Origin of the sequence: Pseudomonas sp. GL-B-19 (assembly GCF_019956415.1) — a bacterium.
GTDB lineage: Bacteria > Pseudomonadota > Gammaproteobacteria > Pseudomonadales > Pseudomonadaceae > Aquipseudomonas.
The window spans coordinates 171,818-393,022 of the sequence record NZ_JAHBDK010000020.1 but is presented as its reverse complement, the minus strand read 5'-3'; the positions used below and the strand labels follow the sequence as shown (position 1 = coordinate 393,022).

The 221,205-nt window shown below is 57.5% G+C and carries 196 protein-coding genes and 4 pseudogenes (1 of these 200 running past the window's edge); 120 read left to right on the top strand and 80 right to left on the bottom strand.

Annotated elements, in window-relative coordinates; genetic code table 11:
- Nucleotides 1–369: 369 nt before the first annotated feature.
- The gene (locus KGB06_RS08490) at nucleotides 370–2,067 is read left to right on the top strand and encodes a hypothetical protein (protein WP_223513867.1); all 1,698 of its coding nucleotides are present in this window, start codon (nucleotides 370–372) and stop codon (nucleotides 2,065–2,067) included.
- A gap of 481 nt (nucleotides 2,068–2,548) precedes the next feature.
- On the opposite strand, the gene KGB06_RS08485 is transcribed toward KGB06_RS08490, so the two are convergent.
- The 3 genes from KGB06_RS08485 to KGB06_RS08475 all read right to left on the bottom strand — a co-directional run bounded on the left by KGB06_RS08485 (nucleotide 2,549) and on the right by KGB06_RS08475 (nucleotide 6,811).
- A complete protein-coding gene (locus KGB06_RS08485; protein ID WP_223513864.1) occupies nucleotides 2,549–4,702 on the bottom strand; it encodes a hypothetical protein in 2,154 nt (717 codons plus the stop codon).
- The gene (locus tag KGB06_RS08480) at nucleotides 4,699–5,892 is read right to left on the bottom strand and encodes a hypothetical protein (protein ID WP_223513862.1); all 1,194 of its coding nucleotides are present in this window, start codon (nucleotides 5,890–5,892) and stop codon (nucleotides 4,699–4,701) included. Before KGB06_RS08480 ends, KGB06_RS08485 begins: the two co-directional genes overlap by 4 nt.
- A gap of 508 nt (nucleotides 5,893–6,400) precedes the next feature.
- The gene (locus KGB06_RS08475; protein ID WP_223513860.1) at nucleotides 6,401–6,811 is read right to left on the bottom strand and encodes a hypothetical protein; all 411 of its coding nucleotides are present in this window, start codon (nucleotides 6,809–6,811) and stop codon (nucleotides 6,401–6,403) included.
- A 111-nt stretch (nucleotides 6,812–6,922) separates the two neighbouring features.
- On the opposite strand from KGB06_RS08475, the gene KGB06_RS08470 reads away from it, so the two are divergent.
- A complete protein-coding gene (locus KGB06_RS08470; RefSeq protein ID WP_110750062.1) occupies nucleotides 6,923–7,192 on the top strand; it encodes a helix-turn-helix domain-containing protein in 270 nt (89 codons plus the stop codon).
- A gap of 669 nt (nucleotides 7,193–7,861) precedes the next feature.
- On the opposite strand, the gene KGB06_RS08465 is transcribed toward KGB06_RS08470, so the two are convergent.
- The 4 genes from KGB06_RS08465 to KGB06_RS08450 form a co-directional block, all read right to left on the bottom strand.
- Nucleotides 7,862–9,970 carry a hypothetical protein gene (locus KGB06_RS08465; RefSeq protein ID WP_223513858.1) on the bottom strand — a complete coding sequence of 703 codons (2,109 nt, stop codon included), beginning with the start codon at nucleotides 9,968–9,970 and terminating at the stop codon, nucleotides 7,862–7,864.
- Nucleotides 9,957–11,477 (bottom strand): tyrosine-type recombinase/integrase, encoded by a 1,521-nt coding sequence (locus KGB06_RS08460; RefSeq protein WP_223513857.1) that lies wholly within the window; start codon nucleotides 11,475–11,477, stop codon nucleotides 9,957–9,959. Before KGB06_RS08460 ends, KGB06_RS08465 begins: the two co-directional genes overlap by 14 nt.
- An 11-nt stretch (nucleotides 11,478–11,488) precedes the next feature.
- Complete coding sequence (locus tag KGB06_RS08455) at nucleotides 11,489–12,742, bottom strand: tyrosine-type recombinase/integrase (RefSeq protein ID WP_223513855.1); 1,254 nt, start codon at nucleotides 12,740–12,742, stop codon at nucleotides 11,489–11,491.
- A 221-nt stretch (nucleotides 12,743–12,963) separates the two neighbouring features.
- Entirely contained in the window at nucleotides 12,964–13,473 is a 510-nt protein-coding gene (locus KGB06_RS08450) for a cupin domain-containing protein (protein ID WP_223513853.1), read from the bottom strand.
- 398 nt (nucleotides 13,474–13,871) lie between these two features.
- Between KGB06_RS08450 and KGB06_RS08445 the strand changes: the two genes are divergently transcribed.
- Nucleotides 13,872–14,693: a DeoR/GlpR family DNA-binding transcription regulator gene (locus tag KGB06_RS08445; protein ID WP_223513851.1), complete on the top strand. Its 822-nt coding sequence runs from the start codon at nucleotides 13,872–13,874 to the stop codon at nucleotides 14,691–14,693.
- 93 nt (nucleotides 14,694–14,786) lie between these two features.
- Here KGB06_RS08445 and otnI read toward each other — a convergent pair whose 3' ends face one another.
- The 6 genes from otnI to KGB06_RS08415 all read right to left on the bottom strand — a co-directional run bounded on the left by otnI (nucleotide 14,787) and on the right by KGB06_RS08415 (nucleotide 21,872).
- On the bottom strand, nucleotides 14,787–15,569 hold the full coding sequence (otnI, locus tag KGB06_RS08440; RefSeq protein WP_223513849.1) for a 2-oxo-tetronate isomerase: 783 nt from the start codon (nucleotides 15,567–15,569) through the stop codon (nucleotides 14,787–14,789).
- Between the two features lie 21 nt (nucleotides 15,570–15,590).
- Entirely contained in the window at nucleotides 15,591–17,051 is a 1,461-nt protein-coding gene (locus KGB06_RS08435; protein WP_223513845.1) for an SLC13 family permease, read from the bottom strand.
- A gap of 187 nt (nucleotides 17,052–17,238) precedes the next feature.
- A complete protein-coding gene (locus tag KGB06_RS08430; RefSeq protein WP_223513841.1) occupies nucleotides 17,239–17,877 on the bottom strand; it encodes an aldolase in 639 nt (212 codons plus the stop codon).
- The gene (gene otnK, locus KGB06_RS08425; protein ID WP_223513838.1) at nucleotides 17,874–19,166 is read right to left on the bottom strand and encodes a 3-oxo-tetronate kinase; all 1,293 of its coding nucleotides are present in this window, start codon (nucleotides 19,164–19,166) and stop codon (nucleotides 17,874–17,876) included. The genes KGB06_RS08430 and otnK overlap by 4 nt, the downstream gene beginning before the upstream one ends.
- Before the next feature lie 10 nt (nucleotides 19,167–19,176).
- Nucleotides 19,177–20,169 carry an L-threonate dehydrogenase gene (gene ltnD, locus KGB06_RS08420; protein WP_317849368.1) on the bottom strand — a complete coding sequence of 331 codons (993 nt, stop codon included), beginning with the start codon at nucleotides 20,167–20,169 and terminating at the stop codon, nucleotides 19,177–19,179.
- Between the two features lie 422 nt (nucleotides 20,170–20,591).
- Nucleotides 20,592–21,872, bottom strand: coding sequence for a diguanylate cyclase domain-containing protein (locus KGB06_RS08415; RefSeq protein ID WP_223513832.1), 1,281 nt, complete (start codon nucleotides 21,870–21,872; stop codon nucleotides 20,592–20,594).
- Between KGB06_RS08415 and KGB06_RS08410 the strand changes: the two are divergent.
- The 8 genes and pseudogenes from KGB06_RS08410 to ppk2 form a co-directional block, all read left to right on the top strand.
- Nucleotides 21,858–21,971, top strand: a pseudogene (locus KGB06_RS08410) (RidA family protein); the annotation flags it as partial. The gene KGB06_RS08415 and the pseudogene KGB06_RS08410 sit on opposite strands and share 15 nt — an antisense overlap.
- A gap of 107 nt (nucleotides 21,972–22,078) precedes the next feature.
- Nucleotides 22,079–23,110 carry an NADPH-dependent aldehyde reductase Ahr gene (ahr, locus tag KGB06_RS08405; RefSeq protein WP_223513829.1) on the top strand — a complete coding sequence of 344 codons (1,032 nt, stop codon included), beginning with the start codon at nucleotides 22,079–22,081 and terminating at the stop codon, nucleotides 23,108–23,110.
- Between the two features lie 34 nt (nucleotides 23,111–23,144).
- Nucleotides 23,145–23,753: a trimeric intracellular cation channel family protein gene (locus KGB06_RS08400; RefSeq protein ID WP_223513827.1), complete on the top strand. Its 609-nt coding sequence runs from the start codon at nucleotides 23,145–23,147 to the stop codon at nucleotides 23,751–23,753.
- 93 nt (nucleotides 23,754–23,846) lie between these two features.
- On the top strand, nucleotides 23,847–24,143 hold the full coding sequence (locus KGB06_RS08395; RefSeq protein WP_223513824.1) for a hypothetical protein: 297 nt from the start codon (nucleotides 23,847–23,849) through the stop codon (nucleotides 24,141–24,143).
- 337 nt (nucleotides 24,144–24,480) lie between these two features.
- The gene (locus KGB06_RS08390; protein WP_223513820.1) at nucleotides 24,481–24,852 is read left to right on the top strand and encodes a DUF3302 domain-containing protein; all 372 of its coding nucleotides are present in this window, start codon (nucleotides 24,481–24,483) and stop codon (nucleotides 24,850–24,852) included.
- Between the two features lie 3 nt (nucleotides 24,853–24,855).
- A complete protein-coding gene (locus KGB06_RS08385) occupies nucleotides 24,856–25,815 on the top strand; it encodes an HlyD family secretion protein (protein ID WP_223513817.1) in 960 nt (319 codons plus the stop codon).
- A gap of 149 nt (nucleotides 25,816–25,964) precedes the next feature.
- On the top strand, nucleotides 25,965–27,692 hold the full coding sequence (locus KGB06_RS08380; RefSeq protein WP_223513814.1) for a SulP family inorganic anion transporter: 1,728 nt from the start codon (nucleotides 25,965–25,967) through the stop codon (nucleotides 27,690–27,692).
- Between the two features lie 142 nt (nucleotides 27,693–27,834).
- The gene (gene ppk2 / locus KGB06_RS08375; RefSeq protein ID WP_223513810.1) at nucleotides 27,835–28,653 is read left to right on the top strand and encodes a polyphosphate kinase 2; all 819 of its coding nucleotides are present in this window, start codon (nucleotides 27,835–27,837) and stop codon (nucleotides 28,651–28,653) included.
- A 22-nt stretch (nucleotides 28,654–28,675) separates the two neighbouring features.
- Here the strand turns inward: ppk2 and KGB06_RS08370 are convergent, their stop codons facing one another.
- Nucleotides 28,676–29,017 (bottom strand): potassium channel family protein, encoded by a 342-nt coding sequence (locus tag KGB06_RS08370; protein ID WP_223513807.1) that lies wholly within the window; start codon nucleotides 29,015–29,017, stop codon nucleotides 28,676–28,678.
- 94 nt (nucleotides 29,018–29,111) lie between these two features.
- On the opposite strand from KGB06_RS08370, the gene potE reads away from it, so the two are divergent.
- Nucleotides 29,112–30,452, top strand: coding sequence for a putrescine-ornithine antiporter (gene potE, locus KGB06_RS08365; protein ID WP_223513805.1), 1,341 nt, complete (start codon nucleotides 29,112–29,114; stop codon nucleotides 30,450–30,452).
- 48 nt (nucleotides 30,453–30,500) lie between these two features.
- Nucleotides 30,501–31,406: an amino acid ABC transporter substrate-binding protein gene (locus tag KGB06_RS08360; RefSeq protein ID WP_223513802.1), complete on the top strand. Its 906-nt coding sequence runs from the start codon at nucleotides 30,501–30,503 to the stop codon at nucleotides 31,404–31,406.
- Nucleotides 31,407–31,492: 86 nt separating this feature from the next.
- Here the strand turns inward: KGB06_RS08360 and KGB06_RS08355 are convergent, their stop codons facing one another.
- The 5 genes from KGB06_RS08355 to KGB06_RS08335 form a co-directional block, all read right to left on the bottom strand.
- Nucleotides 31,493–33,109, bottom strand: a complete 1,617-nt coding sequence (locus KGB06_RS08355) for a mechanosensitive ion channel family protein (protein ID WP_223513799.1) — start codon at nucleotides 33,107–33,109, stop codon at nucleotides 31,493–31,495.
- A gap of 343 nt (nucleotides 33,110–33,452) precedes the next feature.
- Nucleotides 33,453–33,803 carry a hypothetical protein gene (locus KGB06_RS08350; protein WP_223513796.1) on the bottom strand — a complete coding sequence of 117 codons (351 nt, stop codon included), beginning with the start codon at nucleotides 33,801–33,803 and terminating at the stop codon, nucleotides 33,453–33,455.
- A 2-nt stretch (nucleotides 33,804–33,805) separates the two neighbouring features.
- Complete coding sequence (locus tag KGB06_RS08345) at nucleotides 33,806–34,015, bottom strand: hypothetical protein (RefSeq protein WP_223513780.1); 210 nt, start codon at nucleotides 34,013–34,015, stop codon at nucleotides 33,806–33,808.
- Between the two features lie 108 nt (nucleotides 34,016–34,123).
- On the bottom strand, nucleotides 34,124–34,324 hold the full coding sequence (locus KGB06_RS08340) for a YbdD/YjiX family protein (protein ID WP_046027284.1): 201 nt from the start codon (nucleotides 34,322–34,324) through the stop codon (nucleotides 34,124–34,126).
- Nucleotides 34,314–36,374, bottom strand: coding sequence for a carbon starvation CstA family protein (locus KGB06_RS08335; protein WP_223513778.1), 2,061 nt, complete (start codon nucleotides 36,372–36,374; stop codon nucleotides 34,314–34,316). Before KGB06_RS08335 ends, KGB06_RS08340 begins: the two co-directional genes overlap by 11 nt.
- Before the next feature lie 307 nt (nucleotides 36,375–36,681).
- Here KGB06_RS08335 and KGB06_RS08330 point away from each other — a divergent pair, with 307 nt between their 5' ends.
- From KGB06_RS08330 to KGB06_RS08310, 5 genes are all read left to right on the top strand, one after another.
- On the top strand, nucleotides 36,682–38,049 hold the full coding sequence (locus KGB06_RS08330; RefSeq protein WP_223513775.1) for a cache domain-containing protein: 1,368 nt from the start codon (nucleotides 36,682–36,684) through the stop codon (nucleotides 38,047–38,049).
- A 33-nt stretch (nucleotides 38,050–38,082) separates the two neighbouring features.
- Entirely contained in the window at nucleotides 38,083–38,715 is a 633-nt protein-coding gene (locus KGB06_RS08325; RefSeq protein ID WP_223513772.1) for a response regulator, read from the top strand.
- A 78-nt stretch (nucleotides 38,716–38,793) separates the two neighbouring features.
- The gene (locus tag KGB06_RS08320) at nucleotides 38,794–40,341 is read left to right on the top strand and encodes an efflux transporter outer membrane subunit (RefSeq protein ID WP_223513769.1); all 1,548 of its coding nucleotides are present in this window, start codon (nucleotides 38,794–38,796) and stop codon (nucleotides 40,339–40,341) included.
- Nucleotides 40,342–40,343: 2 nt separating this feature from the next.
- Nucleotides 40,344–41,471, top strand: a complete 1,128-nt coding sequence (locus KGB06_RS08315; protein ID WP_223513765.1) for an HlyD family secretion protein — start codon at nucleotides 40,344–40,346, stop codon at nucleotides 41,469–41,471.
- Entirely contained in the window at nucleotides 41,461–42,489 is a 1,029-nt protein-coding gene (locus KGB06_RS08310; protein WP_223513762.1) for a DUF2955 domain-containing protein, read from the top strand. The genes KGB06_RS08315 and KGB06_RS08310 overlap by 11 nt, the downstream gene beginning before the upstream one ends.
- Here the strand turns inward: KGB06_RS08310 and KGB06_RS08305 are convergent.
- Nucleotides 42,474–42,929 (bottom strand): YMGG-like glycine zipper-containing protein, encoded by a 456-nt coding sequence (locus KGB06_RS08305; protein WP_223513760.1) that lies wholly within the window; start codon nucleotides 42,927–42,929, stop codon nucleotides 42,474–42,476. The genes KGB06_RS08310 and KGB06_RS08305 overlap by 16 nt on opposite strands.
- 201 nt (nucleotides 42,930–43,130) lie before the next feature.
- Here KGB06_RS08305 and KGB06_RS08300 point away from each other — a divergent pair, with 201 nt between their 5' ends.
- A complete protein-coding gene (locus KGB06_RS08300) occupies nucleotides 43,131–45,515 on the top strand; it encodes a DUF3772 domain-containing protein (protein ID WP_223513758.1) in 2,385 nt (794 codons plus the stop codon).
- Between the two features lie 233 nt (nucleotides 45,516–45,748).
- Here KGB06_RS08300 and KGB06_RS08295 read toward each other — a convergent pair whose 3' ends face one another.
- The 3 genes from KGB06_RS08295 to KGB06_RS08285 all read right to left on the bottom strand — a co-directional run bounded on the left by KGB06_RS08295 (nucleotide 45,749) and on the right by KGB06_RS08285 (nucleotide 49,187).
- Nucleotides 45,749–46,792, bottom strand: coding sequence for an alpha-xenorhabdolysin family binary toxin subunit B (locus tag KGB06_RS08295; protein WP_223513756.1), 1,044 nt, complete (start codon nucleotides 46,790–46,792; stop codon nucleotides 45,749–45,751).
- A gap of 28 nt (nucleotides 46,793–46,820) precedes the next feature.
- The gene (locus tag KGB06_RS08290) at nucleotides 46,821–48,020 is read right to left on the bottom strand and encodes an alpha-xenorhabdolysin family binary toxin subunit A (RefSeq protein ID WP_223513754.1); all 1,200 of its coding nucleotides are present in this window, start codon (nucleotides 48,018–48,020) and stop codon (nucleotides 46,821–46,823) included.
- 258 nt (nucleotides 48,021–48,278) lie between these two features.
- A complete protein-coding gene (locus KGB06_RS08285; protein ID WP_223513753.1) occupies nucleotides 48,279–49,187 on the bottom strand; it encodes a helix-turn-helix domain-containing protein in 909 nt (302 codons plus the stop codon).
- Nucleotides 49,188–49,348: 161 nt separating this feature from the next.
- Between KGB06_RS08285 and KGB06_RS08280 the strand changes: the two genes are divergently transcribed.
- The 4 genes from KGB06_RS08280 (at nucleotide 49,349) to KGB06_RS08265 (ending at nucleotide 55,188) form a co-directional block, all read left to right on the top strand.
- On the top strand, nucleotides 49,349–50,707 hold the full coding sequence (locus tag KGB06_RS08280) for a glutamine synthetase family protein (RefSeq protein WP_223513751.1): 1,359 nt from the start codon (nucleotides 49,349–49,351) through the stop codon (nucleotides 50,705–50,707).
- Between the two features lie 158 nt (nucleotides 50,708–50,865).
- On the top strand, nucleotides 50,866–51,954 hold the full coding sequence (locus KGB06_RS08275) for a polyamine ABC transporter substrate-binding protein (RefSeq protein WP_223513750.1): 1,089 nt from the start codon (nucleotides 50,866–50,868) through the stop codon (nucleotides 51,952–51,954).
- The gene (locus KGB06_RS08270) at nucleotides 51,951–53,252 is read left to right on the top strand and encodes an NAD(P)/FAD-dependent oxidoreductase (RefSeq protein WP_223513748.1); all 1,302 of its coding nucleotides are present in this window, start codon (nucleotides 51,951–51,953) and stop codon (nucleotides 53,250–53,252) included. Before KGB06_RS08275 ends, KGB06_RS08270 begins: the two co-directional genes overlap by 4 nt.
- Nucleotides 53,253–53,622: 370 nt before the next feature.
- On the top strand, nucleotides 53,623–55,188 hold the full coding sequence (locus tag KGB06_RS08265; protein ID WP_223513746.1) for a methyl-accepting chemotaxis protein: 1,566 nt from the start codon (nucleotides 53,623–53,625) through the stop codon (nucleotides 55,186–55,188).
- A gap of 36 nt (nucleotides 55,189–55,224) precedes the next feature.
- Here the strand turns inward: KGB06_RS08265 and KGB06_RS08260 are convergent, their stop codons facing one another.
- The 3 genes from KGB06_RS08260 to nspC form a co-directional block, all read right to left on the bottom strand.
- Nucleotides 55,225–58,131: an EAL domain-containing protein gene (locus tag KGB06_RS08260; RefSeq protein ID WP_223513743.1), complete on the bottom strand. Its 2,907-nt coding sequence runs from the start codon at nucleotides 58,129–58,131 to the stop codon at nucleotides 55,225–55,227.
- A 200-nt stretch (nucleotides 58,132–58,331) separates the two neighbouring features.
- The gene (locus KGB06_RS08255; protein ID WP_223513740.1) at nucleotides 58,332–59,576 is read right to left on the bottom strand and encodes a saccharopine dehydrogenase family protein; all 1,245 of its coding nucleotides are present in this window, start codon (nucleotides 59,574–59,576) and stop codon (nucleotides 58,332–58,334) included.
- A 26-nt stretch (nucleotides 59,577–59,602) separates the two neighbouring features.
- On the bottom strand, nucleotides 59,603–60,700 hold the full coding sequence (nspC, locus tag KGB06_RS08250; protein ID WP_223513738.1) for a carboxynorspermidine decarboxylase: 1,098 nt from the start codon (nucleotides 60,698–60,700) through the stop codon (nucleotides 59,603–59,605).
- A gap of 266 nt (nucleotides 60,701–60,966) precedes the next feature.
- On the opposite strand from nspC, the gene gltS reads away from it, so the two are divergent.
- Together gltS and KGB06_RS08240 are read left to right on the top strand one after the other, a co-directional pair.
- A complete protein-coding gene (gene gltS / locus KGB06_RS08245) occupies nucleotides 60,967–62,181 on the top strand; it encodes a sodium/glutamate symporter (protein ID WP_223513736.1) in 1,215 nt (404 codons plus the stop codon).
- Between the two features lie 194 nt (nucleotides 62,182–62,375).
- The gene (locus KGB06_RS08240) at nucleotides 62,376–62,834 is read left to right on the top strand and encodes a response regulator (RefSeq protein WP_223513733.1); all 459 of its coding nucleotides are present in this window, start codon (nucleotides 62,376–62,378) and stop codon (nucleotides 62,832–62,834) included.
- 17 nt (nucleotides 62,835–62,851) lie between these two features.
- Here KGB06_RS08240 and KGB06_RS08235 read toward each other — a convergent pair whose 3' ends face one another.
- Entirely contained in the window at nucleotides 62,852–63,808 is a 957-nt protein-coding gene (locus tag KGB06_RS08235; protein WP_223513729.1) for a threonine dehydratase, read from the bottom strand.
- A gap of 96 nt (nucleotides 63,809–63,904) precedes the next feature.
- Between KGB06_RS08235 and KGB06_RS08230 the strand changes: the two genes are divergently transcribed.
- Complete coding sequence (locus KGB06_RS08230) at nucleotides 63,905–64,720, top strand: helix-turn-helix transcriptional regulator (RefSeq protein WP_223513915.1); 816 nt, start codon at nucleotides 63,905–63,907, stop codon at nucleotides 64,718–64,720.
- 49 nt (nucleotides 64,721–64,769) lie between these two features.
- Nucleotides 64,770–65,204 carry a VOC family protein gene (locus KGB06_RS08225; RefSeq protein ID WP_223513726.1) on the top strand — a complete coding sequence of 145 codons (435 nt, stop codon included), beginning with the start codon at nucleotides 64,770–64,772 and terminating at the stop codon, nucleotides 65,202–65,204.
- A gap of 154 nt (nucleotides 65,205–65,358) precedes the next feature.
- On the opposite strand, the gene KGB06_RS08220 is transcribed toward KGB06_RS08225, so the two are convergent.
- Nucleotides 65,359–66,750 (bottom strand): MFS transporter, encoded by a 1,392-nt coding sequence (locus tag KGB06_RS08220; protein ID WP_223513723.1) that lies wholly within the window; start codon nucleotides 66,748–66,750, stop codon nucleotides 65,359–65,361.
- A gap of 644 nt (nucleotides 66,751–67,394) precedes the next feature.
- Nucleotides 67,395–67,784 carry a hypothetical protein gene (locus tag KGB06_RS30060; RefSeq protein WP_411741839.1) on the bottom strand — a complete coding sequence of 130 codons (390 nt, stop codon included), beginning with the start codon at nucleotides 67,782–67,784 and terminating at the stop codon, nucleotides 67,395–67,397.
- A 736-nt stretch (nucleotides 67,785–68,520) separates the two neighbouring features.
- Between KGB06_RS30060 and KGB06_RS08210 the strand changes: the two genes are divergently transcribed.
- Nucleotides 68,521–69,693: a DUF2252 domain-containing protein gene (locus KGB06_RS08210; protein WP_317849367.1), complete on the top strand. Its 1,173-nt coding sequence runs from the start codon at nucleotides 68,521–68,523 to the stop codon at nucleotides 69,691–69,693.
- Between the two features lie 35 nt (nucleotides 69,694–69,728).
- A complete protein-coding gene (locus tag KGB06_RS08205) occupies nucleotides 69,729–70,400 on the top strand; it encodes a class I SAM-dependent methyltransferase (RefSeq protein ID WP_223513912.1) in 672 nt (223 codons plus the stop codon).
- A gap of 15 nt (nucleotides 70,401–70,415) precedes the next feature.
- Here KGB06_RS08205 and KGB06_RS08200 read toward each other — a convergent pair whose 3' ends face one another.
- Nucleotides 70,416–71,969 carry a phospholipase D-like domain-containing protein gene (locus KGB06_RS08200; protein ID WP_411741838.1) on the bottom strand — a complete coding sequence of 518 codons (1,554 nt, stop codon included), beginning with the start codon at nucleotides 71,967–71,969 and terminating at the stop codon, nucleotides 70,416–70,418.
- 336 nt (nucleotides 71,970–72,305) lie between these two features.
- Between KGB06_RS08200 and KGB06_RS08195 the strand changes: the two genes are divergently transcribed.
- From KGB06_RS08195 to KGB06_RS08180, 4 genes are all read left to right on the top strand, one after another.
- Nucleotides 72,306–73,070, top strand: coding sequence for a hypothetical protein (locus tag KGB06_RS08195; protein WP_223513714.1), 765 nt, complete (start codon nucleotides 72,306–72,308; stop codon nucleotides 73,068–73,070).
- Between the two features lie 27 nt (nucleotides 73,071–73,097).
- Nucleotides 73,098–73,535 (top strand): hypothetical protein, encoded by a 438-nt coding sequence (locus tag KGB06_RS08190; protein WP_223513711.1) that lies wholly within the window; start codon nucleotides 73,098–73,100, stop codon nucleotides 73,533–73,535.
- A 107-nt stretch (nucleotides 73,536–73,642) separates the two neighbouring features.
- A complete protein-coding gene (locus KGB06_RS08185; protein ID WP_223513709.1) occupies nucleotides 73,643–74,308 on the top strand; it encodes a response regulator in 666 nt (221 codons plus the stop codon).
- Nucleotides 74,284–75,639 carry an ATP-binding protein gene (locus KGB06_RS08180; RefSeq protein WP_223513707.1) on the top strand — a complete coding sequence of 452 codons (1,356 nt, stop codon included), beginning with the start codon at nucleotides 74,284–74,286 and terminating at the stop codon, nucleotides 75,637–75,639. The genes KGB06_RS08185 and KGB06_RS08180 overlap by 25 nt, the downstream gene beginning before the upstream one ends.
- Nucleotides 75,640–75,642: 3 nt before the next feature.
- Here the strand turns inward: KGB06_RS08180 and KGB06_RS08175 are convergent, their stop codons facing one another.
- The 5 genes from KGB06_RS08175 to KGB06_RS08155 form a co-directional block, all read right to left on the bottom strand.
- Nucleotides 75,643–76,260, bottom strand: a complete 618-nt coding sequence (locus KGB06_RS08175) for a dihydrofolate reductase family protein (RefSeq protein WP_223513705.1) — start codon at nucleotides 76,258–76,260, stop codon at nucleotides 75,643–75,645.
- Nucleotides 76,261–76,402: 142 nt separating this feature from the next.
- On the bottom strand, nucleotides 76,403–77,872 hold the full coding sequence (locus KGB06_RS08170) for an efflux transporter outer membrane subunit (RefSeq protein WP_223513703.1): 1,470 nt from the start codon (nucleotides 77,870–77,872) through the stop codon (nucleotides 76,403–76,405).
- Complete coding sequence (locus tag KGB06_RS08165) at nucleotides 77,869–79,914, bottom strand: FUSC family protein (protein ID WP_223513700.1); 2,046 nt, start codon at nucleotides 79,912–79,914, stop codon at nucleotides 77,869–77,871. Before KGB06_RS08165 ends, KGB06_RS08170 begins: the two co-directional genes overlap by 4 nt.
- Nucleotides 79,911–80,963, bottom strand: a complete 1,053-nt coding sequence (gene mdtN, locus KGB06_RS08160; protein WP_223513697.1) for a multidrug transporter subunit MdtN — start codon at nucleotides 80,961–80,963, stop codon at nucleotides 79,911–79,913. Before mdtN ends, KGB06_RS08165 begins: the two co-directional genes overlap by 4 nt.
- 16 nt (nucleotides 80,964–80,979) lie before the next feature.
- Nucleotides 80,980–81,261 (bottom strand): YtcA family lipoprotein, encoded by a 282-nt coding sequence (locus KGB06_RS08155; RefSeq protein WP_223513694.1) that lies wholly within the window; start codon nucleotides 81,259–81,261, stop codon nucleotides 80,980–80,982.
- Between the two features lie 243 nt (nucleotides 81,262–81,504).
- Between KGB06_RS08155 and KGB06_RS08150 the strand changes: the two genes are divergently transcribed.
- From KGB06_RS08150 to KGB06_RS08105, 10 genes are all read left to right on the top strand, one after another.
- Entirely contained in the window at nucleotides 81,505–82,101 is a 597-nt protein-coding gene (locus tag KGB06_RS08150) for a paraquat-inducible protein A (RefSeq protein ID WP_223513692.1), read from the top strand.
- Entirely contained in the window at nucleotides 82,098–82,754 is a 657-nt protein-coding gene (locus KGB06_RS08145; RefSeq protein ID WP_223513689.1) for a paraquat-inducible protein A, read from the top strand. Before KGB06_RS08150 ends, KGB06_RS08145 begins: the two co-directional genes overlap by 4 nt.
- Complete coding sequence (locus tag KGB06_RS08140; RefSeq protein ID WP_223513686.1) at nucleotides 82,735–84,396, top strand: intermembrane transport protein PqiB; 1,662 nt, start codon at nucleotides 82,735–82,737, stop codon at nucleotides 84,394–84,396. The genes KGB06_RS08145 and KGB06_RS08140 overlap by 20 nt, the downstream gene beginning before the upstream one ends.
- A gap of 29 nt (nucleotides 84,397–84,425) precedes the next feature.
- Nucleotides 84,426–84,986: a membrane integrity-associated transporter subunit PqiC gene (locus KGB06_RS08135; protein ID WP_223513905.1), complete on the top strand. Its 561-nt coding sequence runs from the start codon at nucleotides 84,426–84,428 to the stop codon at nucleotides 84,984–84,986.
- A gap of 247 nt (nucleotides 84,987–85,233) precedes the next feature.
- On the top strand, nucleotides 85,234–85,857 hold the full coding sequence (locus KGB06_RS08130; protein WP_223513902.1) for a histidine phosphatase family protein: 624 nt from the start codon (nucleotides 85,234–85,236) through the stop codon (nucleotides 85,855–85,857).
- A gap of 117 nt (nucleotides 85,858–85,974) precedes the next feature.
- A complete protein-coding gene (gene arnT, locus KGB06_RS08125; protein WP_223513683.1) occupies nucleotides 85,975–87,723 on the top strand; it encodes a lipid IV(A) 4-amino-4-deoxy-L-arabinosyltransferase in 1,749 nt (582 codons plus the stop codon).
- Complete coding sequence (locus KGB06_RS08120; protein ID WP_223513681.1) at nucleotides 87,720–89,261, top strand: ArnT family glycosyltransferase; 1,542 nt, start codon at nucleotides 87,720–87,722, stop codon at nucleotides 89,259–89,261. Before arnT (KGB06_RS08125) ends, KGB06_RS08120 begins: the two co-directional genes overlap by 4 nt.
- Before the next feature lie 385 nt (nucleotides 89,262–89,646).
- Nucleotides 89,647–90,660, top strand: coding sequence for an iron ABC transporter substrate-binding protein (locus tag KGB06_RS08115; protein WP_223513679.1), 1,014 nt, complete (start codon nucleotides 89,647–89,649; stop codon nucleotides 90,658–90,660).
- 3 nt (nucleotides 90,661–90,663) lie between these two features.
- Nucleotides 90,664–92,262: an ABC transporter permease gene (locus KGB06_RS08110; protein WP_223513677.1), complete on the top strand. Its 1,599-nt coding sequence runs from the start codon at nucleotides 90,664–90,666 to the stop codon at nucleotides 92,260–92,262.
- Nucleotides 92,259–93,329, top strand: coding sequence for an ABC transporter ATP-binding protein (locus tag KGB06_RS08105; protein ID WP_223513675.1), 1,071 nt, complete (start codon nucleotides 92,259–92,261; stop codon nucleotides 93,327–93,329). Before KGB06_RS08110 ends, KGB06_RS08105 begins: the two co-directional genes overlap by 4 nt.
- A gap of 2 nt (nucleotides 93,330–93,331) precedes the next feature.
- Here the strand turns inward: KGB06_RS08105 and xerC are convergent, their stop codons facing one another.
- Nucleotides 93,332–94,270: a tyrosine recombinase XerC gene (gene xerC, locus KGB06_RS08100; RefSeq protein WP_317849360.1), complete on the bottom strand. Its 939-nt coding sequence runs from the start codon at nucleotides 94,268–94,270 to the stop codon at nucleotides 93,332–93,334.
- A gap of 385 nt (nucleotides 94,271–94,655) precedes the next feature.
- Between xerC and arnB the strand changes: the two genes are divergently transcribed.
- The 11 genes from arnB to KGB06_RS08045 all read left to right on the top strand — a co-directional run bounded on the left by arnB (nucleotide 94,656) and on the right by KGB06_RS08045 (nucleotide 106,367).
- Nucleotides 94,656–95,804 (top strand): UDP-4-amino-4-deoxy-L-arabinose aminotransferase, encoded by a 1,149-nt coding sequence (arnB, locus tag KGB06_RS08095; protein WP_223513673.1) that lies wholly within the window; start codon nucleotides 94,656–94,658, stop codon nucleotides 95,802–95,804.
- The gene (gene arnC / locus KGB06_RS08090; RefSeq protein ID WP_223513671.1) at nucleotides 95,801–96,820 is read left to right on the top strand and encodes an undecaprenyl-phosphate 4-deoxy-4-formamido-L-arabinose transferase; all 1,020 of its coding nucleotides are present in this window, start codon (nucleotides 95,801–95,803) and stop codon (nucleotides 96,818–96,820) included. Before arnB ends, arnC begins: the two co-directional genes overlap by 4 nt.
- Nucleotides 96,817–98,808 carry a bifunctional UDP-4-amino-4-deoxy-L-arabinose formyltransferase/UDP-glucuronic acid oxidase ArnA gene (arnA, locus tag KGB06_RS08085; RefSeq protein WP_223513670.1) on the top strand — a complete coding sequence of 664 codons (1,992 nt, stop codon included), beginning with the start codon at nucleotides 96,817–96,819 and terminating at the stop codon, nucleotides 98,806–98,808. The genes arnC and arnA overlap by 4 nt, the downstream gene beginning before the upstream one ends.
- A complete protein-coding gene (arnD, locus tag KGB06_RS08080) occupies nucleotides 98,808–99,692 on the top strand; it encodes a 4-deoxy-4-formamido-L-arabinose-phosphoundecaprenol deformylase (RefSeq protein ID WP_223513667.1) in 885 nt (294 codons plus the stop codon). The genes arnA and arnD overlap by 1 nt, the downstream gene beginning before the upstream one ends.
- Complete coding sequence (arnT, locus tag KGB06_RS08075; protein ID WP_223513664.1) at nucleotides 99,689–101,335, top strand: lipid IV(A) 4-amino-4-deoxy-L-arabinosyltransferase; 1,647 nt, start codon at nucleotides 99,689–99,691, stop codon at nucleotides 101,333–101,335. The genes arnD and arnT (KGB06_RS08075) overlap by 4 nt, the downstream gene beginning before the upstream one ends.
- Entirely contained in the window at nucleotides 101,332–101,676 is a 345-nt protein-coding gene (gene arnE / locus KGB06_RS08070) for a 4-amino-4-deoxy-L-arabinose-phosphoundecaprenol flippase subunit ArnE (protein ID WP_223513661.1), read from the top strand. The genes arnT (KGB06_RS08075) and arnE overlap by 4 nt, the downstream gene beginning before the upstream one ends.
- A complete protein-coding gene (gene arnF / locus KGB06_RS08065) occupies nucleotides 101,673–102,074 on the top strand; it encodes a 4-amino-4-deoxy-L-arabinose-phosphoundecaprenol flippase subunit ArnF (protein ID WP_223513658.1) in 402 nt (133 codons plus the stop codon). Before arnE ends, arnF begins: the two co-directional genes overlap by 4 nt.
- Nucleotides 102,071–103,450, top strand: a complete 1,380-nt coding sequence (locus tag KGB06_RS08060) for a UDP-glucose dehydrogenase family protein (protein ID WP_411741837.1) — start codon at nucleotides 102,071–102,073, stop codon at nucleotides 103,448–103,450. The genes arnF and KGB06_RS08060 overlap by 4 nt, the downstream gene beginning before the upstream one ends.
- Nucleotides 103,451–103,503: 53 nt before the next feature.
- A complete protein-coding gene (locus KGB06_RS08055) occupies nucleotides 103,504–105,039 on the top strand; it encodes an ArnT family glycosyltransferase (RefSeq protein ID WP_223513897.1) in 1,536 nt (511 codons plus the stop codon).
- A 117-nt stretch (nucleotides 105,040–105,156) separates the two neighbouring features.
- Nucleotides 105,157–105,651: an Hcp family type VI secretion system effector gene (locus tag KGB06_RS08050; protein ID WP_223513655.1), complete on the top strand. Its 495-nt coding sequence runs from the start codon at nucleotides 105,157–105,159 to the stop codon at nucleotides 105,649–105,651.
- Nucleotides 105,639–106,367: a DUF4225 domain-containing protein gene (locus KGB06_RS08045; RefSeq protein ID WP_223513651.1), complete on the top strand. Its 729-nt coding sequence runs from the start codon at nucleotides 105,639–105,641 to the stop codon at nucleotides 106,365–106,367. The genes KGB06_RS08050 and KGB06_RS08045 overlap by 13 nt, the downstream gene beginning before the upstream one ends.
- A gap of 398 nt (nucleotides 106,368–106,765) precedes the next feature.
- Here KGB06_RS08045 and KGB06_RS08040 read toward each other — a convergent pair whose 3' ends face one another.
- Nucleotides 106,766–107,731: a LysR family transcriptional regulator gene (locus KGB06_RS08040; RefSeq protein ID WP_223513648.1), complete on the bottom strand. Its 966-nt coding sequence runs from the start codon at nucleotides 107,729–107,731 to the stop codon at nucleotides 106,766–106,768.
- 308 nt (nucleotides 107,732–108,039) lie between these two features.
- Between KGB06_RS08040 and argH the strand changes: the two genes are divergently transcribed.
- The 9 genes from argH to KGB06_RS07995 all read left to right on the top strand — a co-directional run bounded on the left by argH (nucleotide 108,040) and on the right by KGB06_RS07995 (nucleotide 117,629).
- A complete protein-coding gene (gene argH / locus KGB06_RS08035) occupies nucleotides 108,040–109,467 on the top strand; it encodes an argininosuccinate lyase (RefSeq protein WP_223513646.1) in 1,428 nt (475 codons plus the stop codon).
- Between the two features lie 151 nt (nucleotides 109,468–109,618).
- On the top strand, nucleotides 109,619–110,497 hold the full coding sequence (locus KGB06_RS08030) for an amino acid ABC transporter permease (protein ID WP_223513644.1): 879 nt from the start codon (nucleotides 109,619–109,621) through the stop codon (nucleotides 110,495–110,497).
- Between the two features lie 10 nt (nucleotides 110,498–110,507).
- The gene (locus tag KGB06_RS08025; RefSeq protein ID WP_223513642.1) at nucleotides 110,508–111,272 is read left to right on the top strand and encodes an amino acid ABC transporter ATP-binding protein; all 765 of its coding nucleotides are present in this window, start codon (nucleotides 110,508–110,510) and stop codon (nucleotides 111,270–111,272) included.
- 53 nt (nucleotides 111,273–111,325) lie between these two features.
- Nucleotides 111,326–112,150, top strand: coding sequence for an ABC transporter substrate-binding protein (locus KGB06_RS08020; RefSeq protein WP_223513639.1), 825 nt, complete (start codon nucleotides 111,326–111,328; stop codon nucleotides 112,148–112,150).
- Between the two features lie 190 nt (nucleotides 112,151–112,340).
- Nucleotides 112,341–113,189: a polysaccharide deacetylase family protein gene (locus tag KGB06_RS08015; RefSeq protein WP_223513637.1), complete on the top strand. Its 849-nt coding sequence runs from the start codon at nucleotides 112,341–112,343 to the stop codon at nucleotides 113,187–113,189.
- Nucleotides 113,182–114,069, top strand: coding sequence for a polysaccharide deacetylase family protein (locus tag KGB06_RS08010; RefSeq protein WP_223513634.1), 888 nt, complete (start codon nucleotides 113,182–113,184; stop codon nucleotides 114,067–114,069). Before KGB06_RS08015 ends, KGB06_RS08010 begins: the two co-directional genes overlap by 8 nt.
- Nucleotides 114,066–115,415 carry an MmgE/PrpD family protein gene (locus tag KGB06_RS08005; protein ID WP_223513632.1) on the top strand — a complete coding sequence of 450 codons (1,350 nt, stop codon included), beginning with the start codon at nucleotides 114,066–114,068 and terminating at the stop codon, nucleotides 115,413–115,415. Before KGB06_RS08010 ends, KGB06_RS08005 begins: the two co-directional genes overlap by 4 nt.
- 166 nt (nucleotides 115,416–115,581) lie before the next feature.
- Nucleotides 115,582–116,760: an MFS transporter gene (locus KGB06_RS08000; RefSeq protein ID WP_223513630.1), complete on the top strand. Its 1,179-nt coding sequence runs from the start codon at nucleotides 115,582–115,584 to the stop codon at nucleotides 116,758–116,760.
- Between the two features lie 161 nt (nucleotides 116,761–116,921).
- Entirely contained in the window at nucleotides 116,922–117,629 is a 708-nt protein-coding gene (locus KGB06_RS07995; RefSeq protein WP_223513627.1) for an HPP family protein, read from the top strand.
- Nucleotides 117,630–117,748: 119 nt separating this feature from the next.
- Here the strand turns inward: KGB06_RS07995 and astA are convergent, their stop codons facing one another.
- From astA to KGB06_RS07960, 7 genes are all read right to left on the bottom strand, one after another.
- Entirely contained in the window at nucleotides 117,749–118,783 is a 1,035-nt protein-coding gene (gene astA, locus KGB06_RS07990) for an arginine N-succinyltransferase (protein ID WP_223513623.1), read from the bottom strand.
- Nucleotides 118,780–119,718, bottom strand: coding sequence for a citrulline utilization hydrolase CtlX (gene ctlX / locus KGB06_RS07985; protein WP_223513620.1), 939 nt, complete (start codon nucleotides 119,716–119,718; stop codon nucleotides 118,780–118,782). The genes astA and ctlX overlap by 4 nt, the downstream gene beginning before the upstream one ends.
- A 475-nt stretch (nucleotides 119,719–120,193) precedes the next feature.
- A complete protein-coding gene (locus KGB06_RS07980; RefSeq protein ID WP_223513617.1) occupies nucleotides 120,194–120,673 on the bottom strand; it encodes an Lrp/AsnC family transcriptional regulator in 480 nt (159 codons plus the stop codon).
- A 12-nt stretch (nucleotides 120,674–120,685) separates the two neighbouring features.
- Nucleotides 120,686–121,447: an ABC transporter ATP-binding protein gene (locus tag KGB06_RS07975; RefSeq protein WP_223513615.1), complete on the bottom strand. Its 762-nt coding sequence runs from the start codon at nucleotides 121,445–121,447 to the stop codon at nucleotides 120,686–120,688.
- Between the two features lie 62 nt (nucleotides 121,448–121,509).
- Nucleotides 121,510–122,220 carry an ABC transporter permease gene (locus KGB06_RS07970; RefSeq protein WP_223513612.1) on the bottom strand — a complete coding sequence of 237 codons (711 nt, stop codon included), beginning with the start codon at nucleotides 122,218–122,220 and terminating at the stop codon, nucleotides 121,510–121,512.
- A complete protein-coding gene (locus tag KGB06_RS07965) occupies nucleotides 122,217–122,942 on the bottom strand; it encodes an ABC transporter permease (protein ID WP_223513609.1) in 726 nt (241 codons plus the stop codon). The genes KGB06_RS07970 and KGB06_RS07965 overlap by 4 nt, the downstream gene beginning before the upstream one ends.
- Nucleotides 122,943–123,004: 62 nt before the next feature.
- Entirely contained in the window at nucleotides 123,005–123,784 is a 780-nt protein-coding gene (locus KGB06_RS07960; protein ID WP_223513605.1) for a transporter substrate-binding domain-containing protein, read from the bottom strand.
- Between the two features lie 490 nt (nucleotides 123,785–124,274).
- Between KGB06_RS07960 and KGB06_RS07955 the strand changes: the two genes are divergently transcribed.
- Both KGB06_RS07955 and KGB06_RS07950 read left to right on the top strand, forming a co-directional pair.
- Nucleotides 124,275–125,381 (top strand): enoyl-CoA hydratase/isomerase family protein, encoded by a 1,107-nt coding sequence (locus KGB06_RS07955; RefSeq protein ID WP_223513603.1) that lies wholly within the window; start codon nucleotides 124,275–124,277, stop codon nucleotides 125,379–125,381.
- Between the two features lie 3 nt (nucleotides 125,382–125,384).
- Nucleotides 125,385–126,536, top strand: a complete 1,152-nt coding sequence (locus KGB06_RS07950; RefSeq protein WP_223513600.1) for an acyl-CoA dehydrogenase family protein — start codon at nucleotides 125,385–125,387, stop codon at nucleotides 126,534–126,536.
- 98 nt (nucleotides 126,537–126,634) lie between these two features.
- On the opposite strand, the gene KGB06_RS07945 is transcribed toward KGB06_RS07950, so the two are convergent.
- The 6 genes from KGB06_RS07945 to KGB06_RS07920 form a co-directional block, all read right to left on the bottom strand.
- Nucleotides 126,635–127,408, bottom strand: a complete 774-nt coding sequence (locus KGB06_RS07945) for an enoyl-CoA hydratase (RefSeq protein ID WP_223513596.1) — start codon at nucleotides 127,406–127,408, stop codon at nucleotides 126,635–126,637.
- Between the two features lie 14 nt (nucleotides 127,409–127,422).
- A complete protein-coding gene (locus KGB06_RS07940) occupies nucleotides 127,423–128,550 on the bottom strand; it encodes an acyl-CoA dehydrogenase (protein ID WP_150779819.1) in 1,128 nt (375 codons plus the stop codon).
- 86 nt (nucleotides 128,551–128,636) lie between these two features.
- Nucleotides 128,637–129,830 carry an acetyl-CoA C-acyltransferase gene (locus KGB06_RS07935; RefSeq protein WP_223513593.1) on the bottom strand — a complete coding sequence of 398 codons (1,194 nt, stop codon included), beginning with the start codon at nucleotides 129,828–129,830 and terminating at the stop codon, nucleotides 128,637–128,639.
- Between the two features lie 11 nt (nucleotides 129,831–129,841).
- Nucleotides 129,842–130,603 (bottom strand): SDR family NAD(P)-dependent oxidoreductase, encoded by a 762-nt coding sequence (locus KGB06_RS07930; protein WP_223513590.1) that lies wholly within the window; start codon nucleotides 130,601–130,603, stop codon nucleotides 129,842–129,844.
- Between the two features lie 16 nt (nucleotides 130,604–130,619).
- Nucleotides 130,620–132,284, bottom strand: coding sequence for an AMP-binding protein (locus KGB06_RS07925; RefSeq protein WP_223513588.1), 1,665 nt, complete (start codon nucleotides 132,282–132,284; stop codon nucleotides 130,620–130,622).
- Nucleotides 132,285–132,562: 278 nt separating this feature from the next.
- Nucleotides 132,563–133,579, bottom strand: coding sequence for an AraC family transcriptional regulator (locus KGB06_RS07920; protein WP_223513894.1), 1,017 nt, complete (start codon nucleotides 133,577–133,579; stop codon nucleotides 132,563–132,565).
- 219 nt (nucleotides 133,580–133,798) lie between these two features.
- Between KGB06_RS07920 and KGB06_RS07915 the strand changes: the two genes are divergently transcribed.
- The gene (locus KGB06_RS07915; protein WP_223513587.1) at nucleotides 133,799–135,016 is read left to right on the top strand and encodes an MFS transporter; all 1,218 of its coding nucleotides are present in this window, start codon (nucleotides 133,799–133,801) and stop codon (nucleotides 135,014–135,016) included.
- Here KGB06_RS07915 and pssA read toward each other — a convergent pair.
- Nucleotides 134,973–136,316 carry a CDP-diacylglycerol--serine O-phosphatidyltransferase gene (gene pssA, locus KGB06_RS07910; RefSeq protein ID WP_223513586.1) on the bottom strand — a complete coding sequence of 448 codons (1,344 nt, stop codon included), beginning with the start codon at nucleotides 136,314–136,316 and terminating at the stop codon, nucleotides 134,973–134,975. The two genes, KGB06_RS07915 and pssA, sit on opposite strands and share 44 nt — an antisense overlap.
- A gap of 214 nt (nucleotides 136,317–136,530) precedes the next feature.
- On the opposite strand from pssA, the gene KGB06_RS07905 reads away from it, so the two are divergent.
- The 3 genes from KGB06_RS07905 (at nucleotide 136,531) to KGB06_RS07895 (ending at nucleotide 138,628) form a co-directional block, all read left to right on the top strand.
- Nucleotides 136,531–137,094: a TetR/AcrR family transcriptional regulator gene (locus KGB06_RS07905; protein ID WP_223513585.1), complete on the top strand. Its 564-nt coding sequence runs from the start codon at nucleotides 136,531–136,533 to the stop codon at nucleotides 137,092–137,094.
- Between the two features lie 56 nt (nucleotides 137,095–137,150).
- Nucleotides 137,151–137,627, top strand: a complete 477-nt coding sequence (locus KGB06_RS07900; RefSeq protein WP_223513584.1) for a DUF1348 family protein — start codon at nucleotides 137,151–137,153, stop codon at nucleotides 137,625–137,627.
- 221 nt (nucleotides 137,628–137,848) lie between these two features.
- Nucleotides 137,849–138,628: a TSUP family transporter gene (locus tag KGB06_RS07895; protein ID WP_223513583.1), complete on the top strand. Its 780-nt coding sequence runs from the start codon at nucleotides 137,849–137,851 to the stop codon at nucleotides 138,626–138,628.
- Here the strand turns inward: KGB06_RS07895 and nudC are convergent.
- Nucleotides 138,596–139,426 carry an NAD(+) diphosphatase gene (gene nudC, locus KGB06_RS07890; RefSeq protein WP_223513582.1) on the bottom strand — a complete coding sequence of 277 codons (831 nt, stop codon included), beginning with the start codon at nucleotides 139,424–139,426 and terminating at the stop codon, nucleotides 138,596–138,598. The two genes, KGB06_RS07895 and nudC, sit on opposite strands and share 33 nt — an antisense overlap.
- 6 nt (nucleotides 139,427–139,432) lie before the next feature.
- Entirely contained in the window at nucleotides 139,433–140,245 is an 813-nt protein-coding gene (locus KGB06_RS07885) for a crotonase/enoyl-CoA hydratase family protein (RefSeq protein WP_223513580.1), read from the bottom strand.
- 395 nt (nucleotides 140,246–140,640) lie between these two features.
- Between KGB06_RS07885 and KGB06_RS07880 the strand changes: the two genes are divergently transcribed.
- The 3 genes from KGB06_RS07880 to KGB06_RS07870 are packed head-to-tail and all read left to right on the top strand — an operon-like array spanning nucleotide 140,641 to nucleotide 142,499.
- Entirely contained in the window at nucleotides 140,641–141,183 is a 543-nt protein-coding gene (locus KGB06_RS07880) for a tetratricopeptide repeat protein (protein WP_223513578.1), read from the top strand.
- A 54-nt stretch (nucleotides 141,184–141,237) separates the two neighbouring features.
- Nucleotides 141,238–141,735: an RNA polymerase sigma factor gene (locus KGB06_RS07875; RefSeq protein ID WP_223513891.1), complete on the top strand. Its 498-nt coding sequence runs from the start codon at nucleotides 141,238–141,240 to the stop codon at nucleotides 141,733–141,735.
- A complete protein-coding gene (locus tag KGB06_RS07870; protein ID WP_223513577.1) occupies nucleotides 141,732–142,499 on the top strand; it encodes an anti-sigma factor family protein in 768 nt (255 codons plus the stop codon). Before KGB06_RS07875 ends, KGB06_RS07870 begins: the two co-directional genes overlap by 4 nt.
- 158 nt (nucleotides 142,500–142,657) lie before the next feature.
- On the opposite strand, the gene KGB06_RS07865 is transcribed toward KGB06_RS07870, so the two are convergent.
- Complete coding sequence (locus KGB06_RS07865) at nucleotides 142,658–143,959, bottom strand: ATP-binding protein (protein ID WP_223513575.1); 1,302 nt, start codon at nucleotides 143,957–143,959, stop codon at nucleotides 142,658–142,660.
- A 4-nt stretch (nucleotides 143,960–143,963) separates the two neighbouring features.
- Nucleotides 143,964–144,665 (bottom strand): response regulator transcription factor, encoded by a 702-nt coding sequence (locus KGB06_RS07860; protein ID WP_223513572.1) that lies wholly within the window; start codon nucleotides 144,663–144,665, stop codon nucleotides 143,964–143,966.
- Between the two features lie 305 nt (nucleotides 144,666–144,970).
- On the opposite strand from KGB06_RS07860, the gene KGB06_RS07855 reads away from it, so the two are divergent.
- The 5 genes from KGB06_RS07855 to KGB06_RS07835 all read left to right on the top strand — a co-directional run bounded on the left by KGB06_RS07855 (nucleotide 144,971) and on the right by KGB06_RS07835 (nucleotide 151,890).
- Nucleotides 144,971–146,128, top strand: coding sequence for an efflux RND transporter periplasmic adaptor subunit (locus tag KGB06_RS07855; RefSeq protein ID WP_223513569.1), 1,158 nt, complete (start codon nucleotides 144,971–144,973; stop codon nucleotides 146,126–146,128).
- A 15-nt stretch (nucleotides 146,129–146,143) separates the two neighbouring features.
- Nucleotides 146,144–149,242, top strand: coding sequence for an efflux RND transporter permease subunit (locus tag KGB06_RS07850; RefSeq protein WP_223513566.1), 3,099 nt, complete (start codon nucleotides 146,144–146,146; stop codon nucleotides 149,240–149,242).
- Between the two features lie 206 nt (nucleotides 149,243–149,448).
- Nucleotides 149,449–150,087, top strand: coding sequence for a DUF1345 domain-containing protein (locus tag KGB06_RS07845; protein WP_223513551.1), 639 nt, complete (start codon nucleotides 149,449–149,451; stop codon nucleotides 150,085–150,087).
- A 139-nt stretch (nucleotides 150,088–150,226) separates the two neighbouring features.
- Nucleotides 150,227–151,102 carry a hypothetical protein gene (locus tag KGB06_RS07840; protein ID WP_223513549.1) on the top strand — a complete coding sequence of 292 codons (876 nt, stop codon included), beginning with the start codon at nucleotides 150,227–150,229 and terminating at the stop codon, nucleotides 151,100–151,102.
- A 287-nt stretch (nucleotides 151,103–151,389) separates the two neighbouring features.
- Nucleotides 151,390–151,890 carry a hypothetical protein gene (locus KGB06_RS07835; protein WP_223513546.1) on the top strand — a complete coding sequence of 167 codons (501 nt, stop codon included), beginning with the start codon at nucleotides 151,390–151,392 and terminating at the stop codon, nucleotides 151,888–151,890.
- 73 nt (nucleotides 151,891–151,963) lie between these two features.
- On the opposite strand, the gene KGB06_RS07830 is transcribed toward KGB06_RS07835, so the two are convergent.
- From KGB06_RS07830 to KGB06_RS07820, 3 genes are all read right to left on the bottom strand, one after another.
- The gene (locus KGB06_RS07830) at nucleotides 151,964–154,213 is read right to left on the bottom strand and encodes an autotransporter outer membrane beta-barrel domain-containing protein (RefSeq protein WP_223513543.1); all 2,250 of its coding nucleotides are present in this window, start codon (nucleotides 154,211–154,213) and stop codon (nucleotides 151,964–151,966) included.
- Nucleotides 154,214–154,440: 227 nt separating this feature from the next.
- A complete protein-coding gene (locus KGB06_RS07825) occupies nucleotides 154,441–156,435 on the bottom strand; it encodes a hypothetical protein (RefSeq protein ID WP_223513540.1) in 1,995 nt (664 codons plus the stop codon).
- A gap of 92 nt (nucleotides 156,436–156,527) precedes the next feature.
- Nucleotides 156,528–157,346, bottom strand: coding sequence for a hypothetical protein (locus KGB06_RS07820; RefSeq protein WP_223513537.1), 819 nt, complete (start codon nucleotides 157,344–157,346; stop codon nucleotides 156,528–156,530).
- A 230-nt stretch (nucleotides 157,347–157,576) separates the two neighbouring features.
- On the opposite strand from KGB06_RS07820, the gene KGB06_RS07815 reads away from it, so the two are divergent.
- The 5 genes from KGB06_RS07815 to KGB06_RS07795 all read left to right on the top strand — a co-directional run bounded on the left by KGB06_RS07815 (nucleotide 157,577) and on the right by KGB06_RS07795 (nucleotide 162,894).
- Nucleotides 157,577–158,602: a LacI family DNA-binding transcriptional regulator gene (locus KGB06_RS07815; protein WP_223513535.1), complete on the top strand. Its 1,026-nt coding sequence runs from the start codon at nucleotides 157,577–157,579 to the stop codon at nucleotides 158,600–158,602.
- 171 nt (nucleotides 158,603–158,773) lie between these two features.
- Complete coding sequence (locus KGB06_RS07810; protein ID WP_223513532.1) at nucleotides 158,774–159,556, top strand: sugar phosphate isomerase/epimerase family protein; 783 nt, start codon at nucleotides 158,774–158,776, stop codon at nucleotides 159,554–159,556.
- Entirely contained in the window at nucleotides 159,549–160,526 is a 978-nt protein-coding gene (locus tag KGB06_RS07805; RefSeq protein WP_223513529.1) for a sugar kinase, read from the top strand. Before KGB06_RS07810 ends, KGB06_RS07805 begins: the two co-directional genes overlap by 8 nt.
- Nucleotides 160,527–160,596: 70 nt before the next feature.
- On the top strand, nucleotides 160,597–161,895 hold the full coding sequence (locus KGB06_RS07800; protein ID WP_223513526.1) for an MFS transporter: 1,299 nt from the start codon (nucleotides 160,597–160,599) through the stop codon (nucleotides 161,893–161,895).
- A gap of 21 nt (nucleotides 161,896–161,916) precedes the next feature.
- Nucleotides 161,917–162,894 (top strand): 2-hydroxyacid dehydrogenase, encoded by a 978-nt coding sequence (locus KGB06_RS07795; protein ID WP_223513513.1) that lies wholly within the window; start codon nucleotides 161,917–161,919, stop codon nucleotides 162,892–162,894.
- 127 nt (nucleotides 162,895–163,021) lie between these two features.
- Here the strand turns inward: KGB06_RS07795 and KGB06_RS07790 are convergent, their stop codons facing one another.
- From KGB06_RS07790 to KGB06_RS07780, 3 genes are all read right to left on the bottom strand, one after another.
- Nucleotides 163,022–164,209 (bottom strand): pyridoxal phosphate-dependent aminotransferase, encoded by a 1,188-nt coding sequence (locus tag KGB06_RS07790; protein WP_223513511.1) that lies wholly within the window; start codon nucleotides 164,207–164,209, stop codon nucleotides 163,022–163,024.
- A gap of 180 nt (nucleotides 164,210–164,389) precedes the next feature.
- Nucleotides 164,390–165,526: a glycerate kinase gene (locus KGB06_RS07785; protein ID WP_223513509.1), complete on the bottom strand. Its 1,137-nt coding sequence runs from the start codon at nucleotides 165,524–165,526 to the stop codon at nucleotides 164,390–164,392.
- 288 nt (nucleotides 165,527–165,814) lie between these two features.
- The gene (locus KGB06_RS07780) at nucleotides 165,815–166,927 is read right to left on the bottom strand and encodes a sugar diacid recognition domain-containing protein (protein ID WP_223513506.1); all 1,113 of its coding nucleotides are present in this window, start codon (nucleotides 166,925–166,927) and stop codon (nucleotides 165,815–165,817) included.
- 168 nt (nucleotides 166,928–167,095) lie between these two features.
- On the opposite strand from KGB06_RS07780, the gene KGB06_RS07775 reads away from it, so the two are divergent.
- Nucleotides 167,096–168,406 (top strand): MFS transporter, encoded by a 1,311-nt coding sequence (locus KGB06_RS07775; protein WP_223513503.1) that lies wholly within the window; start codon nucleotides 167,096–167,098, stop codon nucleotides 168,404–168,406.
- Nucleotides 168,407–168,549: 143 nt separating this feature from the next.
- On the opposite strand, the gene KGB06_RS07770 is transcribed toward KGB06_RS07775, so the two are convergent.
- On the bottom strand, nucleotides 168,550–168,909 hold the full coding sequence (locus KGB06_RS07770) for a DUF6124 family protein (RefSeq protein ID WP_223513499.1): 360 nt from the start codon (nucleotides 168,907–168,909) through the stop codon (nucleotides 168,550–168,552).
- Nucleotides 168,910–169,408: 499 nt separating this feature from the next.
- A complete protein-coding gene (locus KGB06_RS07765; RefSeq protein WP_223513496.1) occupies nucleotides 169,409–171,364 on the bottom strand; it encodes an Ig-like domain-containing protein in 1,956 nt (651 codons plus the stop codon).
- A gap of 237 nt (nucleotides 171,365–171,601) precedes the next feature.
- Here KGB06_RS07765 and KGB06_RS07760 point away from each other — a divergent pair, with 237 nt between their 5' ends.
- On the top strand, nucleotides 171,602–172,615 hold the full coding sequence (locus KGB06_RS07760; protein ID WP_223513494.1) for an aldo/keto reductase: 1,014 nt from the start codon (nucleotides 171,602–171,604) through the stop codon (nucleotides 172,613–172,615).
- Between the two features lie 194 nt (nucleotides 172,616–172,809).
- Nucleotides 172,810–173,691, top strand: a complete 882-nt coding sequence (rarD, locus tag KGB06_RS07755; RefSeq protein ID WP_223513491.1) for an EamA family transporter RarD — start codon at nucleotides 172,810–172,812, stop codon at nucleotides 173,689–173,691.
- 127 nt (nucleotides 173,692–173,818) lie between these two features.
- On the opposite strand, the gene hppD is transcribed toward rarD, so the two are convergent.
- Both hppD and KGB06_RS07745 read right to left on the bottom strand, forming a co-directional pair.
- Nucleotides 173,819–174,895, bottom strand: a complete 1,077-nt coding sequence (hppD, locus tag KGB06_RS07750) for a 4-hydroxyphenylpyruvate dioxygenase (protein ID WP_223513488.1) — start codon at nucleotides 174,893–174,895, stop codon at nucleotides 173,819–173,821.
- Nucleotides 174,896–175,157: 262 nt separating this feature from the next.
- On the bottom strand, nucleotides 175,158–176,096 hold the full coding sequence (locus tag KGB06_RS07745; protein ID WP_223513485.1) for a DMT family transporter: 939 nt from the start codon (nucleotides 176,094–176,096) through the stop codon (nucleotides 175,158–175,160).
- Nucleotides 176,097–176,173: 77 nt separating this feature from the next.
- On the opposite strand from KGB06_RS07745, the gene KGB06_RS07740 reads away from it, so the two are divergent.
- The 3 genes from KGB06_RS07740 (at nucleotide 176,174) to KGB06_RS07730 (ending at nucleotide 179,296) form a co-directional block, all read left to right on the top strand.
- Nucleotides 176,174–177,046: a LysR family transcriptional regulator gene (locus tag KGB06_RS07740; RefSeq protein WP_223513483.1), complete on the top strand. Its 873-nt coding sequence runs from the start codon at nucleotides 176,174–176,176 to the stop codon at nucleotides 177,044–177,046.
- A 115-nt stretch (nucleotides 177,047–177,161) separates the two neighbouring features.
- Nucleotides 177,162–178,697 carry a cyclic diguanylate phosphodiesterase gene (locus KGB06_RS07735; protein WP_223513481.1) on the top strand — a complete coding sequence of 512 codons (1,536 nt, stop codon included), beginning with the start codon at nucleotides 177,162–177,164 and terminating at the stop codon, nucleotides 178,695–178,697.
- 233 nt (nucleotides 178,698–178,930) lie between these two features.
- Nucleotides 178,931–179,296, top strand: coding sequence for a histone-like nucleoid-structuring protein, MvaT/MvaU family (locus KGB06_RS07730; RefSeq protein ID WP_223513479.1), 366 nt, complete (start codon nucleotides 178,931–178,933; stop codon nucleotides 179,294–179,296).
- Between the two features lie 178 nt (nucleotides 179,297–179,474).
- Here the strand turns inward: KGB06_RS07730 and KGB06_RS07725 are convergent, their stop codons facing one another.
- Entirely contained in the window at nucleotides 179,475–179,999 is a 525-nt protein-coding gene (locus KGB06_RS07725) for a DUF4946 domain-containing protein (protein ID WP_223513890.1), read from the bottom strand.
- Between the two features lie 145 nt (nucleotides 180,000–180,144).
- Between KGB06_RS07725 and gloA the strand changes: the two genes are divergently transcribed.
- Complete coding sequence (gene gloA, locus KGB06_RS07720) at nucleotides 180,145–180,666, top strand: lactoylglutathione lyase (RefSeq protein WP_223513477.1); 522 nt, start codon at nucleotides 180,145–180,147, stop codon at nucleotides 180,664–180,666.
- Nucleotides 180,667–180,843: 177 nt separating this feature from the next.
- Here the strand turns inward: gloA and ahpF are convergent, their stop codons facing one another.
- The 3 genes from ahpF to KGB06_RS07705 all read right to left on the bottom strand — a co-directional run bounded on the left by ahpF (nucleotide 180,844) and on the right by KGB06_RS07705 (nucleotide 184,206).
- The gene (ahpF, locus tag KGB06_RS07715) at nucleotides 180,844–182,409 is read right to left on the bottom strand and encodes an alkyl hydroperoxide reductase subunit F (RefSeq protein ID WP_223513474.1); all 1,566 of its coding nucleotides are present in this window, start codon (nucleotides 182,407–182,409) and stop codon (nucleotides 180,844–180,846) included.
- Between the two features lie 144 nt (nucleotides 182,410–182,553).
- On the bottom strand, nucleotides 182,554–183,117 hold the full coding sequence (gene ahpC / locus KGB06_RS07710) for an alkyl hydroperoxide reductase subunit C (RefSeq protein ID WP_223513471.1): 564 nt from the start codon (nucleotides 183,115–183,117) through the stop codon (nucleotides 182,554–182,556).
- Nucleotides 183,118–183,267: 150 nt separating this feature from the next.
- The gene (locus KGB06_RS07705; protein WP_223513468.1) at nucleotides 183,268–184,206 is read right to left on the bottom strand and encodes a site-specific integrase; all 939 of its coding nucleotides are present in this window, start codon (nucleotides 184,204–184,206) and stop codon (nucleotides 183,268–183,270) included.
- Nucleotides 184,207–184,384: 178 nt separating this feature from the next.
- On the opposite strand from KGB06_RS07705, the gene KGB06_RS07700 reads away from it, so the two are divergent.
- The gene (locus KGB06_RS07700) at nucleotides 184,385–185,395 is read left to right on the top strand and encodes a DNA-binding protein (RefSeq protein ID WP_223513464.1); all 1,011 of its coding nucleotides are present in this window, start codon (nucleotides 184,385–184,387) and stop codon (nucleotides 185,393–185,395) included.
- Here the strand turns inward: KGB06_RS07700 and gorA are convergent.
- Nucleotides 185,392–186,750 (bottom strand): glutathione-disulfide reductase, encoded by a 1,359-nt coding sequence (gene gorA / locus KGB06_RS07695; protein ID WP_223513461.1) that lies wholly within the window; start codon nucleotides 186,748–186,750, stop codon nucleotides 185,392–185,394. The two genes, KGB06_RS07700 and gorA, sit on opposite strands and share 4 nt — an antisense overlap.
- Before the next feature lie 132 nt (nucleotides 186,751–186,882).
- A complete protein-coding gene (gene galU / locus KGB06_RS07690; protein ID WP_008155104.1) occupies nucleotides 186,883–187,722 on the bottom strand; it encodes a UTP--glucose-1-phosphate uridylyltransferase GalU in 840 nt (279 codons plus the stop codon).
- A 282-nt stretch (nucleotides 187,723–188,004) separates the two neighbouring features.
- Between galU and KGB06_RS07685 the strand changes: the two genes are divergently transcribed.
- Nucleotides 188,005–188,193 carry a hypothetical protein gene (locus KGB06_RS07685; protein ID WP_223513458.1) on the top strand — a complete coding sequence of 63 codons (189 nt, stop codon included), beginning with the start codon at nucleotides 188,005–188,007 and terminating at the stop codon, nucleotides 188,191–188,193.
- A 139-nt stretch (nucleotides 188,194–188,332) separates the two neighbouring features.
- Complete coding sequence (locus KGB06_RS07680) at nucleotides 188,333–188,614, top strand: hypothetical protein (protein ID WP_223513455.1); 282 nt, start codon at nucleotides 188,333–188,335, stop codon at nucleotides 188,612–188,614.
- A gap of 10 nt (nucleotides 188,615–188,624) precedes the next feature.
- Here the strand turns inward: KGB06_RS07680 and KGB06_RS07675 are convergent, their stop codons facing one another.
- Both KGB06_RS07675 and KGB06_RS07670 read right to left on the bottom strand, forming a co-directional pair.
- Nucleotides 188,625–188,855, bottom strand: a complete 231-nt coding sequence (locus KGB06_RS07675) for a hypothetical protein (RefSeq protein ID WP_223513452.1) — start codon at nucleotides 188,853–188,855, stop codon at nucleotides 188,625–188,627.
- Nucleotides 188,856–188,927: 72 nt separating this feature from the next.
- Nucleotides 188,928–189,284 (bottom strand): hypothetical protein, encoded by a 357-nt coding sequence (locus KGB06_RS07670; protein ID WP_223513450.1) that lies wholly within the window; start codon nucleotides 189,282–189,284, stop codon nucleotides 188,928–188,930.
- A gap of 212 nt (nucleotides 189,285–189,496) precedes the next feature.
- On the opposite strand from KGB06_RS07670, the gene KGB06_RS07665 reads away from it, so the two are divergent.
- The 5 genes from KGB06_RS07665 to ada all read left to right on the top strand — a co-directional run bounded on the left by KGB06_RS07665 (nucleotide 189,497) and on the right by ada (nucleotide 192,623).
- A complete protein-coding gene (locus tag KGB06_RS07665; RefSeq protein WP_007946189.1) occupies nucleotides 189,497–189,799 on the top strand; it encodes a DUF1883 domain-containing protein in 303 nt (100 codons plus the stop codon).
- Nucleotides 189,800–189,834: 35 nt separating this feature from the next.
- Complete coding sequence (locus KGB06_RS07660; RefSeq protein ID WP_223513448.1) at nucleotides 189,835–190,005, top strand: hypothetical protein; 171 nt, start codon at nucleotides 189,835–189,837, stop codon at nucleotides 190,003–190,005.
- A 128-nt stretch (nucleotides 190,006–190,133) separates the two neighbouring features.
- Nucleotides 190,134–190,802, top strand: a complete 669-nt coding sequence (locus KGB06_RS07655; RefSeq protein ID WP_223513447.1) for a 2OG-Fe(II) oxygenase — start codon at nucleotides 190,134–190,136, stop codon at nucleotides 190,800–190,802.
- Nucleotides 190,803–190,805: 3 nt separating this feature from the next.
- Entirely contained in the window at nucleotides 190,806–191,471 is a 666-nt protein-coding gene (gene alkB / locus KGB06_RS07650; RefSeq protein ID WP_223513445.1) for a DNA oxidative demethylase AlkB, read from the top strand.
- A gap of 87 nt (nucleotides 191,472–191,558) precedes the next feature.
- Nucleotides 191,559–192,623, top strand: coding sequence for a bifunctional DNA-binding transcriptional regulator/O6-methylguanine-DNA methyltransferase Ada (gene ada, locus KGB06_RS07645; protein ID WP_223513443.1), 1,065 nt, complete (start codon nucleotides 191,559–191,561; stop codon nucleotides 192,621–192,623).
- Here the strand turns inward: ada and KGB06_RS07640 are convergent, their stop codons facing one another.
- The gene (locus KGB06_RS07640) at nucleotides 192,624–193,607 is read right to left on the bottom strand and encodes an MDR family oxidoreductase (RefSeq protein WP_223513440.1); all 984 of its coding nucleotides are present in this window, start codon (nucleotides 193,605–193,607) and stop codon (nucleotides 192,624–192,626) included.
- A gap of 187 nt (nucleotides 193,608–193,794) precedes the next feature.
- On the opposite strand from KGB06_RS07640, the gene KGB06_RS07635 reads away from it, so the two are divergent.
- The 7 genes and pseudogenes from KGB06_RS07635 (at nucleotide 193,795) to KGB06_RS07605 (ending at nucleotide 199,481) form a co-directional block, all read left to right on the top strand.
- Complete coding sequence (locus KGB06_RS07635) at nucleotides 193,795–194,859, top strand: NAD(P)H-dependent flavin oxidoreductase (RefSeq protein WP_223513437.1); 1,065 nt, start codon at nucleotides 193,795–193,797, stop codon at nucleotides 194,857–194,859.
- Nucleotides 194,860–195,138: 279 nt separating this feature from the next.
- A complete protein-coding gene (gene modA / locus KGB06_RS07630) occupies nucleotides 195,139–195,906 on the top strand; it encodes a molybdate ABC transporter substrate-binding protein (protein ID WP_223513435.1) in 768 nt (255 codons plus the stop codon).
- The gene (gene modB, locus KGB06_RS07625) at nucleotides 195,907–196,587 is read left to right on the top strand and encodes a molybdate ABC transporter permease subunit (RefSeq protein WP_223513432.1); all 681 of its coding nucleotides are present in this window, start codon (nucleotides 195,907–195,909) and stop codon (nucleotides 196,585–196,587) included.
- A 3-nt stretch (nucleotides 196,588–196,590) separates the two neighbouring features.
- Nucleotides 196,591–197,670: a molybdenum ABC transporter ATP-binding protein gene (gene modC / locus KGB06_RS07620; RefSeq protein ID WP_223513424.1), complete on the top strand. Its 1,080-nt coding sequence runs from the start codon at nucleotides 196,591–196,593 to the stop codon at nucleotides 197,668–197,670.
- A gap of 85 nt (nucleotides 197,671–197,755) precedes the next feature.
- Nucleotides 197,756–198,190, top strand: a pseudogene (locus KGB06_RS07615) (DNA topoisomerase IB); the annotation flags it as partial.
- 390 nt (nucleotides 198,191–198,580) lie between these two features.
- Entirely contained in the window at nucleotides 198,581–198,811 is a 231-nt protein-coding gene (locus tag KGB06_RS07610; protein WP_007946177.1) for a hypothetical protein, read from the top strand.
- A 385-nt stretch (nucleotides 198,812–199,196) separates the two neighbouring features.
- Nucleotides 199,197–199,481 carry a hypothetical protein gene (locus tag KGB06_RS07605; RefSeq protein WP_223513421.1) on the top strand — a complete coding sequence of 95 codons (285 nt, stop codon included), beginning with the start codon at nucleotides 199,197–199,199 and terminating at the stop codon, nucleotides 199,479–199,481.
- Nucleotides 199,482–199,486: 5 nt separating this feature from the next.
- Here the strand turns inward: KGB06_RS07605 and KGB06_RS07600 are convergent, their stop codons facing one another.
- Complete coding sequence (locus KGB06_RS07600) at nucleotides 199,487–200,173, bottom strand: TetR/AcrR family transcriptional regulator (RefSeq protein ID WP_411741836.1); 687 nt, start codon at nucleotides 200,171–200,173, stop codon at nucleotides 199,487–199,489.
- Nucleotides 200,174–200,351: 178 nt separating this feature from the next.
- Here KGB06_RS07600 and KGB06_RS07595 point away from each other — a divergent pair, with 178 nt between their 5' ends.
- The 11 genes from KGB06_RS07595 to KGB06_RS07545 all read left to right on the top strand — a co-directional run bounded on the left by KGB06_RS07595 (nucleotide 200,352) and on the right by KGB06_RS07545 (nucleotide 209,530).
- Nucleotides 200,352–201,212 (top strand): NAD(P)H-binding protein, encoded by an 861-nt coding sequence (locus KGB06_RS07595; RefSeq protein WP_223513887.1) that lies wholly within the window; start codon nucleotides 200,352–200,354, stop codon nucleotides 201,210–201,212.
- 292 nt (nucleotides 201,213–201,504) lie between these two features.
- Complete coding sequence (locus KGB06_RS07590; protein ID WP_223513415.1) at nucleotides 201,505–203,289, top strand: DUF1538 domain-containing protein; 1,785 nt, start codon at nucleotides 201,505–201,507, stop codon at nucleotides 203,287–203,289.
- Nucleotides 203,286–203,648 carry a P-II family nitrogen regulator gene (locus tag KGB06_RS07585; protein ID WP_223513412.1) on the top strand — a complete coding sequence of 121 codons (363 nt, stop codon included), beginning with the start codon at nucleotides 203,286–203,288 and terminating at the stop codon, nucleotides 203,646–203,648. The genes KGB06_RS07590 and KGB06_RS07585 overlap by 4 nt, the downstream gene beginning before the upstream one ends.
- Nucleotides 203,645–204,037, top strand: a complete 393-nt coding sequence (locus tag KGB06_RS07580) for a hypothetical protein (RefSeq protein WP_223513409.1) — start codon at nucleotides 203,645–203,647, stop codon at nucleotides 204,035–204,037. Before KGB06_RS07585 ends, KGB06_RS07580 begins: the two co-directional genes overlap by 4 nt.
- A gap of 312 nt (nucleotides 204,038–204,349) precedes the next feature.
- A complete protein-coding gene (locus KGB06_RS07575; RefSeq protein WP_223513406.1) occupies nucleotides 204,350–204,820 on the top strand; it encodes an SgcJ/EcaC family oxidoreductase in 471 nt (156 codons plus the stop codon).
- 211 nt (nucleotides 204,821–205,031) lie between these two features.
- Nucleotides 205,032–205,904, top strand: coding sequence for a GNAT family N-acetyltransferase (locus tag KGB06_RS07570; protein ID WP_317849356.1), 873 nt, complete (start codon nucleotides 205,032–205,034; stop codon nucleotides 205,902–205,904).
- Nucleotides 205,904–206,797 carry a polysaccharide deacetylase family protein gene (locus KGB06_RS07565; RefSeq protein WP_223513400.1) on the top strand — a complete coding sequence of 298 codons (894 nt, stop codon included), beginning with the start codon at nucleotides 205,904–205,906 and terminating at the stop codon, nucleotides 206,795–206,797. The genes KGB06_RS07570 and KGB06_RS07565 overlap by 1 nt, the downstream gene beginning before the upstream one ends.
- A 354-nt stretch (nucleotides 206,798–207,151) precedes the next feature.
- Nucleotides 207,152–208,024, top strand: a complete 873-nt coding sequence (locus tag KGB06_RS07560; RefSeq protein WP_223513883.1) for a TauD/TfdA dioxygenase family protein — start codon at nucleotides 207,152–207,154, stop codon at nucleotides 208,022–208,024.
- 107 nt (nucleotides 208,025–208,131) lie between these two features.
- Complete coding sequence (locus KGB06_RS07555; protein ID WP_223513379.1) at nucleotides 208,132–208,611, top strand: 2,4'-dihydroxyacetophenone dioxygenase family protein; 480 nt, start codon at nucleotides 208,132–208,134, stop codon at nucleotides 208,609–208,611.
- Between the two features lie 185 nt (nucleotides 208,612–208,796).
- Entirely contained in the window at nucleotides 208,797–209,048 is a 252-nt protein-coding gene (locus KGB06_RS07550) for an AMP-binding protein (RefSeq protein WP_317849355.1), read from the top strand.
- Nucleotides 209,048–209,530, top strand: a complete 483-nt coding sequence (locus KGB06_RS07545) for an AMP-binding enzyme (RefSeq protein ID WP_317849353.1) — start codon at nucleotides 209,048–209,050, stop codon at nucleotides 209,528–209,530. Before KGB06_RS07550 ends, KGB06_RS07545 begins: the two co-directional genes overlap by 1 nt.
- Nucleotides 209,531–209,629: 99 nt before the next feature.
- Here KGB06_RS07545 and KGB06_RS07540 read toward each other — a convergent pair whose 3' ends face one another.
- The gene (locus KGB06_RS07540; protein ID WP_223513376.1) at nucleotides 209,630–210,712 is read right to left on the bottom strand and encodes an alpha/beta hydrolase; all 1,083 of its coding nucleotides are present in this window, start codon (nucleotides 210,710–210,712) and stop codon (nucleotides 209,630–209,632) included.
- A 108-nt stretch (nucleotides 210,713–210,820) separates the two neighbouring features.
- Between KGB06_RS07540 and KGB06_RS07535 the strand changes: the two genes are divergently transcribed.
- Together KGB06_RS07535 and KGB06_RS07530 are read left to right on the top strand one after the other, a co-directional pair.
- A complete protein-coding gene (locus tag KGB06_RS07535) occupies nucleotides 210,821–211,846 on the top strand; it encodes an AraC family transcriptional regulator (protein ID WP_223513374.1) in 1,026 nt (341 codons plus the stop codon).
- 353 nt (nucleotides 211,847–212,199) lie between these two features.
- Nucleotides 212,200–213,063 carry a TauD/TfdA dioxygenase family protein gene (locus tag KGB06_RS07530; protein WP_223513370.1) on the top strand — a complete coding sequence of 288 codons (864 nt, stop codon included), beginning with the start codon at nucleotides 212,200–212,202 and terminating at the stop codon, nucleotides 213,061–213,063.
- 57 nt (nucleotides 213,064–213,120) lie between these two features.
- On the opposite strand, the pseudogene KGB06_RS07525 reads toward KGB06_RS07530, so the two are convergent.
- Nucleotides 213,121–213,339: pseudogene (locus tag KGB06_RS07525) on the bottom strand (DNA adenine methylase); the annotation flags it as partial.
- A gap of 116 nt (nucleotides 213,340–213,455) precedes the next feature.
- On the opposite strand from KGB06_RS07525, the gene KGB06_RS07520 reads away from it, so the two are divergent.
- The 3 genes from KGB06_RS07520 to KGB06_RS07510 all read left to right on the top strand — a co-directional run bounded on the left by KGB06_RS07520 (nucleotide 213,456) and on the right by KGB06_RS07510 (nucleotide 217,503).
- Complete coding sequence (locus tag KGB06_RS07520; RefSeq protein ID WP_223513368.1) at nucleotides 213,456–213,899, top strand: hypothetical protein; 444 nt, start codon at nucleotides 213,456–213,458, stop codon at nucleotides 213,897–213,899.
- Nucleotides 213,900–214,525: 626 nt separating this feature from the next.
- Nucleotides 214,526–215,341, top strand: a complete 816-nt coding sequence (locus KGB06_RS07515; protein WP_223513879.1) for a transporter — start codon at nucleotides 214,526–214,528, stop codon at nucleotides 215,339–215,341.
- A gap of 446 nt (nucleotides 215,342–215,787) precedes the next feature.
- Nucleotides 215,788–217,503: an arylsulfatase gene (locus tag KGB06_RS07510; protein WP_223513366.1), complete on the top strand. Its 1,716-nt coding sequence runs from the start codon at nucleotides 215,788–215,790 to the stop codon at nucleotides 217,501–217,503.
- Between the two features lie 176 nt (nucleotides 217,504–217,679).
- On the opposite strand, the pseudogene KGB06_RS07505 reads toward KGB06_RS07510, so the two are convergent.
- From KGB06_RS07505 to KGB06_RS07495, 3 genes and pseudogenes are all read right to left on the bottom strand, one after another.
- Nucleotides 217,680–218,045 (bottom strand): annotated as a pseudogene (locus KGB06_RS07505) (IS5/IS1182 family transposase); the annotation flags it as partial.
- Nucleotides 218,046–218,309: 264 nt separating this feature from the next.
- Nucleotides 218,310–219,800, bottom strand: coding sequence for an aldehyde dehydrogenase (locus KGB06_RS07500; RefSeq protein ID WP_223513363.1), 1,491 nt, complete (start codon nucleotides 219,798–219,800; stop codon nucleotides 218,310–218,312).
- A gap of 148 nt (nucleotides 219,801–219,948) precedes the next feature.
- On the bottom strand, nucleotides 219,949–221,205 hold the 3' portion of the coding sequence (locus KGB06_RS07495) for an APC family permease (RefSeq protein ID WP_223513361.1). 123 nt of this gene lie beyond the right edge of the window; the window shows 1,257 of its 1,380 coding nt (coding positions 124–1,380); the start codon falls outside the window, past its right edge; the stop codon is at nucleotides 219,949–219,951.

The following is a 221,205-nucleotide window of genomic DNA, read 5'->3' as shown; positions in this document are numbered from 1 at the left end:
AAAGATCGGTGACAGGTGTGAGGCATTCAAGGTACCGGACAATGCTTGGGTGAACGGATCGACGTGGATCTGCAATTCCGGGTATCAAAAGATCGGTGACAGGTGTGAGGCATTCAAGGTACCGGACAATGCTTGGGTGAACGGATCGACGTGGATCTGCAATTCCGGGTATCAAAAGGTCGGTGACAAATGCACTTCCGCTCTCGAGTAGTAGTTTATGCCCCAGGCCTCCTGGGTGTACGGAATGACAATTCGATACCGCTAGAAAACGGATGATATCGATGACCGGGAGCATGAGAATTGTCGGCCCCAGACTACGTGCAGCGCAGCCAGAGCCACATAAACACTATACCTAGAGCAGTCAAATCTATGACACCACCAATGTCCGGCGCAGCGAAAAACCAACGCCAGCGAAGTTTGCACAAGTCTCATCTTCAGCAGAATCCATTTGCACTGCTCGGTGTTACCACTAGGGATGACCGGCGGCGCATCGTTGAGCTGGCAGAGGAGAAGTCGCTAGAGCTAGACCATGATGCTTGCCAAAAAGCGCGATCAGACCTGACCAGCCCGAGAATGAGGTTAAGCGCTGAAATGGCTTGGCTGCCGGGCGTTTCGCCGAGAAAGGCTTCGCAGCTGGTGACGACGCTGCATGAGGACCCGATGTCAATTCGAAAGGAGTCGGGTCTGCCGACTCTCGCTCATCTGAATCTCCTTGCGGCCGCTTTTGAAGCGGTGGATGGCAACGACTCAGCAGGTGATGTCGCTGAGTTTATTCAGGAAATGGCGTGCCTAGTTGACGATTTGTCGGTGGACCAGGTCTTCCGCGATATCAACGAAGATCGTTCAGTGTCTAGTTTTCCTGAGGTTATGGGTATCGATCAGGTCGAGGCGGAGCTGTCAGAGCGGAAGCGTTACTACCGCAACGCTATCAAGGATGCCCTGAATAGGCTTCCACCAGCGACTCTTGTCGATGTGATGACTGTGGCGGTCAATAGCATTACCTGCGGAGGAGAGAGACATGCACCGGAACTGTTAGACGATTTAGTGGATAGTTATGCTGTGGAAACGCAGGACTTTCTTCAGAAAGAGGCTGAGAACGCACAAAAATTGATCAAGGCAGCTAGAGACTCAGCCAAGTCAGGTGAGAGCGTCGTAAAGCCTATTGTGGACAAGCTTGAAGCGGTTGCACGTAACTGGGACAAAGTTGCACAGCCGATTCAGTTGAGCGCTAAGGCCAGGGGGATTGATCACGAGCCGAGTCACCAGATTGCGTACTCCATCCGCAGTCTTGCGATCGACCTGTTTAACGAGCATGACATGCTTACTCAATCGCAGAGACTTTTCGCACTGATACTAGAACTCTTCGCCGAATCGCCAGAACTCGCTGAGCGGGTTGAACAGGACTCGGATGCTCTTGCCGAGATTCTGCAGCGCCGTAACGAGTCTGCCGCAATTGATCCGATTCGCACTCTGTGTGAAAGCGCCATCAATAGTATTGGACGTAATCCTCGGGCTGCGAATAGCGAGGGGCTTCGCCTGCTCAATGAGGGGCGGAAGTTGTTGGAGGATGCGCCCATTAAGGCGAACTCTCCGACCTACTTAGAGGCGCAGGACATACTTGCGATTGCACTAATGCAATGCGCAGTGGCTTACGGCAATGAGACTTCAAAGTGGGAACCATGTGTTTCGTTGCTGGAGAATGCACTGAAACTTGCAACGGAAGTGAAGCTTCGTCAGAGGCTCAGCGAGAACCTAGTTATAGTCAAGGCCAATCATGCCAGCTTCGGTGATCTTGAACCTGTTGAGAATGCGCCATCCCTGAGAACGATAAACGGTGTCGGTGTCACACTTTATGGAAGTGCGGACAAGAACCCTTCTAATGGTTCCTATATGGCGACGTATTACTTCGTCCTCTTCTTTATTCCAATTTTCCCAATTGCTCGATATCGAGTAATTCCAACCGGTGGAGGCTTTCGTTTTTTGGGCAAGGGGCGGCTACGCACGTTCGACAAGTGGCACATAGCAATTTCGCTTGGTTTGATTGTACTGATGTTCGCCAACGGATGAAGGGGAGACAGTTGGAGCGCATTAGCGATGTCCGACCACCATGTACAGTTTTAAGATACGATTGCGCGGCTGACGGAGCCAATTAATGAACATTTTACTTAGCCTTGGATGAGGTAGGGTAACCACACAGTGTGGGTTGGGCAGACGCTTTCACAACATCGCCTTAGTTTTCAGTAGTTGGCTCGTTCCCAGTGAACGCAGGGTCGCTCTGCAGCTTGTGCAGAACGTCCTGGTAAAGGTGTGAACGTTTGTGCCCCTGCTGCTTGGCAACTTCGGTTTTGACCAAAAGCGGCCACTCGACTAGCTCGAAAAGAATGCGTCATATATCTTCATTAAGCTCTGATGGGGGAGAGACAAAATGTCGACACGCCTCCATAGGCTGATTAACATCCGCCCACGACCACCACACGCTATAGCGTTTCATTCACTGCAGGAGTAGCAATACATCAATGAAGTATTGCTACTGAATTTGAACTAGTATTTAGTCCCTAGAAATTTTATCCAGTAGAAAGTCCATATCTGCTGACCCTGATCCGGCGGCAAATTTTTTACATAATTTTTTGGTATCTCCCGCCGTCAGGCGTAATGCACCAATCCACATTGCTACTAAGAATTCCAAGGCGGCTTCACCCTGCTCCACGGCATGGCTCTCTATAATAGAAATAATCACACCTAACATTTTACGACTAAAATCATCGCTAACTGAGTAATCAAGCTCAGTAGGATTTGCTGAACGAAGTAGAGCCGCTTGGATCACGCCATCGTTGTAGCGATCAAAACACGCTGGACTGATAACCGTTGCATGATAGAAGTTATCAAGGCCGTCTTTTCCGACTTTACATCTCAAGTCGTGTATCAATGCCTGAATAGTCCAATAGACATCAGCCTGGGTTGCTTTATCCGTATCCAAGTCTAGTTCGTGCCAAAATGCAAATGTTGGGCGTAGCGTAAGCAATTTCCCGTTAGTAGCAGGAAGGAATAAATTGTCATGCCTGGCGCCGTAGGAGCTTAATCTTTGCGCAAGAAGCTCGGGTAGCGCCTCTGAGTCTCCAAGTGGATCATCCCCTCCAATTTCCATCAAGTTGTCATGCTCGATATCCCAAGAGGTTTTGCTATTTTCCGTCACACGAGGCATAGGAACTTTCTGGAGGATTACGACTTCATGTCCGCCTTGCTGTAGGTCCTTCTGAACTTGTTCGAGCGAGGCGGAGTCCGAAAGTTTAGAAAATCCTACAAAGTACAATATCGATGCGGTAGGCTGCATTTTTCTAAGTCGCCTTGACATATCCAGCAGCTTTCCGCCAGACGTTATTGCACCTGCAACAACAACTACAGAGCCTACATTTGTCAACTGATTTGGGCGAAGTTCGGATACAGAACACCACTCGACTTTTCCGGCTGCGGTGCCAACTTGAGATCGTATGGCGTCAGCAAATGCCTTCGACCCCGAGTCATCCAATGACACGACAAGCTCAACGTCAACTGCAAAATTTTTCCTAACTTTTCGCTCAAAAATCTTTCTAAAATCAGGGGACGGCTCGCTTAAAACACGCTCAATATCAATGTAGTAAAGCTCTTTAAATTCTGACGAGGGGCTGGAAGACTGAGACCAGCAAAGAATATTTTTTGTCGCAAACTCTTTGAAAAAACTTGCACGATCCTTATTAAAGTCTGCCCTTTTGATCATTAACTGTTCATTGGTGGGGGTTTCCGGCAAAAACTGATCACCCACTATCCTAATTAAGCGAGATCCTCTCTTGCACAAAGGACAATCGTTCGCACGGTATGAATATTCATTGCCAGTTAAAGCGCCAGTTATATTGAAGAGCCCGTTTATTCCACTCGGAAGCGAACTGTAGAATATATTCGTTACAGTGTCAGCTAGGAAACCGCTATTTTTCATGAGCTTTTCCGCCAGCCCTCCGCTCGTGGTAGCAGAAATTAAAACAAGGCTTTCAGCACCCGCTATAAAATCATAATCCTTGTTGAAGACTGCATAAGACTCAAAACTCTCAATTAACGGAAGTGTCGTACCAAACTTCCCTGACATGCTCAACGCTTGGATAACCAAATAAGATATTGACGAAGTGTCAACGTAAATCCGCTTAAGCCCAACTGAAAAGAACGGCAGCAAGCCGATAGCGAGAAATGATACTTCAACGCTTGAAACCAAGAGATTTGATGCGCGTATGAACGCATTGCAGTGATCCCCTGACGGCTTTAAAAAATGATAATTTGACTGTGATGTAATCAGTCCACGTCGACGTTGAAAAATATCAATCACACCAGACTGGAGTATCTCCCTTTCAAGATCTACTGATATTAAAGTTGAATCAGCGTTAAGGGCAATTTTACCTTCGCAAGAAAAATATAAACATATCAATTTCTCTTCAGCATCACCAACGAAGGATTCGATTTCCTCCTTCAGTGCTATATCGATAGCCAACTCAGAAAGCGAGTCCCGCTGACTCTCTGAAGCTAATACATACACATGCGCAGGCACTAAATTTTGTTCGACATCAGCCTTCACCACCTTTGCAACAACATCACTAGAAACTTCTCCAGAGAAAAATAGAAGGAGGCTTTTACGGATATCATCTGACTGTTTAAATCGAAAAGAAAAGCATCCGTTCATTCACTCATCTCCAAAGGAATTAGAAAGGTAACTGCGACACCTGATACCGGAGCCATCTCAGTCCTTGCGCCCCTTTCTAGTGTTTCCCAATCTTCAAACTCACAGAGGTCTTCGCTATGAAATGGGTTATTAATGAAGTCCCGAAATAGTGAAAGTCTACCGCTACGCACCCTCATGAAAGCTTTTAGCTTGGTAAGTCGCTCCATTACTACTGGCAAACCATGGCCCTTCGAACTTTTTCCAGATGAGGTCTGTCGGAACGTGAAACACTTCTTGAATATTTCGTATTCTGCGTCCAAGCCTGACAGCCCCGTTTCTGACTCTATCTGTGGCTGATCGGCGCGCCATCTTCCTTCATATCCAAGGCCTGAATCCACAACGCTTATCTCAATAAACTTTCTTCGTTCTAATGGTAGCTCTTCGATAGCCGCCGAAAAATAATTGCTCATCGCTCCGCTTGCTGCTGCCCTAGCATCCACGATTGACGCGCTCAGATTGACACCGTTTGTGTATATCACACGCATACCCGGTTTAAGCCATGTATCCTTTTCGACACTTCGACTTCCATGTTCATGGGTATTCAAAAACAACTCGTAAAATGCCCTGCCTAAATAATCGCTTTCCTCATCATTAAGGGGCTCAGCTCCTCCCACAAGGTTAGTCGACTTACCAACCATTGCTGATATCACAGATCTAAATTGGAGTTGCCCCCTGACGGTTGGTTTTTTGTCATGACTATGAAGATAAAAATTCCGATCAAAACCCTTAGTACTGTGATCTACTAATGCAAACCAGCATAACCCACCTCGTTGCTGCCCAAATTTTGTTTTCCCTTGCTGCTCAATGACATCGCGAGCGGAACGATTAACTGACGGACGAAGATCCTCTAGACCACCCTCTACATAGATATTCTTAGCAAGCATAGAGAGACAGAACTTATGCGGCCTACTCAATAGCTCACCAACCCTCTCCGAAATCTCTGCTCCTGTAGCCTTTATGTAAACATTCCGACTACTGCTGCAACGACCCCAAGTGTTAATCGCTTGAATTGCCGCTGCATAACTTCCAAAAGCAATATTTTTAGTGCCTTCCGGTATCAGAATATCTTCCACAGAATCAGCTTTTGCAAGTTGAGTCAGAAACTCCTCGCAACTTTCTATCGATAAGCTCGTCGGAAAATCAAAATTCATTTACCCCTCCATTAGCCTAAATATCTAACTCCCAATTTTTTGGGATTCACTCCGGCCATAACCACCTACTGCTGGCCGAGCCTCCAACACGTACACCCCCTCTACGTGTAAACGTTCCTGCGAACTGCGCCCCTTCTGTCGTCGAAAGATAGCACTCCTGAGATATTTTTCGTCCATCGCTTTTTACCCAAGACCCACAAATCTTGTATCTAACGATTATTGAGTCAGAGGACAGATGCATCGTTAAAATCACTCGCAGGCAATTGCCGCCGGCCGAGAATGGCAACAACGGCCAGAAACGGAGCGGATTGTGCGTCCGCTTTTGATCTTTTTATGCCTGTTACGAAGGGCTGTTTCTGGCCGTCGGCATCCCGCGGTTGAATCCACACGCAAAAGCTGGATGGCTGTCTGTCCTGAAGGACTGAAAACGACCCAAGCGGCGAATCCGTCCGGTCAACCGGGCGAGCTAATGCCTCAGGCGCGCGACGAGCAAACTTAATGGCGTAAATCAAGAGCAGAGCGAGATCACCACTCTGCTGAGGTTACCTTGCTCGACTTCCAGTCCAGGGTCACATGAGTTGTTGTAAACCGTGCCCTCTTTGACCTTGAATTGGTAGTGACGGACCGTGCCCTTTGACTTTGGAACGTATGCTATTTCTGTAAGCTGCTCCATTAGCCATCTCTCTTTCCCATTCATGGCAGGCGGTGTGGCGAGGAGAATTGACTCGATTGCCGTACCAGCTGACTTGGACAAACTCAGATCTTCCAATGTTTGGACGTCGGAAACCATGAGCATGTGTCGCGATGTGGAATCGCCACCGCATTTGAGGACCGTGACATAAAACCAAGGTAACGGAATGATCTGCTCCACGCACGACCACAGCTGGAGATCCGGCTCCAGCTGGGAAGAAAAGATCATTACGTCTCGCCGATAGGTTCTAAACATAAAAAAACCCCAAAATGAACACTATAGATTGTAGCTCTATAGAGTGCATAAAAGGCCTTATCTTTCCATTTGCGAGTAAAGCAAATGGAAGTAAAACAAGCGTTCGGGTTAGCGCTTCGCGCCTTGCGTATCAGCAGAGGATTAACGCAGGAGGATTTTGCTTTAGTCAGCAGCCGTACGTTCTTGAGCTCGTTGGAGAGAGGTATCAAAGGTGCGACCATAGAGAAGGTCGACGAGCTGGCGGGCACAATCGGGGTGCATCCGGTATCCGTCATCGTCGCCTGCTACCTCAAGAAAGACCCAGACATTAAACTGGAAGATCTCCTTGAGCAGGTCCGCAGCGATCTCAGGTAGTACGCAACTCTCATGTGGGGCTTTGACTTACCGAGGCCAGTTCGCAGCGCCGAGGTCTTCGACGTGATCGAGCTGCTGGTCTCCTAATCCACAATACTGGGAAGCGGCTGTTCACCAAACGCTAGAAATCAGTCGGTCCGGAATCGGAAGATTTTGCCTCACCTCCAGTGCTGCCCATAGCTGCCTGACACATTCAAATACTCGGTCAAACCTGGGTGGCCTTGTCAGTCAAGCCCGTGCAGAGCAAACGTGAGTAATCATCTGCTCATCTTTTTCGTAACGGCTCCATTACGTCTTCGACATCCAACCCTTTCAATAGACACTTATGCACGATCACAGACAGCGCTTCGTAGAGCCTATCGCGCTGTGTAATCAAGGTGGCATTTTCCGCCTGTAGATGAGCAATGCGCTCTTAGAAACTTCTCCGCCGGCGGGCACCGTCCGGATCTATCCCGCTTTCCTTCAGTTGTGCGATACGGGCGGACTCGATCCGCCGACCACGATCACCTACTAAGGTCGCGCGGCTTGTCAGACCCAATCGACGATGCACTTCGGCGCGTGAGATCGGCGCGAGCTCCAAACCCAAGCTAACCATTTGGGCGAGGAGGGCGTCGATTGCCTCGTCCAACGTGCCGCCCCTCAACGTCTGTCGTCGCGTCATGGTCGCCCCTAGTCATCTGAAACCGAACTGTGTCGTTTGTCCGTGTCCGCAACCGTCATTGGATGCCCATTTGGAAACACGCGTTGCACACCTGCATTGGTGTCGCGTGCGAGGACGGATTTTAAATTGTTGAGTTTGTCCTCCTGGTCCGCCAGCCATACATCGCTGCCTGCCTCTCCGGCGCCGGCATCGCGCATGATAGTAATTGCGGTCGTAAGACTCTCGGCTTGTTTCTCAAGGTTGGCCCGTTCCGATGGAGTGCCCATCAGATGGAGATGCGAGCAGCCATTCCAGCACTGAAGATGCTTAGGGCAGGGCGCTTGGGAGAAATCGTGAATGCAACCTCCGAAGGGTGTCACATGCAGCGCCGTGGCGTGTACGGCAAGAAATGCTTCTGCCGTTGTCGTGCCTTTATCTGACAGCAGAGCATGGTAACTGTCGGTCAACGCGCCCTGAATGCGCTTATCTCTTATGCCGGTATGTAGAAAGTCGATACGCTCGTGATGGCTATTGAACGCCAAGAACTCCTGATGGGCAGCGGTGTTCTCTTCAATGCTCGTATGCTGGTAATAGACATTCTGGTCGAGGCGTTTTCGCCCCAGGGCCAACGCTTGCTGAACGTCGCTCATGCCGGTCAGATGGTAAATAGTGTTCCGCCAGTGTCGAGGTTGGTGGCTTGTTAGCCTAATCGGAGCTCCATCAGACTCGGTCAATGACCGACGCGAAAAAATGGACGGATACTTTTCATCATTACCCAACGCGCGATTGATATCCACGAGGGTTACCCGACGCGGGATTGCCCGAAACACATTTGCTTCCCGCCCACCGAGGCGGAATTGACCATCAAACGCGATGGCTAATGTTTCGCTGGTTTTTAGGACAACACAGAGCTTACCTCCAACATTTTCAGTAAGCGCTGCATGGCCGCGAAGTTTGGGAACGAGAAAACGCTCAATATCACCGGCCAAGTATCTGCGTTTGATCGCTTTAGACTGATGCTTAGTCTCGACGTGGGGGTGAACTCCGTTTCGGGAAAGATACACAGAGAGATTCCTAAGGGTCTCTCGGTTCTCGCTAAACCCGAGCCAATCTAGAACCTCAATCTCCGACATTGCTGTTTGTGGTGTGTAGTTCCAGAGACGCCCTGGATGGGCTTCTTGCCACCTAGCGAGCTCTCGCTGCTCTTGGGTCAGCATCTTCAATCGTTCGACCGCACGCCTGGCTAAAGGAACGTCGCTTTCTGCGAACCAATGAACACGGGATTGAAATTGCTTTTCCGCAAAGTACCTGATCCCGCATTCGACTATGGGTTTACCATTGGCATCTACAACTACCTTTCCTGCCGTCCCTTTGATCGGCCTTTCGACCCAACAGTCATAGGGAATTACTGTTACCTCATTACCCCGTTGCCCAGTCGCGATCAACAAATCGATCACACGCAGCAAAATTTCTTCGCCCTCACTGATCGGGTGGTTCGAGCAAAAGGCGTAGGCTTCCATCGCCTCACGAGAAGGCAACCTGTCATCAGATTTACGCTGTCTTACCGCACGATCAGGATCGTGCAATGAAATATAATCGTGACGACGTTTTTCTGGTTTTGCATCATGCTCAAAGTGGATGGCGGTCTCGGTTAATTGCAGATTATCAATCGTATCCGCAACTACTTGAAGATGAGAGATCGCGTCGTAGAGATTCTTGTAGCCACTGTCGTGGAGAAACCCTACGACGCGGTCGAAATCGACTCGCGTCAACAGTGTGGGGTCGGATACACCGCGCTCAAATAACGGGTTGTACAACCGCCGGACGGCAATATTGTATGCCGCCGCCATCGAAAACTTCAGGTTCCGGGTGCGTTGCAGATACACAATCAAGGCCTTGCTAAAATCTTGGAAAGTGAAGGGGAGTGGCCCCTTAGGCGGGGCGGGATAGCCTGTCTTCTCGAGGGCTTGCCGATGCGTTTCGAAGGTAAGAGCATGTTGGTTATCCCGTTGTGGTAACCAACTTCCGACGTCCCACACCGGTGACGCCCACGGTGTTGAAATTGGCAACGACTGAAAAAACGCCTGCTCCTGTGTAATAAAGCCCTCGAGGCTCTGCCTTGCCCTAGACAGCGTCATCTGCGGCATCCTCCGAGTGCTGCCGGCAGCGTTCGATGGTAGCGCTTACCGCCAGGATGGTTGTCTGATGCTGGGCGAGGGGCCGGTTGTGAATTAGGTCACCGGCTTGTTCTGCCATATCAATGAACCGTTGAGCCTCCCGTTGCAGCGCCTCCTTCACCTGCTCATGGCGGCCGTCAGCAAAGGGGTGAAACTTCTTGCAGGTGTAGCAGGCGTAGACGGGATTGTAGGGGCAGTGCGTATGAGCTGGCAGGGCACAGGCACCGATGTCCCCGATGTACTGCGTATCGATTACGCCGCGGATGGCTCTTTCTGCGACTGTATTTCGGCGCTGGACGATTTCCCCGGTTAATAAACTACGCATAATGCGCTGATAGGAAGGGCTTTTACCGAGTGCTTTCTCTTTAATCCGGGCAATGTTGGGGGTTGCCGTTACGTAAGCACGCGCCGCAACCGTGCTGTTGTGGCCGAGCAGCTCGGCAAGAATGTCTGCCGGAGTACCCTGATCCGCCAAACCTTGCCCGAGGTGATGACGCAACAACATGGTTACCTGGTTCGGCTTGTCTATCCCAGCTTCACGTAGCTCGTGTTTGAGGCCCACAATGATTTCGGTTACAGACAGGCGCCTTCCACGAGGACTGACAAATAATGGTTCACAGTCGTTACCAAATCGGCGTTGAATTTCTGAAATGTGCCGTGAGATTTTTTCACCCAACCGCGTGGTTATTTTGCGGGGCCGTCGCTCAGGTCTGCGCTGACCGACCTTTTTGGCCATGGGTAACCACAGTGTGTAATACGTTTCATGATCAGCGCTTTCGATGAACTCAAAATCCGCAATATCAAGCGAATGGAATTGAATCGAGCGCGGGCCTAATTCGAAACTTAAGTGGAGCATCATGTTGAGCTGAGCTTCACTCCAGTCTTTGGTCTGGATACCGCGCTCAATTCGCTGCAGTAGCCGGATCTCTTCATCAAGGGCTAAACCGGACTGGGATAGAAATATACGTTCGTACGGATCAAGGCGGCTCGTCTTGATTTCTTTAAGTGCTAGATATGTTTCTTTATCAAAGCCCAATATTCCTCGATTAAGGGCCCAGCGATAAAACGTTCTAAAAAAAATAGTGCTCTCGCGAAATTTCGCCCAAGTACTTATGGTCGTGACCACCTCTTGTCGCGTCCAAGGAAACTTGGCTGAGATATCGCTTTCAGCTAGTCGTCCGAACACCCCGGATGCTTTGAATGCCGTTACAGGTGCATACTTTTCCAGTGCATAGGCCACGAACGCTTTGGCGATTTGCATGAGGTTCGGATTCAGGTGGAGCGCATCCCAATCTATTTTCATAGCCGTTCCGCCGTCGTACCACGTCCAAACGCTCAATCGAGTATCGACGTACCTTGGCTGGTCATTAGTGCGAGTTCGAATGGCAACCTGAGCCGGGCCCTTGAATACGTAAGCCGGCAAAGAGGAGGAGGGTGCAGCGTGTTCTTGATCGGCTGATTTGGTCAAGGCGAACCTCCTTAACTGTCAAGTCGGCTCCAGGCTGCCGAGGCACGCTGGGCATTGTGGCGGTTGGCCGACTCGGCTAGATAACGACTTGCATAACGGCGTGGCATCGTCGAAGTGTCAGACCAGCCGCAGACTCGTCGGAGTTCGTCCGTGGCCCGCTCGAGGTCATACCCACGCTTCTCGACCAGGTAAGCTAAAAACCGGTCGGCAAAGGTGTGTCGAAAGTCATGCGCGGAAAGTGTAGGCAACAATCCCGGATGAGCCAGTTCAACGGTCAGAAACAGTCGATCAAGGACGTTAGACAACGCGCGGATCGACAACGGACGACCTCGGTCAGAGATGAACAAATAGCGGTACAGCAATTTCATTGGTCTGCCGTTACGTATGGGGCGCCGATCGCCCTGGATATAGTGCTCGTAGACCTCATACAACTGTGCGGAGATACCTACTGTCCGTCCGTGGGTTTTCAGCGCAGGCTCTTCAGCGCGCGGGTCGCCTGGGTCATGTTCGCGGTCATTGATGCTGACATAGGCATGCTGAGAACCCTGATTGATATCCGTGGTGTAGAGCTTCAGAAGCTCTCCGCGACGGATACCGGTCTCCAGCAGCAATTCAATCATTAGCCAATTGCGCAACTGCAATCGTTCCGGAAACGGATTCTCCGCAGCGCCCGGGCGAATCAGTGTGCGAATGATCTGGAGTTGCGTATCTGTCAGGCTGCGGTAACGAGTGCGGTCGGGACGAACATTGATGATATGGCTCTCAAAGCGTCGTTCAATGACGTCGGCGACATCTGCAAATACCACCTCGATGTTAGCCAGGGTGGTTGAGTTTTGACGGGCGCGCGGGATGTAACGGGTGACACACCAGGACAGGTATTGCTTCAGCAATCGCAGGTACTGGTCACGAGTACGCGGATCGACATGCGGAAAAGGTGCCGTTGCAGCTGTGCCGATTCGGGCGACCAGATTATCGGCCTGACGGCCGCTTTGGAGCCAGATGGCGTAACCATCCAACAAGGCGAGAATCGCCTCAAAGTGACACGCCAAGATGGCCTCATCGATATCCAGATCTCGGCTGTTGGCATAGGTGTAGAAAGCCTGGATCGCACGCAGGTGCGCTGCGGCGGTGTTGTATGCACGATGCCTGAGCTTGAGCTGGACGTAGATGAATGGGACTAGCTTGGGCAATGGCGCCGCCTGACCATCCTGCACAAGCAGCGGTACCCGCTGACCAGAAGAGTAACGGCACTGAATCAGCTTCATCGGCAGCCACCTCATTCAATGACGCGCCATGAACACGAAGTACATGGCCCGTTGAGAGAGTGGACGGCAGAACCGGGTTTGTCGAATCAGTGCCTTAAGAGCCTCATGAACATTTCTAACATAGCATCTGGTTTAACATAATATACATTACACGTAACAACGTATTTCAAGATTGGCCCGGTTGCACGCAGACTTCACAGCGCTCAATACCTTCTAAGCCCTTATCCGCGCGTGAGCTTTTCAACCATCACCGAATGCTCAGGAAAACACTCACTGAGTTTTTGTCTATCACCCAATTGCATATCCGCGTAATCAAACCCTGGCGACACTGCTTCGCTGATCAGACCGAATCCTGCCGATCCCTCCGTAAGCCGCGAAGCTTTCCAAACACCGCCAGGTACATGCAGCTGTAAACATTCTCCCGCGATAACATTGCTGCCCATCATGACGGCCTCCAATGTGCCGTCCGGGAAAATCAGCGAGTACTCAATGGCATCGCCTAAATGATAGTAATGAACGATGTCGGACTGGTTTAGATGGAAATGGCCAACGGGAGAATCTTTCGTTAACAGATAGTAAATCGACGTCATCCGGTAACGCTGCCCACCAGTCGTCGTGACCATGCTTTGATTATCCGACTGATATGTTCTGCGGTAGTAGCCGCCTTCCAAATGGGGCTCCAGGTCGAGCGTTGCGACCAGTTCTTTAATGCTGGGTGTTTTCAACGCCATCCCGACAACCTCTATCCAGTCATATCGAAGCATTTATCATCATGTTTGCAGCATTTAGCTACATAGCTCAACTAAACATATATTTAGTCGAGCTAAGCTCAGACCGACCTCGATCATATTCGACTGATGTGTTTGAGGAAACGGCCACTCTCCTTCTAATCTTGGTTCGTCCCTGCCTGGCCCTCATCCGTGATGCTGCGGACTCTGAAATGCGCCGCGCTGAAAACTTCTGAACAACTTCCTTGTAGAGCGATCAGACGCCGTGCCCCCCCTACAGTCACCCTCCTCCCTACAAGCCTTTATCGAACTCGCTGCTCGTCGACACTACTGATTAAGCAGTAGATTCGCTACCATGTGGGTTATACGAAACCTGAAGCTTTACCCCTTTGGAGCACCCAATGCCTAGTCAAAAGGACATCGCAGCCGTCAGCGCCGCACCGGTGATTCCTGACCAGCGTCGAGAGCTGATTTTGCGGCAGCTACGCAAGCACCAGGTGCTGAGCGTTCACCAGTTGATGGAGATGTTCGACTGTTCGCACATGACTGTACGGCGCGATATCGCCCTGCTTGAGCAGGAAGGACGTGCCTATTCGGTCACCGGCGGAGTACGTATTGCCAGCCAGCTGCACAGCGAACCCAGCCATCAACTCAAGGCGGTGGTCGAGTTGCCGCAAAAGCAAGCCATGGCGAAGCTCGCTGCCCGATTACTGCGTCCGGATATGACGATATATCTGGATGCCGGTACTAGCACGCTGGAGATCGTACCGTACATAAAAGCACTGTCTGGCATGACCGTAGTGACCAACGATTTTGGCGTGGTGCAGTCCTTGCTGGACGCGCCGCAGGTGACGGTGATCCACACGGGTGGACAGCTTGATCACTCCAATCATTCCTGTGTCGGCGGACTCGCCGTTGCTACCTTGCGTCAGGTCGTGACGGACATCGCTTTCATCTCCACCAGTTCCTGGGATCTACGTCGCGGTATCACGACTCCTTCTGCATTGAAGGTCGAGGTCAAGCAAGTGGCGATGCAGTCGGCGTCGCAGGTGGTACTGGTTGCCAGTAGCTCCAAGTACGGCACATTCAGCATGTACAAGATCGCGGGGCTTGAGCAGTTCGACATCATCATCAGTGACGATGCCCTGGCTTCGGCTGCGGCAGATGGGATTCGCAAACAAGGTGTCGAATTAGTGTTGCCCGCAGATCAGAAACAGACCTGAAAGTGACCTAAAAAAGAAGGGCTCCGGTATCGACCGGAGCCTCCCCCGCTAACATTGCCTCCAGGCAACGCAGCGGCAATTAAACATCGAAGGTCAGAGCGCCTTCCAGTCCCGCAACCACTGCAGCCCCGCCGAAGTATCACCCTTGGGACGGTACTCGCAGCCGACCCAGCCGTCGTAGCCAAACTGATCCATCAGGTCAAACAAGTAGGGATAGTTGAGTTCCCCCAGGTTTGGCTCATGACGATCAGGCACACCGGCGATCTGAATGTGGCCGATACCGTCAAAGTCACGACGAAGCTTGGTGGCCAAATCCCCTTCCACGATCTGACAGTGATAGCAGTCGAATTGCACTTTCAGATTACTCGCGCCGACTTCCTTGCAGATAGCCTGTGCCTGATCCTGACGATTGAGGAAAAACCCCGGCATGTCGCGTGTATTGATCGGTTCCAGTAACACCGTGATGCCAGCCTGACTCGCCTTGGCCGCCGCGTAGGCGAGGTTTTCCAGATACACGGCATGGTGACGCTGGCGGTCGTTTTCCGACGGCAACAAGCCGGCCATCACATGGATACGCGTGTTCCCAAGGACCTCGGCGTATTCCAGCGCGCGGTCGAAGCCCGAACGAAACTCAACTTCGCGGCCAGGTAACGTCGCAACGCCTCTCTCCCCCGCCGCCCAGTCACCGGGCGGCGCGTTGAACAGCGCCTGTACCAGTCTGTTGTCGCTCAGCCGCTGCTTGAGCTCCTGCGCGCTGTAGTCGTAAGGAAACAGATATTCCACCGCTTCGAAACCGTCGGCCGCCGCCGCCGCGAAGCGATCCAGAAACTGATGTTCCGGGTAAAGCATACTGAGGTTGGCAGCAAAACGAGGCATGTTAACTCCTTGAAAAATGGGTCAGACAAAAGGCCAGATCAACAGCGTGATGCAAAAGCCGAGCGTTCCGAGCAAGGTAGTGATCACCGTCCAGGTGCGCAAACCGTCAGCGACGTTCAATCCGGCCAGTTTGGTGAAAATCCAGTAACCGGCATCGTTGATGTGCGACATGGCCAGCCCGCCACCACCCATGGCAAGACAGAGCAGTGCCATATGATTGGGGGTCAGGTTAAGGGTGGCGATCAGTGGGCTGATGATACCCGCTGTGGTGACCAAGGCGACTGTGGTGGAGCCCTGCACTGCGCGCAGCAACATGGTCAGTAGAAAACCCAGAGCCAGCACTGGCAACCCGGTGGTACGTAACAGATCAGAAACCACCGCACCTATGCCGGTGTCCACCAGCACCTTGCCGAACACTCCACCGGCACCGGCAATCAGGATCACCATGGCCACGCCGGGCAACGCGGAACCGATGACATCGGACACTTGAGTGCGGCTCCAGCCACGACGGGTACCGAGCAACCAGGCACACAGCAAAGTGTCCAGTAACAGCGCCACCAGCGGTGCACCGAGCACGGTCATCACCGCGCGAAGTGTCGATTCGGGCGGCAGTAGCGAGTTGGATAGCGTGCCCAAGAGAATCAGGATGATCGGCAACAGGATCAGACTTGAGAGCAGAGCGAAACCGGGTGGCGGTGCGGGCGGAAGTTTGGCAACAATACTGCTGGTGGATTCCTCAAGTCCCATATGAGCCACTGCAGCAGCGGCTTTTTCGGTGTTGGTCCCATTACCGTTCGTCCACGCCAACAGGTCTTCATTGGTCACATGAGGGCCATAGACTTCAGCACGGATATCATCGGTCATCGGATAAAAACGACGAGTCATGCGCCCCGCCACTCGGTAGCCGACGTAGCACAGGAATGCTGTCATCGGCAGGCCGAACATCAGCACTCGACCGAGGTCGGCACCCAATTGACTCGCAGCAGCCACGGCACCCGGATGGGGTGGTAAGAAGGCATGCACGGTGAGCAGAGCCGCACACATCGGCAAGGCAAACATCAGCAACGGCTTACGCGCTCTACGAGCGACACCATAGGCCAGCGGCATGAGGATGATCACGCCAACCTCGAAGAACACCGGCACACCGATGATAAAACCGGCAACCGTCAGCGCCAATGGCGTACGGCGATTACCAAAGCGCTCGATCAAGGTCTTTGCCAAGGACTCGGCACCGCCGGACAGCTCGATGATCCGTCCGATCATCGCGCCTAGAGCGATGATGATCGCGATGTGACCGAGGGTCTTGCCCATCCCGCCTTCAATGGTCGCAACCAGATCAGCCGGCTTCACCCCGGCGACCAACGCCACCAGAATACTCACCAGCATCAAGGCCACGAACGGCTGAAACTTGTACTTGAGCACCAGGAACAGCAGGAGCGCGATCCCTACCCCGGCGGTGGCCATCAGAATGAGCGGGCTCATACCAGATGCCCTCCACGCCGTACAACGGAGACGCTGTTGCCACTGAAAATATAAGAAGTGCGGTCAGGGTGTGTCATACAGGTAAGTCCTATTGTTATTGTTTTTCAGGCAAGCCGATTTCCACAGGAGTCGTACTGCATCCCCGGGCATAGCCTGCGTTAGCGGTGTATCGAGTGAGTCCGGCGACCTACCAATGGACGCCGAAAGCATCTCGTAACTCGTCCAGAGCGGACTGATCCAAAGGCTCGGGGCGCGGGTTGCTCATCAACCACAGTCGTGCGGTTTCTTCGAGTTCTTCCAGGGCGTAACTGGCCTTGGACACGGTGCTTTCCCAGACCACCGGCCCGAGACGTTCGAGCATCACGCCACGCACACTGTTGGCGAGTTGCGCGACTTGCTCGGCCACCTTGGGGGAGCCAGGCCGCTGATAACCAATCAATGGAATGTGCCCGACCTTCATCACTTGGTAAGGCGTCAACGGTGGCAGAATGTCATTCGGCTGCCAGACACCGGCCAGGGTCAACGCCACCAAATGAGTGGAATGGGTATGCACCACGCCACCGACTCCCGGATTGCGATCGTAGACCTGACGATGCAGGGCCAAGGTCTTGGACGGCTTGTCGCCAGAGACCCACTCCCCCGCCAGGTTGACCTTGGCGATGGCGGTCGGGTCGAGGCGGCCGAGGCAGACATCGGTGGGCGTGATCAACCAGCCATCGTCGAGACGGGCACTGATGTTGCCAGCGCTGCCCACGGTATAGCCGCGCTGATATAGGCTGCGACCGACGTCGCAAATTTCTTCGCGCAGGGCATTTTCATCGCTCATTTCGCATCTCCGGCCAGTTGTTTGAGTGCCTTGTCGAAGAAGTCCCGGCAACCGAAGTTGCCCGATTTGAGTGCCAGCGCCAAAGGCTCGTCCGTACTGCTGACGGTCGCTGGTACGCCCGGATCGATCTGTGCGCCGATTTGCAGCAGTTGCACCCCCAACGCCTGAACCACGGCGCCCGAAGTTTCCCCGCCAGCGATCACGAAGCGACGCACTCCATTTTGCCGCAGCCCTTTTGCAATTTCGCCAAAGGCGCGTTCCACCAGACTGCCTGCTTGTTCGACACCCAACTTCTGTTGCACAGCCTTGACGTCATCCGGCGAACTGGTGGCGTAGATCAGCACGGTCTGTTCATTGTCCTTGGCGAAAGCCAAGGCTTGCGCAACGACCGGTTCGCCGGCAGCCAACGCCAATGGGTCAATCCGCAAGGCAGGCCGACCGGACTCAAGCCACGCCGCAACCTGCCCATTAGTAGCGACAGAGGCGCTGCCGGCCAGAACCACTTCGCCACCTGACACAGCAGGCAATGAAGAGGCATCAAAATCCCGTAGTTTGCCGGCACGGCGGAAGTTTTCCGGCAGACCCAAAGCCAAACCTGAACCACCGGTCAGCAAGGGCAGATCGGCACAGGCAGTACCGAGGGTGTAGAGATCCTGATCACACAGCGCATCGGCGATGGCCATGCCGATACCTTGCGCTCGCAGTTCGGCGAACTTTTCCCGCACTTTCTCTGGGCCTTGCGCGATGCTGTCGTAGCGTAGCAATCCGACTTTCAGACTGGTTTGGGATTGCAGAACCCGTACCAGATTGGCATCGGTCATGGGCGTCAGGGGGTGATGCTGCATACCTGACTCGTTGAGCAATTGATCCTGCACAAACAAGTGCCCGCGAAAAATGGTTCGACCGTTTTCCGGGAATGCCGGACAAGCCAACGTGAAATCACTGTTCAATGCTTTGAGCAACGCCTCGCTGACAGGGCCGATGTTGCCAGCCGCCGTCGAGTCGAAGGTTGAGCAATACTTGAAGAAAATCTGTTCGCAGCCTTGCGCCCGCAACCAGTTCAACGCAGCCAGAGATTCTGCGACGGCATCAGTGCTGGGCGTGGTGCGAGACTTCAGCGCGATAACGATCGCATCTGCATCGAGCCCTGCTGCCACTTCGGTGCCGGGAATACCAATACTCTGCACCGTGCGCATGCCGCCGCGCACCAGCATATTGGCGAGATCCGTGGCGCCGGTGAAGTCATCGGCGATGCAGCCCAACAAAGGGCGCGCAGTGGAAAGAGTCATGGAGCGGTCCTCAAACAGATTCAGGCTTGGCAGTCGGTAGTTCTATGCCCGGGAAAATCTTGATCACTGCCGAGTCATCTTCGCGTCCGAAGCCGGCACTGGACGCCTGCATGAACATCTGGTGCGCAGTGGCTGACAAGGGCAACGGGAATTTGCTGGCCCGGGCGGTATCGAGCACCAGACCCAGATCCTTGACGAAAATATCGACAGCGGACAAAGGCGTGTAATCAGCCTTGAGAATGTGCGGCACACGGTTCTCAAACATCCATGAATTACCCGCGCTGTGGGTGATCACTTCATACAACGCATCGGCATCGACCCCTTCGCGCAACCCCAATGCCATGGCTTCAGCAGAGGCGGCAATGTGCACACCCGCGAGCAACTGATTGATGATTTTGACCTTGGAACCCAAGCCATGAACGTCTCCCAGGCGATAGACCTTGCCGGCCATGCCCGCCAGGATTGCATCCGCTTTGGCATAGGCTGGAGCCGGGCCGGAGGTCATCATGGTCATCTCGCCGGCCGCCGCTTTGGCGGCTCCACCGGAGATTGGCGCATCCAGATACAGCAGACCTTTGTCGGCCAGGCGTTGCCCAAGATCTACGGCATAGGTCGGAGCCACAGTGGCACATCCAATCACCAGGCTCTCAGGACGTAACGCCGCAACCGCGCCGCCTTCACCAAACAACACCGTTTCAGTCTGTTCGGCATTGACCACCACCGTAATGATCACATCGCACTCACCCGCCATCTGCGCGGGTGAGGTGCATGCAACAGCTCCCTCGCTGGCGAACTGTTGCGTGACTGCTTCACGCACATCACAGGCGTGCACATTGAAGCCGCTACGCAATAACGAGCGGGCAATGCCCAGTCCCATAGCGCCAAGACCGATAACGCCGACATTTTTATTGTTCATGGGGTGCTCCTGAGAAAAGCAGCGGTTGTATCCGCGCCAGAAAGGCGCAGGTGACTGTCCGCGTTTTTGAGAGGTTGATGCCGGGATCGATTGTGACTGACATGTCTGCCCCTTGAATGGGCGGGAGTAAATCTGTGGGCGCCTTGTCGAACATCGTCACAATCCTGTTTTGTATTGTTTTCAGGTTGTCATTCGGGTCGAGTAGATAATCCACCAATGAACGGATTGTGTGAAGTGTTTTTTTCTAAATAACATTTTTTAACATCGATAGAGATGCGTGGTCGCACGCTCACCCTACAGAGATCCTTGCTACTTTGACGATGCGCTCTTCCCGGCAGGGAGACAGGGAGGACATAAAAAAACCCCGGCAGGGAGGACCTCCGGGGTTTTGCTTTTTCTTTTGGCCAGACATCGGCCTGGCTGCGGCTCACAATTGGACCAACACATGATTGAAACCGATCGGGATTTACATCGCTTACACATGGCCTTGGGCTAAAAACTTTTTGCCCTCAAACCTCTCCAGAGACCGCACGACACTCAGTCAACGCAACGCCCTTGCGTCCTAGTTGCTTGACGCCATACATGGCCTGATCCGCCGCCTTGAGCAAGGTATCCAGACTCTGGCCATGCAGGGGGCACAGCGAAACGCCGATACTGCACGAGAGGGTCAGCTCTCCTGCGCTTGTTGCAACCGGTTGCGCAATGGCTTCCAGCATTCTCTCAGCTCTGTTTTCAGCACATTCCGTATCGGTGAAATTCGCAATCAGAACCACAAATTCATCGCCACCGTAGCGAGCGACGGTGTCACACGAACGAGTGCTCTGAAGCATGCGTTTGGCGACCGCCCGAAGCACCTGGTCGCCGACCTCGTGGCCGTACTGGTCGTTGATTTCCTTGAAGTGATCCAGGTCGATCAACAGCACAGCAAACGGAACGCCGTATACGTTCCAATCGGAGAAGGTCTGTTCAAAACGATCGGCGAAGAGATAGCGATTAGGCAATTGGGTGAGCACGTCATGGGTGGCAAGATAAGCCGAGCGTTTGTGCTCGAGCTCTGCCCTTTCCAGGGCCTTGAAATGCCGAATCAATACCAACGGCATTAGCACGAGAGCTCCTGCCAGAACCGCGAGGATTATCACTGTTTGCGCAGTCAGCGCATCTCCTAAGCGCAACTGACGCTCAAACGACAATGTCATGGGTTGTGAAGCACTGCTGATCTCGACCCGCTCAGCCAGACGCGCAAAGAATAGGCGATCCAGGAAGCCGGCTTCTTCGGTCTGCGTTGAAAACACATCGCTTTCAGATCCTGCGGTGGTTTTCAGGACTGCGCTGATGTGAACCAGGGGATCAACGTTCGCCTGACTCACCGCATCCATTAACGAGCCTGTCTTGAGTAATAGCAAAGACACCATCGTGCTACCGAAAAAATTCGGCCGTGCGTTTTCTCGCGCTTGTTCAGGGCGGCTGACTGACTGCATCAGAATGTAAGCGTTGCCCCCCTCATACATCGAGAAAACCGGGGATACGACGGGCTTCAGATTATTTTGGGTTCGAGCCAATGCGTAGGTGCGGCGTAACAGGTCTTCAAAAGCAGCCTGCTCAGCGATGGGGACCGCCCTCGCCGCCTCAAGCATATAAATGTGGGGATAGGCAGATAAAACGGCTGCCGCATAACGAGCGGCTGCTTGCGTATCACTCTGGTCAACGGCCTGAAGAAATGCCGAGAACCCGGCCAACACCGCTTCATTGGTATCAAGTTGATTGCGCACAATGGGGGTAACGCGTTTCACCCGACGTTAACCGCCGTCGGCGTGACATGGCTCGATGGTTTCCAGTTCGAGATCAAGGTGATCCCCAAGCTTACCGACTCTACGACGGGCCAATCCTGATAGCGGCTTGCCCCATTCATCAGCATCCGAGACAACGGCAAGCGCCCCGCTACACTTCCTTATCTGCGCCGCGCCTCCCTAGCGGCTTCCTGATCTGGAGGGACTCCATGAGCGACAGCACCGAACTCACGACATTCACCGGTTGGGCCGCAACGACGGCCGGCGCGCCACTGGAGCGTCACAGCTATGATCCCGGTCCATTGGGCAGTGAAGAAGTGGAAGTCGCCGTGGAATATTGCGGCGTTTGCCATTCCGACCAGTCGATGATCGATAACGAATGGGGTATCAGCCAGTACCCGTTTATCCCCGGTCACGAAGTGGTTGGCCGTATTGTCCGCGTGGGCCCGCAGGTCCGTGGTCTCGAAGTGGGACAAAGGGTAGGCATTGGCTGGTTGAAGGGCAGCTGCATGCATTGTTCTTCCTGCATCGAGGGCTCCCACCAGCTCTGCAACACGGCCAAACCCACCATCATTGGAAGTAACGGAGGCTTTGCCGACAGGTTGCGTTCGCACTGGGCCTGGGCACTACCGATTCCGGACGGACTCGACCCCTCCATGGCCGGACCTTTGTTCTGCGCCGGCTCGACGGTGTTCAACCCGCTGGTGGAATTCGACGTCAAGCCGACTGACCGGGTCGGCGTGGTGGGCATCGGTGGCCTGGGTCACCTGGCCCTGCGCTTCCTTAATGCCTGGGGCTGCGAAGTCACGGCCTTTACCTCGTCACTGAACAAGCAGGATGAAGCCAAGCGCCTTGGTGCGCACAACGTCATCGCCTCGACCGACAGTAACGCCGTGAAATCCATTGCCGGCACCCTGGATTTTCTTCTGGTCTGCGCCAGCGCCGACCTCGATTGGCCAGCCATGCTCGCCACTTTGCGCGGCAAGGGGCGCCTGCATTTTGTCGGCGTCGTGCCCAGTGCCATTCCGGTGCACGTGTTCGATCTGATTCCCAGACAAAAGAGCCTGTCCGGCTCACCGGTGGGCTCACCCAGTAACACGGCAACCATGCTGGAGTTCTGCGCACGTCATCAGATCCTGCCGCAGGTCGAACTGTTTCCCATGAGCCGGGTGAACGACGCGATCGATCATCTGCGCAGCGGCAAGGCGCGTTACCGCGTCGTGCTGGACGCCAGTAAATGACCGACTGGCACCGAAATACGTGACGGAGTAACGGATGCTTTATTTTCAGCAAATGTTGGGCACCGCCGTGTTTGCCATTACCGGGGTGCTGGCTATCCAGAAGGCGGGGGTCGATGTGTTCGGAGCCGTGGTACTTGGCATCATCACCGCTATCGGTGGGGGCACCATCCGCGACCTGTTGCTCGATCAACCGATTTTCTGGATTGCCGACTTCAACTACATTTGGGTCGCGCTGATTGCCGGACTGCTGGCTTTCTTTCTCACCAAGCGATTCCAGCAACGCTATCGGTTGTTGCTGTACCTCGATGGTTTTGCGGCCGCACTGTTCGCAATAGTCGCTACCGAGAAAGTGCTGGGGTTTCATCTTGCTGCACCTTTCGCCGTGATGATGGGCGTGCTGACCAGTATTGGTGGCGGTATCGCGCGTGACGTGCTGGCAGGGAGAGTCTCGTTGTTGATGTCACGTGAGATCTACGCCACGCCGATCCTGCTCGGGTGCACCCTCTATGTCTTGTTGCGTGATGTATTCCCGACAATCCAGATCGCCGGCTGGATTGCCTTGATATTCACCTCGGGCTTGAGATTTCTCGCAATTTACAAAGAGTTGCAAATGCCGGCGATTCTCTCCACCAGGCAGGGTTAAGGTGCACGGCCCTTATCTGGACGCCTGCTATAGTCAGGCAGAGTGGAAAGGCAATCGTTGCTGGTAAAAAACAATCTATTCTGGAGTTTGGTTATGCGAATCATTGCGCCCCTTGTGTGCACATTTCTGTTCTCCCTGGCTTTGCCATCGCTGTCCTTTGCCGCTGCAAATTGCGAAAACGCGGGCAGTGCAAATGCCGCCAAAAACTGTGTGAAATATAACAACAATCAAAATGGCAATGCCGGCAAAGGTAATTGCAATGGGAATGGCAATTGCGGCGACAAAGCCAAGGACAAGGCCAAAGACTATGATGATGATCACGCGGTCAATTGCATGGACATCAATAACCTCACCCTGCGCCGTCAATGCCTTGATAAGCGCAGAGATTGAATGACGAATGCCGTGAGTGCGGTTCTCCCGGCGAACGAATCTGTTCGCCCTTGCCCTGCAGCCTCACCACAAACCCCAGGTTGGCGCTGTTCCAAAGTGCTCCACGGCCTTCACGGCAAAGCACTGACGGTGGCAGAAAACGACCTAGATCACAGCGGCAATTAGGGGGATCCTCTCGCTCGCCCGCAGGTTCTGTCACAGGCTGGGAGTCAGGGTAAGCCTGCGTTGGCTGAAAATTGAATTGCCGGAGTTGTTATGCGTTGTTTTGAACTGATTTTTCATAAAAACCGTGACTACACTGAGCCGAGTACATCGCTTGTGCCAGGAGGGGGCGGTCATGCTTGATTACTTCGCGTTAGGCCTATTGTTCTTTGTCGGTCTGGTCCTGTTCTACGGGATCATCGCGCTACACGACATTCCTTATGAAATTTCCGTACACCGCAATCACCCGCATCAGGACGCTATCCATGCAACCGGTTGGGTCAGTTTGTTCACCCTGCATGCGCTTTGGCCATTTCTATGGATCTGGGCGATGGCGTACCGGGAAGACCGGGGCTGGGGATTTGGTGATGGCAAGTCACCGCAAGTTCATGTCGCTCATCTGGAGCAGCAGGTTGCCGACCTGCAAAGTCGTATAGAACGGCTGGAAGGGGCTGCCGGCACCGCACGGGACAAACCCGCGTCAGACAATCGCGGTGAGGGAATCTAAGCCATGGATCTTCTGCTCGTTTTAACCTATGCGGCCATCTGTACCGCCATCTTCAAGATTTTCCGCATACCGCTGAACAAATGGACGGTGCCTACCGCCGTGCTCGGCGGGATCCTGATCGTGGGGGCAATGATCTTCACGATGAACTACAACCATCCGTACTCCGAGGTTGCTCGCTCTTACTTCGTCTCCGTGCCGGTGATTCCGGTGGTCAGTGGCATCGTGATCGACGTGCCGGTCAAGGGTAACGAGCCGCTCGAAAAAGGCGATGTGCTGTTTCGTATCGACCCTGCCCCGTTCGAGTACCGGGTCAGGTCCATCAAGGCACAGCTGGTTTCGGCAAAAGCTGATCGCGCCCGCATCACTGAGCTGATCAAGCGCAACTTCGGCACCCAACGTGAACTGGACGTCGTCATTGCTCGATCCGACGACTTGCAGGCCCAATTGGATAATGCTCAGTATGAGCTGGACAACTCCACCGTTCGCGCGCCTAGCAAAGGCTTCGTGACCCATGTTTCCTTGCGTCCTGGCATGATGGCCACCAAGTTACCTTTGCGTCCCAGCATGGTGTTCATCCCGGAAGAGGGGCATTACTTTGCCGCGTGGATGCGTCAAAACAGCCTGTTGCGCCTGTCGGTCGACGATGAAGCGGAAGTGGCCTTCGACGGCATTCCCGGCAAAGTGTTCTCGGGACGGGTTGCAAGCGTCATCGGCGTCATCGCAGAGGGACAAGTACAGCCCTCCGGAACGTTGATCGGCTACACCGGCTCACCGCCGGCAGGCCGGGTACCGGTCATAATTGAAATCACCGACCCTGCCTATGCCCAATATAGCCATCAGATGCCCGGCGGCGCCTATGGGCAGGCGGCGCTCTACAGTCAGCACTTTCACCATATCGCCATGATGCGCAAAATTCTGCTGCGCATGGCTGCCTGGATGAACTACATCTTTCCATTCCATTAAGAAACGGCTGACGCCCTCTGCAATAGGGGGCGTCACCCCTCCTCTGTCTGCCCCCGGACTGACTATATTTTTAGTTTCAGTGACTACACGCCACCGTTCAGGTGACGCGTGGTCAGTTGAATTGTGCGTAAAAGGAGTTGAAGCACCTCATGAGTCAACAACGTAGCAATCTGGAAGATCAGCTTTCAGGACTACCCCCCCGACGGGTCGTGAGCCGCCTGCTACCGGAGTGGATGGGTCACTATCGACGAGCCTGGTTCAAAGGCGATGTCATCGCGGGGCTGACCGCCGCGGCCGTGGTCATTCCCAAGGCACTGGCGTACGCCACCATTGCAGGCCTGCCGGTGCAGGTTGGTCTCTACACCGTATTGGTACCGATGGCGATCTACGCCGTGCTCGGCAGTTCACGCCCGCTCAGCGTCAGTACCACCACAACGCTTGCCATCCTGGTCGCCTCCGCACTGGGGCAGATCAGCCCGTCCGGCGATACGGCGACTCTGTTAGTTGCCTCGGCCACATTGGCCTTTATGGTTGGCGCCATACTGGTCGTGGCAGGAATGATGCGCCTCGGTTTTGTTGCCAATTTCATTTCAGAACCGGTGCTGGTGGGTTTCAAAGCCGGCATCGGGATTGTCATCGTGCTCGACCAGCTCCCCAAGTTGCTGGGCATCCACTTCGAAAAAGGCGGTTTTTTGCACAACGTGCTCGCCACCTTTCAGGGGATGGGGCACGCCTCATTGCCGACCGTGGCAGTCGGTGTGTTCATGGTGCTGATTCTGATCGGCATGAAGCACTTTACCCCGCGATTGCCGGCGCCGCTGATTGCGGTAGCGCTCGGCATCGTCGGCATGAGTGTGCTCAATCTGGAGCAATTGGGTGTGTCGGCCGTGGGGATTGTTCCCATCGGATTGCCCGCGTTGACGCTACCCGATTGGTCGATAGTGTCCGAACTCTGGCCGTTGGCCATGGGCATTGCGCTCATGAGTTTTACCGAAACCATCGCGGCGGGACGAGCATTTGCCCGCAGTGATGAACCGGCACTGCAACCCAACCGTGAGTTGGTGGCGACAGGCCTTGCAAACCTGGGTGGTGCGTTTCTTGGAGCCATGGCCGCCGGGGGTGGGACCACCCAAACGGCCGTCAATCGCCTGGCAGGTGCGCAATCGCAACTGGCAGGGTTGATCACTGCCGGGCTGGCACTGGGGACGTGCCTGCTGATCGCACCGTTCATTGGTTTGATGCCCAATGCCACGCTCGCCGCCGTGGTAATTGTGTATTCGATAGGCCTGATCCAGCCTTCGGAATTTCGCGACATTCTATCGGTGCGCCGCACCGAATTTATCTGGGCGATTGTGGCAATGGTCGGGGTCATGTTGCTCGGCACGCTGCAGGGTATTGTCGTGGCGATCATTGTGTCGTTGCTGGCGCTGGCCTACCAGGTCTCGGACCCGCCCGTGCACATACTGGGGCGCAAACCCGGCACCAACATCTATCGCCCGCCATCCGTCGAGACTGACAACGATGAGCACTTTGAGGGGCTGTTGCTACTGCGGCCTGAAGGTCGCATCTTCTTTGCCAATGCCGAACGTCTGGGGTCGAAAATCCGGACGATGATTGTGGAGGCGGAGCCCAGCGTTGTGATTCTCGATTTGCGCAGTGTTTTCGATCTGGAATACACCGCATTGAAAATGCTCACGGCGGCGGAACAGCGCTTGCGAGAAAAGGGCATCTCGTTGTGGCTGGTGGGCATGAGCCCAAGCGTTTCCACGATGGTTATCCATGCGCCGCTGGGCCACGCACTGGGCAACAGACGAATGTTCCTAAATCTGGAGCAGGCCGTTGCGCATTATCAGAGGCAGCACCGATATCAACAATGATTTTCACACGCGGCCCGGCAGGCGGGTGACTTGCGTCATCTTGCCCTTGGGAAATTGAACTACCCTTTACTCGCAAGTCGTAGCGGTAATTGCCAGCCGGTACGCACCGTATTCAAAGCCACCCTGAGGTTGAAGTATTACGATGAAAAAACATGATCGTGAAATAGCCGACTCCGCGGACAAAAAAGCCGACGGGCTGAGCCGCAAAGACTACGAAGCCCAGCTGAAGACCCTGCACGTCGAGATGGTCAAATTGCAGCAGTGGGTTGTTGCCACGGGGGCCAAGGTGGTGGTGGTTTTCGAAGGCCGCGATGGCGCTGGCAAGGGCGGCACCATCAAGGCGCTGACCGATCGCGTCAGCCCTCGGGTGTTTCGTGTGGTGGCCTTGCCGGCACCGTCCGAGCGAGAAAAAAGCCAGATGTACCTGCAGCGCTACATGCCGCACTTTCCGGCGGCCGGTGAGGTCGTGATCTTCGACCGCAGCTGGTACAACCGCGCGGGCGTCGAGCGGGTCATGGGGTTTTGCGACGAGAAGCAGGTGAACAGCTTTTTGGCGGTGACGCCGATGTTCGAACGTCTTATGGTCCACTCCGGCGTGCTGCTGTTCAAGTACTGGCTGGAAGTCAGCCCGCAAGAGCAGTCCCGGCGGCTCAAGGAACGCATCACCGACGGGCGCAAGATCTGGAAACTGTCGCCAATGGACATCAAATCCTACAACCGCTGGGACGACTACACCCGCGCCCGAGACGATATGTTCGAAGCCACCGACAGCGAATGGGCGCCCTGGTATGTCGCCCGCTCCGAAGACAAGAAATCCGTACGGCTGAACGTGCTGACTCACTTGCTGGAGAACATTCCCTACAAAAAAATCAAGCAAGAAAAAATTGTTCTGCCCAAACGTAAAATCGGTGGCTACAAGGCCGCCAACTACCCGTTCAAATACATCGCTGAACCCTACTGAGGGTTCAGCGCGATGCGACGGCCTATTCCTCTGCTTGGGCCGCTCGCGTGGTCTCTTCGATAGCCCTGATACTGATTGCCGCAAAGATAGCCGTCATCAGCACGCCGTTGAAACCGAGCGCAACTGAAAGGATACGCGCGAGGGTCGTTTTCGGTACCAGGTCGCCGTATCCGATGGTCAAGCCGGTCACGAATCCGAAGTAGATGCCGTCAAACGGCCCCCACCCTTCCAGTTGGCCGATGATGATTCCGAACAGCACAATCGTAAACAACAGGATGGAGAAAATCGGCCAGACAACAAGGAAGTAAAACCACACGGTTTTGTAAAACTCTCTGCGGACGTGCTTTGCAAAAGAACGTTTCATGTCATGAGTTTCCTGAGGTTTACGTTGGCGACAGTTGATTGCGTGGGTACCGACACCTGACAGCTTGGCACAAGTGTGAAAAAAGGAGATTTCGATGGCCGACTCAAGCAAAAAAATGAGCCTCGTGGGGCTCACCACATTGGTGATGGTCAACATGATGGGGTCGGGCATCATCATGCTGCCGACGAGCATGGCTCAACTCGGGGCCATTTCATTGTTGTCATGGATCGTCACGGCCGTGGGCTCCATGGCGATTGCTTACTGCTTTTCGCAGTGCGGCATTTACTGTCAGCGCTCAGGCGGATTGTCCGCCTACACCGAAGAGGCGCATGGCAAATCAGGATTCTTCCTCTGTTCCTATCTGTACATCCTGTCGCTGGCCATTGCCAACGTCGCCGTCGCCATCTCCGCCGTGGGTTACATGACCTCGTTCCTGCCTTGGCTGGGTAGCGGCGCAATTCCCCTGTTCATCGGTACGGTGGGCCTGCTGTGGTTAACCACCGTGGCCAACTTCGGCGGCCCCGGCATCACCGGCAAGATCGGGGCAATTACCGTCTGGGGAGTGATCATCCCGGTAGCGGGCCTGAGCATTATTGGCTGGTTCTGGTTCAAGTCTGATGTCCTGCTTTCCGCCTGGAACCCGAACAACCTCACCAACTCCGAAGCGATCAGCAAGGCAATTCCGCTGACCCTCTGGGCTTTTCTGGGCATGGAGTCCGCGGCCCAAGCCTCCGATGCGGTGGAGAATCCCAAGCGCACCGTACCGCTCGCCTGCCTGTTCGGCACACTGGGCGCGGCCGTGGTCTATGTGCTGTCGACGACCGTCATCCAGGGCATCATCCCCAATGCCGAACTGGCCAACGCTTCGGCGCCCTTCGCACTTGTCTACGCGCAAATGTTCAACCCCATGGTTGGCAATATCATCATGGCGCTGGCAGTGATGGCGTGTGTCGGGTCGCTGTTGGGGTGGCAGTTCACGCTGGCGCAAACGGCGAAGATGACGGCCGACCAAGGGATGTTTCCGAAACTGTTCAGCAAGGTCAACGCCCGCAATGCCCCCCTCATGGGCATGCTCGCCTGTGGTGTGTTGCAGACACTGATGGCCTTGTCGACCATTTCACCCAATGCCAGCGCCCAGTTTGGCAAACTGGTCAATCTTGCCGCCGTGACCAACCTGATCCCCTATGTGACGGCGCTTACCGGGCTGCTGGTCATGATGTACAAGGCCTCGGTGCCGCCGAAGGTCTACCTGCGTAATACCCCGGCGCTGCTGATCGCGGTCGCCTATTCGTTGTACGCCCTACATGCCTGTGGCAAGGACGCCGTGTTCGGCGGCGCCCTTGTCCTGGTGTTCGGCTACCCGCTCTACGGCGTGCTCGCCAAGCGCTTTGCCGTTGTGTCGGCAACCGCTCAAGCCAAGGCCGACAATCCATAGGCGTGGTTTTCTGGACAGCACTGATATCTGCACACGGGGAATCGGGACATGAACGTACAACGAACCAAAACCACCGCACGCCTGTTTGCCTGCCTGCTGCTGATGGTGCCGCTTTTGGCCGGTGCCAACACCCTTGAACGCGTGCGTTCGAGCAATACGTTGACCCTCGGCTACCTGCCGGATTTCGCCCCTTTCAGCTTCAAAGAAGGTGACAAGGTCCAGGGGTATGCGATCGGTCTTTGCGAAAAAATCGCCGACAAGGTCAAGGCCGAGCTGGGGTTGCCTGATTTACAGGTGCGTTACCAGGCCGTCGCCGCCGCTGATGAGATCAGTGCCGTCAGTTCGAGTAAGGTCGACATCCTCTGCACGCCGACACCGCGGACACTTGAGCGACGCAAGTCAGTGAGCTACTCGGTGCCGATTTACACGGCCGGCCTTTCGGTGGTGGTGCACCAGGATGCCCCGGCACCGCTGCTGGATGTGCTCAACGGCAAAGTCGCCCATACCGGACCGACCTGGCGTGCAACCGTCAACCATGGACTGACCAACCAGACCTATGTCACCACGAAAGGCGGCGTGACCGAGGCGTGGATACGCCAGCAGATGCGCTTGCTCGGCGTGGTCGCCACATTGATCACGGTCGACACCACCGCCGCTGGCCTGGAATTGGTCGCCGAAGGTAAAGCGGATGCCATGTTCAGCGAACGGATGCTGCTCAGGAACCTCCTCGACAGCCATTACCCCACCGGCAATCTGCTCCTGTTGCAACGAATTTTCGAGTACGCCCCGACGGCCATGGCGGTGCAGCGTGAAGATGAAGACTTCCGTCTGCTGGTCGACACCACGCTGAGTGAAATGTACCGATCCGGCGAGATTGAACAGGCGTACGACAAGTACCTGGAAGGCGCCAGCGAAACGACCAGAAAGCTGTTCAAGGTCTATGCACTGCCATAGCGTCCACCCGCACCAGCAACTCCAGCCCTCGGTGATGCCTCGACCCCGAATGTAAAAAGGGTTTGCCGTCACAATGTCCAGCGGTATCAACGCTCCTTCGGTTCTTGCGCCGGCGCCGTAAACCACTTGTCTCTGGGCACCCATTTTTCATCCTTGGGATCGCCCAAATAGTGCGGCGACATGATCTGTACGCCGTGTTCGTTGAACACATCCTGAATGTTGGCGTGCAGCATACTCAGCAAAACGGCGCGCGGCCGAGGCTGACTGGGAATGGCCTGGGCCACCAGGCGATACTCGGGATAAAAATCCGACAACGCGGTTTGAAACACCTGCGCCGGCGGTACTTCGAGGACGCCAGGGGTGCGTCTGGCCGCTTCCAGCAACATGGCCTCGACCTGCCGCCAAGGCGTGTCGTAACCGATGGTGACGACGGTATCGACCACATAGCCTGGGCCTTGTACGGTTCGCGAGTAGTTCTTGGTGACCGTGCCGGTGATCATCGAATTGGGCAGCGTCAACACTTCGCCCAAACCGGTGCGAATACGCGTGGTGAACATGCCCAGCTCCGTCACTGTGCCTTCGTACTCGCCGATACGCACGAACTCACCGGGACGTATCGTGCGAGTGTACGTCAGGATCAACCCGGCGGCGGCCTGGCCGACTACGCTGGAAGCGCCCAGAGAAATCATCAGACCGATCAGTACCGATAAGCCTTTAAAAGCATCGGTGCCGGCGCCCGGTAAATAGGGATAGGCCATGGCCAGGGCAAACAACCAGATCGCCAGCGATGTCAGGCGCTGAGTGGGTTGCAGGGTTTCGGCGTTCAGCCAACTGAGTGTGCCGGGGGCGGCCATGCGTCGCAGAATCCGGCGACTGAACGCGGTTGCACCCCGTGCGATGAAAAAGATGGCCAGCGCAACGCCCATACCGGGTATGGCACCGACGATCCCTTGCAGCAAATAGTCGGCAACTTCCAGCAGGTAATTGTTGAGGCTTTCGCCCCATGGTCGGGTATAGGGGAAACGCGACAGGACAAACCCAAGCCACTCATACGTGAGCAGCAACACGATGGCCCAGCGCAACGCCTCCAGCAGACGGGTGACCAGCGGGTACAAGTAATTGGCGTCGACCAGTTGGACACGCCCTACTTTCAACGCCTGGGTATGCCGATCCATCAGCTCGGGCAGTTTCATCATCATGCGTCGCCGCAGATACGCCATGCCCCAGAGCAATGCCCCATAGATGACTGTAGCCAATGCCCCCGCGGCCGCGGCCCGCAGTATCAAGCGCAGGCTGCGTGCTTCCTGGGTTTCAGCCACCACCTGACGCAGCTTTGCGGCCGCACTGTAGGCAGCATCCTGCACTGAGGTGAACTCCACGTTGTCGACATCGTGGGGGGAAACGATAAAGGCACGCCGGGTTCCTAATAGCACCAGGTAACTGTTCTGGATCGGGTCGACGGTCACGTTCAGATCGTCCACTTCCTCCAGCGCTTCGCTGATCACCGCTTTGGCACGCTTGACCCGCGTCGCCGGCGCTTCGCCGAGCAGCGTCGCGCGAAACACCATAATGCTGCGATTGGCTACTTTCAGTTCAACGGCAGAAGCAGAATCGACCGCTGTTGATACGTCTTCAGCCCATAGGAGCACCGACCAGAACATCCCGAATACAGCCATCAAAATCGCGAGCCGACTGCTGCGCATGTGTCATTCCCTTACTTCACAAAATTCAGGACGGAGGTTCGTACCGCAGCGTAGTTCACCGATGAACGGTTGTCAGATTTCGGCGGATGGCCGTTGTTGTGCTCGACTGCGAGCATAAAAAAACCAGCCTCATCGGCCGGTTTTTTTAGGTGCTCATCAGGCAATCAACAGCAACGCGTCTGTCCGTTTCCTCCCCCGTAACGGGCTTCCTGGAGTTCCCTGAAGAACACTTCTCAGGATGCGGACCTAGCCCGTGCAGCCATGGGTCGGCACCTGACCAACAGCGCGAACGGCTGCGCGATTCCCGAGAAGAGGCGCAGACGCAGCGCTGATGCTCAACTCATTACTCTTTGACGTCGAACACAAGTTTTTCGGATTCCATTTCGTTGCCGAAATCTTTGATTATGTAAGACACAGTGGCAGTAGCGTTTAGGCCCAGATCGCCCTCAAAAACGCTTTTCGGAATATGGACAGAGAGGGCTCTATTCAGATCATCAATTGTTAATGTGGTCAGATATTCCCAAGATTTGCCGTAGGAGGGCTTAACAATAAACTCGACTTGCCGACCTACCGCCCCGTTCTCGTAGTAAGGAACCATTCCGTGAGCGTCTGTACCTAGTTTCGAGACATAGAGAGTTCCACTAACTGCCTCCATCACACGGGGCCTAATTAGTTCAACCGCTTGCCTGTTCATGCCTAAATCCTTCTGTTGGTATATAAAACTGTTTGATAAACACCCTTTTGAAGCAGCATTTTTTGTGAAGTCGGTTTATTTGACTCCGGAGCAATTAAGGCTTCACACGCAGATGGCTGGCTACTGTCAGAAATTACAGTTTCGACGAACGGTGGTTTTTCAGCTCCTGCCTGCACAGGGATGGTGATGGTCGACCCGCCGACTGCTGGCATGGCTTATCACGTTTCATTCGGTGGGCGTAAAAGTTCATCCGATGGATCACGTGAACAATAAAAAACCCGGCCTCACACAGGCCGGGTTTTTTATTTACTCAAAGGCAATCAACAGCAGCGCGTCTGTCCGTTCCCTCCCCCGTAACGGGCTTCCTGGCGTTCCCTGAAGAACACTTCGTAGCTCATCACCGGTTTGTCCGGGTGCTTATTCTGCATGTGCTCGACGTAGGTGTCGTAATCCGGCATGCCGACCATCAGGCGCGCGGCCTGACCGAGGTATTTACCGAGGCGACTCAGGTCATTGAACATGCGGAATGGCCTGGAATGGCGCTTCTTTATCCGTGCGTTCTTTGGTACCCCAGGCGGCGATACCGACCTTGAGGGCAAAGAACAGAATGCTGAAGACCACGAACAGAAACAGCGCCGTCAGCGTTGCGTTGGTGTAGGCGTTGTAGATCACATGCTGCATCTGATCAATGCTCTTCGCTGGCGCCAGCACCTGACCGTTGGCCAGTGCATCGCTGTACTTCTTGGCCAGGGCCAGGAAACCAATGGCCGGGTTGGCGTCGAACAGTTTGATGAAGCCCGCGGTCACGGTGCAGATCAGCAGCCAGACTGCCGGCAGCATGGTGACCCACACATAACGCTGGCGCTTCATCTTGATCAGCACAACGGTCGCCAACATCAGCGCGATACCGGCCAACATCTGGTTGGAGATGCCGAACAGTGGCCACAAGGTGTTGATGCCGCCCAATGGGTCGATTACGCCTTGATAGAGCAAGTAACCCCACATCGCCACGCAACCGGCGGTGGCGATCAGGTTCGCGGTCCAGGAATCGGTGCGCTTCAGTGCCGGCACGAAGGAGCCGAGCAAATCCTGGAGCATGAAACGACCGGCACGGGTGCCGGCATCAACGGCTGTCAGGATGAACAGCGCTTCAAACAGGATCGCGAAGTGGTACCAGAACGCCATGGTGTTTTCACCCGGCAAGACGTGGTGCAGGATCTGCGCGATACCGACTGCCAGGGTCGGCGCGCCGCCGGCACGGGCCAGGATAGTGGTTTCGCCGATGTCTTTGGCCACCGCTTGCAGGGCTTCCGGGGTAATGGCAAAGCCCCAGCTGCTGACGGTTTGAGCGACCGAAACAGCATCAGCGCCGACAAGCGCCGCCGGGCTGTTCATCGCAAAGTACACGCCTGGCTCGATCACCGAGGCGGCAACCATGGCCATGATGGCGACGAACGATTCCATCAACATGCCACCGTAACCGATGTAACGGGCATGACCTTCACTGGCCAACAGCTTCGGCGTGGTGCCGGAAGCAATCAGCGCATGGAAACCCGAGACCGCGCCACAGGCGATGGTGATGAACAGGAACGGGAACAAGCCACCTTTCCACACCGGACCCGTACCGTCGATGAACTGGGTCAGCGCCGGCATTTTCAGATCGGGCATGGTCACCAGAATGCCGATGGCCAAGGCGACGATGGTACCGATTTTCAGGAACGTCGACAGGTAGTCACGCGGGGCTAGAATCAGCCATACCGGAAGTACCGCTGCGACAAAACCGTAGCCAATCAACATCCAGGTGATCTGAATCCCGGTGAAGGTGAAGGCCTTGGCCCAGACCGGGTCAGCAGCAATCTGCCCACCGAGCCAGATCGAACCCAGCAGCAACAGCACGCCGACCACAGAGATTTCACCGATGCGGCCCGGGCGGATGTAACGCATGTAGATGCCCATGAACATCGCAATCGGGATGGTCGCCATCACCGTGAAAATGCCCCATGGGCTCTCGGCCAAGGCCTTGACCACGATCAGCGCCAGCACCGCGAGGATGATGATCATGATCAGGAAGCAGCCAAACAGCGCGATGGTGCCGGGGATGCGGCCCATTTCTTCACGGACCATGTCGCCCAGGGAACGACCGTTACGGCGAGTCGACATGAACAGGACCATGAAGTCCTGAACGGCCCCCGCCAGCACGACGCCGGCGATCAGCCACAGCGTACCGGGCAGGTAGCCCATTTGCGCTGCCAACACCGGCCCGACCAGAGGCCCTGCGCCGGCAATGGCCGCGAAGTGGTGACCGAACAGTACGTGTTTATTGGTCGGCACGTAGTCCAGGCCATCGTTATTGATGACCGCGGGCGTGGCACGATTGGGGTCCAGTTGCATCACCTTGGTGGCGATGAACAGGCTGTAATAGCGGTAGGCAACGAGGTAGATGGCGACGGCTGCGACTACGATCCAGAGGGCGTTTATCGCTTCGCCGCGGCGCAGGGCCACGACACTTAGCGCAAACGCTCCCAGAACAGCCACGGCAAACCAGGCGAGGTGTTTAGCCAGACGGGGCATAGCGTGTCTCCTGCCGACAGCCAGTGGACTGCGGCGGTAATTTTTATAATTGTGTCCGCGGTGCGGAGCTGGCCCAATATCCCCGCAAGCCGTCTACAAATAAATCCGCGTTACTACGTACGCGCGGTCTACGTAGTTCTACGTAGGCGGAGTTGATCCCCTGTGGGAGCGAGACCGGCTTGCCGGCGAAGGCGGTGAATCAGACGACATGGATGTTGAATGACAGATGGCATTCGCGAGCAGGCTCGCTCCCACAGGTTTTGGCCTATGATGCCGGGCCTTTGCTTTCCCTCGGTCAGGAGCCAGGATGCAGCTCAAACACAAAATCGTCGCGCTCGGGATTCTGCCGCTGGTGTTGGCCATCGCGGTGATCTGCGCGCTGGTGATTTCGCTCAACCGACAACTGGGCGATCAACAGGCGCAGCTGATCGAAGACAGTATCCTGGCCAGCAAGCGTGCTGAACTCAAGAACTACGTCGAAATGGCGCAAAGCCTGATCGCGCCGCTGTACGACGACGGCCACGGTGACGCGCACGCCCAGCAACAAGTCCTGGAAGAATTGCGCAAGCTCAGCTTCGGCATCAATGGCTACTTCTTCGTCTATGACCGCGAAGGCCGCAGCCTGATGCACGCGCGCCAGACCGAACTGGTGGGCAAGTACCTGTGGGACATGAAAGACCCACATGGCTTGCCGGTGATTCAGGCACTGCTCAAAAGTGCGCAATCAGGCGAAGGCTTTCAACGCTATGCCTGGAACAAACCCTCCTCCGGCCAGGTAACCGACAAGCTCGCCTACGTGGTGATGCTGGACCATTGGGGCTGGATGCTCGGCACCGGCATATACCTTGAGGACGTTGAACGCGCCACCCAACAGGCGCGTGACGAAGTGGCTCAGGGCATCCGCAAAACCATGCTGGCGATTGCTGTCGTGGCGCTTGTGGCCGTGCTGTTTGTGTTTGCCAGCGGCATGACGCTGAACGTCAGTGAGCATCGCCTGGCGGATAAAAAGCTGCAGCGCCTGACGCAGCGTATCGTCAGCTTGCAAGAAGAAGAGCGTTCACGGGTGTCCCGCGAGTTGCACGACGGCATTAGCCAGTTGCTGGTGTCGATCAAGTTTCGCTTCGAACTGGCCAGCCATCTGCTGGAAAATGAACAAGGACATGACAAAGGGTTGAGCACGTTGAAGGACGCCACCGAACGCCTGGGCGAAGCCATTGGCGAGGTCCGCAGCCTCTCGCACGACCTGCGTTCTTCGTTGCTCGACACCTTGGGCCTGCCAGCGGCGATCGGCCAACTCGCTGCCGAATTCGAGCAACGCAGCGGTCTCAAAGTGACGTATGACGACAATGAATTCGACTGTCACCTGGTCGATGGCGCGGCGGTCGCGCTGTTCCGGATTGTGCAAGAAGGCCTGACCAATATCGAACGCCACGCTCAAGCCAAAAACGTTTCCATTACCCTGCACGGCGCTGAAGAATCAGTACGACTGAGCGTGGTGGATGACGGTATCGGTTTCAACGTCGCCCAGGTCGAACGTCGCCATGCGGGCATTGGCCTGCGTAACATCCGTGAACGTGTCGAGCATTTTGGCGGACGTTTCGAGCTGATATCGATGCCTGGCAGAAGTGAACTGGACGTGCAACTGCCAATGAAAGCGCCCGCAGCGAAACGCTGACTTACCCCTTTACAACAAGAGTGAACACCCGCGATGAACCTGCCCTACCCGATCCGCGTCGCCCTGGTCGACGATCACTCCCTGGTCCGTGACGGGATCAAAGCGCTGTTGGCGGTCATGGCACCCCTGGAAGTGGTGGGCGAAGCCGAAAGTGGTGCGCAGGCGATCGAGATGGTCGGGCGCTGCCAGCCGGATTTGTTGCTGGTCGACATCAGCTTGCGCGACATGAACGGCCTGGAACTGACGCGCGTGTTACGCAGCCAGTACCCGTCGCTGAAGGTGCTGGTGTTGAGTATGTACGACAACTACGAATACGTGAGCGAGTCTGTTCGTGCGGGCGCCAGCGGCTACGTGCTGAAAAATTCTCCGTCGCGGGAAATCATTGCGGCCATCGAAGCCATTGCCAGCGGCGGCACGTTCTACAGCGCCGAAATCGCCCAGCGGTTGATCGCCGATAAAAGTACGGACAACGAGCTGACACCGCGCGAGAGCCAAGTGTTGTACAAAATGGCGCAGGGCCTGAACAACAAGGAAATGGCCCGAGAACTGGACATCAGCGTGCGGACGGTCGAGACCCATCGTCTGAGCATCCGCCGCAAACTCAATATCGACAAACCCGCGGCACTGGTCAAATACGCGATCGATCATGGAATTATTTCGCGGTAATAAAATAAAACGTCGACCGCTCGACAATACTCTCGGACGTCTATGCTCCAGTAATCTTTCTTGGCTGGACACAGCGCAATGCCTTCAGGTCTATACCTTAAGTTGCAGCCAGGCCGTCTCTTTCTGCTGGGATCGCTGGCCCTGAGCGGTTGTATTCAGCTGGGACCGAACTTCCAGCCGCCGGCTGAGGAGTGGATCAAGACATGGGACACCCCTGCCCTCGAGCAATCCAGCCAACGCGGGCCTAATCCGGATCTGCGGCAGTGGTGGCAAATCTTCCACGACCCGGTTCTCAACAAACTGATTGCACAAGCGGATGCTTACAACTCCAGCCTTAAAATTGCCGGTTTGCGCGTCATGGAGTCCCGCGCCCAACTGGGCATTACGCAAGCCGGGCTGTACCCGCAATTTCAGCAAGTCAGCACTGACAATTTGTACATTGACCGTCACCAATATGGTGGCAACAATCCGCAGGACACCAATTTGTGGCAACACAGTGCCGCGTTTGATATCGCCTGGGAGCTCGACTTCTGGGGGCGTTTCAGTCGCGCCATCGAGTCGGCCGATGCAGCTTATTTTTCCTCCCAGGCCAACTATGAAGACGTCCTGGTATTGGTGCGTTCCCAGGTGGCGGACACCTATTATTTGTTGCGCACCACAGACGCCCGTTTGCGTGTCGCGCGTGAAAACGCCGCTCAGCAAAAGCGCAATTTCGAGATCACCGAAAAACTGTTCAACAGCGGGCAGGATGCCGAACTCGATCTGCAACAGGCCAAAACCCAATACTTGGGCACGTTGGCCACTATTCCCGCCCTCCTGGACCAGTTGCAACGCACGCGTAATGCCTTGGCCGTGCTGATCGGGCAACCGCCTGGCAGCCTGCCACAGGTGATCGATAACGACACCCTGGTCCCGCTGGTCGATCGCGCCGTGCTGCAAGATGTACCGTCCAACCTGCTGCTGCGCCGGCCTGACGTACGCGCCGCCGAACTCAACGTCGCCGCCCAAGGTGCGCTGGTCGGCGTGGCCGAAACCGATTTCTATCCGTCGCTGACGCTGCTCGGCAGCATTGTCTGGTCGGCGGACTCTCTCAATGGCACATCCAGCAGCCTGGACCTGATCGGTGGTCCCAGTCTGCGCTGGAATGTATTCGATCACGGGCAGATCGCCAACAACGTGCGCGTCCAGGACGCGCGGTTGCAGCAGTTAATCGAAGCCTACCGCGATAAAGTTCGCCAGGCCGCTCGCGAAGCCGATGATGCGGCCAACGGCCTGATCCAGTCACTGGAGAGCGAACGCATCCTGCGCGAAGCCGGAGGGGCTGCCGAACGTTCGCTGGTGCTGGCCAGCGTGCAATTCCGGGAAGGTTACGCCGACTTCCAGCGGGTGCTGGACGCTCAACGCGCGTTGCTCGATCAACAGGACAATTACCTGCTCGCACGCGGCAATGCGGTCAGTAATGTCATCGCCCTCTACAAGGCCTTGGGCGGTGGTTGGTACTCCGCCCAGCCGTATGTGGACTCGGCCACCCGCCAGGTGATGGAAGAACGCACAGACTGGGGCAACATGCTTGACGATCCCGCCGCCGCACTGCCCGCTTACCCGCTGCCAGACCAAGGAAAATAGCCATGAGTGAAGCCTCGCAGCCCTCCCCCGATGCCTCCGAACCGGTAGCGGCCGATCCGGTGAAAAAAGGCATCAAGTGGGTGTTGATACTGATCATCCTGAGCCTGGTCTGGTACTTGTTGGCCGACCGGTTCACGCCGTATACGCAACAAGCGCGTGTGGGCGCATTCGTCATTCCGGTGGCGTCGGAAGTCGCGGGCAAGGTGATCCGGGTGAACGTACACAACAATCAGACCGTCAAGGCCGGCGAGGTGCTCTTTGAGGTGGACCCGGCGCCCTATCAGATTGCCGTCGATCGCGCCCGCGCCGACCTTGAGACAGCACGCCGGCAATTAGGGGCCAGCACCGCGGGGATTGCCTCGGCGCAAGCGGCATTGCGCGTCGCCCAGGCCAATGAAACCAAGGCACGTCAGGAGAATCAGCGCCTCGAAGGGTTGTACCGTGAAGACCCGGGGACCATCTCCGTGCGCGTGCTCGAAATGTCACGCACCACCCGCGATGCGGCAGTCAGTCAAACCGCAGCTGCCCGCGCCGAAGTAGAACGTGCCAAGGAAACGGAAGGCGGCGGCGAAGACGTCAACGCAAAGTTGCGTAGCGCCGCCACTGCCCTGTCAAAAGCCGAACTGGACCTGGCCAACACGCAAACACGAGCGCGTTCGGCAGGCCTGATCACCGACCTGCGCACCGATGTCGGGCAATTCGCCTCGGCTGGCGGCCCGGTCATGACCCTGATCACCATTCAGGACATATGGATCACTGCTGACATGACCGAGAACAACCTCGGTCATATCAAGCCCGAAACACCGGTGTCCATTGTGCTCGATTCGATGCCGGGTGAAGTCTTCGACGGCCACGTACGCAGTGTCGGTTATGGCATCAGCGTCGGACAGCCGGCCCCACCCGGCACCTTGCCCGGCATACAAAACAGTCGGGACTGGCTGCGACCCGCCCAACGCTTCCCGGTGATCATCGAGTTTTCCCAGGAGTCTAAGAGCGCGCTGCTTGGCAGTGGTGGCATTCGTGCCGGTGGCCAGGCTGAAGTCATGGCCTTCCCCTCGGAAGGCAATCTGCTCAACCCGCTTGGCCGGGCCTATTTAGGCCTGATGAGCTGGCTGTCTTATGCCTACTAAACGTTCCCCTCGGGAGCAACGTGCCTTACGGCTGGCCAGTGGCACGGCACTGTGCCTGGCCATCAGTTTCGGCCTGGCTTTGCCAATACCGTTTCTCGCTCCCGTGCTGTGCCTGATACTCCTGGCCTCGGTCAATCGCCCGTTGCCCTTCAAGGCGGCGATCGTTCTCGCACTGGTCGCGATGCTGACCACTGGTATCGGCCTGCTCTTGATCCCGATCCTGCGTTACTACCCGTTGACCGGCGTGCTGCTGGTCACTGTCAGCCTGTTCATGGTCTTCCGGTGGGGGCTCAGTGGCGGCAATAACCTGATCGTGACCTTGCTGGTGATGGGCCTGACCATGATCTCGTCGGCAGGCGTTGCCGAGTTCGACGCGGCGGCAATGGTCATTGGGGCGCTGGTCAAGGGTTTGTTAATGGCAGTGATGGTGATTGCGATCAGTCATTGGCTTTTCCCCGAGCCTGCCAATGCGCCGGCGCCGCCCGCTGCCCCACCGCCGGTGGGCGAAGAAGCCAGTCGGATTGCGTTGCGTGCAACCTTGATTGTCTTGCCGACGTTCCTGCTGGCAATGATCGACCCGGCGAGCTATCTGCCGATTATCCTGAAGGCGGTCGGCCTGGGTCAGCAATGCAACACGACCAGCGCCCGCAATGCCGGTCGCGAGTTGGTCGGCGCCACCTTGCTCGGCGGCTTGTTGGCCATTGTGTTCTGGTGCGCACTGAGCCTGTTTGTGCACCTGTGGATGTTCTTCCTGTGGACGCTGCTGTTTGGCCTGATACTGGCGCGCAAGCTGTATGCGCTGAGCCCGAGCCGATTTGGCCAGGGGTTATGGCTCAACACCTTTATCACGTTGATCATCCTGCTGGGCCAGTCAGTGCAGGACAGCGCTTTGGGCAAAGACGTCTACACAGCCTTCGCCGTGCGCATGGGGCTGTTTATGGCGGTCACGCTGTATGCCTGCGTGATGGTCCGACTGCTTGACCGGCAACCTCAGGCACAAACTCAGGGCGTAACCTGATACCCCTTCCCTTGCAGGCAACTGGTGTAGGCCGTCGAGGTAGTGGCAGCGCTGGTTTTTTCATCAGCCCGGCGTTCCTGGCGCTGACGCGAGCCACCGACCACGACACCTGCCGCCGCCGCCCCTTTAGCTTGATTCTGCCGATACTCCTGCTTCACTTCGTCGTTGGCGCCCTCGTAAAACTCGTCATGCTGACGCCCGCGTGCGTCGGCTGCGACGGCCCCTGCCGCAGCGCCGACCGCAGCCCCACGCATTCTTCCCCCGGAAGGAGAAGTGTCAGTCGAAGCCGCCTGACTGGCTGCCACGCTATGGCATTCGTTGATGTCCAACTGGGTTTGTTGCGAACTCTGGCCTTTGGTCGGCACCACGGTTTCAGCCCAGCCTTGGGCAGATGACACCGATAACGCAACGCACAGGCTGATGGAAGACAACTTATGCATGATGACCTCCTGCGCGACACCCCGTGAGCCGTTGCCCACCGATCCCGCGGTTGATTAAGCATTTAGAAGTGTAGATCAACCATCACCAGCCTCAGGACCACTAATGTCGGCGGCGCCTCGTCAACATGAAACTTTTCGATCGTTTTGTCCTGATGACCTAACCTCATAGGCTGAGTGACCAAAAACGGAGCGAGCACGCCTATGCGTCATACATTGATGTCAGTGTTTTTCGTCGCGCTCGCGCTGCTGGTACAAAGTGGCGCAGCGCTGTCCGCTGCTGAACCGACGCCGTCTTCAATCATTGCCTCAGAAGCTCCGCCAGTTGTGGTGTCCCGTAGTGAACTGCAAGACCTGCAAATGCGGCTGGACCTGATTAAACAACAGGTTTCAGTGGCCAATAACGTCACCCTGATGGTCGGCCTGCAAGATTCCGTTCAGGTGTTTATCAAGGACGTGGACACCCTACAGTCATCGCTGCTACCCGAACAAAAACAATTACAAGCTCAACTTGATGTGTTGAGCGGCCCCGTCTCTCTCGGCGATGTCGCGGTAGAGAAATCGGACATCACCACGCAGAGGACCGATATTTCCGAGCAAAAGAAAACGATCGACGCCACCTTGAAAAACCTGGCGGCCTTAAGAGCCAGCGCCGTCGAACTGCTGACTCAAATTGCCGCCATTCGGCGCAGCCTGCTGGAAAGCGAAGTCACGCTACGTAGCGGCAGCATCCTTGCACGGGATTTTTGGGAGCCGTTGATCAATCCGCTGATGGAAGATCGCCTGCGCCTCAAAGATTTCATTGAACAGACCAATAAAGTCGTCGCGGCCGCCTGGCAACCCGGCGAACGTCTGTCTTCGGGCCTGCTGATAGTGCTGGCCGTGGCCATCTGGATCTGGGGCCGTAGAGTGGCTGATCAGGGGCTGACCTGGATTTGCATACATCGCCTGCCTGTAGGGCGATTGCGTCGAAGCGCGCTGGCGCTGGCGTCGGTATTTGCCACCGTGTTGACCACTGCCTTTGCGTTGCATTTGGTGTTTTATGCGCTCACGCGACAACAGCCGTTGTCGCCCATGATGCAGACCTTCGCCGAGGAGTTCGAAAAACTCGTTTATACCTGTGTCCTGATCACCGGGTTGAGCCGGGCAATGCTGGCGAACCAGCACCCCTCCTGGCGGCTGCCGGATATCGCCGACTCCGTCGCCGAGGCGATGAAGCCCTTCCCCAAAATACTGGCCGGTACCCTGCTGGCATTAGTAACGGTGGCGCAAATCACCAATGTCACGGGCATGAGCGGCCCCGCCGTGCTGTTGGGACGAGGCTTGATCGCACTGGTGGTCACGGCGCTGCTCATCCTGTTGTTCCGCCGTGCCAGTCACGCTCAAAGAGAGGTGGTGGCCGCCGGTGATGCCTCTGAAGAGAGCAGCACCCTGGCCGGTCTGATTTACTCCGGCACAATCATCGCGCTGATTACCTCCATCTTCGCCCTGTTGATCGGCTACGTCTCCCTGGCAAGGTTCATCACCTACGAAATGGTCTGGGCATTCATCGTCCTGTCCGGCTTCTACATCCTGATTCAGTTGCTCAAAGACTGTTGCGAATACTTGTTTTCACCCAAGAGCCCCAGCGGCAAGGCGATGAAACAACTGCTGGGGATCGGCGATGTGCGGCTTGAGCAAGCCGAGATCCTCTTGGCCGGGGCCGGTCGTGCGGCGTTGTTACTGTTGGCCGTCATTTCACTGTTTGTCGGTGGCGTTGGCACGACGCTCGGGCAACTGGTCACCCAGGCGCTGTCCATTCTCGGCGGCGACGGCTTGCGCAAACTGAACATCATCCCGGGTCACTTATTCAATGCAATCCTGGCCCTGTTTATTGGTGTCTACCTGATTCGGGCGCTTTGCCGCTGGCTTGATGACGAGTTCCTGCCGAAAACCAACATGGACCCTGGCATGTGTGCCTCGCTGAGCACACTGTTCGCCAACGTCGGCTACATTTTGGTGATTCTGCTGACGCTGTCATCGTTGGGCATCGAATGGACGAACCTGGCGTGGATCGTCAGTGCCCTGTCGGTCGGTATCGGTTTTGGTTTGCAGGAGATCGTCAAGAATTTCGTCTCCGGCCTGATCTTGCTGACCGAGCGTCCGGTCAAGGTGGGCGATTTGGTCAGCATCAGCGGCGTCGAAGGTGATATCCGCCGCATCAACGTCAGAGCCACGGAAATACAACTCAGCGACCGCTCGATTGTCATCGTCCCCAACTCCCAGCTGATCTCGCAAAACCTGCGTAACGTGACCCTGGGCGGCAGTGCGCAAGGGGTCGCGACATTGGAGCTGGTGTTCCCGCTGGACATTGACCCGGAGCAGGTAAAAGACTTGCTGTACGACTGCTACCAGGAGAACGAAAACATCCTCGATAAACCGGCGGCGTTTGTGCGATTCAGCAAACTCAGCCCGGACGGCATCATCTTGACCATCACCGGTTACGTCAGCAGCCCGAGAATTGTCGGCGTCACCAAAAGCGACCTGCTGTTCGAGATATTGAAGCGTCTGGGTGCGGCAGGCATTGCACTGGCCAAACCGGGAACCTAGTCCTGAAGGACGAAGCCCGGTGTTCACCGTAATACTGTTCATTTAAGGAGCGACACAATTCTGTAGCAGCTGGCGCAGCCTGCGTCCGACTGCGTAGCAGTCGTAAATCCTGAACGCGCGGATTTCCTGAAACACCGCATCGTTTGATTTCACGACTGCTACGCAGTCGGACGCAGGCTTCGCCAGCTGCTACAAGGTTCGCCCGGTATTCACCGGGCTTCTTTTGGGCAGGTCTAGTGGATCAGCGTGCTGTTGTAGTCTCCCTCCAATCCCTCCAGATGACTTTTGTATCGACTCAGCAATCGCGACAGTGCGGCCTGGCTGTACTCAAGATTCTTCAAGGTTTCGAGGTGTATTGAAAAGCTTCGCCACACCCCTGAAACCCTGAGGATTTCTTCACCGGCTATTCGGCGCCGGCGACTGATTTCCACAACGGCAGTGATATCAGACAGCACATTTTCCGCACCCCGAAGTTCATGGTTGAGCCCCTCTATGCGCCGGGCAATCGTTTGAATCTCCAGTTCAAGATTGCTTCGTGAAGTTGCGAGCTGACTGTACTTGATGTCGTCGCAAACAACCCCCAGCACCTTACGCACCCGTTCAATGCCCTGTTTGACGGCCTCTTTTTTCGGGTTTTCCATGTCCAGGCTGTTTAAGGCTTCGCCGTCCGGAATGTAGTTCTTGTACATGTCCGTCAAATTGAATTCGCGAATCACGTCCTGCGCTTTGACCAGTGCATCACGCTGTTCCGTACACGTCGCTTTGTTGAGGTTGTGATCATTGAGCTGGGCCAGAACCCTGGCCTTTCGTGCGCGTGCCACTTCGAGTGGTCCATCCGCGCGTTCACCGATTTCGATTTTGTAAAGGCTATGCACGGCGCTCTCCAGGAGCCTGGACCGAGCGACAAATTTCGCCTCGATTCTGTCCAGCATCTCCGCGATATTGCCTTTGACGTTAAACAGTTCGTCAGTCACCAACGCGCGATCCTGCGACGTCAGATCATGGCGTTCCAAGGCGCCGTTCAATTCATCAAGAACGTCAAACCATTGCTGGACCGACGCATTGTTCAATGCGGTCAGCAACACCGGAAAGGATTCGCGCAGGGTGGTGTCGAGGTTATTCAAATACGCAACCACCTGTTGCGCCCGTTCTTGCAGCACGTCCGGTCGGTCGCTGCGAAAGCTCGCCAGCCTGGACACGTCGCGAAGGGTTTTAATTATGTTGGTTACATCAATGACCGGAATAACCGGGGCGTCGATTGGCGTCACATTGCTCATGGCCATAGTCCTTTTGTCCGGTGGGCAATCAGTTGTAGGTTTTTTTGTATTCTTCAAGGGCTTCATTGAAAGTCGCCACCAGCTCACTGGCGCTATTTTTGACGTCACGCCACGGATCGATCACCTGCGCGAATTCGACCACAAACGAGGTCAGGCGCAAGGCGTTGTTGATGCGACCAAACTGTTCGGCCGACGCGTCGATCTTGCTCAGTATGGTTTGCCACATCGTGTTCAGGATGTTCAGGGCCGCTTCCGCGCCGGCCATGCGAATGCCGATATCGCCAAAGTTCGACAGGGAGCTCTCTATGACACTTTGCAAATTCTCTTTGCCGCTGACGGCCAACTCCAGCTCATCAATCTCGGTCTTCAATGCATTGCGTTCTTTGCGCGCGGTTTCCGCTTTGGGGCCAAATATCGAACCTGAAATCGGCCAGAAAATCGGCAGACCACCCGAGAAAGACATGCCGACGTAATAGTCGTAGTCCTTGTCGAGTTGGACAACTCTGGCCTTCTTTTCTCGAAGGGCTTCTTTGCTGCTGGTGATGGACTGGAGCAAACTGTTTCGCTCCATCAAGTCGTATTTGCTCTTCACTTCGGACTGCAACCCGAAGACGCGTTTGCCGCTCACCAGTTCTCCGCCCGACAGCTCGATCTTGAAGTTGGACAGGCGATCTTTCAGCTCTTTCGTTGCCCCTTGCTGGCGTTTGATATCGACCTTCATCAGCTCGATGATCTCCGTCACGGCTGACGCCACCTCACTGTCATCTGAGGTATAGCGGATACCTTCCAGATCATTGTTGCTCATCTGACTCAGCGTGGTTCTGACGCGGTCCATGATCGGCATTTCCTTGATGACGGAAATGATTTCACTGCCACTGCTGACGATGTTGTTGGCCGCGCAATTCAAATCGATACTTTGCTGGACGATCCTGTGTTCCACCGCATCCCAACTGGCGGCGTGAATCCTGATTTTCTTGAACAACACCTGAATGTCGCTGGGTTCCAGCCCGGCGATGTCTACCTGGCTGTACTTGAGACAGGACTCCACTTCCGGTAACTCGCCAGGCAGCGCGAGGCCTTGCTTTACGTACTGCTTTATTTTGATTACGTCTTCTTTGGTAAATACACCAGCGTTGCGAGCGACGCCGGGAAACTCCCCTGAAATAAGCTGGAGTACCGCTTTTGGAAGGTCATTACTACTTTGTGATTCAATCAACAGCACAGTCATTGGGTTTGCCTCAGTTCATTCAAGTCGATACACGACTTGTATCGACGAGCAGAAACCTAGATGACGATTGCATTGAGCTCAAATAACTAAACGCAACAGACAAACATTTGCAAGCTGTTGATTAAAAAGCAAATATCGCAAAATCCTGTTCTCCCTGAAACATCGAGCTACAGTTGCAGGAAGTGGACTACAGGCAAGAACTACAAAAACCTGACAACCCACTACATCAATAACAAGTTCGCCAATTTATTAGTTGAATCAGCGCTGACTGGCGCGCTTGAGTGTTTCACTCGGCAACTCTTTGAACAACGCCTGATAGCTGCTGGAAAACCGCCCCAAATGCCAGAACGACGCATTCATCGCGACTTGCGCAACGGTGGTCTCGTTGGGCGTGCAGCTGAGCAATTCACGGCGGGCACTGTTGAGCCTTCGCAGGCGCAGCCAATGGGTCGGTGTCATCCCGGTGAAGGCCTTGAAGGCCTGCTGCAGCTGGCGCAGAGACACCCCGGCAACCTGGGAAAGCTCCAGCAAGTTGAGGGTTTCTTCCGGGGAGTCGGCAGCCCACTCACCGATGCGTTTCATGATCGTGCGCGCTTCGGTACGACGCTGTAAGCCGCCTCGGTCGAGGCAAACAGACGCGTTGTCGAGGATATACAAACAGTCCTCCAGCAACTGCTGCGTCAAGGCTTCTTTGCTCGGTGGGTCTAGCGTTTCTCCCAGCCGAGTCAGCGTGCCGCTCAACCAGCGGCTGAACAACGCGTTCTGCCCCGAGTTCAGCGGCGACATGAACAACCCTTCCAACTGCGCCACGTTCAAACCCTGGCGCTGAACGAACTCCGGACCGAACACCACGGCGATTTCCTGGTAGTTCTCGGGGGTGATCCAGATGTTGCGGCTTTCGCCATTGAGCAGGTACAGCGCGTTGTCGCTGCGATCGAAACAGAACGCCAGCGACCCTTGCGGCGCGCTGAAATTCTGCTCGACCCGGGTGTTCATCTGCTCTTCGTAGATCTCCACGCCCTGCAAGTCCAGATAGCGCACACGCCCGGCGAAATGCCCTGGCGACATCTGTTGATAGTGCTGGACCCAACCCGGTGTGGCGCGGATTTGCTCGGCGACATCTTCGGTGTTGAACGCTTGAACCTGTATCGGACTGGACGCTGACATGGGTGACCCTACGCACTCGTTTGGTGCGTTTTGGTGCTGCTTAAAGTGGATAGATGGAACCGCAAGGCTCGACCAAGATAGTCGTCAACGCGTCTCAGGGGAAGAGTGCGGTGGATGAAACCGCCCTCCCCGACGTTAATAAAACCAATAACGAGGTCTTTATGAATGTCCCTTTCGATCAGCTGTTCACTTGGCTGAAAGATCACAAGATTACCGAAGTCGAGTGTGTGGTCAGCGACTTGACCGGCATTGCACGCGGCAAGATTGCACCTACTAATAAGTTCCTGCATGAGCGAGGCATGCGCCTGCCGGAAAGTGTGCTTTTGCAAACGGTAACCGGGGACTTTGTCGACGACGACATCTACTACGACCTGCTCGACCCGGCCGACATCGACATGATCTGCAAGCCAGACCCTGACGCGGTCTACGTGATTCCATGGGCCATCGAGCCGACCGCTATCGTCATCCACGACACCTTCGACAAGTTCGGCAACCCGATTGAATTGTCGCCGCGCAACGTGCTGAAAAAAGTGCTGCAGTTGTACACGGACAAAGGCTGGCGGCCGATTGTTGCGCCGGAAATGGAGTTCTACCTGACCCAGCGTTGCGAAGACCCGGACTTGCCACTGAAAGCGCCGATGGGGCGTTCGGGCCGTGCGGAAAGCGGTCGTCAGTCGTTTTCCATCGACGCCGCCAACGAATTCGATCCCCTGTTCGAAGACGTCTACGACTGGTGCGAACTTCAAGGTCTGGACCTCGACACTTTGATCCATGAAGACGGCCCGGCGCAGATGGAAATCAACTTCCGTCACGGCGATGCGTTGGACCTGGCTGACCAGATCACCGTGTTCAAGCGTACCCTGCGTGAGGCCGCGCTCAAGCACAACGTCGCGGCGACGTTCATGGCCAAGCCGATTGGCGATGAGCCCGGCAGCGCCATGCACATCCACCAGAGCGTGGTCGACATCGCCACCGGCCAGCCGATCTTCGCCAACGCCGATGGCAGCATGAGCGAACTGTTCCTGCACCACATCGGTGGCCTGCAAAAGTACATTCCCAAAGTGCTGCCGATGTTCGCGCCCAACGTGAACTCGTTCCGCCGCTTCCTGCCGGACACCTCGGCGCCGGTCAACGTCGAATGGGGCGAAGAAAATCGTACCGTCGGCCTGCGGGTACCGACTTCGTCGCCTGATGCCATGCGTGTGGAAAACCGCTTGCCGGGTGCCGACGCCAACCCGTACCTGGCGATTGCCGCCAGCTTGCTGTGCGGTTACCTGGGCATGGTCGAGCGCATCGAACCGAGCGCAGCGGTGCAAGGGCGCGCCTATGAACGTCGCAACCTGCGCTTGCCGATCACCATCGAAGACGCGCTGACGCAGATGGAAGAATGCGCCACCGTCGAGCGTTATCTGGGCAGCAAGTTTGTCCGCGGTTATGTCGCGGTCAAGCGTGCCGAGCACGAGAACTTCAAGCGGGTGATCAGCTCCTGGGAGCGGGAATTCCTGATGATGAGTGTCTAGTCCGTTAAGGCCCTATCGCGAGCAGGCTCACTCCCACACTTTAAATGCATTCCAAATCTGAAATGCATTCCCCTGTGGGAGCGAGCCTGCTCGCGAAAGCGGCCTCCAGAACACCAAAGAAACACCGGAAGAATCCAATAATTAGAAGAGGTGTCGATATGCGTCTATTGAAATCCGCAGTCCCGCTCGCGCTGGCGATCATGTGCAGTGCCGGTGCGCAGGCTCAGCCACAGGTCAGCGTCTATAACTGGACCGATTACATCGGCGAAACCACCCTCGCCGACTTCCAGGCCAAAAGCGGGATCAAGGTGATCTACGACGTCTTCGATTCCAACGAAACCCTGGAGGGCAAACTGCTCGCGGGCCGCACCGGCTACGACGTGGTGGTGCCGTCCAACCACTTCCTCGCTCGTCAGGTGAAGGCCGGCGCATTCCTGAAACTGGACCGCGAGCAATTGCCGAACTTCAAAAATCTCGACCCGAAACTGTTGGCGCTGCTGGAAAAAAACGACCCGCAAAACGCGCACTCGGTCCCTTACCTGTGGGGCACCAACGGCATCGGCTATAACGTCGACAAGGTCAAGCAAGTGCTGGGCGTCGATCACATCGATTCCTGGGCCGTGCTGTTTGAACCGGAAAACATCAAGAAGCTCAGCCAGTGCGGCGTGTCGATGATGGACTCGGCGGATGAAGTATTTCCGGCGATGCTCAATTACATGGGCATGGACCCGCGCAGCGAAAACCCCGAAGACTTCAAAAAGGCCGAAGCCAAGCTGCTGGCCATCCGCCCTTACATCACCTACTTCCACTCCTCCAAATACGTTTCGGACCTGGCCAATGGCGATATTTGCGTGGCCTTCGGCTACTCGGGTGACGTGTTCCAGGCCGCCAACCGGGCCAAGGAAGCCAAGAACGGCGTGAACATCGCCTATGCCATTCCCAAGGAAGGCAGCAACCTGTGGTTCGACTTGCTGGCCGTTCCCGCAGACGCGAGCAATCCCAAAGAAGCCTACGCCTTCATCAACTACCTGCTGGACCCGCAAGTGATTGCCAAGGTCAGCGCTTCGGTTGGTTACGCCAACCCGAACCCGCCCGCCAAGGAATTCATGGACGCGGAACTGGTGAACAATCCTGAGGTGTACCCATCGCAGGCCGTCCTCGACAAACTCTACATTTCGACCACCCCGCCCCAGGCGATCATGCGTTTGATGACCCGTTCCTGGAGCAAAGTGAAGTCCAACAAATGAATCAATACACCAACGAACACACGCAGTCCTACTATGCCGCGTCGGCTAACGGACTGAAGCCGCGCCCCACGTTGAGCGCGGACCTGGTGGCCGATGTCTGCGTGATCGGCGGCGGCTTCACCGGGATCAACACCGCCATCGAACTGGCGCAGCGCGGGCTCTCGGTGATTGTGCTGGAGGCACGGCGGATTGGCTGGGGCGCCAGCGGACGCAACGGGGGCCAATTGATTCGCGGCATCGGCCACGACGTCAGCGGGTTTGCCAAACATGTCGGTGCCGAAGGTGTGCGCTATCTGGAACGTGCCGGAATCGAATCGGTGCAAGTGGTGGGCAACCGGATCCGCGAACACGGCATCGATTGCGACCTGCGCTGGGGCTTCTGCGAACTGGCCAACACCCCGGCGCAGTTCGCCGGGCTGAAGGCTGAGCACGCTGAACTGATCGAGTCGGGTTACGCCCATGAAACGCGCCTGTTCGAACCCGGGGAGATCCGCGAGCACGTGGTGAACTCCGGTGTGTATGCCGGTGGCTTGGTGGACATGGGCTCGGGGCATTTGCATCCGCTAAACCTGGTCCTCGGCGAAGCGAACGTCGCGCAATCCCTGGGGGTGCAGATCTTTGAGCAGAGCCCGGTGCTGGAGTTGATCCATGGCAGCACCGTGCAGGTACGGTGTGCCGGCGGCACGGTGCGCGCCGGCAGTCTGGTGCTGGCCTGCAACGCGCATCTGGAGGAACTCGAACCCAAGCTAAGCGGCAAGGTGCTCCCGGCGGGCAGCTACATCATCGCCACCGAGCCCTTGTCGGAGGACGCTGCCTCGCAACTGATCCCGCATAATGTCGCGCTGTGCGATCAGAAAGTCGGCCTGGATTACTACCGGCTCTCGGCGGACCGCCGCTTGCTGTTTGGCGGTGCCTGCCATTACTCCGGGCGCGATCCGGCTGACATCGCCGCCTATATGCGTCCGCAGATGCTCAAGGTGTTCCCGCAATTGTCCAATGTGCGGATCGACTACCAATGGGGCGGCATGATCGGCATCTCCGCCAATCGCTTCCCCCAGGTCGGTCGCTTGAGCCAGCACCCGAACGTGTTCTACGCCCAGGGCTACTCCGGCCACGGCCTGAACGTCACCCATTGGTGCGCCAAACTGTTGGGCGAAGCCATTCACGCCGGGCACAGCCAAGGCTTCGACATGTTCAGCGCCGTGCCGCACATGACTTTCCCCGGCGGCCGGGCCCTGCGTTCGCCACTGCTTGCGCTGGGTATGCTCTGGTACCGGATGCGCGAAATATTGGGTTGATGGCGTTTATCTGAACGCTTCTGCGAGGGGGCTTGCCTCTCGCCCCGATCAATCTGCCGAGTCGCCTCCTGCCAGTTTCGGTTGGCAGGTGTCGCCCCGGCATCAGGCAATACCCGATAACGTCGCCCCTCCCCCCGTTCAAGCCTGGTCAAGGCATCCCCATCACCCTCAACTTTATTCATGAGTGGCAACGAATTTGTCATTGAATGAAAAGGGTTTGTCGTCGAATGAATGGTCCCCCTCCGAAAAATGGGCGTAGAAGTCAGCAGCAGGTACTGCTGGATGATGCCGTTGCGCCATAGCTCCGATTTAAAAGCTCCGATTTACATGCCTCAAATCCTAATAATAATCCGAATAAGGATCGCGTTTTATGCGTGTGAACTTGCCCGTCACCGAGCATGAAAGAGTATTTCCCGCCGAACAACGATTGATCTCCACCACCGATCTGGATAGCCGAATCACTTACTGCAATGACGCGTTCGTTGCCATCAGTGGTTTCACTTACGACGAATTGATCGGCCAGCCGCATAACATGGTTCGGCACCCCGATATGCCACCTGGGGTATTCATTCATATGTGGCACACCATCAAGCAAGGCAAACCCTGGATGGGTATTGTGAAAAATCGCTCGAAAAACGGTGATTTCTATTGGGTCAGTGCCTACGTCACGCCCATCTATGAAAACGGACGCATGAGTGGTTACGAGTCGGTTCGCTCGGTGCCCAGCCGCGACCAGGTCCGTCGGGCAACTGCACTCTATGCAAGGATGCGAGCCGGCAAGCCGATCGTTGCGTTGAGCGCGCGGATTTTCCGGCCACTGCAACACGCTTGGCCATTACTGATGGCAGGCGGGGCTTCACTGCTGGGTTATCAGTGGCTACCAAAAACAGCGGCACAGGGAGCCTTGGTGGCGAGCCTGAGTATTGCCTGGTACCTGATCGAGTCCCGACATCGCCGGGCCATCGAACGCACCCTGGCCGAGCATCCGAAAGCATTTTCCGATCCGTTGGTAGCGCTCACGTTTAGCGACAACTACGGCCCCCAAGGCCGGCTGGATATGGCCATGCTCAGTGAGGAATCTCGCTTGCAGACAGCCTTGAGCAGGCTTGTCGATGCCGGGGTCAATGTAAAGGCCAAGGCGGCACAGTCCTCCGAACTTTCCGGTTCGCAAGCCCAGTCACTTGACCGCCAGCGCAGTGAAACGGACCAGTCTGCCGCAGCCATCGCACAGATGGCGGCAACGAATCAGGAAGTGACTCAAAACGTAATCACTACTGCGCATGCTGCGTCCGAAGCCGACCAGTTGACCAGGGAAGGAAGTGAACTGGCCCGGCAAAGTCTGCACGCCATGGAAGCCATGAATGAGGCCGTCAACGAAATCGGCCAAGCGGTCAACGCACTGGCGAGCGAGACGCAATCAATCGGCAGCGTCGTGGATGTCATCACCTCGATTGCCGAACAGACCAACTTGCTGGCGCTCAATGCGGCAATCGAGGCGGCTCGGGCAGGTGAGCAAGGTCGAGGTTTTGCAGTGGTGGCCGACGAGGTGCGCTCACTGGCACAACGCACCCGCACCTCCACCGAGCAGATCCACGGCATCATCGCTTCGCTGAATAGCGGTGCCGATCGCGCAGTATCAACCGCCAGTAAGGGTGAGCAGATTTCCCGCGACAGCATGCAGCGTGTCGAGGCGGTGCAGTCGGCTCTGGTCAGCATCAGTGAAGCCGTCAGCCGGATCACCGACATGAGCCAGCAAATGGCGTCGGCTTCAGAAGAGCAAAGTCACGTGACTGAAGATATCAATCAACAGATCACGCGGATTGCCCAGTTGTGTGACCACAGTGCCGGACAGGCTAAGCAAGGCGCCGCGATTAGCCAGGACCTTGAAGAAATGGCCGAGTATCTGCACAGCCTGGCCGAGCGTTTTAACCGGTAGCCGTAAGTTCCAGTTGAAGACCTACAGGGAAGTGGGTCAGCCACCTACAGGGACGATCAGCGAACTCGCCAACAACGCCTCCAACCCCATCGGTTTGGCAAAATAGTAACCCTGGGCCTGTCCAGCGCCCATTTCGCGCAGCAAGTCCAGTGTCGCTTCATCCTCGACGCCTTCAGCCACCACACTCAGGTCCAGCGATTCGGCCATCCGCACAATTGCCCGGACGATTGCGCGACTGCGAGCGCTGGTGGTCAGTTCGAGGATGAACGACTTGTCGATTTTCAAGCCGCTGAAACGGTATTGATGCACATAGCTCAGGGATGAAAACCCTGCACCGAAGTCATCGAGCACCACCGACATGCCGTTATCGGCCAGTTGCTGCATGGTCAGTCGGGCAATCGCTGGCTCCGCCACCAGCGCGCCTTCGGTCAACTCCAGGCAGATTCGCGACGGCGCGACCCCGTGCCGCTCCAACAGTGCAAGCACATCACTGGCGAAGTCCGGGCGCGTCATGCTGTAGCTGGAGCAATTGACGTGCACCGCAGGCCAATTGGCATGCTGGGGCTGCGCGAGGATCGCCGCAACGCTGGTGAGCATGTACAAGTCCAGTCGACCGATCAGGCGCAAACCCTCGACATCCGGCAAAAACTCGCCTGGCGCGATCACCCGGCCGCCCGGCTGATGCCAACGGATCAGCGCCTCAAGGGCCAACAATTCGCCGCTTTCGACGCTGACAATCGGCTGGAAATACGGCAGCAGTTCGTCAGTGCGTTTCAGCGCATTGCGCAAGGCCCCTTCTCGCTCCACCTGGTCCGAAACTTCACGGCGCACTTCCTGGTTGAACACCGCGTAGCTGTCGCGCCCGGCACTCTTGACCCGGTACATCGCTGCATCGGCATCGCGCAGCAAGTCGGCTGGCTCGTGATGGAACTGACTGTCGGCACTGACAATACCGATGCTGCAGGACGAAAAAACTTCATGGCCATTGATGAAAAACGGCAGGTCAAACGCCACCAGGATTCGTTCGGCGATTTCGATCAGCACTTCCAGCGGCGCTTCGGGCGCCAGCACCGAAAACTCATCGCCCCCCAGGCGCGCCAGCATGTCGGTCTCGCGCAGACAACCGCGTAACCGGTGGGCGGCCTGCATCAGCAGCAGGTCACCAAAATGGTGGCCGAGGCTGTCGTTGACCATCTTGAAACGGTCGAGGTCGATGAACATCACCGCCAGGTGCCCGCCTTCGCTGCCGAACCGCGACCAGGCCTGGCTGAGGCGTTGTTGCAGATAGGTACGATTCGGTAGCCCGGTCAGCGAGTCGTGGGAGTTTTCGTGTTGCAACTTGGCATTGGCGTGATCGAGTTCGCGGGTGCGGTTCTGCACCCGCGCTTCCAGTTTGAGGTTGGCGGCATGGATCGCTTCGGCGGCCGTGCGTCGCGACAGCGCGGTGTCGATGTGCCGCGACACGAATGTCAGCAGTTCCTGGTCTCGCAGGGTGTACTGCACCTGTGAGGTATAGCTTTGCACCGCAAGCACGCCACGCACCACATCGCCATCGAACAATGGAATGCCCAGCCAGGAGTGGGATCGGACAGACTCATTGGCCAGTTCGATTTCACCGTGCGCAGCCAGTCGTTCAGCCTCGCCGGCGTCAATCAGGCAAGGTCGACGCTGACGGATAACGTACTCAGTCAAGCCCCGGCATCCACGCCGTGCCGGCGGGCAGGTGATCTGCCGCTCATCAACATAATACGGAAAGGTCACTTCACTGATCGCATCGTCGAACAGCGCAATGTAGAAGTTCTTCGCGAACAGCAGATCACCGACGATGCCATGCAAGGTTTGAAACAACTCAGCCATGTCGCCAGGCTGGCTCGACAGTTCAGCAATCTGGAACAGCGCGCTCTGCAAATGTTCGGCGCGCTCTCGGTCTGCCACTTCCTGGCGCAATGCGTCGTTGAGTGCCGAAAGCTCCAGGGTGCGACGCATCACCGTCTCTTCCAGGTCCTCGCGGTGCAGAATCCGGTCCAGCGCCATGGCCACGTGGCGCGCCACCACCAGAAACAACGCGCGGTCTTCAGCGCTGTAGGTACGAGAAACGTCGTAGACCTGCATGGCAAGCATGCCAAACACATCATCCGAGGCATTTTTCAACGGTGCGCCCATCCAGAACTCTGGACGATCACCCACGCAGTAGAAACGGTTCTCGGCCTGAGCCGCGAGAATACCGGCGGCGTCGATCAGCAACGGTTGGCCGGTGGTCAATACCTGGCCGGTCAAGGACAGGTGCGAAGGGTCAAGGTATTCGTAGTGCTGGGACTCCACGGCATCAACGTCGATGATGTCGACGTAATACGGGTAATCAATCTTGCCACTGCGCGGGTCATACAGCGCGAGATAGAAGTTCTCGGCGTCGATCAGGCTGGCCAGTAGCCGGTGAACCCCCACCAGAAACACTGACCGGTCGCGGGTCGAACTGGCCAGGTAGGTAATTTCATACAGCACACGCTGAGTAATCTGCGCACGGGCAAGGGTATTGGTCTGTAGCTGAATGCCCAGGTGCCGGGCAAACTCGGCGAGCGCCGGTTCCGCGGCATCGTTGGCTGGCGCCAGTAGCCAACCCAGCTCACTTTCGCCTCTACCGGTCGGCCAGCGGTGCAAGCGCAAGCTCAGGCAAAAGGCTTCAAACTGCTCATTCGCAACGCTTGACGGCCACTGCACCTGCGGGTCGCCCTGCCCGACCCAATGCATTTGTTCACCAGCGCGGTAAACCGCCCACGCAGTGGTGTGAGCCCAGCTGCGCGCTGAGTCCAGCAATTGTTCGATAGTGTCCTCGTTGCCGGCGTAAGTCATGCCGACAGTATCCGAGTTCCCTTTCAGTTGAGTTGCGACAACGTCGCAATCGTTCGATTGCCGCGGGGAGTCGGTCAATGGACGAACACTCATCAGCGCTCCCTGAGCCAAAAAGCTGGCGATACTTACTGTATTGTTAGCAATGTGTCGGTGTGCTTCCCGTTTATAGTGAATACGAATTTTTTTCAATGGTTTTATTCGTTTTACGAGATCGCACAAACAAAAACGCCGCTCAAAGAGCGGCGTTTTTGCGTTTAGAGCGGCAAACGAGATTCACCTGGATATTTGGCGCCTCAGGCGTTGCCGTTCCAGGGACGGTCTCCATTCTCGTCTTTGATGCGGGTCGGCAGGCCCATCACATCCAGCGCCTTGAGGAACGGTTCAGCCGGCAGCTCTTCGACGTTGGCCATACGTTGCACATCCCACTCGCCGCGGGCGACCAGCAGAGCAGCAGCCACGGGTGGCACGCCTGCGGTATAGGAAATGCCCTGGCTGTCAGTTTCGGCGTAGGCGTCTTCATGGTCGGCCACGTTGTAGATGAACACCTCGCGCGGCTGGCCATCCTTGGTGCCCTTGACCAGATCGCCGATGCAGGTCTTGCCGGTGTAGCCAGGCGCCAGCGAGCTCGGATCAGGGAGCACGGCCTTGACCACTTTCAGCGGAACGACTTCCAGGCCTTCGGCCGTCTTGACCGGTTGCTCGGAGAGCAGGCCGAGGTTGCGCAGCACAGTGAACACATTGATGTAGTGCTCGCCGAAGCTCATCCAGAAACGCACGTTGGGCACGCCCAGGTTCTTCGACAGAGAGTGCACTTCATCGTGGCCGGTCAGGTACAGGTTCTGCGCCCCGACGACCGGCAGGTCGTCAGTGCGTTTGACTTCGAACATGGTGTTGCTGGTCCACTGGCTGTTCTGCCAGCTCCACACCTGTCCGGTGAACTCGCGGAAATTGATTTCCGGGTCGAAATTGGTGGCGAAATATTTGCCATGGGAACCGGCGTTGACGTCGAGAATGTCGATCGAATCAATGCGGTCGAAATACTGTTGTTGGGCCAGTGCTGCATAGGCGTTGACCACACCCGGGTCGAAACCCACACCGAGAATGGCAGTGATGTTCTTCTCTTTGCACTCTTCGAGGTGGTTCCACTCGTAGTTGCCATACCAGGGCGGCGTCTCGCAGATTTTGCCCGGTTCTTCGTGAATGGCGGTGTCCAGGTAGGCCGCGCCGGTATCGATGCAGGCTCGCAGCACCGACATGTTGAGGAAAGCGGAACCGACGTTGATGACGATCTGCGATTCGGTTTCGCGGATCAGCGCCTTGGTCGCCTCAATATCCATAGCGTTCAGCGAGAACGCCTTGATTTCGGCGGGCTGCTTGAGGCTGCCCTTGGACTTGACGCTGTCGATGATGGCCTGACATTTGGAGATGTTGCGCGACGCGATAGCAATACGACCGAGTTCGTCGTTGTGCTGCGCGCACTTGTGGGCCACCACCTTGGCGACACCTCCTGCACCAATGATAAGTACGTTTTTCTTCAATTTTTTTATATCTCCTTTCTGCCAGCTTACGAGAGGCTGGACAGGTAGTCGTTGAAACCAAACTCACGAACCACCTCGACACTACCGTCGAGTTGTTTCACTACGATGGACGGCATTTTCAGGCCGTTGAACCAGTTCTTCTTGACCATGGTGTAACCCGCTGCGTCGATGAACGACAGCCGATCCCCGATGGCCAACGGACGATCGAATTGATATTCACCGAAAATATCTCCGGCCAGGCAGGATTTTCCGCACACCATGTAGGTGTGTTCGCCTTCGCTCGGCGCCAGCTTGGCATTCAGGCGATAGATCAGCAGATCGAGCATGTGGGCTTCGATGGAGCTGTCAACGACCGCCAGGTGCTTGCCGTTGTAGAGGGTGTCGAGCACAGTGACTTCCAGCGACGCGCTCTGAGTGATGGCCGCTTCACCCGGTTCCAGGTAGACCTGCACGCCGTATTTTTGCGAGAAGGCCTTGAGGCGAGCGCAGAACGAATCCAGCTCGTAGTCGTCACCGGTGAAGTGGATGCCGCCGCCGAGGCTGACCCACTCGACCTTGTGCAGCAAATGACCGAATCGCTCTTCAATGGTGCACAGCATCTGGTCGAACAGGTCGAAGTCAGCGTTCTCGCAGTTGTTGTGGAACATGAAACCAGAGATCTGTTCGATGACCTGCTCGATCTTCAACGGGTCCCACTCGCCCAGACGGCTGAACGGCCGCGCCGGGTCGGCCAGCAGGTAATCCGAGCTGCTCACCTGCGGATTGACCCGCAGACCGCGCACCTTGCCTGCTGAAGCTTCAGTGTAGCGCTGCAATTGGCTGATGGAGTTGAAGATGATCTTGTCGCAGTTCTCGAGCATCTCTTCGATTTCGTCGTCGGCCCAGGCCACGCTGTAGGCGTGGGTCTCGCCCGCGAACTTCTGTCGACCGAGCTTGAGCTCGTAAAGCGACGACGACGTGGTGCCGTCCATATATTGCTGCATCAGGTCGAACACCGACCAGGTGGCGAAGCACTTGAGTGCCAGAAGCGCTTTGGCCCCGGACTGTTCGCGCACATAGGCAATCTTCTGCATGTTCGCCAGCAGCTTTTGTTTATCGATAAGGTAGTACGGCGTTTTGATCATTTCGAGGCGCCTCCGGCAAGGCCAGCCAAAAAAAGGATGCGCATTGTGCCTTCACTGGCGATATATCGAAAGTACAGAAAGTGCTCGCGATGCGAAGCACGGCTCACTTGAAACCCGTAAATATCAGATATTTATCGAGTGAATGGGGGGCTGGAGGAAGGTTTTAACCTTCCTGCTATGCTCCATCCACCGTTTATTGACACAGCTCAAAACACTGAACGGCCAAATCGTGATAATGAATTTTTCAGATTTCAGGTAGGCTTTGAATGACGCCCCAGCTCTTTTCGGTTCACGGTCTCGTGAGTTTTACCCTTGCCATCCTCCTGCTTTTCCTCGGCAAAACCCTTGTTCATCGCAACGCCCTACTCCGTCAATACTGTATTCCCGAATCGGTCGTCGGCGGCTTCGTCTGTGCGGCAGTGACGTCCCTGCTTTACTTCGGTCTTAATATCCAGGTCGAATTCGATCTGCAAATTCGCGACACCTTGCTGCTCTATTTCTTTGCCGGCATTGGCTTGAAATCGGACATGCGCCAACTGCTCAAGGGTGGGCGCCCGCTGCTGATCCTGCTGGTACTCGCCGGGGTGTTCATTATCCTGCAAAACGCGCTGGGCATGGGTGTGGCCGAAGCATTCGGACTCGATCCCAAGGCCGGTTTGATGGTGGGCTCCATTTCCCTCACCGGTGGGGCGGGCACCACCCTGGCCTGGGCACCGCTGTTCATCGAAAAGCTGGGCATCAATAACGCGCATGAACTGGGCATGGCCAGCAACACCGTCGGCCTGATTGCCGCTTGCGTGATCGGTGGTCCAATCGCCAACCGACTGATACGTCGCTATCGACTAAAGACTTCCGGGGATGCGGCGCTGGAAGTCGGCATTTTCGAGGATCAACCGAGCAAGCCACTGGACTACTACGACGTGCTCTGGGCGTGGATGTGGCTCAACCTGACCCTGATGGTCGGCTATGGGCTCAACCTGCTGTTGGTCGATGCTGGCATCACCCTGCCAAAATTCGTCAGTTGCCTGTTTGCGGGCATCGTCATTCACCACATCGTTCTCGCATTGGTGGGTGATCAGCGGCTGAAATCCTGGAGCGGCGCCAGCCTGGGTCTGTCGCTGATCTCCGATATTTGTCTGGGCATGTTTTTGACCATGGCGCTGATGGGGCTTCAGTTATGGCAGCTGAGTGGCGTGTTGCTGTTCATTGTGTGCGCCTTGACCCTGCAAATCCTGCTGACGGTGCTCTATACGTATTTTGTGGTCTTCCGCTTTATGGGGCGCGATTACGAAGCCAGCGTGATTGCTTCCGGGTTCGGCGGGATTGCCCTCGGCTCCACTGCGACGGCCATCGTCAACATGACGACCGTGACCCAAAAGTACGGTGCCGCTCACCAGGCGTTCCTGATCGTGCCGCTGGTGTGTGGCTTTTTCATCGACCTGGTCAATGCCGTGATCATCGGTATGTTCAGTGGAATCTAGCGACCGCCTCCCACGTTGATCACGGATTTCAGCGTTTTTCAGCGTTCTGAGGGGTACAAATCAGGCCATTTCAGAGCAATTTTGTTGACGCAATGCGTTACTGGGGGCGCAGGTTGGAGGAGACAGACCTGCCCCCAAGCCTGTTTAGACTGCCGGCATACAGGGTTTCATTGGCTCATAAATGGTTGGAAATGATGTTCGATCACGATCTTTTGACTGCCGCTGAGCGCGAGGCAATCAATGCCGCAATGCAGGAGCCAGGGCTATTGGCTCAAAAAGTCTTGATCGTCGAGGATGACCCTTGCACTCGCGAGATGTTGGCCGAAATTCTTCAAATCAATGGCATCTTCTGCCTTGAGGCTAGAAGTGCAGCTGATGCCATGCGTTCGTTGAGCATCGACAGTTCAATCGGATTGGTCATTACTGATTTGCGTATGCACCCGCTCAATGGCCTGGAGTTGATTTCAAAAATCCGCGAGTCGGAGTGGGCCGACCTGCCCATTGTGATCATTTCTGGAGATGCTGGAGTTCGAGATGCCATCGAGGCAATGCGCTTGAGTGTCGTGGACTTTCTACTAAAGCCGATCGATCCGGATGAACTGATCACCCTGGTTCAACTTCAACTGGGACTCAGGCCAGACGAATGTCCTTAGCCAGCATTGGCGGTCACTCACTCAATTACTCTTGCATACACCGATTGATCAACATTCCCGCCGGATAGAATCACACCTACCCGTCTTCCCGCCATTGTTTCACGCTCCTGAATAAGCGCTGCCAAGGCCGCCGCACCGGCCCCTTCAGCGAGGTTGTGGGTGTCGGTGTAAAACACACGCATTGCCTGGGCAATCTGCTCCTCGCTGACGGAGACGATTCGTGCGGCAGCCGCGCCGTAGATGGCAAAGGCGGCGGGAACCGGTTTACGCACGGCAAGGCCGTCAGCGAAGGTATCCGCCGTAGCGGTTTCAAGGATTTCTCCCGCTTCAAACGATATCTTGGCTGCCGCTGCCTCACTGGACACCACGCCCACCACGTGGGTTTTCAGGCCCAGCGCGTCCCGGGCGGCGATCACCCCACAAATCCCCGATCCACAGCCAATCGGCACATAGACGGTATCCAGATCCGGCGCGGCCTTGAACAGCTCCAGCGCATAAGTGGCCACGCCTTTGACCAACTCGACATGGAACGGCGGAACCAAATAGAGGCCATGCACTTGCGCCAGACGAACGGCCTCTTCACGGGCCTCATCAAAATCGCGGCCAAACTCGACTACTTCGCCACCAAAGCCACGCATGGCATTGTTCTTTTCAACCGAATTACCTTCCGGCACTACAATCAACGCCTTCAGACCCAGCGCGCCGGCTGCCAGCGCCAGGCTCTGACCATGGTTGCCGCGGGTAGCGGTGACAATACCCTTGACGTCTGGGTGCGCGCGTTTGAGCCAGTGCATGAAAGTAATGCCGCCGCGAACCTTGAAAGCACCGGTAGGTGTATGGTTTTCGTGCTTGACCCACACAGTGCAACCCAACCGCTCGGCCAGCAGGGGCCACGCGTACTGGGCGGTGGCAGGCATTACTTGGTAAACGTGGCGAGCCGCTTGTTCGATATCGTCGCGGGTCAGTCGGTGCATGAGTCGTCTCCCTGAGGTTTTGCCCAGTCTAGACACGAGCGCATCACGCGGGCTTTCAGAAAACTGACCTGACTTTTGCGCCCCCTCTTTATTACTATGGTGTTTATGAGCCATCGAAACCGCCTCCTGCCCCCGCTCCTGCCTGAACCGATCCGTCGGGTCGAGGCCGGGCCATGGGCGATCGAGTTGCTACCCGGCGCCGCTTACGCGACCCGATATGTAGCAAGCCAGGCGACGATTGGCTTTGCCTTCGATAGCCAGCGAGGTCTGCACGCCATCGGCAGTGACCGAGTGCATCCCTTCGACGCCACGCCCAACGGCTTGGCATTCGTCCCCGCCGGTTGTGACGTGTTGTCCGAGTCACCCAAGGGCGGTGAATACCTGCGGGTCATGCGCACCGACGGCGTTGCGTTGGCAGGCGACCGTGCATTCAACAATCGCATTGATCAACAGGCCATTACCCTGGCGCTGCGCATGCGCGCCGCGCTGTTACACGCCTCAGTGGAAGACGATTGGGAGGCCTGGGCACTCGCATTGGCGGAACGGGCGCAGGACAACGAAGCGTTATCGGCGCCACCCCTAGGCTCTATAACCGGTAGCAGGATGCGTCTACTCGACGAGTTCATCGATGCAGGCCTCGACGGCCAGTTGGGAATACAGGCGATGGCAGGGTTACTTGGATTGTCCGAAGGCTATTTCATTCGAGCATTCAAGAACGCGACGGGCAAAAGCCCGCACAGTTACCTGATCGACCGACGCCTCGCCAAGGCCCGCGCACTGATGCGTGATTCGACAGCCAGGCTGGCGGAAATCGCCCAGACCTGCGGCTTTAACTCCCAGGCGCACATGGCGACCACGTTCAGGCAACGTCTTGGCGTGAGTCCGGCACAGCTGCGAATACCCATCAGATAAAACACAAATCCCCAAATGCGCGACACCGTTGAAAGAGGGACCGAAGGACATGACAGTCAAGCGAATGGACAACGTCCTGATAGTTGTCGACGATCTCGAAGCGGTGAAAGCGTTCTTTATCGAATTGGGCCTTGAGCTTGAGGGCCAAACAACGGTTGAAGGGCCTTCTGTCGGGAGCCTCATAGGGCTTGGAGACGTCCGAGCCACCCTCGCGATGCTGCGGACTCCCGATGGGCAGGGAATTGAACTGGACAAATTCCACACGCCAAATGCAGTCAGATTTGGGCCCGTGGAAGCGCCAGTGAACGCTTTGGGTCTTCGTCGCATCATGTTTGCCGTTGATGACATCGATGCTGTCGTTGCGCGGATGCAGGCCCATGGCGCAGAACTCATTGGCCAGACGCAGTACGAGAAATCGTACCGGCTCGCCTATATTCGTGGGCCTGAGGGCATCATCGTCGGACTTGCCGAGCAACTTGGCTAAGGGCGGCTCGCTCGCGCACGATAACCTCCACACAATCGCTTCAGATCCAACATCAATGGATTCCCTATCACGAAGTTTGAACGGGGTAAAAAGGATTCGACGCTGACACGGTGTTGAGGCGCAAGCGCTCAACACCTGAAGGCCTGTCTTTTTCTTATGCTCGCTGCAATACCGACTCACCTGCCTTCGGTGGCAGTCTCAAGTTGTCCAGCAATGCGATCCCCGCAATCAAGGCAACACAAAGGAACGTCAGCTGAAAGTCGGCTGTATTGGCGAGCTCAGTGTTGCCATGGATGCTCATGGAGAAACGTAGCAGCAACGCGCCCGTGGCAACCCCCATCGCCATGCTCAGTTGGAAGAACATACTGAACAAGGTTGAAGCATCGCTCATCTGCTCCTTGGGGACATCGGCAAAACCCAGCGTGTTGAACGCGGTGAACTGCATGGATCGTGACAAGCCACCGACAAACAGAATGAACAAAATCAGCACTCGGCTCATGTGCTCATCCAGCAACGCACAGGCCGCGATCGCCAGTACGCCGAGGATGCCGTTGAACATTAGCACCGGGCGAAACCCCCAACGTTGCATCACCCGCGTGGTGAACGGCTTCATGGCCAGATTGCCGGCAAAGACGGCCAACACCAGTAGCCCCGCATCCAGCGCAGAAAGCCCGAAGGCGAGTTGAAACATCAGCGGCAGGAGAAACGGCAAGGTGCTGATGGCGATCCGAAAAATCGAGCCACCCAATAGGCAGACACTGAAGGTACGGATTCCCAAAACACCCAGCGCCAGTAACGGTTGCGCATGTCGACGCAGATGTCGCCAGGCAATAACACCGAGTATCACGCCTGCACCACTGAGTGACAGTGCTGGCAACAGATTGGCATGACTTTGCCCCAGCATCTCTACGCCGAACAGCAGCGCAGCGCTGGCGCCGCCGGCGAGCAGAAAACCACTGAAATCGAATCGCCGGGCAACAATGTGGTCTTGCCTGGGAATCAATACCAGCGCGGCAATCAAGGCCAGCACGCCTAGCGGAAGATTGAGGTAGAAAATCCACGGCCAGGACGCGTGGGTGACGATGAAACCGCCCAAGGGAGGCCCGAGTATCGGTGCGACCAGACCGGGCCAGGTAATAAAAGAGATCGCCCGCACGAGGTCTTTCTTCTCGGTGGTGCGAAGTACTGCCAAGCGCCCTACCGGTACCATCATCGCTCCGCTGATGCCCTGCAGCACGCGCGCGACAACAAAGGTTTCCAGGCTATCACTCAACCCACACATCAGCGAAGACAGGCTGAACAGCACAATCGCCGAACTGAATATAAGACGTGAGCCGAAGCGATCAGCCAACCAGCCGCTGATGGGGATGAACACCGCAACCGAGAGCATGTAGACGCTCATACCAATGCTCACATCCACCGCTGGCACACCAAACGTCCTGGCCATGACCGGCAGCGCAGTGGCGATCACCGTAGCGTCGAGGTTCTCCATAAAGAAGGTGACCGCTACCAACAGGGCAATCAATGTTGAGCGGCGTTGAGACATCGGTCATCCCTGTTTAGCTACGACAATGCTCGATACTTTACTATCGAATGAGGGGTACAACACCAGACGTACAGCGTTTAGCTAATGCCGATCAGTTAAGCCGTAATGCGACCTGTAGCAGCTGGCTAAGCCTGCGTCCGGCTGCGCAGCAGTCGTAAAACCTGAGTTTGCTGTCTTCCTGACACACCGTTTCGTCTGATATCACGACTGCTGCGCAGCCGGACGCAGGCTTCGCCAGCTGCTACGTATCGCGTGCTGCCGCCATCCTCGTCGGTGTTTCGGACCGTTCGGGTCGATTTTGAAAAAAAAAGTCGCAAACCCGGTGATTCTCCAAGGCTTGCGACTCTTTGCCGATACGTCCCTCAAGCTTGAGGGACGCTTTCTACTGATATACCTGCCGTGTTCATGGCGGAACTTGCAGGCTTATTTTTGTACCTCAGCCACGTCCCTGTCCGGCGCGTCTGGAGCGTCTGGGGCGTCCTCCATAGCCCCTCTAGCTGCGCGCGCCTGACCTTTGGCAGCGTCTCTGTTCGCATCCGCAGCAGCCCTCGCCGCATCTCTGGTGGCATTTGCGTTTGCCTTGGCGGCGTCCCTGGCCGCATCTGCGGCAGCCCTCGCAGCATCTCTGGTTGCATCTGCGCCCGCTACACCTGCAGCTTTTGCAGCATCCCTGGCTGCATCCGCATCAGCTCGGGCCGCATCTCTAGCTGCATCTGCAGCAGCTTTGGCATTATCTCGGGCTGCGTCTGCATCGTTTCTGGCAGCGTCCCTGGCTGCATCTGCGGCATCGTCAGCGTCGTTGTCATGCGCATTGCCTGGGCCTCTGTTCCCGGCAATACCGCCATGGTCAGCGTCATGGTCAGCGTCATGACCAGCAGCATGATCACCACCTTCTCCATGGCCGCTGCTACCGTGACCGCCTCCTGAGCCTCCGCCGTCGCCACCGTGACCACTGCCTCCGGAACCTCCACTGCCGGAGCCACCACCGTGACCACCACTGCCTCCACCTCCGCCGCTGCTGCCATCTTTGGCATATACGCTGGAGAAACTACCGATGTAATCGGGTACCAGGACAGTCGATGCCGACAGGACACCGCCAATTGCGAGCGCCAATAAACATTTTTTGAGCAGCATGATGCACCTCCGCTTGGCGTTGCGTTGTCATCTCCGTATCGAACGCAATCACCAGTGAGTTCCCGGCCACCCATTGGAGCGGCCAGCTAACCGGCGCGGTCATAAATCTGCAGCATTAACGAGCAACTGCGGTTCCGCACGTTCCTTCAGAGCCAGTTAGCATCGATGAGTGGGAAAGTATTCCCTCATTTTTTATAGATAAGTGCTGTCCGCTCAAGTTCAACGTAATCACACGCTCAATGCAGCACCCAAGATCAGAACTGCTACGCTTGAATCATCAGCTTTGGCGCTTTTTAGCCTACTGGCGCACGTGTTCTCTGTGACTGATGGAACAGTCGAATTACCCGATCCTGTGCCCAAGCGAGTCAAATTTCGTTGAGCAAAGGAGTGGACATGGCCCCCCGCAAAAACAGGTTTGCCAACAGCAAGGCAGGGCAATCGGAAGACAACGGGGACGAGCGAGTCTTTCACTCGCGCAAGGAGCGTCTGTACGAAGGTGAGCTATTACGCGAGCGTCTGCCGCATGCAGTTCACGCCCAATGGAAACCCGCACGCAAACACCGTGACCCGATCAAACTCCTCGAAGAGTCCAACCGCTATCGACTGCCTGATCTGGTACCTGTGCGCTTCGGTCGCATGTTGCGCAGTCCATTCACCTTTTTACGCGGTTCTGCGGGTTTGATGGCGCATGACCTGGCCACTCTCCCGACCACCGGCATTCAGGTGCAGGCCTGTGGAGATTGTCACCTGATGAACTTCGGGTTGTTTGCGACACCTGAGCGCAATCTGATTTTTGACATTAACGATTTCGACGAAACACTCCCCGCCCCCTGGGAATGGGATGTAAAACGCCTGGCGATCAGTTTTGCCGTGGCCGCGCGCGATAACCGCCTCAACGATAAAAGTGCACAGGGCATAGCCGTCGAATGCGTGCGTGCTTACCGCGTGTACCTGCGCAAATTTTCGAAGATGAACCCGATGGATGTCTGGTATGACCGCCTGGATGCGCAAGCGATCATTGATATGTCGCCCAATGCTGAAATCAAGAAAATCCGCGAACAATTGGTCGCAAAGGCCAAGATGCGCGTTGGTGATTACCTCTATCCCAAGATCAGCGGCGAAGTCGGAGGGCGACGGCGTCTGATCGATCAACCCCCCATACTTTTTCATGTGTATGAGAAGGGCTTTGCACGGAGCGTCCATTTGGCGCTGCAAGATTATCGATTGTCGCTGCCCCATGAACGGCGCGTGCTCTTCGATCGCTACCGTCTCGAAGACATTGCCGTCAAAGCGGTGGGCATCGGCAGTGTCGGTACCTATTGTTTCGTCGGTCTGTTCTTTTCCGCGGAAAACCACCCTTTGCTCCTGCAATTCAAGGAAGCCTGTCCTTCGGTACTGGCACCCTATGCAGGCAAGAGCGACTACGAGAACCAGGGGCAGCGTGTGGTCACGGGGCAACGTCTGATGCAGTCATCCAGCGACATCTTCTTGGGCTGGACACGCGGCCAAAACGGCCGGTACTACTTTGTACGTCAGTTGCGAGACATGAAAATGTCGGCGCCCATCGAAGGCGTATCTGCTGCACGCATGAAGATGTACGCCGAGTGTTGCGGTCTTACCTTGGCCCGTGCCCACGCCAAATCAGGAGATGCAGCGCTCATTAGTGGTTACCTGGGCAAGACAGACTCCTTCGACCAGGCTATCGGAAAATTTGCCATCGCTTATGCCGATCAGAATGCACAGGACCATGCAGCGCTGGTGGCCGCCGAAAAATCAGGGCGAATCAATGCGTTGAGAGAAGAAGAGTGATGAAGCCGATCCAACTGACGCCTCCGGACATCGATATGCCCACCCCCGAATTCGTTCTTCTCAAAAGTTGGAAGCACAACGCCCAATCCTGGATCGAAGCCATCCGCACCGGCGCCATCGAAAGCCGTCTGAAAGTCACCGACCAGGCCATCCTGTTGGCAGTTATAGGCCGCCAGCCCGAGAACGTGCTCGACCTCGGCTGCGGCGAGGGCTGGTTGTTGCGAGCGCTGGCTGAACGGGGCATCACGGCGATCGGTGTGGACGGTGATCCGACACTGGTAAAAGCGGCGCGGGCAGCGGGTTCTTCACCGGTCCATCTGGCGAGCTATGAAGCGTTGGTGGAAGCGAAGGTGAACGTCGGCTGCGACTACGACCTGATCTGCGCCAACTTCGCACTGTTGCACCAGGACATCATCCCCCTGCTCGCCGCCATGAACGCGCTGCTCGTCCCTGGCGGCACGCTGGTGATCCAGACGCTGCATCCGTGGACCGCAGCGGCGGGCGACTATCAGGATGGCTGGCGGGAAGAGACCTTCGCCGGGTTCGAGGGGCTGTGGCAACCCATGCCGTGGTACTTTCGCACCTTGTCCAGTTGGCTGAATGCGCTGGATATGGGCGGCTTTCGCCTGGTCGGCTTGCAAGAGCCGCAGCATCCGCAAAGTCCTGTGCCGCAGTCGCTGCTGCTGGTGGCCGAGCAACGGGGGTGAGAGCCGGGCTTCAATCTAGAGCATTTTCTCCAGGCCGATCTTGTCACTGAGCCAGGCCTTGAAGCTGCGCCATTTGCCACCGGGTTCCTCATGCAAGGTATACCGGCGGCCGTCGTCTTCGGCGATCCAGACAATTTCGCCGTTTTCCAGCCGGGCCTGGTAACTCACGGCTGGTGCCATGCCCTCAAGCGCCAGGTCGCGCATGTAGCCGGCCAATTCAGGGCTGTCGACCAGCACCCCGACTTCAGTGTTCCAAAACACTGAACGCGGGTCGAAATTGAAGGAGCCGATGAACACCTTCTGCTTGTCCAGGATCATGGCCTTGGTGTGCAAGCTGGAGTCCGAGCCACCACTGAAGCCACGGAAAGAACCGCCACTGGGATCGTCCTGCTGGCGCCGCAGTTCATAGAGCTTCACCCCATGTTCGAGCAGGGTCTTGCGGTAAGGCGCATAGCCGCCATGCACCGCCGGTACATCGGTGGCTTCCAGTGAGTTGGTCAACAGGCGCACATCAACACCGGCATCGGCACGACCGATGAGATAGCTCATTCCCGGCTTTTGCGGGACGAAATAGGCCGAGATCAGGATGAACTCCTTACTGACGCCGTCGAGCGCAGGTCGCAGTTGTGTGGCCATCAATAGAGAGCGGGCCGGTTCGTCGTCAGCCAGTACCTTGCTCGGGGCGTCCCACATCGCCTGGCTATGGGCCCAGATCAGCTGTTTGCGCCATAAATTGAGTTGTGGTTGAGCCCGGTAGGTCATGAGGTGGTCGTACAAGGCCTTGTTCTCGGTACTTGCAATCTGGAGCGATTGTTCGAGGCGTTGGCGACTCTTTAGCAAGTCTTCAGCGGTTGGCTTGTTGAGCACCAAGTCACTGATTGGCTGGCTCAGGGAACTATTCCAGTACTGATCGAAGCTGTGGCCCAACTGCTCGGCGACCGGGCCGATGCACAGCAGGTCCATGTCGGTGAAATTGAGATCGGGCTTGGCGTCGAAATATTCATCCCCCAGGTTGCGTCCGCCGACGATGGCCGCACTGTTGTCGGCCACCCACAGTTTGTTGTGCATGCGCCGGTGCTGTTGGGAAAGATTAAGCAGACGGCCCATGGTTCGGGTCACCAGGGTGCTGCGCCCCAGATGCAGAGGGTTGAAGACGCGGATATAGATGTTCGGATGCACGGCCAGGGTAGCGATGACTTCTTCCTGGCCGTCGCTGGCCGTGTCATCGAGCAAGATGCGTATCCGTACGCCGCGATCGGCTGCCAACAACAATTCACGCACCAGTGCTCGGGTGCTGAGACCGTTATGTACGATGTAGTACTGCAGATCGACGCTTTTCTGCGCGTTGCGGATCAACTCGGCGCGCGCCCGGAACGCTTCACTGCTGTTAGGCAACAGGCGAAAACCCGAACGCCCCTCATGCGGCGCGGCCTGCGCCTGAATGGAGCGCCCGAATGACGAATCGCTGGCGGGTAATGTCTCGCTGAAGTCGTGGGGTAAGGGCGTAGTGACGCAGCCGGCAACCAGCAGTGTGAGCAACAGTGCGGGGAAGAACCAGGAGATGGACAAGGGGCTCGTCCTCAACCTTAACGGGTGTATTTTCGACCTCGGAAGCCAGCCGGTACTTGCCGACTGAAGAGAACATGTAACCCACGGCAATCTGCACAACCTACTCCAGTAAAGCCCGGTTCAAGCAGTCTGTCGAAATTTACCGGCAGTACCAGCCTCCGGACCAGGCTGCGCAAGTAATAGGAAGCGTCCCAAAATCCGCTGTAATGCCTTCAACGAGCTACCCGGCAAAAGAAGTGCGGCAATCGCATTGCCTTCCCTCAGTCTCAGCTAAGTTTCGCTACGTATCTTCTCCCCTGCGCAAGTTCAGCGCCGCTCAGGAGAGGCTACCCGCAGATGAATCCCGAAAAAGCCGGATGGCTCAACAAAGTACCCGAGGTGACACTGTCATTTTGGGTGATCAAGATTTTGTCCACGACCGTGGGTGAAACTGGAGCAGACTTTCTGGCGGTAGATGCCGGTTTCGGTGCCGGCTGGACCAGCATCGGCATGGCCGTCTTGCTGGCGCTCGCATTGTGCTTTCAACTGCGCACCAAGGCTTACTCGCCCTGGATCTACTGGTTGACCGTCGTGTTGGTGAGCATCGTCGGGACACAGATCACCGACATCATGACCGACATGCTCGACATCAGCCTGTACACCAGCACGGCGGTCTTTTTCGTTCTGCTGGCGATCAACTTCATGGTCTGGTACCGGGCGGAGCACAACCTGTCGATCCGCGAAATCATCACCCCGCGACGGGAGCTTTTTTACTGGACGACCGTGCTTTTCACCTTTGCCCTCGGCACTGCCGCGGGCGACCTGGCCACCGAAGCTCTGGGCCTGGGTTTCACTCTCGGCGCCGTAATTTTCGGTGCGCTGATCGCCACGACTCTGGTGGTCTGGCGCATGGGCGGCAATGTGGTGTGGACCTTCTGGATCGCCTACATCCTTACCCGCCCGTTTGGTGCATCCCTCGGCGACTTGCTGACCCAGGCCAAAACCTACGGCGGCCTCGGCATGGGCGCAGCCTGGACCAGCGCTATCTTCCTGTGCGTCATTGTGCTTTTGGTCGCGGCCGCGCAAATCAGCGTTGGCAACCGTAAAACCGTCTCTCAGTAACCTTTCAAAGGCCATCAAGGATTAGTCATGCGTCCACTTCAAAAAGCCATTCGCCACATTGCTATCGTCTCGTCGATTTTTTTACTCAGCGTCGCCGCCGGATGCTCGAAACCTGCCGACAAACCCGGCGCTGGCGCGCCGACGACTTCGGTGAGCGCGTCCGCCCAGTCCGGTTCAAAACTGGGCGATCTGTCCGAGTTCCGCGCTATTGCCACCGATGTCGCCGCGCTCGTCGATAAAAACGATCTTTCCGCGGCGAAAACCCGCATCAAGGATCTGGAAACGTCTTGGGACTCTGCCGAAGCAGGCATCAAACCCCGCGCTGCCAGTGACTGGCATGTTCTGGACAAAGCGATTGACCGGGCACTCGATGCCCTGCGCGCGAGCACGCCGAAGCAGGCCGATTGCAAGGCAGCGATGGATGATCTGTTGAAAACCTTCGATTCCATGAAGGGCCAGCAGTGACCAACAGCCGTACATTGCGCTGATCCGGCGGCGGACAAACACCGGCTCAGGTGCTTCAATACAGGCGCGACGGTCATGCCCGCCGCGCTTTTTTTTTGGAGCCGTACATGCGGATATTGCTGGTCGAAGATGACCCGATGATTGGTGATGCCATCCAGGGTGCGCTGAACGATGCGAGCTACGCCACTGACTGGGTGAAAAACGGACTCACCGCCCTTGCGGCACTGGAAACTCATGCTTATGACTTGGTACTGCTGGATCTCGGATTGCCCGGCAAAGACGGGCTCGATGTGCTTGATGTCATACGCGGCCGTAACAACCCCGTACCGCTGCTGATCATCACTGCAAGGGAGGGTCTCGATGATCGCCTGCGCGGCCTCGACGGCGGTGCTGACGATTTCCTGCTAAAGCCCTTCGCCATGGCAGAACTGCTGGCCCGCATGCGCGCCGTGCTACGCCGTAAAGGCGGCAGCGCCCAATCACTGCTGGATAACGGCGTGGTGTCACTGGATCTGGTCTCCAAACAAGCCACCACCGCCGACACCCCCGATGTTCAGCTTTCCAGCCGTGAATTCGCCCTGTTGCAGGCCCTGTTGATCCGGCCTGGCGCCATACTTTCTCGCAGCGAACTTGAGGACCGAATTTACGGTTGGGGCAATGAAGTGGAAAGCAACGCGGTGGAATTTTTGATTCACGCACTGCGGCGCAAATTGGGGAGCCATGTCATCAAAAACGTCAGGGGAATGGGATGGATGGTTTCAAAAAGCACTTGAGCGAATCGATACAGGTACGGCTTTCTATAACGCTGTCGCTGGCCATCCTGATCGTGGCGGCGCTCGCCGGTGTTTTCGCGTTCGTCTCCGCGCTGAACGAGGCACACGAAATGCAGGATGAGACCCTGCGTCAAGTGGCCGTTCTTTTTGAGCGGCAGCAGATGACCCTGCGTTACCCCGCGGGTGAGCAGATCGTTGGCGACGACGAAGAATCCAGGGTCATCGTGCAATACCTGACCGACAGCAGCAAAGCGACTGGCTCCGACGACGCAACAATACCGCTACCGTTCCCCACAACGCTGGCTGATGGCTTGTCGACCATAAACATCGCTGGCGAAAACTTTCGCGTGCTGATCCGAACCACGTTACGTGGTGAACGCATCGTAATCGCCCAAGAGGCCGACGTGCGCGACAAAGAGGCACGCGAGAGCGCCTGGCGCAGTCTGTTGCCGTTTCTCATTTTGTTTCCGGTGCTGTTGCTGGTGGTGGGGGATCTGGTGCGCAAACTTTTCCGCCCCATCGCGACCCTCTCGGACGAAATCGATCAGCGCGATAAACAGGTAATGCACCCAATAGATGAAACCCACCTGCCGACCGAGATCCGTCCTTTCGTCGTGGCGATCAATCGTTTACTGGCGCGCGTCGCGCAGTCCATGGACACCCAACGTCGCTTCATCGCCGACGCAGCCCACGAACTGCGCTCCCCAATGACAGCCCTATCACTACAAGCCGAGCGACTGTCCGCCACAGAAATGCCGGCGCCGGCCTATGAACGTTTGTTGCCATTGTCCCGGGGAATAGAACGCAGCAGAAAACTGATTGATCAACTGCTGGCCTTGGCAGCCGCACAATCGAGCCCGGATCAATCACAGGCATCAGTTTCAGTCCATGAAGTTTATCGACAGGTACTAGAAGACCTACTGCCGCTGGCAGAGCGCAAGCGCATCGATATCGGTGTTGAAGGAATCGAAGATGTACAGGTCAACATCAACGAAATGGATCTGTTAATCCTGGTCAAGAATCTGGTGGATAACGCTATCCGTTATACCCCCGTTGACGGACGAGTCGACCTGACAATCGAGTTGGCGCCAGAAACAGTGATTCTTCAAGTCAAGGACTCTGGCCCAGGTATCAGCGCAGAAGAACAGATATTGGTATTCAATCCGTTCTACCGCAGTTTGGGAACCGATGAAACAGGCTCCGGGCTGGGTTTATCCATCGTCAAGGCGATAGCCGATCGCACGGGGGCGCACATCCGATTGAGTTTTTCAGATGAGCTGAACCAGAGCGGGTTATGTGTTTCGGTCTGCTTAAAAAGAGCTAAACCATGAGGCTTATTCAAACGCCCCTGTGCGCACCTCGCCCTGGCTGACATAGCGGGCGATCAGCACACCACCTGGCGTGCTGATCGAATGCGCCAGCGTGAACGCCAACGCTTGTGCAGTGTCGTCGAACAAGCGCTTGCCGCGGCCCAGCACCACGGGAAAAATCATAAGCCTGAGCTCGTCCACCAACCCGGCGGCAAGCAGTTGGCGCACCAGATCGCCACTGCCCTGCGTCAAGAGATCATCGCCGTCCTCGTGCTTGAGCGCGCGTATCGCATCGGCCAGATTTCCCTGCAAAGCATGACTGTTGTGCCAATCGAGCGTATCGGGGTGATGCGTAGCGACGTGCTTGGGCACGTTGTTGAACAGATCAGCAATGGCGTGGCTTTTTGAATCGGCCTGTCTGTGCGGCCAGTAAGCGGCAAAGATGTCGTAGGTACGCCGCCCCAGCAGCAACTCGAACGGCTTCGCGAACAGGTCCTGTATGGCCTGGCCGGAGACGTTGTCGACGTAGGGCACGATCCAGCCACCCAAGCGGAATCCGCCGCTGGTGTCTTCATCAGTCCCGCCGGGCGCTTGCATAACACCATCCAGACTCATGAATGCCGCAACGATGAGCTTGCGCATAGTCTTCTTCTCCCAGTGAGTACTCGTACAGGGAAAGCCTGGGGTCACAGTAACCCGACAGCCTCATTCCATGATGGATAGTCGAACAAGCCGATGCGAAATCGACAGCGCGATGCACGGATCACACCTGACTATCCGAACACTACATTCGGCTCGCTTCACTCATGGATGTGGAAGGATTGGAGTGATAACCACCGCCTAACGCCTTGATCAGCGCCACCTCGCTTTCCAGGCGCTGCCCCTGCAACAAGGCCAGGCTGCTCTGCTCGGCCAACAGCGGCAGGTTCGCTTCCAATGCCACGACCCGACCTAACAGGCCGCGTTGATAATGCGCCTCGGCACTGTCACGGTTGAACAGAAAATTACCGATTCGAGCTTGCTGTAACCTCTCCTCTGCGTCCAACCCTTGCAACTTGCTTCCGGCTACGGCGACGTCACGAACGGCGTCAAGCACCGCTTGGTTGTACTGCTGCACGAGGGTGTTGCTCAGGCTTTGGGTGTTTGCCAGTTCGGCATTCAGGCGACCGCCATCAAAGATTGGCAGGGTCACGCCCGGGATCAGATTGATTTGTCGACTGTCGTGGTCCCACAGGTCCCCCATGTGCAAGGCGTCGGCACCGAAGAACGCCTTGATGTCAAAACTCGGATAAAAGGCTGCCTTGGCCGCATCGATATTTGAATAAGACGACTGCACCAGCCAGCGCATGGCCTGCAAATCCGGACGTCGCGCCAGCAATTCGTAACCCAGGCTTTGCGGCACGCCATAGGCATGTTCCGGCAGTGTTCTCGGCTTCAATGGCAGCGAGACCTCAGCGCTGACGCCGAGCAATGCTCGCATGGCCTCGCGCAGTTGCTGCGTCTGGCTGCGCAAAGAGGCAATCTGACGATCGATCAATGCCTGGTTGCTCAGTGCCAGTTGCTTCTGCGGCTGCGCCTCCAGACCACGCTCAATGAGCGCTTGATGCGCGGCCACCACTTCGGCGGCAATGGTCGACATTTGTTCAAGGTTGGCCAGCAGTTGCTGAGCCGTCTGGATCTGGAAATACAGTAGGCTAACGCCGCTGGACACTTCCAGTTCGACCCAGGCCGCTTCAGCCTGCCGCGCGTTACGCACACCCAAAGCCGCGTCTACTTGCGCACGCTGGCGCCCCCAGAGATCGAGTTGGTACGTGCCGCCGAGTCCCACTATGCCCTCGGTGTACCAGGGGCCAGTGAGGCCGAGTTGCGGTTCGTTTCGCGCAAAGGGACCGAGAAAGCCGTTGGCGGAGACGTGCTGGCGGTTGACCAGCCCGACCAGCTCGACTTGCACGCCGGTCAGGGATTTCACCGAGGCTGCCTGGGCGCGGGCCTGATCAATATGACTGCGAGCAATGGCGATGCCCGGAGCCTGATCGAAGGCCATGTCGATCAACTGGTTGAGCTGCGGGTCCTGATAGCGTGCCCACCAACGCGCCTCGGGCCAACCTTCGCGGGCCAGGTGCAGGTCATCCGAAAGCCGAATACTGGCCGGGTTGCGCTGCGGCACCAGCTCGCCCTCTTCGCGAATCAGTGCGCATCCGCCGAATATCAGGCTGATGCCGAGCAACGCGCACAAACGAGCACCGGCGTTCATGAGCGCTGCTCCGCCAGGGTCCTCGTTTCGAATGACTGCCAATCCGGTAGGGAATCAAACTGACGACGCAGCTCCTGCAGCTCGAGTAACACCGCGTCACCGTCCGGTTCCTCTTCAATTGGCGGATCGAATGGCGGCAAGGCATCCAGCGCAACCGCCGGATCCAGCATGTGTGCCGCGTAGCTGACCAGCCATGCCCCCAATTGCGCCTGATGCTGGTCCAGCCAGGCCCGCAGCGACATCGGCAGTTCGGCGTTGAGTGCCGCACGGTTGCGCTGTAACTGGCCAGTCAACAAAAGGGTCTGCCGTGCCTTGGCCAGCAGCGTCTGCGTGAACAGGGTCAGTTCTTCGTGCTCACCCTGTTGCCAACCAGGCTCCAGCGCGACCCGGGCGAGCATAGCCTCGCATTCAGCCAGTTGACCCCAACTGCGCAAACTCGATTCGTGCAAAGTTTGCGTCGATGCACTGGACGCGAGTGCTCGCAATAATCCGGCGTGGCTCTGCAGGATTGCGCTCAGGCGCCGACGCAAACTGTCACCCTCACTTTCCGGCCACAGCAGAGCATGCACCAGTGTGCTGACCAGAACACCGAGAATAATACCCACCAGACGGTCACGGATCTCGGTGAGATTGGTCGTCGGTCCGAACTGTTCGAGCAAGGCCAGTGCGAAACAAAACATGATCTGCAAACCCGCATAGCTGATGCGCTCAGAACCTGCCGCAACCCAGGCGCCGAGACCGATCACCGGCAGGCTCATGATCAATAAGCCGACCAAACTATCGATGCCCGGAATGACAAAGACCATGCACAGCAGTGCCAACGCACTCCCCAGCAGACAACCGCCAATGCGCAACACGCCTTTTTGGGTCGAGGCGCCGAGGCTGGGCAAGGCGATGATCACGCAGGTCAGCATCACGGTGTGGATACCCGGCCAGTCCACCGCGTTGTAGAACACATAGCAAAACAGCGTAGCCAGCCAGGTTTTTAAGGCAAAAAACAGGTAATTGGGATTACTGAAGGCATCGCTTGCCAATAGCGGTTCCTTCACCGGCGTGTTGCTGGCCGGGATCTCACGCTCGCTCACGGCCAGGGTGCGCAATGCGTCGCGCATCTCCTCCAGCGCTGGAGGCATCAGCGGTCGCGCCAATGCCGTGCTGCGCAACAACAGCGCCGCAATGGGGTCAACCTCGATGGCCTTGGCCAGCGCCGCGCAATCCTGGCGTAACGCCGCCAGCGCCTCGATATCAGAGACGGCGCCGTTCAAGGACGCGGCAGCGGCATGCAACCGGCTTACACAGATGATCACCGCCAAATGCTGCACCTCATGCGCGCGATAGCCAGCATCACGCATGCTCGCAAACTTCAGCAGTTTGTGCAGGCCGAGCACGCCCTGCTGCACGTCAGTCGCGCTGATCACAGGAATCTTCGCCCGCCCCTCCTCCAACGCGAACAGACACGCCTCGACCTTCGCCAACTGCCGCCGCATTGCCTCGCGCAATAGCTGCTGCGGTTCTTGTGGCAACAGCAACGTATTGACCAGCAGGGTGACCAGCGTCGGATAAACCACGGCCATCCATACCCACAGACAACCCCGTAACAGCAACTCGGGCTGCGCAACGAGATCCACCAGGCTCTGGACGTAAATAGTGACGATAGCGACCACGAAAAACAGCGGGCCAAGGCGCGTGGCGCGCATGCCGAACAGGCTGACAAGAAAGACCGCACTGGCACAAAGGATGCGCAGCAGCGGATAGCCATAAGTGAACTTGAGCAGAAGGATTGCAATACCGATGGCAAGCGTCGCGCTGACGATGAACAGGATGCCGGCCATCCTTGTCAGTACCACGTTGGTCTGGCTGACGAAGAACACCATGATCAGTGACAGTGCCAGCAGCGGCACTTCAAGACTCATCGAAAGAATGATGACCAGCGTACACGCCAGCAGATTGCGCAGTAATGCGTTGCTGCGCCCGGGAAAGGCCGCCAACTCCACGACCAGAAAGCGCCAGAGCCGCTCAAACCGGCCATCTACAATAGTCATTGCCGCTTACCTTCGCTGTTATCGGTGTGGATCACGGCCACCGCCGATGCACCGATACGGAACAACTCCGGGTCGGGCTGATCGACTCGAATGCGCACCGGAAAACGTTGGGCCACCCGCACCCAGTTGATGGTTCGCGCGACTTTGGGCAGTCCACTGACTTGAGCGCCGCCATCGTCAGGAAAAACGCCAAAGCCTATGGAGTCGACGGTACCGCTGAATGCACGCCCGCTGTCGCTCATCAGATAGAGCGTACTGCGGTTGCCGGTATGGATGTTGTGCAGTTCGGTCTCGCGAAAGTTCGCTACTACGTACCAGTGCCGCGTATCGATCAGACTGAACAACGGATGCCCGGCGGCTGCAAACTGGCCGTCGGAGGTCGTCAGACCGACGATTCGGCCGTCGAAGGGCGCGCGCATGACACTGTGTTCCAGATCCAGCTCGGCGCGGGCTATTTGCGCCTGGATCACTGCGCGTTTGGCCACTAACGCATCAACCCCACTGACGGCAGAGGCGGCTTGTTTGACCTGTAGCTGGGCGGCGTTTAATTCGGCTCGGGCGCTCTTGGCGGCGGTGCGCGCCTGGTCCACCTGCTCCTCAGACACGTAGCCGCGTGATAGCAGCGGTTCGATCCGGCGCAGGGTGTCCGCGGTCTGGGCCGCCGTCGCTCTGGCCCGTTCGATGCTGGCTTGTACGGCATCAGAGTTGAATTGCTGGGCATCGACCTGGCGTTGGCTGAGGATGATTTCCTGGTTCAGCGCTTGCATCGACGCTTGAGTCTGGTCGAGGACGTCCTGATAGGGACGTGCATCAATGCGCAGGAGTACATCCCCTTGCTTCACCTGCTGGTTTTCGTGCACCGGTAGCTCGACGATGCTGCCGCTCACCTCGGGGGTGACGCTGATGGTATCGGCGTAGGCATAGGCGTCATCGGTGCGTGGCGCATTGTCGAGCCGCCAGACCACCCCTATCAGCAGGACCAACGTCAGCCCCAGCAGCACCAGTACCAGAACGCGCCGGGGCAGCGGCTTTACAGCTTTTTCGCTCATGGTCGGCGACTCCCGGTCAGGACTGGAAGAACAGCAGCCAGGCGCTCAAGGCGAAGAGCGCAGTCAGCATGGGATAAAACAGCGCTGGGGGCGCCAGCCAGGCACTGTAGCCGAGCCGAGCCAGCAATTTATTGATAATCAGGACAAGCAGCGTAGCGCCGAGAATGCAGAACAACCAGTCAGGGAAAAACGCTCCCAGCACGGGCACCGAAGACGCATTGGAACAGGCGGATAGCGCCAGCGACAGCAGAACAATGCCGCCGTGCCAGCGACTCGTCTTCTTTCCCTTATGGCTCATCGAGGCTTCTCCACCGCAGGAAAACACGAGTATTAACAGACGACGAACAACGGCCTCAGTAGTGTACGTCGCTTGGTCATTTCATGGTCGTGTCTTGGGCGCGAGCGTTCTTTATAGCTCACAAAGATGGGAGTTTCATTGCTACACTGCGCCACCGTTTCGACTTTCGATTTGCTCAATTGCAAGGCACTTCTATATTGAGGGGGTGCTCTGAACTTCCTGCCTCTTGTTGAGCCTTGGCCCATGGCAAATACTGATCAATTGATCATCTGCGAGCACTGCGACTGTGTGTATGAAAAAGTCACGCTCGTTGAACACCAGAAAACCCTGTGTACGTGCTGCGGCGCCGTGCTGCAGCGCTATAACCGCATGACGGTGGAGCAACGACTTGCGTTGACCTTCGCGGCCTTGATGCTATGGATTTTCGCCAACCTGTATCCCGTCATGACCATCAGCCTGAAAGGCGTTAGAAACAGCGCAACACTGTGGGATTCGGTATTGGCCTTGAGCCTTGGGCCGATCACCTTCATCGCGTTGGTCGCTGCGATCGCGATGATCCTCGCGCCGATTTTCCAACTCTTGCTGCTGATCTGGGTCCTGGGTTTCGCCCTCACGCACCGACGTTCGCCCGGGTTTAAATTCTGCATGCGCTGGCTGGAAGCCCTTCGGCCCTGGAGCATGCTGGAAGTCTGCTTTCTGGCGGCGATGGTCGCGGTCATCAAACTCGCCGGATTTCTCGACGTGCTGCCGGGCATCGGCCTGTTTGCCCTGGCCGTGCTCAGCCTGATGATGATCCGCATCGCCGGGCGCGATATCCGTGAATTATGGGACATTTTATGAACATGCCCCCGGTCGCCAGCGATCTCAACCTGTGCCTGTGTCATACCTGCGGCATGACTTGCGACATGACCGATAATCCGCACGAATGCGAGCGCTGTGGCGCTCCTTTGCATCGGCGTAAAACCAATTCGCTGGCCCGCACGTGGGCCTTTATGTTCACGGCCCTGGCGTTTTACGTCCCGGCCAATCTGTTGCCGGTCATGAACACCCAGATGCTCGGCAACGGCGCCGACAGCACGATCATGAGCGGTGTACTGGAATTCTGGGCGGCCGGCGCCTGGGACATCGCGCTGATCATTTTTATCGCCAGCATCGCGGTGCCGGGTATCAAGTTCGTAGCCCTTACGTTTTTACTGGTGTCCGTGCATCGCGACAGCCTCTGGGCGCGCAAGGAGCGGTCGCAGTTGTACCGCGTCGTCGAGGTCATCGGTTACTGGTCAATGCTCGACGTGATCGTGGTGGCACTGGTGGCCTCACTGGTGAAGTTCAAAGCCCTGGCCGACATCGAACCGCGCGCGGGTATTCTGTTTTTTGGTTTGGTGGTGGTGTTCACCATGCTGTCGGCGATGAGTTTCGACCCGCGCCTGATTTGGGATAAAACACGGGGAAACCCACAAAACGAGGAGGTCATGGATGAAGTCGCAAGCCACTGAAGGTCCACAAGCCCCCGGCCAGGCCCCAGTCAAGACTGGTCGTAGCGTCTCGCTGGTCTGGATCGTCCCAATTGTTGCGGTATTGGTGGGTATATCACTGGTGGTCCACAGCATTTTGCAGGAAGGCCCGACCATCACCGTCATGTTCAAGACCGGTGATGGCCTGACAGCCAACAAGACCGAGGTCAAATACCGCAGTGTAGTTATCGGCCAGGTTTCGGACGTGGAGTTGAGCAGCGACCAGAAGAGTGTCAACGCCACGATCAAACTGACCAAACAGGCCGAAGGTTTCACCCGTTCAGACTCGCAGTTCTGGGTCGTGCGTCCGCGCATCGGTGCCGGTGGGGTTTCGGGGATTGATACGTTGCTGTCCGGGGATTACATCGGCGCTGATATCGGTCAGGCCAATGACCGCGCGAAAAACTTCAAGGGCCTGGAAATCCCGCCGGCCATCACTTATGGCGAACCGGGCAAGCGTTTCACCTTGCACACAGAGGACCTGGGGTCGCTGGACGTCGGTTCGCCGGTGTATTACCGCAAGATTCCGGTCGGTCAGGTGGTGGCCTATGCGCTGGACCCGGATGGCAAAGGGGTGAACATCGACCTGTTCATCCATGCGCCCAATGACCAATACGTCACTGAAAACACCCGATTCTGGAATGCCAGCGGTGTGGACGTGAGCATCGATGCCAACGGTGTTGATGTCAAAACTGAATCGTTGTCCTCCTTGCTGGTGGGCGGTATTGCCTTCCGTGCACCGGAATACAACCCCAACGACAAACCTGCCCCCGAAGAGTATGCCTACGAGCTGTTTGAGGATCAGCAAAGCGCCCTCGCCCCGCCCAATGGCAAGGCGCAATTCCTGGCCTTGCGTTTCGATCAGGCCATGCGTGGGTTGAAGGTCGATGCGCCGGTGGAATTCCTGGGCATCGAAATCGGCAAGGTAGTGTCGGTCAATCTGGATTTCGACGAGAAAAAACGCAGTTTTCCGGTCAATGTCGGCATCGTGATCTACCCGCAGCGTCTAGGTCAGGCCCACACCAAGATGATCAAGGCGCTCAATCATGACCCCAATGACGAAGCCGCTGGCGTTCGGATGATTGGCTCCTTCATCGAAAACGGCCTGCGTGCTCAGGCCCGCACTGGCAACCTGTTGACCGGTCAGTTGTACATCGCCCTGGACTTCTACCCTAAAGCAGACAAAGTGGCCTTCGATGCGACCGCGCGCCCGGTCATGATCCCAACGGTTCCGGGCAGCCTCGAACAATTGCAGGAAAAACTCGAATCCATGGTCGACAAGGTCAACAAACTGCCGATCGAGCGCATTGCCGGCAACCTCGACAGCAACCTGGTGGAAGTGCGCAAAGGGCTGGTCAAATTCAACAGCAAGACACTGCCCGGCGTCGATACTGCCCTGTCGGACGTCAGCAAGACCTTGCTGTCGGCCAACTCGACCCTGCAATCGGCCAACGCCACCATTACCGAGGGTTCGCCATCACGGGAGAAGCTCGGGCAGACTCTGGAAGAGCTGGAAAGCGCGGCGCGATCATTGCGTGGACTGGCGGATTACCTGATCCGGCATCCGGAGTCACTGATTCGTGGTCGACCGAAAAACGCCTCGGCACAGGACCTGAATCAATGACCGCGCAGCAGAAGAAAGGAGCAACATGTATGGCTTTTTCGCCGAAGCTCACCTTGGTCGCTGCGCTCCTGCTGCTCGCGGCCTGCCGCAGTGAACCTGTTCACTACCACACCCTGATGCCACCACACACAGTTGGTGCAACGCACAGTAACGTTGTGGTCATCGAGATTGAGAGCCTCAGTGTACCGGCGCAAGTCGACCGGCCACAGGTGGTTATTCGCCAAGGCAACAGCGGCCTGGTGCTGCTTGAATCCGAATGGTGGGGGGCATCGCTGGGAGAGGAGTTCCGCAGTGCCCTGGTGGATCAATTGGCCAACCTCAACCCCCAGCGCAAGCTGTCGCTGCGCATCGATGTACTGCGTTTTGATTCCTTTCCCGGGCAATACGGGCTGATTGATGTGACTTGGCGCTTGCGCGCCGCCAATGAAGTCAATGGCGCGTCTATCACCTGTCGTAGCATCCTGCAAACGCCTTCGGGGGGGAGCATCGAAGATCTGGCCCTGGCCCAGCAAAATAACGTCAAGCGCCTGGCTGCGCTGATCGGCCAGGCGGCCAAGGGGACACAACAAAGTTGCCCGCCCCCTGCCTGACGCCACTTCTTGCGCGCCCCGGTATTGTTCAGCGGTGCCACTGCGACCACTGAACAATATCGTATGGTGTTTTTATTTCGACAGCCCTGCGTTTCAAAGAACTTGGTAAAAGGCAAGGGTTTTCAATAACCAGGTAAGTATGCCTGCCATCCTGCTGCGCAATTTTTTCACATTCGTTTCACTCCTCCGCTACCTGTACATCTCTAGTGTTGCCCGCATCTTTCCCACAATAGATAACGAACGAAACATGACTTCGCGCAGAGTAAAACTGGCATCGCTGATCGCAACCGTGGTGGCTGTCATAGTGGTCACAGGCTTTGTCTTGTGGACCAAATCGCCCACCCACCTGGCCAACGCAAATCCCTCCGCCAAGGCAGAACTGTTGAAAGACTGGCAGGCTGGCGAAGTGGTAGCGCTGGTTCGTCACGCCGAGCGGTGCGACCAATCCAGTAACCCTTGCCTGGGGCCGGCCGATGGTATTACCCGGTTCGGCAACGAGTCTTCCACTGCGGTAGGCCAGCACTTTATGCGCCTGGGCATGGCGCAGACCGACGTGTTGAGCAGCCCGGCAACGCGGACAGTACAAACGTCGCACGCCATGTTCGGCACAGACCCGGTGAGTCAGGAATGGCTGGTCACTTGTGGCAAAACACTGCGCAACGATGTGGTGGCGCACAAACAAGCCCATCGTAATCTGGTACTGGTCTCTCACAGTGGCTGCATTGGCGACTTTTTAGCCGATACCGGTTTCCCGCACGCGGCAAAGAGTGAATATGGCAGTTCACTGTTCTTGCGCATTGACACTAACGGGCAACTCCAGGTGCTGGGCATTGTTAATCCCGAAGACTGGAACGCTTTGCAGGGAAAATAAACAACCGCTACTTGCCAACCGTAAACAGTAGCCGTCGACTCAATTTGAGTTGGCGCATTGCCCATTGAACTTCGCCACCCACGCTACCCTCTCGCGGTATTTCGCCAAGGACGAGTCATGACTTTACATCAGCCATTGCCCTTTTCTGCGGGTCAGTTATCTCGCACTCCTGCGCCTGTCGAACGCTGGATCGTGCCCGGCCTGCTGTTGGCGTTTGTTGTCTTCTACCTCCTGCCGCTGATGACACACGGGTTGTGGATCCCCGATGAAACCCGCTACGGCCAGATCAGCCAGGAAATGCTTCTGAGCGGCAACTGGGTCGCGCCGCACTTCATGGGCATTCGTTACTTCGAAAAGCCTATTGCCGGCTACTGGATGATCGCCATCGGTCAGGCTGTCTTTGGCGATAACCTGTTTGGTGTGCGGATTGCCTCGGCGCTGAGTACCGGGCTGAGTGTCTGGTTGACCTACCTGATCGCCCGCAGGCTTTGGAACGACCCGCGCAAAAGCGCTGCCTGCGCGTTGCTGTACATGAGTTTCGGGCTGATTGCCGGTCAAGCCGGTTACGCCAACCTCGATCCGCAATTCACCCTCTGGGTGAACCTGAGCCTGGTCGCGCTCTGGTTTGCCATCGACAGTCATACCCCTCGAAGCAAAGCAGGCGCCTGGGTGCTGCTGGGTTTTGCCTGTGGCATGGGTTTTATGACCAAAGGCTTTCTGGCCTGGTTGTTGCCGGTATTGATCGCCCTGCCCTATATGTTTTGGCAACGGCGAATGGGTGAACTGGTGCGTTATGGTGCATTGGCCGTGCTGGTTGCGGTGGTGGTGTGCTTGCCATGGGTGCTCGCCATTCACCACCGGGAACCGGACTTCTGGCGCTTTTTCTTCTGGAACGAACACGTCCGCCGGTTCGCCGCCGATGATGCACAGCATGCGCGGCCATGGTGGTTCTATCTGCCCTTGCTGGTTGTGTCGAGCCTGCCATGGGCTGCGTTGCTACCGGCCACGTTCATCGACGCCTGGAAGCATAAACGCCAGCCTGTCATCGGTTTCCTGCTGCTTTGGCTGCTGTTGCCACTGGCCTTCTTCAGTTTGAGCAGTGGCAAATTACCGACCTACATCATGCCGTGCCTGTTGCCGCTGGCCCTGTTGATGGGGCACACGGTCATGGAGCTCTTGAGTCAAGGGCGAACCCGGTCGCTTCGCATCAATGCCGCGATCAACACCACCGTGGGCGCGATTGCCCTGATCGCCCTGCTCTATCTGCAGATCTCCAGGAAAATCTACGAAAACACCGAGATGTTGAGCTTGTCCCTGGTGTTTATCGTGTTGCTCGGCTGGATCATTACCAACTCATTACAAGTCCTGCGCCCATTGATTTTTTGGGCGATGCCGGCCCTTGGCATATGGATACTGGTTGCGTTGTTGCCGGCCGCCATGCCGGCACAGATCGTCAACAGCAAAATGCCGGACCAGTTCATTGCCGAGCACCTTGATGCATTGGGCGAAACCAGCTCATTGCTCAGTAACGATCTCGGTGCAGCCTCCGCGTTTTCATGGCGTTTGAAGCGCCCGCAAGTCGATCTGTTCAATACCATCGGCGAGCTGAAATACGGTCTCGGCGACCCCGCCATGGCCTCGCGCAAAGTGACCATGGACAACGTCGGGGAGTGGATGACAGAGGCGCGTAAAAAAGGCGCGGTCGGTGTGGTGATGCGGGTCAACAATGTCGCGGAAACCGAGGAGGTCGAGCGGTTGCCTGTCGATGGCAAACGCTATCAGCGCGGCAATCTGCAGATTCTGATTTTTCCGCAAACCGGCCCTGACAGTGTTTCGCCAAAAGTACCGACTGGAAACCCGTCATGAAATTCTGGGCCAGTGACAGGGGCAGGTTAACGCTCTTGCTGGCCACGGCAGCGCTGATGCTGTTGTTGGGGCTGGGCACCCGGGAATTATGGGGAGCGGAAACACGCTGGGCCAACATCGCCTTACAAATGCTGCAAAGCGGTGACTATTTTGATCCCTACCTCAAGGGCGCGGCCTACTATGACAAACCCCTGCCCTCCTATTGGTTGATCACCGCCTCGGCCTGGTTGACAGGCGGTCTGGACCACTGGTCATTGCGTCTCTCGTCGGTGATTGCGGCGTGGCTGAGCGTGTGGCTGGTGTACTTGATCGGCGAACGACTGTATCGCAAAGGCACCGGTTTGATTGCCGGCTGGATGCTGGCGACCACCTTCTATTTTGTCTTCTGGGCACGAGTTGCCACGGCTGACATTCTCACGGTGTGTGGCGTACTGGCAGCGGTGTGGTGGTACTGGCGCGGGCCCGAAGACACACGGTTCAGCCGCTACCTGGTGTTTTGTCTGCTGCTGTCCCTGACCTCACTGTTCAAAGGTTTGATCGGCTTGATATTGCCGGGGTTATTGCTGTTGCCTCATCTGGTGCAGGAGGGGCGCTGGAAACGCCACCTCAATTGGCGGCTGTGTGCAGCCCTGTCGGTTGCCGGTGTTTTCTACATGACACCGTTCATGTTGTCGCATGTGTATGGCACACCGACCTATGGCGAAAGTGGCCTGGGTTTGGTGTTGCGCGAGAATGTCGTCCGGTTCTTCCAGCCGTTCGATAACATCGGGCCGATTTACACCTACTTGCTTTACCTCCCCGTCTACACCTTGCCGTGGGCGCCGTGCTGGTTGTTGGCGTTGTGGGTCGCTGCGCGCAACTGGCGCAGTGTCGAACCCAATACACGCTGGCTGATCTGGGGGCTGGGGCTGCTGATGCTGTTTTTCACCTCCAGCGGCAGTCGACGCAGCTACTACGTATTGCCCCTCGTGCCCTTCGCCCAGTTACTGGGGGCTTGGTGGATCACCCGGCGCATGGCCGAAGGCAACAAGGTCAGCACGTTTGGCGGTCGCGGGTTGAAGATTGGTTTCGGGGTGAGTGCAGCCGTACTGATGGCCGTGCTCGGCGTGCTGTACCCCTGGACCAACATTGGTGGCGGCGTGGTGCATTTTGGTGAAACGGTCAAGCTTGAGGCCATCAAACGCGCACCTTTGAGTCACTGGCGCTTGGTCATGATCGACGTCGACAACAAAGTGCCGATGTACCTGCAAACCGGGGGCGCACCGTTCTATTACGTGCAGCAATCCGACGATTTTCCTCGCACCGGCAACACCACAGCGCTGATGAACTGGCTGGACCACACCAGCGGTCAACACTGGGATCCGAAACGCACTATCGTTATCGCGCAATACCACAAGGGCGATGCGCTGCCGCTGAACTACCTGAGTGCCGACCATCAGGTCATCACCACTACGCCCACCAACGGTGAACGGATGTTTCACTCCCGTGAAAACCAAAGCGTGGCGTTTATTCCGCAGTCGTCCCCAACGCAGAATTGAATCGGACGGCCCAATTTCCAGACGCCCCCTGGATCACGATACTATCCTTTCGCCACTATTCAGATTTGAGCAACCGCCCGCAACAATGGGGGTCGGTTGCTCAAACCTTGGTACACGGAAAAAAATCCTGCTGGTAGACAAACCCGACGTTGTGCTCGAATGCCTGCGCTGATCGATGACTTCCGTTAACATCAGATCCGTCGGGCAAGTAGCTGAGGGACTGCTAATCTGAATGAAAATGACATGTATTAACGGTTTCTTTGACGTTTTTTTCTCATTTTACGTTCTACATTCCCTGCGACTCAAAACATGCAAATGATTCGCATTGATTTGCTAGCGAATCGGTGTGCATGACTACTAAAAAGAACAGGAGCTGCCCCCCCTAATGACGCCCTCCATCCCTTCGTTCCTCAAAACAGCATTGCTGACCACTGCACTGCTGGCCGCCGGACATGTCTATGCCGCTGATACCGACGGTATCGTGGTCTACAACGCCCAACACGAGAGCCTGACCAAGGCCTGGGTCGAGGGGTTCACCAAGGAAACCGGGATCAAAGTCACCCTGCGTAACGGCGACGACACCGAGATGGGCAATCAGATCGTGCAGGAAGGCGCCGCTTCCCCCGCCGATGTATTCCTGACCGAGAACTCCCCGGCCATGGTGCTGGTGGACAACGCGGGCCTGCTTGCACCCGTAGCGCCGACTACCCTGGAGCAAGTGGACGCGGCTTATCGTCCGGCGCATGGCAAATGGGTCGGGATCGCTGCGCGCTCCACCGTGTTCGTCTACAACCCGAGCAAACTGCCTGAAGCTGATCTGCCAAAATCGTTGATGGACCTGGCCGGGCCAAACTGGAAAGGCCGTTGGGGCGCATCGCCCGCCGGTGCCGACTTCCAGGCCATCGTCGCCGCCGTGCTCGAACTCAAGGGCGAAGCAGCGACCCTCGAATGGCTCAAAGGGATGAAAGCCAACTACACGGCCTACCGTGGCAACAGCGCCGTCCTTAAAGCAGTCAACGCGGGCCAGGTCGACAGCGGCGTGATTTACCACTATTACAGTTACGGCGACCAAGCCAAGACCGGTGAAAACAGCAAAAACACCGCCCTGTACTACTTCAAACACAAAGACCCGGGCGCTTTTGTCAGCGTTTCCGGTGGCGGCGTTCTGGCCTCCAGCAAACACAAGGAAGACGCTCAGGCGCTACTGAAGTGGATCACCAGCAAGGAAGGCCAGAAAGTCCTGGAAACCGGCAAATCGTTTGAATACGCCGTGGGCAAGAACGCACCCTCCAACCCTAAACTGGTGCCTTTGCAGCAGCTCGACGCGCCGACAGTCGATGCCTCAAAACTCGACAGTAAAAAAGCCGTGGAGCTGATGACTCAGGCGGGACTGCTCTAATTGATGCCTGAAACCTTGCCAGGGGGTGTCGCCACGGCGATACCCGCAAACTTGCGACGACGCTCCCGGGGTGTTTTCGCAGGTCGCGGCGGCGTGTGGGTGATCGGTCTGTCCGTACTGGTCTCGCTCCTGTCGCTGTTGCCGATTGCCTTCGTGATCGGCGTGTCGATCCAGACAGGCTGGGCGGCCATTGTGCCGCTGGTCTTTCGACCTCGTGTCGCTGAATTACTGATCAACACCGTGTTGCTGGTGCTGATCACCATTCCGTTGTGCGTCATGCTCGGCCTGGCGCTGGCCTGGCTGACAGAGCGCACCAACCTTCCAGGCCGACGCTGGTGGTCACTGTTGGCGACGGCGCCACTGGCCGTGCCGGCCTTTGTTCACAGCTATGCGTGGGTGAGCCTGGTGCCATCGATTCACGGGTTGCCTGCTGGCGTCCTGGTCTCGGTCATTGCCTATTTCCCGTTCCTGTACCTTCCGATTGCGGCCACTCTGCGCCGGCTTGACCCGGCTATTGAAGACGTTGGCGAATCAATGGGGCTCAAGCCGTGGGCGGTTTTTTTCCGTGTGGTACTGCCGCAACTGCGCCTGGCCATTTGCGGCGGAGCGTTGTTGGTGGGCCTGCATTTGCTGGCTGAATATGGCCTGTACGCGATGATCCGTTTCGACACCTTTACCACGGCGATCTTCGACCAGTTCAAATCCACCTTCAACGGCCCTGCCGCCAATATGCTGGCCAGTGTGTTGGCCCTGTGTTGCCTGGCGATGCTGACCACCGAGTCCGCCGCTCGCGGCACGGCGCGTTACGCCAGGGTCGGGTCGGGAAGCGCTCGCACGCAACGGGTTGTGCGCCTGGACTGGCAGGCAAAAATGCTCGGCCTGCTGCTGCAAGCCTTCACCTGCGCATTGGCGCTGGGTGTGCCGTTGATCACCTTGGGCAAGTGGCTGATCGCGGGCGGCACACAGGTCTGGCAACTGGACGAACTGATGCCGGCGCTGCAACAGACACTGCAGCTCGGCGCGGCAGGTGCAGTCCTGACCACCTGCGCCGCGATCCCGATTGCCTGGCTATCGATTCGCTCTCCCGGCCGGTTACAGCGGGTACTGGAAAGCTGCAACTACATCACCAGTTCGTTGCCTGGGATTGTCGTCGCCCTGGCCCTGGTAACGTTCACCATCCATTTTGCCCGACCGATTTACCAGACCACGATCACCGTGCTGCTGGCGTATCTGCTGATGTTCTTGCCCCGTGCCCTGGTGAGTTTACGGGCGGGAATTGCCCAGGCACCGGTGGAACTGGAAAATATCGCACGCAGTCTCGGCCGCTCGCCGGGGCGGGCCTTGTGGCTGATTACTCTGCGCCTGGCCGCGCCGGGGGCTGCCGCCGGGGCTGCGCTGGTGTTTCTGGCGATCACCAACGAGCTCACCGCCACACTGTTGCTCGCGCCCAATGGTACGCGCACCCTGGCCACCGGTTTCTGGGCCATGACCAGCGAAATCGACTATGCCGCTGCCGCCCCCTATGCCCTGTTGATGATCCTGCTGTCGCTTCCGTTAACCGGACTTCTTTATCACCAATCCAAACGAACGGCTGGCCGATGAACGCTCTCGAACTGCATGCCATATCCAAGTCTTACGGCGACCAAAAGGCGCTGGAGAGCATCAACCTGTCGGTGCCCGCTGGTAGCCGGACGGTGATTGTCGGCCCATCCGGCTCGGGTAAAACGACGTTATTACGGATGATCGCCGGCTTCGAATTCCCGGACTCCGGCCGTCTTTCACTCAATGGCCAGACGCTCGTCGACGCCACTCACGAGGTGCCGGCGCATCAGCGCCTGATTGGCTACGTTCCCCAGGACGGCGCCCTGTTCCCGCACATGACCGTGGCTGCCAATATCGGTTTCGGACTTTCGGTCAAGGGCGGCGAAAAAAACCATCGTGTCGCTGAGCTGATGGACAGCGTGGCCCTGGATGCAAGCATGGCCCACCGTTGGCCCCATGAACTCTCCGGCGGCCAGCAACAGCGGGTGGCGCTGGCGCGGGCGTTGGCGCAACAGCCGCGCTTGATGCTGCTGGACGAGCCGTTTTCCGCCCTTGATACCGGCCTTCGAGGCGCCATGCGCAAAATGGTCGCCCGACTGCTGTCCGATGCGGGTGTCACCACCATCCTGGTCACCCATGATCAGAGCGAAGCCCTGTCGTTTGCCGATCAACTGGCAGTGATGCGCGGCGGTCGGCTCGTGCAGTCAGGCCATCCACTGGATCTGTACCGCTACCCCGACGACGAACAAACCGCGCTGTTTCTCGGGGATGCCGTGGTCATGCCCGCCAAAATCGAAGCTGGCTGGGCGCATTGCGACCTCGGCCGGATACCGGTGAACAACCACCGCAACAACCATTCGGCGCAGATCATGCTGCGCCCCGAGCAATTACAACTCGTCAGCATCCAGCCGAGCCCCACCGAAATGTCCGGGTGCCGCGCTGTAGTGACTGAACGCGACTTCAGCGGCAACACCTGCACATTGACCGTGGAATTACAGGCACCCACTCGCGGCGAACAGTCCGGCCGGTCATTAACGGTACGCAGTTCGGGCATGTATGCGCCCCCTGCCGGCAGCGCGGTCCACGTCTCAACCATCGGCCATGCTCACGTGTTCAGCGGGTCATAACGTTAAAGGTCAAAGCGGTCCACTGCGCGGCGCCGCTCATTGTCATCGCGCACATCGTAATTGGCGGTTGTCTGAATATTGCTGTGATGCGCCAGTTTCTGCGCGATCGACAAATCGTGCTCTTCGATGACGCGGGTGATGAACGAACGGCGAAAATCGTGCGGCATGATCTTCACCCCGACTTCGGCACCGCGCTGGCGCGCAATGTAATAGATCGCATGTTTGGTCACTCGATCGCGGGTGATATGGCTGCCACGACGGATGCGGTTGAACAGAAACGGGTCGTCCACCTCGCCTTCCTTGAGCTGTGATCGACGAAACGCCAGCCAGGCCTCCAGTTTGGCCAAGGCCCAGGCCGGCGCGTACTTGATCAATTGCTTGTTGCCCTTGGCCGTGACCCGCAGACTGCGCTCGGCAAAATCGACCTGTGACAGGTCCAGGTTCACCGACTCGGACTTGCGCATCCCCGAACCGTACAAAATCCCGATGATCGCCGCGTCGCGTAATCCTTGTGGTCGTGGATCGGCGGCACACACCGCCATCAACTCCTGAATTAGCGTGCGCCGCAAGTTACGCCCCTGGGACAAACGGGTGCCGGCAATCCCTTTGACCGAGCGCATTTTCAGCAGATGATCCTGACTGATCAAGCTCATGCGCCACGCCTCATTCATCACCCCGCGTACCGCATTCACGTACAGCGAAGAGGTGTTGGGCGCGTAGCCGTCTTCGCGTAACGCAGCGACCAGCGCAATGACATTTTCTGGCTGAAGTTGATGCCAAGGGATTTCCTCGACATTCATGTCGTCGAAGCCCAAACGGTCCGCGGCATCCTGCAAAACATAACGCATGGTCAGCTGACTGGAAGGTGCGAGCCGGGCCAGGTACAAAGTCAACGGATTGGTCGTTGAAGCAACGGGATGGGTAACAGGTAAGTCAATCAAACGAGACGGCCTTGAGTAAAAACATTGCAGTAATACAACTAAGGATTGAAAACATCCCTCATGTAAAGCGAAGACTTCTGAAGGACTTTTCTTATAAAGTCGCGATGAGCGGCAAGAGTCTGAACAGCGCCTGTATAACCCTCGGATAAACGATTTGCCGACCGGTTTTTCATGTTCCTTTCACGAAATAGAGCTTACCCTCAATGAGCCGCGACGGTCCCTCACAAGCCTCCAACGTGCCGACCGGAACAGAAAAAGTCAATTGATGCGATTTGTCACACTTTTTGTGTAACCGATTGAAGCAGCTTATTTTTTATCGACTACGCTTGCCTTGGATCCAATACATCCGGTAACAATGTACGTTCAATTCCAGCCCGAGGTGCCCATGAGTCAGGCGTTTCTCCCCTTCTCCCGTCCCAGTATCGGCGATGAAGAAATTGCAGCGGTAGAGCAAGTATTGCGCTCCGGCTGGATCACCACCGGGCCAAAAAACCAGCAACTGGAAGAGCAGTTCGCCAACTATGTCGGGTGTCGGCACGCCGTTGCACTTTCTTCGGCCACCGGTGGTATGCATATTACGTTGCTGGCATTGGGCATTGGCCCGGGCGACGAAGTCATTACCCCTTCGCAGACGTGGGTGTCCACGGCCAACATGATCTGCCTGCTGGGCGCCACCCCGGTGTTCGTCGACGTTGACCGCGACACACTGATGAGCGATCTCGCAAGCATCGAGGCGGCCATCACCCCGCGTACCAAAGCCATCATTCCAGTGCACTACGCCGGCGCCGCCTTCGACCTCGACCCGCTCTATGCGCTCGCCGACAAACACGGCATTCCTGTGATCGAAGACGCTGCCCACGCCGCCGGCACCTTCTACAAAGGTCGTCACGTCGGCAACAAAGGCACGGCGATCTTCTCGTTCCACGCCATCAAAAACATGACCTGCGCCGAAGGCGCGATGTTCGTCAGCGACGATGAAGCGCTGGCCGGCCGGGTGCGCATGCTCAAGTTTCACGGCCTCGGCGTCGACGCCTACGACCGCATGACCCACGGCCGCAAGCCTCAGGCGCAAGTGATGGAACCGGGTTTCAAATACAACCTGGCCGACGTCAATGCCGCCATCGCCCTGGTGCAACTGGAGCGTCTGGACGACATCAACGCCAAACGCACCGAGCTGGCGCGAACGTACCTGCAACGCCTGGAAGGCTCTGCCGTGCAACCGCTGGCGGTGCCAACCTATCCGCAACAACACGCCTGGCACCTGTTCATCCTGCGCATCGACGCCGAGCGCTGCGGCTTGGACCGTGAAGCCTTCATGAGGGGCTTGCAAGAACAGAACATCGGCACCGGCATCCACTTTATAGCCACGCACCTGCACACGTATTATCGTCAGCGTTTCCCGAACATTTACCTGCCCAACACCGAATGGAATTCGGCACGGCTGTGTTCGATTCCCTTGTTCCCGGACATGACCACCGATGATGTCAATCGTGTGGTCGATGCCATTGAAAATGTTATGGACAGATCTCAGTGAAACCTTACCCAATCCGTTGCGTATCGGTTGTTATCCCGGTCTACAACGAACAAGACAGCCTGCCCGAGTTGCTTCGGCGTACCGAAGCGTCGTGCCAGCAGTTGCACCATGAATACGAAATCGTCCTGGTGGACGACGGCAGCCGAGACAATTCGGCGCAAATCCTCGAAGAGGCCGCCAGTCGCGAGGGCAGCCCGGTGGTCGCGGTAATACTCAACCGCAACTATGGCCAACACGCGGCAATCATGGCCGGTTTCGAACACTGCAAAGGTGATGTCGTCATCACCCTCGATGCCGACCTGCAAAACCCGCCCGAAGAAATTCCGCGACTGGTTGCCCAGGCAGAACTCGGTTATGACGTGGTCGCCACGGTGCGCAACAACCGTCAGGACTCCGCGCTGCGTCGCTGGCCGTCGAAGCTGATCAACCTGGCCGTTCAGCGCTCGACGGGCGTTGCCATGAGCGATTACGGCTGCATGTTGCGCGCTTACCGCCGCACCATCGTCGACGCGATGCTGGCCTGCCGCGAACGCAGCACCTTCATCCCGATCCTGGCCAACAGTTTTGCCCGGCACACCACCGAAATCCCGGTATTGCATGCCGAGCGTGAACACGGTGAATCCAAGTACAGCCCCATGCGCCTGGTCAACCTGATGTTCGACCTGATCACCTGCATGACCACCACGCCTTTGCGGCTGCTGAGCATCGTCGGTTTCGCCATGGCCGGTCTGGGCGTGCTGTTCGCGTTCGCGTTGATTATCTTGCGCCTGGCGTTCGGCGCTGAGTGGGCCGGCGACGGTTCGTTCGTGCTGTTCGCCGTGCTGTTCGTCTTCACCGGAGGGCAATTCATCGGCATGGGTCTGTTGGGCGAGTACCTGGGGCGCATGTACAGCGACGTCCGCGCCCGTCCCCGCTTCTTTGTCGAAAAAGTTTTGCGTAGCCAACCCGCCGCGCCCGCTCCCGTTGTCACCGTTGACGGCCTTACTTCCACTTCTTCCGATCAGGTTCTCTCATGAGCGTAAAAGCTGTTGTCTTCGCCTACCACGATATTGGTTGTGCCGGTATCGAATCCCTGCTCGCGTCCGGCTTTGAAATTGCCGCCGTGTTTACGCATGCCGATGATCCGAAAGAAAACACCTTTTACGGTTCCGTTGCGCAGTTGTGTGCCCAAAAAGGCATCCCGGTGCATGCTCCTGAAGATGCCAACCATCCGCTGTGGATCGAGCGCATCGCCAAACTCAACCCCGATTACCTGTTCTCGTTCTACTACCGCCACCTGTTGAGTGAACCGCTGCTGGCCACCGCCCGCAACGGCGCGTTCAACCTGCACGGCTCGTTGCTGCCACGCTACCGTGGCCGCGCGCCAGCCAATTGGGTGCTGGTGAACGGTGAAACTGAAAGCGGCGTGACCCTGCACCGTATGGTCAAGCGTGCCGACGCCGGTGCGATCATCGCCCAGCAAGCGGTTGCCATCGAGCGCAGCGACACCGCGCTGACCCTGCATGGCAAACTGCGCGTGGCCGCCTCCGACCTGTTGCGCGACACCCTGCCCGCCTTGCTGCAAGGCAAAGTCACCGAAACGGCTCAGGACGAATCCAAAGCCACGGTGTTTGGTCGCCGCACTGCGGCCGACGGCAAACTGCTCTGGAAGAAGTCAGCGGAAGAACTGTTCAACCTGGTCCGCGCCGTGACCCAGCCGTATCCGGGCGCGTTCTGCGATGTGGGCGAGCACAAGCTGATTGTCTGGAGCGCCGAAGTTGCCAAGGGCAATGAAGGCTTGGCACCAGGCCGAGTGATCAGCGTCGACCCACTGCGCATCGCTTGCGGCGAAGACTCGCTGGTGATCACCGCCGGTCAGCGTAACGACAACGGTCTGTACCTGAGCGGCCCGCAACTGGCCAACGAGTTGGGCCTGGTCGACGGTTCCGTCCTGCGCGGCGCCGAATCCGGGCGTAAGCCACGCCGCACCCGTGTACTGATCCTCGGCGTCAACGGCTTCATCGGCAATCACTTGTCCGAGCGCCTGCTGCGCGACGACCAGTATGAGGTTTACGGCCTGGACATCGGTTCGGACGCCATCGACCGCCTGCGCAGCCATCCGAACTTCCATTTCGTCGAAGGCGATATCAGCATTCACTCCGAGTGGATCGAATATCACATCAAGAAGTGCGACGTAGTCCTGCCGCTGGTGGCAATTGCCACGCCGATTGAATACACGCGCAACCCGCTGCGCGTGTTCGAGCTGGATTTCGAAGAAAACCTGAAACTGGTTCGCTACTGCGTCAAATACAACAAGCGCGTGATCTTCCCGTCGACCTCGGAAGTCTATGGCATGTGCCAGGACCAGAACTTCGACGAAGACACCTCCAACCTCGTCGTCGGCCCGATCAACAAGCAACGCTGGATCTACTCGATCTCCAAGCAATTGCTCGACCGGGTCATCTGGGCCTACGGCCAGAAAGGCCTGAACTTCACCCTGTTCCGCCCTTTCAACTGGATGGGCCCACGCCTGGACCGTCTGGACTCGGCGCGTATCGGCAGCTCCCGGGCTATCACCCAGTTGATCCTGAACCTGGTGGAAGGCACACCGATTCGCCTGTTCGATGGCGGCGAGCAAAAGCGCTGCTTTACCGACATTGCTGACGGCGTAGAAGCCCTGGCGCGAATCATCGACAACGAAAATGACGCCTGCAACGGTCAGATTATCAACATCGGCAACCCGGAGAACGAAGCGAGCATTCGTCAGTTGGGCGAAGAACTGCTGCGTCAGTTCGAAGCTCACCCGCTGCGCGACAACTTCCCACCGTTCGCCGGTTTCCGCGACGTAGAAAGCAAAGCGTTCTACGGCACCGGCTACCAGGACGTGTCCCACCGCAAACCAAGCATCGCCAACGCCAAGCGTCTGCTGGACTGGACGCCAACCGTGGAGATGAGCGAGACCATTGGCAACACGCTGGATTTCTTCTTGCGCGAGGCCATGCTCGAAATCGCGGATAAGCGTTGATGCAGGCAGGCCTTCGAATCGATGTCGACACCTACCGAGGCACCCGTGAGGGGGTGCCTCGGCTGCTGGAAATCCTCGACGAGGCGCAGGTCAAGGCGACGTTCTTCTTCAGCGTCGGGCCGGACAACATGGGGCGCCACTTGTGGCGCCTGATCCGCCCGCAGTTTCTCTGGAAAATGCTCCGTTCCAACGCTGCCGGGCTGTACGGCTGGGACATTTTGCTGGCCGGCACCGCCTGGCCAGGCAAACCGATTGGCCGGGACCTGGGGCATTTGATGCGCCAGGCTCAGGCCGCGGGGCATGAGGTCGGTCTGCACGCCTGGGATCACCATGGCTGGCAGGCCAACGCCGGACGCTGGAGCGACGCACAGCTGATCGAGCAGATCCGCCAGGGCGTCGACACGCTCAGCGACATCCTCGGGCAAAAGGTCGACTGTTCGGCCGCTGCCGGTTGGCGCGCGGACGAACGTGTGATCGAAGCCAAAGAAGCGTTCGGCTTTCGCTACAACAGCGATTGCCGTGGGCGCAGCCTGTTTCAACCGACTCTGGCAGGCGGTGGTTTAGGTGCACCACAAATACCGGTGGATCTGCCGACCTTCGATGAGGTGGTCGGTCCAACTGTCGCAGCCGAGGACTTCAACGCGTTCATTCTTGAGCGCTTTTCCCCCGAAAAACTCAACGTCTACACCATTCATGCTGAAGTAGAAGGGATTCTGATGGCCAACGATTTCCGTCAGCTGCTGGCCGATGCACGCCAGCGTGACATTCATTTCCAGCCCTTGGGCGATCTGCTGCCCGACGCCCCCAACACCTTGCCCTCAGGACGTGTCGTACGCGGCGCGCTTGAAGGCCGCGAAGGCTGGTTGGGAGTGCAAGGAGCATGAGCAAACGCTGGGCACTACCCCTCCTGCTGGTCTTGTTCGTCCTCGCCTATCTGCTGCCGCTGGGCACCCATGGTTTGTGGATTCCGGACGAAACCCGCTACGCGCAGATCAGTCAGCACATGCTCCTGAGCGGCAACTGGGTGTCGCCGCACTTCATGAGCGTGCGCTACTTTGAAAAACCGGCGGCAGGTTACTGGATGATCGCTGCAAGCCAGGCCGTGTTCGGTCAGAACTTGTTTGGGGTGCGGTTTGCCTCGGCCCTGAGCCTGGGCCTGAGTGTATTGCTGTGCTTCCTGATCGCCCGCCGGTTGTGGAACGACCCGCGCAAGAGTTTTGCCTGCGCGCTGCTCTACATGAGTTTCAGCGTCATCGCCGCACAGGCCGGTTATGCCAACCTTGATCCGCAGTTCACCTTTTGGGTCAACCTGAGCGTGGTCGGTTTGTGGTTTGCCCTGGACAGCGTCGGTCGTCAGCGCCTTTTCGGCTGGGCAGTACTGGGACTGGCCTGCGGCATGGGCTTCATGACCAAGGGTTTTCTCGCCTGGTTGCTGCCGGTACTGGTCGCCCTGCCCTACATGATCTGGCAAAAACGCTGGAAAGAACTGCTGATCTACGGCCCCGTGGCAATTGTCGTGGCCATCGCGGTGAGCCTGCCGTGGGTGTTGGCGGTTCACTCGCAAGAGCCCGATTACTGGCGGTTCTTCTTCTGGCACGAGCACATTCGCCGCTTTGCCGGTGACGACGCTCAGCATGAAGAGCCGTGGTGGTACTACCTGCCGCTGCTAGTCGCTTTCAGTATGCCGTGGGTGGCGTTGTTGCCGTCGGCACTGAAACAAGCCTGGCAAACCCGACGCCAGGCCAGTATCGGCTTCCTGCTGCTGTGGATGGTGATGCCACTGGTATTTTTCAGCATCAGCAAAGGCAAATTACCGAGTTACATCCTGCCGTGCCTGCTGCCATTGGCCTTGCTCTTGGGTCATGCACTGGCTGATCGACTGAAGCTGGAACAGGGCCGGGTACTGGGGATCAACGGTTTGCTCAACCTGGTGCTGGGCCTGGTTGTCCTGATTGCCCTGGTCTACCTGCAACTGAAAAAACCGCTGTACGACCATGAACTGCACAACCTGGTGCTGGTGTTCATTGGCTTGATCGGCTGGATCATGGCCAACCTGCTGCAAGCCTTCAGGCCGTTGCAATGCTGGGCCGCCCCGGCGTTCGGCAGTCTGCTGCTGATCGGTTTGATTCCCGCCGGCCTGCCCAATTCGGTGGTCGCCAACAAGACACCCGACCAATTCATCCTCCATCACATGGATGAGTTGTCGCAAACCGGCAAACTGCTGAGCAACGATCTCGGCGCCGCTTCGGCTCTGGCCTGGCGCATGAAGCACCCGGATGTGTTCCTTTACAGCTCGGTAGGCGAATTGAAATACGGTCTTGCCTATCCTGATTCGGCTCAGCAGCTAGTCACCGTCGGCCAGGTTGAGCTGTGGATGCAAAACGCCCGCCGCAATGGCTCCGTCGGTGTGGTCATGCGGGTCAAGGGTGAGCAAGAGTTGCAGGAACTCGATCGGTTGCCCAAGGACGGTAAACGCTATGAACAGGGCAATCTGGTGATTCTGATTTTCCCTCAGGTGGCGCCATGAGCCTGCTACTGGTTCTGGTCGCGTGTCTGTTGACGTGCCTGGGTCAGATCGCTCAGAAATTCGCCGTAGAGAGCTGGCGCGACCAGGCTTCGGGATGGTCCGAAAAACTGCGCTCGCCCTGGCTGTGGCTGGCGCTTGCCGCGCTGGGAACGGGTTTGCTGGTCTGGCTGCTGGTCTTGCAGCGACTTGAAGTCGGCATTGCCTACCCGATGCTGAGTCTGAATTTTGTGCTGGTCACACTGGTCGCCCGTTTTGTCTTCCATGAAACGATCGACCGCCAACACTGGTTGGGTGTGGCACTGGTGATCGGTGGCGTGGTTCTGCTGGGGCAACACGCATGAGCCTGCGTCGCGGAATTACCTTCGCCATGGGCAGTGTGCTGCTGGTCAGCGCCGCACAGTTGGGCATGCGCTGGAGCATGACGCGCCTGCCCTCACCGGACCACTGGTTAACAGCCAGCATCGACCCGGTCGCGATAGTGGTCGTGCTCAGCGCCATTATCGCCTACGCCCTTTCGATGCTTTGCTGGCTGGCCGCCCTTCGCGACCTGCCGCTGGGGCGGGCCTATTCGCTGTTGAGCATCAGCTACGCGCTGGTGTACCTGCTGGCCGCCAGCCTGCCACTGTTTAACGAAACGTTCAGTCTTTCAAAAACCCTCGGGGTGGCGTTGGTCATGCTCGGGGTCATCATCATCAACTCTCGTTCAGTTCGTGCGACCGAACTCAGGGATGCGTCATGAAAATCAGTGTATTTGGTAGCGGTTATGTGGGCCTGGTCCAGGCAGCTGTCCTGGCTGAAGTCGGTCACGATGTGATCTGCATGGATATTGACGAGAAGAAAGTCGAATTGCTGCAACAAGGCCACGTGAGCATTTTCGAGCCGGGGCTTGCCAGCCTGGTGCGCGAAAGCCTGGAAGCCAAACGACTGCAATTCACCAGCGACGAAAAAATGGCCGTGCAGCATGGCCAGGTCCTGTTTATTGCAGTGGGCACCCCCTCCCGAGACGACGGCTCGGCGGACCTGAGCTACGTGATGTCGGTCGGCGATGCCGTGGCACGCCATCGTGAACAACCGGTCATTCTGGTGGAGAAATCCACGGTGCCGGTGGGTACGGGTGACGCGTTGCGCGCCCATATCGACAAATGCCTGACGAAGGCCGGCCGCGTGCTGCAGTTCGATATCGTCTCCAACCCCGAGTTTCTGAAAGAAGGCTCGGCTGTCGCCGACTGCCGCCGCCCGGACCGGATCATCATTGGCTGTGAACGTGACGAAGTCCGCGAAGTGATGCGCGACCTCTATGCGCCGTTCAACCGCAACCACGACCGCGTGATGTTCATGGACCTGCGCAGCGCCGAGCTGACCAAATACGCCGCCAACTGCATGCTGGCCACCAAGATCAGCTTCATAAACCAGATCGCCGAGCTGGCCGAGCACTTGGGCGCCGACATCGAATCGGTACGCCTGGGCATCGGCGCCGACTCCCGTATCGGTTACCACTTCATCTACCCCGGCTGCGGTTATGGCGGCTCGTGTTTCCCCAAAGACATGCGCGCACTGATTCACAGCGCCCAGGAAGCGCACTGCTCCAGCGACCTGCTGCAAGCAGTGGAAGCAATCAACGAGCGCCAGAAACACAAGCTGTTCGAGCGGATCAAAGCGTTCTACCGTGGCGACCTGCGCGGCAAGACCTTTGCCGTCTGGGGCCTGGCGTTCAAACCCAATACCGATGACATGCGCGATGCGCCGAGCAGGGTCCTGCTGGAGTCGCTGTGGGCTGCCGGGGCCAACGTGCGAGCGTACGATCCGGAAGCCATGCAGGAAACCCAGCGCCTGTACCCTGACGAGTCGAAACTGATGCTGATGGGCACACCGGAATCCGTCCTGTCGGGCGCCGACGCCTTGATCGTCTGCACCGAGTGGCAGCAGTTCAAAGCGCCGGATTTCGACCTGATCCAGCAGCGTCTGAACGCGCCGGTGATTTTCGACGGGCGTAACCTGTACGACGCCGAACGCCTTGAACGCAGCGGTTTCAAGTACTTCCCGATGGGCCGTGGTGAGTCGCGCAACCTGCCGATTCCGCATCAGCAATGGCCCGCTGATTCGGTCGTCGCTTGATCCCATCATCATCGACCCGACAGCACTCCCTGGGCGTCGGGTTACTGGCACTGATTCTGTTCAGTGCCGGGGTTTACCAGCAGGCGGCCATCGGATTCGACTCGCGATTCGTGATGTTCGCCCAGGAAATGCTGCGTAACGGGCCATCGGTGTTTCCAACCACCTATGGCCAACCCTACGCCGATTATTCGGCGGTCTCGACGCTGTTCATCTGGGTGCTGTCCCTGCCATTCGGGCAGGTCAACACCCTCAGTGCCTGGTTGCCAAGCGCGCTGGCCGGTGCGGTGATTGTCACGTTGATGTACCGCTTGGTGGCGCCCTACTCGCAACGCTGGGCGCTGCTCAGCATCGCCTTGATGCTGATGACGAACACGTTCATCACCGAAGCCCGCGCCGTGTCCCAGGACCTGATACTCGCGGCGGTCGCGTTTTCGGTGTTTTACCTGGGTTACGCCGCCGACCATTTCGCGGCACGGCGCCGTTGGTGGCTGATCTTTGCACTGTTGATCCTTGGCTTCGGGGTTCGCGGACCGATTGGGCTGGTGGTGCCGACGGGCATCCTGTGCAGCTACTTCTTGCTCAATCGCCAATGGCGCCACGTGTTCGGTTTCGGCCTGGCAGCAGCGGCGCTGTTGGCGCTGTGTGTCGGCGCACTGTTATGGCTGGCCGATACCGATGGCGGCCCGGCCTTCATGCAGGACGTGGTGCGCATGCAGTTCATGGGCCGCATGGACGGTAGCGAAGGCGCCAGTGACGTGCTGTATTACTTCACCAGCTCGATGGGCAACTATGCGCTCGCCTATCCGCTGGCCTTGCTGGTGTTGGCGGCGGTCGCGTTGACAAAGCCGCGGCAGGCAGGTCCGGCATGGCGCCTGTTGCAGTACTGCGTGGCGGCCGGGTTGATTGTGATGATCGGGTTGTCGATTCCACAGGCGAAAAAGGCCCGCTATCTACTGCCGATGTTGCCGATGGCAGCAATCATCGCGGCGTATCCGTTCCAGGTGGCGCAAGGTCGGTTGTTTGCCGCGTTACGCGGGTTGATGCAGGGGTTATGGCTGCTGATCCCGATACTCATGATCGTTGGATTGGTGGTCGCTCAGAGCCGGTTTCCCGAGCAACTGACGTCGATCCGCTCGATCGTGATCCTGCTCGGTGCGTTGCAAGTCATCGCTCTTGCCACGCTGTTCAAGCCCCGTTGGCGCGCACAGACCTTGGCTTTTTGCGCGGTGCTGGCGGTGTGGTCTGTGTACATGAGCGTGTTCGAACCGGTTGAGCGTCGGCTCTATGACACCCGCACATTCAGCCTTGCCGTCTATGAGCAGGTTCAGGAAGCGCCGGCGCCGCTGGTGTTGCACGGGATGGGCAAAGACGCCAAGGCCATCAAGTTCATGATCAACATCCCGCATGACTTGCAGCCGCTGTTTACCGACTCAATTGCGGAACTGCAAAGTCTCTCCGGACCTGCGTGGTTGATGATGGACCTGAACGCTTACAACGCCTTGCAGGGTACTCCCTTGGGTAACTTGCAGCCGGTGTTGAGCGGGCGTTTCGACAAGAACGATTTCGTGTTGCTGCACTTAGTGCAGTAACGCGGCAACGCCCTACGTAAAACACTCTCGTCCCACCGAAAACTCGGAAACCTCCTACATCCCCCCCCGAGACATTTTCAATAAGGTGCCCCTCCGACGAAAAGGAGCGGCACCCCTATGGCCAATCACGGCTACATGACCATCACAGGCAATACCCAAGGACTGATCTCGGCGGGCTGTTCCACTCAAGCATCCATTGGCAATAAATGTCAGACAGGACATACAGACGAAATCATGGTGCTGTCCTATAGCCACAACATGGCCAATATAGGCAACATCAATAAGCCTACACACAGCCCCCTCGTCATCACAAAGAACGTCGACAAGTCCTCTCCGCTACTCGCTCAAGCGCTATCAACCAGAGAAGAAATAAGCTGCGCAATAAACTTCTATCGAATTTCTTCGTTTGGTCTTCAGGAGAAATTCTTCAGCATTGAAATCGAAGGCGGCATTATTGCCAACCTGACACTCGATATGCCCCATGTTGTTTTACAAAACGACGTCGAGCCCCAAGAGCACGTGGCTATTCGTTACCGCGAAATTACCTGGAGACACCATCTCGCGGGCACCAGCGGGCACGGGTCGTGGGGGAACAGTGAATGGGACAGTTGAGGGAGCGCTGCGAAGAAAGTAGTTGCGATTACTGGGCCGTCAGCACAGCGGCAGCTAACTTGACCCAACAAGCCTGCACGTTGGGCGCCCGTTATATCAATGACGGGACGCTGCGCCTGCAATTCAATCGCGAGGTGTCTTACTACGCGAGGGGGATTGTGAATGATGTGGCGCAGGGACGGCAGAGCGCTGATCAGGGATTGAAAGAGATAAAGAACGAACAGAATAGTTTGCTTAGCCAGGCATCGGAGATTGCACAGAAAGGTGTCGGATTAATTGCAGGAGCACTTCAATTCGCAACAGGTGCCGGGATTTGCTACGGGTCGGCGGGTACGTTATGTCTGCTCGCTGGCACACCGATGATGTTGCATGGAACCAACAACATGTATGAAAACGGTAAAAATCTATGGGAAGGACGTTCAGATGTACAGGGACCTGTCAGGAAAAGCTATCAGATGATTGCAAAAATAATTGGCCATGGTGACGCTGAAGGAAACATGATGTACGGGACTGGTGAATTGGCAATGTCTGCATTTGGATTGGCCAGACTAGTTCTAAAGCCCGACTCTTGGCGTTTATTTAGATACGTACGCACTGATTATGTTCGAGCATATAAAACTACACCCATTCCCGTTATTATTCTGGAAAGAACCGCCGACACCATAACGATAAACGGGATGCTGGATCAGCAGAGAAACAACAAGCACTCCAATTAATATGTTATGCGAGACCTGTATGAAAAAAATATTTTCAGATGCGCGAATGTATTTGTTTGCCCTTGGGTGCGCCGGGTTTCATACAGTATGGATCTCATTGTTAATAAATTATTTTTTTGAGATGGATATCTTCGCGGCTAGAACAGTGGTGATTATATGTTTTATTTCCGTATCAAGCTACTGCATAAAAATCATACCTAAAGAGCTTCGAAAACTTGAAAAAAAATAAAGTCTTATTCAAAAACCTCAGGAGGCACTGCAAGAAAAACCAAAACAACAAAAGATACTCAGCACATCGGTATTATGCCAATAAATAAAATCAATTTCCTCACGACACTCCAGGACTCCGATGCGCTATCTAAAATTATTCTGATATAGAAGTTCAATGTATCTGATTCTCAAACCGGCGCCTTCAAATCCACACCCAACGCCTGCGCAAAAGCTTTTACCAACGGACTGCGTACAGTGTTATGGCGCAAGATCAAATGGAACGGCGTATCGAAGTGGATCGATGCCGGGCACAACGCACGTAGTTGTCCTTGGGCGACCATCGCCGCAGCGTAATGACGGGGCAGAAAACCGAGAAAACGCCCGGTCTTGATCAGCAATGCTACGGCTTCGACCTGGGTCGCCGAGGCGGAAAAGCTGTCGTACGCGGCGAATTTGAGCTTATCGCGGTGGATCGCGTAGCGGTGGTTGACCCACTCGAATTGCTTGAGCACCTCCCCGCCAAGCTGTTCGTCGGGCACTTCAAACAAGGGATGACCGACGGCGCAGTAGGCTTCCGAACGCTCCTCGTACAGGGCAAAGTAATCGAACTCTTCTCTCCGTTGGTACACCGGCACGATGCCCGCCACCAGACGGCCTTCCACCACGCCTCTTTCCACCTCATCCAGTTGCGAGGCTTGAAGTTGGAAACGCACCTTCGGTGACTCTTCATTAATCCGTTTTAGCGCGGCAACTAATGGAGAACTTTGATCGGTCAGAGTGTTATCAATAACCCCCACGCCAAGATCACCAACCAGTTCATTTTGCGCTGAACTAAGCCTGTCTCTAAAGTTATCGACCGAGGCAAACAAGTCGATCGACGCCTGATACACCAAACTGCCTTCTTCGGTCAGATGAAAGCCTTCTCGACCCCGAGTACACAGGCGCATGCCAATGCGGATTTCCAGGTCGGAGATCTGTTTGCTGATAGCGGCCAGCCCCACGTTCAGCTCATTTTGCGCCGCACTAAAGCCCCCGGCCTCGACCACCGCCTTGAATACTTTGAGCAGTTTGAAGTCCAGCCCACTGAGGGCCAGCGGCGCCCGTTGCAGCGGTTTTGGCGGCGGGTTTCCGGAATTGGAAAGTGGGGTTTCCATAATGCTTATTTACCTCTGGCGCCGTATTCAACAACCTGTGTCCAACAACAAAAATAGTGCCGGTAAATAATAATGACCACAGAAAACCAGGCTTGGCAACCGCCAATAAATTCCGTACTTCAGTGCCAACTCACTGATGACAAACGACTAAAAGCTGACACTTCGATCAGCTCTCGTGACTTCGCAACTGCGCTTATCCCCTGCCCTTGAATTATTGATTAGGCCGAACCTCGCCCGAATGATTTTCGACGCGTGTTCCGGGCCCGGCATACCGATTTCAGTTCGCTTTACCGACGAGGAAAACAACAATGTCTCAAACCACCGACCGTCTCTGGGGTGCTCGCTTCAAAAGCGGCCCCTCCGAAGCCCTCGCGGCCCTGTCCCGTTGCCCTGAGCGCTACTTTCGCCTCACCCCTTACGACCTCGCCGGTTCCAAGGCGCATGCCCGTGAACTGCAACGTGCCGGGCTGCTGGACGAGCAAGAAACCCTAACCATGCTTGAAGCGCTGGAGCGCATCGGTGATGACTTCCGCGCCGGCCGCATTGCACCGACGCTAGACGATGAAGACGTCCACACCTTCATCGAGCGCCTGCTGACCGAACGCCTCGGTGCCTTGGGTGGCAAGCTGCGCGCCGGCCGCTCGCGCAACGACCAGACCGCCAACGACCTGCGCCTGTTCCTGCGTGATAACGTCCGCACCCTGGCCGTCGAAGTGCTGGCCCTGCAACAGGCACTGGTCGATCAGGCCGAGCAACACATTGAAAGCATCTGCCCTGGTTTCACTCACCTGCAACAAGCGCAGCCGATCGTCTTCGCTCACCACTTGCTGGCCCACGCCCAATCGATGCTGCGTGACGTGCAACGCCTGGTGGATTGGGACGTGCGCACCTCACTGTCGCCACTCGGCGCCGCCGCCATGGCCGGTTCCGCCATCGCTCGGCTGCCGCAGCAGTCGGCCAGGGAAATGGGCTACAGCGGCGTCTGCGAAAACTCCATCGACGCCGTCGCCAGCCGCGATCACGTTGCCGAGTTCCTGTTTATTGCGAGCATGCTCGGGATCAACATTTCCCGCCTCGCCGAAGAATTCTGCCTGTGGTCATCGCGGCAATTCCGCTGGGTCGCTTTGGACGATGCCTACGCCACCGGCAGTTCGATCATGCCGCAGAAGAAAAACCCGGACATCGCCGAACTGGCCCGGGGCAAGGCAGGGCGTTTGATCGGTAACCTGACCGGCCTGCTCTCCACGCTGAAATCGTTGCCGCTGTCATACAACCGCGACTTGAGCGAAGACAAAAACGGCGTGCTCGACAGCGTCGACACATTGTTGCTGGTATTGCCAGCCATGGCCGGGATGGTCGCGACCATGAAGGTCAACGTCGAAGAATTGCGACGACAGGCACCGCTCGGCTTCACTCTCGCTACCGAAGTCGCTGACTGGCTGGCGATGCGCGGCGTACCGTTTAAGGAAGCGCATGAGATTACCGGCGCGCTGGTCCAGGCTTGCGAGAAACACGACATCGAATTGTGGGAAGCCTCGCCGGCGCTGCTGGCCGAGATCGACCCGCGCCTGACGCCTGAAGTGCGTGACAGCCTGACGCTGGAAGCCGCCATCGCCGCACGCAGTGGCTGGGGCGGCACCGCGCCGCAACAGGTACGCGAGCAGATCGGCCGCCTGAAAACCGCCCTCGCCGCGCAGCACGAATGGACCGAGAACTATCAAGGTTTCCGGCTCTGATCGACAACGAAAAACCTGTAGGAGCCGAGCTTGCTCGCGATAGCGGTCTGACATTCAGCACTGATGTTGTCTGACACACAGCCATCGCGAGCAAGCTCGGCTCCTACGGGGATTGTGCTTGACCTGATACACCAGCGTACGGAGAAACAACATGAGCCAGACCCAGGCAGAACGACTCCAGTCGGAGCGCAAACTGGCAGAAAACCAGTTCGACATCACTCAGTACCAGCATGTGCCACGGCGTTATTACGGGCGGATTTTCTTTGCCACCGTCATCGTCATCGCCATTCTCGCTCTGGTGCGGGCCTTTGCCGAAGGCAAGATCGAATGGTCGTACATCGGCCAGTTCCTGACGTCCCAAGCGATCATGTGGGGCTTGCTCAACACCATCGTCATGGCCGTGCTGGCGATGGCGCTGGGCATTATTTTCGGGGTGATCACCGCCGTCATGCGCATGTCGGCCAACCCGATCCTGCGCTACGTGGCAGTGACTTACACCTGGCTGTTTCGCGGCACGCCGCTGATCCTGCAGCTGCTGTTGTGGTTCAACCTGGCGTTGATTTTCCCCACCATCGGCATCCCCGGCCTGTTCGAAATGGACACCGTGAGCCTGATGACGCCGTTCGCGGCCGCCCTGCTCGGCTTGAGCATCAACCAGGGCGCCTACACCGCTGAAGTGGTGCGCGCCGGACTGCTGTCGGTGGACACCGGTCAATACGAAGCCGCCAAGTCGATCGGTATGCCGCGCCTGCAAGCACTGCGCCGAATCATTCTGCCGCAGGCCATGCGCATCATCATTCCGCCGGTCGGTAACGAGTTCATCGGCATGGTGAAAATGACCTCCCTGGCGAGCGTTATCCAGTACTCGGAACTGCTCTACAACGCCCAGAACATCTACTACGCCAACGCCCGCGTGATGGAGCTGCTGATCGTCGCCGGTATCTGGTACCTGGCCACGGTCACCGTGCTCTCCTTTGGTCAAAGCCGTCTGGAGCGTCGTTTCGCTCGCGGCGCCGGCAAGCGTTCTTGAGGAACCCCACATGAGAAGCATCGTCAAGGCCGTGAGCCTCAACAAGTACTACGACCATTTCCACGCGCTCAAGGACATCAACATCGAGGTCGAGCAAGGCGAAGTGCTGTGCATCATCGGCCCGTCCGGCTCCGGCAAAAGTACCTTGCTGCGTTGCGTCAACCAACTGGAAAAAATCGACAAGGGCGGCCTGTGGGTCGACGGCGAACTGGTGGGTTACCGGATCGTCGGCAACAAACTGCATGAACTCAACGAGTCGCAAATTGCCCGTCAACGCCTGGCCACCGGCATGGTGTTCCAGCGTTTCAACCTGTTCCCGCACATGACTGTGCTGCAAAACATCATCGAAGGGCCGTGCCAGGTGCTCAAGCGTTCGCCCAAAGAGGCGCACGAAGAAGCCGTGGAACTGCTCGCCCGCGTCGGCTTGGCCGACAAACGCAACAGTTACCCGATCGAGCTTTCGGGGGGGCAGCAACAACGCGTGGCCATTGCCCGTGCCCTGGCCATGCGCCCCAAACTGATGCTGTTCGATGAACCCACTTCGGCACTCGACCCGGAACTGGTCGGTGAGGTGCTGTCGGTCATGCGCGATCTGGCGCAAACCGGCATGACCATGATCGTCGTCACCCATGAACTGGGCTTCGCTCGCGAGGTTTCCAACCGCATGGTGTTCATGGACGAAGGACAGATCGTGGAGGCTGGAAGCCCCGAAGAAATACTAATAAGTCCGCAAAACCCGCGCACCCAAAGCTTCATTTCTGCCGTTCGAACCTAAGCGCCAGTCTCAGAAACCAAGAGCTGCGTAACAACACTCATAAGAGAACGACCATGAAGAACTTCGTTATTCCAGCAGTACTCGCAAGCGTTATGGCCTCAGGCTTCACCGTGGCGGCCGAATTGCCGGCCAGCATCAAGGAAAAGGGCGAGATCGTGGTAGCGATCATGCCGAACTACCCGCCAATGGATTTCAAAGACCCTGCCACCAACACCCTCACCGGCCTCGACTATGACTTGGGCAATGCCCTGGCCGAGCGTCTGGGCGTGAAGATCAAATGGCAGGAAACCGGTTTCGAACAAATGATCAACGCGCTGACTACCGACCGCGTGGACATGGTGATGTCCGGCATGACCGACACCGCCGAGCGTCAGGCCAGCGTGACCTTCGTTGACTACTTCACCAGCGGTCCACAGTTCTACACCTTGCAGAAGAACAAGGACTTCAACGAAATCACCGACCTGTGCGGCAAGAAAGTCGGCACCAGCCGCCGCACCACGTTCCCGGCGGAAATCGCCGAGTGGAGCAAAACCAACTGCGAAGCAGCCGGCAAGCCTGCGATCAATGTGATCGGCACCGAAGGTTCGGCCGATGCCCGCGCGCAACTGCGTCAGAGCCGTATTGACGCGGCGATGCAGGGCAGCGAGACCCTGCCGTACCTCAAGACTCAGGAAAAGGACATGTACAAAACCCTGGGCCTGCCGATTTCCGTGCAGTTCACCGGGTTGGGCGTGAGCAAGAAAAAGCCTGAGTTGAGTGAATCGGTGAAGGTTGCGTTGCAGAGCATGATTGATGACGGCAGCTACCAGACCATTTTGAAGAAATGGGACCTGGAACTGGGCGCGATCAAGACGGTGACCATCAACGCCGGCAAATAACACGCTGATCTGTAGCAGCTGCCGAGCCTGCGAGGCTGCGTTCGAGGACGAAGTCCTCGCAAATCCAATGCACGCGGTTTGCCTGAAGGACCGCGTTGCCTGTTTTACGACGGCTACGCCGCCGGACGCAGCCTCGCAGGCTCGACAGCTGCTACGGGTGTTTCAACCTTAATTTTGCGGAGTGCCACTGATGTCCTCCTCGCTGCAACCCACCTGGCCAGACCAGCACAAAGCCTGCCTCGCCCTGGCCTTCGACCTCGACGGCCCGACTGGCGATGCCATGCTCAACGGCTCGATCTGGCACAAGCCCGAGTACTTCGGTTTCGGCGGTTACGGCCCTTACCGGGCACTGCCGCGAATCCTCGATGTGCTCGACGAGTACCGGATCCCGACCACGTTCTTCGTTCCGGCCTGGGTGGTAGAGAACTGGCCGAAACAGTGCCGGGCGATTGTCGAGCGCGGGCATGAGGTGGCTTACCACGGCTACAAACACGAATCCTTTTACGCCTTGTCGCTGGACCAGCAAAAGGACGTTATGAAGAAATCCCGCGAGGTGTTCTGGAAGCACCTGGCCATCCGCGCCGAAGGCTTCCGCACTCCCTCCGGCGATTGGCGCGCCGAGACCCCGGCGATGCTGGTTGAAGCCGGCGTGACCTATTCCAGCAGCATGCGCGGCGATGACCGGCCGTATCTGGTGAAAGTGCCCGGCCACGACACGCCACTGGTGGAAATCCCCGGTCGCTGGGAAATGGACGATTACGCCTCCCTCGCCTACACCCGCGCCCCGGACTTCCCTTGCGGCCTGGATCGCACCGCCAGCTATGAGCTGACGCTCGACAACTGGTGTCGCGAATACGATGGCGCGATGAACGAAGGCCTGTGCCTGACCACCCTGTTCCACCCCAAGATCACCGGTAAACCGGGGCGAATCCTGTTACTGGAAAAACTCTTCGAACACATGCGCCAGCGCGATGACGTGTGGTTCGCCACGTGCCGCGATGTCGCCCAGTGGTGGCTGAAGGAGCATCACCATGGCTGATTCCACTGTCTGGCCCAAAAGCAAGCGCTGCGCCGTTGTGTTGACCGTTGATTACAACGACATCCACGGCATTCTGACTCAGGCGCCTGAAGTAGCCGGGCGCGACAAGACGCTGTCCGTCTGGCGTTATGGCACTCAACGCGGTGTCGAGCGTTTGCTTGGTTTATTCCAGGAATTGGGGGTGACCAGCAGCTGGTGCATTCCGGGTATCGTCGCCGAGGAAAACCCCGATCACATCCGCGCGATTCAGGCAGGCGGGCATGAAATCGCCTGCTCAGGCTATCGCCATCAGAACTACGACACGCTCGATCTCGCCCAACAGAGCGCCGAGATTGCCAAAGGTTGCGCGGCGCTGATGGCGCTGACTGGCCAGCGCCCAACGGGATTTCGCATCCCGGCCGGCAACGGTGCGCCGGGTTTCATCGAGGCATTGAGGGATCATGGCATTCGCTGGTCCTCGTCGTGGCGTGGCGATGACTTGCCGTTCGCGCACCCGACCGCGCCCGACATCATTGAACTGCCGTTGCACTATGAAATGGAAGACGAGCCCTACTTCGCCTTCAACCTCAGCCCCGCCGTGCCCCCCGCACAATCACGGATCGCTTCTTACAGCCACACCCTGGGCAACCTGCAAATGGATTTCGCCGGATTCCACCGGTTTGGTCTGTGCTACGTGCTGCGGTTGCACCCGGAGATCATTGCCACGCCGGGACGAATCGGTGTGCTGCGCGAATTGCTTGAGGGCATTCAGCAGCACGATGACGTGTGGATCGCCACGGCCGGTGAGGTCGCACAATGGTGGGCTGACTCGGCACAGGCAGTGACCGAGGACCACCCGGCCTGCGTGTATGAGCGCCATTATCGGGACTACTTGATATGACCGAACGCATGCATCGACTGGCGCAGTTTTGCGTCGATACACGCTATGAGGACTTGCCACCGGCCTTGGTGGCGCAAGCCAAACGGCACATCCTCGATACCTTCGGTGCGACGTTGGCCGGTTCTATCAGTGACGTGGCGAAACTGGCACAGCACGTATTCGCGGGTGAAACCGGCGAAACCCTGGTCTGGGGCACTGGACAGCGGGTCGGGGCTATTCAGGCGGCCATGCTCAACGGAGTCGCTGCCCATGCCCTGGAACTGGACGACACCGGTGGCTGTGACCATTCCGGCGCGGTGGTGCTGCCGGCAGTCATGGCGGCAGTATCGATGTCGCCAACCCCTGTGAGCGGCCGCGAACTGATCACCGCCGTGGTCATTGGCTACGAAGTCGGCCGTCGGGTGCTCGAAGCCTGCGGCGGTTATTCGGCGCACAACGGCGCGGGGTGGCATTCCACCGCAACGTGCGGTGTCTTCGGCGCCGCTGCGGCGAGCGCACGGATTCTGCGCCTGGATATTCAGCAAACGTTATCGGCGCTGGGCATCGCCGGCAGTTTCAGTGGCGGGTTGTGGGCTTTTATCCACGACGGTTCTCACAGCAAAAAACTGCACAGTGGCCGAGCCGCTGAAGGTGGATTGCTGGCGACGCGGTTTGCCCAACAAGGCATCAGCGGGCCGACGATGTTGTTCGATGACGTCTGGGGCGGTTTTCTGAAAACCCTCGCCGGTGTGACGTCTCAACCAGAGGCGCTGGATGCAGATCTCGGCGTCGTCTGGAAACTCGCCCGCTGCTCGATCAAGCCTTACGCCTCTTGCCGGGGAACACATTCAGCCATCGACGCATTGGGGCTGTTGCTGGATCAATTGCAGGTTGAAGTCGATCAAGTGGAAGACATTCATGTTTCGCTGTGCGAGTTTCTTCAAAATATGTGCGGTGGCCAGGAGGTGAGCACACTGGCGGCGGCGCAGATGAGCTTGCCGTATGCCCTGGCTGCACGCTTGGTTCACGGTCATTGCCGGCTGCAAGCGTATGACGAGACACAGCGTAACGATCCGCGCATCGCGCACTGGATGTCGCGCATTTGCCTTGAAGTGGACCCGCAGTTGTCAGAGGATGGCGAGCCCGTCGTCAGCTTGCGAACCGTGGACGGTCGGCAGGCGAGCCTGTGTGTTCAATTGCCGCTGGGTGCACCGGGCAATCCGCTGAGTGATGCGGCGCTGGAACAGAAATTTTTCAGTCTGGCTGGGCGGGTGATGTCGCAGGAGCAGGCGACAGAGTTGCTTGGGCAGTTGTGGCGGCTGGATGAGATGGAATCGGTTCGTTCGCTGGATCGGTGGCTGGGTTGATCAAGGTGTTGAATCGGCTGACGCCATCGCGAGCAGGCTCACTCCCACCATTGGAATGCGTCCCCCTGTGGGAGCGACGGTGCGACAATTCGACCTGCTCGCGATTGGCCGCAACTCGGTCCCTCGGCGAACACTACAGTAACTAAATAAGGACATTTGCCCCCCCGTGGTTACTTACTCGCTCGTTATCCGCCGGTTGATGATCGTGTCCCTGACAATTGTCGTCAGCCGCGCCATCACCAGCCCGCTGCTCACGCTGTTCCTGAGCAACAAACTCGGCCTCAACCAACAGGACGTCGGTCTGCTGCTGGGTATCGCGGTATTCATCGCGACCCTGCTCGCGCTTTACGGCGGCTACATCATCGACCGCCTCGAAAAGCGCCGCCTGCTGATCCTCGCCATGCTCTCAAGTGCCATCGGCTTTGTATTGCTGACGTTCGCCGAAAACCTCTACCTGACCACCGCCACACTGGTGATTACCGAAACCGCCTCCGCGCTGTTCCTGATCGGATCGAAGGCGATCCTCAGCGAAAACCTGCCCATGGGCCAGCGCGCCAAGGCCTTTTCGCTGCGCTACACCTTGACCAACATCGGCTATGCCACCGGGCCGATGCTCGGCGTGGTGATTGCCGGCGTGTACCCGATTGCGCCGTTTTTGATTGCCGGCGGCATCGCGTTTTTCAGCATCTTCCTGATGATCGGGATTCCCAAGGACTCGGCCCCGGCACCCGCCATCGGTCAGCCCCAGAGCTTTCTCAAAACGCTGACCACCCTGAAAAACGACCGCACATTGATCATGTTCACCTGTGGTTGCCTGCTCAGTACCGTGGTGCACGGCCGGTTCACCCTGTACCTTTCGCAATACCTTCTGGTGACCCACGACTCCAAACGGGCCCTGGACACCATGGCCGCCCTGCTCGCATGCAACGCCATCAGCGTGATCCTGCTGCAATACCAGATCGGCCGGTTTCTCAAGCGAGAACAACTGCGCTATTGGATCGCCGGCGGCACCAGCCTGTTTATCGTCGGATTAATCGGCTTCAGCCTGGCCGATAGCCTGGTGTCGTGGTGTGTGGCCATGTTCATCTTCACCCTCGGCGAGATGATCATTTACCCCGCCGAATTCCTCTTCGTCGACACCCTGGCCCCGGAAGAACTACGCGGCAGCTATTACGGTGCACAGAACCTCGCAGCGCTCGGCGGCGCACTGAGCCCGGTGATCTGCGGCTTCCTGCTGATGCACACGCCCGCGCCCACGATGTTCTATGCCCTGAGCACACTGACCGCGATGGGTGGTTTCCTCTGTTTCATGAGCGGACGGCGGGTCGCCATACTGCAAAATTAATGCACTGAAGCTTCATTAATATGAATTTGTAAGAGTCTGGAATCAACGGCACACTGTGCCCCGTTCCTCCCCCAATAGTTGGAACAACTTCAAGGGCTTTCTGGGTATCCCAGCCAAGCCTTTTTTTTTGCTCAAGTTTTTGCCTACGGATCGATTTCATCATGCTCGCTCGCTGGTTGCCTGCCGCCATTAACACCCGACCTTCCGAATGGAGCCGCGCCGCCATCGGCATGGCGCTTGGGACGATGCTCAGCGTCTGGGTTTGCGGGCAAGTGTTTGGCATCGATGTGGCACTGCACCTGATCGGTCCACTGGGCGCTTCGGCGGTGTTGCTGTTCGCCGTGTCCTCCGGCGCCCTCGCCCAGCCGTGGTCGATTCTTGGCGGCTATCTGAGCGCCGGGGTGATTTCGCTGCTGGTCGCCCACGTGCTTGGACGAACCCTCGGCAGTGCCTGTCTGGCGGCGGGCATGGCGCTGATTCTGATGTGCTGGCTGCGTTGCCTGCATCCACCAGCCGGCGCTTTGGCGTTGACGCTGGTGTTGGCCGACCCGGCCACCATCGCCATGGACTGGAAAGCCCTCGGCCCGGTGATGCTCGGCGCCTCAGCGATGCTGCTCAGCGCCCTGGCCTACAACAACCTGACGCGCATCCGCTACCCGAAACGCGCCAGCGAACCGGTGGCCGTGATACCCGCCGACCACCCGCCCATCGACAACCAGGCGATCACCGCCCAGGACCTGAAACTGGCGTTGGCAGACATGGAAGCGTTCTTCGACGTCACCCCTGAAGACCTCGAACAACTGATTCATGCCAGTGAATTGCACGCCAAGCGGCGCAGTATCAGCGAAGTACTCAGAAACAGAATCTGACGAATCCTTGTGGGAGCGAGCCTGCTCGCGAAAGCGTACGACTATTCAACATCGAAGTTGGCTGTCACTCCGCTTTCGCGAGCAGGCTCGCTCCCACAGGTTCGGTGCAGGTTAAAAAATCAGGCCGCTGACAATTGCCGCACTGGCACCGCCAGGCTCACCGCACGCACCGACGCACCCGCACTCAGACCCAGGGTTTTCGCCGTCTGCGCATCCACAATCAACGTACCCGCCGCCACTCGCGCCGGTGCCGCCGTAATCCGGCACTCGGCAAATTGGCGGTTATGAATCAGATAAGTCGCAGCCTGCTCTCCCGGGGTGCCGATGCTCAATTGCAGCACCTGGCTGTCACGCACCGCACGGATATCCCCGGTGGCGCATTCGATCAGCGGTCCACCGTCGAAGATGTCGATGTAGTCGCGATGCTCGAAACCTTCAGCCTTGAGCATGCCCAGCGCCGGTTCGGTGTTGGGATGCACCCGGCCGATCGCCGTTCGTGCCGCCTCGGGTAGCAAGCAGGTCGGCAGCGGAAACTTGGGCATCAGTTCGGCAATGAATGTCTTGTTGCCAAGGCCCGTGAGGTAGTCGGCATCAGCGAAGTCCATCTTGAAGAAGTGCCGCCCCAGGCCTTCCCAAAATGGTGATACACCGTCTTCGTCCGAGTAGCCGCGCATCTCGGCGATGACCTTGTCGCCGAAGTGCTGGCGAAACTCCGCCAGAAACAGGAACCGCGCCTTGGACAGCAACCGGCCGTTCAGCCCGCTTCGGTGATCGGCATGCAAGAACAGCGAACACAACTCCGAATGGCCGGTCATGTCGTTGCCCAGGAACAAGGTCGGCAGTTGCTGATTGATCCCGAGATTTTTCGAGGCGGCGACAAACAGACCCAGCCGATAGTTGTACCAGGGCTCACGCAGGCCGACGGCACCGGCCAGCGCACAAATGCCGATGGCTTCGTGCTGGTCGTTCTCCAGCACAAACAGATAGTCGGCATCGGCCCGTTCGGCCTTGCCCGAGAAGGTTTTCGCGGCCCATTCCAGACGCTGGCGCAAACGCGTCGCATCGGCGGGTAAAGTGGTCAAGCCGGTACCGGCGCTATGGGCCAGGGCCAGCAGTGCCGGCAAGTCTGCGGGTGTGGCGGGACGCACGATCATTGCAGTTGCTCCTTGGCAGCAAAGTGTTTGGGCAGGAAGACTTCGGCCAGCATGCAGCGAGCGCTGCCACCGCCAATGCGTTCAATGGTGTCGATATTCACCGGCAGCGGTGTGGTGTGGGTTTCGATCAAGCGGCGCTGGCCGGCATCCAGCGATTGCCAGGCCGTGCGCGACATCACCAGCACGGGTTCGCCCGCGGTGTTGTGAACTTCCAGCATGTTGCCGGCGAAGGATTCCAGCTGCGCCCAGTTCAGGGCGATGACTTGCTTGCCGCTGTCTTCCAGCCGTTTATGCAAGGCCTGGCGCTCGCCGGGTTGTGTGACAGACTCAAGGCAAGCCACGGCCAGCCGCGTGCCGACACTCATCATCACGTTGGTGTGGTAAATCGCGACACCCTGGCGGTCAACCGCGTTGAAAGCGCAGAGTTCATACCCCAGATGATCGACCAACTGATCCAGCGCACGCGCATGGGTGCGCGTGGAATAACCGGCGTAGCAAATCCGTTGCTGACGATCCAGCACCATGCTGCCGGTGCCTTCCAGGAACACTTCCTGCTGTTCGAGGCTGGAAAGGTCCAGCATCTGCTCCACCCGATACTCGTCACGCAACCAATCGAGTACCCCTTTGTCCCGTTCCAGCCGGCGGTTATGGCCCTGCATCGGGTACAGCACCAACGTGCCGTCCGGGTGGCTGCTCCACCAGTTGTTTGGGAAGATCGAGTCCGGGGTATGCGGCGCTTCGCGATCGTTGTGAACCACGACTTCGACGCCATGCTCACGCAACGCGGCGACGTAGCCATCGAACTCTTGCAGGGCTTTGAGCTGGACATCCTCCGACATCGCTGCCGGACGCTGGAAACGGTTGTTCGCCGCCGTGTCCTGATTAAAGGAGAAACGTGTCGGGCGAATCATCAAAACGGTATTGGTGGTTTGCATGGGCACGGCTTCAATGAGGGTTGAGAGGGACTCATTGTCTGTTTCGGCGCGCGGAAAACCCGGTTGATAAGGGGGTGCGGGATGATGAAAACGGCTGAAGATTCACGATCCACCAGCCGATTCTGTAGCAGCTGCCGAGCCTGCGAGGCTGCGTTCGGCGACGAAGTCGTCGTAAACCCTGTGCACTCGGTTTTACTGAAACATCGCGTCGCCTGATTTCACGACCGCTGCGCGGCCGAACGCAGCCTCGCAGGCTCGGCAGCTGCTACAACGATCGTGGGCGGCTTTATTCCATCGTGGTCTTGACCATCTGTAGCAGCTGCCGAGCACCGCGAGGCTGCGTTCGGCGACGAAGTCGTCGTAAACCCTGTGCACTCGGTTTTACTGAAACATCGCGCCGCCTGATTTCACGACCGCTGCGCGGCCGAACGCAGCCTCGCAGGCTCGGCAGCTGCTACAACGATCGTGGGCGGCTTTATTCCATCGTGGTCTTGACCATCGCCAGTTCCGGATGGCTCACCAACTTGTCGATGTGCAAATCCGGATCGTCAAACCAGACTTCGGTCAGCACCCGGTAATGCTCCATGTCCCGGCAACGCATGCGCAGGCTGTAGTCGAACGCGCCGCTGATCAAGCGGCACTCCAGCACCTGCGGGCAGGCACGGACTTTGGCCTCGAACGCCTTTTGCGCCGCCCGCCCGCTCTGGTTCGACAGCGCCACCAACACCAGCAACGATAAGCCGGGCGTTAGTTTCTTCTCATCGAGAATCGCGCCGTAACCACGGATAACCCCGAGCTGCTCGAGCTTGCGCACCCGTTCCAGGCAGGGCCTGGGCGTCAGGTGAACGCGCTCGGAAAGCTTTTGATAAGTGATGCGCCCGTCATGGCGCAACACCTCGATGATTGCCTGATCGATACGATCAAGCACGATCGACAGATCGCGGATTTCCGACATGTACTTCTTGCCTCACTTCAAACGACCCGATAGGAATTGCTGTAAACGTTCACTCTTGGGCTGATCGAGCATCGTTGCATCACCCTGCTCCTCAACCCGTCCCTGATGCAAGAACAACACTTGGCTGGACACTTGCCTGGCGAAGCCCATTTCGTGGGTCACCATCAACATCGTGCGGCCTTCTTCGGCCAGCGCCTGAATCACCTTCAACACCTCGCCCACCAGTTCCGGATCGAGTGCCGAGGTCGGTTCGTCAAACAGAAGAATCTCCGGTTCCACGGCCAATGCCCGGGCAATCGCGACACGCTGTTGCTGCCCGCCAGACAGAAATGCCGGGTATTGATCGGCGACCCGTTGCGGCAAGCCGACCTTGTCCAGATAGGCCCGCGCGCTGTCTTCGGCAGCCTTGCGACTCACCCCCAGCACCCGACACGGCGCCAATACGATGTTCTCCAGCACCGTCAGGTGACTCCACAGGTTGAAGTGCTGAAACACCATCGCCAACCGCGTGCGCAAACGCTGCAACTGCGCCGGATGTGCGACGCGCATGCCGCCGGCGCCCTGGCGCGTGATGATGCGCTCGCCGTCCAGTTCGATGGCGCCTTCGTCCGCGCGCTCCAGAAAGTTGATGCAGCGCAGCATGGTGCTCTTACCCGATCCGCTGGCGCCGATCATGCTCACCACGTCCCCTGCCCGTGCATTCAACGAGACGCCCTTGAGCACTTCATTGTCACCAAAACGTTTATACAGATTTTCAACCGTGAGTTTGTACATGCGGAAAACTCCTGCAGCCGCGCCGGTCTCGACGTGGCTCTGCTCTGTTCTGGAGGGAAGAATTAGTGAGCCGGACCGAGGAAACTCAGCCAGCGTTTCTCCGCCAGCCGGAATGCCCCGACCAGGCCGAAAGACAGCGTGAGGTACAGCAGACCGGCAATGCCGAAGGCCTGAAAGGTCATGAAGGTCGCGGCATTGGCATCCCGGGCGACTTTGAGGATGTCCGGAATGGTGGCGGTGAACGCCACCGACGTCGCGTGCAACATCAGGATCACTTCGTTGCTGTAATACGGCAGCGCCCGACGTAGCGCCGAAGGCAGGATCAACTGCACATACAGGCGCCATCCGCTCAGGCCATAGGCGTGGGCGGCCTCGATTTCACCGTAGGGAATGCTGCGAATCGCCCCGGCGAAGATTTCGACGGTATAGGCACAGGTGTTCAGGGTGAACGCGAGCAACGTGCAGTTCATTGCGTCGCGAAAGAACGCTTCGAGCAGCGGTTGCGAACGTACCACCGCGATACCGTAGATACCGCTGTAGCAAATCAGCAACTGGATATACAGCGGCGTACCGCGAAACACATAGGTGAACAACTGCACCGGCCAGCGTAGCGCGCCCCATCGCGAAACCCGCAGGATCGCCAGGGGCAGCGACAGGAAGAACCCCATCACGATGCTCGCCACCAGCAACCACAAGGTCATGGCCAGGCCGGTCAGTGTGTCGCCGTCGGTGAACAGGAAGGGTTTCCAGTATTCGGCAATTAATTCGATCATCGCGCCATCCCCCGCACGCCTTGGTTATAGCGCCGCTCCAACACGCGCAAGACGTAGTTCGAAGCACTGGTGATCAGCAAATACAACGCCGCTGCCAGCAGCAAAAAGTCGAGCATGTTGAACGTGCTCTTACCGGCCTCCTGCGCCACTTTGACCAGGTCCGACAAACCAATGATCGATACCAAAGCCGTGGCCTTGAGCAACACCAGCCAGTTGTTGCCCAGGCTCGGCAATGCGAAGCGCATCATTTGCGGGAACACCACAAAGCGAAAGCGCTGCCAGCGATTCAAGCCAAAACACGCGGCAGCTTCCTGCTGACCGCGTGGCACGCTCAAAATCGCCCCGCGAAAGGTCTCGGTGAAATACGCACCGTAGATGAAACCGAGGGTGACGATGCCCGCCACGAACGGATCAATTTCCATGTAGGGCCAGCCCATGGCCTCGGTCAGGCTGCTCAGCCAGCCTTGCAAGCTGTAGAAAATCAGCAGCATCAGCACCAGATCCGGCACACCGCGAATCAGCGTCGTGTAAAAGGTCGCCGGCAGGTTCAACAGCTTCAGCGGCGACAACTTCGCCGCCGCACCGAGCAACCCCAGCGCCATGCTCACCAGCAAAGAGAGCGCCGCCAGTTTGAGGGTGACCCAGGTGCCATGCAGCAACAACGGGCCATAGCCTTGCAGGGCCGAGAGATCGACCCCGATCAGATTCAGGAAGGAATTCACGCCAGTCACCTGTCTTGAGGCGCCCCAATGGTCACTGCAACACAGCGACCGGGGCGCGAGGATCAGTTGTTGTAGAGGTCCAGATCGCCGAAGTGTTTCTGCTGGATCTGCGCGTAGATGCCCTTGTCATGCAGGGCCTTGATGGCGGCATTGAGCATGCCTTTGAGTTCTTCGTTGTCCTTGCGCACACCAATGGCGATTTCCGACGGCACCAGGGGGTCGCTGATGCCTTCGCTGTTCTGGAAGTCTGCGCCCTGAGGCGATATCAGGAAGCTCATCTGCGCTTGCAGCTTGTCCTGAATCGACGCATCGAGACGGCCGTAAACCAGGTCGGCGTACACCTGGTCCTGATTCTGATAAGCGCGCAGCTTCACGCCACCCGGCCCCAGTTTGGCCTTGGCGTAGGTTTCCTGAATCGTGCCCTGCATGTAACCGATGGTCTTGCCGCGCAGGGACTCGACGTTGGGCTGCAACCCGGAGTCTTTGCGGGTGACGATGGCGGTCGGCCCGGCATACAGGCGATCGGTGAAGTCGATCTGTTTTTTGCGTGTATCGGTGACGGTCATCGAGGACTCGATCGCATCAAATTTGCCGGCCTTGAGGCCCGGGATCAGCCCGTCAAAATCATTGCTGACCCACACGCACGTCAACTTCAGCTCGACACAGATCGCATTGCCCAGGTCCACGCCAAACCCTTGCACACCGCCATCCGCGGTGGTGGATTCAAAAGGTGGGTAGCTTGGGTTGACGCCGAAGCGCAGCTCTTTCCATTCCTTGGCGCTGGCGCCAGTGGAGCAGCACAGCAACGCAAGTGCCGGCAAGGTCAGCCATTTGATGTTCATCTTCTTGAGTCCCGGATTATTTGGAGTTATCGCGGCCTGGCGCTGGCGCCGAACCACACTTTTTGACAGGGGCAGAGAGTCGATGCGGTATTCACCGCAGCCGTATTTGTTGTTGTTATCGACCGGTCGAGCCAGTCGTCGGGGTGCAGCCGCTTCAAGCGCAGCGCAGTTGTGCTTGAAACGGACCGCCAGAATGCCAATTGCCGGGACGGCGCAGGTGTCGTAAGGCCCGGTCCAGACAGCTCAACTGCGCTGAACGCAGGCGTTTCACAGCCGATTCTGTCGTCGGTCATCGAAGAAGCCTTCGACAGCTTCTATAGGTCCAGGCCGGCGCCGCCGAAGGCTGCGAACCTTCGAGCAGCCTTAAGGCAAAAACGCAGACAGAACCTGCATATATCCGGGTTGTACATCACAAATTTGCACTGGTACGATCCAGCATCGCTCGCGCGCGAGCATCTCTATAAAGAACAATAAAAGCAGGGAGTTAGTGATGACTGCTCAGGTTTTATCGAAGGGGACTTCGTCCATGGACGCCACGCAAAACGAAGTGCTGGCCGAGGTTCGCAACCACATCGGTCACCTGACCCTCAACCGCCCCGCCGGCCTTAACGCCTTGACCCTGGACATGGTGCGCAACCTGCAACGTCAGCTGGACGCCTGGGCTCAGGATTCTCAGGTGCATGCTGTGGTGTTACGCGGTGCCGGCGAGAAAGCCTTCTGTGCCGGTGGCGATATTCGCTCGCTGTATGACAGCTACAAAAGCGGCGACACACTGCACCAGGATTTCTTTGTCGAGGAATACGCCCTCGACCTGACGATTCACCACTACCGTAAACCTGTACTCGCCTTGATGGACGGCTTCGTGCTGGGCGGCGGTATGGGCCTGGTGCAAGGCGCGGATTTGCGGGTGGTCACCGAAAAAAGCCGTCTGGCGATGCCGGAAGTTGGCATCGGTTACTTCCCGGACGTCGGCGGCAGCTATTTCCTGCCACGCATCCCCGGCGAATTGGGGATGTACCTCGGCGTCAGCGGCGTACAGATTCGCGCAGCCGATGCGCTGTATTGCGGGCTTGCCGACTGGTATCTGGACAGTAAAAAGCTGGCCACGCTTGACGAGAAGCTCGATCAGCTCGAATGGCACGACACGCCGCTCAAAGACCTCCAGGGCTTGCTGTCTAAACTCGCGGTACAGCAACTGCCCGATGCACCGTTAGAAGCATTGCGCCCGGCCATCGACCACTTCTTCGCCTTGCCCGATGTGCCGAGTATTGTTGAGCAACTGCGTGAAGTGACGATTGCTGATAGCCGTGAGTGGGCGGTCACCACCGCCGACTTGCTGCAAAGCCGTTCGCCCCTGGCCATGGGTGTGACCCTGGAAATGCTCCGTCGCGGTCGGCACTTGGATCTGGAGGATTGCTTCGCCCTTGAGCTGCACCTGGACCGTCAGTGGTTCGAGCGCGGCGACCTGATCGAAGGCGTGCGCGCCTTGCTGATCGACAAAGACAAGAGCCCGCGCTGGAATCCGCCGACCTTGCAGGCGCTGGACGCCGAGCACGTCGCGAGTTTCTTCACCGGCCTTGATGAAAGCGGGAACTGAGCCATGCACGATATCGAATTGAGTGAAGAGCAAGTCATGATCCGCGACATGGCCCGGGATTTTGCCCGTGGCGAGATCGCGCCCCACGCACAAGCCTGGGAAAAGGCTGGCTGGATCGACGACGGTCTGGTGGCGAAGATGGGTGAGCTGGGCCTGCTGGGCATGGTGGTGCCTGAAGAATGGGGCGGCACCTATGTCGACTACGTCGCCTACGCGCTGGCGGTGGAAGAGATTTCAGCGGGCGACGGTGCTACCGGTGCGCTGATGAGCATCCACAACTCCGTCGGATGCGGCCCCGTTTTGAACTATGGCACTGAAGAACAAAAACAGACCTGGCTGCCGGATCTCGCCAGCGGCCAGGCCATCGGCTGCTTCTGCCTGACCGAACCGCAAGCGGGTTCCGAAGCGCACAACCTGCGCACTCGCGCCGAACTGCGCGACGGCCAGTGGGTGATCAACGGAGCCAAGCAATTTGTCAGCAACGGCAAACGGGCGAAACTGGCGATTGTGTTTGCCGTGACCGATCCGGACCTGGGCAAGCGCGGTATATCGGCGTTTCTGGTGCCGACCGACACCGCCGGTTTTATCGTGGATCGCACCGAACACAAGATGGGCATCCGCGCCTCCGACACCTGCGCAGTGACGCTGAACAACTGCACGATTCCCGAAGCCAACCTGCTAGGTGAACGTGGCAAAGGCCTGGCCATCGCCCTGTCCAACCTCGAAGGCGGCCGCATCGGCATCGCCGCGCAAGCGTTGGGCATTGCCCGTGCGGCGTTCGAAGCAGCGCTGGCTTATTCACGGGATCGGGTGCAGTTCGGCAAAACGATCAATGAACACCAGAGCATCGCCAATATGCTCGCCGACATGCACATGCAGTTGAACGCCGCGCGATTGCTCATCCTGCACGCGGCACGCCTGCGCACAGCCGGCAAACCCTGCCTGTCGGAAGCATCACAGGCCAAACTATTCGCCTCGGAAATAGCCGAGAAGGTGTGCTCGTCCGCGATTCAGATTCATGGCGGTTATGGGTATCTGGAAGACTATCCGGTGGAGAAGTACTACCGGGATGCGCGGATCACGCAGATTTACGAAGGGTCGAGCGAGATTCAACGAATGGTGATCGCCCGCGAACTCAAAAACTATCTGGTTTGAAGCCTTAAAAGCTTCGCGAGCAAGCTCGGCTCCTACAGGATTGCGTATAACCTGTGGGAGCCGGGCTTGCCCGCGATGGCGTCAGCAAGAACGCTACATTACTTACCGACGAACTCCGCCTCACGCTTGGCAATAAACGCCGCCATCCCTTCCTTCTGATCCTGCGTCGCAAACGCCGCATGGAACACCCGACGCTCAAAGCGCACGCCTTCGGACAGGCTCACTTCAAATGCGCGGTTGACGCTTTCCTTGACCATCATCGCAATCGGCAGCGACTTCTTCGCGATCAACGCCGCGACTTTCAGCGCTTCGTCCAACAGTTCATCCGCCGGGACGATCCGCGCGACGATTCCGCAGCGCTCCGCTTCCACGGCATCGATCAAACGCCCGCTCAGACACATTTCCATGGCCTTGGCCTTGCCCACGGCGCGGGTCAGGCGCTGGGTGCCGCCCATGCCCGGCAGCACGCCGAGGTTGATTTCCGGCTGGCCGAATTTGGCGTTGTCGCCAGCCAGGATGAAGTCGCACATCAGTGCCAGTTCACAACCACCGCCCAGGGCAAAACCGTTGACCGCCGCGATGATCGGCTTGCGGCGGTTGGCCACGCGGTCGCTGTCGCTGAACAAGTCGTCGATGTAGATTTGCGGATAGGTCAGCTCGGCCATTTCCTTGATGTCGGCACCGGCGGCGAAGGCTTTTTTCGAGCCGGTCAGCACGATGCAGCCGATGTTCGAGTCGGCTTCCAGTCCATCGAGGGCGTGGTTCAGTTCGCTGACGATCTGCGCATTCAATGCGTTCAGCGCTTGCGGGCGGTTCAAGGTAATCAGGCCGACGCGACCCTGGATTTCCAGCAAAATCGTTTCGTAACTCACAGATGGACTCCTTCTTATAAATTGCGCGAGATAACCATGCGTTGAATATCGCTGGTGCCTTCGTAGATCTGGCAGACCCGCACGTCGCGGTAGATCCGCTCCAGCGGGAAGTCGTTGAGGTAACCGTAACCGCCGAGGGTTTGCAACGCCGAAGAACAGACCTTTTCGGCCATTTCCGAGGCGAACAGTTTGGCCATGGACGCTTCGACCAGTGCCGGTTTACCGCTGTCCCTCAATGCCGCCGCGTAATGCACCATCTGCCGGGCCACGGCGATTTGCGTGGCCATATCGGCCAGACGGAATGCAACCGCCTGGTGTTCGATGATCGGCTTGCCAAAACTCTCGCGCTCACGGGCGTAATCGCGGGCCGCTTCGAAGGCGGCGCGGGCCATGCCCACCGATTGCGAAGCGATGCCGACGCGGCCGCCTTCGAGGTTGGCCAAGGCAATTCGGTAACCTTCGCCCTCCTCGCCCAGACGGTTTGCGACCGGGACTTTCACGTCTTCAAACAGAATCTGGCAGGTGTCGGACGCGTGCTGACCGAGTTTGTCTTCGACTCGGGCGACTTTGTAGCCTGGCGAATCGGTCGGCACGATCAGCGCGGTGATGCCACGTTTGCCGGCGCTCGGGTCAGTGACAGCGAATACAATCACCACCCCGGCGTTCTGCCCGGAGGTAATGAACTGCTTGCAGCCATTGAGCACGTAGTGATCGCCTTCCAGACGCGCGCGGGTTTTCAAGCCGCTGGCGTCGGAACCGGCTTGCGGTTCGGTCAAGGCAAAGGCGCCCAGCATCGCTCCGCTGGCCAAGGGCTTGAGGAAGCGCTCTTTCTGGTCGTCGTTGCCGTAGTGGAGGATCGGCACGCAACCGACCGAGTTATGCACGCTCATGATGGTCGAGCACGCGCCGTCACCGGCGGCGATTTCTTCCAGCGCCATGGCGTAGGCTAGGTATCCGGTGTCGCAACCACCCCACTGCTCCGGCACCAACATGCCGAAGAAGCCCAGCGCGGCCATTTCACCGATGGCTTCCTTGGGGAAGCGGTGCTCGCGATCCCACTCGGCGGCGAACGGTTTCAGCCGTTCCTGGGCAAACTGCCGGGCCGCTTCGCTGATCTGCAGTTGTTCGTCATTGGGAATCATGCCAAATCCTTAAAAATAAGCCCTGTAGGAGCCGAGCTTGCTCGCGATGGCGATCTCAAGGCCCCCATCGCCGGCAAGCCGTGCTCCTACAAGAGGCATTCAACGGCCATGGCCGTGGCTTCGCCGCCGCCGATGCAGATTGCTGCAACGCCGCGTTTCAGGCCTTTCTGGCGCAGGGCAGAGAGCAAGGTTACGAGAATCCGCGCACCAGACGCACCGATCGGGTGGCCCAAGGCGCACGCGCCGCCGTGAACGTTGACCTTCTCGTGGGGGATTTCCAGTTTGGCCATGGTCACCAGACTGACCACAGCGAAAGCTTCGTTCACTTCGAACAGATCGACCTGGTCCAGCGACCAGCCGGTTTTCTTCATCAGCTTTTTGATCGCGCCCACCGGTGCCACCGGGAACAAGCCCGGGGTGTCAGCAAACGCTGCGTGCCCGTGAATCACTGCCAGCGGTTTCAGCCCTTGTTTCTCGGCTTCGGAACGGCGCATCAACACCAGTGCCGCCGCGCCATCGGAGATCGAGCTGGAGTTCGCCGCTGTCACCGTGCCGCCGTCGCGGAACGCCGGTTTCAACGAAGTAATCTTGTCCAGCTTGGCTTTCGGCGGCTGTTCGTCATTGCTGATCATCACCTGTTCTTTACCGACCATGACCGACACCGGGACGATCTCGGCATTGAAGCTGCCGTCCTTGATCGCCTGCTGCGCGCGGGTGGTCGAAGCGATGGCAAACGTGTCTTGAGCTTCGCGGGTGAAGCCGTTGGTTTCGGCGCAATCCTCGGCAAAGGTGCCCATCAGGCGCCCCTTGTCGTAGGCATCTTCCAGGCCGTCGAGGAACATGTGATCGAGCACACGACCGTGGCCCATGCGATAGCCGCTACGCGCGCGGTCCTGCAGATAAGGCGCGTTGGACATGCTTTCCATGCCCCCCGCCACCACCACGTCGGCGCTGCCGGCCACCAACATGTCGTGGGCCAGAATCGCCGCTTCCATGCCCGAACCGCACATCTTGTTCAGCGTGGTGCAACGGGTCGACTTATCCAGCCCGGCCCCTAGCGCTGCCTGACGTGCCGGTGCCTGGCCGAGGCCGGCGGACAGTACGCAGCCGAACAGCACTTCTTCGACCGACTCGGCTTTGATGCCGGCGCGTTCGACCGCCGCGCGGATCGCTGCTGCGCCGAGTTGCGGCGCAGTCAGACTTTTCAGTTCGCCCTGAAAACCGCCCATGGGGGTACGGACGGCGCTGACGATAACGATGGGATCGTTGGCAATTGTCATGACAAATCTCCTTACTTGGCGGCCATGCGCAAGGCACCGTCGAGACGGATCACCTCGCCATTGAGCATGCTGTTTTCAATGATATGCCGGACCAGCGCGGCGTACTCGCCCGGTTTGCCCAGGCGCGGCGGGAATGGCACGCCAGCGGCCAGCGAATCGCGGACTTCCTGCGTCATGCCGGCCATCATCGGCGTTTCGAAAATGCCCGGAGCGATGGTCATCACACGGATGCCAAAGCGCGCCAGTTCACGGGCGGCGGGCAAGGTCAGGCTGACAATGGCACCTTTGGAGGCGGCATAAGCAGCCTGGCCGATCTGGCCGTCGTAGGCGGCAGCCGAAGCGGTGTTGATGATCACGCCGCGCTCGCCGTCGGCATCCGGCTCGGTTTCAGCAATGGCAGCAGACGCCAGGCGCAGCATGTTGAAGCTGCCGATCAGGTTGACGTTGATCACCTGGCTGAAACTGGCCAAAGCATGTGGGCCGTTTTTGCCGAGGATTTTCTCGCCACGCACGATACCGGCGCAATTGACCAGCCCATTCAGGCCGCCAAAGGCTTTGACCGTCGCCTGCACCGCCGCTTCGGCAGCCGCTTCGTTGCTGATGTCCGCGACCACGCTTTGCGCGCCCAGACGCTGGGCCTGCGCCGCAACGGCCTCGGCATTCATGTCCACCAGCATCACTTTGGCGCCGGCTGCGACCAGCATTTCAGCCGTTGCAGCACCCAGACCGGAAGCACCGCCGGTGACGAGAAAAACCTTGTTTTCGATCTGCATCATTGTTTCCTTGGATTCAAGCTGAAACGTTCTTTGCCGCGGCCTCTTGAGCCTTGGCGATTTCCTGGTTGCGCAAGATAAAGCGCTGCAATTTGCCGCTTGGGGTTTTCGGCAATTCGCTGACAAATTCAATTTCACGGGGATAGGAATGCGCCGCCAGACGCTTGCGCACATGTTGGCGCAACTCTTCGGCCAGCTCCGGCGTGGCGCGGTATTGCTCGCAAATCACGACGAAGGCCTTGACCAGTTCGGTGCGCTCCGGATCGGGTTTGCCAACCACAGCCGCCTCGATCACGGCCGGATGTTCGATCAACGCACTTTCCACGTCGAATGGGCCGACGCGGTAGCCGGATGTGGTGATCACGTCATCACTGCGACCGACGAAGCTGATGCTGCCGTCCGGGTTCCACTCCACGGTGTCACCACTTAAATAATAGTCGCCGACGAACGCTTTGGTCGGTGCGCCTTCGTAGCCGTTGAACCAGCACATTGGCGACTGTGTGCGGTCGATGGCCAGAATGCCTGGCTGGCCGACGCCAAGTTCTTTGTATTGGTCGTCCAGCACCACGATGCGGTGGCCAGGTGAAGCAAAACCGGCGGCGCCGACATGGACCGGATGCTCCAGTGCGTGGTGGTTGCACAGGACCATGCCCAGTTCGGTCTGGCCGTAGTGGTCGTGGATGACCACACCAAGATTGTCGGCAAACCAGCGGATCACTTCCGGGTTAAGCGGCTCGCCGGCGCTGCTGACGATGCGCAGCTTGCCCTTGATCGATTTGGCGAACTCGTCGCCGCCAGCGATCAGCAGACGGTAAGCCGTCGGTGAACCGGTAAGGTTGGTGATCCCATATTTGTTGATCACCCGGCAGGTGCTTTCGAGGGTGAACGGACCATCGTAAAAGGTGATCGGATGCCCCATCGCCATCGGCCCGGTGACGCCGAAATAGATGCCGTAGGCCCAGCCCGGATCGGCAACGTTCCAGAACGCGTCTTCGGGGCGCAAATCCACGGCGTCGCGGGTGTAGCTCTGGAACGCGACGATGGCTTTGAGCGGCACCGACAACGCTTTCGACGGGCCGGTGGTGCCCGAGGTGAACATCAGCAGGAACGGGTCTTCGCCGGTCAGCAGCACCGGTTCGCAATCTGGGGAATAATTGGCCAGCTCGGCCCAGAAGCTGTAATCGCCACGGACGATACCTTGGCCTTTTGCACCGCCGACGGTGACGATGGTCGGGCAGTCGGCCACTTCAGCGAGTTTCGAGCGATTGACCGCGTCGGTCACCACGACTTTGGCAGCCGAGCTGCCGAGGCGGTGTTCGATGGCTTTCGGGCCAAAAGCGGTAAACAGCGGCTGATACACCGCACCGATGCGCCAGGTGGCAAACACGGTGATCAATAATTCGATGTTACGTGGCAGGAGACCGGCGACCTTGTCGCCCTTCTTCACCCCTTGGGCCAGCAGGAAATTGGCAAAGCGCGCGGCTTTGTCCTGCAAGTCGCTGAAGGTGTACGTGGCGCTGGCGCCGTCGCGACCTTCCCAGAACAGCGCGATGCGCCCTGGCAAAGCATGTCGGTCGCAACACTCGACACAGGCGTTGAGGGCTTGCAGGGAACCGCTGAGCGCGGCGTCGACGGTGTGCTGATAATTGAACTGTGATGAAGCAGACAGATAATCGCGCATTGCCAGAATCCCTTTGTATTTTTATTAGGCTGGGGGAACCGTAAAAAACCAGAGAAATACTCGCTCCGTGGGCAGTACAGGGCAATGGTCAAAGTTATCAAGTTGCTTGACTGGTTTGGCCAAGGTTTGAAGGATGTGTCGCCTGGACGGATGCCATCGCTGGCAAGCCAGGCTCCTACAGAGGATTTTGGTGTGGCTTAGGGAGTGTTCAAACCACAACCCCCTGTAGGAGCCTGGCTTGCCAGCGATGGCGTCGGCACAAGCACGACAACGGAGGATCAGTGAGCTTCGTTCAGAATCAAACTCCGGTAATGCCCCGGATTAGACCCCGACCACTTGCGAAACGCCTTGTAGAACGAACTGGCATCAGCAAACCCCAACCGCGTGGCGATCTCGGCAAAGCTGATATTCGGCTCCGCCAGCCAGACAATGGCCAGTTCCTTGCGCACGCTGTCCTTGAGCCCTTGATAGGTCTGCCCTTCCTCCGCCAGGCGCCGGCGTAAGGTCGAGGCCGACATGCACAGTTGCTGCGCCAGCGGCTCGGTTTCCGGCCACTGTGCGGCGGGGAGTTGCCGCAAATCGTGTTTGATCCGGCTTGCCAGGCTCTCTGGATCACGGTACTTGACCAGAATATTGGCCGGTGCATGGGCCAGAAAGCGCTTGAGTTCTTCAGCGCTGCGCTTGATCGGCAAATCCAGGCAGTCGGCCGAGAAAATCATCCGGGTGCGCGGCCGGTCAAAGCGCAGGTTCTCGGAGAACATCACCTGATAGTCATCGCAAAAATCCGGCTCTGCGCAGCGTAATTCTACGGCCAGAATCGGTATCCGCCGTCCAGCCAGCCAGCAGGCAACGCCATGAACGATCATCCAATAGGTGAAATAGGTGAAGGCGCGGCGCGGGTCCTGGTCGTCTTCCAGCAGCACGATTTCGGCCAGGCTTTGTTGGCGAACCAGCAGCGCGGGCATGTGTTCAAGCATTAACGACAGAAAGCTCAGGCCTGACGTCAGCCCGGCGCCAAGGCTCGGCTGGACCATCGAACAGCGGCACAGAAACTCCAGGCTGCCGGACTTGAGCTTGCGCGGGTCCATGCCAAAAAACTCGTCGTCGCCGCGCCGGGCCAGTAAGCGCCAGAGCCGCGCATACGCGGTGGCCGGGACGCGGGCATTGGCGTTTTGCAGCAGCGCTGGTTCGATACCGACCTTGTTCAACACCTCTTCGGTGGCCTGGCCGGGGGCACAACTCTGCAGCAGCGCTTCGCGCACCAGTTGAATGGAGATGGTGTCTTTTTCCGACATTGAGCGCGGTGAGCCTTGTTGTTTTTTGAGTGCGGGCATCTTACCGCACGCAGCTCCCTGTAGGAGATCCGCTGTGGGCCAAAACCCCTGTAGGAGCGGCGGTGCGACGATTCGACTTGCCCGCGATGGCATTATCACTGCCACAGATACTTCTCCTGCTTGTACATAACCCGCGCTACCATCCCCCGCAAACTATAAAAGCTCACGGAAGACTCACCCATGACCACCCCCGCCTTCGACCTGCGCCCCTTAATGGTTGCCAACATGGCCTGCTCCATGTCGATGATGGCGTTCGTCTCGCTGATCGGCCCGATTGCCCGGGTACTGGGCCTTGCCACCTGGCAGGCCGGTGCGGCGGTGACGGTGTCCGGGGTGATCTGGATGCTGCTCGCCCGCCCTTGGGGCCAGGCCAGTGACCGCTATGGTCGGCGACGTATTCTATTGATCGCCACAGCTGGCTTCACCCTCGCCTATTGGGCCTTGTGCCTGTTCATCGACGCGTCCTTGCGCTTACTGCCGTCGGCACTGCTGGGGTTTATCGGCTTGATGATCGGGCGCGGATTGATCGGCGTGTTCTACGCAGCGATCCCAGTGGGTGGCAACGCATTGATTGCTGACAACATCGAACCGCAACACCGTGCCAAAGCCATGGCGGCTTTGGGCGCCGCCAACGCCTGCGGCCTGGTGATCGGGCCGGCCATCGCCGCGTTGCTGTCGCGTTTCAGTTTGAGCCTGCCGTTCTATGCCATGGCCGTCCTGCCGTTGCTGGCCTTTCTGGTGTTGCGCTTCAAGCTCAAGGGCCAGGAACTGCACCTGCGGCAAGCACCGCGCAAGGTGCGCCTGAACGACCCACGCCTGCGCCGGCCTATGGCGGTCGCATTTGTGGCGATGCTGTGTGTGTCGATCGCGCAGATCACCGTCGGTTTCTTCGCCCTGGACCGACTCGGCATGAGCCCGGCCGACGCCGCGCAAACGGCGGGCATTGCGCTGACCATGGTCGGTTTTGCATTGATTTTTGCGCAATTGGTGGTGCGACGTCTCGAATGGCCGCCGCTGCGGTTGATCCGCGCCGGTGCGCTGGTGGCATCCGTGGGATTTGCCGGCAGCATCCTTGCGAATACCGCTTGGGGGTTGTGGCTGTGCTTTTTCGTTTCGGCGGGCGGGATGGGGCTGGTTTTTCCTTCATTCGCCGCACTGGCAGCGAATGCCGTGGACGCCTCGGAGCAAGGCGCGACCGCAGGCTCCATTGGCGCGGCGCAAGGGTTTGGCGTGGTCATCGGGCCCTTGGCGGCCACGTTGATCTATGACCTCGAACCACGCCTGCCCTACCTGGTGGCCGCCGCGCTGCTGCTATTGGTGGCCCTGTGGCCAAAGCCCCCGGCAGCGTTAAGCGTTACAGAATCCGATAGAGCAAACGCTCAATCCGCACCCGACTGACGCGCGTAAGGAACTTGGCCACGGCCGGCGGGTAGTCCAGCAGCGTTTCGAGGTCCTGGTAACGCTCGATGCGGCTGGTGTTCTGGAAAATTTCGACCAGTTCGGCCTTGCGTGGCTCAAGCAATTCGCCCTTCGGGTCATCGATCAGCAGCGCGTTTTCCAAATCAAGACGGAAGGCCCGCGGGTTGAGGTTGTTGCCGGTCAGCAAGGTATAGCGCTGGTCGATCCACATACCTTTGAGGTGATAGGTGTTGTCGCCATCACGCCACAAATGCAGGTTCAGTTTGCCGCTGTCGATGCTGTGCTGATGCTTTTTGGCAAAGCGTCGCAGGCTGATCTCGTACAGATACGGCAGCGCTGCGATCACCTTGAACGGCTCGCTCGGCGGGATGTAGAAATCGTTGGCGGTTTTGTCGCCGACCACAATGTCGACCTTCACGCCCCGACCCAGCGCCCGGTTGATTTCCCGGGTCACTGCCAACGGCAGGTTGAAGTACGGCGTGCAGATGGTCAGTTGGTGCTGGGCACTGGCGATCAACTCGCAAATCACCCGGTTCAATGGATTGTTCTTGCCAACTCCAAGCAACGGGCTAACCGACAAACCGCCCTTCAGCGTGGTGCCCGCCGTGGTGTCGTACGTCGCGTGCTTGAGTCGGCTACGCAAGTCGCCGATGTCGTGGCGCAGGCTACGGGTGGTCGGCAGGTTCGGCAAATCGAGACGGTGCACGGCTTTGGACGCAATGAAACCGTGCTGGATCAGATGCTGCATAGAATTGGCCAGCGCCTGGTTCTGCAGTACGTGATATCGGTCGAATCGGTATTTATCGAATTTGTGCAGGTAAACGTTGTTCAGGCTCGCACCGCTGTAAATCACGCAATCATCGATCACGAAGCCCTTCAAATGCAGCACGCCGAACAGTTCGCGCGTTTGCACCGGTACGCCATACACCGGCACTTCACTTGCACGGGTGCGGGTCGCTTCCTGATACCACGCCGAGTTGCCGGGTTGCTTGCCGGCACCAATCAGACCGCGCTGGGCGCGCAGCCAGTCCACCACCACGACTACGTCCAGTTCCGGACGCGCGAGTTTGGCGGCGTGCAAGGCATCGAGAATTTCCTGGCCGGCCTCATCCTGTTGCAGATACAGCGCGACGATATAGATGCGGTGCGTGGCCTGGGCGATTTTCTCCAGCAGGCAACGACGAAACTCGGCAGCGCCGGAAAGGATGGTGACGGCATCGGCGGTCAGCGGAAAACTGCGCAGTTTGGGCAGCAGAGAGCGTTTGAAAAGCGACGGCATAGGGCTCGCAGTGGGTCGAATCCAGAGAATTCATGAGCTTACACCATGGATCGGTTCGGGTCTTCCGGTGTTGTTGAGGGCCCCTTCGCGAGCAGGCTCGCTCCCACATTTGAAATGCGATCCCCTGTGGGAGCGAGCCTGCTCGCGATGGCGGCATTCCAGGCGATAAAATTTTAGATTGACCAAGGAGAACGATCGTTCTACTGTTCGTCACATGAACAAATTAACCAGCAACGACACACGCGACATCATTCTGGATGTCACCGAAAAGTTGATCTACAAAAGTGGCATCGCGGCCACCGGCATGGACCTTCTGGTGAAAACCGCTGGCGTCTCCAGAAAAAGTATTTACCGCTACTTCGCCAACAAGGAAGAACTGACTGTCGCGGCCCTGCAACGCCGCGATGTGCGCTGGATGCACTGGTACAAGAACGCCGTCGATCAGGCTGAAACACCCGCCGACCGGCTGCTCAACCTGTTTACCGTGCTCAAGGGCTGGTTCACCTCGGAAGGCTTCCGCGGTTGCGCCTTCATCAACACCAGCGGCGAAACCGGCGACCCGCAAGACCCGGTTCGCCTGGTCGCCAAAGAACACAAACAAAAGCTGCTCGACTACGTGCGCGAGCTCTGCACCGAACATGGCGCTACCGACCCGGACACGCTGGCCAAACAGCTGCTGATCCTGATCGACGGTGCCATTACCGTGGCGCTTGTCATGGGTGATCACAGTGCTGCCGATAATGCGCAATGCATGGCGCGAAAGTTATTGGACTTGTAACACTTCATATAAGCCCGACAACGTGTTTGAACTTTAATTTTACTGGGAGACTATACATGTCTAACGCTGAAGTTCGTCCTCCATTACCGCCCTTCACCCGTGAATCGGCCATCGAAAAAGTTCGCTTGGCCGAAGACGGCTGGAACTCTCGCGACCCGGAACGCGTGTCGCTGGCTTACACCCTGGACACCAAATGGCGTAACCGCGCCGAGTTCGCAAACAACCGTGAAGAAGCCAAAGGTTTCCTGACCCGCAAATGGGCCAAGGAACTGGATTATCGCTTGATCAAGGAACTCTGGGCCTTCACCGGCAACCGAATCGCTGTGCGTTATGCCTATGAATGGCACGACGACTCGGGCAACTGGTTCCGCTCCTACGGCAACGAAAACTGGGAGTTCGACGAGAACGGACTAATGGCCAATCGGTTTGCCAGCATCAACGACCTGCCGATCAAGGAAAGCGAGCGCAAATACCACTGGCCGCTGGGGCGCCGGCCGGATGATCACCCAGGGCTGTCTGACCTCGGTCTATAGGATCCTGTAGGAGCCGGGCTTGCCCGCGATGGCGGTACCACATTCAACACTTCAGTTGCTTGTGACATCGCCATCGCGGGCAAGCCCGGCTCCTACAGGGATTCGGGTGAGGCATAGATCCAATGTGGGATCCAGACGGGTCGCCGCAGAAGTCGGATCTAGGTAAGATACCGGCCCTTCCCCGCAGCCCTTTCCTGCACCCCGCCGAATAAGCCGATTCCATGCCTTTCGAACTCAGCGTTGACCTCACCACTTTGGCCATTCTGGCCGTTGTTGCCTTTATTGCCGGTTTCATCGACGCGATTGCCGGGGGTGGCGGTCTGCTGACCACCCCGGCACTGCTGACCGCCGGCCTGCCGCCGCATCTGGTGCTGGGCACCAACAAGTTGAGTTCGACCTTCGGCTCGGCCACCGCCAGTTTTACCTTCTACCGTCGCAAGCTGTTCCATCCCCGGCAGTGGGTGCACGCCATCGTCGGCACACTGATCGGCGCATTAACCGGCGCCGTGGTCGCGCATTACTTGCCGGCCGAGTGGCTGAACAAAATGCTCCCGGTGATCGTCTTCGCCTGCGGCGTGTATCTGTTGTTCGGCGGCACACCCAAGGCACCGCTGGACAGCGATGCACCGATCAAGAAAAAGTGGCAATCGACCCAAGGTTTCAGCCTCGGTTTCTACGACGGCGTGGCCGGTCCCGGCACGGGTGCGTTCTGGACCGTCAGCAGCCTGCTGATGTACCCCATCGATCTGGTGAAGGCCAGCGGCGTGGCGCGCAGCATGAACTTCGTCAGCAACATTGCGGCGCTGTCGGTGTTTGTGTTTTCCGGGCAGGTGGACTGGATCATCGGCCTGAGCATGGGCCTGTCGGTGATGGTCGGTGCGTTCTTCGGGGCTCGCACCGCCATCAGTGGCGGCGCGAAGTTCATTCGACCGGTGTTCATCACCGTGGTGCTGGGCTTGACCGTACGCTTAGCCTGGCAGCACTGGTTCAGCGTGGCCTAAGCGCCGCGCCACATAGACATCAATCAGGTAACGGGCAATCGAGCGCGATGCCGGCAACGGCGGCAGCGCGTGAACGTTGAACCACTGGGCGTCTTCGATTTCGTCTTCCTGACAGACAATCTCGCCACCGGCGTACTCGGCATGGAAACCCAGCATCATCGAATGCGGGAACGGCCAGCACTGGCTGCCCAGATACTGGATGTTCTTGACCTCGATCTGCACTTCCTCGCGAACCTCGCGAATCAGGCAGTCCTCTGCCGACTCACCCGGTTCGGCAAACCCGGCCAGCGTGCTGTAGACCCCACTGACGAAACGCGGCGAACGGGCCAGCAACACTTCATCGCCACGGGTCACCAGCACGATCATGCTCGGCGAAATGCGCGGGTAATAGCGCAAATCACACGGTTCGCAGTACATCGCCCGCTCACGCGGAACTTGCGTTGCCGCCTGACCGCAGTTGCCACAAAAGCGATGCTCACGGTACCAGGTGCCAATCTGCGCGGCGTAACCAAGCACCTTGTACACCGTGTGATCGCCTTCAAGCATGAACGCCCGCAGACCTTTCCAGTTGCAACCCGCAACGTCGCTGGAACTGCGCAGTTCCAGCAGATAGACCGCCTCTCCGTCCAGATGGCCAATGCCATGCTCGGCGAGAATCGACAGGTCCTGACGCTTGAGCCATTCGCGCGGAAACAGTGCGCCATTGTCATCGAACAGGAAGCCTTCCGGGCTGCGGGCCACGGCCCAGCCGCCGGGTTGATCAGTGTCCAGTACTGCGGTGGTCCAGCGTGAAGTCATTTTTAATCAATCCAGAAATTCGGGTTTCTGTTTGCTCATATGGGCAGCCATGGCCACGCGCAAGTCAGTGGATTGCAGCATGGCGGCGTTCCAGGTGGCGACGTATTCGAGGCCGTCATCGATGCGATGGTCGCGCATGTAACTGATCATCTCTTTGGTACCGGTGACCGCAATCGGTGACTTGCTGGCGATTTGCCAGGCAATGCTCATGACGCCATCCAGCAGGCTGGCGCTGTCGCTGTAGACGCGATTGACCAGGCCGATGTTGCGCGCTTCGTCGGCGCCAAAGGTGCGACCAGTGTAAGCCAGTTCACGCAGCATGCCGTCACCGATGATGCGCGGCAAGCGTTGCAACGTACCGACGTCGGCCGCCATGCCGATGTCGATTTCCTTGATGGAGAATTGCGCGTCTTCGGCGGCGTAACGCATGTCACACGCGGCGATCAGATCAATCGCCCCACCCAGGCAATAGCCCTGAATCGCGGCCAGTACCGGTTTTCGGCAATTATCGACAGCGTTGAAGGAGGCTTGCAGGGCGAGGATCTTGCGGCGCAGCAGGCGCGCGTTGCGACCGACATCCTTGCCCAGTTCATTGGCTACGCCGGCCAGCATCATCAGGTCGATGCCGGAGGAGAAATGCTTGCCGGCGCCGCTGAGGACTACCACGCGAACTTCGTCGGTGTCGTCGACCCACTGGAAAATCTCGATGATCTCGCTCCAGAACGCGGCGTTCATCGAGTTGATCTTTTCCGGGCGGTTGATCTGCACATGGGCGATGTTGTCGGCGAGTTCGACGGTGAACGCAGTGTACTGAGACATGCAGTGATCCTTTTACCGGGCAAAAAATGAGGCCCGGACTATAACAAGGCATGGGTGGGGGGAGTAAGGCAGTGGTTCGGCCAAAAACGGGACTCGGCAGAGTTTTGTGGTGCCTGGGTCGGCCCTTTCGCGAGCAGGCTCGCTCCTACAGGGGATTTGTGTGGGAGCGAGCCTGCTCGCGAAGGCCACACCGCCGATTTAACCGCCCTTCACCCCACAAACGCCAACGAAGGCACCGGGATAATAATGCTGTCGAACATAGCGCCAGGGTTTGCGTTTTCCTTGCAAAAATCGCCAGATAGAAATGAATAATTGTTCTCACTGCGGTGTTCTTATTACATGACCCAAAACGATCGTGGTTTTAACCGAAACCCGTAACCCTTGGAGCCTTGCCCATGAACGCGCGCTTTGTTGTTTTCACCGCCCCGCTGCTGCTTGCCGGTTGTCTGACGGCTGCGCTGACCAGTTCGCTGGCCGTGGCCCATGGCGACGATGACGCGCCCGCCAAACCCAACTGCCCTAAAGGTCAGGTCTTCGACTCCAGATCGCAAAAATGCCTCAAACAAACCAGCAGTCTGGTGCCGGACGACGACCGCACCAATTACGCCTATCGTCTGGCCAAGGACGGTCGTTACGAAGAAGCCTTGGCCCTGCTCGATACGCTAAAAGAACCAAATACTGCCAAAGCCTTGAACTATCGCGGTTACGCCACGCGTAAACTGGGGCGCACCGACGAAGGCATCGGTTACTACCTGCAATCGGTCAAACTCGACCCGCGGTATGCGAAAGTACGCGAATACCTCGGCGAAGCGTATGTGATCAAAGGACGGCTGGACCTGGCTCAAGAACAGTTGCAGCACATCAAATCGATCTGCGGCAGCACCTGCGAGGAATACCAGGACCTGGCCGAAGCCATTAACGATTCATCGAAAACCTGACACCTAGTACAGACGGAGGTCGCCATCGCCAGCGATCAAACAATCAGGGCCGAACTGGGCCAGCATTTAGCGCGTTTGTGGCGCTATGGCTTGTTGTTGTCCCGGCAACGACATGTGGCCGAAGACCTGGTGCAGTCGACCTGCGTGCGGGCGCTTGAACGTGCCGGGCAGTTTGACCCCGAGACGCGCATGGACCGCTGGCTGCTGAGCATTCTGCATTCGATCTGGCTCAACGAAGTACGCTCCCGACGGGTACGCCAGGGTCAGGGATTGGTGGATGCCGAAAGCCAGTTGTCGTTTGACGGCGAGCACGCGGCGCAAACCCATGTGCGCGCGGCTCAAGTGATCCGGCGAGTGGACGCGTTGCCCGAAACCCAACGCGAAACGGTGTACCTGGCGTACGTCGAAGGTTTGTCGTACCGCGAAGTCGCCGAGGTGCTGCAAGTGCCTATTGGCACGGTCATGAGCCGGCTGGCCGCTGCACGGGTAAAACTGGCCGAATATCCACCGCTGCATGCCGTACCGAACCCTTTCACGGGAGAACGTCGATGAACGATCGCGCCACACCCTCAGACGAGCAACTCGTGGCCTATCTCGACGACCAACTCGATGTCGAACAACGCACTCGCATCGACACGGCCCTCGCCGAAGACTCGACGCTCAACCTGCGCCTGCAATGGCTGGCCCGCAGCAGCCTGCCGTTCAAGGAGGCTTATGCCGAAATGGGCCAACAGGCGCCCCGGGACCGATTGCAGCTCATGCTCGACAGATTACCGTCCCCTGAGCGCCCGTCGATGAATCGCCGCTGGTTTCTCGCGGCCGCGGCCAGTCTGGTGGTCGGCAGCGTGGTGGCGGACCGTTTGTTCCTCAGTTGGCAATCGAGCCAACAAAAGCCCAATTGGCGCGGGCTGGTGGCGGATTACATGTCGCTCTACGTGCCCGAAACCCTGGAGCACTTACCCAGCGATGAATCCACGCAAAGGGCGCAACTGCAAGTCATCGACACGCGCCTGGGCCTGAACCTGTCGCCGGCAAAACTGCTACTGCCACGGTCCGAATTCCGGCGCGCTCAAATCCTTGAATACGAGGGTGTGCCCATTGCGCAGATAACCTACCTCGACCCGGTGCATGGCCCGATTGCGCTGTGTGCGACCCGCTCCAACAGCGGCAGTCGACACTTCGCCCGCGAACGCCGGCATGGCATGAACGTCGTGTACTGGGCAGACATGGAACACGCCTGGATGCTGATCGGACACAACCCGGCGTCGGAGCTGGAGGACATGGCGAAATTGTTGCGAACCCGGTTTAGCACGTAGCCTGTAGCAGCTGCCGAGCCCGCGAGGCTGCGTTCGAGGACGTAGTCCTCGCGAATCGGGGTTGTGTGGTTTTTCTGAAATAACCGGTTGCCTGATTTTACGAGGACTGTGTCCTCGAACGCAGCCTCGCGGGCTCGGCAGCTGCTACAAAGAAGGCGTCAGGTTTGAGTGGGCAACCACAAACGGAACCGTGCGCCGCCCAGAGGCGACGGTTCGACTGTCAGTGTGCCACCTTGCGCTTCCAGCGCCCGACGGCTGATCGCCAGTCCCAGGCCAAAACCACCCGTCGCTCGATCCCGACTGCGATCCAGCCGATAAAACGGTTCGAAGATCCGCTCCCGCTCATCATCCGGAATGCCGATCCCATCGTCATCCACCCATATCTCACAGCCCTTCGCGCACACTTGCACACTAATCTGAATGCGTTTTTCGCAATAGCGCATGGCATTGCGCAGCAGGTTTTGAATCGCGCGGGCGGTCAGGCGCGGGTCAAGCGTGAAGCGTTCGAGTTGGCCGTGAAGCCGCACGTCCATCACGACGTGCGGCGACTCCAGTTCTTCATCAACGCTCCCCAGGATGCTGTCGATAAACTCATCCAGCGACACTTCAATCTGTTCCGGCAACTGTGCCGGGTTTTGCAGGCGGCTGTAGGACAGCAACTCCAGGACCAACTCATCGAGTTCGCGGATGTGCGCGACCAACGCTTGCAAGCGCTCGCGGCTGGCCGTGGGCAAATCGTCGGACAGTGCCAGGGCCAGGCCGAAGTCCAGACGGGTCAGCGGCGTGCGCAGTTCGTGGGACACCGCATTGAGCAAGTCGCGCTGCTGGTTCAGCAGGTTTTCGATGTCGCCGGCCATGGTGTCGAAGACGTTGGCCAGGCTGCCGATGTTGGAGTGTCGGGAAATCTGCGTGCGCTCGCTCAAGAGGCCTTTGCCGAAACGTTCGGCGGTGCGCTTGAGGCGTTCCAGATCGCGCCAGTGTGGGCGCAGCCACAGCAGCAGGCACGCGAGCATGGTCGCACCGATCAGCACGTTGATGCTCCAGTACAACAGGCTGACGTCCATTGGGTCCGGCGGCACAACCATTTGTACGACCAATTGCTCGTTCAGCGGCGCCACGGCCAGGGTGCGCCAGCCCCAGTCGCCGATGCGCACCACGTTCTCGCCTCGCTGCAGGCTTTCGCGCTCGAACAGGGTGAAATCGGGATCGTCATTGCGCGTCAACACGATGTGTAGCGGGGCGAAATCCTTGTCCATCTCGACCGCCATTGCCGGCCATTGCGCTTCGGGCACGGCGTGGAATTGTTTGACGATGAGGGTTTGCAAGCCGCGCGAATAGTCGAGGTTGTAGGTGACGAAGCGCTCATGGAAAACCTTGATCACCAGGTCTGGCACCAGATAAATCGCCGCGCTGAACGAAACGATGGTCACCAGGTACAGGCGAAACAGAATCCTGAACATCGTCTCAGCATTCCCACTCTGAACGGCTGAACAGGTAACCCTTGCCCCACACGGTCTTGATCTTGCGCGCCTCGCCCGCGTTGTCGTCGAATTTGCGCCGCAACTTGGAAATCGCCACATCCACCGAGCGGTCGGTGCCGTTGAACTCGATGCCGCGCAGGCGTTGCAGGATCTGGTCGCGGCTCAGCACTTCGCCGGCATGACGAGCCAGCACCACTAAAAGGTTGTACTCGCCGCTGGACAGCTCGACCAGTTGCTCGCGCCAGGTCACGGTGCGCTCGGACAGGTCGATGCACAGGTTGCCCATGAGGATACGGTCGTTGACGGCCTGCAGCTCGCCAAGGCTGCTGCGGCGCAACAGCGTGCGTACGCGGGCCAGCAAAACACGGGGCTCGCAGGGCTTGGTGACGTAATCATCGGCGCCCATTTCCAGGCCCAGGACTTGATCGTGGCTGTCGTCGCGGGCGGTGAGCATCAGGATCGGCAGCGTGGCCGAATCTGCGCGCAGCAAGCGGCAGACTTGCAGACCGTCGAGGCCCGGCAGCATCAGGTCGAGGATCACCAGGTCCGGGGGATTGACCCGCGCGCGCTCACGCACGTGGTCGCCACGGCTGATCACGCTGACTGAATAGCCGTTGCGTTCCAGGTAGCTGGCGATCAGTTCGGAGAGCGCGGTGTCGTCTTCGACCAAGAGGATGTTGGGCATGGGTGTTTCCAGAAAGTGCAGTGGCGACTGATAGTCCGCTTTCGCCGGCAAGCCGGTCTCGCTCCCACAAGGGATTTGGTGTGAACACAGATTCTGTGAACAGCCCCAATCACCTGTGGGAGCGAGACCGGCTTGCCGGCGAAAGCGGCCTGACCGTCGCAAAAAGTTTCAAGCTGCGAAGGATATACGCCCTCACCCCCGCCTGAGCAAAACCCTTACACAATTTCACACAGCACCAACAAAGCTTCACCGCTACCCTCGTCGGCTCCCCGTAGGATGCGGGGGGTCAATATTGGGGTATTTCCATGTCAAAGAATCTGCTTGCCGCGTTCGGCCTGCTTGCACTGGTGCTGACGCTGAGCGCCTGTGACAAGTCCTCCAACGCCGAAGAACAGGCACCGCTGGCCACCGTGCGTATCGAAACCATCGAAGCCCGGCCTCTGTCGATCACCAGCGAACTCAGCGGGCGGATTGCTGCGCCACGGATGGCCGAAGTCCGCGCCCGTGTCGCCGGCGTCGTGCTGCAACGCACCTTCAATGAAGGCAGCGATGTGAAAAAAGGCGACGTGCTGTTCCGTATCGATCCGGCCCCGTTCAAGGCTGACCTGGACAGCGCCGAAGCCGCGTTGCGCAAAGCCGAGGCCAATGCGTTCCAGGCCCGTCTGCAAGAGCAGCGTTATGCCCAGTTGATCGAAGGCAACGCCATCAGCGGCCAGGATTACGACAACGCCCGTGCCAACGTGCGGCAAACCGCAGCGGATGTCGCCGCCAACAAAGCGGCCGTGGAGCGGGCGAAACTCAACCTCGGTTACGCCACGGTCACCGCGCCGATTTCCGGGCGCGTCGGCCGTGCACTGGTGACCGAAGGCGCGCTGGTCGGGCAGAACGAAACCACGCCACTGGCGCTGATTCAGCAGCTCAACCCCATTCATGCCGACCTGACCCAGTCGACCCGCGAACTCAACGACCTGCGCCGGGCCTTCCGCTCCGGCCAGTTGCAGCAAGTCGGTCAGGGTCAAGCCAAAGCCACGTTGATCCAGGACGACGGCAGCCTCTACCCGCTACCGGGCAAGCTGCTGTTCACCGACATTACCGTGGACCCCGGCACTGGCCAGATCATCCTGCGCAGCGAGTTCCCCAACCCGGACCTCGACTTGCTACCCGGCAGTTTCGTCCGTGTACGCCTCGAGCAAGCGGTGAACCAGCAAGGCATCAGCGTGCCGCAACGGGCGATCCAGCGTGACAGCGCCGGTATTGCGCAAGTGTTGCTGCTCGACGCCGAGGAGCGCGTTGGCTTGCAACCGGTTGAACTGGGCGCGGTGCAGGACGATCGCTGGATCGTCACCGGCGGTCTCAAGCCTGGCGACCGCATTGTCATCGAAGGCCTGCAACACGCACGCCCCGGTGAGCAGGTCCAGATCGACAGTACCCCTCTTCCACTTGCCCAGGTTTCTGGTCAGTAAGCAGGACGCTTTTTTATGCCGCAGTTCTTTATTGATCGCCCGGTATTTGCCTGGGTGGTTGCCTTGTTCATCCTGCTGGCCGGCGCACTGGCCATTCCGCAGTTACCGGTGGCGCAGTACCCCGACGTCGCGCCGCCGCAAATCGAAATTTACGCCGTGTACCCTGGCGCTTCGGCGCAGACCGTGGACGAGAGCGTGGTCAGCCTGATCGAGGAAGAACTCAACGGTGCCGATCATTTGCTGTACTTCGAGTCGCAAAGCAGCCTTGGCAGCGCCACCATCAAGGCCACGTTCCAACCGGGCACTGACCCGGAAATGGCTCAGGTCGATGTGCAAAACCGCCTCAAGGTGGTGGAGTCGCGGCTGCCGCAAGCGGTCATTCAGCAAGGCCTGCAAGTAGAAAAAGTCTCCGCCGGCTTCCTGCTATTGGTCACCCTCACCTCCAGCGACGGCAAGCTCGACGACGTGGCGCTCAGCGATTACCTGGCGCGCAACGTGATGAACGAGATCAAGCGCCTGGACGGCGTCGGCAAGGCGCAGTTGTATGGTGCCGAACGGGCCATGCGCATCTGGATCGACCCGCAGAAGCTGATCGGTTTCAACCTGACCCCGGCCGACGTCAACGCGGCCATTGTCGCGCAAAACGCCCAGGTGTCCGCTGGCAGCATCGGCGACCTGCCGACCCGCACCACACAGGAAATCACCGCGACCATTTTGGTGAAGGGCCAGTTGTCGACGCCGCAAGAATTTGCTGACATCGTCCTCAAGGCCAGCCCCGATGGCTCTACCGTGCGCATCGGCGATGTCGCACGGGTCGAGATCGGCAGCCAGGAATACAATTTCTCTACCCGCCTGAACGGCAAACCGTCGACCGCTGTCAGCGTGCAACTGGCGCCGGGGGCCAATGCCCTGAGCACCGCCACGCTGGTGCGCGCGAAGATGGACGAACTGTCGCTCTACTTCCCGGCCGGCGTGGAATACAAGATCCCTTACGACACCTCGCCCTTCGTCAAGGTCTCGATCACCAAAGTGGTTTACACCCTTGGCGAGGCGATGCTGTTGGTGTTTGCGGTGATGTTTCTGTTCCTGCAAAACATCCGATATACGCTGATCCCGACGCTGGTGGTGCCGGTGGCGCTGATGGGTACGTTCGCGACCATGTTGGCGCTGGGGTTCTCGATCAACGTGCTGACCATGTTCGGTATGGTACTGGCCATCGGTATTCTGGTGGACGACGCCATTGTGGTGGTGGAGAACGTCGAGCGCATCATGGCCACCGAAGGCCTGTCGCCCAAGGAGGCGACGCGCAAGGCCATGAAGCAGATCACCGGAGCGATCATCGGCATCACGCTGGTACTGGTGGCGGTGTTTATTCCGATGGCGTTCATGCAAGGTTCGGTCGGGGTGATTTACCGGCAGTTCTCGTTGTCCATGGCCACCTCGATCCTGTTCTCCGCGTTTCTTGCGCTGACGTTGACCCCGGCGTTGTGCGCGACACTGCTGAAGCCGATTGCCAAGGGTGAGCATCACGAGAAAAGCGGTTTTTTCGGCTGGTTCAATCGGGGTTTTGACCGTTTGACCGAACGCTATCAAGGCTGGGTCGCCTTCGCACTGAAACGCAGCGGGCGTTACCTGCTGATCTATGGCGTGCTGCTGATCGGTCTGGCTGTGTGTTTCAGTCGCCTACCCTCCTCGTTCCTGCCGGTCGAGGACCAGGGTTACACCATCACCGACATTCAACTGCCACCGGGCGCGAGCAAGAACCGGACAGTACAGGTGGTTGAGCAGATTGAAGCGCACAACGCCACGGAACCGGGCATTGGCGACAGCACCATCATTCTTGGCTTCAGTTTTTCCGGCAGCGGGCAGAACGCTGCGCTGGCTTTTGCCACACTCAAGGACTGGTCTGAACGCGACAGTGACGATTCAGCGAGTTCGATTGCCGACCGGGCCAACGCCGCGCTGAGTCAGATCAAGGACGCCGTGGTTTTCTCCGTTCTGCCACCGCCGGTTGACGGCCTCGGCACTTCCAGCGGGTTCGAGTTCCGCTTGCAGGACCGTGGCGGCCTCGGCCATGCCACGCTGATGCAGGCACGCAGTGAACTGCTCGCCGCTGCCGAGAAAAGCCCGATCCTGATGAACGTGCGTGAAAGTGCTTTGGCCGAAGCGCCGCAAGTGCAACTGGAAGTCGACCGCAAGCAAGCCAATGCGCTGGGCGTGTCCTTTGCCGACATCGGTAATGCGCTGTCCACCGCCGTCGGTTCGGCTTACATCAACGACTTTCCCAATCAGGGGCGCATGCAGCGGGTGGTGGTGCAGGCCGAAGGCGATCAACGCAGCCAGGTGGCCGATCTGTTGAAGATGCACGTGCGCAACAACGCCGGAAAAATGGTGCCCTTGTCGGCTTTCGTCCAGGCCAAATGGACCCAGGGCCCGGCGCAACTGACCCGCTACAACGGTTACCCCGCCATCGCCATTTCCGGCGAACCGTCACCGGGCCACAGTACCGGCGAAGCCATGGCGGAAATCGAGCGACTGGTTGCACTGGGCCCGGCGGGATTGGGTCAGGAATGGACCGGGTTGTCTTTGCAGGAACGCTTGTCCGGCAGTCAGGCGCCGATTCTGCTCGGGCTGTCGTTGCTGATCGTGTTCCTGTGCCTGGCGGCGCTGTATGAGAGCTGGTCGATTCCGACCTCGGTGCTGCTGGTGGTGCCGCTGGGTGTGCTCGGCGCGGTATTGGCCGTGACCCTTCGCGGGATGCCCAACGACGTGTTCTTCAAGGTCGGGCTGATCACCATCATCGGCCTGTCGGCGAAGAACGCGATCCTGATCATTGAATTCGCCAAGAGCCTGTATGACGAAGGTCATGATCTGATCGATGCAACACTGCAAGCCGCGCGCTTGCGACTGCGGCCGATTGTGATGACGTCGCTGGCGTTTATCCTCGGCGTGGTGCCATTGGCAATTGCCACCGGGGCCAGCTCGGCGAGTCAGCAAGCGATTGGTACGGGGGTGATTGGCGGGATGATCACGGCGACGCTGGCGGTGGTGTTTGTGCCGGTGTTTTTTGTGGTGGTGATGAAGTTGGTGCGCAAGCGCCATAAAACCACCTGACCAACAACATTTCCCCTGTCGGAGCGGCGGTGCGGCGATCCGACTTGCCCGCGAAGAGGCCATAACATTCAACATCACTGTTGGCTGTTATACCGCCATCGCGAGCAGGCTCGCTCCCACAGTGTTTTGCATCGGCTTCAGGGTTGTGGTCACAACCGACTGCACTGGGCTAAGGTATTTGCAAAGCCCTGACGCATCGAGCCTCCATGCCCTTCCTCGCCCGCACCCACCCTCGCCTGTCTGCCGCCACCATCCTGGGGGTGGCGACAAGCATTCTGGTGCCTGCCGATACAGTCGTTGGTAAAATTCTCGTCGGCTGGAATGTCGGGGTCTGGACTTATTTGATCCTGATGCTGTGGCTCGCAGTCCGCGCCAAGGCGCCAGATGTGAAGCGCATCGCCGAGATCGAAGACGAAAACGCCGGGCTGGTCCTGTTGGTGGTGTGCATCGCAGCGCTTGCCAGCCTGGCCACCATCACCTACGAACTGGCTGGCAGCACAGACCTGGACACCACTCGCAAGTGGCTGCATTACGGATTTACCGCACTAAGCGTCATCGGTTCGTGGCTGCTGATCGGGGTGATTTTCAGCGTGCACTACGCCCGTTTGTTTTACACGTGGGACGGCAAAGACTTGGCGTTACGCTTTGCGGAGGGGCTGGACAACCCTGATTACTGGGACTTCCTGTACTTCTCGTTCACCATCGGCGTCGCGGTGCAGACCTCGGATGTCAGCGTGGCAACGCGGGAGATGCGCAAAATTGTGCTGGCGCAGTCGCTGATCGGCTTTGTGTTCAATACGGCGATTCTCGGGTTTTCGATCAACATCGCTGCGGGGCTTTTCTGATGATTGATTTCGAAGCGCGATAGCAGACCATTCCTTTATACCTGTCATCTTTGACAGTTTCGCAGCGATTGCGCCTGGCATAGTTTTGGGCAGGCAGGAAACCTTTTCCTGCCGGATCCATTAGCCAAGGAGCAACATCATGCTTTCTACTAAACCTGATGAGTCGAAACATTCAACAACCGGTACGTTTACTGCCAGTACCGATGTCGATGGCCATTTCGTTGGCGATCCCCTGGAAATGCAGTTTTACAAAGACCAGGACAAAGGCCTTTGGTATTTGGGGGCAACTCAACGGCCTGCCTCCCAGCCACACGCGTTCAAAGGCATTGACCTGTATGTACCAGGCGACATTCCCGGGGACGGCCAAACCAGCACCTATCAGATGAAAGCATCTGATCTGGCTACAGCAAGGTATTGGCGTTACGTAGACGGCGGCCATAGCCCGTATACGTCGGTTGAAGGAACGCTCACGGTGGCTTATTTCGCTATCGAGCAAAGAATGAAAGGCTCTTTCCGTTGCACTGCGAGTTTCGGAAGTGAAACCATCACTATCACCGATGCGAACTTTGACTTGACTGGCATCACGAATGCTAAACATATCCTCCCGCGGACTAAACAAGGTCAACTCACCGCGACCTTGACAGGTGGTATCAGCCAGAAATTCGTGTCTGATTCCATAAATGTCAAACACGTCAATCAAGAACTGGCACTCACTGCGGATCAGTCCGTTTGGGAACCGCTCCCACCCAGGCAGCACCGTATCACCCTCTTCATCAAGGACGGCGTAAAAGCAGGGCGGTACAGTTTCGCCGAGGACAAAGCACTTATCCGCGCCGCTTACGTCACACCCAATCAGTCTTCCGAGGTTTTTACAGCGATCAGTGGGGAGCTGTACCTCGCATCCGACCCTACCGACAAGCATCTTGAAGGCCGTCTTTCGTTCGACACCGAAGGCGTAGGCGATCCCGATAAAAAGGTTTCCGTAAAAGAAGGCACGTTTCGTTGGCTTGTTTAACTATCCATCGGTGCCATCCCTTGATAGACCCGCTGCTGGCATGGTGTCGAAATCTCAATCGGTCCATGGGGTTACTCCTGGCATGTTCTGTGTGGCTAAGTGTATGGTTCGGCTAATAAAAGGGTTATGCCGCTACTTAAACTGCAATACAAAACACACTGGCACGCCGCTGTAAACTGTCATGTTTGACAGTTTACAGCGGCGTCCAATAAGCGCTTTTATACGCTATCCCGGAATCTGCCTTTAATAGCGGGATATCTATTGTCATGACTGTGGAGAACGCATAAATGAAGATGAATACACCAACAACCAGGCAGGCAGTAATGGCCGGGACCTGTGTCGGAACGATTAACACTAGTGACGTGTATGAAGCAGGTCTGGTTGAGCTATACGAGCGCACCTACCCACCTCTTCATAATGACGCTTACGTCATGTTTGCCCGGCAGCGCACCACGACACCGCCTCACACGACAAAGGAAATCACGCTGTCCTTTTCCAAGGAACAGCCCAACGGCACCTACGACGCGGCATCAAATTCACACATTGTCCGCATCACTTTTGCTGACTATAGCGTCCCGGACAAACCGGTTATTTACACCCAAAACGGGGGAACGGCCGAATTGAAATACGATGTCACCACCGGTGTTTTTTCCGGAACACTAACGAGCGTTGTTGTTGAAAACCACGACGATGACGTGGACAAAACACTAACATTAGACATGACGTTTTCAGCTAACAAGAATACTGCAATGTCCAGTCGTTCTCGCACACGATCCATCGCTGCGTAGACTTTTCAAACAACCAGGATAAAAAAAAGGAAGCCGAAGCTTCCTTTTTTATTTCATCAGCAAACTGGATTATTTAAAACTCATATTGAACGCCAACGCTTCCCCCGTAAGGCTGCTCGAAATTTTTACCGTTGCTGTAGTCGAAGTCAACATGCATATGTAATTTTTTGGTCACAGCCACAGCAACCCCTGTACCTAGCTCGGCACGAGAACCGGACAAATCATTATTAAACACGTTGTTGTTAACCTGAACCTCATTGTTTTTGGAAAACTCGTGAGCCCATGCTGCCCGCAGGTAGGGCTGAATCATAGCGCCATTCTTCAACTCGATATTTCGCCCAGCGGTCACGCCGACCTTACCGATAAAGGAACGGGTACGATCACCTTCGGCCTGTAAATCGTTATCCAGGGAATAGTTCTTGCCTTCAATGACCACCGCAGACCATTGGGTGAAGGGTTCAAGGAAGTTTCCGTTGGCGAAGGTTATATGTTTCCCGACCTCCACCGAACCACCCAGCCCCGTATTGTCATAGTCGCCTTTGGCTCGGGTGCCATCGCTCAAACTGACTTTCGCTTCATTGCGAAAACGATTGACCTTCAGGACACCGTCGAAATAGAGACCGGTTACTGGATCAATCCAGGTCAAATAGGTACCCAGATAGTAGCTCTGCACATCTCCCGAGGTGCCGGCGTCCAGGTTCAGGTCGGATTTGCTTTGCCCCGCCATCACGCCTATCAGCCAATGACCGTCCCCGATGGGTAACGGTGCGTCTGCGCCCAATGTGAAACCTTGCTGGGTTTGCTGATAACCGACACCCGAGCCATCGGCGATATTGTACTTGTTGCCATACGTACGACCCCAAGCGCCCGCGCTACCACTTCTGTATCGCAGTTCCCCCATGCGGGAGCGTAAAGATGTCAGCTCGCCTAACCAAACCGTTGAGGCGGTATTGAAGAGTGCGAGCACCGAGCGCGCGCCCGGGCTGACCGTCCGGGTAGTCGGATCGAGGATCCAGTCATTACCACTTTTCGCCAGCCCATAGGAAAAGGCCCCCAGGTCGACTGCACCATTGAACAAAGAGAATCGGGCATCACCACCGGCGGTTTCGACCACACGAATAGGCTGGCCAGCTGCCGGGTCCACACCGCTGCTGGAAATCAGCAACTCATGGTTCCCACTGGCATTTCCCGACACAACCAGCCGATCGGTCTGCCCGGTGGCGAAATCTGTGCCCATCACAAACCGGCCATCGCCCGAGAGGTTGGTGACATTCAATTGATAGAACGCGTTATCCGCACCGAAAACAACAGAACCGCCATTATTGAGAATCAGATTTTCAACCTGGCTGTTATCCACCAACACCCATTTGGATCTGTCGTTAATGGTTGCACTGGCCACGTTTTCCAATCGACCTGTTAACACCGAATCATTTTGCAGCGTCAGCCGAGTCGTACTGTTCTGGTCAGACACGATATTGCCGGACAAGGTGCTGCCATTGACCACCATGGTTGTGTCGGCACCGCCTCTTACATCCAGCAAGGTGTCGTTTCCTGCAATTAACCGTGAGTTGTTAAGCGTGATGGCAGCTGTGGACGTAGAGGCATTGGCGAAATCCACCAGAATTGCCGGACCGCTTGTTCCCTGGACAGTCGTGTTTGTAAGGTTGAGTACAGCGGGTTGGACCTCATTTGGGTCAAGTCCGATGAGTACACCGTTTTGCCCACCGACAATGGTGCTGTTGGTCGCGTTTGCGTGCCCACTCTGCAACTGCAACCCATAACTGGTCGCGCCGGTCCCCTGAATGGTGGAATCGGTGACATCAAGTGTACTGAAAGCACTGACCAACGCGCCGCCCAATACGCCGCTGATGGTGCTGTTACCGGTCACGACAGCGGTTGAGCCCGTCTGAGTGGCAGAGTTTCTAACGACCTGCAACCCGAGTCGGTTACCGTTAACCGTGCTGTTATCGATTACAGCATTACTATTGCTCAACAGCACCGCGGCAAGACCGCCAACACCCGTTACGGTTGCGCCTTTCAAGTTGACGCTCGAGCCATTATTGGCAGAAATCTGTTGCGTGACACCGCCGGGATTTACGTTAAGTGTTGAATTATTAGAGGTGATGCCTAATGTTTTGGCATTGACCGTCAGCGTGGCATTTTGGCTCAGGGACCAGGTTTCCGGTGTGCCGCCATTGACTGTTTCGTTTCCTCCAACGACAGGCGCCGCCGTTGAAAACGAAGTAAACAGTGCCAATAACGAAGGGCACAGTAATACTCGCCGCGACGGTTGCTTGAGAATGGATGAAGATTTGCCTCGCATAATTTACACCTACCTTGATATAGCACTTGGCTGGCGCACTCGAACACGAGCAAGCCTGCTTTTTGAGGGTCGCTAGGCTATCTGGACGCTGCACAAAGTTCTGTAGGATTAATCCTTTTTTTTACGCGGGTAAAATCGCTCCACATGTAGGCTAAGTACAGATTAGTATTACGGTATAATAATGCGGCAGGCGTTATAGCCTGCCGCATTGTTGTAACACCAAGATTTCAGGGTAAAGGGTCCACCTCTTCGCAATACTGCAACTCACTGTTTGTTAAAAATACGCGATGGGTCGCAGGTAGAGATTCTGGTGTATCAGCACCTCCGTCGCGGGTAATGGAATAGGTAAGCACTCCATCCACACCATGCAATGGTCTGAAGTGGGTCAAATAAGTACCTATTTCAATAACTACGCCTTCATCAGGAAACTCGCCATCTATGTCATGCGTAGCGGTAGTTTCAATGGGTGTCGGGGGGGTATCGGAGGTTTCTCCTTTCCACGTCAACGTAATGGTTTCTTTATCCACAGTGAATTTGTTTTTAGAAATACGTACTTGCAGGTTTCGCCTGGAGTTACCGTCCCCTCCAGATCCAAAGTTCAAGGTAGAACAGCCAATAAGCTTTGCCGGCCCTGCCAACTTTAATACTTCAGGCTTGGCCATTTCGATTGGGAATTCTTCAACAATGATATCTTTTGTACGAGAGCGGGTTGGGTTATTACCGGTTACTGTAAACAACACATAGCGTAAAACCTTGGTTCCGCTTTGCTGAGCAAGCACAGTCTGCCATGGAAGGTCGACGCTCAGCGTTGTGCCTTCCTGGTCCGTCGTTAACGGAATGGTCGCGCCAACCTTGATATCATCATAAAAAACATCTATCAGCCACCCTTCCTCTGTAGGGGGGGTTGCGAAGAGTTTAATCGAGACCTTGATGCCGTTATCACCATAATCCTCTTCCAATATTTCATCATCATTGCCTTTTGTGGTTTTAAGCGTCGGAGGATCAAGGCCAATCAGAATCGGATCAGGACCAATATATGAAATATCAACTTTTATATTTTTAAAATTCGTGGCAATTTCGCCTTTGCCAGTGCGAAACATTTTATAGCTAACTTTCGTTGTCTCCTCCCCATCGGTGTTGCCATAATCACTTTTTATATCATCGTACGGAATAGTAAAGGTCAGCTCCGTGCTAGTCCCGACCTCTTGCTCTGGACTAATTTGTTGTTCGCCCCAATAGATAACAATAGAGTCTTTAGGCGCACTAGGCTTGGGCACCTGAACTACGACTGTTGTCATTTGGCTGTCGGCGAGATCAATTAAATCATCGCCACCAACACCATTCGCCAGGGGAATAACTGGCGGAAGTACCGTCGATGGATCAATTCCCGGCAAAAACACAACATTCCGCGTGCTGGCATTTGATCTTTTGCCTTTGTTACCAGCAAGATCGGTCACTACATAGACAAGCGAATTACTACCCTCATCCCCGTTCCGGAATACATCAGTGGGGATCTTCACTTCAAGGGATACGGGCAATACTCCCTCAAACACTGGCTCATCACGCTCCGTATCAGGCGCTACCCCCCAGAAAAATTTCACCCTGTCTGTTGCATGGTAATTACCGTAAGTAGCCGCTTTGACGGGGACTCCATCTTGATACTTGGCGAGAGAATCCTCATCGATCGGGACAGTCGGCCCCAGATCTGCAGGCCACGTAGGCGCGGCTGGCGTTAGGTTTGTGCCTGAAACTTTTATTTTATATGGAGCAGTTTTATCCACCGCGAAAGTGGTGATAAGCGAATCCCCATTATTCGTGCCGCCAGCCCAATAAACATACTGCAACTCATATTCGGTTGGGGGTTCTTCCTTAGTTTCTTCTATTAGAAAACCTACCGGAATTAAAAGTGGTAATGGCCATTGCCGACCAGAAATATCGTCATCAAGCGCTATAAACTCCTGAAGCTCAACCCAATCAGGAGCATCCTTCACACGGATAAACAGCTGTATGAGGTCTCCTGCAGCTTCAGCCGTTGGCTTTGGAATGGTGTACTCCAACGGCGCTACCAAATGTTCTATTGGTATCCGTAAATCAGGCAACAGCGTTTGTTGTGTAATGGTAGACGCTGGTGGGGGATCCGCAAGCAAACCTTCAACTCTGGAATTTTGTTGTCGCAGGAATGCTGCTCGTGTCCGATTGCCAAGTTCAACCTTTGCGTTCATTTATATAATCTCCTTCTATCAGCATCGATAGCGCAACGAACCAGGCAATGAGCCGTCGACTCCGTGCGCAACTATTCACTCTACTTCGACATTCACTTATGCTTGCGTGAACCAGGTCCACATAGACCATTACCCGCTATAACCCTGTCTACTCTCACCAGCCCTGGAATCGACTGCCCTAGCTTTTTGCTGCCGCGATACATGATGTAATTGACTACGGCGGAAGCGTTATTCTCCATAGGCTTTATATGCACATCATAGGGCTCAACCAGCACCACAAACCCTTCCTTGACATCTTGATCACTTATAGCAACGCGCTTGATTTTTTTATAAGCCCGCCGAAACTGGATACTGCTACCATTCAGGCTCGCATAAGCACGCCATACAATTTCACACCGATCTCCCACTTCAAACCCCTTGAGCGGTGGAATTTTTACTTTAATTCCATCCCACATTGGCGGATCAGTCTGGCAATTGATATATCCCCAACCGTTCGCGTCGGGAAAACCGACCTCAGGAAGGTCCTTAATGATTGGCGAATGATCGACGGTCAGTGTTCGATGAAAAGACTTGGCCGGATTATCAGCGGTATTAAGTTGTTCATACCACAAATTACCGGGGCCGTTAATTTTCAAATACTCCGGCCCGATATGGATAATGAACTCTGGCTTTATATCTGGCGGATAATAAGTATTTTCAATCTTTACTTGGGGCTGGCCAGGTTGTTCAAAAAAAACACGCAGGATGTCCCGTTCTCCGTCCTCTTTGGCGGGGTTATCCCAAAGCGGAACAACTACATCAATCCCCAGGGCCAGTAACTCAAAAGGGATGTGTCCCGCCGGATCAACGTCAGGATCGGCGACGCCAATTACTTTCGGCGGATCGTAAGTAAGCGGTTGGCGGGAAGGCATCTAACAAATCCTCATCGGGCCGTAGCGCATTGTTCGTCGGGTAGGTGTCATGGGTTAAGTAAATTAAGCGCCGCGTGAGCAAGGCTGGCTACTGTCATATCTGACAGGTGAAGCCACCGTTCGTCGGAACACGCCCTCATCTCCCTACATTTGCGACTTGACGCATCCGTGGGAATGTTGTTTTCTGAAACCGGTTTCACAACCACCACCAATAATAAGGTTCAACCACCGTGACAGACTTCTCCGCCGCCCAGCGCAGCCGCGTCACCATGCTCGACGTCGCCGAACACGCCGGCGTCTCCAAGGCCAGCGTTTCGCGCTTCATCGGCGACGACCGCGCCCTGCTCTCCGATGCCACTGCCCTTCGCATCGAGCAGTCAATTGCCGAACTCGGCTATCGCCCGAACCAGATGGCCCGCGGTCTGAAACGCGGGCGTACCCGCCTGATCGGCATGCTGGTGGCCGATATCCGTAACCCTTATTCGATTGCCGTAATGCACGGGGTGGAAACCGCTTGCCGTCAACACGGCTACAGCCTGGTGGTGTGCAACACCGACCGCGATGACGAGCAGGAACGTCAGCACCTGGCGTTGCTGCGCTCATACAACATCGAAGGTTTGATCGTGAACACCCTGGGTCATCACCGCGACGAGCTGCGCGTGCTGCACCGCGAAATGCCGATGGTGCTGGTGGATCGCAAGGTCGAACAGTTGGAGAGCGACCTGGTCGGGCTGGACAACCCGGCGGCGGTGGATATGGCGCTGGCCCATTTGCAGGAACGCGGTTATCGCGATGTGCTGATGGTGACCGAACCGCTTGACGGCACCAGCGCGCGGATCGAGCGGGTGAGCAGTTTCAAGGCGCAGATCGCGCAGCGCCCGGCATTCAAAGGTGCGGTGATCGAGACGGGCAGTGAGCTGACCACGCAGTTGAAAACATTCTTGAACACTCCCGGCCCGGGCCCGAAAGCCTTGTTCTGTGCCAATGGCATTGCCGCGCTGGCCAGCACTCATTCGCTGCGTGAATTGCAATGCAATCTGTTTGCGGACGTGGGGCTGATCGCATTGGATGATCTGGATTGGTATCCGTTGGTGGGCAGCGGGATTACCGCGCTTGCTCAGCCGACGGAAGACATTGGTGCGAGCGCGTTTGAGTGTTTGCTCAAGCGGTTGCGCGGGGATGTCGGGGCGGTGCGGACCCTGGATTTTTCGGCGCGGTTGATTGTGCGGGGGTCGACCCTTGGGAATCTTCAGTGAATTTTACGGCCTCTTCGCGGGCAAGTCGAATCGTCGCACCGCCGCTCCTACAGTTGAATGCATAACAATGTAGGAGCGGGCTTGCCCGCGAAGAGGCCCTGAAGAACACCACATCATTCAGCTAGCCATTTTTTTGAACAAAAATGAAACCGGTTTCAGAGGTATAAAACAATGAATAAACCACCCGTTTCCATCAGCCTGTCCAGCTACGGCGCGGACCTCGTGCGCCAACGCGGCCAAGGCAGTTTTATCGACATATTGGCCGCTGCCGGTGCCACGCAAATTGAATGGCGCGAAGAGTTGCTGACGGATGAAAACCCGCTGCAACTGGCTGACGACAGCCGATCCCAAGATCTGGAATGCATCTACTCCGCCCCGATGGAACTGTGGCTGGCCGGTCAGTCCAAACCCAATCCCGAACTGTTCACCACGCTTGAGCGTGCCCAAACGTTCGGCGCCAAATGGCTGAAAGTGTCCCTGGGTTACTTCACCGACAACAATGATCTGCAGGCATTGAGCCGCGTCCTTGCTCAGAGCCCGGTGCAGTTGCTGGTGGAAAACGACCAGACCTTGCACGGCGGCCGAATCGAACCGTTTCAACGCTTCTTCGGCGAGGTCGAGCAACAACGGTTGCCAATCAAAATGACCTTCGACATCGGCAACTGGCAATGGCAAGACCAGTCCGCCGCCAGCGCCGCACGGCTGCTCGGTCGGCATGTCGGTTACGTGCACTGCAAAGCGGTGACACGCCGTGCCGACGGCAAGCTGGTCGCGATCGCGCCGACGCCCAGCGACGTGCAACTGTGGGAACAACTGTTGCGCCACATGACCCAAGGCGTTATGCGGGCGGCGGAATACCCGCTGCAAGGCGATGACCTGGTGCAATTGACCCGCGAGCACGTCGCCACCCTCGCCCACCTTGGTCAACACCGGTTGGAGAGTGCGCATGTCTGAGTTCGATATCCTGTCGTTCGGCGAGACCATGGCGATGTTTGTCGCCGAGCAAAGCGGTGATCTGGCCGACGTCGGCCAGTTCCACAAACGTATTGCCGGGGCGGACAGCAACGTAGCGATTGGCCTTTCACGACTTGGATTCAACGTGGCGTGGTTGAGCCGGGTGGGCGCCGATTCGTTGGGGCGGTTTGTCGTAGACACGCTGCGCAAAGAAGGTCTGGATTGCAGCCATATCGCCATCGACCCGGCGCACCCGACCGGGTTTCAGCTCAAGTCCCGCACTGACGATGGCAGCGATCCGGCGGTTGAATATTTCCGTCGCGGTTCGGCGGCCAGTCATTTGTCGGTGCAGTCGATTACCCCGCAACTTCTCAATGCCCGGCACTTGCACGCCACCGGCATTCCGCCAGCGTTGTCTGCGTCTGCTCGGGAGATGTCTGTCGAACTGATGACGCGCATGCGCCATGCCGGGCGCAGTGTGTCGTTCGACCCGAACCTGCGCCCAAGTCTATGGGCCAGCGAGCGGTTGATGATCACCGAGGTAAACCGCCTCGCCGCCCTCGCCCATTGGGTGCTGCCGGGGTTGAGTGAAGGTCGCTTGCTGACCGGTTTTGAAGACCCGGCGGATATTGCGGCGTTTTACCTTGATCTCGGTGCTGAAGCGGTGGCGATCAAGCTGGGCCCGCAGGGCGCGTATTACCGCACACCTGTAGATCAGGGATTTGTCGCCGGTGTGCCGGTGGCAACCGTGGTCGATACGGTCGGCGCTGGTGATGGTTTTGCCGTCGGCATGATCAGCGCGCTGCTGGAAAACCAAACCGTTGCCGATGCGGTGCGGCGGGCCAACTGGATTGGTAGCCGTGCGGTGCGGAGTCGGGGGGATATGGAGGGTTTGCCGACCCGGTTCGAAATGTCCGCTGAATTTGAGGGCGTCAATCGCCAGCAAGCTCTGCTCCTACAGGACCTGTAGGAGCTTGCAGTCACTAAAGATTTAAACCGTTACCTGCTGCGACAAAAACAACAAGCTCAGGAGCACCATCATGAAAACAGCTTCACTCCCCACCCGCCGCTGGTGGTACATCATGCCCATCGTGTTCATCACCTATAGCCTGGCGTATCTAGATCGCGCCAACTACGGGTTCGCCGCTGCCTCGGGCATGGCCGCCGACCTGATGATCACGCCCGGCCTGTCGTCGATGCTCGGCGCGCTGTTCTTTCTCGGTTACTTTTTCTTTCAGGTGCCGGGCGCGATTTATGCGCAGAAGCACAGCGTCAAGAAGCTGATTTTCGTCAGCCTGATTCTCTGGGGCGGCCTCGCGACGCTGACCGGGATCGTCTCCAACGCCTACTGGCTAATCGTCATCCGCTTCATGCTCGGCGTGGTCGAAGCCGCGGTCATGCCGGCGATGCTGATCTATCTGTGTCACTGGTTTACCCGTGCCGAACGCTCGCGCGCCAACACCTTCCTGATCCTCGGCAACCCGGTGACCATGCTCTGGATGTCGGTGGTGTCGGGTTATCTGGTGCAGCATTTCAGCTGGCGCTGGATGTTCATCATCGAAGGGTTGCCGGCGGTACTCTGGGCGTTTATCTGGTGGCGGCTGGCCGATGACCGTCCGGCACAAGCCACGTGGCTCAGCGATCAAGAGAAGCAGGACCTGGAAAGCGCCCTCGCCGCCGAACAGGTCGGCATCAAAGCGGTGAAGAACTACGCCGAAGCCTTTCGCTCGCCGAAAGTGATCATCCTCGCCTTGCAGTTTTTCTGCTGGAGCATTGGGGTTTACGGTTTCGTGTTGTGGCTGCCGTCGATCCTCAAGGCCGGCGCGCAGATGGACATGATCGAGGCGGGTTGGCTGTCGGCGTTGCCGTATCTGGCCGCCGTGATTGGCATGCTGCTGGTGTCCTGGGGCTCGGACAAATTGCAGAAGCGCAAACGCTTCGTCTGGCCGCCGCTGCTGATCGCCTCCATCGCGTTCTACGGCTCTTACGCGTTGGGCGCCGAACATTTCTGGTGGTCCTACACCCTGCTGGTGATTGCCGGCGCCTGCATGTATGCGCCTTACGGGCCGTTTTTCGCGATCATCCCGGAGATTCTTCCGGCCAATGTCGCCGGGGGCGCCATGGCGCTAATCAACAGCATGGGCGCGCTGGGTTCGTTTGGCGGCTCATATCTGGTGGGCTACTTGAACAGCAGCACCGGATCGCCGGGCGCTTCGTATTTGCTGATGAGCGGCGCGTTGATGCTCTCGGTAGTGCTGACGATTTTCCTCAAGCCCGGTGCCAGTGACCGGGTTGTGGAAAAGGCAGCTGCGCAACGTCCAGCGACTGCTCACCCTTGAATTGAAATTGAGAACATGACGATGAAAAAGCAGGTTGTGCTGTACAAGAAACTCTCGCCGCTGCTCATGGCTCGCCTGCATGAGCACACCGAGGTGACGCTGATCGACAACCTCAACCCGGAGGGCCTCGCGCAATTGCGTGAGGCCCTGCCCCGCGCCCACGGCTTGCTCGGGGCGAGTCTGAAACTGGACGCGGAGTTGTTGGACCTTGCGCCGAATCTCGAAGCCATCGCCAGCGTCTCCGTCGGCGTCGACAACTACGACATCGATTACCTCACCGAGCGCCGCATCCTGCTCAGCAACACCCCCGACGTGCTGACTGAAACGACCGCGGACACCGGTTTCGCACTGATTCTGGCGACCGCCCGGCGTGTGGTGGAACTGGCGAACATGGTTCGCAGCGGCCAGTGGAAACGCAACATCGGCCCGGCGCATTTCGGCACCGATGTGCATGGCAAGACGCTGGGCATCATCGGCATGGGACGCATCGGCGAAGCCTTGGCGCAGCGCGGGCATTTCGGGTTTGGCATGCCGGTGATCTATCACAGCCATTCGGCGAAACCGGCGGTGGAACAGCGTTTCAATGCGCAGTACAGAAGCCTGCCGGAGTTGTTGCAGCAGGCGGATTTCATTTGCCTGACCTTACCGCTGACGGCTGAAACCGAAGGGTTGATCGGCGCTGAAGAGTTCGCCTTGATGCGCCCGGAGAGCATTTTCATCAACATTTCCCGGGGCAAGGTGGTGGACGAAGCGGCGCTGATCGAAGCATTGCGCGCGGGGCAGATTCGGGGTGCGGGGCTGGATGTGTTTGAGCGTGAGCCGCTGGACCCGGATTCACCGCTGTTGACGTTGAACAACGTGGTGGCGACGCCGCACATGGGGTCGGCGACGCATGAGACGCGAGAGGCGATGGCCACGTGCGCGGTGGATAATTTGCTGATGGCGTTGGCTGGAAAGCGGCCGAAGAATTTGGTGAATGCATCGGCGTGGCAAGGCTGAGTTAATCAGCGTTTGTTAATCCGCCTTCGCTAGCAGGCTCGCTCCCACACTGGACCTGTGGCGTTCACAAAATCCAATGTGGGAGCGAGCCTGCTCGCGAAAGGGCCATCAAACTCAGCGCAAATTTTCAGGCCCGGCGCGCATCGAGAAGATCCGCCGCACATAACGCGATTCTTCGACACGCATCCGCCAGTTGCACCTGATCCACCACCAACCCTATCCGGATATGCCCCGCCGCGCTCGGCCCGAACGCCTCCCCCGCCAGCACTGATACGCCATAGCCCTCCAGCAACCGCTCGGCAAACCCCTGGGCACCCAGCCCGGTCTGGCGTACATCAACCATCACAAACATCCCGCCATCTGGCCGGACAGGCCTGATGCCGGGACAACCGCTCAACCGCGCGCACACCAGATCCCGGCGCTGGCGATATTCCTCGCGCATCAACGCCACTTCCGGCAGGTTTTGATCCAGCGCCAATTGCGCCGCGTTCTGAATGAAGTCCGGAATCCCGAACAGCATGCACAACGACAGATTTACCAGATGCTCGGCCATGGCTTTCGGGCCAATCACCCAGCCGACCCGCCAACCGCTCATGGCGTGGGACTTGGACAAGCTGTTGATGGTCGCCGTGCGCTCGGCCATGCCCGGCAGACTCGCCGGGCTGGTGTGCTCGCCCTCGAACAACAGGTCGCTGTAGACCTCATCGCTGATCAGCCACAGGTCATGGCGCAGGCACAATTCGGCGAGCGCTTGCCAAGTGTGTAGCGGCAAACTGGCGCCGGACGGATTGTTCGGACTGTTGAGCAGGATGACCCGGGTTCTCGGGGTAATCAGTGCCGCGACATCCGCCGGATCGACACGAAAGCCGTTCTCCGGACGCACCGCGACCGGCACCACTTTGGCGGCGCAGGCGCCGAACACGCCCTCATAGGTCACGTACATCGGCTCGGCGACGATCACTTCATCGCCCGGATCGAGCAGGCATTGCGCGACCGAGTACACCGCGCATTGCGCCCCCGGAAACACAATGACATGGTCAGCGTCCACGCCCTGACCACTGCGCTGGCGATGGCGCCGCGCAATGCTGCTGCGCAACCCTCGACTGCCGCGCACCTCCGGGTAATGGGTGTCGCCGGCCTGCAAGCTGTCGATGGCGGCCTGGACAATGGGTTGTGGCGTGTCGAAGTCTGGATCACCAATCGACAGCAGCAAGACATCGACACCCTGCTCGCGCATTTCCAGCGCTCGGTCATGAATCTGCCAGGCTGCCGCTCCGTCTCCGGCAATTCGTTTGGTCAAGGCTGAATAGCGCATGTGATTCTCCTGTCGTGCGCGGACTCCCAGCCATCACCCTATCTCAAATCACGAAACGCGCCACCCTGGCATTCAAATCCACTGCCAGACGCGACAGTTCATGGGCGGCGGTTTAAATCCTGCGACTGCTGCGCAGTCGGACGCAGCCTCGCAGGCTCGGCAGCTGCTACGAGTTTTGCGTCAGGCTTTGGCGATTCGCCAGACCCGTGCGATGTCACTGGCGCGATCACGCAACAATCGTGGCGCTTCAGCGCACGCCTGTTCCAGCGTCATCGGCCCGCTCGCCAAGGCAAACGCGGCATCGATGCCGTGTTCGTACAACGCCTGATAACCCTCGCCCAAGGTGCCGGCGATCACGATCACCGGCACGCCGTGCTGCCAGGCAATGCGCGCCACGCCGAACGGCGTCTTGCCACGCAAGGTCTGGGCATCGAATCGCCCTTCGCCAGTGATCACCAGGTCAGCACCCTGCACCGCTTCCGCCAAACCGACCAGTTCGGCAACCACTTCCACGCCAGCCTGAAATTGCGCGCCGAGAAATGCCTTCGCGGCAAAACCCAGACCGCCCGCCGCGCCGCTGCCCGGTTCATCCTTTACGTCGTGACCCAACGCATGGGCGCACAGATCGGCAAAGTGCCCAAGCGCGTTATCCAGTTGCTGCACTTGCTCGGGCAATGCGCCTTTTTGTGGACCGAAAATGGCTGAAGCGCCGTGAGGCCCGCAAAGTGGATTGTTAACGTCGGCAGCGATGTCGAAGCGCACCTCGGCCAGACGTGGGTCGAAGTCACTGAGATCGATGCGATCCAGTTGCGCCAACGCCAAACCGCCCGGCGCCACGGTTTGCCCCTGCGCATCCAGCAATTTGATGCCCAGTGCCTGCATCGCCCCGGCGCCGCCATCGTTGGTAGCGCTGCCGCCAATCGCCAGAATCACCCGTTGCGCCCCGGCGTCGAGGGCCGCGCGAATCAGTTCGCCGGTACCGAAGGTGCTGCTGACGCATGCATCGCGCTTGCCCGGCGGCACCAATTGCAAGCCACTGGCCTCGGCCATTTCGATGATCGCGGTGTGGTTGTGCGGCAGCCAACCCCATGCGGCATTGACCGTAGCACCGAGCGGACCGCGCACATTGGTGCGGCGCAATTCGCCCTCACACGCCGCCAGAATCGACTCGACCGTGCCTTCGCCGCCGTCGGCCATCGGGCACTTGAGCAGTTGCGCATCAGGCCAGACGTCTGCAAAACCTAGCGCAATAGCGTCGGCTACGCCTTGGGCGCTGAGGCTGTCCTTGAACGAATCGGGGGCGATGACGATTTTCATGCGAATTCTCCAGTTCCAATGCGTTCCATGCTGCCATTAGCCCCGGACAATAACGCCAGTCCGCTGCACAAGGGGGCATGGCGTTTATTGTTCATTTTCACAAAATCCTACCGACCTACACACTTGTTGTAGCAGCTGCCGAGCCCGCGAGGTTGCGTTCGGCGGCGAAGCCGTCGTAACCCCGGCAAGCACAATTTCCCTGACACACCGCAGTGCATTATTTTACGACTGCTGCGCAGCCGAACGCAGCCTCGCGGGCTCGGCAGCTGCTACGGGACGGGTGTTCGGTCAGTCTGATTGCGGCAGGAGTTGGACGCCAAGATAGAGCGCAAGCATCCCATCCAGCTTGAGTGGATCAACCCCACTCAGCTCGGCAATCCGCTCCATCCGATACCGCAAGCTGTTGCGATGAATCCCCAGCGCATCGGCACACGCCTGGCTCTGCCCATCGTGATCACACCAACTGCGCAAGGTCGCCAACAGTTGGCCGTTGCCGTCCTTGGCGATGACTTTGCGCAGCGGTTTAAGCAATTCGTCCAGCGCATCGTCGTTGCGATGCCGCCAGAGCATCACCGGTAATCGGTAACGGGTGAGCGTCAGCAAGCGCGAACGCGGCAACACATCGCGCCCATATGCCAGCAAGTCGCCGACACGGCGGTAGCAGCGCCGCAGCCCCGACAATCCCTCGGCCTGCCCGCCCACGGCAATGCGCAAAATGTTCCAGCCGAGGCCGTCGAGTTTTTCCAGCAGCCGTTCATTTTCGATAGTTTGCGAGGCCGGCCGGCACCACAGCAAGGACGACTTAGCGGAACTCACGCACCAACTGTCCGGGTAACGCGAGGTCAGCCAGGTACTCAGCGCTTCAACGGTTTGCGCCGGGCCGTGTTCCATGCCCAACTCAAACAGATACGGCACTCGCGTCATCTGCGGCTTGAGCCCCAACTGCTGCGCTTCGTCGAGCAATCGTGGCGAATCCCCCGCCTCGCTCAGCAGCAACGCCAGCAGATCATCGCAACGCTGGCGCCGCCATTGCTGCTCGGCCTGTTGATTGCGCTGGCCGACCAGCATCTCCGCGGTCATTCGCACCAACTCTGCATAGGTGCGCAACTGCTCGGGTTCGCCGGTAATGCCAAGCACACCAATCAAGCGCCCATCGAGCAGCAGCGGCAGGTTAATTCCCGGCTGTACGCCTTTGAGATGAATCGCCGTCTGCGCGTCGATCTCCACCACCCGACCGTTGGCCAGCACCAGTTGCGCGCCTTCATGGCGGGTGTTGATGCGCTCTGGCTCGCCGCTGCCGAGAATCAACCCCTGACTGTCCATGACGTTGACGTTGTAGGGCAGGATGGCCATCGCCCGGTCGACAATGTCCTGGGCCAGGTCGTGATCGAGTTCGAACATTACGGGGGTCCTTGAAAACGAGGTGGGACGGGTTGTTCACCCGCACAGGCCTGGGTCTAAAACCCTGTGCTCAGGCACAAAGACAACAAGCAGGAGCGTGGCTGAGACTCTCTGGGCGATCAACGTTACCCTTGCATCGCAAAAAATCATAATAAAGAGAGAGCCGCCATGTCACAGAGCGCCGCCGCTACCCAGGCCATCGTTGACGAGAAAAACGCCGTCTACAAGCGCATTACCCTGCGTTTGATCCCCTTCATCTTCATCTGCTACCTGTTCAACTACCTCGACCGGGTGAACGTTGGATTTGCCAAGCTGCAGATGCTCGACGCACTGAAATTCAGCGAAACCGTGTACGGCCTCGGTGCCGGGATCTTCTTTATCGGCTACGTGCTGTGCGGCGTGCCGAGCAACCTGGCCCTGACCAAGTTCGGCCCGCGACGCTGGATCGCGTTGATGATGATCGTCTGGGGTTCGCTCTCGACCTGCCTGTTGTTCGTCACCACCCCGACCGAGTTCTACACCTTGCGCCTGTTCACCGGTGCGGCGGAAGCCGGGTTCTTCCCGGGCGTGGTGCTGTATCTCTCGCAGTGGTTCCCGACCTTCCGCCGTGGCCGCATCATGGCGCTGTTCATGTCGGCGATTCCGGTGTCCGGCCTGCTCGGCAGCCCGTTTTCCGGCTGGATCCTCAATCACTTTGGCGCAGGCCAGGCGGGTCTGGCGGGTTGGCAATGGATGTTTTTGTTGCAAGGCATTCCGACCGTCATCCTTGGTGCCCTCGCCTATTTCCTGCTGAGCGATAGCTATGCCAACGCCAAATGGCTGACCCCGTTTGAGCGCTCGGTGCTGGAAGAGGATCACGCTGAAGACCTGGCCAACAAGCCGAAAACCACCACCGACTCGCTGTTGGCGGTGTTCAAGAACCCGGCGATCTGGGCGTTCGGCCTGATCTACTTCTGCATCCAGAGTGGCGTGTACGCGATCAACTTCTGGCTGCCGTCGATCATCAAGAACCTGGGCTTCAGTGATAACCTGGTGATCGGTTGGTTGAGTGCGATCCCGTACTTGCTGGCGGCGGTGTTCATGTTGATGGTCGGCCGCTCGGCAGACCTGCGCAAAGAACGCCGCTGGCATTTGGTGGTGCCGATGCTGATGGGCGCGGTGGGTCTGCTGATCGCGGTGAACTTTGCGACGACGCCGGCCATTGCGATTCTCGGCCTGACCATCGCCACCATGGGCGCCCTTACCGGTTTGCCAATGTTCTGGCCGGTGCCGACGGCGCTGCTGAGCGCGGGTGCGGCGGCGGGTGGTTTGGCGTTGATCAACTCCATGGGGCAGATGGCGGGTTTCCTTAGCCCTTACCTTGTGGGTTGGGTCAAGGACAGCACCGGTTCGACCGATGCGGCGTTGTATTTGCTGGCGGGCGTGATTGTGTGTGGCAGCTTGCTGGCGTTGCGCATGACGCGGACGTTACGGGTGTAATTTAGCCGCTGCCCCTGATCGTTCCCCCGCTCCGCGTGGGAATGCAGCCCCGGACGCTCCGCGTCCCTCTTCAAAGCTGGGACGCAGAGCGTCCCTTGAGGCATTCCCACGCGGAGCGGGGGAACGATCACTTTGAGGCCGGTTTAGCCGTGCGGGTCGACGTTATCCAGCATCCGGTTCACCGCCAATTCACCCAGCATGACGGAATGTTGAATGCCCAGCAGGGTGTGGCGCTGTGTACCGTTCAGTTGCCCCGCGAAATCACTCAACATCACACTCGCTGACGCCAACGACTCACAGGCGTTGACCAGCAGGGTTTCGTTGTCGGTGTCGGGGCCGACGAAGTAGATGGTGCTGGGTTTGCGGGGAGTGTCTTTGGGGATGACCGGTTTGAGGTAGTAATCGAGGGCGCGGTCGGCGGCGTTGTTGAGTTTTTTGGGATCGGTGGATTCGTAAGGGGAAACGTCGTCGGGTTCTGGTGGGTTGGGTGTAATTTTGAACATAGATGATGCTCCAGGTAAGACATTAAGGAGCCATCACCCTCGCTACCAAACGATGGGTGGCGGCCATACGCAGGTTGGTAGACCGGTTACCTGGTGCAAGACCCGGCGCATCCGAGGATGCCCTGCGCATGACCGCCATAAATACAGAGGACGAAATGAATCTCTGCATTATGTGCATGTAGCGACAGGTAACCGGGCTACCAAACCCGATCGCTGTTTTTCAGCGACGAGCAAACGATAGAGCCCAGGCCCAAGGCGCACAAGCCAGCGGATTCTGGCGCAGTCGTAGGCAACGGCGCAAGGTTATGTAGCCTCCAACCCCACCCAACCTGAGCACTTAAACATTGCCGTTTATTACCACCACTCCTACACAGGCTCCACCATTGAGCTGATATTCCGATTGCTCCCGGCAACGGACAAATAGATCCGTCCCCTTAGATTCCTTCAGACAGTGAGGGCATCAAAAATCGGTGGGTACTTCAGACCTTCCCTAGGTGGCTTAAAACGGTACCAGACACCATGACTCCCATCGATGATTAGTCGTTGTTCCTATGAATCCAAAATTAGTATTCATGTAGGTTCCGAATCTTCCTCGTACTTCACAGGTCCAGATATTTGTCGAGCGCGGTACGATATATACCCGCAGAATATCTCTTACAAACGAACTGTTATTCGTACTAAATCCATCCAGCGAGAGCATCCAGCTCTCGGCCTCGATAAAACCGAGCAGCTCACCACTGATCTGCAACCGATGAACATTGGTGACTGCCACCAGATAAGTCAGTGTCGTACCCTCGTGGTCTGTTACATAAATAGTGGCCACCCCGTTTTTCAAGCCAGTCACTTTTCCTGTCGCTGTCACGGGAGCGGTGGACGGATCAGACGACGCATACTCGTAACGTGGAACTCCTCCGACAGGGATACGGGTGGCGGTGTTACCCACCGAGTCCTCTCCAGTCTTCGGCCATTGCGGAATCTTGACCGAGAACCCGTTCAAGTTCATTTGAGTACGGTCGATAGAGAAAGCCAGCCGCTCAACGGCCCAAGGCTCAGAGACAAGCAGCTCACCGTTTTTTTCGCGCGCGGTGAAACTATGCGGCCCCACAGCAATGGGGATTAACGTGCTCTGCCATTTATAGTTCGTGCCCGTTGAAACTTCCTGTATGAACGTCTCACCATCGAAAATCACCAAGGTAGCGCCTGCAAGCGCAGAGCCCATCAACATGACTTTATTGTCAGAAACATCTCCGCCATTTTCTAGTTCACCACCCGCCGAATTTTTTACCGACGTAATCACCGGTGCCAAAATAACTCGCGCCCTGGCGGCTTTGGATTTTGCAATAACCGCCCCGCCTCGAATTTGTTCATACGTCACCTTCACTTGGCTATCCGCAATGACCTTGGCGTTGGGGATCATCAACTTGTAGGTGAAGGGAATCCGGCTAACTGTCGTTTCGACGCTGTGCTCTACCGCTGTTCCCCCTGCGTAAGGGGTCGCGATGTATTTCACGCGAATGGTGTCCTCGACGCTCCATACCGGTGAGAACGCGTGTACCTGCACGGTCAGGTCTTTGCTACCCAGTTTGTTGAGGTCGATGGTGTCCGGCACGTCGTTGGGGTCATCCGGGTCTTCGGCAACATCGGGCGCGACTAAACGTATGCCGTTCAGATCAACCTCTACCAACGTTGATGCCGACCATGGCGCATCCGGGTCTGCGCCGTTTCCTATCTGATCGTAAACCGTAAAGTTAAAAACGAACTGTGGATGATCGCCGGCACGTTCGAAAACGGCCTTGTCGAGCGTGAGGCAAATTCTGGTCGGTTCCGTGGTAGGAGCGGAGGGTGCTTCATTGGCTGTCACATCGCGGTAAACGTCTTGACCATTGCAGTTCAACCGAATTCTGTCGTAGGGCCGGCAATAAGGATAAGCAAAACAAACATGCACGCCCTGCGCCGCACGGTCTGCGTCTATACCGTCCTCCAGCACATCTTGAGGCAAGATCAGCTTTAGTTCGGAGTGTCCGTCGTCACCGTGGATACGGTCCTCAATGCCGGGACGGATATCGTTGTACAAGATCCCGAGCGGTGGTTCTGAAGTGCCCTCATTGTCGCTGCCTCGGATTACGCTATAGGTCAGTGTGTTGATGAAGCCAGGGGGATCGGCCTTCAATTTGTTTTTCGGGATATACAGCGTGACGGCATCATCTGTGGACTGCGTTTGTGCGCTGGCAATGTTCAGTTCGCCGTTCAAATGGATGAAAACTTTATCCAGCGGCGCTTGATTCAAGTAAGGATCAACTCTCACTTTCGCCCCCATGGGTGTCAGCTCATAAAAATTGATGGCCAAACCACAATCCGCACCCGCAACTGACTTGTTGCTGTCTACTAGATCCGGTGGAAACAGCACTAATACAGCATTCTCGGGGCCCCCTTCATCAAGTTGTTCTGTGCTCATCACAATTCTCCGGCTACGAATGACAATGGCGGCCTTTTCCAAACCATTGGGTTGCATCAAATCTGATTAACCACCCTGCGCCTACTGTCATATCTGACAGTAGCGACAAGCGGTTAGACGCTGCCGCCCGCGGTCGCTCGGCGCAACATCGCAAGCTGCCCGCTAACAAATCGGATTGCCCCGCGCAGGGGTTCTGGTATTTGATTGAGCCTTTCCCACTCGTAAAAGGATTTCCTCATGAGCTATCGCACACTGGGTCATTCGGGTTTACAGGTCTCTACCCTGACCCTGGGCACCATGATGTTCGGCGAACAGACCAGCACCGAAGATTCCCTGCGGATCATCGACAAGGCCTGGGACCAGGGCATCAATTTCATAGACACCGCCGACGTTTATACCGGCGGTCGTTCTGAGGAAATCGTCGGCGAGGCGATTGCCGGCAATCGCCACGAATGGGTGTTGGCGACCAAGGTCGGCTTCGGTCCGGTGGACGGGGTGCCGAATCGTAGCGGCCTGAGCCGCAAGCACATCTTTAATGGCATCGAGGCCAGCCTGACGCGTTTGGGCACCGACTACCTCGACATCTATTACCTGCACCGCGAAGATCACAACACGCCGCTGGAAGTGACCGTGTCGGCGATGGGCGATTTGATTCGTCAGGGCAAGGTTCGTTATTGGGGCTTGTCGAACTACCGTGGCTGGCGCATCGCCGAGGTGATTCGGGTGGCCGATCAACTGGGCGTAGACCGGCCGGTGATCAGTCAGCCGCTGTACAACATCGTCAACCGTCAGGCGGAAACCGAGCAGATGACGGCGGCGCAAAATTACGGGCTGGGCGTGGTGCCTTACAGCCCGTTGGCGCGGGGTGTGCTCAGCGGTAAATACGCGCCGGACGTGAAGCCGGACGCCAACAGCCGTGCCGGGCGTGCAGACAAACGCATTCTGGAAACCGAATGGCGGGTTGAATCGTTGCGCATTGCCCAGCAAATCCAGCAGTACACCCAGGAGCGTGGCGTGGGGATTGTCGAGTTTGCGATTGCCTGGGTGTTGAACAACAGCGCCATCACTTCAGCCATTGTCGGGCCGCGTACCGAGGAACAGTGGGACGCCTATACCAAGGCGCAAGCGGTGAAGATTACGGCTGAGGACGAGGCGTTTATTGATTCGCTGGTGGTGCCTGGGCATTCGTCGACACCGGGGTTTAATGATGTGAGCCATTTTGTGTCAGGTCGTAAACCGCGCAATACCTGAAGAAACACAATCCACTGTGGGAGCATGGCTTGCCCGCGATGCAGGCACCCCGGTGCATCAGATAGACCGAGTAGATGCCATCGCGGGCAAGCCATGCTCCTACATTCGATCGGTGTTTATCGATCGGACAATATTTGATACGAAAACCACGTATCCTCTGCGCCCCGTTTCACGTTCAACCTCGCGAGGGCAGTTTGTCTAAAGGTATCGCTTTATCGGTTTCGGCCTCGGTGCTGTTTGCCGTCATGTATTACTACACGTCGTTGCTCACACCCCTGAGCGGCGTGGAAATTTTCGGCTGGCGGATGTTGTTGACCGTGCCCTGCATGACCGTGTTCATGGTGGTGTCCGGGGAATGGACGCGGGTGATCGACATTGTTCGGCGCGCCACCGCGCATCCGAAACTGATCGCCGCCCTGATCGCCTCTTCGGCCCTGCTCGGTGTGCAACTCTGGCTGTTCATGTGGGCGCCGCTCAACGGCTACAGCCTGGACGTGTCGCTCGGGTATTTCCTGCTGCCGCTGACGATGGTGCTGACCGGGCGAATCGCCTATGGCGAGCGTCTGTCCTATCTGCAAAAAATCGCTGTGCTTTTCGCCTGCCTCGGCGTGGCCAATGAGGTGTATCAGGTCGGTGGCTTTTCCTGGGCGACCTTGCTGGTGTGCATCGGCTACCCCACCTATTTCGTGCTGCGCAAACGGCTTGCCACGGACAATCTTGGCGGGCTATGGCTGGACATGGCATTGACGCTGCCGCTGGCCTTCTGGTTCGTTCAGAGTGGTGTGCAGGGGTTCGGCGTGTTCGATCAACACCCGTGGCTGTCGCTGTTGATCCCGATTCTCGGGGTGCTCAGCGCTTCGGCGTTGGTGATCTACATCATCGCCAGCCGGTTGTTGCCATTCAGCCTTTTCGGGTTGTTGAGTTATGTCGAGCCGGTGTTGTTGCTGGGCGTGGCATTGCTGCTGGGGGAAAGCATCAAGCCTGGGGAATGGTTGACTTATATTCCGATCTGGTTGGCGGTGGTGGTATTGGTGTTTGAAGGCTTCAAACACCTGATGCGGCACCGCCGACCTTAAGCCAAACACAAAACAAATGTGGGAGTGAGCCTGCTCGCGATAGCTATCTGTCAGTCAACATTGATGTTGAATTTGAAGACGCCATCGCGAGCAGGCTCGCTCCCACAGTTATTGGCGGTGAAGCGGATTAATCGGTGGCGAGTACGCCACGACGAACCTGGTCACGTTCGATCGACTCAAACAGTGCCTTGAAGTTGCCTTCGCCGAAGCCATCGTCGCCTTTACGCTGGATGAATTCGAAGAACACTGGCCCCATCAGGGTTTCCGAGAAGATCTGCAGCAGCAGACGCTTGTCACCCGACTCGGACGAACCGTCCAGCAGAATCCCGCGTGCTTGCAGTTGATCAACCGGCTCGCCGTGGTTCGGCAAACGGCCTTCGAGCATTTCGTAATAGGTTTCCGGTGGCGCGGTCATGAAGCGCATGCCGATGCTTTTCAGGTGGTCCCAGGTCTTGATCAAGTCTTCGCTGAGGAAGGCCACGTGCTGGATGCCTTCACCGTTGAACTGCATCAGGAACTCTTCGATCTGCCCGGCGCCCTTGGACGATTCTTCGTTCAGCGGGATGCGGATCATGCCGTCCGGCGCGGTCATGGCCTTGGAGGTCAGGCCGGTGTATTCGCCCTTGATGTCGAAGTAGCGAATTTCGCGGAAGTTGAACAGCTTCTCGTAGAAGTTGGCCCAGTAGGCCATGCGCCCGCGATACACGTTGTGGGTCAGGTGGTCGATGATTTTCAGACCGGCGCCGACCGGGTTACGGTCCACGCCTTCGATGAACACGAAGTCGATGTCATAGATCGAGCTGCCTTCACCGAAACGGTCGATCAGGTACAGCGGCGCGCCGCCAATGCCTTTGATCGCCGGCAGGTGCAGTTCCATCGGGCCGGTTTCGATGTGGATCGGCTGGGCGCCGAGCTCCAGCGCGCGCTTGTAGGCGAGCTGCGAATCCTTGACGCGGAACGCCATGCCGCACACCGACGGGCCATGTTCGGCCGCGAAGTACGAAGCGACGCTGTTGGGTTCGTTGTTGAGGATCAGGTTGATCGCGCCCTGGCGATACAGGTGCACGTCTTTGGAGCGGTGGGTCGCGACCTTGGTGAAGCCCATGATCTGGAAGATCGGCTCCAGGGTGTTCGGGGTCGGCGATGCGAATTCGATGAATTCAAAGCCCATCAAGCCCATTGGATTTTCGTATAAATCTGCCATTTTGGCGCCTCATCATGCTTTTAGAATTAACGGCTGAAATTAGCCAATGTTAGTTGCTAGCAATGCTGAGACCGGCGGGTGGCGCACAGGAGATGCCCCGCACGCTGCGGGCGAGGAAGTCACCGTAGATCAATTGAAACCCAAAACTCTTCATTGTCGACCCAAGGCTCTTGCGGGCGAGGCTTCTGCTGCCAGAAGACGTTTATTATTGTATGCGTAACCCGATTCTACACAGCGTAAAACGGTTTGTCCGCCTTCTGTATCAAATCCCCTTTTTCCCTACTCGTGCAAGGGGTTTGTTGCAGAGGAAAATCCCCGACAGAATCAGCACACCACCAAGGCACATCGCCGGCGTCAACGACTCACCCAGCAACAGTGCGCCGAGGATGACGGCGGTCAGCGGATTCAAGGCAATGAACACGCCTGAGCGCGTCGCACCGATCTGGCGGATGCCATCGTAATAACCAATGTAGGCCAGCGCCGAGCCCAATACCCCGAGGTACAGCAGGCTCAACCATTGTTGCGGACCGAGGCTGATCAGCGCGCTGACACTCAGTTCGCCGCGCACGGCACTGGTCACCCAGAGCATCACTGTGCCCAGCAGAATCGAATACGTCACCGTCTGCACGGGTCCCAACGACTGATTCAGCTCTTTGGAAAACAGCGAGTAAATCCCCCAGCCAAGCACGCAGCCGAAAATCAGCAGGTCACCGATCCAGGCATCGACATTTCCGACCAACGACTGGGGATTACGACTGACAATCACCACACTCGCCCCGGCAATACAGATCGCGATACCGAAGACCTTCGCCCGGCTCAAGCGCTCCTTGAACAGCCACCACGAGGCGAGGCCGATCACGGCCGGGTTCAGCGCAACGATCAACGACGCTCGCGAAGCATTGATGTAATGCAGCCCATAAAAGAAGCACAGGTTGTAAAAGAAAATCCCGAAGAACCCCAGCAGCGCCAGTTGCAGCCATTGCCGCAGGTTGGGCCGGGACAAAGGGACTCGCGCCAGCAGGAGAAACAGCAACAGCGCCGCGCTGGCCAGCAAGAACCTGAGACTGGCAGCGAACAACGGGCTGAGGGCGTCGGCCAGGAAACGCCCTGCCACGAACGTGCCGCCCCAGATCATGGTGACGGCGGCGAGTTTCAGATACACCGGGGTATCTGATGTTGCTGGTTGGACAAAGATCGTCATAAGAGCGCAAAACCCGGCTGAGGCAGATGACGTATCATTCGACTAATGACAGATCATCGTAAAATGAGTAAATACTCATGACCCTGACACAACTCGAGATTTTCTCGCTGGTCGCCGAACTGCGCGGCTTTACAGCGGCCGCCAATCGCTTGGGGATTTCCCAATCAGCGGTTTCTCACGCGCTCAAGTCGCTGGAACAGGAACTCGGCGTCGAACTGCTGCGCCGGCATCAGTCCCAGGTCGAACTGAGCGACATCGGCCATCAACTGTTACTGCGCGCCCGGGCAATGCTCGGCCTCGCCAACACCTTGCGCCAGGAAGCCGCCGATGCACGCGGGATGAAACGTGGCACGCTGCGCATCGGCTCGTTTGGCCCGACCTCGTCGATCAGGCTGTTACCGCTGATCCTGCAACACTACCGCGCAGCTCACCCCGGTATTGAAGTCCACATTGACGAAGGGCCCGACCGCCAAGTGATTCAATGGCTTGAAGAGCGGCGAATAGACATCGGCTTTGTGGTGCTGCCCGAAGAGCGCTTCGACACCTTTGCGCTGATTGAAGATCAGATGGTTGCACTGCTTCCCGCTGATCACGCGCTAGCGGGGCGTGACAGTCTGAGCTTGAGCGACTTGTGCAGCGACCCATTCGTGCTGACCGAAGCCGGGTCTTCGGAGCTGGTCTCACGCCTGTTCAGCACCGCCCGTCTGACACCGAACATCCGCTACCGCTGCTCACAATTGATCAGCACGCTGGACACGGTGGGCCGCGGTGATGCGCTGACTGTCGTCGCAGAAAGCTCGCTGCCTGACGACGACAATCGCCGATATGTGAAAAAACCACTGTCGCCCGCCGTCATTCGCCAGGTCGGGCTGGCGGTGCTTGACCAGCGCCAGTCGTCACCCGCCACGTTAGCCTTCGTTAAATTGGCCACCGGCTTGAACGCCCGTTGAGCGGCATAAGTGCCCAGGGCCGACTATCATGGCCACTACCTGAACTCTTTTTGGGAGGCGTGTTGTCGTCCTGCCAGCATTTGAGAGCCGTGTTTTTTCGTGAGAGGTTTCGCGAATGCCGTTGACTGCCAAAAGCCGTCGCCCGATGCACACCCGTATTATTGTGACTCTTCTGTGTGGGCTACTCCCGGTGATATTGGGCTGCGTCATTCTCTATATGCAGGCTGGACGGGCTCTCAAGCAAAGCAACCGGCTGACCGCAGACGAAGCCCTGCGCCAATTCGAACTGATGCTCGACAATACGGCCCAGTCCGCACGCGAATTGCTGCCGCTGGCCGGCCAAAATTGCAACGACGTCAAGCTGGCCCTGCGCGAACAGGTCACGCGCCGCCCGTTTGTGCGCTCCGCCAGTCTGGTATGGGACGACACCATTTATTGCAACTCTTTGTTCGGCGAGGTCCAGGAGAAGATCACTGCCGGCGACTATGCACAAGGCAGGCTGCTGCTCATGAGTGGCAACCCGGTCACCCCCGATACGGCGGTGCTGGTGTACCGCCTGAGCGAGGGCAAACAGGGCGCGCTGACGATCCTGGACGGTTACCACTTAAGTACCGTGCTGCGCCTGATTGGTCGCAACACATTGCTGCTACTGCGAGTTGGCCCGAACTGGTTGTCCGCCGACGGCAAAGTCCATGGAGGCGCCCTGCCCGCCTTGCCCGTGGCCGAAAGGGAACGTTCTTCCTCGCGCTATGCCTTTACCGTCGCCGCCGGCTTCCCCGAGGGCGAAACCTGGCGCTACATGGCCAGCGAATACCCGCCGCTGTTCAGCCTGCTGATTTTTTTTGGTGTGGTGTCGGGCGCCATTGGGCACTTCCTGCAAGAACGCTCATGGTCGCCTACTCGCGAAATGCAGCGCGCCCTGGCTGCGCAAGAGTTTGTCCCATATTTTCAGCCGGTCGTGCATGGCGATACAAAGAAGTGGATTGGCACCGAAGTGTTGATGCGCTGGAAACACCCGAAGGAAGGCCTGGTACGCCCTGAAATGTTCATCCCGTTTGCCGAAGATTCCGGACTGATCGTACCCATGACCCGTTCACTGATGCGACAGGCCGCGCAATGGCTGGGCCCTGTTTCTTCCTCGTTCAGTGAACCCTTTCACATCGGCATCAACATCACCGCCAATCACTGCAACGACCTCAAACTGGTGAAAGACTGTCGTGAGTTTCTCAGCGCCTTCGCACCCGGCTCCATCAACCTGGTACTGGAACTCACCGAGCGCGAACTGATCAAGCCGAGCGACGTTACGCTTCAGTTGTTTGAACAGCTTCATGCGCTTGGCGTGATGATCGCGATTGACGACTTTGGTACCGGGCACTCCAGTCTGGGTTATCTGCGTCAGTTCAATGTTGACTTCCTGAAAATCGACCAGAGCTTTGTTGCCATGATCGGCATCGACGCCCTTTCGCGGCACATTCTGGACACGATCATCGAGCTCTCAGCCAAGCTCGATCTGGGGATCGTCGCCGAAGGTGTGGAAACCCAAGAACAAAGTGACTATCTGAGCGCCCACGGCGTGAACTTCCTGCAAGGTTATCTGTACGGTCGACCGATGCCCGGCGCAGAATTCGTTAACGCATTAACCCACCATTAACTAGTGACTTTAAGCGACGGGACATCGACAACCCGCACCAAATTGAAACCAAAGACTTCTGTTGTTACATGAAGAAAAAGTCAGGATTTACTCTTGGCCAATTAACTACTACAATTTTTCATGCCTGAGCAAAATTGGCAGGTGAGCCACTATCACCGAGTCGCTTCAAGGCTCTTGGCTTATAGCTTTGTTTGCGGTTGGTATCAGCCAAACACACTATTGGAGTAAAGATATTGTCCAGACTCGCTGAATTTCGTGCAGCTGAAAAGGCCCTTCAGGAACAGCTCAAGCAGCTGGAATCGCTGAAGAATGATGCCGGGCTCAAGAAAGAAATCGAATTCGAAGAAAAGCTCCAGGGGCTGATGAAAACCTACGGCAAGAGCCTGCGTGACATCATCGCCATTCTCGATCCGAACCCGGCAAAATCCGGTCTGCAACAAGCAAAAACGCCTAAAACCCGCCGTGCTCGCGTGGTCAAGGTCTATCAGAACCCGCACACGGGTGAACTGATTGAAACCAAGGGTGGCAACCACCGCGGCCTGAAAGCCTGGAAGGAACAATACGGTGCATCCACTGTTGATTCCTGGCTGCGCAGCTAACAGCTAGCGGTTATAAAAAAGCCCTGCCAATGCAGGGCTTTTTTTATGGATACCCTCTAAATGCAACGATTGGAGGAGGATCAACTCGCAACTTGCCGATTAACTTAGTGTTTAGTGCCTTGGGGTATCTAAAAATGTCGGAACCCGGCCAAATCCGCCGCCACGTAAAATCCCGGCACTAAAGTTTCAAGCTGTTACGGACCGCTTCAATTTCTACCTGACTTTCCTTATAAGCCTCGGCCTGCCCCGCGTACGAAAGAACATAGGCGTTATCGGCATCCACCGCCGCAACCAATGTTTGCGACAGCACATGTCGTCCGTTCTGGGTAATGGTGCAGGTAGTTTCCAGGGCCGACAGGCGGCTCAGTGTCGCTGGATGAATCTTGTTACAGACACTTTGATAGCCGCTTTTAAAGAAGTCCTTTTGCACCGCTTTGCGCATTTCCAGCAGCACGCCCTGCACATCCACCTGGTGACCGCTCTCCACCTGAGTCATGGTCAATTCCATGACCATCACCGGCGTGCCGCTTTGATCGTTTTTGACCGCGCGCTGGCGGGACACTTTAGCGCCAGCATCTTCCTGCGCGAGGGCTTCGACTTCCCAGCCACTTGGCCATGTCACCTGTGGCGCCTCTGCATGAGCGCTGGCAACCGCTAACATGATGCCAAGCATGACGAACATCGATTTACAAAATCGAACCATTGCAATAAGCACTCACGAATTGAACCGTAAAGTCTGAGCCTCGCCCGCCTGTCAGGCAATAGCTGACGGTTTGGGTTTGGTGATGTCTGAGGCCTTGCGTATCATTGTCCGCATTCGTTAGCCCCACTTATTTTCCGGAGGGCCCATGAGCCTGCACGAATTGAACACTTTCCCAGGTGTCACCGCCCAACCTGATACCGCGACCCAGAAGTTCGTCTTCAACCACACCATGCTTCGGGTCAAGGACATCACCAAGTCCCTGGATTTCTACACACGCATCCTCGGTTTCACCCTGGTGGAAAAACGCGATTTCCCTGAAGCGGAATTCAGCCTGTATTTCCTGGCCCTGGTCGACAAAAACCAGATCCCGGCCGACGCTGCTGCTCGCACCGAGTGGATGAAGTCGATCCCCGGCATTCTCGAACTGACCCACAACCATGGCACCGAGAACGATCCGGACTTCGTCTACCATAACGGCAATACCGACCCGCGCGGCTTCGGTCATATCTGCATTTCCGTGCCGGACATCCGCGCGGCGTGCGAGCGTTTTGAAGCACTGGGGTGTGATTTCCAGAAGCGCTTGAATGACGGGCGCATGAAGAGCCTGGCCTTCATCAAGGACCCGGATGCGTACTGGGTTGAGATCATCCAGCCCGCGCCGCTTTAACCCCTGGTATATACCCCCCTGTGGGAGCGAGCCTGCTCGCGAATGCGGTGTATCAGCCAACATCTTTGTTGAATGACACGTCGCTTTCGCGAGCAGGCTCGCTCCCACACTGGGATTTGTGAGGCAGAAAAAAACCCCATGATCACTCATGGGGTTTTGTGTTTTCAGCGTCGGTGTTTACGCCGGGGCCGAGGTCCGGATCAGGTGATCGAACGCGCTCAGGGAAGCCTTCGCACCCTCGCCCACGGCGATCACGATCTGCTTGTACGGCACGGTGGTCACGTCGCCGGCAGCGAACACGCCCGGTATCGAGGTTTCACCGCGAGTATCAACAATGATCTCGCCACGAGGCGACAGCTCGATGGTGCCCTTGAGCCAATCGGTGTTGGGCAGCAAACCGATCTGCACGAAGATGCCTTCGAGGTTGATCGTGTTGAACTCACCTGAATCACGGTCTTTGTAGACCAGACCTGTCACCTTCTGGCCATCACCTTTCACTTCACTGGTCAATGCGCTGGTGATGACGCTGACGTTAGGCAGGCTGAACAACTTGCGTTGCAATACGGCATCGGCGCGCAGCTTGCTGTCGAATTCCAGCAACGTGACGTGGCTGACGATACCGGCCAGATCGATCGCCGCTTCAACGCCGGAGTTACCGCCGCCGATCACCGCCACACGCTTGCCCTTGAACAGCGGACCGTCGCAGTGTGGACAGAAACATACGCCCTTGGCTTTGTATTGCTGTTCGCCCGGCACACCCATTTCACGCCAGCGCGCACCAGTGGCAAGAATCAGCGCCTTGGTTTTCAGCGTGGCGCCGCTTTCGAACCGAACCTCATGCAACTCGCCCGGATTCTTCGCTGGAATCAGCGCGGTGGCCCGTTGCAGGTTCATGATATCGACGTCGTATTGCTTGACGTGTTCTTCGAGGGCACTGGCCAGTTTCGGCCCTTCGGTTTCCTGCACGGAGATGAAGTTTTCGATGGCCATGGTGTCAAGTACCTGCCCTCCAAAACGTTCCGCGGCCACGCCAGTGCGAATACCTTTACGTGCCGCATAGATGGCCGCCGCAGCACCGGCCGGGCCACCACCGACGACCAGCACGTCAAAGGCGTCCTTGGCGCTGAGCTTCTCGGCTTGACGCTCGATGCCACCGGTGTCGAGCTTGGCGAGGATTTCTTCCAGGCCCATGCGCCCCTGACCGAAATTCACACCATTCAGGTAGATGCTTGGCACCGCCATGACCTGGCGTTCATCGACTTCAGCCTGGAACAGCGCACCGTCGATAGCGACGTGGCGGATGTTCGGGTTCAATACGGCCATCAAGTTCAGTGCCTGGACGACGTCCGGGCAGTTCTGGCAGGACAGCGAGAAGTACGTCTCGAAGCTGAACTCGCCTTTAAGTGAGCGAATCTGTTCGATCACTTCAGCACTGGCCTTCGAAGGATGTCCACCGACTTGCAGCAGAGCCAACACTAACGAAGTGAATTCGTGGCCCATCGGGATGCCGGCGAAACGCAGGCTGATGTCGGCTCCCGGGCGATTGATCGAAAACGATGGCTTGCGTGCATCGTCACCGTTATCGAGCAAGGTAATTTGCGTGGAAAGACTGGAAACGTCTTTCAACAGTTCAAGCATTTCCTGGGATTTCGCACCGTCGTCGAGGGAGGCAACGATCTCTATCGGTTGGGTGACCCGTTCCAGGTACGACTTCAACTGGGCTTTAAGATTGGCGTCCAACATACGAGCGATTTCCTTTCTTCTGTTTCGGGTTTCTTAAAAAGCAGACATAAAAAAACGCCCGAGCGAATCTCGCCCGGGCGTTTTTGAGGGCGGTTGCAGCTTACTTAGGTGCGGAAACCCGTCCTGATGATGCGATCCACAGACTTAGATCTTGCCGACCAGGTCCAGGGACGGAGCCAGAGTGGCCTCGCCTTCTTTCCACTTGGCTGGGCAAACCTGGCCTGGGTGAGCAGCGACGTACTGGGCAGCCTTGATTTTGCGCAGCAGTTCGGAAGCGTCACGACCAACGCCGCCATCGTTCAGTTCAACGATTTTGATCTGGCCTTCAGGGTTGATCACGAAGGTGCCACGGTCAGCCAGACCTGCTTCTTCGATCAGCACGTCGAAGTTGCGGGAGATAGCGTGAGTCGGGTCGCCGATCATGGTGTACTGGATTTTGCCAATGGCTGGCGAAGTGTTGTGCCAGGCAGCGTGGGCAAAGTGGGTATCGGTGGAAACGCTGTAGATCTCGACGCCCAGTTTCTGGAACGCGTCGTAGTTGTCAGCCAGGTCTTCCAGTTCAGTCGGGCAAACGAAGGTGAAGTCAGCCGGGTAGAAGAAAACCACAGACCACTTGCCTTTCAGATCAGCGTCCGACACGTGTACGAAGTCGCCATTTTTGTAAGCGGTAGCTTTGAACGGTTTAACTTGGCTGTTGATGATAGGCATCGGTGACTCTCCGTCAGGGTTGAAAAGTTTGGTTAACAAGTTGATGGGGTGAATCCTACCGACTCGATCCCTGAAAGACTCATTGGCAAACCTCATGCTGCTGATTTGTTTTCGCTATTAACCGACGGTATTAATAGAAGAAAACGTGATCTACAGCGCCAACGGCTTTTCGGCGAGTCGGGCCATGCCGAGAAACGGGCTGGCTTCAACATAGCGCATGGCGGACTTCATATCCTTCCAGCCCACGTAACTCATCAACGACTTCAAGTCCCAACCGCTTTGATGAGCCCAACTGGCAAACCCGCGTCGCAAGGAGTGACTGGTGTAGTGCTCGGCGGGAATGCCGGCACGCTCCAGCGCCTGGCGCAGTAGCGGGATGACACTGTTGGCGTGCAAGCCCTCCTCGCTCAAGTGGCCCCAGCGGTCGATGCCTCGAAAAACCGGCCCGCGAACCAGTGCAGCTTCGGTGATCCACTGAATGTAGGCATTCACCGGGCAAAGGCGCTGCAAGGCCGGGGTCTGGTAGGTCTTGCCAAGATTCTCGCGGTCACTCTTGGTTCGCGGCAAATAGAGCGTGATACCGGAACTGGCGATCGCCTGAACGTGTTCGATTTGAACACGGCACAACTCATCACTACGAAACCCGCGCCAGAATCCCAAGAGGATCAGCGCCATGTCGCGCCGAGCCCGCAGGAGTGCGGGTTGATCCTGCTGCGCCTTGGCCACTGTCGCTTCCTGTTCCAGCCAGGCAACCACCTGCTCCAGATGCTGGAGCTGCAAAGGTTCAGCCTGTTTCTCCTGGGCCGGGTGCAACGCGCGAATGCCTTTGAAGACCTTGCGTACCACCGGCGCCTTGGTTGGATCGGGAAACCCTTGGCTGTTGTGCCACTGCGCCAGCGCCGACAAGCGCAACTTCAGCGTGTTGATCGATAACTCCCCCGCATATGCCACCAGATAGCGCGCGACGCTGTCGGCAGTCGCAGGCAGAAACCCGCCCCAACTGACTTCGAAATGCTCAATGGCCGCCCGGTAGCTGCGGCGGGTGTTGTCGCGCGTGGCGGCCTGTAGGTAACGATCCAGCTCAGTCATCGGCTCAACTCTCTAAAACGTACCGCGTTGGCGGGTGCAATCGCGCCGTGTAGCTCATCACACGGGGTAATACCAGTATATCCCGCATGACAAACTGACATCATTTATCTTTATCTTTTCGATGGTACACTGCGCACCTTAGTGGCATGTACCACAGTACGTAATCGTAGGAGAACTCATGGCTCGTGGCGGCGTAAATAAAGCAGTGGTGCAAGCGGCACGGTTGGCGATCCTCGCCCGCGGCGAAAATCCAAGCATCGATGCAGTACGGATCGAAATGGGCAACACGGGTTCGAAAACCACGATCCATCGCTATCTGAAGGAGCTGGACGACGGCAGAGAACGCGCCGAGCCCGCGCCAGAACCTATCGATGACGAGCTGGCGGGACTGGTTTCACGCCTGGCTCAACGCCTTAAGGAGAAGGCCCAGGAACCCATCGACCAGGCTCGTGAGCAGTTCGATCAGCTGCGCAAAGCGCTGGAAAGCCAACTGACAGACGCACAGAAAACCAACACCGAATTGCATCAGCAGTACGAGATGCAAAGCCTGGCGCTGACACAGGAATCAGAGTCACTTCAAGAAACCCGCTCGATGTTGCAGACCGAGCAGACCCGCAACGCCGGGCTGAGTCAGGCGTTGGCCGGCTTCGAATTACGCCTGCAGGACAAGGACGAGCAGATCCGCTCTCTGGAAGAAAAGCACCTGCATGCGCGCGAGGCCTTGGAGCACTACCGCAATGCCGTCAAGGAGCAGCGCGAGCAGGAACAAAGCCGCCACGAAAGCCAGGTGCAGCAGATTCAAATGGAGTTGCGTCAGGCGCAGCAAAGCGCAATGGTTCGCCAGGACGAGATCACTCAACTGCACCGCGACAATGAGCGTTTGTTCACCGAAAACCGGGGCGCCCAGAGAGAGCTGAGCCTGTTGCAGGATCAACTCAAGCAAACCAATAGCCGACAGGACCAATTGCTGGAACAGGTCCATCGCATCGACAGCGAGCGCACCCTCCTCCAGGAACGCTTGCGCGTCGCACTGTTGGAAAGTCAGTCGCTGAAGCAGCGTGTCGACGAGCAGTCGCAGATAAACAAAGTGCTGGAAATCGAACTGCTCAAGACTCAGGCGAGCCTGGATGAAAGCGTGCGCCTGGCGGCCGTCGTTGCGACAACGCCAGACGCAGCCAAGGACGATTAACCTGCGACGGGCGAGCGCATGGTGACGAACTCTTCGGCGGCCGTCGGGTGCACACCAATGGTTTCGTCGAAGTCGCGCTTGGTCGCCCCAGCCTTCAAGGCAATGGCCAGCCCCTGCACGATCTCGCCGGCATCCGGCCCGACCATGTGACAGCCAAGAACCTTGTCGGTCTTGGCATCTACCACCAGCTTCATCAGCGTGCGCTCCTGGCATTCAGTCAGGGTCAGCTTCATCGGGCGGAAACGGCTTTCGTAGATCACCACCTCGTGGCCGGCTTCGCGGGCGTCTTCCTCGCTCAAGCCAACGGTGCCGATGTTCGGCAGGCTGAACACGGCGGTCGGGATCATCTTGTAATCCACCGGGCGATATTGCTCAGGCCTGAACAAGCGTCGCGCCACGGCCATGCCTTCGGCCAAGGCGACCGGCGTCAGCTGAACTCGACCGATCACATCGCCGAGCGCCAGGATCGAGGGCTCGGCCGTCTGAAACTGCTCGTCGACCTCGATAAAGTCTTTCTTGTCGAGTTTGACGCCGGTGTTTTCCAGGCCGAGATTATCGAGCATCGGACGCCGACCGGTCGCGTAGAACACACAATCCGCCTCCAGCTCGCGGCCATCCTTGAGCGTCACTTTCAGGCTGCCATCAGGTTGCTTGTCGATACGTTCGATGTCGCTATTGAACTGCAGGTCCATGCCGCGCTTGGTCAGCTCTTCCTGCAAATGCTTGCGCACCGCCCCATCGAAACCGCGCAGGAACAGCTCACCGCGATACAGCAACGTGGTCTGGGCGCCCAGCCCGTGGAAGATGCCCGCGAACTCAACGGCGATATAACCGCCGCCCACTACCAGAACACGCTTCGGTAACTCCTTGAGGAAGAAGGCCTGGTTGGAACTGATTGCATGCTCATGCCCCGGAATTTCCGGGATCTGCGGCCAGCCACCGGTCGCAATCAGAATATTTTTAGCGGTGTGGCGCTCGCCATTGATCTCGACCGTGTTCGGGTCAACGATTTTGGCGTGACCTTCATGCAAGGTCACGCCGCTATTGACCAGCAAGTTGCGGTAAATGCCATTCAGGCGATTGATCTCGCGGTCCTTGTTGGCGATCAGCGTGGCCCAGTCAAACTGTGCCTCGCCCAGTGTCCAGCCGAAACCGGACGACTGCTCGAAGTCCTCGGCGAAGTGCGCGCCGTAAACCAACAATTTTTTCGGCACGCAGCCGACGTTCACACAAGTGCCGCCCAGGTAGCGGCTCTCGGCCACGGCCACTTTCGCGCCAAAACCGGCGGCAAAGCGCGCAGCGCGCACACCACCGGAGCCGGCGCCAATCACATACAAATCAAAATCAAAGGCCATTTTCAATCTCCTCGGCAGTCCACAAGCATACCCGCAGACGTCCGCCGGGCAAGTACTGCAAACGATATGGGGGCCAGAAATGAAAAAGCCACCTGCGAAGGTGGCTTTTCATTACAAGTGGGTCAGGCGTTATCAGTAAGCCTTGCCAGTCTTGTAGAAGTTCTCGAAGCAGAAGTTGGTCGCCTCGATGTAGCCTTCAGCGCCACCGCAGTCAAAACGCTTGCCCTTGAACTTGTAGGCAATCACGCAACCGTTTTTCGCCTGCTTCATCAGCGCATCGGTAATCTGGATCTCGCCACCTTTGCCTGGCTCGGTTTGCTTGATCAGCTCGAAGATGTCAGGAGTCAGGATGTAACGACCGATAATCGCCAGGTTCGACGGAGCGTCTTCCGGGGCCGGCTTCTCAACCATGTTGCGTACACGGTACAGGTCATCAGCGATCAACTCGCCGGCGATCACGCCGTACTTGTTGGTTTCCTGCGGATCCACTTCCTGAATCGCGACGATGGTGCAGCGGTACTGTTCGTACAGCTTGACCATCTGGGTCAGTACGCCGTCGCCTTCGAGGTTGACGCACAAGTCGTCCGCCAGCACCACGGCAAACGGCTCGTCACCGATCAACGGGCGACCAGTCAGGATCGCGTGGCCAAGGCCTTTCATTTCGGTCTGACGGGTGTAGGAGAACGAGCACTCGTCCAGCAGCTTGCGGATGCCGACCAGGTATTTTTCCTTGTCGGTGCCCTTGATCTGGTTTTCCAGCTCATAGCTGATGTCGAAGTGGTCTTCGAGGGCGCGCTTGCCACGACCGGTGACGATGGAGATTTCGGTCAGACCAGCGTCCAGTGCTTCTTCGACGCCGTACTGGATCAGTGGCTTGTTTACCACCGGCAGCATTTCTTTGGGCATGGCTTTAGTCGCTGGCAGGAAGCGAGTACCGTAACCGGCTGCTGGGAACAAGCATTTCTTGATCATAAAAGTCCTTGAAAGGGCTGTGTGTACGAGTTTCGGCGCAGTCTAATCAGGCGGCGCGCACCTTACAATGCCCCGCACTGGCTAACCGATGCCAACATAGAGAAATATTCCCGCGGATAGTTCCGCAGATCGTGCGGCAGCTTCTAATAGATAGCAGATAACTTCGAACCCACACTGGCAGTTCCACCAGACAGGCAATCGCACCACCATACGCCCATCGGCACTTTCTGAGTGCATTTGGCGCTATCATTGCGCAATTGAACCAGCCAACGAGGCAGATAGATGTCGGAAGCAAAAAGCGTCAACGGGTTCCTGATCAAACAGAAAGACGGCCAATGGTGGATAGAGAACTTCGGCGGCACCGAGACTATCACCGGGCCATTCCCTACCGAAAAGCTGGCGATTGAGGTGGCATCCGTGTTGGAGCTGGAACACCCGCCCGTCAAACGCCGCAGTAAAGACAAGACTTGATCTGAACCGGTTTTTGACCAAGCCCTGCTTCGCGCAGGGCTTTTTTGTGATTAAACGAGAGGAAGTGGCCCTTCGCTATAACCTTTTGAAGCCAGCGCTGTCACAGGCTTAGCCCCATCATCCTGACGACGACAACGACATGACTAAATTTTTGCCTCTGATTGCAGTATTGGCCCTGAGCGGCTGCGCCACCTCGGAAACGACTTATCTGAAAAATGGTGAGCAGGGGCTGACCATCGACTGCTCCGGCGAAGCCAACTCCTGGGCCACGTGCTACGAAAAAGCCGATACCTCTTGCGCTGGCACCGGCTACCGAATTGTCGGGACCGACGGCACGCCATCAACCAAAGAAAGTGACAAGACCCTGGGTGTCGATGTAGGCAATTTCAAGAACCGCAGCGTTGTCGTGGTCTGCAAGTAAGGTATCGACGTTACATATGAATTTCAGCGAATTTGATCCCGAGGCCCCGCACGGCCTCGATCAAGTCGTCGAGACGACTGAAGGACTCGACTTCATCGTTATCGTCCACCAGAAAATAACTGCGCCCGGCGCTTTTCTTGAAAAACACGATCCATTCCCCCGGGTTCGCCGGATTTTGAATCACATGGGTGGCAGAGATGTGGCCCTCTGCATGACGCTCCCGAACCTGCTCTCGCTTCATGCCTGACTCCAGAAATGACAATGCCGTCAAAGCGTAGCCTTGACGGCATCGATGTAAATTGTCGCTAGTCTATCAGCCGGAAATACAGGTATTGGCGGCTTTCTGCACATCCTTGGGACGCACCGGTACATTGGACATCCGCTCATGCAGCTTGATGCTGCTGCCACCGGAGCGATTTTCAATGTCAAAGACGGCTGCCGGCGCCGACGAGAACTTCGCCGGAACGATCACACGCATCCCGTCTTTTTGCGGTTCCAACTGCAAGGCGCCACGACTCTCGGCCAGATGCTCAACCAGGCACTGCGCGTACTCATGGGGCTTCTTGCCTGAGATCACGTTCATGGTCGGCAGCGTCTCATCGATCTCCGAAACATTCGCGCAGCCACTCACGACCAACGCCAACGGCAGGACTAACACACCCCACTTCATACAAAACCTCCGATAAAGACCCTCGGACAGCACAAAGGCTGATTTTCTCCGAGGCGGACCACTTTTATCGCTCATGGAATGCCGAAAAACCGGTTTTAATTGTCAAAACGGAGCGCGACGACCCGATAATAACCTGTACGGGCTGATAAACTGCGCCCATCGCCCAAGCTATCGTTTTGATTTTGTAGAATAAGCCCTTCTGGAGGCGCCTCATGAAATTTATCCACCAGCGCGAGCACCTCAATGAAGACGACATCGTCGTCATCCAGTGCTCCCAAACGTGCAACATCCGCTTGATGAACGACGCCAACTTCCGAAGCTTCAAGAATGGCGGTCGTCACACTTACCACGGCGGCGCATTCGACACCTTCCCGGCCCGGATTACCGCGCCGAGCACCGGCTTCTGGAACATCACCATCGACACGGTCAACCGCCGGCCGATCAGCGTGACCCGCAAACCGACCCTGACGCACTCGATCAAGATCATCCGTCGCTCCAGCACAAAACTGAGCTGATTAACGTCCGCACATGAAGTAAAGCAGGTATCACCGTGGCCCAAACGACCAAGTACGTCATCAAATACAAACTCAACGGTGAACGCCGCTTCGAGTTTGCCCAGCTTGAAAACGGCACCGCAGATGAAGCCAAGGCTGCGCTTGAGGTCATTCATAGCCAGAGCGACGACGTCATCAGCGAGATCAGCGTCAGCAAAGCGCTGTAACAGCCCCCCCGGAGCGACAGCATGAATGTCTGCTCCTGCTTCTGAAGTTTGACCGCAAGCACCGGGGTGTTCACCCTGTCACCACGGCCTAGACTGACCACCTCAACCTTTGGTGAAGGCGTCAGATCATGCTGGAGCAACAACTCGATCAGGATGGCTGCGCCATTATCCGATCACTCCTGAGTGCCGAGGTCTGCGACGAAATCAGCGCCCTTTACGGGCAGCCTGAGCTCTTTCGTTCACAGGTGATCATGGCTCGTCACGGTTTTGGTCGTGGCGAGTACAAGTACTTCAAGTACCCCCTGCCGGATCCCGTCGCCCGCTTGCGTAGCGAGCTCTACCCCGGACTGGTGCCAATTGCCAATCGCTGGTACGAATGGATGGACCTGCCGACTCGCTTTCCTGACACGCACGAAGCATTTCTGCAACGCTGCCATGCCGCCGGTCAGGAACGTCCGACGCCCTTGTTGCTGCAATATGGCCCGCAGGACTACAACTGCCTGCATCAGGATCTGTACGGCGAACACGTCTTCCCGTTGCAAGTGGCGATTCTTCTGTCAGCACCCAACGAAGATTTTACCGGCGGCGAATTCGTCCTGACCGAACAGCGCCCCCGAATGCAGTCACGCCCTCAGGTCATTGACCTGAAGAAAGGCGATGCCTTGATCTTTGCCGTCAGCCAGCGGCCGGTCAAAGGTGTTCGCGGCTATTACCGAGTGAACATGCGCCACGGCGTGAGTCGCGTGCATAGCGGAAAACGGCATACCCTTGGAATCATCTTTCACGATGCGTTATGACCCATGAGCCCCACCACTCTGGATATGTTTGCCAACGTAGAACCCGAGCAGCCGCCCAGGCGCGAGCAGATCGGCGAACAAGCCTGCATCTTGCGCGGCTTCGCCCTGCCCCGGCTGAATCCGTTACTGACCGCACTGGACGCGGTTTTAGCGGCCGCACCGTTTCGACAAATGGTCACGCCCGGCGGCTTTACCATGTCGGTTGCGTTAAGCAGTTGTGGCGCCTTGGGCTGGACCACTGATCGAAGCGGCTACAAATACACGCGCAATGACCCACTGACCGGGCAACCCTGGCCCGAGATGCCGGAGGTATTTTTCGAACTGGCACAAGCAGCGGCGCGTGAAGCAGGATTCGCGGATTTTGTGCCCGATTCCTGCTTGATCAATCGCTATGTCCCTGGGGCCAGGATGTCATTGCACCAGGACAAAGACGAAGGCTCCTACGCAGCCCCGATCGTTTCGGTGTCGCTGGGATTGCCGGCGACCTTCCTGTTTGGCGGTTTTGAACGAAGCGATAAAAGCCAGCGCGTTCCGTTGCTGCATGGCGACATCGTGGTCTGGGGTGGCGTGGACCGTTTGCGCTATCACGGCGTACTACCGATCAAGGATGGTCATCATCCGAGACTGGGCGAACAAAGGATCAACTTCACTTTTCGCACGGCCGGATGAAGCACTCGAATTTGACCGCAAGACCCGGAGTGCGACGCCCCTTCTGCCTGATTAATCTGCATGAAACGGGTCAATGGACATACAGACATGACAACGCATTCGACTAAAACAGCAACCGAGATCGATCCTCGCTGGGCCGCGGTCGTCGCGCGCGATCCGGCCGCAGACGGGCAGTTTGTCTATGCGGTAAAAACCACCGGCATCTACTGCCGCCCCAGCAGTCTGGCGCGCTTGCCGAAACCGCAAAATGTCGAGTTTTTCGACACGCCGGAACAAGCCCAGGCGGCGGGTTATCGTCCAAGCAAACGCGCCGTAAAAGATCAAAGTGACGTCGCCGCCCAACACGCGGCCACTGTTGCCGCGGCCTGCCGGCACATCGAATCCGCCGAAAATCTGCCGGCGCTCAATGAACTGGCGGACGCAGCAGGCCTCAGCAGTTTCCACTTCCATCGAGTGTTCAAAGCCGTTACGGGGCTGACACCCAAGGGTTACGCCACGGCCCATCGTTCGCGCAAGGTTCGTGAACGTCTGGCGGACGGCGGCACGGTCACCGATGCCCTATATGACGCCGGCTTCAATTCCAACAGTCGTTTCTATGAAGCAGCGGATCATCTGTTGGGCATGAAGCCAGGTGACTACCGCGCCGCAGGACAAAATACCGACATCCGTTTTGCCGTCGGACAGTGTTCCCTGGGAGCCATTCTGGTGGCGCAAAGTGAACGCGGGGTTTGCGCGATTCTGCTGGGGGATGATCCACACCAACTGGTCTGCGATCTACAGGATAAGTTTCGCCGCGCCCATCTGATCGGTGCCGATCATGAATTCGAGCAACTGATCGCTCAGGTTGTAGGATTTATCGAAGCTCCGGCCCTTGGCCTGGACTTGCCGCTGGACGTGCGCGGCACGGCGTTTCAGGAGCGCGTCTGGCAAGCCTTGCGCGAGATTCCCGCCGGTAGCACCGCCAGTTATGCCGAGATCGCCCTACGCATCGGCTCGCCAAAAGCCGTTCGCGCCGTGGCCCAGGCGTGCGGCGCGAACAGTCTGGCAGTGGCGATCCCTTGCCACCGCGTGGTACGGAGCGACGGCAACCTGTCGGGCTACCGCTGGGGGGTTGAGCGCAAACGCGTTTTGCTGGAACGCGAGACGCGCTGATCAGCGATTCACATCGACCACCACCCGCCCGCGCAATTGCCCGGCGAGCAAGCGCGGCGCGGCATCGATGGCTTCGCTCAAACCGATTTCATGACTGATCAGTGACAACAACGCGAAGTCCAGGTCCTTGGCCAGCCGATTCCAGGCCAGTACGCGTCTGGCCTTGGGCTGGGTCACGCTGTTGATCCCGGCCAATGTCACGCCGCGCAAAATGAATGGTGCGACCGAGGCCGGAAAGTCCATGCCTTGCGCCAGTCCACACGCCGCGACCGTGCCGTTAGCCTTGGTGCTGGCGCAGGCATTGGCCAAGGTGTGGCTGCCGACCGAGTCAATGACCGCCGCCCAACGCTCCTTCGCCAACGGTTTGCCGGGTTCGGACAACGTGGCGCGGTCAATGATTTCATTGGCGCCCAGGCGTTTCAGGTACTCGTGTTCGGTCGTTCGCCCGGTGGATGCCACGACGCGATAACCCAGCTTGCTCAGCAGCGCGATGGCGAAACTGCCTACACCGCCATTGGCACCGGTCACCAGCACTTCGCCTTGCTCCGGCGTCACGCCGTTATGCTCCAACGCCAGGATGCACAGCATTGCCGTATAGCCCGCAGTGCCAATCGCCATGGCCTGAGCGCTGGTAAATTCCTTTGGCAGTGGAATCAGCCAGTCACCATTCAGGCGTGCCTTCTGCGCCAATCCACCCCAATGGCCCTCGCCCACGCCCCAACCATTGAGCACGACTTGATCACCGACCTTGTAGTCCGGGTGCTCACTGACTTCGACAGTGCCGGCCAGATCGATCCCCGGCACCATCGGGAATTTTCGCACCACCGGGCTGCTGCCGGTGATTGCCAATCCATCCTTGAAGTTCAGGGTGCTGTACGCCACGCGTACCGTCACATCACCCTCGGGCAGTTGCTCGTCATTGATCTCTTGCAGTGTGGCCCGGTAACCGCTGTCGTCTTTGTCGATCAAAATACCGTTGAACATCGTTGCCTCTCAATGGAATCAATCAGAATGTGGGACCCTTGAAATACCACAAAGAAACATTTCGCCGTACCAGACTTTAAGCCAAACCGCTGACCAGCCAAAAGTCGACTGGTCCTTCACCCGCGATAACTGGTAAAAAACCGGTTCTACCGTCCCTGTCCTGTTTTGACGTCGGAGCATCATTCAAATGAGCCAATGGCCAGACACCCGCATTCTCGACCTGCTCGGTATCGAACTGCCGATCATCCAGGCCCCCATGGCCGGCGCCAATGGATCGGCCATGGTCGTCGCGGTAAGTAACGCTGGCGGTCTGGGCTCGATGCCAGCGGCGATGCTGAGCATCGAGCAACTGCGCGAAGAGCTGAAGACGATTCGCCAACACAGCCAGCGCCCGTTCAACATCAACTATTTCTGCCATCAACCTCCGGCTCCGGATGAGCAACGTGCCCGGGACTGGAAGAACTTGCTGGAACCTTACTACCGGGAACTGGGCGTCGATTTCGATGCGCCGACACCGGTATCCAATCGAGCACCATTCGATGCCGCGGCCTGTGAGGTCGTCGAAGAGTTTCGCCCTGGAGTGGTCAGTTTTCACTTCGGTTTGCCGGAAAAATCCCTGCTGGATCGGGTAAAAGCCACCGGCGCGAAAATTCTGTCCTCGGCCACCACGGTCGAAGAAGCCGTCTGGCTGGAACAGCAGGGCTGTGACGCAATCATCGCCATGGGTTACGAGGCCGGTGGTCATCGCGGGATGTTTCTCAGTGACGATCTGAGCAGCCAGGTCGGGACCTTTGCTTTGGTGCCTCAAATTGTCGATGCCGTGAAAGTGCCGGTGATTGCAGCCGGTGGAATCAGTGATGCGCGGGGTGTTGCGGCAGCCTTTGTGTTGGGCGCTTCGGCGGTGCAGGTGGGCACGGCTTACTTGTTCACGCCAGAAGCCAAGGTCAGCCGGTCGCACTACAAAGCGTTGCGCACCGCCAAAGAAAGCGAGACCGCCGTCACCAACATTTTCACAGGTCGCCCGGCACGCGGCATTCTCAATCGGGTGATGCGCGAACTCGGGCCGATCAGCGATAAAGCGCCGACCTTCCCACTCGCCGGTGGTGCGCTGATGCCGTTGCGAGCCAAGGACGAAGCGGATTTCAGCAATCTGTGGGCTGGGCAGGCATTCAGGTTAGGCGTTGAAATGACGGCTGCAGAATTGACCCGACACTTGGCGGATGCAGGACTGGCCAAGCTGCTCGGTCGATAAAGCGATCCCCTGTGACAGCTGCCGAGCCCGCGAGGCTGCGTCCGGCGGCGCAGCCGTCGTAAACCCTGCCTCCACGGTGTATCTGATACAACCGAGTTGCCTGATCTTACGGCTGCTTCGCAACCGGACGCAGGCTTCGCCAGCTGCTACAAGGTTGAGCGCGGCTAATACCGATTCCCCACTCAGAAACCAACACATTCCGTTTACAGGCTTTTCGCTATATATTCATCTATATAGCGATTTACCCCTTGCAGCACTCGCCTACCACGGAGCCGTTTCATGACCATTCGTGCCTCACGTTTTGCCCCTGCGTGCCTCACCAGCCTGATCGCAGTCTTCGCTTTCGGAGCCGCCCATGCGGACGAAGTCCAGGTCGCTGTCGCGGCCAACTTCACTGCCCCCATTCAGGCCATCGCTGCCGATTTCGAAAAAGACACCGGGCACAAACTGGTCGCGGCTTATGGTGCAACCGGCCAGTTCTACACCCAGATCAAGAATGGCGCGCCGTTCGAAGTGTTCCTCTCGGCAGACGACACCACGCCGCAAAAACTTGAAGCCGAAGGCGACGCGGTCAAGGGTTCGCGCTTCACCTACGCCATTGGCACCCTGGCCTTGTGGTCGGCCAAGGACGGTTACGTCGATGCCAAGGGCAAAGTGCTGAGCGACAATCAATATCAGCATCTGTCCATCGCCAATCCCAAGGCCGCACCTTACGGCCTGGCCGCGACTCAGGTACTGGCCAAGCTGGGGCTGACCGACAAGGTCAAGGACAAAATCGTTGAGGGCCAGAACATCACCCAGGCCTATCAATTCGTCTCCACCGGCAACGCCGAACTTGGCTTTGTCGCCTTGTCGCAGATCTACAAAGACGGCAAAGTCACCGGCGGTTCGGCGTGGATCGTTCCAGCCGACATGCACGACCCGATCAAACAAGATGGGGTGATCCTCAACAAAGGCAAGGACAACCCGGCCGCCAAGGCACTGGTTGACTACCTTAAAGGTCCGAAAGCCGCCGCTGTCATCAAATCCTACGGTTACCAACTCTAAATGACGCTGACGAGTGCCGACTTCTCCGCCATCTGGCTGACCCTCAAACTGGCGTCCCTGACGACTGCCATCCTGCTGGTCATCGGCACTCCGATTGCGTTATGGCTATCGCGCACCCGTTCCTGGTTGCGCGGTCCGGTCGGGGCGATAGTCGCCCTGCCCTTGGTCCTGCCGCCCACGGTGATTGGCTTTTATCTGTTGCTGGCGCTGGGGCCTCACGGCTTTGTCGGTCAGTTCACCCAATCGCTGGGGTTTGGCACCCTGACATTCAGTTTTGCGGGGCTGGTCGTTGGCTCGGTGCTGTATTCGATGCCATTCGTGGTTCAACCGCTGCAAAACGCCTTTTCCGCCATTGGCACTCGTCCATTAGAGGTCGCCGCGACCTTGCGCGCGAATCCATGGGACACTTTCTTCAGCGTGATCCTGCCCCTCGCCCGACCCGGTTTTATCACCGCTGCGATTCTCGGCTTCGCCCACACCGTCGGCGAGTTCGGCGTGGTATTGATGATCGGTGGCAACATCCCGGACAAGACTCGCGTGGTTTCAGTACAGATCTACGATCACGTCGAAGCCATGGAGTACGCCCAGGCCCATTGGCTGGCCGGGGCGATGCTGGTGTTCTCCTTTGCAGTGTTGCTGGTGCTCTATTCCGGCCGTAAAACCAAAGCAGGCTGGAGCTGATCGATGATCGATATGCGTCTGAAACTGAGCTATTCGGGGTTCGCCCTGGACGTGGACCTGCAATTGCCTGGTCGTGGCGTGACGGCGCTTTACGGACACTCGGGCTCGGGCAAGACCACCTGCCTGCGCTGCATTGCGGGGCTGGAACGGGCGCAACAGGGTTTTATCCAGATCAACGATGAGATCTGGCAGGACAGCGACAACAAGATTTTCGTGCCGCCGCATAAACGCGCGCTCGGTTATGTTTTTCAGGAAGCCAGTTTGTTTCCCCATCTGTCGGTGTTGGCGAATCTGGAGTTTGGCCTCAAGCGCATCCCGAAACAGCAGCGCCGAGTCGACATGGACCATGCCACGGAACTGCTGGGGATCGGGCACCTGTTGGAGCGTCACCCGCAGCATCTTTCCGGCGGCGAACGGCAACGGGTCGGCATCGCCCGCGCGCTGCTCACCAGCCCGAAACTTTTGTTGATGGACGAACCGCTGGCGGCGCTGGACAGTCAGCGCAAGAACGAAATCCTGCCTTACCTGCAACGCCTGCACGATGAGTTGGACATCCCGGTGCTGTACGTCAGCCACTCGCAGGATGAGGTCGCGCGGCTGGCCGACCATATCGTCTTGCTGAGCGAAGGCAAGGCACTGGCCAGCGGCCCCATCGGCGAAACCCTCGCTCGCCTGGACCTGCCAATGGCGCTGGGCGACGACGCCGGAGTGGTGATCGAAGGGCATGTCAGCGCCTATGACGCCCACTATCAGTTGCTGACTTTGCAGTTACCCGATACCGATCTGGGCATTCGCGTCGCCCACGCGCCCATGCCCTTGGGGCAGGCGCTGCGCTGCAAGGTACACGCGCGCGATGTCAGCCTGAGCCTGCGAAGCGTCGAGCAAAGCAGCATCCTTAATCGCTTGCCGGTGACGGTAATCAGTGAAATCGGTGCCGACAACGCCGCCCATGTGCTGATCCGCCTGAACGCCGCCGGCACACCCTTGCTGTCACGTATCACCCGCTACTCCCGAGACCAGTTGGGCCTGCATCCCGGCCAGCAACTCTGGGCACAAATCAAAGCGGTGGCGGTCCTGGCTTAAATCCGCCGGCACCAACGACAAACGAGTGCGGTCAATGGCTGTACTTGCCCCTGATTTGTCGCCGAGGATGATTTGCCATGTCCGCAAGCGCTCCCAGGAAATCCCCGGACAAAATCTATTCCAGTATCTGGATGAAAACGGCGAGCGACATACCGTCAGTTCCGCCGACGTCAATGCCTACCTGCAAACCCTCACCGGCGCCGATTTCACGGCAAAGGATTACCGCACCTGGGCGGGCAGTGTTCTGGCGTTGTCCGTGCTGCGCGAATTGCAGTGGGAGCCCGAGTCCGATGCAAAGCGACAGGTAGTAGAGATGGTGAAGAACGTCGCCAGACAATTGGGCGACACGCCGGCGGTGTGCCGAAAATGCTACATCCACCCGGCGGTGCTGGAAGCTTTTATGCTCGGCGCCCTGGCAGAGCTGCCTCGACCAAGATTGCGTAAAGGGCTCAAATCAGAGGAAGTCGGGCTGACCGTGTTCCTTGACCGAATGCTCGCCAGTGCTGAAGCGACGAACTGACCTGTCTATTTTTTGCACGATCACAAAGAACTTCTATAGTTGATCTGAACATGAATCAGCTGCGGTGACGCCATGGAAGACATTTTCGTTGCGAAGCGATGCAACAAGATCACCATTCATGGCCGCCGAGCGGGAGAAACCGGCTACCCACCACCTGACGCCGCTGTCTTGTATCGCATTGCCGATACTCGCACGCAGGGGTTCATCGGGGGCCAACGGCTGAATTCAACGTCGCAAGTGATGGCCCGCCCAGGTTGATGAACAGTCACCTGACTGCCACGGGTCTATACTGAAAACTACTGAAGGAACAGCAACCCCAACAGCAGAAAGCTCGCCCCTCGCGGGCTTTTTGTTGCCACTTGCCAGGTTTCTTCTACGGAGGTGTTTGCCATGTCCGAAAAAGAGTCCATCACCACCCTCCTCACCCTGCTCGACTCCCGGCAGGCGCGACTTGCCGCCGCGTGCAAGGAAATTGCCGACTGGGTCGATCATCAGGGGGGGCACCCGACAGCCCTCAGAATTCGTGATCGGCTGAACGACATCGAAAAAGACACACCGCTGATTCGAAACACGCTGTCGTCTTTAAAACCTGTCGACCCGCCCCTCCCACGGTTCAGATGATTCGGTCCGGACACGCGACGCAAGCACAGGGCCTGTTTCAGGCCCCATGAGCGGTGACCTCATCGTCACCGGGTCTGCGCATGTCTGTAGGTCTGCTGTTGCACCCTCAACCCGGCCTGTCGCCGGGCTTTTTTTCGACACTTCTTTCACGTCACATTTACAACTCAAGTCCTACAGTGAGCTACTCCTTTGAAGAATTACCTTGGTCTGCCCGCATGCAGGCCTTTTTTTTGCCTCTGAAAACCTATCGGCCTCCGCCGACCTACAGGTATGTGGCGTTTTGCGAGTTTCCGGCGGCCCTGAAAAAGGTTTGCTCGCCAGGAAGCCAACGAACGCTCGCGTTTGCGGGGGGTCAAACAATCACACGTCACGAAGGAGGCGTTCCATGGTCACCCACTTCAAAGTCAGCGGGCACTTGGCCTGCGGCCACAAAGGCAGCAACCTCACGTCCACCCAAGAACTGAACCGTGTGAAATGCAGAAGTTGCCGAAACACCGATGCGTACAAGGAAGCGCGCAAGGTCCAGCGCAATGCGGCACGCCGTGCCGCACGCAAGGCCAAAGCCACTCACATCGCCAATGACTGGCGCTCAGCCTGGACCGAGCGGCTTGTCGCCATGGCCGGGCTGCAAAGACTGCCTCGTGGTTTTACCGGCCAGCCTTTTGTTTAGAAGGCTCATTCAACAACTGGGTCGGCCCTGCTCGGCCCAGTATTCATGTTCGCGTGCTTCATGATTTCAGCGAGCGACATGCGCTTGAACGCTTCAAACAACCGCCGCCCCTCTTCGGGTGCACAAGATATGGCCAGGCGCATAGTTGCCTCACCCAACTGCCAGATCAGAAAAGCTGCGTCAGCAACTTGCTGGGCATCACTGCCTGGAAACACCCGAAGCATCGCATCGGCCAGCAACCTGCCCGCCACGCGACTCTCCTCCAGCTCCAATGCCAGCAGTTGCTTGTCGGCCTGCATCCCCGACCAGATATCACGCATCGCCGGCTCTGCCTGAGCGATGTCGTAATACTGCTCCAGCAAATCCGAATAGGCCTCGCTCAATCCTTGTGCGTCCTCAACAGCTGCCAGTGCTGCCTCTATGCATCGGCGACTCTCGGCGTTGAAGCGCTCCGCCAGCGTACGGATTACTGCACTCTTGTCTGGAAAATACTGATACAGCGATCCGATCGAAATCTCCGAGCGTTCGGCAATTTCACTCATCTTTAGCGAATCGCTGCCCTTGGTCGCAATTAGCTGCGTTGCCACGGCAAGTATTCGCTCTTGTCGCTCGCGGCTGCGTTGTTGCGTGGGGTTGCGTCGGGTCGGCTCTGAAAAGGGATGTTCGCGCCCGGTGGTGGCTTTCTTCGGCACTGCATTTCCCCGATCAATTACATGACATGCACTCACATTAGCACCGCCCATTCACACACCCAAGGGGGCAAAGCCGTACGTCGGTTTTCTTCGTCACGCCAGTTGACGGCATAACATGAGCGTTTATCATCTTTTTAACGTGAGTGTCACTCACATTAACCCGATGGAGATGAACGCGATGAACACGCAAGGCACCTTCCTCATTCTCGGCGCGACCGGTAAAACAGGGCGCAGGATCACTCAACGTCTTACAGCTTCGGAACTGCCCGTGCGCCTCGGTTCGCGCCAGGCAAATCCACCCTTCGACTGGGAGAATCGGTCCACCTGGGATGCAGCGCTTGATGGCGTTCACGCTGTTTACATTTCCTACCAACCGGACCTCGCCGTTCCGGGCGCCGTCGAAACGATTCAGGCGTTTACCGATCTGGCCGTTCAAAGCGGCGTCGGCAAACTGGTGCTGCTATCCGGACGCGGAGAGGCCGAAGCAGAACACGCCGAACGCGTTATTCAGAACAGCGGCATCGACTGGACCATCCTTCGTTCCAGCTGGTTCTTCCAGAACTTCAGTGAGGCGCATTTTCTGCAGCCCATTCTTCAGGGTGAACTGGCGCTCCCCGTTGGCAACATCGCGGAGCCCTTTGTCGATGTGGAGGACATTGCCGAGGTTGCAGTTCAGGCGCTGACCCAACCCGGACACTCAGGCCAGCTTTATGAATTGACGGGGCCTCGGGCTCTGACGTTTGCTGATGCGGTCGATGAGATCGCTAAAGGGACCGGCCGCGATATCCGCTTCGTCGCTGTGCCGCCGGATGCCTACAGAGAGGCATTGGAACAGGAACAACTTCCAGCCGATTTGATCGCTCTAGTGTTGTACCTCTTCACAACGGTGCTCGATGGTCGTAACACGCCACTGAGCGATGGCGTCCAGCGCGCACTTGGTCGACCTGCACGAGACTTTAGCGACTATGTTCAGCGCACTTTAGAAGCGGGTGTTTGGGCGAACGAAGGATCTCCTACTGGTACCGAATCATACTTTTGACAGCTTACGGAAGACAAAAAAACCCGTTTCAGCCGACACTGAAACGGGCTTTTCCCCGCATCAACGACCGTTACTTCAGGTCGTCAAGCTGGCGATGATCCTGACGCTTATGTGATACAGGCCAAATTCCTCACCCGAATTAATCAACATCATGACTGAGGTCAATACCTTGACTGCCGAAGGCAGGCAAAATTGTACGCGGCAGAAAAAGATAGTTTTTTAGCCAGAATCGCGACAATACGAGACCGCCTGTTGGTCGTACACCGGTAGATCAACCTCAACTGATGACCCTATGAAAGACCCCATTCGTTACGCCGACTACTTGCATATGATCGGAGCCGGTCGCCGCGAAATACCTATGCGCGAGCTGGTATCCGCACCGGTTCGCGATGCCGATGGCCGCTGGCAGGCCGCGCCCCACAAAGCTGCGAAATTGCGTGGAGGCGAGATCGCCGCCATCCTCAAGCCCTATCTCAATGTCCGGCTGATGGAGCAGCTTCGCGCCGTGGTGCCGCTGGCCCTGTACCTGGTGTTGTTTCAGATCATCATCCTGCGCCAGTTGGTTGAGGACTCGCTGCTTGTCACGGGAGGCCTGTTCGCCGTAATCGTCGGACTGATGCTGTTCATGGAAGGGCTGAAACTCGGCCTGATGCCATTCGGCGAAATAATCGGCAGCAACCTTCCGCGCAAGTTATCCCTGCCGTTGGTGTTGCTGGTTACCCTTCTGCTGGGCATCGGGGTGACTTTCGCTGAACCCGCTATTGGCGCGCTACGCGCCGCTGGGCAAAACGTTTCTGCGCAGCACGCGCCCTACCTCTGGGCGATACTCAACCAGTGGACCAGCGAACTGGTTCTGGTTGTGGGGGCCAGCGTCGGTCTGGCCGCTGTAACCGGCACGCTCCGCTTCCTCTATGGCTGGAGCCTGAAGCCGTTGATCTATTTATCGCTGGCGCCCGTTCTGCTGCTGACGGTGTATATGAGCAGTGACCCTGAGCTTGCAAAGATTATCGGCCTGGCCTGGGATGCTGGCGCGGTCACCACCGGGCCGGTCACTGTACCGCTGGTGCTGGCGTTGGGCATCGGCATCGCCGCTGCTGCAGGCAAGGGCGGTTCCGGGCTGTCCGGGTTCGGTATTGTCACCCTGGCCTCGCTGTTTCCCGTCATCGGAGTAATGCTGCTGGGCCTGTACGTGGCGGCTATCTCCTCGCCGGCAGAAATCGTCGCCGCGGCGCAGGCCGCTACCAACGCCGGACAACTGACTGCAGACTGGCACACGGTCAGCCCCGGACTGGAGATTGTTTCGGGGCTACGGGCCATCGTGCCTTTGGTGATATTCCTGTTGATAGTACTGAAACTGCTGCTGCGCCAAAGCCTGCCGCGACGCGGCGAGATCTTCCTCGGTATCGCCCTGACCGTGGTGGGCATGTGCGTGTTCAATCTCGGTCTGACCTACGGTCTGTCCAAGCTGGGAGGGAGTGCGGGTTCGCTGATTCCGGCGGCCTTCATGCAAACTCCCGGCGCGGACAACTCCCCGCTCTACATGTATGAGGTGGGGTTGGTACTGGCCTTGGCTTTCGCCTGGGTGCTCGGGTACGGGGCGACCGTCGCCGAACCCGCGCTGAATGCGCTCGGCGTCACCGCAGAGACTCTTACCAACGGTTTTATCCGCAAGCGCAGCCTTATACGTGCAGTATCGATAGGTGTCGCCTGCGGTATTGCCGTGGGTGTGGCCAAGTTGGTGTTCGGCCTGCCACTGGTCTGGCTGGTGGTGCCGCCCTACCTGTTCGCGGTGGTACTCACGATTTTTTCGACCGAAGAGTTTGTCAATGTCGCCTGGGATAGCGCGGGTGTCACCACGGGGCCAATAACCGTTCCGCTCGTTCTGGCCATGGGGCTGGGACTGGGTAATGCCACCAACGCAGTCGAGGGTTTCGGAATTCTTTGTATGGCATCCGTCGGCCCGGTCATCAGCGTCATGCTCCTCGGACAGTGGGCGCGTTTCCAGTTGTGGAGACAGACAAAGGCCGCCACGGAACAGCCTGCGAATCAATTAATGGGTACGGGAGAAGCGGGATGAAAGCTGAAGGAATTACCTACCTTACTGACGTTGCACTGATCACCTGCATTGTCCCCGTCGGGCGCGCGGACCTGGTGATCCGTGCGGCCCAGGGCATGGGCGCGCCAGGCGCCATTGTCTACCACGCCAACGGGCTTGGCCCCCGAGAGCGGCTCGGCCTGCTCAGCATCGCCATTGATGCGGAGAAAGAAGTGGTCAGCCTGCTGGTAGCTGCCGACTACCAGGACGCGGTACTCGAGGCCATCTATCACGCGGCCAACCTGGATGTTCCCGGTGCCGGCATGATCTATGCGACACCGGTGGAAAAAGTGGCCACCTACATCCCCCGTGAAATACTGGAACAAGGGAGAGCCTCGTGAGCGTGGCGGTAGCGGGTATACCGGGCGGCGCTGCAAAACTCATTACCTGTGTGTTGCCCGACGATGGCACGGAGCGCAGGCTGCTGCTGCTGTTGCGAGAGGCGCATGGCATTACGCGCGCGGACAGCGTTAGCTGCCGCGGTGTGGCCGTACTGCAGGCCGCCAAAGCACCCCGCAACGAAGTGCCAGAGGCGGTTCTCACCCGGGTGGTCAACGTGGTGGTGGACGAAGCCCAGGCCGAAGCGGTGTTCGACTTCATCTGTGCACACGCCGAACTGACCGAGCCGGGCAGAGGTTTGGTGTACATGGTCAAATTGAATTTCGCGACGCCACTGGCGATGCCTGCGGGCGTAACGCAAGACCCCGGCGCGAAGGTAGAGGGATTTTGAAAACACTAAATTACAAAACGCCCGCTGAAAGATTTAGCCAATCCGATTGCATCACTCCCATTCCAAAAGTGACGCCAAGAAGCAGAGGATATTTCCAGATCGGCCAACAGTGGACAGTCTGCTGGCATGTCAGCAGCGTAGTTTGATTTTCCTCCTATACTCATCGAGAAACTCGGGTTTGCCATTATTGGCGTGCTTCTCCTCGCACAATGTCGCACTCGCAGTGACCACACTCAGGCAAATCAATGATTTGCAAAATGACAAGGAATGTCATTCCATCACCGCTTTCGACCGCCGCCAGGAGTATCGCCGATGAGAAAAATAACTGTCCTGTCAACTGCCCTTGCTGTCGTTCTTGCAGGTTGTGCCTCAGCCCCATCGGGAACGCACACGGAAACTTGCAAGGCAACCAATGAGCAAGAAATCTCGGCCTTGTTTGACCGATGGAATCGCTCGCTGCAAACCGGTGACCCACACCAAGTTGTCGCCAACTATGCCGAACACTCGGTCCTTCTTCCTACCGTGTCGAACAAACCGAGACTAACCCCGACCGAAAAGGAGGACTACTTCCATCACTTCCTGGAAAACAAGCCCGTAGGCAAGATCGACTCAAGGACAATAGAGATTGATTGCAACTCTGCGGTTGACGTTGGACTCTATACGTTCACCTTTCAAACTACGGGTGCTCAAGTCAAAGCTCGCTACACATACACCTACAAGTGGGACGGAAAGCAGTGGTTGATTACTAGTCATCACTCCTCTGCAATGCCAGAGAAGAATTGAGGCGGCGATCACTATCGGACATCGGCGGACATCACTCAGACAGCGCCCGGCTCTTGCTCAACAGGCCAGGCTGGATGTGCATCTCTCTTCGAACCCCATGGGCAAAGGCGGTTCCGGATAGCAACGAAGTGCGCAGCATGCACGCTCTCTGATGTCCCCGGCTCCGGGGGATGGACCGCGCGCTCGACTATCGACTGCGGAGAACATCGCGGTGTCGAATCAGCTTGTGATACGCAACATGACCCGCTCCGAGCTGGACCAGCTCGTCGGCTGGGCTGCACGCGAGGGTTGGAATCCCGGCCTTCACGATGCCGAGCTGTTCTGGGCTACGGACCCTGAGGCTTTCATCGCGGCGGACCTTGATGGCGAGTTGATTGGAGGCGGTGCCATCACCTCCTACAACGGCGAATTCGGCTTCATGGGTTTCTTCATCGTTCGGCCCGAATATCGCGGACAGGGTCTCGGCAATACCCTCTGGCACGCCCGCCGCGAGCGCCTCCTCGCTCGTTTGCGCCCGGGTGCGAGCATCGGCATGGACGGTGTCTTCGCCATGCAGGACTACTACGCCAAGGGTGGCTTCGTCTTCTCCCATCGCAATATGCGTTTTCGTGCCGAAATCCTTGAACGTCCGGCAACGTCGCTTGTTGACGGCGAAGACATCGTCCCACTGGCTACCTTTGCGTTCGATCAGGTTCTCGATTATGACCGCACCTGCTTCCCAGCCTCGCGCCCGACCTTCCTGAGAGGGTGGATAGCCCAACCCGATGCGCTCGCCCTGGGTTGCCGGCGCCAAGGAAGGCTGAGCGGATTCGGCGTCGTGCGGCGCTGCAAGGAAGGCTGCAAGATCGGTCCCCTGTTCAGCGATGACGCCTTGGCGGCCAATGCCCTCTACTCGCACTTGGCAAGCTTCGCCGCGGGTGGCCCGCTGTTTCTCGACACCCCGGAGAACAACCGCGCCGCGATGGCGCTCGTGCACCAACATGGGATGAACGAGGTCTTCGGTTGCGCGCGCATGTATCTCGGCCCTCCTCCGGCTCTCGCGCACGAACGTGTCTTCGGCGTCACGACCTTCGAGCTGGGCTGATGTCCGCGCGCGATCTCGTCGGTTACGGCGGTTGTCCACCCCACCCGCGATGGCCCGGTGACGCTCGCGTCGCGGTTCAGTTCGTGCTCAACATCGAGGAGGGCGCGGAGTCGTGCATCCTCAATGGCGATGCCCAGTCAGAAGCCTGGCTCCACGAACTGCCTGGCCGCCCACCTCGCACGGGAAAACGGGACTTGAGTGTCGAGGGAATGTATGAATACGGATCGCGCGCAGGCGTGTGGCGCATCCTGGAACTGTTCAGCGCCCGTGGCCTGCCCCTGACCGCCTTCGCCGTCGGCCGGGCACTGGAACTCAACCCGCAGATCGGCCACGCGCTCCGCGCTGCCGGGCATGAAGTTGCCGGGCATGGTTACCGTTGGCTGGACTATCGCGACATCCCTGAAGACGAAGAGCGGCTCCATATCCGCCTTACCCTCGACGCGATCGAGCGGATCTGCGGCAAGCGCCCCACAGGTTGGTACACGGGGCGGGTCAGTCCGAACACCTGCCGCCTGTTGCGCGAGGACGGCGGGCTCCTCTACAGCTCAGACGCCTACAACGATGACCTGCCCTATTGGCTTCCAGGTTCGCCCAGGCACCTGGTAATCCCGTACACACTGGTCAACAACGACGCCCGCTATCTGCTGCCGAACGGTTTCTCCTCCGGCGAGGACTTCTTCCAGCTGCTCAAGGATGCTTTCGACTTGCTATGGCAGGAGGGCGCGCAACATCCGAAGATGATGAGCGTCGGCCTGCATGGCCGGATCAGCGGCCATCCAGCACGCGCGATGGCGTTGGCGCGCTTTCTCGATTACGTGCAAGGCCACGGCTCGGCGTGGATCTGCCGGCGAGAAGAGATTGCCAGGCACTGGATAGCCGAATTCCCCGCTTAGGGACGCCTCGATGAAGTGGCTAGACAGCTAAATAGCCGCCCTCGGAAAACAACTTCGACGACGGGCCGAAACCCACCGGCTTCGCCTTCTAATCATCGACCCGGCGCTACGTCCCAACTTGCGAAGAAACTGTCCTGCTACGCCCATAGCATCGCACCCGGGATACCTACTATAGAACCGCACCCCTGCCCATCAGCAGGAGCAGTTACCTATACCGGATGCCCAAATTGCGCACCGCCGTACAAGCACGGATTGGAGACAACAATGACAACAGTCGCCGCAGCCCAAGACACTCTTTCACCACTCACCCCCTCGGCACCCGCCATCATCCGGTCGTCGGTGCGCCAGCATTCGATCAAGGTGGAGCTTTGCACGCCCGCCATCGGTGCCGAACTCAGCAACATCAGCCTGGTTGACGCTACCCGTGATCCTGAAATGATCGCGCAAATCCGGGCCCTGTGGCTCAAGCACAAAGTGCTGTTCTTTCGCGATCAGGACATCACGCCGATGGAGCAACAGAACTTCGCCTTGCAATTCGCGGAACTGGAAAGCCATCCCTTGGCGCCGAGCCATCCGGAGGCGGACAAGCTGCTGACGCTGTACCGCAATCTCGAACCGGGCAAGCCCAAGAGCTATGTGGAAAAGGCCAGCCGCGAAAACCTCTGGCATGCCGATGTCACTTTCAAAAACGCTCCGCCCCGTGGCGCGGTGTTGCGCTGCGAACTGGGTCCGGACACCGGCGGAGACACCTTGTTTTCCAACATGGTGATGGCTTACGACAATCTGCCCGACACCATCAAGCAACGGATCGAAGGCTTGTATGCAAAGCACGGTGCCGAGCAGTCCTTTGGTGCCCAGTTACCGCGTGAAGATCGTCTCGCGATGGCCCTGAAGACCCCCGCCGCTGAACATCCGGTGGTGCTTGTCCATCCTGAGACGGGTGAAAAGGTGCTGTTCGTCAACTCGGCGTTCACCACCCATTTCTCGAACTTCTTCAACTTCGAGGACATCCGCTACGGCCAGGACTTCATGCCCGAGGCTCATCATCTGATGAACTACCTGACCTCCCAGGCCGCCATTCCGGAATACCAGGTACGCCTGAAATGGCGCACCAACACCGTTGCCATGTGGGACAACCTGCAAGTGCAGCACTACGCGGTGGCTGACTACGGCAATGCGCCAAGAAAGATGCTGCGCGCCACCCTCGCGGGCTCCTCGCTTACCTGACCCTGACTGTCCGCCAGGAAAGCCAGAGCACCCGACCATCAGCGATGGTCGGGCGGTCCTGGCTACCGACAAATTCTCGATCAGAACAAAAATCAACGGAGATACCTATGCTCTACGAACACGTCGACACCGCAGTCATCGATGGCGAATCCCTACCGTGGATCCCGTGTACGCCTTATGCGGATAACGTCCTGCTGAAGTACTTCAAGCTTGACCCGATCCGCGGCGAATGGATCGTCATGATGAAGGCGCCGATCGACATGCAACTGCCCAAGCACCATCACACGGGTACGGTGATGGTCTACACCTTCGAAGGCCAGTGGAAATACAAGGAGCATGACTGGGTCGCCGGCCCGGGCAGCATCGTGTACGAGACGGCCGGATCGACTCACACGCCCGAAGTCGTCAGCACCGGAAGTGGAGACGGATATGTGCTCACGCTGGTTCAGGTCAACGGCGATCTCGCGTTTCTGGATGAGAACGACAACATCGTTGCGCTCGAAAACTGGAAGTCCGGGTTGAAGCGTTATCTCGCCTATTGCGAGCAGCATGACATCGCGCCGAAAGACCTCACGGCATTCAACTGATCTGAGTTCCAGGAGAACTCCCGGCATCCCTCGAATCAAGGGGGAGCCGGGAAAGTAAACCTGATCGCAAAAATCCAGGGGAGGGAAACAGGCTGTTGCGGTTCGCGGTCTTGACGCGGAATCTGACAGAGGGCCTTGGCCGCCTGTCCGCTCCCCGATCACAGACTTATGAACGGAGCGATGCCATGCATGGCTTGATGATGCACAAGCAGCTGTTGATTTCCTCGCTCATAGAGCATGCCGACCGCCATCATGGCGATACGCAGATCGTGTCCCGCAGGGTGGAAGGCGATATTCATCGCTACACCTTCCGTGACTGCCACCGTCGCGCGCGCCAGATGGCCAGCGCACTGACCAGCCTGGGTGTCCAGCCCGCCGACCGGATCGGCACGCTGGCCTGGAACTGCCTTGGGACGGCGCGACGTCGGGTGACCTGATGGTGCGTGGCCCCTGGGTGGTACGCGACTATTTCAGAAACGAAGGTGACTGTTCGCCGCTGCTCGAGCACGCAGGTCAGACATGGTTCCCGACCGGCGATGTGGCGACCATCGATGTGGATGGCTTCATGCAGATTACCGACCGCAGCAAGGATGTGATCAAGTCGGGTGGAGAGTGGATCGGTTCCATCGACCTGGAGAACATTGCGATGACCCATCCGTCAGTCTCTCAGGCTGCATGCATCGCTGCGAAACACTTGAAGTGGGACGAACGCCCCTTACTGATCGTAGTCAGGAAAGCGCAAGCAGCACTGACGCGGGAAGAACTGCTGGCCTTTTATGAAGGCAAGATTGCCAAGTGGTGGACACCGGATGATGTGGTCTTCGTCGACACGATTCCACTGGGCGCTACGGGCAAGGTCCTGAAGAACCGTTTGCGCGAGCAGTTCGGCGATCATCTGCTGGTCAAGGCTGTCGGCTGAGCGTAGCAGGGAAACAATCCAGCCCTGTCCATGTGCAATGGCAGGGCTGACGTTGCGGCAGATGCCGATACCGTTCGCCCTGCCATTGCACCGACGATATCAAGGGGCTAAGCGTGCCTCTTGCTCACACACCCTGTCGCTGAACTTCAGTTGCTCGAGAAACTCCAGAAGCAATTCGTTGACCTGAGCGGCACTCTCTTCCGCGGCGCTATGGCCCACGCCGGCTAGCAGTACCTTCTTCTGCAGTCCGGGTAGATAGGTGTCGAGCTGATCGTAGAGCGCGCGGATTTCGATCGGCTCAAGTGACGGGTCGGCAGCACCACCGATGAACATGCTCGGCTGGCTTACCACCGCACCGTCGAGAAACGCGGTGATTTCCCAGTTCCGGTCGCGACAGCGGTAGTAGTTCAGAGCACCGGTAAACCCTGTGCGCGTGTATTCAGCGACGTAGTAGTCGAGCGACCGCGCGCTCAACCATGACGGGAACTCCCCCTTCGGCTCAGTGAAGGCGTTGAGAATGGGCTCACCTGCCTCGACGAACAGGCGCCAGCGTTCAGCTCCGACAGCACTGCCGGAGATCGAATAGAAGACGCTGCGCAAGGTCTTGCGCGGATCACTGGCCAACTCACGATCCGGCTTATCGAGCTGCTGGAAATACAGGTGGTGATAGACCCTGCCTTTGGCCATTGCCTGCAAACCTACGGTCGGTTTGACCTTGCCGCGCGGCGGCACCGGTGTATTGAGCATCACCAGGCCATGAAACAGATCCGGTCGCAACATGGCCGCCGCCTGGGCCACCCAGGCGCCCAGGTCATGTCCAATGATGATCGCGGACGTTTCGCCCAAGGCCGCCATCAACCCCACCATGTCACCGACGGCCTGGCTCATGTCATAGGCTTCGATGGAGTCGGGTCGGTCCGATTGCCCGAACCCTCTTTGATCGGGCACGACAACTCGATAACCGGCCTCGGTCAACGCCACGATCTGGCGTCGCCACATGTACCAAAGGTAGGGAAAACCGTGCAGCAGAATGATGAGCGGGCCCTGCCCCTCATCAATGTAATGCATGCGGATGCCGTTGAGTTCGGCAAAGCAGTGGTTGAATGCATCAGGGTCGTCGGCATCCACTTGAGCCTTTGCGGCGAGCGGCTGACCGATGCGCATTGCAGTACGCGTGTCCATTATCTACCTCTATCTTTTTGTAGTAGTTGGCATGAAGGTAGCCGCGACAGGGTGTCCTGCACTAAGCTCCTCGGGACACAATCTTGTGAAATTGGGACACGAGGACTTATGTACACCCTGACGCGAAGTGCCAGCCTTACCGACTATGAGCAGGTTGCCCGTTCAGTGGGGCTCGATCCATTTCGTATGCTGCGGTTGGCCAAGTTGCCGGCCAGTGTCCTCGACGATCCGAATATCATGATCAGTAGCGATTCGGTGGGATGGCTGCTGGAGGAATCAGCCCGACTGTCCGGCCAAGAGGCCGTCGGGCTGCTGCTAGCGGAAAAGAGGCACCTTTCCAACTTTGGCATGTTGGCGTTGCTAATCCGCGAGGAACCAACACTTCGGGCAGCATTGCAATCTTGCTTCCGATATATGCGACTGCATAACGCCGGTGTGCAATTGCGGCTTGAGGATGTAGGCGACCTGATTCTTTTGCATGTGGGCGTGAATATGCAGGGCCATCATCGCGTCTGGCGCCAGGCAATTGAACAGTCGACCGGTATTGTGCTGCGCACGTTGAGCATTCTGAGCGGCTATACCTTCCGGCCGGTAAGGGTCTGCTTCACCCACGAACGCCCTGCCAGCTTGGAAGTGCACCACCGCGTGTTAGGAACAGCTATCGAATTTTCACAGGAACTCAATGCCATCGTTTGTCGCGGGCGCGATTTGGATATGCCAATTCCTGCGGCTGACCCCGCGTTGCATCGCGAGGTGAAGCGATCGCTGGACATGCAGTTGGCTAACCTTCGCGATGAGCCTGCGCATCGGGTACGTCAGGTCGTCAAGATGCTGCTGCCAAGCGGGCTATGTTCCGTCGATGAGGTTGCACAACATCTTGGCGTGCATCGACGTACGCTTAACCGACATCTGGCGACCGAGGGAGAGAGTGTCACAACTATCATTAATGCTGTACGCGCTGAACTAGCCGAAGAGTATCTGGCCAACAGCAAACGCCGATTTTATGAGGTCGCCGAACTTCTCGGCTTTTCCTCTGCCGGTGACTTTTCACGCTGGTTCCGCAACCAGTTTGGCAAGACACCCTCGGATTGGGTCACCTCTTACCGAGAGAGCAAGACGACACCCCCTGCCTAAATCGCAAAGAAGACCGGTTCGAGGGCGACTTAGAAACCACCTGGTCAGCCCCATTGACTGAACTGTCGCATCCTCGACACTTCTGACACCACGACTGCGTATTGACCCGCTCGCAGCGTCCCAAAACGCGAAGAAATTGTCCCGCAATGCCCATAGCGTTGCTTTCATGCTACCTACTATACGTTCCCGTCCCTGCTCTGAAATAAGAGCGAACAGCAGCCGCCGGATACACGTATCCCGCCCTGCTTCGCCAAAAAGATTGGATCAACAATAACAAGCGCCGCCGTAAATAAAGGCACGGTTTCACCTGCGCCGCCTACGGCATGGCCATAAACCATCGAAATGGAGACGGAATGCGAGTCGAACAACTGACCTGTGCCATCGGCGCAGAACTGCTCGATGTGAACCTGGGCGACGCTGTGCGCGATGATTGCCTGTTCAACGAAATTTATGCAGCGCTACTGAAACACAAGGTGCTGTTCCTGCGTGACCAGGATTTAGACAAGCTCTCGCGTCGCGATCACGAGGCATTTTCCATGCGCATGGGGCAGCTCGAAACTCACCCGATGCTCCCCAGTCACCCGCAAGCCCCTGGTCTGGTGCAAATCTACAAGACCCCGGAAAATCCGGCGGATCGCTACGAGAATGCCTGGCACTGCGATGCCACTTGGCGTGAATCGCCTCCGATGGGCGCAGTACTGCGTTGCATCGAATGCCCACCGACCGGTGGTGACACCATGTGGGCCAACATGGTGCTGGCCTATGACAAGCTGCCAATAGACGTGAAGCAAGAAATCGACAGTTTGATCGCCAGCCACAGTTTCAATTCTTCTTTCGCTGCCGCCATGCCGCAGGAAAAACGCTTGGCTATGAAGGCGCAATACCCGGATGCCGAGCATCCGGTAGTACGTACCCATCCCGAAACCGGCGAAAAGGTGCTATTCGTCAACGCCTACGCTACGCACTTCGTGAATTACCACAGCCAGGGACGTGTCCGTGTAGGCCAGGATTACAACCAAAGAGGTGTCGACCTGCTGAAGTACTTAATTAGTCAGGCCTACAACCCCGAGTACCAAGTCCGCTGGCGCTGGAAGAAAAACAGCGTAGCGATATGGGATAACCGTTGCACCCAGCACTATGCAGTGATGGATTATCCGCCCTGCCATCGCAAGATGGAGCGCGCCGCCATCATCGGCGACAAGCCCTACTATAAGTAAATCGATCCAGAGCCGAGAGACGCTTCCGAGCGTCTCCTTTGGGTCGAAACTCGCAAGTCAAAACAGTCCTCCCAACGCTGCCGGCACCCAATTCATGATCACCAGTTCGCCACTGACCTCGGCCTTGCCCTGTCGCTGGTTGCTCGTGGTGTAGCGGATGTCCAGCGTTTCGAAGTGAAAACCCTCGAACACCCGACGGATGTCCGGGTGGTCGTTGATGCTCACCATCACCCTACCCTTGCAGCGGCGCATGAAGTCGGCCATGCGTTCGTAGTCACCCTCCCGGACCATCAGACTCGAAGCGATTTTTTACCGCCGTCCGTCCTGCTAAGCTTTCAATATCTTGAATGGATTCTGGAATCACTCACAAAACTCAGTTGAGGTTGCGAAACGTGAGAGCCAGATTGATTGGGGCCGCCATCATCATCGCGGTGATTGGAGTGACGACGCATAAGTTCATGGAATGGACATCTATCGAGAACGAGCGAAAGGATACGGTGTGCAAGGCAGCACAGCAGCATTTGAAAACCCTGGAAAGTCGAGCGCGAGCGATGGCTGCGGGACTGTCTATCGAAGCTTACGCAGAGGCCGAGAATACTGAGGTGGACAAATTGGTCAGCGCCCTGGATACCGCAAACAATGATGCTGAGGTTGAAGCTGTCATAGACGCACACGCTGCCCAGTTAGAGGCGAAAGACGCTGCCACCGATGCAGAATTGAAAAACCAAGGGAATCAGGTTTTTCTCGAACAGCAACTCAAAAAACAGCGCATAACCACTGATATCAAGCAAGAAATCAAACGCACCGAGAAGGCTGTAACTGAGGCCTGTGATTAGCGTTCGCTCCAAGTTTCGCCCGCCCCTCTAGCCAAATATGCTCAAAAACGTTTTCACGCAGCCCGGGGCGTTTGTGGCCCTTCCTGACAGGCAGAAATCGGCAAATAACTGCCGTTGGCGACCGGTTGAATTCACAGCCAATAGCAGCCAATCCACTTCCACCACAAAACTGTTCGGGCTTTAGCAGGGATTTTATCTCGGCAAGTTCAATCCACAGAGAGCCTCATTCATGAAGCTTGTAGCTCAGCTCATTCAATGCATTAGTCCCCCAATACATCACATTCGCCACATGCAAAGAACAAAACCGCACTAGACTTCTTCGTGGGCCTTAAACCCGTGCACGGTCATGCAATCGAGGGATGTGATTCTGTACGCAGTACCAAGGCTATTTACTCTGTAGTTATGCACCAAGGGTCAACGTTGCTGTGCGCTCAACACCTGAGCGGTTGACAACATCGATCAACGACTGAGAAAGGAAACCTGGTATGAAAAAGCTTTCGGATCACTTCAAGCTTTCCATCGCCTTTACCGTGCTGATGACAATCAACGGTTTTGTCCAGGTTGCACTTCGTCTTACAACTGTGACTCAAAAGTCCAAACTCTCAAATCCGAGAAAAGAGGTGGCGATGAACAAAGGCTTTCAACTTGCTCCTTTAATTACCCTGGCGCTGGTCTGGCCCGAAATTGGCCTCGCCGTCGATAGCCAGGCAGAACTGGCCAAGCAGTCCCTGAACCCGGTCGCTGCGCTGTACAGCCTGCCGATTCAATACAACTGGAACCAAAATCTTGGCCCCACCAACAACGGTATTCAGACTGTCACCAATATTCAGCCGGTCCTGCCTTTCACTATCAACGACGAATGGAACCTGATTTCCCGCACCATTCTGCCGATCATCGACCAGCATGGCCTGGTGTCCGGCGGGATTGCCGACAAGTCGGGTGTGGGTGACACCACCCAGAGCTTCTTCTTTTCACCCAAGCAGCCTACCGCCAGCGGCTGGATATGGGGGGTGGGGCCGGCCATTTTGCTGCCCACCGGCAGCAACAAACTGCTCAGCAATGAACAATGGGGGCTGGGCCCCACGGTGGTCCTGCTCAAGCAACACGATGGTTGGACCCGTGGCATTCTGGCCAATCACATCTGGTCGCTGGAAAACAGCCCGCCCGATGACAAGGAAAAGGTCAACCAGACCTTCCTGCAACCCTTCTTCAGCTACACCACCCATACCTACACCACCTTCGGCATCAATACCGAGTCCACCTACGACTGGCAGACCAAGGAGTGGTCTGCGCCGATCAACCTTTTTGTGACCCAGTTGTTCAAGGTGGGCCACCAACCCATGACCCTGCAATTTGGTCCCCGCTATTGGGTCGACAGCCCGGAGAATGGCGCCGAGGGCTGGGGGTTTCGGGTGGCGTATACGCTGCTGTTTCCCAAGTAAGCGTCGCGGCGGTAATTCAGACGCACCGCGTTGCCTGTATCGCTGGCAAGTCGGATCGCCGCACCGCAACTCCCTCATAGACTACCGTGCCCACCACGGCAGGATTACGTCTTGCGCTTGTGGAGTAGCCAGGCGCCAATCGCCAGTGCCGGGTCAATAATTGCAGACGCTCCCAACGTAGGGGAAAAACACCGGCTATAAACGCGGGGTCCATGAAGATTATCTGTACCACACCCGGGCGATTCAGACCGTCGAGTTTGCCTGTGCCAAACAAGTACTTTTGATCTCCGCGGACTTAACGTCGTCTAGACTCAACCATCCACGAACTGACGTTCGCAGCACCGTAAGGCTGGAGGGTCATCATTACCAATTTTCGCATTTCGAGTGAAGTGCAGCGGTAGTCAGATGTAGCTGTACGCCTATATCAATCGATAGAGGAACACGCTATGAGACTTAAACAGATGATGCTGGTGGGGTTGGCCACCAGTGGCATGATTCTGGGAGCGTCTTTACCAACGCTTACCCAGGCGGCCGATAAGAAACCCAATATTCTGTTCATCATGGGAGATGACATCGGCTGGATGCAGGTGGGTGCTTATCAGAACGGGCTGGGTTTTGACACCACACCCAACATTGACCGGATTGCCAATGAAGGCGCCAAGTTCATGACCTACTATGCCGAGCAAAGTTGCACGGCAGGCCGCAACGCCTTCTTCACTGGCATGACCCCGTTGCGCACAGGCATGATCCCGCCGCAACTGCCTGGCAGCCCTTCCTACCTGCAGCCCGGTACACCGGCGATTGCCAAGTTCCTATACGATCAGGGCTACAACACTGGCGAGTTCGGCAAGAATCACCTGGGCGATCACCCGGATGCACTGCCAACCGCGCACGGCTTCCAGGAGTTCTGGGGCTACCTCTATCACCTGGATGCCATGCAGCAGGTGAGCTTTCCGGACATCAACAAGAGCCCTACCCAGCAAGGCTTTGCTCCTCCCTGCAAAGTGGAACCGATCCCCGGGGTGCCGCCGATGCCGGGATCGGTGGACCCGAAGACTACCACTTGCTTGACGCCGCCGCGGCCGATTTTGGCCTGTACTTCCAAAGATGGCTCGTCGCAGAACCAGAATTGCAAGGATGAGGGGCCGCTCACGCTGGAGCGCTCGAAGACCGTGGACGAAGAAATTTCGGCCAAGGTTATCGACTTCCTCGACCGCAACGATCCAAAGACTACCGACAAGCCGTTCTTTATCTGGTACAACCCGGCGCGCATGCATATAACCACCGTTTTCTCACCCAAGTATGAGGCCATGCTGGGGGAGCAAGGTGGTAACGACTGGGGCATCCAGGAAGTCGGCATGAAGCAGATGGACGACAATATTGGCCTGGTGCTCAAGAAACTCGAGAACATGGGGCAACTGGACAACACCATTGTGGTCTTCACCACTGACAACGGCGCGGAAAGCCAGACATTCCCCGATGGCGGCATGACGCCCTTCAAGGCCGGCAAGTTGACGACCTGGGAAGGCGGCATGCGTGTTCCGATGGTGGCCCGCTGGCCGGGCCACATCAAGCCAGGCACAGTCAAGGACGATATCTTTGCTTCGTACGATTGGCTGCCAACACTGGTGGAAATCGCTGGTGGTGCCAAGGGTAATGAACTCAACGGGCAGATCATGGCCGGCAAGTATCCCGGTATCGTCAAGACCAAGCTGCAAGGGGTCAATCAACTCGACTACCTGACTGGCAAATCTGACAAGTCGGCGCGTGACACCTTCCTGTACTACACCGGCGCCACACCATCGGCCGTACGTTACAAAAACTGGAAGATCTATTTCACCATGGAAGGTTCGTCCGGCGCTTCAGCACTGGCAGGTCCACAGCAATACGGTTGGGCGCAGGTGCAAAATATCCGCAGGGATCCGTTCGAACAGGCGGTAGGCGATGACCAGAAGTCGGTGCTGTCTATCGGCGGTGCAATAGCCTCGCCGAGCACGGCCTACCTCTACAACTGGAACATGCTTCCGGTAGGCCAGCAGTTGTGGCTGCAGGAGCTTGAGTCCTTTGCAGAGTTCCCACCGCTGCAGTCGCCGGCATCCTACAACCTCACGCAGGTCCTGGAGCAAGTCAAGGCCATGAACAAGAAGGTTCCAGGCCAATAACAGCGTGCACTGAAGAAGCCAGGGTTCTAACCTTGGCTTTCTTCGCTGTACTTGACCTAATACATCCAGATTGTGTTAGGGATGTGATGGAATAGTGGGAGAAGCAAGGACCTGCTGATCAAAATCCCCGCCCCGACAGCTAGCCAGGCTTGTGCATTGCACAGGACTCCCAAGAACCAGTAACAGTGCAGAAGCATGCCGTCTTCCACCGAAGAATGCCGCCGGGTCAGCAACTGTCCCGCGGGGGCATCGATACTCGTCCGATGCAGCAACATAGATGAAGTCCTGCTTACCAAATCGGCCTTCGGCTTTGCTGCCTGATGTCAGGGGTTTCGATACGAAGGTGGTGATACCCGCCTGCTCGCAAGCAAGGATTTCCAACCCTTTTTAATAGCCTCGGTCGGCTACTACCGTCAGCGACTCAGCGCCGATCTCTTCACGCGCCTGGTTCGCCATATTGCTCAGTTGCGCCCGGTCATTACCAACGTTGGTCACCTCATGGGCAATGATCAGATGTGCTTGTCGTCGACGGCTGTTTGCAAGGTGACTTGCGTCCGAGCCTCACCTTCAATAAATCGCTTCATGATCGCCCCCGCTACGATCTCGACGATCAGAAGATTAGACAATTGCAGGTGTTTTCACACAGCCTGGGCCAAAAGCGGCCCCTCACAGAAGTGAGAACTTTCTGTTTTCGGCCTGGTGGCAAAGTTCAATCAATAATGGCCGGCCCGATCCGTGTTGATCGAGCCTGCCCTTGGTATCAGCAGTCGCGTATTGTCTGATACGCGACCCGCTCACAACCGTACTTAACGCAACTGAAACCAGGTGGTTTTCAGTTGTGTGTATTTATCAAACGAATGCAGCGATAGATCGCGACCGAAGCCTGACTGCTTGCCTCCGCCAAACGGCACCGACACATCCAGCGCGTCGATGGTGTTGACCGAGACAGTACCGGCATTCAAGGCACGGGCCACACGGTGCGCGCGGTTCAGATCATCGCTCCACACCGACGCAGCCAGTCCGTAGATGCTGTCATTGGCTTGCTGCACCGCCTCTTCCTCAGTGTCAAAAGCGCTGACCGCCAGAACCGGACCGAACACTTCATCCCGTGAAATGCGCATGCCGCTGGTCACGTCACCAAAGATCGTCGGCTGAATGAAGTTTGAAGAACCATTGATGCTCAATTGCTCGCCACCGGACAGCAGCGTGGCCCCGTCAATACGTGCCTCTGCGACCGCTTTCATAATTCGGCTGGTTTGTTCACTGTCGACGATTGCCCCAGCAGCGCTCCCAGGGTTCAGTGGATCACCGGGCATCCACGCACGCGACTTGCTGATCAGCCGTTCGACAAATTCGTCATGGATGGAACGTTGCACGTACAGGCGGGAATTGGCCGAGCACACTTCACCCTGGTTGAAGAAAATACCGAAGGCGGCCTTCTCCGCAGCCAGGTCCAGATCCTGACAGTCTTCAAACACCAGGTTCGGGCTCTTTCCGCCGCACTCCAGCCAGACCTGCTTGAGGTTGGACTGCGCCGAGTACTGCATAAAGTACTTGCCTACCTGAGTGGAGCCGGTGAACACCAGACAATCCACGTCCGGATGCAACCCCAGTGCCTTGCCGGCGCTCTCGCCCAGGCCCGGTACCACGTTCAGCACGCCCTCTGGAATGCCTGCTTCCAAGGCAAGCTGAGCCAGACGCAGGGCCGAAAATGGCGATTGCTCGGCGGGCTTGAGTACCACGCTGTTGCCGGCCGCCAATGCAGGCGCCAGTTTCCACGCAGCCATGTCCAGCGGGAAGTTCCACGGCACTACTGCGGCAACTACCCCCAAGGCTTCCCGCGTGATGGTGGCCAACGCATTCCGGGCGGTAGGCGCGACCTGATCGTAAACCTTGTCGAGCGCTTCGCCGTACCAGGCGAAGACGTGGGCGGCACCGGGCACATCCACGTTGTAGGCATCCATCACCGGCTTGCCCATGTTCAGCGAATCGAGCAGTGCCAGCTCTTCGCGGTGCACCATCAGCAACTCGGAAAGTTTGATCAGGATTTTCTTGCGCTCGCCGGGGGACATACGCCGCCAAGGGCCTGCATTGAAAGCCCGGCGTGCGGAGCGCACTGCCAGGTTGACGTCTTCTTCGCCGCATGCGGCAACACGCGCGAGCAATTGATTGGTCGCAGGGTTGATGGCGTCGAATGTCGCTCCGGATATCGACGACACTGGCTGGCCGCCGATCAAGGCGGTGTCGATGAAGGATTGGCGGGCAACACGCTGCTGCCAGTAGTTAAGGTCGAACACGTAGTACTCCCACATTGACCGTCTACACGGTCAGTTGTTATTGATCTGGATGGATGGTGCGCAAACTATCGAGGCAGGAGGTACAGGTCATCGCAGCCGACTCAAACCGCAATGACCTGCTGTCAAAACCTGCGTGTGTTGGGATGTATCACTCCGCCATCTGCAAGTCCGGCATCTTCACCCTGAACCCACGCGTGACACCCAACAAACAAATCAGCCCCAAGCCCATCCAGCACAGACCAATCGTGAACGCCATACCGGAAAGGCTCGTCCACAGCCAAATGGTGCTGAGAAACCCCAGGGCCGGCAGCGCCGCGTACATCAGGTAGTTGCGTGTGCCGCGCAGTTTCTGGTCGACCAGGTAGTGCTTGATCACCGCCAGGTTCACCGCCGAGAACGCGAAGAGCGCGCCGAAGCTGATCATGTTGGCGACGGTATCCAGGGTGATAAACAAGGCAATCAGCGAGAACAGGCTGACCAGCATGATCGCGGTGGCCGGCACGCGCTTTTTCGTGACCAGCTTGCCGAACACGCTTGGCAATGCTCCATCACGCCCCATCGCGAACAGCACGCGCGAGACACTCGCCTGGGAGACCATTGCCGAAGCGAAACAGCCCGCTACATAGGTCGCGGTAAATGCGGTCACCAGCAGTTCACCGCCGACGCGGCGCATCACGTCCACTGAGGCTGAATCAGGGTCGACGAAACTGTTCCATTCCGGAAACACCATCTGGGCGAAATACGAAACCAGCAGAAACAACAGCCCCCCGAACAACGACACCACCATAATGGCGAGCGGAATGGTTTTTCGCGGGTTGGGTGTTTCCTCGGCCATGGTCGACACGGCATCGAAGCCAAGAAACGACAGGCAGAGTACCGCAGCGCCCGCCATGATCAGCGGCATGCTGAAACCTTCATGATGGAAAGGTGCGAGCAGCGAAACCGGGGCGGAATGCCCACTCAGGTTGTGAAGCGATAACGCGACGAACACAACGATGAAGACCAACTGGGCAACCACGAGTATCCAGTTGACCCGAGTGATGGACTCGATGCCGACCAGATTTAGAACGGTGACCAGCGCAATTGAACCGAGCACCCACACGGCGGTAGGCACAGCGGGAAAATATTCCGACATGTAGATGCCGATCAGCAGATAACTGAGCAACGGCAAGAAGATGTAATCCAGTAACAAGGTCCAACCGGCAATAAAGCCGAAATACGCGCCAAATGCCTTGCGCGTATAGGTATAAACCGATCCTGAATAGGGGTGCGCCTGGACCATGCGTCCATAGCTGTAAGCGGTCAACAACATGGCCGCAAGGGTCAGCAGGTAGGCGGTGGGCAAGTGCCCTTTGGTCATCTGGGTGACGAGACCATAGGTTGTAAACACCGCCAGCGGGACCAT

What these genes read in the sequence shown, in the direction of transcription:
- KGB06_RS07940 (WP_150779819.1), bottom strand. Translation starts at nt 128,550, where the DNA reads ATGATTCCCAATGACGAACAACTGCAGATCAGCGAAGCGGCCCGGCAG.
- KGB06_RS08475 (WP_223513860.1), bottom strand. Translation starts at nt 6,811, where the DNA reads ATGATCTTTTCTTCCCAGCTGGAGCCGGATCTCCAGCTGTGGTCGTGC.
- KGB06_RS07565 (WP_223513400.1), top strand. Translation starts at nt 205,904, where the DNA reads ATGTCCGCGCGCGATCTCGTCGGTTACGGCGGTTGTCCACCCCACCCG.
- KGB06_RS07905 (WP_223513585.1), top strand. Translation starts at nt 136,531, where the DNA reads ATGAACAAATTAACCAGCAACGACACACGCGACATCATTCTGGATGTC.
- KGB06_RS08270 (WP_223513748.1), top strand. Translation starts at nt 51,951, where the DNA reads ATGAATCAATACACCAACGAACACACGCAGTCCTACTATGCCGCGTCG.
- KGB06_RS07865 (WP_223513575.1), bottom strand. Translation starts at nt 143,959, where the DNA reads ATGTTCAGGATTCTGTTTCGCCTGTACCTGGTGACCATCGTTTCGTTC.
- KGB06_RS08145 (WP_223513689.1), top strand. Translation starts at nt 82,098, where the DNA reads ATGAACATGCCCCCGGTCGCCAGCGATCTCAACCTGTGCCTGTGTCAT.
- KGB06_RS07775 (WP_223513503.1), top strand. Translation starts at nt 167,096, where the DNA reads ATGTCACAGAGCGCCGCCGCTACCCAGGCCATCGTTGACGAGAAAAAC.
- KGB06_RS08265 (WP_223513746.1), top strand. Translation starts at nt 53,623, where the DNA reads ATGCGTGTGAACTTGCCCGTCACCGAGCATGAAAGAGTATTTCCCGCC.
- galU (WP_008155104.1), bottom strand. Translation starts at nt 187,722, where the DNA reads ATGATCAAGAAATGCTTGTTCCCAGCAGCCGGTTACGGTACTCGCTTC.
- KGB06_RS07805 (WP_223513529.1), top strand. Translation starts at nt 159,549, where the DNA reads ATGTCTGAGTTCGATATCCTGTCGTTCGGCGAGACCATGGCGATGTTT.
- KGB06_RS07795 (WP_223513513.1), top strand. Translation starts at nt 161,917, where the DNA reads ATGAAAAAGCAGGTTGTGCTGTACAAGAAACTCTCGCCGCTGCTCATG.
- alkB (WP_223513445.1), top strand. Translation starts at nt 190,806, where the DNA reads ATGAGCCCCACCACTCTGGATATGTTTGCCAACGTAGAACCCGAGCAG.
- KGB06_RS07915 (WP_223513587.1), top strand. Translation starts at nt 133,799, where the DNA reads ATGACCACCCCCGCCTTCGACCTGCGCCCCTTAATGGTTGCCAACATG.
- KGB06_RS08020 (WP_223513639.1), top strand. Translation starts at nt 111,326, where the DNA reads ATGAAGAACTTCGTTATTCCAGCAGTACTCGCAAGCGTTATGGCCTCA.
- arnF (WP_223513658.1), top strand. Translation starts at nt 101,673, where the DNA reads ATGAGCCTGCGTCGCGGAATTACCTTCGCCATGGGCAGTGTGCTGCTG.
- KGB06_RS08450 (WP_223513853.1), bottom strand. Translation starts at nt 13,473, where the DNA reads ATGGCGTTGAAAACACCCAGCATTAAAGAACTGGTCGCAACGCTCGAC.
- KGB06_RS08235 (WP_223513729.1), bottom strand. Translation starts at nt 63,808, where the DNA reads ATGCACCGACTGACCCGCGACGATATCGAACAAGCGGCTCGCCACGTT.
- KGB06_RS07925 (WP_223513588.1), bottom strand. Translation starts at nt 132,284, where the DNA reads ATGCGCGATTATCTGTCTGCTTCATCACAGTTCAATTATCAGCACACC.
- KGB06_RS08360 (WP_223513802.1), top strand. Translation starts at nt 30,501, where the DNA reads ATGAACGTACAACGAACCAAAACCACCGCACGCCTGTTTGCCTGCCTG.
- KGB06_RS08150 (WP_223513692.1), top strand. Translation starts at nt 81,505, where the DNA reads ATGGCAAATACTGATCAATTGATCATCTGCGAGCACTGCGACTGTGTG.
- gloA (WP_223513477.1), top strand. Translation starts at nt 180,145, where the DNA reads ATGAGCCTGCACGAATTGAACACTTTCCCAGGTGTCACCGCCCAACCT.
- KGB06_RS08350 (WP_223513796.1), bottom strand. Translation starts at nt 33,803, where the DNA reads ATGAACAGGCAAGCGGTTGAACTAATTAGGCCCCGTGTGATGGAGGCA.
- KGB06_RS07605 (WP_223513421.1), top strand. Translation starts at nt 199,197, where the DNA reads ATGGTCACCCACTTCAAAGTCAGCGGGCACTTGGCCTGCGGCCACAAA.
- KGB06_RS07810 (WP_223513532.1), top strand. Translation starts at nt 158,774, where the DNA reads ATGAATAAACCACCCGTTTCCATCAGCCTGTCCAGCTACGGCGCGGAC.
- KGB06_RS07530 (WP_223513370.1), top strand. Translation starts at nt 212,200, where the DNA reads ATGCGAGTCGAACAACTGACCTGTGCCATCGGCGCAGAACTGCTCGAT.
- KGB06_RS08325 (WP_223513772.1), top strand. Translation starts at nt 38,083, where the DNA reads ATGAACCTGCCCTACCCGATCCGCGTCGCCCTGGTCGACGATCACTCC.
- KGB06_RS07655 (WP_223513447.1), top strand. Translation starts at nt 190,134, where the DNA reads ATGCTGGAGCAACAACTCGATCAGGATGGCTGCGCCATTATCCGATCA.
- nudC (WP_223513582.1), bottom strand. Translation starts at nt 139,426, where the DNA reads ATGACTTCACGCTGGACCACCGCAGTACTGGACACTGATCAACCCGGC.
- KGB06_RS07700 (WP_223513464.1), top strand. Translation starts at nt 184,385, where the DNA reads ATGGCTCGTGGCGGCGTAAATAAAGCAGTGGTGCAAGCGGCACGGTTG.
- gltS (WP_223513736.1), top strand. Translation starts at nt 60,967, where the DNA reads ATGACGCCCCAGCTCTTTTCGGTTCACGGTCTCGTGAGTTTTACCCTT.
- KGB06_RS07785 (WP_223513509.1), bottom strand. Translation starts at nt 165,526, where the DNA reads ATGAAAATCGTCATCGCCCCCGATTCGTTCAAGGACAGCCTCAGCGCC.
- arnT (WP_223513683.1), top strand. Translation starts at nt 85,975, where the DNA reads ATGACTTTACATCAGCCATTGCCCTTTTCTGCGGGTCAGTTATCTCGC.
- KGB06_RS07920 (WP_223513894.1), bottom strand. Translation starts at nt 133,579, where the DNA reads ATGTCGGAAAAAGACACCATCTCCATTCAACTGGTGCGCGAAGCGCTG.
- KGB06_RS08305 (WP_223513760.1), bottom strand. Translation starts at nt 42,929, where the DNA reads ATGCATAAGTTGTCTTCCATCAGCCTGTGCGTTGCGTTATCGGTGTCA.
- KGB06_RS08175 (WP_223513705.1), bottom strand. Translation starts at nt 76,260, where the DNA reads ATGCGCAAGCTCATCGTTGCGGCATTCATGAGTCTGGATGGTGTTATG.
- KGB06_RS08110 (WP_223513677.1), top strand. Translation starts at nt 90,664, where the DNA reads ATGCCTGAAACCTTGCCAGGGGGTGTCGCCACGGCGATACCCGCAAAC.
- KGB06_RS08480 (WP_223513862.1), bottom strand. Translation starts at nt 5,892, where the DNA reads ATGAATTTTGATTTTCCGACGAGCTTATCGATAGAAAGTTGCGAGGAG.
- otnI (WP_223513849.1), bottom strand. Translation starts at nt 15,569, where the DNA reads ATGCCTCGTTTTGCTGCCAACCTCAGTATGCTTTACCCGGAACATCAG.
- KGB06_RS07745 (WP_223513485.1), bottom strand. Translation starts at nt 176,096, where the DNA reads ATGACGATCTTTGTCCAACCAGCAACATCAGATACCCCGGTGTATCTG.
- KGB06_RS08430 (WP_223513841.1), bottom strand. Translation starts at nt 17,877, where the DNA reads ATGAGCGATGAAAATGCCCTGCGCGAAGAAATTTGCGACGTCGGTCGC.
- KGB06_RS08230 (WP_223513915.1), top strand. Translation starts at nt 63,905, where the DNA reads ATGGTGTTTATGAGCCATCGAAACCGCCTCCTGCCCCCGCTCCTGCCT.
- KGB06_RS07735 (WP_223513481.1), top strand. Translation starts at nt 177,162, where the DNA reads ATGCCGTTGACTGCCAAAAGCCGTCGCCCGATGCACACCCGTATTATT.
- KGB06_RS07820 (WP_223513537.1), bottom strand. Translation starts at nt 157,346, where the DNA reads ATGCCTTCCCGCCAACCGCTTACTTACGATCCGCCGAAAGTAATTGGC.
- KGB06_RS08140 (WP_223513686.1), top strand. Translation starts at nt 82,735, where the DNA reads ATGAAGTCGCAAGCCACTGAAGGTCCACAAGCCCCCGGCCAGGCCCCA.
- mdtN (WP_223513697.1), bottom strand. Translation starts at nt 80,963, where the DNA reads ATGAGCGAAAAAGCTGTAAAGCCGCTGCCCCGGCGCGTTCTGGTACTG.
- KGB06_RS07770 (WP_223513499.1), bottom strand. Translation starts at nt 168,909, where the DNA reads ATGTTCAAAATTACACCCAACCCACCAGAACCCGACGACGTTTCCCCT.
- KGB06_RS07850 (WP_223513566.1), top strand. Translation starts at nt 146,144, where the DNA reads ATGCCGCAGTTCTTTATTGATCGCCCGGTATTTGCCTGGGTGGTTGCC.
- KGB06_RS07575 (WP_223513406.1), top strand. Translation starts at nt 204,350, where the DNA reads ATGAGAAAAATAACTGTCCTGTCAACTGCCCTTGCTGTCGTTCTTGCA.
- KGB06_RS07765 (WP_223513496.1), bottom strand. Translation starts at nt 171,364, where the DNA reads ATGAGCACAGAACAACTTGATGAAGGGGGCCCCGAGAATGCTGTATTA.
- KGB06_RS08300 (WP_223513758.1), top strand. Translation starts at nt 43,131, where the DNA reads ATGCGTCATACATTGATGTCAGTGTTTTTCGTCGCGCTCGCGCTGCTG.
- KGB06_RS08310 (WP_223513762.1), top strand. Translation starts at nt 41,461, where the DNA reads ATGCCTACTAAACGTTCCCCTCGGGAGCAACGTGCCTTACGGCTGGCC.
- KGB06_RS07705 (WP_223513468.1), bottom strand. Translation starts at nt 184,206, where the DNA reads ATGACTGAGCTGGATCGTTACCTACAGGCCGCCACGCGCGACAACACC.
- KGB06_RS08195 (WP_223513714.1), top strand. Translation starts at nt 72,306, where the DNA reads ATGAATCCCGAAAAAGCCGGATGGCTCAACAAAGTACCCGAGGTGACA.
- KGB06_RS08355 (WP_223513799.1), bottom strand. Translation starts at nt 33,109, where the DNA reads ATGCGCAGCAGTCGGCTCGCGATTTTGATGGCTGTATTCGGGATGTTC.
- KGB06_RS08130 (WP_223513902.1), top strand. Translation starts at nt 85,234, where the DNA reads ATGACTTCGCGCAGAGTAAAACTGGCATCGCTGATCGCAACCGTGGTG.
- KGB06_RS08240 (WP_223513733.1), top strand. Translation starts at nt 62,376, where the DNA reads ATGTTCGATCACGATCTTTTGACTGCCGCTGAGCGCGAGGCAATCAAT.
- KGB06_RS08295 (WP_223513756.1), bottom strand. Translation starts at nt 46,792, where the DNA reads ATGAGCAATGTGACGCCAATCGACGCCCCGGTTATTCCGGTCATTGAT.
- KGB06_RS08190 (WP_223513711.1), top strand. Translation starts at nt 73,098, where the DNA reads ATGCGTCCACTTCAAAAAGCCATTCGCCACATTGCTATCGTCTCGTCG.
- KGB06_RS08105 (WP_223513675.1), top strand. Translation starts at nt 92,259, where the DNA reads ATGAACGCTCTCGAACTGCATGCCATATCCAAGTCTTACGGCGACCAA.
- KGB06_RS07510 (WP_223513366.1), top strand. Translation starts at nt 215,788, where the DNA reads ATGAGACTTAAACAGATGATGCTGGTGGGGTTGGCCACCAGTGGCATG.
- arnE (WP_223513661.1), top strand. Translation starts at nt 101,332, where the DNA reads ATGAGCCTGCTACTGGTTCTGGTCGCGTGTCTGTTGACGTGCCTGGGT.
- KGB06_RS07955 (WP_223513603.1), top strand. Translation starts at nt 124,275, where the DNA reads ATGACTGCTCAGGTTTTATCGAAGGGGACTTCGTCCATGGACGCCACG.
- KGB06_RS07960 (WP_223513605.1), bottom strand. Translation starts at nt 123,784, where the DNA reads ATGAACATCAAATGGCTGACCTTGCCGGCACTTGCGTTGCTGTGCTGC.
- astA (WP_223513623.1), bottom strand. Translation starts at nt 118,783, where the DNA reads ATGATCGTGCGTCCCGCCACACCCGCAGACTTGCCGGCACTGCTGGCC.
- argH (WP_223513646.1), top strand. Translation starts at nt 108,040, where the DNA reads ATGTCTCAAACCACCGACCGTCTCTGGGGTGCTCGCTTCAAAAGCGGC.
- KGB06_RS08025 (WP_223513642.1), top strand. Translation starts at nt 110,508, where the DNA reads ATGAGAAGCATCGTCAAGGCCGTGAGCCTCAACAAGTACTACGACCAT.
- KGB06_RS08435 (WP_223513845.1), bottom strand. Translation starts at nt 17,051, where the DNA reads ATGAGCCCGCTCATTCTGATGGCCACCGCCGGGGTAGGGATCGCGCTC.
- KGB06_RS07610 (WP_007946177.1), top strand. Translation starts at nt 198,581, where the DNA reads ATGTCCGAAAAAGAGTCCATCACCACCCTCCTCACCCTGCTCGACTCC.
- KGB06_RS07825 (WP_223513540.1), bottom strand. Translation starts at nt 156,435, where the DNA reads ATGAACGCAAAGGTTGAACTTGGCAATCGGACACGAGCAGCATTCCTG.
- KGB06_RS07555 (WP_223513379.1), top strand. Translation starts at nt 208,132, where the DNA reads ATGCTCTACGAACACGTCGACACCGCAGTCATCGATGGCGAATCCCTA.
- KGB06_RS08165 (WP_223513700.1), bottom strand. Translation starts at nt 79,914, where the DNA reads ATGACTATTGTAGATGGCCGGTTTGAGCGGCTCTGGCGCTTTCTGGTC.
- KGB06_RS07800 (WP_223513526.1), top strand. Translation starts at nt 160,597, where the DNA reads ATGAAAACAGCTTCACTCCCCACCCGCCGCTGGTGGTACATCATGCCC.
- KGB06_RS07950 (WP_223513600.1), top strand. Translation starts at nt 125,385, where the DNA reads ATGCACGATATCGAATTGAGTGAAGAGCAAGTCATGATCCGCGACATG.
- KGB06_RS08385 (WP_223513817.1), top strand. Translation starts at nt 24,856, where the DNA reads ATGGATCTTCTGCTCGTTTTAACCTATGCGGCCATCTGTACCGCCATC.
- KGB06_RS08120 (WP_223513681.1), top strand. Translation starts at nt 87,720, where the DNA reads ATGAAATTCTGGGCCAGTGACAGGGGCAGGTTAACGCTCTTGCTGGCC.
- KGB06_RS08060 (WP_411741837.1), top strand. Translation starts at nt 102,071, where the DNA reads ATGAAAATCAGTGTATTTGGTAGCGGTTATGTGGGCCTGGTCCAGGCA.
- KGB06_RS07515 (WP_223513879.1), top strand. Translation starts at nt 214,526, where the DNA reads ATGAACAAAGGCTTTCAACTTGCTCCTTTAATTACCCTGGCGCTGGTC.
- KGB06_RS08180 (WP_223513707.1), top strand. Translation starts at nt 74,284, where the DNA reads ATGGATGGTTTCAAAAAGCACTTGAGCGAATCGATACAGGTACGGCTT.
- KGB06_RS07540 (WP_223513376.1), bottom strand. Translation starts at nt 210,712, where the DNA reads ATGGACACGCGTACTGCAATGCGCATCGGTCAGCCGCTCGCCGCAAAG.
- KGB06_RS08395 (WP_223513824.1), top strand. Translation starts at nt 23,847, where the DNA reads ATGCGAATCATTGCGCCCCTTGTGTGCACATTTCTGTTCTCCCTGGCT.
- KGB06_RS07545 (WP_317849353.1), top strand. Translation starts at nt 209,048, where the DNA reads ATGGTGCGTGGCCCCTGGGTGGTACGCGACTATTTCAGAAACGAAGGT.
- KGB06_RS07665 (WP_007946189.1), top strand. Translation starts at nt 189,497, where the DNA reads ATGAAATTTATCCACCAGCGCGAGCACCTCAATGAAGACGACATCGTC.
- ahpF (WP_223513474.1), bottom strand. Translation starts at nt 182,409, where the DNA reads ATGTTGGACGCCAATCTTAAAGCCCAGTTGAAGTCGTACCTGGAACGG.
- KGB06_RS07640 (WP_223513440.1), bottom strand. Translation starts at nt 193,607, where the DNA reads ATGTTCAACGGTATTTTGATCGACAAAGACGACAGCGGTTACCGGGCC.
- KGB06_RS08345 (WP_223513780.1), bottom strand. Translation starts at nt 34,015, where the DNA reads ATGCCAGCAGTCGGCGGGTCGACCATCACCATCCCTGTGCAGGCAGGA.
- KGB06_RS08470 (WP_110750062.1), top strand. Translation starts at nt 6,923, where the DNA reads ATGGAAGTAAAACAAGCGTTCGGGTTAGCGCTTCGCGCCTTGCGTATC.
- otnK (WP_223513838.1), bottom strand. Translation starts at nt 19,166, where the DNA reads ATGACTCTTTCCACTGCGCGCCCTTTGTTGGGCTGCATCGCCGATGAC.
- KGB06_RS07840 (WP_223513549.1), top strand. Translation starts at nt 150,227, where the DNA reads ATGCTTTCTACTAAACCTGATGAGTCGAAACATTCAACAACCGGTACG.
- ada (WP_223513443.1), top strand. Translation starts at nt 191,559, where the DNA reads ATGACAACGCATTCGACTAAAACAGCAACCGAGATCGATCCTCGCTGG.
- ppk2 (WP_223513810.1), top strand. Translation starts at nt 27,835, where the DNA reads ATGAAAAAACATGATCGTGAAATAGCCGACTCCGCGGACAAAAAAGCC.
- KGB06_RS08485 (WP_223513864.1), bottom strand. Translation starts at nt 4,702, where the DNA reads ATGAACGGATGCTTTTCTTTTCGATTTAAACAGTCAGATGATATCCGT.
- hppD (WP_223513488.1), bottom strand. Translation starts at nt 174,895, where the DNA reads ATGGCAGATTTATACGAAAATCCAATGGGCTTGATGGGCTTTGAATTC.
- arnT (WP_223513664.1), top strand. Translation starts at nt 99,689, where the DNA reads ATGAGCAAACGCTGGGCACTACCCCTCCTGCTGGTCTTGTTCGTCCTC.
- KGB06_RS08005 (WP_223513632.1), top strand. Translation starts at nt 114,066, where the DNA reads ATGACCGAACGCATGCATCGACTGGCGCAGTTTTGCGTCGATACACGC.
- KGB06_RS08115 (WP_223513679.1), top strand. Translation starts at nt 89,647, where the DNA reads ATGACGCCCTCCATCCCTTCGTTCCTCAAAACAGCATTGCTGACCACT.
- KGB06_RS08210 (WP_317849367.1), top strand. Translation starts at nt 68,521, where the DNA reads ATGTTGCGCAGTCCATTCACCTTTTTACGCGGTTCTGCGGGTTTGATG.
- arnA (WP_223513670.1), top strand. Translation starts at nt 96,817, where the DNA reads ATGAGCGTAAAAGCTGTTGTCTTCGCCTACCACGATATTGGTTGTGCC.
- ctlX (WP_223513620.1), bottom strand. Translation starts at nt 119,718, where the DNA reads ATGCAAACCACCAATACCGTTTTGATGATTCGCCCGACACGTTTCTCC.
- KGB06_RS07760 (WP_223513494.1), top strand. Translation starts at nt 171,602, where the DNA reads ATGAGCTATCGCACACTGGGTCATTCGGGTTTACAGGTCTCTACCCTG.
- KGB06_RS30060 (WP_411741839.1), bottom strand. Translation starts at nt 67,784, where the DNA reads ATGCCAAAGATGGCAGCAGCGGCGGAGGTGGAGGCAGTGGTGGTCACG.
- KGB06_RS07780 (WP_223513506.1), bottom strand. Translation starts at nt 166,927, where the DNA reads ATGTTCGAACTCGATCACGACCTGGCCCAGGACATTGTCGACCGGGCG.
- arnD (WP_223513667.1), top strand. Translation starts at nt 98,808, where the DNA reads ATGCAGGCAGGCCTTCGAATCGATGTCGACACCTACCGAGGCACCCGT.
- KGB06_RS08340 (WP_046027284.1), bottom strand. Translation starts at nt 34,324, where the DNA reads ATGTTCAATGACCTGAGTCGCCTCGGTAAATACCTCGGTCAGGCCGCG.
- KGB06_RS08330 (WP_223513775.1), top strand. Translation starts at nt 36,682, where the DNA reads ATGCAGCTCAAACACAAAATCGTCGCGCTCGGGATTCTGCCGCTGGTG.
- KGB06_RS08315 (WP_223513765.1), top strand. Translation starts at nt 40,344, where the DNA reads ATGAGTGAAGCCTCGCAGCCCTCCCCCGATGCCTCCGAACCGGTAGCG.
- KGB06_RS08050 (WP_223513655.1), top strand. Translation starts at nt 105,157, where the DNA reads ATGGCCAATCACGGCTACATGACCATCACAGGCAATACCCAAGGACTG.
- KGB06_RS07845 (WP_223513551.1), top strand. Translation starts at nt 149,449, where the DNA reads ATGCCCTTCCTCGCCCGCACCCACCCTCGCCTGTCTGCCGCCACCATC.
- KGB06_RS07635 (WP_223513437.1), top strand. Translation starts at nt 193,795, where the DNA reads ATGAGCCAATGGCCAGACACCCGCATTCTCGACCTGCTCGGTATCGAA.
- KGB06_RS07595 (WP_223513887.1), top strand. Translation starts at nt 200,352, where the DNA reads ATGAACACGCAAGGCACCTTCCTCATTCTCGGCGCGACCGGTAAAACA.
- KGB06_RS07970 (WP_223513612.1), bottom strand. Translation starts at nt 122,220, where the DNA reads ATGATCGAATTAATTGCCGAATACTGGAAACCCTTCCTGTTCACCGAC.
- KGB06_RS07860 (WP_223513572.1), bottom strand. Translation starts at nt 144,665, where the DNA reads ATGCCCAACATCCTCTTGGTCGAAGACGACACCGCGCTCTCCGAACTG.
- KGB06_RS07835 (WP_223513546.1), top strand. Translation starts at nt 151,390, where the DNA reads ATGAAGATGAATACACCAACAACCAGGCAGGCAGTAATGGCCGGGACC.
- KGB06_RS08030 (WP_223513644.1), top strand. Translation starts at nt 109,619, where the DNA reads ATGAGCCAGACCCAGGCAGAACGACTCCAGTCGGAGCGCAAACTGGCA.
- KGB06_RS07995 (WP_223513627.1), top strand. Translation starts at nt 116,922, where the DNA reads ATGCTCGCTCGCTGGTTGCCTGCCGCCATTAACACCCGACCTTCCGAA.
- KGB06_RS07680 (WP_223513455.1), top strand. Translation starts at nt 188,333, where the DNA reads ATGACTAAATTTTTGCCTCTGATTGCAGTATTGGCCCTGAGCGGCTGC.
- KGB06_RS07725 (WP_223513890.1), bottom strand. Translation starts at nt 179,999, where the DNA reads ATGGTTCGATTTTGTAAATCGATGTTCGTCATGCTTGGCATCATGTTA.
- KGB06_RS07870 (WP_223513577.1), top strand. Translation starts at nt 141,732, where the DNA reads ATGAACGATCGCGCCACACCCTCAGACGAGCAACTCGTGGCCTATCTC.
- KGB06_RS07675 (WP_223513452.1), bottom strand. Translation starts at nt 188,855, where the DNA reads ATGAAGCGAGAGCAGGTTCGGGAGCGTCATGCAGAGGGCCACATCTCT.
- KGB06_RS08135 (WP_223513905.1), top strand. Translation starts at nt 84,426, where the DNA reads ATGGCTTTTTCGCCGAAGCTCACCTTGGTCGCTGCGCTCCTGCTGCTC.
- nspC (WP_223513738.1), bottom strand. Translation starts at nt 60,700, where the DNA reads ATGATCAAAACGCCGTACTACCTTATCGATAAACAAAAGCTGCTGGCG.
- potE (WP_223513805.1), top strand. Translation starts at nt 29,112, where the DNA reads ATGGCCGACTCAAGCAAAAAAATGAGCCTCGTGGGGCTCACCACATTG.
- KGB06_RS08185 (WP_223513709.1), top strand. Translation starts at nt 73,643, where the DNA reads ATGCGGATATTGCTGGTCGAAGATGACCCGATGATTGGTGATGCCATC.
- KGB06_RS07740 (WP_223513483.1), top strand. Translation starts at nt 176,174, where the DNA reads ATGACCCTGACACAACTCGAGATTTTCTCGCTGGTCGCCGAACTGCGC.
- KGB06_RS07900 (WP_223513584.1), top strand. Translation starts at nt 137,151, where the DNA reads ATGTCTAACGCTGAAGTTCGTCCTCCATTACCGCCCTTCACCCGTGAA.
- KGB06_RS07590 (WP_223513415.1), top strand. Translation starts at nt 201,505, where the DNA reads ATGAAAGACCCCATTCGTTACGCCGACTACTTGCATATGATCGGAGCC.
- KGB06_RS08445 (WP_223513851.1), top strand. Translation starts at nt 13,872, where the DNA reads ATGCCTAGTCAAAAGGACATCGCAGCCGTCAGCGCCGCACCGGTGATT.
- KGB06_RS07830 (WP_223513543.1), bottom strand. Translation starts at nt 154,213, where the DNA reads ATGCGAGGCAAATCTTCATCCATTCTCAAGCAACCGTCGCGGCGAGTA.
- KGB06_RS07535 (WP_223513374.1), top strand. Translation starts at nt 210,821, where the DNA reads ATGTACACCCTGACGCGAAGTGCCAGCCTTACCGACTATGAGCAGGTT.
- KGB06_RS08455 (WP_223513855.1), bottom strand. Translation starts at nt 12,742, where the DNA reads ATGAAGCTGATTCAGTGCCGTTACTCTTCTGGTCAGCGGGTACCGCTG.
- KGB06_RS08040 (WP_223513648.1), bottom strand. Translation starts at nt 107,731, where the DNA reads ATGGAAACCCCACTTTCCAATTCCGGAAACCCGCCGCCAAAACCGCTG.
- KGB06_RS07930 (WP_223513590.1), bottom strand. Translation starts at nt 130,603, where the DNA reads ATGCAGATCGAAAACAAGGTTTTTCTCGTCACCGGCGGTGCTTCCGGT.
- KGB06_RS08155 (WP_223513694.1), bottom strand. Translation starts at nt 81,261, where the DNA reads ATGAGCCATAAGGGAAAGAAGACGAGTCGCTGGCACGGCGGCATTGTT.
- KGB06_RS08320 (WP_223513769.1), top strand. Translation starts at nt 38,794, where the DNA reads ATGCCTTCAGGTCTATACCTTAAGTTGCAGCCAGGCCGTCTCTTTCTG.
- KGB06_RS08285 (WP_223513753.1), bottom strand. Translation starts at nt 49,187, where the DNA reads ATGTCAGCGTCCAGTCCGATACAGGTTCAAGCGTTCAACACCGAAGAT.
- KGB06_RS08260 (WP_223513743.1), bottom strand. Translation starts at nt 58,131, where the DNA reads ATGAGTGTTCGTCCATTGACCGACTCCCCGCGGCAATCGAACGATTGC.
- KGB06_RS07855 (WP_223513569.1), top strand. Translation starts at nt 144,971, where the DNA reads ATGTCAAAGAATCTGCTTGCCGCGTTCGGCCTGCTTGCACTGGTGCTG.
- KGB06_RS08280 (WP_223513751.1), top strand. Translation starts at nt 49,349, where the DNA reads ATGAATGTCCCTTTCGATCAGCTGTTCACTTGGCTGAAAGATCACAAG.
- KGB06_RS07880 (WP_223513578.1), top strand. Translation starts at nt 140,641, where the DNA reads ATGAACGCGCGCTTTGTTGTTTTCACCGCCCCGCTGCTGCTTGCCGGT.
- ahpC (WP_223513471.1), bottom strand. Translation starts at nt 183,117, where the DNA reads ATGCCTATCATCAACAGCCAAGTTAAACCGTTCAAAGCTACCGCTTAC.
- KGB06_RS08015 (WP_223513637.1), top strand. Translation starts at nt 112,341, where the DNA reads ATGTCCTCCTCGCTGCAACCCACCTGGCCAGACCAGCACAAAGCCTGC.
- KGB06_RS08390 (WP_223513820.1), top strand. Translation starts at nt 24,481, where the DNA reads ATGCTTGATTACTTCGCGTTAGGCCTATTGTTCTTTGTCGGTCTGGTC.
- modA (WP_223513435.1), top strand. Translation starts at nt 195,139, where the DNA reads ATGACCATTCGTGCCTCACGTTTTGCCCCTGCGTGCCTCACCAGCCTG.
- KGB06_RS07895 (WP_223513583.1), top strand. Translation starts at nt 137,849, where the DNA reads ATGCCTTTCGAACTCAGCGTTGACCTCACCACTTTGGCCATTCTGGCC.
- KGB06_RS07790 (WP_223513511.1), bottom strand. Translation starts at nt 164,209, where the DNA reads ATGCGCTATTCAGCCTTGACCAAACGAATTGCCGGAGACGGAGCGGCA.
- ahr (WP_223513829.1), top strand. Translation starts at nt 22,079, where the DNA reads ATGAGCGACAGCACCGAACTCACGACATTCACCGGTTGGGCCGCAACG.
- KGB06_RS08170 (WP_223513703.1), bottom strand. Translation starts at nt 77,872, where the DNA reads ATGAACGCCGGTGCTCGTTTGTGCGCGTTGCTCGGCATCAGCCTGATA.
- KGB06_RS07585 (WP_223513412.1), top strand. Translation starts at nt 203,286, where the DNA reads ATGAAAGCTGAAGGAATTACCTACCTTACTGACGTTGCACTGATCACC.
- KGB06_RS08370 (WP_223513807.1), bottom strand. Translation starts at nt 29,017, where the DNA reads ATGAAACGTTCTTTTGCAAAGCACGTCCGCAGAGAGTTTTACAAAACC.
- modC (WP_223513424.1), top strand. Translation starts at nt 196,591, where the DNA reads ATGATCGATATGCGTCTGAAACTGAGCTATTCGGGGTTCGCCCTGGAC.
- KGB06_RS08490 (WP_223513867.1), top strand. Translation starts at nt 370, where the DNA reads ATGACACCACCAATGTCCGGCGCAGCGAAAAACCAACGCCAGCGAAGT.
- KGB06_RS07685 (WP_223513458.1), top strand. Translation starts at nt 188,005, where the DNA reads ATGTCGGAAGCAAAAAGCGTCAACGGGTTCCTGATCAAACAGAAAGAC.
- pssA (WP_223513586.1), bottom strand. Translation starts at nt 136,316, where the DNA reads ATGCCGTCGCTTTTCAAACGCTCTCTGCTGCCCAAACTGCGCAGTTTT.
- KGB06_RS07885 (WP_223513580.1), bottom strand. Translation starts at nt 140,245, where the DNA reads ATGTCTCAGTACACTGCGTTCACCGTCGAACTCGCCGACAACATCGCC.
- KGB06_RS08400 (WP_223513827.1), top strand. Translation starts at nt 23,145, where the DNA reads ATGCTTTATTTTCAGCAAATGTTGGGCACCGCCGTGTTTGCCATTACC.
- KGB06_RS07975 (WP_223513615.1), bottom strand. Translation starts at nt 121,447, where the DNA reads ATGTACAAACTCACGGTTGAAAATCTGTATAAACGTTTTGGTGACAAT.
- KGB06_RS08290 (WP_223513754.1), bottom strand. Translation starts at nt 48,020, where the DNA reads ATGACTGTGCTGTTGATTGAATCACAAAGTAGTAATGACCTTCCAAAA.
- KGB06_RS08220 (WP_223513723.1), bottom strand. Translation starts at nt 66,750, where the DNA reads ATGTCTCAACGCCGCTCAACATTGATTGCCCTGTTGGTAGCGGTCACC.
- KGB06_RS08045 (WP_223513651.1), top strand. Translation starts at nt 105,639, where the DNA reads ATGGGACAGTTGAGGGAGCGCTGCGAAGAAAGTAGTTGCGATTACTGG.
- KGB06_RS08465 (WP_223513858.1), bottom strand. Translation starts at nt 9,970, where the DNA reads ATGACGCTGTCTAGGGCAAGGCAGAGCCTCGAGGGCTTTATTACACAG.
- KGB06_RS08335 (WP_223513778.1), bottom strand. Translation starts at nt 36,374, where the DNA reads ATGCCCCGTCTGGCTAAACACCTCGCCTGGTTTGCCGTGGCTGTTCTG.
- KGB06_RS08205 (WP_223513912.1), top strand. Translation starts at nt 69,729, where the DNA reads ATGCCCACCCCCGAATTCGTTCTTCTCAAAAGTTGGAAGCACAACGCC.
- KGB06_RS07670 (WP_223513450.1), bottom strand. Translation starts at nt 189,284, where the DNA reads ATGAAGTGGGGTGTGTTAGTCCTGCCGTTGGCGTTGGTCGTGAGTGGC.
- KGB06_RS08010 (WP_223513634.1), top strand. Translation starts at nt 113,182, where the DNA reads ATGGCTGATTCCACTGTCTGGCCCAAAAGCAAGCGCTGCGCCGTTGTG.
- gorA (WP_223513461.1), bottom strand. Translation starts at nt 186,750, where the DNA reads ATGGCCTTTGATTTTGATTTGTATGTGATTGGCGCCGGCTCCGGTGGT.
- arnB (WP_223513673.1), top strand. Translation starts at nt 94,656, where the DNA reads ATGAGTCAGGCGTTTCTCCCCTTCTCCCGTCCCAGTATCGGCGATGAA.
- KGB06_RS07935 (WP_223513593.1), bottom strand. Translation starts at nt 129,830, where the DNA reads ATGACAATTGCCAACGATCCCATCGTTATCGTCAGCGCCGTCCGTACC.
- KGB06_RS07980 (WP_223513617.1), bottom strand. Translation starts at nt 120,673, where the DNA reads ATGTCGGAAATCCGCGATCTGTCGATCGTGCTTGATCGTATCGATCAG.
- modB (WP_223513432.1), top strand. Translation starts at nt 195,907, where the DNA reads ATGACGCTGACGAGTGCCGACTTCTCCGCCATCTGGCTGACCCTCAAA.
- KGB06_RS07550 (WP_317849355.1), top strand. Translation starts at nt 208,797, where the DNA reads ATGCATGGCTTGATGATGCACAAGCAGCTGTTGATTTCCTCGCTCATA.
- KGB06_RS08275 (WP_223513750.1), top strand. Translation starts at nt 50,866, where the DNA reads ATGCGTCTATTGAAATCCGCAGTCCCGCTCGCGCTGGCGATCATGTGC.
- KGB06_RS08225 (WP_223513726.1), top strand. Translation starts at nt 64,770, where the DNA reads ATGACAGTCAAGCGAATGGACAACGTCCTGATAGTTGTCGACGATCTC.
- KGB06_RS08380 (WP_223513814.1), top strand. Translation starts at nt 25,965, where the DNA reads ATGAGTCAACAACGTAGCAATCTGGAAGATCAGCTTTCAGGACTACCC.